Here is a 225,824-nt window from a genome sequence, read left to right on the forward strand (position 1 = left end):
GCCCTCGCCGAGGGCATCCGCTGGGCCACCGACCACGGCGCCGACGTCATCAACCTCTCCCTCGGCGACGACTCCGAGTCGGCCCACCCCGACGCCGGTGAGGACGCCGCCGTCCAGTACGCCCTCTCCAAGGGCGTCGCCGTCGTCGCCTCCGCCGGCAACGGCGGCGAGAAGGGCGACCACATCTCCTTCCCCGCCGCCTACCCCGGCGTCATCGCCGTCGCCGCCGTCGACCGCTGGGGCACCCACGCCTCCTTCTCCACCAGCCGCTGGTACGCCACGGTCAGCGCGCCCGGCGTCGACATCGTCATCGCCGACCCGGACCGGCGCTACTACGAGGGCTGGGGCACCAGCGCCGCCGCCGCGTTCGTCTCCGGCGCCGTGGCCCTGGTCCGCTCCGCCCACCCCGACCTGACCCCCGGCCAGATCAAGCGCCTCCTCGTCGACACCGCCCGCAGCCGTCCCAAGGGCGGGCGCAGCGACGAGAAGGGATACGGCACGGTCGACCCGGCCGCCGCGATCGAGGCGGGCGGGGCGCTGAAGGCCGCCGACCCGAAGACCGCCGTGGCCGGCTTCCGGGGCCGGTACTTCGGCCCGGGCCCGCAGGCCGCGCCCGAGGAGAGCCACCCCGTCGGACTGCTCGCCCCCCTCGCCGGCGGCGTCGGCGTCCTCTTCCTGGCCGCCGCGGTCGCCCTCTGGCGGGGCAGCCGAAGCCGCTGAACCCCCGGCGGTTAGGCTCGGGGCGTGGCGCTCAAGAACATCCCCGACCCCGGTTTCTCCGACGACGACGGCACCGCCGACCCGCGGCTCGCCGCGGCCCTGGCGGCCTGGGCGGAGGACAGAACCGCCCACGGTCCCGTCCTCGAGGCCCTGCGCGGAGCCCGGCTCCTGGTCCCGGTCGTCGCCGTCCTCGGCGAGGTCGAGGTGGACCCCGTGACGGGACTCAAGCAGGAGAAGTCGAGCGACATGGCGGTGCCCACGCTGACCGCGGGGGACCGGCGGGCGCTGCCCGCGTTCACCTCGATCGCCTCGCTCGCCCTGTGGGACCCGGCCGCCCGGCCGGTCGCCGTGCCGCTGCACCAGGCGCTCGCGGCCCTCGCCCACGAGAAGGCCGACACCCTGGTGCTAGACCTGGCGGGCCCGGTGCCCTACCAGGTGACCGGCTCCGCGCTGCTCGCCCTCGCCGAGGGCCGCACGAGTACGGACCCCCTGGACGACCCTGCGGTACGGGACGCGGTCCGCGCCGCCGTCGCCGCCGAGCCGGCCGTCCTGCGCGCCCACCTGGGCCCCGGCGCAGCCGACGGCACCCTGGCGCTGGTCCTCGCCGACGACGCCGCCCCGGCGGAGGCCGCCCAGCGCGTGGCCCGTGCCCTGGCCGCCGACGAAACACTGAGGGCCCGCCTGGTGCGCGGCCTCGACCTGGCACTCCTGCCGGCCGCGGCCACGCCTCCCGGCGAGCCCTTCTACGTAAAGAACTGACCCGTACCCCGCCCGGGGCTACCCCTGTACCCCCGTCGTCCCGACGGGCCGGAGCGGAGACCCTGCTACCCGTACACCGGCCCCGTGGCTGCGGTCTCCCGGGGGGCGCCCCCGTACCCCCGTCGCCCCGACGGCCGGGGCGGAGACCCCGGGGCGGAGACCCTGCTATCCGTACCCCGGCCCCGTAGCTGCGGTCTCCCGGGGGGCGACCCCCGTACCCCCGTCGTCCCGACGGCCGGGGCGGAGACCCCGGGGCGGAGACCCTGCTACCCGTACACCGGCCCCGTGTACTTCTCGCCCGGGCCCTGGCCCGGCTCGTCCGGGACGAAGGAGGCCTCGCGGAAGGCGAGCTGGAGGGACTTCAGGCCGTCGCGCAGCGGGGCCGCGTGGAAGGAGGAGATCTCCGTCGCGCCCGCGTCGAGCAGGCCGGCGAGGGCGTGGATCAGCTTGCGCGCCTCGTCGAGGTCCTTGTGCTCGTCGCCCTCCTCGGTGAGGCCGAGCTTCACCGCCGCGGCGCTCATCAGGTTGACCGCGACCGTCACGATCACCTCGACCGCGGGGACCTCGGCGATGTCGCGGGTCATGGCCTCGAAGTCGGGGTTGTCGGAGGTGTCGGTGGACTCGTGCTGGGGCGTCTCGCTCATGCCTCACACGATAAGCGGACCGACGGTTCGCGCCGACCGGCGGGTCCTGCTAACCTGGTGTAACGACCGGCCGGACACGTGCGTGCCCGGCCCACAAGTGGAGGCTCCGACTTCCCACCTGGCCACCCCTCGGGGTGGCGGGTCACCGGTCAGGCGGTCCCCATCGTTCCGTACGGACGATGGAGCCGCCCGATGCGCGCCCCGCGGTTGACCGCGGCGGTGCTCCGGTTTTCCTTGGAGCCCCGCCTGTGTCCCGTCGGGGCATTTTTCTTGTTCCCGCTCGGTTGGTCTCAACAGTCTTACCGTGACGTGTCCGTCCGCCAGGCGGTCGCGTGGTGCAACCGAGGAGGATCCATCAGCGCCGAGCCCCGCATCAACGAGCGGATTCGCGTTCCCGAGGTGCGTCTTGTCGGCCCCAGCGGCGAGCAGGTGGGCATCGTCCCCCTTGCCAAGGCCCTGGAGCTCGCACAGGAGTACGACCTCGATCTGGTTGAGGTCGCGGCGAACGCCCGTCCGCCCGTGTGCAAGCTCATGGACTACGGGAAGTTCAAGTACGAGTCGGCCATGAAGGCCCGTGAGGCGCGCAAGAACCAGGCGCACACGGTCATCAAGGAGATGAAGCTCCGGCCGAAGATCGACCCGCACGACTATGACACCAAGAAGGGTCACGTCGTCCGGTTCCTCAAGCAGGGTGACAAGGTCAAGATCACGATCATGTTCCGTGGTCGTGAGCAGTCCCGGCCGGAGCTCGGTTACCGACTGCTGCAGCGCCTCGCGGAGGACGTTCAGGAGCTTGGCTTCATCGAGTCCAACCCGAAGCAGGACGGCCGGAACATGATCATGGTTCTCGGTCCTCACAAGAAGAAGACCGAGGCCATGGCCGAGGCTCGCGAGGCCCAGGCCGCGCGCAAGGCCGAGCGCCAGGGCGGTTCGTCCGAGGTGGCCGAGGCCGACGAGCCTGCCGCCGAGGAGGCCCCGGCCGAGCAGGCTTCGGCCGACACGTCGGCCGAGAACGCCGAGGCGTGATCCCGTGGGGCTGTCTCCGGACAGCCCCGGGGTTCCGCCCGGAACCACCAAACGAAGAACTGACGCTCCCGGTTGTCCGGTGCCCGCACCGGGGGAGCGCCACTGACGAGGAGATAACGGCGCTATGCCGAAGAACAAGACGCACTCCGGTGCCAAGAAGCGCTTCAAGGTCACCGGCTCCGGCAAGATCCTGCGCGAGCGCGCCGGCAAGCGCCACCTGCTCGAGCACAAGTCGTCCAAGCTGACGCGTCGCCTCACCGGCAACGCCGAGATGGCCCCGGGTGACTCCGCCAAGATCAAGAAGATGCTGGGCATCTGATCTGATCTCCCGCCCTCGGCGACGAGGGCATCCGGCACCGTCCGGGACCCATCCGTTTTCCGGGTCGTGTGAGGACCACCACGACCCCGCTACAAGGAGTTAAGAAGTGGCACGCGTCAAGCGGGCAGTCAACGCCCACAAGAAGCGCCGGGCGATCCTCGAGCAGGCTTCCGGCTACCGCGGTCAGCGTTCGCGCCTCTACCGCAAGGCCAAGGAGCAGGTCACCCACTCGCTGGTCTACAACTACAACGACCGCAAGAAGCGCAAGGGCGACTTCCGTCAGCTGTGGATCCAGCGCATCAACGCTGCCGCCCGTCTGAACGGCATGACGTACAACCGCCTCATCCAGGGTCTGAAGGCCGCCAACATCGAGGTGGACCGCAAGATTCTCGCCGAGCTGGCCGTCAACGACTCCAACGCGTTCGCCGCGCTGGTCGAGGTCGCGCAGAAGGCCCTCCCGGCCGACGTCAACGCCCCGAAGGCCGCCGCCTGATCTTCCAGGCCGCAGTACTTCTGCCGGACCCGCAGGCCTCGCGCCTGCGGGTCCGGCGCGTTGAGCGCCCCCTCGCCCCACCGCTGCCGTCCACGAGTCAGAGAGCCGCAGGCACATGTCCACCCCCGAGCTGATCTCCCCGCGTTCGCCGCGCGTCGTCGCCGCCCGGCGGCTCGCCAAGCGCAACTTCCGGGGCAAGGACCGCCTCTTCATCGCCGAGGGCCCGCAGGCCGTCCGTGAGGCCGTGCACCACCGGGGCAGCACCGGTGAGCCCACCCTCGTCGAGCTCTTCACGACCGTCGAGGCCGCCGAGCGCTACGACACCATCGTCGACGCCGCCCGCGCCGCCGGCGCCCGCGTCCACCATGCCTCCGACGCCGTCCTCGCCGAGGTCTCCCAGACCGTCACCCCGCAGGGCCTCGTGGGCGTCTGCCGCTTCCTCGACTCCCCGTTCGAGGAGATCATCGCCGCCCGGCCCAAGCTGGTCGCCGTCCTCGCCCACGTCCGCGACCCCGGAAACGCCGGCACCGTGCTGCGCTGTGCCGACGCGGCCGGCGCCGACGCCGTGATCCTCACCGACGCCTCCGTCGACCTGTACAACCCCAAGTCCGTCCGCGCGTCCGTCGGCTCCCTCTTCCACCTCCCGGTCGCCGTCGGCGTCCCGGTCGAGCAGGCCGTCGCGGGCCTCAAAGCCGCCGGCGTGCGCATCCTCGCCGCGGACGGCGCCGGTGACGACGACCTCGACGCCGAGCTGGACGCGGGCACCATGGGCGGCCCCACCGCCTGGGTCTTCGGCAACGAGGCCTGGGGGCTGCCCGAGGAGACCCGGGCGCTCGCCGACGCCGTCGTCCGCGTCCCGATCCACGGCAAGGCCGAGAGCCTCAACCTCGCGACCGCCGCCGCCGTGTGCCTGTACGCCTCCGCGCGCGCCCAACGCCCCCGAACCACCGCCTGAGGACTCCACCGGGCCCCCCGCGCCTAGTAGGGTGACGCACTCGGGCCCACTGCGGTACACGGAGGGGTGGGATTACGGGGATGACGGTCGGCACGGGCAGTCCCGCACAGGCACGGAGCACCGGGACCCATGAGCCGGAACCGCCGCGCACGGCGGCGCAGGCCGCCACGCCGGAACCCTCCCGCGTGACGGAGCAGGCGCCCGCGCCGCCCGGGACCGACGGCTCCGGAACACCCGCGCCCACCGGAACCGGCCCCGCGGCCGGGCCCGCTCCGGGCGACGGCCTCGGCATCGATCCCGACGAACTGCCCGACGGTCTCGTCGTCGCCGACGAGACCGGCCGGATCATCTGCTTCAACGCCGCCGCCGCCCGGATCACCGCCGTACCGCCCGCCGCCGCGCTCGGCCGGCTCCTCGACGAGGCGCTGCCCCTGGAGGACCTCAAGGGCCGCCGCTGGTGGCCGCTCACCGACCCGTACGGCGGGCTCGCCACCCGCCGGGGCCAGCCCGAGCGGAATCTCCTGCTGCCCGGCGGGCGCGAGGTGCTCGTCTCCGCCCGTTACGTCCGCGCCCGCCCCACCGGACCGGTGCGGCGGGTCGTCGTCTCGCTGCGCGGCACCGAGGCCCGGCGCCGCACCGAGCGCAGCCACGCCGAGCTCATCGCGACCGTCGCGCACGAGCTCCGCTCGCCGCTCACCTCCGTGAAGGGCTTCACCGCCACCCTCCTCGACAAGTGGGAGCGCTTCACGGACGACCAGAAGCGGCTGATGCTGGAGACCGTCGACGCCGACGCCGGCCGCATCAAGCGCCTCATCGCCGAACTCCTCGACATCTCACGGATCGACTCCGGCCGCCTGGAGGTGCGCCGCCAGCCCGTCGACATCGCCGCCGCCGTCGGCCGGCACGTCCACGCGCACACCACCGGCGGCCAGTCCCCGGACCGATTCTTCGTCCGGGTCAGGCCCGGCCTGCCCGAGCTGTGGGCCGACCCCGACAAGATCGACCAGATCCTCGGCAACCTCCTCGAAAATGCGGTGCGCCACGGCGAGGGAACCGTCACCATCGAGGTGGCACCCACCACGGCCACCACCGACGGAGAGAAGGGGACGGAGGTCACCGTGAGCGACGAAGGCCCCGGTATCCCCGAGGAGTCGATGGGCCGTGTCTTCACCCGCTTCTGGCGGGGCAGCAAGCGCGGCGGCACCGGCCTGGGCCTCTACATCGTCAAAGGCGTCGTCGAGGCCCACGGCGGCACGATCACCGTCGGACGCGGTCCCCGCGGCGGGGCCGAGTTCCGATTTATGCTGCCCGTCGGCACCCCGGCACACCTCCTCTGACGTCACCCGCGACGTCTCCTCCCCGTCTCGACTGACGAGACCGCACGAGGTCAGGAGCCGCTCGGGCCGCCCACGGGCTCAAACGCGTCCCACGACCCCGTTAGACTCGTCCTTTGGCACGTTTGCGCCCTTGACGTCGAGCGGGGCCGCCCAGCCAGCCAACGGAAGCACGGGAAGAGATGTCGGCACCCAATAAGTCGTACGACCCGGTCGAGGTCGAGGCCTTGAAACCGGAAGAGATCGAGCGCATGCGGGACGAGGCGCTCGCCGCCTTCGCCGCCGCAGGCGACCTCGACGCGCTCGCCCACGCGAAGACCGCGCACACCGGCGGCACCTCGCCGCTGGCGCTCGCCAACCGCGAGATCGGCGCCCTGCCCCCGCAGGCCAAGGCCGCTGCCGGCAAGCTCGTGGGTCAGGCCCGCGGCGCCGTCTCCAAGGCACTGGCCGCCCGCCAGGCCGAGCTGGAGGCCGAGCGCGACGCGCGCGTCCTCGTCGAGGAGGCCGTCGACGTCACCCTGCCGTACGACCGGATCCCGGCCGGTGCCCGCCACCCGCTGACCACCTTCATGGAGCGCGTCGCCGACGTCTTCGTGTCGATGGGCTACGAGGTCGCCGAGGGCCCCGAGGTCGAGGCCGAGTGGTTCAACTTCGACGCCCTGAACTTCGTGCCGGACCACCCGGCGCGCCAGATGCAGGACACCTTCTTCGTCCAGGGAACCACCCCGGACGGAACGGCCGTCACCACGGGCGACGAGTCCGGTGTCGTGCTGCGGACGCACACCTCGCCGGTGCAGGCCCGCACGCTCATCGACCGGGAACCCCCGGTCTACGTGGTGTGCCCCGGCCGCGTCTACCGCACCGACGAGCTCGACGCGACCCACACCCCGGTCTTCCACCAGATCGAGCTGCTGGCCGTCGACGAGGGCCTGACGATGGCGGACCTCAAGGGCACCCTGGACCACATGGTCCAGGCGCTCTTCGGACCCGACATGAAGACCCGGCTCCGCCCGAACTTCTTCCCCTTCACCGAGCCGTCCGCCGAGATGGACATGCTCTGCTACGTCTGCCGCGGCGAGTCCGTCGGCAACCCCGACCGCCCGTGCCGCACCTGCGGCAGCGAGGGCTGGATCGAGCTCGGCGGCTGCGGCATGGTCAACCCGAAGGTGCTCGTCGCCTGCGGTGTGGACCCCGAGAAGTACAGCGGATTCGCCTTCGGGTTCGGCATCGAGCGGATGCTGATGTTCCGCCACAACGTCGAAGACATGCGAGACATGGTCGAGGGTGACGTCCGGTTCACCCGGCCGTTCGGGATGGAGATCTGATGCGGGTCCCGCTTTCCTGGCTGCGGGAGTACGTCGACCTGCCGGCGACGGAGACCGGCCGTGACGTGCAGGCCAAGCTCATTTCGGCAGGACTCGAGGTCGAGACCGTCGAGCAGCTCGGCGCGGGCCTCACGGGCCCGCTGGTGGTCGGCAAGGTCCTCACGATCGAGGAGCTGACGGAGTTCAAGAAGCCGATCCGCTTCTGCACCGTCGACGTCGGCCAGGCCAACGGCACCGGCGAGCCCCAGGAGATCATCTGTGGCGCCCGGAACTTCGCCGAGGGCGACAAGGTCGTCGTGGCCCTGCCCGGCGCCGTGCTGCCCGGCGACTTCCGCATCGCCGAGCGCAAGACCTACGGCCGCGTCTCCCGGGGCATGATCTGCTCCGGCGACGAGCTCGGCATGGGCGACGACGGCACGCACGGCATCATCGTGCTGCCGCCGGAGCACGAGGTCGGCATCGACGCCACCGTCCTCCTGGAGCTGTACGACGAGGTCCTCGACATCGCCGTCACCCCGGACCGCGGCTACTGCCTCTCCCTGCGCGGCGTCGCCCGCGAGACCGCCATCGCGTACGGCCTGCCGCTGCGCGACCCGGCGCTGCTCGACGTGCCCGCGCCGAACGCGTACGGCTACCCGGTCCGGATCGCCGACCCGATGGGCTGCGACCGGTTCACGGCCCGCACGGTCGTCGGTCTCGACCCCGAGGCCCGCTCCCCGATCTGGCTGCAGCGCCGTCTCCAGAAGGTCGGCATGCGCCCGATCTCGCTCGCGGTCGACGTCACCAACTACGTGATGCTCGAACTCGGGCAGCCGCTGCACGCCTACGACCGCAGCCGCATCGACGGCCCCATCGGGGTCCGCCGTGCCGCCGAGGGCGAGAAGATCACCACGCTCGACGGTGCCAAGCGCGTCCTCGACTCCGGGGACCTGGTCATCACCGACAACCGCGGTCCCATCGGGATCGCGGGTGTCATGGGCGGCGCCGACACGGAGATCGCCGACCCGGTGACCGACCCGGAGACCGGCGTCGTCACCGGCACCACCGAGGTCGTCATCGAGGCCGCGCACTTCGACGCGATCTCGATCGCGCGTACGGCCCGCCGGCACAAGCTGTCCTCCGAGGCGTCCCGGCGCTTCGAGCGCGGTGTCGACCCGCAGGCCGCCGCCGCGGCCGCGCAGCGCACGGTCGACCTGCTCGTGCTGCTCGCGGGCGGCACGGCCGAGGTCGGCGTCACCGAGGTCGTCGCCCCGTCCGCGCCCCACTCGATCACCATGCCGGCGAACCACCCCGACCGGGTCGCGGGCGTCGACTACGGCCGTGAGACCGTCGTCCGCCGCCTCCAGGAGATCGGCTGCGACGTCTACGGCCAGGACGAGCTCGTCGTCACCGTCCCGTCGTGGCGGCCCGACCTCTACGTGCCGAACGACCTGGCCGAGGAGGTCATCCGGCTGGAGGGCTACGAGAACCTGCCCTCCACGCTGCCCAAGCCCCCGGCGGGCCGTGGCCTCACCGAGCGCCAGCGCGTCCACCGCCGGGTGGGCCGCACGCTCGCCGGCGCCGGCTACGTCGAGGCGCTGAACTACCCCTTCATCGGCGAGCAGGTCTTCGACCAGCTCGGCCTGGACGCGGACGACGCCCGCCGCCGGGTCGTGAAGCTGGTCAACCCGCTCTCCGACGCGGAGCCCGCGCTCCGTACGACGCTGCTGCCGGGCCTGCTCGGCGCGCTGCGCCGCAACGACGGCCGCGGCAGCCACGACCTGGCGCTCTTCGAGACGGGCCTGGTCTTCCGGCCCGTCGAGGGCCAGCCGGGTGTGGCCGTCCGCCTGGGCGTCGACGGGCGCCCGTCCGACGAGGAGATCGCCCGCGTCAACGCCGCGCTGCCCGCGCAGCCGCGCCGCGCGGCCGTCGTCCTCGCCGGCGCGCGCGAGCAGGCCGGCTGGTGGGGCAAGGGGCGTCCGTCCGACTGGGCCGACGCCATCCAGGCCGCCCGCCTGGTGGCCGCCGAGTCCGGCGCGGAGCTGCTGATCGACGCCGACCAGCACGCCCCGTGGCACCCGGGCCGCTGCGCCTCGTTCCACGTGGTGATCGACGGCGTGAAGACCCTCGCGGGTCACGGCGGCGAGCTCCACCCGCGCGTGGTCAAGGCGCTCGGCCTCCCGGCCCGCACCTGCGCGATGGAACTGGACCTGGACATCCTGGAGCGCGCGAGCTCGGGCCCCCTCAAGGCCCCGCGCATCTCCGCGTTCCCGGTCGCCACCCAGGACGTCGCCCTGGTCGTCGACAAGGACGTCCCGTCCGCCGTGGTCGAGTACCACCTGGCCGGCGGGGCGGGTGAACTCCTGGAGTCCATCCGGCTGTTCGACGTCTACACCGGTGACCAGATCGGGGAGGGCAAGAAGTCCCTGGCCTACGCCCTCCGCTTCCGCGCACCCGACCGCACCCTGACGGTCGAGGAGGCCACGTCCGCCCGCGACGCCGCGGTCGCCGCGGCGGCGGAGCACACGGGCGCGGTGCTCCGCGGCGCCTGAGCCGGCGCCACGCGGCACGCGTGACACGAGGGGCCCCGCCCCGGGCGACGACCCGGGGCGGGGCCCCTCGCCGTTCCCTGGACGCCCCTCGGAGACCGCTCACTCCTTCGGGTGAGTTCTCCGGGGGACGTTCCCCCCTGTCCCACCGCCCGCGAGAATCGACGCGGTCACAGGGGCGGGCCCGTGTGCCGCAGGGCCTCCGGGCGCCGGCCTGCCTCGGGAGGGGCCGTGGATGTTCGGTGACAGGGCGTCGGCCGCCGAAGGCTGCCGACCGCTGTGGACGGCCTCCTCGTCGTGCGCGACGACCGGATACGGGTTCCGGCGCAGCCCGCCGAACCCGGGCTGCGCCGTACCCGGCCCACGCCCTCCCCTCACTCGGGGACAGGGACTGGCCGGCGCCGCCCGCGCTGCCACGGAGTGTCGGGCAGATCAACAGCGCGGGCGGCGCGCCGACCGGGCGGCCGCACTGTACGAGGGGGAGCCGGCGGCCCGGTCCTCGCCCTTCGGCGAGGGAGCCAAGTCAACCCGTACCGGGGTGACTTCGACACCGTGCGCGGAAGGGGACAACGAGTACTTCGTTCACACCCCGTGCGAAACCCTCCCTCAGTAGTCTGAGTCCCCCTCGGCACCGGAGCGGTCCCATGCAGCCCAACACCCTGCTCGACGCCCTGCTCGACGAAGCGGGCATCTCGCACGCCGGTCTCGCCTCCCGGGTGAACCAGGCGGGGCGGGCCCGGGGCCTCGCCCTGCGCTACGAACACACCGCCGTCGCCCGCTGGCTGAAGGGGCAGCGGCCCCGTGGTCAGGTGCCCGACCTGATCTGCGAGGTGCTGACCGGGCGCCTGCGCCGCGCCGTGACGCTCGACGACATCGGCCTCGGCGTGCCCGGGGCCGGCCTGCCCGCACCCGGCACCCCGCTCTCCGGCTTCGTCGAGCGGGCCACCGCCCTCTGGCGCTCCGACGAGCAGCGGCGCCCCCACATCCGCGACGCCCAGGCGGTGACCGGGACCCCGGCGGTGATGCCCGTGTGGGAGTGGGAGAACCCGCCGGAGGACGTCGACGTCTCCCGCGAAGGCCGCACCCCCGTCTCGGCCGCCGACGTCGTGATGCTGAGCGCCGCCCGCGCGCACTACGAGCAGATGTACCGCAGGGCCGGCGGCCTGGCCACGCGCGCCCGGATCGTCGGCTTCCTCAACGCCGAGTCCGCCCCGCTGCTGCGCGGCACCTACGGCGACGCGCTCGGCCGCCGGCTGCACCGGGCGGTCGGCGGTCTGGTGGCGGTGGCCGGCATCTGCGCGTACGACTCCGACGCCCAGGGGCTCGCCCAGCGCTACTTCCACCAGGCGCTCCGGCTCGCGAAGGCCAGCGGCGACCGCGGACTCGGCGCCTACGTGGTCGCCCTGCTGGTCAACCAGTCGCTCTTCATGGGGGAGTACCGGCAGGCGGTGGCCTTCGCCGAGGCGGCACTGCGCTCGGCGGGGCGCGAGATCACCCCCGCGCTCGCCGCCGATCTGACGGCCATGCAGGCGAAGGCGTACGCCCACCTGGGCGATGGTGGCTCGGCGTTGGCCTGCATCCGGCGGGCCGAGGCGGAGGCGGAGCGGATCAGCCCCGGCAGCGAGCCCGCCGAGACCGGCTACGTCCAGCCGGGCCTCGTCAACGTCCAGGTCGCCGAGGCCCTGCTCAGTCTGGGGGAAATCGCCGCCGCCCACGAGCACGCGGAGGCGGCCGTCGGGACCCCGGCCCACGACCGCGGGCGGGTGCACCGGCTCGCGATGCTCTGCCAGATCGAGCTGCGTGGGGGCGAACCGGACCGGGCCGCCCTGACGGCCGTGGAGATGACGGAGCGGGCGCGCGGGATGGAGTCGCGGCGGCTGCGGGACCGGCTGCGGCTGGTGCGGGAGCAGCTGCTGGCGAGCGGGGGAGGGGAGGCCCGCGCGGCCGCGGAGCTCATCGGCGGTGCGCTGCGCGTGCCGCTGTGAGGGCCCGCGTGGACGGTGCGAGGTCGCGGGCCTGCCGGGTCCGGGACGCGCCGCCCCGGGGGTGCGGGGCGCTTGGCGTGCCGCGGTGAGGACGCGTGCGTGCCGGCCCGAGCGCCGTCGTCCGGCGGTACGGGGTCCTGTCGGGCCGTGGTGAGGACCGGTGCGCGCCGTGGCGAGGTCTCCGCCGACGGTGCGCTGTGCGTGCCCCCGTGAGCTTTTCCTTGCGACCGTGGGGTAGCTGCGATATTGCCACCAAGTAATCACCGACCAGTCGGAAGGTGGCAAAAACGTGCAGTGGACGAAATTAAGTGAACATCCCGTCTATGAGAACCGCTGGTTCCGGGTCAACCTGGCGGACGTCGAACTCCCCGACGGCCGCCATCTCGACCACTACCTGATCCGGCTCCGCCCCGTCGCCGCCGCGACCGTCGTCAACGACGCCGACGAGGTCCTGCTGCTCTGGCGCCATCGCTTCATCACCGACAGCTGGGGCTGGGAGCTGGCCGCCGGCGTCGTGGAGGACGGCGAGGACATCGAGGCCGCGGCGGCGCGCGAGATGGAGGAGGAGACCGGCTGGCGCCCGGGCCCGCTGCGCCCGCTCCTCACCGTCGAGCCGTCCAACGGCCTGACCGACGCCCGTCACCACCTCTACTGGAGCGAACAGGCGACCTGGACCGGACCGCCCCAGGACGCCTTCGAGTCCTCACGCCTGGAATGGGTGCCGCTCAAGTGCGTCCCCGACATGATCGCCCGCGGCGAGGTTCCCGCCGCCAACATGGCCGCGGGGCTGCTCATGCTGCGCCACCTGCGGCTCGGGTGACGCACGGGGCGCCGGGACGCAGGAGGCCGGACGCCAAAGGCCGGACGGCCCGTACCTGTGCGGTGTACGGGCCGTCCGGCGGCAGGGGAGAAACGTCCTCAGGGGTACAGGTAGAAGCCCGAGCCCGTCTTGCGGCCCAGCCGGCCCGCGTCCACCATCCGCTGCAGCAGCGGGGGAGCGGCGTACAGCGGCTCCTTGTACTCGGCGTACATCGAGTCGGCGATCGAGGCGATCGTGTCCAGGCCGATCAGATCCGACAGCTTCAGCGGCCCCATCGGGTGGGCGCAGCCGAACTCCATGCCGTTGTCGATGTCCTCGCGGCTGGCGATGCCCGACTCGAACATCCGGATCGCGGAGAGCAGGTACGGCACCAGCAGCGCGTTCACCACGAAGCCCGAACGGTCCTGCGCACGGATCGCGTGCTTGCCGAGGGTCTTCTCCGCGAAGAGCTGCGCGCGGCTGATCGTGCCCTCGGAGGTGGTGAGGGCGGGGATCAGCTCGACGAGCTTCTGCACCGGCGCCGGGTTGAAGAAGTGGATGCCGATGACGTTGTCGGGGCGGGAGGTCGCCACGGCCAGCTTCACCAGCGGGATGGAGGAGGTGTTGGAGGCCAGGATGGCGTCCGGGCGCGTCATCACCTGGTCGAGCACCTGGAAGATCTCGGTCTTGACCTGCTCGTTCTCCACGACCGCCTCGATCACGAGATCGCGGTCGGCGAACTCGCCCAGGTCGGTGGTGAAGCTGAGCCGCGCCAGCGTCGCGTCGCGCTCCTCCTCGCTGATCTTGCCGCGTTCGGCGGCCTTCGAGAGCGAGTTGAAGAGCCGCGTGCGGCCGATCTCCAGCGCCTCGCCGGTGGTCTCGGCGACCTTCACCTCGAGACCGCTGCGGGCACACACCTCCGCGATGCCCGCGCCCATCTGGCCGCAGCCCACCACTCCGATGCGCTCAATGTCGGCCATGGAGTCCGTCACCTCGTGCCTTTCGCTGTTTCCTGGCGGCGGGCCCGTGTGATTCCGGTGCGTCCGCCTCGACCCCACGACGTTACTCCCGACGGAGCGGATGATCGATCGTTCTGAGCGGGGCATGCTCTCCCAGGAGCTGTGACGTATCCGATAGCGAGGGGTGACAAATGCCGCCGATCGGTAGAAGAGGGTTCGTGGCGGGGGTGACTCTCGCGACGCTCGGACCCGGAGGAAGGGCGGGGGCGGAGACGGGAGGGACGCGGACGGAGGGAACCGGGCCGAGAGGCGGGTCAGCGGGAGGGGCCGGGACGAGGGGCACGGCGCCCGGCGCCGCCGGGAGCGCATCGGCTGGGCGGGATGCCGCCGCCTTCCGCGGCATGTGGATCGCCACCGTCGGCAACCGCGACTTCCCGTCCCGGTCCGGTCTCGCCGCAGCCGGGCAGCGCGCCGAGCTCCTCTCCCTGCTCGACCTCGCGGTCCGGCGCCGGATGACCGCCGTCGTCCTGCAGATCCGGCCGTCCGCCGACGCCCTGTGGCCCTCGCCGTACGAGCCCTGGGCCGCGTGCCTCACCGGCGTCCAGGGCCGGGATCCCGGCTGGGATCCGCTCGGCACCGCCGTCACCGAGGCGCACGCCCGCGGGCTGGAGCTGCACGCCTGGTGCAACCCGTACCGTGTCGCCTCCCACGCCGACCCCGGCCGGCTCGCGCCCGGCCATCCCGTGCGGCGCCACCCCGAGTGGGCGCTCACGTACGACGGCAGGCTGCTCTACAACCCCGGCCTGCCCGAGGTCCGGCGGCACGTCCAGGACGCCATGCTCGACGCCGTACGCCGCTACGACATCGACGCCCTGCACTGGGACGACTACTTCTACCCCTACCCGGTCGCCGGACAGGTGCTCGACGACGACGCGGCGTTCCGCCGGTACGGCGGCGGGTTCCCGGACCGGGCTGCCTGGCGGCGCCACAACACGGATCTGCTCGTCTCCGAGACGGCGGCGCGGATCAAGGAGATCAAGCCGCAGGTCGCCTTCGGCATCAGCCCCTTCGGGGTCTGGCGCGACGCCGCCGACGACCCCGCCGGCTCGGACACGCACGGGGGGCTCGCGACGTACGACCACCTGTACGCCGACACCCGCCGCTGGGTCCGGGAGCGGTGGATCGACTACGTGGTCCCGCAGCTCTACTGGAACATCGGCTTTCCCGCCGTCGACTACGCCAGGCTCGTGCCCTGGTGGGCGGAGGCCGTCCGCGGCACCGGCGTGCGGCTCTACCTCGGCGAGGCCCTCTACAAGGTCGGCGACCCCGCCCAGCCCGCGGCGTGGCAGGACCCGCGGGAGCTGGCCCGCCACGTCGCGCTGGCACGGACGTATCCCACCGTCGGCGGGCACTGCTACTTCGCCGCCAGAGAGGTCGCGAAGGACCCGCTCGGCGCCCTCACGGCCGCCGTCGCGGAGGGATAGGGCCTGTTCCGCCGGGCAGGCCCGGAGATCGTCCTCAGGCGGAGGGGCGTCGGGGGTGGACCCCCGGCGCCCGGGGATTCAGGCGCCCCCGGTCTCCCCGTGGTGGCGGACGACGGTGTCGGGGCCCGGCGACACGACGGCCTCGTGGCCGTCGTCGTCGAACTTCACGCGGAACGGGGGGTTGCCGTCATCCCCCAGCACCTTCAGGACCTTGGCCGTACGGTCGTGGTGGCCGACCGTACGGCCGTGCACGACCAGCTGGTCGCCCTCGGACGCACGCATCGATGACCTCCTCGCGGCTGTGCTTGCCCTACTCGGGGTCTACGTCTGCCATTGTGACGTGGGTCGTCCCACGCGTCGCGCCGAAGGCCCGCGTCAGCTCCTCGCGCGCTGGGTCACCGCGATGCAGACGAGCACCGCCCCGGCCGCCAGCGGCGCGGCCGGCGCGAGCTCCTCGCCGAGCACCGTCACCGACCAGACGAGGGTCAGCAGCGGCTGGGCGAGCTGCAGCTGGCTCGCGCGCGGGATGCCGATGGCCGCCATGCCCCGGTACCAGACGTAGAGGCCGAAGAACGTGGAACCGGCGGCCACCCAGACCAGCCCGGCGATCCCGTGGGCGGTGACGTGCACCGGCTCGTGGGCGAGGGCCACGGCGGCTCCGACGCCCATCAGCGGCAGACACAGCACCAGGGCCCAGCCGATCACCTGCCAGCCCGGCATCAGCCGCGCCAGCCGGCCGCCCTCGGTGTAGCCGGCGGCGCAGACCAGCAGGGCGCCGAAGAGGTAGAGGTCGCCGGTGGACAGCGCCCCGCCGCTCTGCTGGAGCGTGAAGGCGAGTACGACGACGGCTCCGGCGACGGCCGCGGCCCAGAACGCGCGGGACGGGCGCCGGCCGGTGCGGATCGCGGCGAACGTCGCCGTGGTCAGCGGCAGCAGACCCACGACCACCGCGGCGTGCGAGGTGGTGGCGGTCTGCAGGGCCAGGGTGGTCAGGAGCGGGAAGCCGACGACCACGCCGCCCGCGACGACCGCGAGCCCCGCCCAGTGCCGCCGGTCCGGCAGCGGAACCCGGCCCGCCAGCAGGAAGATGCCGGCGATGAGCGCGGCGAGGACCGAGCGGACGGCCACCAGGGACCACGGGCCGAAGCTCTCCAGGCCCCACACGGTGGAGGGGAAGGTGAGCGAGAAGGCGACCACTCCGAGCGCGGCGAGCAGGGTGCCGCTGCTCGGGGTGCGCCGGGTGACGGCGGCCGGGGCGCCGTCGGCGGCGCCCGTCCCGGCGGTCGCCACCCCGTCCGTCCCGGCCGGCCCCACACGGTCCGCCGTCGCGGCTCCGGCCACCCGGGGCGAGGTGACCGCTATCGTGTTCGGAGTAGTAGCGCTATTCTGTGCTCTCATGAATGAGCGTAGCAGTGTGGCCGAATTGGTGAAATCCCTGAAGGTCGAGCTGAACCGCTACTCGCCAGGTGAGAAGCTGCCGTCCAGTCGCACGCTGGTCGACCGCCACCGCGTCTCCCCGGTCACCGTCAGTCGCGCCCTCGCCCAGCTCGCCGCCGAGGGCCTCGTCGTCACCCGCCCCGGCGCCGGTGCCTACCGCGCCGAGCCCCGCTCCGCCGCCCCCGTCGCCGGCGACACCTCCTGGCAGGAGCTCGCGCTCAGCGCCGACGCCGGCGGCGAGCTCGCGCCCCGCGCGGTCGACGCCTCCGGGGTCCTCGTCACGCTCTCCGCGCCCCCGCCGGGCGTCGTCGAGTTCAACGGCGGCTACCTCCATCCCGCCCTCCAGCCCGAACGCGCCCTCGCCGCCGCCCTCGCCCGGGCCGGCCGCCGCCCCGGCGCCTGGGGCCGGCCGCCCGCCGACGGACTGCCCGAACTGCGCGAGTGGTTCGCCCGCGAGATCGGCGGCACCGTGACCGCCGCCGAGGTCCTCGTCACCGCCGGCGGCCAGTCCGCCATCACCACCGCGCTGCGCGCGCTCGCCGCGCCCGGCACACCCGTACTCGTCGAGTCCCCCACCTACCCCGGCATGCTCGCGGTGGCGCGTGCGGCCGGGCTGCGTCCCGTGCCGGTCCCCACCGACGCCGACGGCATCCGTCCCGACCTCCTCGAAGCCGCCTTCCGCGCCACCGGGGCACGGGTCGTGGTCTGCCAGCCGCTGTTCCAGAACCCGACCGGCGCCGTGCTCTCCGTCGAGCGGCGCGCCGCCGTCGTCCGGATCGCCCGCGCCGCGGGCGCCTTCGTCGTCGAGGACGACTTCGCCCGCAGGCTCGTCCACGAGGACGCCGGCCCGCTGCCGCCCACCCTCGCGGCCGACGACCCCGACGGCGTCGTCGTCCATGTCTGCTCGCTCACCAAGGTCACCTCGGCGAGCCTCCGGGTCGGCGCCCTCGCCGCGCGCGGACCCGTCCTCGAAAGGCTCCGCGCCATCCAGGTCGTCGACAGCTTCTTCGTGCCCCGGCCGCTCCAGGAGACCGCGCTCGAACTCGTCGGGGCGCCCGCCTGGAAGCGCCATCTGCGCTCCGTTTCCCAGGAGTTGAAGAACCGGCGGGACACCATGGCCGGCGCCGTCGGACTGCGGCTGCCCGAGTTCGCCGTGCCGCACGTGCCGTCCGGCGGCTACCACCTCTGGCTCCGGCTCCCCGACACCCTCTCCGAGAGCGAGCTGCTCCCCGCCGCCCTGCGCGCGGGCGTCGCCGCCGCCCCCGGGCGGCCCTACTTCTGCGCCGAGCCGCCGGCCGGGCACATCCGGCTGAGTTTCGCGGGTGTCGCCGGAGCGGCCGAGATCGTCGAGGGGGTGCGGAGGCTGCGTACGGCCGTCGACGAGATCACCCGCTGAGCCCGCCGGGCCCCGGGGGCGGCGGGAGCCGGCCGGCCGGCCGGGCTTCCGCGGCGCTCCGCCCGGTCCGCGCCCCGGGCACATTCGCCTGACATGGGACGGCGGCCCTGACAGCCTGCCGCCATGACCGACACCAGCACCTCGGAGGGCACCGTCATGCACGGGACGTACGAGATCTCAGCCGATCCCGCGCGGATCGACGCCGCCCGCGTCCACCACTGGCTCTCCACCGACACCTACTGGGCCATGGGCCGACCTCGGGAGAAGCAGGACCGGGCCATCGCCGGCTCGCTCAACTTCGGCGCCTACGCGACCGAGAGCGGCGAGATGGCCGCCTACGCGCGGATCGTCACCGACTACGCCACCTTCGCCTGGCTCTGCGACGTCTACGTCGACCGCCCGGCCCGTGGCACCGGCCTCGGCACCGCCCTCGTCGCCGCCGTACGCGACCACCTGGAGCCGTACGGGCTGCGCCGCATCCTGCTCGCCACCGCCGACGCGCACGGCGTGTACGAGAAGGTCGGATTCACGCCACTGCAGAATCCGGACAAGTGGATGGCTCTCGGACAGCAGTGACCGAGCCCGCCCCCTGACCTGGGCAATGACCTCTTGACCCGCGGGGCCACCGGCCTCACGATCGCGGCCATGGGTCTTCGGGTCACGCTGGTCGCGGCGGCACGCAGCTCCTCCCTGCTCGCCGAACGCTTCGACGACGACCGGCCGCTCGACGAGGCCGGCTGGTACGAGGTGCAGCTTGCCGCGCCCCGGCTGATCCCGCTCGGCGCGGCGGAGCTCCGCTACTGCTCCCCGACGCCCCGCAGCCGGGCCACGGGAACCGCGCTCGGCTACGCCCCGCTCGCCCAGCCGGCCCTGCGCGACTGCGACATGGGGCGCTGGCGCGGGCTCACGCTCGCCGAGGTCGCCGCGCTCGAACCGGCCGCCGTCGACGCCTGGCTGTCCGACCCGTGGAGCGCCCCGCACGGTGGAGAAACGCTTCTCTCGTTCATCACGCGGGTCGGGGGCTGGCTGGACACGCGGCCGGCCGAGGCCGACGAGATCGTGGCCGTCGCCGAACCCGCCGTCGTCCGTGCCGCGCTGGTGTACGCGCTGAAGGTGCCGCCCGCCACCTACTGGAACGTCGACGTCCGGCCCCTGTCCACGGTCACGCTCGCGGGGCGCCCGGGGCTGTGGCACCTCCAGCTGGCAGCAGCCGTGAGCTGACGCGGCCGTGAGCTGGAGCGGCCGTGCCGCCCGGCGGGCCGGGGCCCTGCCGCCCATGGGGCCCTGCCCCGGCGGTCACCGCGAGCCGTGACCCACGCCGGATCGTGGTCTCCGCCTCGGTGGCCACGTGCCCGCCCCGCCCCGCGTGTCCGGCCCCGCCGCCCCGTGTCCGCCGGGCCGTGGTCTCCGCTCCTGTGGCCCGCCCACCGCCCCGCGTCCGCCGCTCCCGGCGGTCCCCGTCCGCGCCGGGTCGCCTCCGTCGTGCCCGGGCGGCGGAGTGCGCGCACCGGGACCGGCTAGCCTGGGGGGCACGATGAACCGTTTGACCACGTCATGGGGCACCTTTCCGCTCACCCGCCACCCCGAGGACCCGCGCGATCAGCTGCGCGCCTGGGACGCGGCCGACGAGTACCTGCTGAACCATCTCGCCGAGACCGGCACCGACCTGTCCGGCACCGTCGCCGTCGTCGGCGACCGCTGGGGCGCCCTCGTCACCGCGCTCGCTGCCGCGGGGCCCGGCGAGCTGGTCCAGATCTCCGACTCGTACCTCGGCCGGACCGCCACCGGCGAGAATCTGGCGCGCTCGGGTGCGGACACCACCGCGGTGCGGCTGCTGACCACACAGGACCCGCCGCCGGAGCGGGTCGACGTGCTGCTCGTCCGGGTCCCCAAGAGTCTGGCGCTGCTGGAGGACCAGCTCCACCGGCTCGCGCCGGCGGTGCACGAGGGCACGGTGGTCGTCGGCACGGGCATGGTCAAGGAGATCCACACCTCGACGCTCGCGCTGTTCGAGCGGATCCTCGGGACCACCCGGACCTCGCTGGCGGTGAAGAAGGCGCGGCTCGTCCACACCACGCCCGAGGTGCGCGAGGCGGGCGCCAACCCCTGGCCGTACCGCTACGACCTGCCCGCCGACGCCCCCGCCGGGCTCGCCGGGCGGACGGTCGTCAACCACGCCGGGGTGTTCTGCGCCGACCGGCTCGACATCGGCACGCGCTTCTTCCTGCGGCACCTGCCGCGCGGGCTCGGCGGCTCCCGGGTGGTCGACCTGGGCTGCGGGAACGGCGTCGTCGGACTGGCCGTCGCGCTCGCCGAGCCGGAGACGGAGCTGCTCTTCACCGACGAGTCGTACCAGGCCGTCGCCTCCGCCGAGGAGAACTTCGCCGCGCACGCGGGCAACGCCGGGCGCAAGGCCCGGTTCCTCGTCGGGGACGGGCTCGCGGACCTCGCGCCCGGCTCGGTGGACCTCGTGCTCAGCAACCCGCCGTTCCACAGTCACCAGGCCACGACCGACCGCACCGCCCGCCGGATGTTCGCCGACGCCCGCCGGGCCCTGCGGCCCGGCGGGGAACTCCGGGTCGTCGGCAACCGGCACCTCGGCTACCACGCCACCCTGCGCCGGATCTTCGGCGGCTGCGAACTCGTCGCGAGCGACCCGAAGTTCGTGGTCCTGAGGGCCGTCAGGCGAGGGTGACCAGCTCGCGGTAGCCCTCGTTCCACAGGTCCTCCTCCGCGTCCGGCAGGATCAGCACCCGTTCCGGCCGCAGCGCGTCGATCGCGCCCTCGTCGTGCGTGACCATGACGATCGCGCCCGGGTACGTGCCCACGGCGGCCAGCACCTCGTCGCGCGAGGCCGGGTCCAGGTTGTTCGTGGGCTCGTCGAGCAGCAGCACGTTCGCCCCCGAGTGGACCAGGCCCGCCAGCGCGAGCCTGGTCTTCTCGCCGCCGGAGAGGACCCCGGCCGGCTTGTCGGCGTCGTCACCCCGGAACAGGAAGGCGCCGAGGACCCGGCGGACCTCGCCGTCCGCCAGGTGCGGGGCGGCGGCGGACAGGTTCTCCCGGACCGTACGAGTGGGGTCGAGCGTCTCGTGCTCCTGCGCGAAGTAGCCGAGGCGCAGCCCGTGCCCGTGCACGACCCGGCCGGAGTCCGGGGTCTCCTGGCCCGCGAGGAGGCGCAGCAGGGTCGTCTTGCCCGCGCCGTTGAGCCCGAGCACGACCAGTCGGCTGCCCCGGTCCACCGCGAGGTCGACCCCGTCCAGGACCCGTCGCCCGCCGCCGTACCCCTTGGTCAGGGAGATCGCGCCCAGCGGCGTACGGCCGCAGGGGGCGGGCTCCGGAAGCCGGATCCGGGCCACCTGCTCGGTGTGCCGGACCGCCTCCAGGCCGTCCAGGAGGCGGTCGGCGCGGCGCGCCATGCTGCGCGCCGTGACCGACGTGGCCGAGCGGGCCTTCATCTTGTCCGCCTGGGCGTGCAGGGCCGCCGCCTTGCGCTCGGCGTTGGCGCGTTCGCGGGTGCGGCGGCGCTCGTCGGCCTCCCGCTGGGTGAGGTAGGCGGCCCAGCCGGTGTTGTGGACGTCGATCGTCGCGCGCTGCGGATCGAGGTGGAAGACCCGGTTGACGGTCGCGGCGACCAGGTCGAGGTCGTGGCTGACGAGGACCAGGCCGCCCTGGTGCGCGGCGAGGTGTCCGCGCAGCCAGCCGACCGAGTCCGCGTCGAGGTGGTTGGTCGGCTCGTCGAGCAGCAGGGTGCCCTCGCGGCCGTGGCCGGCGAAGAGGATGCGGGCCAGCTCGACGCGCCGCTTCTGGCCGCCGGACAGGGTGCCGACGGGCCGTCCCGTCATCTCGGCGGGCAGCCCGAGACCGGCCGCGACCCGGGCGGCCTCGGCCTCCGCCGCGTAACCGCCACACGCCTCGAAGGCGGCCTCGGCGCGCGCGTAGGCGTCCATGGCCCTCGTGTCGGCGCGCTCGGCGAGCCGGTCGGCGGCTGCGCGCAGCCGGCGCACGGCCACGTCCATGCCGCGCGCCGACAGGATCCGGTCGGTGACGGACACCGACGGGTCGGCGGCGCGCGAGTCCTGCGCCAGGTGCGCGACCGGACCGGTGCGCCGCACGCTGCCGGCGGCCGGGGCGCGCAGCCCGGCCAGGGTGTGGAGGAGGGTGGTCTTCCCCGCGCCGTTGCGGCCGACGAGGCCGATGCGGTCGCCGGGCGCGATGTGGAAGGAGACCTCGGACAGCAGGAGACGGGCGCCGACGCGCACGTCGACACCACGGATGGTGATCATTGGATGACGCTCCGAACAGACTGAAGGACACACGGGTGGCGTGGAAGCGGGTCCTCAGCTAAGAGATTCGGGGCGTAGACATGACTCCGAGGGTACGGATAGCGCCCGGACGGCGCATCCGGATTTCCGCCGTCCGCCGTCCGTGGCGCCGTCGTCCGTGGCGTGCGGTCCGTACAGCCCGCCGTTCACCGCCGGCCGCTGGCCGCCGTTCACCGCCGGCCGGGGCCGCCGACCGGGTATCCCGCGCGTCCGCGCGTCCGGGCGAATGCGGCCGTGGCCTCTTCGGCCACTGCCAACCCCAAGGGCTTTGCATAAAACTGCGGGCGCACGTATAGTCATGCCATCCATGAGGAGGGTTTCCATGACGGTACGAGCAGCAGTCGCGGGCGCGAGCGGATACGCGGGCGGAGAGCTCCTGCGCCTCCTCCTGGCCCACCCCCACGTCGAGATCGGCGCACTGACCGGCCACTCCAACGCCGGACAGCGGCTCGGCGGCCTCCAGCCGCACCTGCTGCCGCTCGCCGACCGCGTCCTGGTGGAGACCACCGCCGAGGCCCTCGCGGGCCACGACGTGGTGTTCCTCGCCCTCCCGCACGGGCAGTCCGCCGCCGTCGCCGAGCAGCTCGGCCCGGACACCCTCGTCGTCGACATGGGCGCCGACTTCCGTCTCGAGGACCCGGCCGACTGGGAGGCCTTCTACGGCTCCCCGCACGCCGGCACCTGGCCGTACGGCCTTCCCGAACTGCCGGGTGCCCGCGCCGCGCTGGAGGGGTCCAAGCGCATCGCGGTGCCCGGTTGCTACCCCACCGCCGTCTCGCTCGCGCTGTTCCCCGCGTACGCGAACGGGCTCGCCGAGGCCGAGGCCGTGATCGTCGCCGCCTCCGGCACCTCCGGCGCCGGCAAGGCCGCCAAGCCGCATCTGCTCGGCAGCGAGGTCATGGGCAACATGTCGCCGTACGGCGTCGGCGGCGGGCACCGGCACACCCCCGAGATGGTCCAGAACCTCAGCGCGGCGGCGGGCGAGCGGGTCACCGTCTCCTTCACGCCCACCCTCGCGCCGATGCCCCGCGGCATCCTCGCCACCTGCTCGGCCGCCGCCCGGCCGGGCGTGACCGGCGAGACGCTGCGCGCCGCGTACGAGAAGGCCTTCGCGGACGAGCCCTTCGTCCATCTGCTCCCCGAGGGGCAGTGGCCGTCCACGGCCGCCGTCCACGCCTCCAACGCCGTCTCGATCCAGGTCGCCCACGACCCCGTCGCGAACCGGATCATCGCGATCAGCGCCATCGACAACCTCACCAAGGGCACCGCCGGCGCGGCGGTGCAGAGCATGAACATCGCCCTCGGGCTCCCCGAGGAGACCGGACTTTCCACGATTGGAGTCGCTCCGTGAGCGTCACCGCAGCGAAGGGATTCACGGCCGCGGGCATCGCGGCCGGGATCAAGGAGAACGGCAACCCGGACCTGGCCCTCGTGGTCAACACCGGGCCGCGCCGCGCCGCCGCGGGAGTCTTCACCTCCAACCGCGTCAAGGCCGCGCCGGTCCTGTGGTCCCAGCAGGTCCTGGCCGACGGCGAGCTGACCGCCGTCGTCCTCAACTCGGGCGGCGCCAACGCCTGCACCGGCCCCCAGGGCTTCCAGGACACCCACGCCACCGCCGAGAAGGTCGCCGAGGTCCTGGGCATCGGGGCCGGCGAGGTCGCCGTGGCCTCCACCGGCCTCATCGGCGTCCTGCTCCCCATGGACAAGCTGCTGCCCGGCGTCGACAAGGCCGCGGGCGAGCTCTCCGAGCACGGCGGCGAGAAGGCGGCCATCGCCATCAAGACCACCGACACCGTGCACAAGACCGCCGTCGCCGGCCGGGACGGCTGGACCGTCGGCGGCATGGCCAAGGGCGCGGGCATGCTCGCCCCCGGCCTCGCCACCATGCTGGTCGTCCTCACCACCGACGCCGACGTCGACGCCAAGGGGCTCGACGCCGCCCTCCGGCAGAGCACCCGGGTCACCTTCGACCGGGTCGACTCCGACGGCTGCATGTCGACCAACGACACCGTGCTGCTGCTCGCCTCCGGCGCCTCCGGCGTCACCCCGGCCCAGGACGAGTTCACCCAGGCCGTCCAGGACGTGTGCGCCGACCTCGCCCGTCAGCTCATCGGCGACGCCGAGGGCGCCAGCAAGGACATCCGGATCGAGGTGATCAACGCGGCCACCGAGGACGACGCCGTCGAGGTCGGCCGGTCCATCGCCCGCAACAACCTGCTCAAGTGCGCCATCCACGGCGAGGACCCCAACTGGGGCCGGGTGCTCTCGGCGATCGGCACCACACGGGCCGCCTTCGAGCCCGACCGGCTCAACGTCGCCATCAACGGCGTGTGGGTGTGCAAGAACGGCTCCGTCGGCGAGGACCGCGAGCTCGTCGACATGCGCTACCGGGAGGTCGTCGTCACCGCCGACCTCGCCGCCGGCTCCGAGTCCGCCGTCATCTGGGCCAACGACCTCACCGCCGACTACGTCCACGAGAACAGCGCGTACTCCTCATGAGCGACTCGACGGGCCCGACCCGGAAGCACACCGCGCTGCCCAAGGCGCAGATCCTCATCGAGGCGCTGCCCTGGCTCACCCGCCACCACGGCAAGACCGTCGTCATCAAGTTCGGCGGCAACGCCATGATCGACGACGACCTCAAGGCCGCCTTCGCCCAGGACGTCGTCTTCCTGCGCCACGCCGGCCTCAAGCCGGTCGTCGTGCACGGCGGCGGCCCGCAGATCAGCGCCGCCCTCGACCAGGCCGGCCTGGTCAGCGAGTTCAAGGCGGGCCTGCGGGTCACCACCCCCGAGGCGATGGACGTCGTACGGATGGTCCTCGCCGGCCAGGTCCAGCGCGAGCTCGTCGGGCTGCTCAACCAGCACGGCCCGCTCGCCGTCGGCCTCACCGGCGAGGACGCCCACACCATCACCGCGACCAAGCACCAGCCGGTCATCGAGGGCGAACAGATCGACATCGGCCGGGTCGGCGAGATCACCGCCATCGAAACCGGCGCCATCCAGGCACTCCTCGACGACGGCCGGATCCCCGTCGTCTCCTCCATCGCCCGCTCCCAGGACGACGCGCATGTCTACAACGTCAATGCTGATACGGCGGCTGCGGCACTCGCTGCTGCGCTGGGCGCCGAGACCCTGATGGTCCTGACCGACGTCGAGGGCCTCTACGAGGACTGGCCGCACAGCGACGAGGTCATCAGCCGGCTCACCGCGAGCGAGCTGGAGAAGCTGCTGCCCGAACTCTCCAGCGGCATGGTCCCCAAGATGGAGGGCTGCCTGCACGCCGTCCGCAACGGGGTCACCACGGCCCGCGTGATCGACGGCCGGGTCCAGCACTCGATCCTGCTGGAGATCTTCACCGACGAGGGCATCGGCACCATGGTCGTGCCCGACGAATGCAACGCCCAGGGGGAGAAGTGACCGCCAACCAGGACCTGACCCAGCGGTGGCAGGGCTCGCTCATGGACAACTACGGCACCCCGCGGCTGCCGCTCGTCCGCGGTGAGGGCGCCAAGGTCTGGGACGCCGACGGCACGGAGTACCTCGACTTCGTCGGCGGCATCGCGGTCAACGCCCTCGGCCACGCCCACCCGGCGATCGTCGAGGCCGTGTCGGCGCAGATCGCGTCCCTCGGCCACGTCTCCAACCTCTTCGTCGCCGAACCGCCCGTCGCCCTCGCCGAGCGGCTGCTGCAGCTCTTCGGCCGGCCCGGCAAGGTCTTCTTCTGCAACTCCGGCGCCGAGGCCAACGAGGGCGCCTTCAAGCTCGGCCGGCTCACCGGCCGCGGGCACATGGTCGCCACCCAGGGCGGCTTCCACGGCCGGACCATGGGCTCCCTCGCGCTGACCGGCCAGCCCGGCAAGCAGACCCCGTTCCTGCCGCTGCCCGGCGACGTCACACACGTGCCGTACGGCGACGTCGAGGCGCTGCGGGCCGCCGTGACCGAGGAGACGGCCCTCGTCGTCATCGAGCCGCTGCAGGGCGAGAACGGCGTCGTCGTCCCGCCGGCCGGCTACCTCCAGGCCGCCCGCCGGATCACCCGCGCCACCGGCACCCTCCTCGTCCTCGACGAGGTGCAGACCGGCATCGGCCGGTGCGGCACCTGGTTCGAGCACCAGGCCCACGACGGAGTCGACCCCGACATCGTCACGCTCGCCAAGGGCCTGGGCGGCGGCCTCCCGCTGGGCGCGACCGTCGCCTTCGGCCCGGCCGCGGAGCTCTTCGAGCCCGGTCACCACGGCACCACCTTCGGCGGGAACCCGGTCGCCTGCGCCGCCGGGCTCGCCGTTCTCGACACCCTCGGCGCCGACGCCGTCCTCGACGAGGTCAAGCGGCTCGGCGAGAAGCTGCGCGACGGAATCGAGGGTCTGGGCCACCCGTTGGTCTCCCACGTCCGTGGCTCGGGCCTCCTGCTGGGTATCGTGCTCACCGAGTCCCTCGCGCCGCAGGTGCAGCAGGCGGCTCAGGACGCCGGACTCCTGGTGAACGCGCCCGCCCCCGATGTCGTACGGCTCATGCCGCCGCTGATCATCGGAGACGCGGAGGTGGACGCCTTCCTCCGGGCCCTGCCCGGCGTCCTCGAGGTGGCCGACGGGGAAGGACGAAGCGGAGAATGAAGCGACGATGACCGACGCGCAGGGAACCGAGAGCTGGGGAGCCGCCCAGCCGGAGTCCGGGGGACCGTCCGTTCCGCAGACCCGCACCGCACGCCACCGCAGGATCGTCGACATCCTCAACCGGCAGCCCGTCCGATCGCAGAGCCAGCTGGCCAAGCTACTCGCCGACGACGGACTGAGCGTCACCCAGGCGACGCTCTCCCGGGACCTCGACGAACTCGGCGCGGTGAAGATCCGCAACACGGGCGGCGAGCTGATCTACGCCGTGCCCAGCGAGGGCGGCTTCCGTACCCCGCAGGCCCCGCTCGGCGAGTCGGCCAAGGAGGAGCGCATGCGGCGCCTCTCCGGCGAACTGCTGATCTCCGCCGAGGCCTCGGCCAACCTGGTGGTGCTCCGCACCCCGCCGGGCGCCGCCCAGTTCCTCGCGTCGGCCATCGACCAGGCCGAACTCCACGCGATCCTCGGCACGATCGCGGGCGACGACACCCTGCTGCTCATCTCCCGCGACCCGGCCGGCGGCCAGGCCCTCGCGGACCATCTGCTGCGGCTCGCCCAGAAGGAACGCTGAGCGTCGGCAGCGGGTGACCGCCGTCGGCCCGCCCCGCGCGCCGACGGCGATGCACGGCCCCGGCGGGCCGGATCCGCCCGGCCGGGCGCCGGCTCACCGGATCAGGAAGCGGGCGGGGGTGCCCGGCGGGCGGACCCGGGGGTTCCCCAGGCCGAGGGCCCGGCGGACCTGGCCGCGCAGCACCGGATCGGGGTCCTCGAGCAGCCGCCGGGCCGTCTCGCCGTACGGCTCCCCGCCGCGCTCGCTCAGCAGCCGCAGGGCCCGGATCCGGGTGTGCGCCGGGCGGTCGGGGCCCGTGCGGCGCACCAGTTCCCGGTCCGGCAGGCGGTCGGTCCACGGGAGCAGGGTGCGGGCCGCCTCCCGTACGACGCCGGGAGCCGGGTCGTCGAGCAGCGCGAGCAGCCGGGCGAGGTCCCCGGTGCCGAGGACGCGCAGGCCCGCGACGGCCGACGAGCGCACCAGGGGACGCTCGTGCCCGGTCAGCTCCCAGAGCACCGGCAGGTCCACCGTCCGCTCCCCGCACTCCGCGAGCCCGAGCGGAGCGCGGTCCGGCACGGTCGCCGGATCGGCGCACGCCGCCCGGTAGAGGGCTGCCGGATCCCGGCCGTCCTGCCGCAGCGCCCAGCGGGCGCACGCCCGGACCAGCCCCGAGCGGTCGTGGAGGAACGGCTCGGCCTCGGCGGTCCGGCCGGCCTTGCGCAGCGCGGTGACCCCGGCCGAGCGCACGCCGCCACAGCGGGCGGCGAGCAGCAGCGGCAGCGTCTCGTCGGGGACGCCCGCGGCGAGGGCGGCGGTGGCCGCCCTGTCCCGTACGACACGGTCGTCGTCGTACGCGGCGAGGCGGGCCAGCTCCGCCGGCCCCAGCAGCCCCCGCTCGATCGCGAGGTCGAGGGCGAGCCGCCGGGTGGGCCGGTCCCGGTTGAGGAGCAGCCCGGTGACGGTGGCCGGCGGTGCGGTGCGCAGGGTGTCCCGGAGGAGTGCGGCGGCCGTGCCGCCGCGCAGCCGGGCCCCGAGCCGGAGGGCGACCGGTGCGGTGACGGCGAGGGTGCCGGGGTCGGCGCCGGGCAGGGCGCCGGCGAGGACGGCCTGGGCCGCCTCGCGGACCGGCGCCGCCCAGTCGGCCGTGCGGATCGCGACCAGGGGGAGGACGGCGGGACGCCCGGCGGCGTGGGGGAGCGCGGCGGCGCGGATCAGGCCGCTGGGGTCGCACAGGGCGAGGGCGAGCTGCGCCTCGCTGGGCGCCGGCGCGCCCAGGGCGGCGCGGAGGGCGGAGGGCAGGCCGCCGGTCGGGAGCCGGCGAGGGGCGGGGCGCCCGACCTCGCCCGTACGGATGCCGCGGCGGATGCGTGCGTCCAGCTCCAGCCACGCCTGCGGCCGCCAGACCTCCAGCACCCGCGCGAGCGGGCGCCCGCGCGCGAGCCCCCGCAGTGCCGCGTCCAGCGGTGTCTCCTCGCTCGTCATGCACGGAGCCTAGGGGCCGCGCACCGGTTCTCGCCTGCGGTTTTCCCGCGGAAGGGGAGTCCCTCACCAGTCGCGTTGACAAAACATACGGAGGACTGCATAGTTATACCCATCAGTGGTTGCAAGGTAAGGAGAACCCCGTGACCGAGCGCGTCGTACTCGCCTACTCGGGCGGCCTGGACACCTCCGTCGCCATCGGCTGGATCGCCGAGGAGACGGGTGCCGAGGTCATCGCCGTCGCCGTGGACGTCGGCCAGGGCGGCGAGGACCTGGACGTCATCCGCAAGCGCGCGCTCGCCTGCGGTGCGGTCGAGGCGGAGGTCGCGGACGCCAGGGACGAGTTCGCCGACGAGTACTGCCTCCCGGCGATCAAGGCCAACGCCCTCTACATGGACCGCTACCCGCTGGTCTCGGCCCTTTCCCGGCCGGCCATCGTGAAGCACCTCGTGGCGGCCGCCAAGAAGCACGACGCCTCGATCGTGGCCCACGGCTGCACCGGCAAGGGCAACGACCAGGTGCGTTTCGAGGCCGGCATCCAGGCCCTCGGCCCGGACCTGAAGTGCATCGCCCCGGTCCGTGACTACGCGATGACCCGCGACAAGGCCATCGCGTTCGCCGAGAAGGCGAACCTGCCGATCGCGACCACCAAGAAGTCCCCGTACTCCATCGACCAGAACGTCTTCGGCCGGGCGATCGAGACCGGCTTCCTCGAGGACATCTGGAACGCCCCTATCGAGGACATCTACGAGTACACCGAGAACCCGGCGGTCGCCCGCGAGGCCGACGAGGTCGTCATCTCCTTCAAGGAGGGCGTCCCGGTCGCCATCGACGGCAGGCCCGTCACCGTGCTCCAGGCGATCCAGCAGCTCAACGAGCGGGCCGGCGCCCAGGGCATCGGCCGGATCGACATGGTCGAGGACCGTCTCGTCGGCATCAAGTCCCGCGAGGTGTACGAGGCTCCCGGCGCGATCGCCCTGATCACCGCCCACCAGGAGCTGGAGAACGTCACCGTCGAGCGCGAGCTGGCCCGCTACAAGCGGCAGGTCGAGCAGCGCTGGGGCGAGCTCGTCTACGACGGCATGTGGTTCTCCCCGCTCAAGCGCGCCCTGGACGGCTTCATCGACGAGGCCAACCAGCACGTCACGGGCGACATCCGGATGACCCTGCACGGCGGCCGCGCCGTGGTCACCGGCCGGAAGTCCGCCGAGGCGCTGTACGACTTCAACCTGGCCACCTACGACACCGGCGACACGTTCGATCAGTCCAAGGCGCAGGGCTTCATCGACATCTTCGCCCTTTCGGCGAAGATCGCCGCGAAGCGCGACCTGGGCTGACCCCCGCACGTTGTACAAGCCGCCTCCCTGTTCCGTACGCCGACGCTGTACGCGGCAGGGAGGCGGCCGCACATCCCGACACTGTCCTGAGGAGCACAGCAGTGAGCAGCAACAACGGTGACGTCCGGCTCTGGGGCGGCCGGTTCGCCGACGGCCCCGCCGAGGCCCTGGCGAAGCTGTCCGCGTCGGTCCACTTCGACTGGCGCCTGGCGCCGTACGACATCGCCGGCTCCCGTGCCCACGCGCGCGTGCTGCACAAGGCCGGGCTCCTCACCGAGGACGAGCTGACCCGCATGCTCGGCGGTCTCGACCGGCTGGAGGCGGACGTCGCCGACGGCTCGTTCGTCGGCACCATCGCCGACGAGGACGTCCACACCGCCCTGGAGCGGGGTCTCCTGGAGCGCCTCGGCGCCGAGCTCGGCGGCAAGCTGCGGGCCGGCCGGTCCCGTAACGACCAGGTCGCCACGCTCTTCCGGATGTACCTGCGGGACCACGCCCGGATCATCGGCGGACTGATCGCCGACCTCCAGGACGCCCTGGTCGGTCTGGCCGAGGCGCACCCGGACGTCGCCATGCCCGGCCGGACGCACCTCCAGCACGCCCAGCCGGTGCTCTTCGCCCACCATGTGCTCGCCCACGCGCAGTCCCTGTCCCGGGACGCCGAGAGGCTGCGCCAGTGGGACACCCGGACCGCGGTCTCCCCCTACGGCTCCGGCGCCCTCGCGGGCTCCTCGCTCGGGCTCGACCCGGAGGCGGTGGCCAAGGACCTCGGCTTCGAGCGGGGTTCGGCCGGCAACTCGATCGACGGCACGGCCTCGCGCGACTTCGTCGCCGAGTTCGCGTTCATCACGGCGATGATCGGGGTGAACCTCTCCCGGATCGCGGAGGAGATCATCATCTGGAACACGAAGGAGTTCTCCTTCGTGACCCTGCACGACGCCTTCTCCACCGGCTCGTCGATCATGCCGCAGAAGAAGAACCCCGACATCGCCGAGCTGGCCCGGGGCAAGTCCGGCCGCCTCATCGGCAACCTGTCCGGTCTCATGGCGACGCTGAAGGCGCTGCCGCTGGCCTACAACCGGGACCTCCAGGAGGACAAGGAGCCGGTCTTCGACTCCTGCGACCAGCTGGAGGTCCTGCTCCCCGCCTTCACCGGCATGATGGCGACCCTCACGGTCAACCGGGAGCGGATGGAGGAGCTCGCTCCGGCCGGCTTCTCCCTCGCGACCGACATCGCCGAGTGGCTGGTCAGGCAGGGCGTGCCGTTCCGGGTGGCGCACGAGGTCGCCGGCGAGTGCGTCAAGGTCGCCGAGGCGGAGGGCAAGGAGCTCGACGAGCTGACGGACGAGCAGTTCGCGAAGATCTCCGAGCACCTCACCCCCGAGGTCCGTACGGTGCTCAACGTGCCCGGTGCCCTCGCCTCCCGCGACGGCCGGGGCGGCACCGCGCCGTCGGCGGTCGCCGTCCAGCTGGTCGAGGTCAAGGCGGACCTGGTGATCCAGCGCGCCTGGGCCACCGCCAAGAACTGAACCCCGCTCCTACAGCGCCGCCGCCCAGTCCGCGAGCGCGTCGAAGTCCGGCCGGAGGAGTCCGAGCCGGGGGTCGACGTGCAGCAGCAGGGCGGCGGCGCTGTGGTTCCGCTTCACGTGGGCGCGGTCGTGCGACGTGATGTCGTCGTCGACCCAGGCGAACGGCCGTCCCTGCGCGTACTCCAGGACGTACGCGGTCTTCCAGAACGTCCCGTGCGGGGCGGCCCCGTGCATTTCCGGCCAATCGACGAACGGCAGCTCGGGCAGCCCCAGCCGCGGACCGATCCAGTCGTTGGCCTCGTCCTTCCAGGTGGTCGCCCAGACCAGCTCGTACGCTTCGGCGAGCGCGCGCAGCTCCTCCCCGTGCCCGGGGTTCAGCCAGACCCGCAGCGGCCGGGTCTCCGTCCAGCCGCTCGGGCGCATCCGATGGGTCGTGTACCCCGCGGGCCGGCGCTCGGGCTGCGCCGCGTACGGGTTCAGCGGTCCGTCCACGTCGATCAGCAGCAGCGGCTTCGTCATGTCCACAGCATCCCTGCCCACCCGCCGATGAGGCATCGAAATTTCGGATGAGACATTCATGTCTCATCCGGTGTACTGTCGTCTCATGTCCGTCGACCGCACCCAGGTGCTCCACGCCGCCGCTGCCCTGCTCACCCGCAAGGCGACCGCCACGATGGACGAGGTCGCCCGCGCCGCCGGGATCGGGCGCGCCACGCTGCACCGGCACTTCGCCGGGCGGGACGCGCTGGTGCGGGCGCTGGAGCAGCTGTGCATCGAGGAGACGGAGGCCGCGCTCGACGCGGCGCGTCTCGACGAGGGGCCCGCCGACGAGGCCGTACGCCGCCTGATCGGCGCATGTGAGCCCGTCGCGCCCCTGCTCGCCTTCCTCTACACCGAGAACCAGCTCTTCGAGGGCGAGCAGCAGAACGCCGGCTGGACCCGCCTCGACGACCGGCTCGCCGCGCTCTTCCGGCGCGGACAGGAGCAGGGCGCCTTCCGGATCGACCTCACCCCGGCCTGGCTCTGTGAGGCCTTCTACGGCCTGCTCGGCTCGGGCGCCTGGGCGGTCGCCGACGGGCGTGTCGCCGCCAACGACATCCAATACATGATCGCCGAGCTGCTGCTCGGCGGAGCGCGCAGGAGCGTGGAGAAGTGATCACCGAAACCGTCCGGCACGAGAGCCATATCGGGGGCGTGCGCCGTTCCGGCCGGTGGCTCGCCCTCGCCGTGCTCGTCCTGGCCGTGCTGCTCGTGGCGGTCGACGCCACGGTACTCGGGCTGGCGACGCCCTTCCTCTCCGAGGACCTGAAGCCGTCCGGCACCCAGCTGCTGTGGATCGGCGACGTCTACTCCTTCGTCATCGCCGGTCTGCTGGTCTCCATGGGCAGCCTCGGCGACCGCATCGGCCGCAAGAAGCTGCTGCTCACCGGAGCCGTCGCGTTCGGCGCCGTCTCCGTGCTCAACGCCTACGCGACCAGCCCCGAGATGATGATCGTGGCCCGCGCCCTGCTGGGTGTCGCCGGCGCCACCCTCATGCCGTCCACGCTCGCCCTGATCCGCAACCTGTTCCACGACCCGCGCGAGCGCAGCCTCGCCATCGGCATCTGGGGCGCCATGGCCTCGGCCGGTGCCGCCGTGGGCCCGGTGGTCGGCGGATTCCTGCTGGAGCACTTCTGGTGGGGCTCGGTCTTCCTCATCAACCTGCCCGTCATGGGCGTCCTGGTCCTCGTCGGCGTGAAGCTGATCCCCGAGTCGAAGAACCCGCACCCGGGCCCGTGGGACGTGCCCAGCGTCGGTCTCTCCCTCGTCGGCATGATCGGCGTCGTCTACGCCGTCAAGGAACTCGCCGCCGAGGGCCCCACCTTCGGCGTCGCCCTGGCCGCCGCCGCCGGCATCGGCGGGCTGGCCGGGTTCGTGCGCCGGCAGCTGACCCTGCCGACGCCGCTCCTGGACATGCGGCTGTTCCGCAACCGCGGCTTCTCGGCCGCCGTCACCGCCGACCTGCTGACCATCCTCGGCCTGTCCGGCCTGGTGTTCTTCCTGTCCCAGTTCTTCCAACTGGTGCAGGGACGCCAGCCGCTGGAGGCGGGACTGGCCGAACTGCCCGCCGCCGTCGGCGCGGTGACGGCCGGTCTGGTCGCCGGCAGCGTCGCCCGGCGCTTCAGCGTGCGCTCCGTCGTCGCGGGCGGCCTCGGTGCCATCGGTCTGGCCCTCGCGGCGCTGACCGCCATCGGGCAGTCGACCGGCTACCCGCTGCTCGGCGTGAGCCTTCTCGTCGTCGGTGTCGGTGCGGGCTTCGCCTTCACGGTCACCGCCGACGTGATCCTCTCGACCGTGCCCAAGGAGCAGGCCGGTGCCGCCTCCGCGGTCTCCGAGACGGCCTACGAGCTGGGCGCGGCCCTCGGCATCGCGCTCCTCGGCTCCGTCGTCACCGGCGTCTACCGGGGCTTCGCCGCCCCGGCCGGCATCCCGGCCGACACCGCCGCCGCGGCGCACGACTCGCTGGGCGGCGCGGTCGAGGCCTCCGCGGGCCTCGCCCCGGCCCAGGCCGACGCCCTGGTCGGCGCCGCCCAGGACGCCTTCGTCGACGGCCTGCGCCTCGCGTCGGGCGCCGGCGCGGCGGTCCTGCTCGTGACCGCGGTCGCGGCCTGGTTCCTCCTGAAGGGCCAGAAGCTGGCCGACGGCGTCGAGCACTGACGCGTCCGGACAGGGCAGAGGGCGCCCCCCGGTCCCGGGGAGCGCCCTCCTGTGCGCCGGGGTGCGGTGCTACGCCGCTTCCTTCGCCTTGGTCGCGTACATGTCCACGTACTCCTGGCCCGAGAGGCGCATGACCTCCGCCATCACCGAGTCCGTCACCGCCCGCAGGACGTAGCGGTCGCGGTCCATGCCGTCGTAGCGGGAGAACTCCATCGGCTCGCCGAAGCGGACCGTCACCCGGCCCGGGCGCGGGAAGCCCGCGCCGCCCGGCTGCAGCTTGTCGGTGCCGATCATCGCGAACGGCACCACCGGCGCGCCCGTCATCAGGGTCAGCCGCGCGATGCCGGTGCGGCCGCGGTAGAGGCGTCCGTCGGGGGAGCGGGTGCCCTCGGGGTAGATCGAGAAGATCTTGCCCTCCTCCAGGACCCGGCGCCCCGTCATCAGCGCGGCCACGCCGCCCCGGCCGCCGTCGCGGTCCACCGGGATCATGCCGACGCTGGTGAAGAACCAGGCCATCAGGCGCCCCTTGAGGCCGGTGCCCTTCACGTACTCGTCCTTGCCGATGAAGAAGACCTGACGGTCCAGGCAGATCGGCATGATCATCGAGTCGATGAAGGTCAGGTGGTTGCCCGCGAGGATCACCGGCCCGGTGCCGGGGACGTTCTCCGCGCCCTCGACGCGGGGACGGAACATGAGGCGCAGGACCGGGCCCAGGGTGGCCTTCATGATCGCGAGACGGGACAACGGTTCCTCCGGTGTCGGGTGAGCGGCTCGTGCGAGCCGACACGTGCAGACCGCGACGATACTCGCGGGTCACGCCGTGTCGCACATCGGGTTCACGGAGTGGATACGCGGTGTTGACGTGTGTTTCCGCCATGTTCCGCCCAGGTCTGCCGCCTGTAGGGGCTCTTTGCCTAGCGTCGGGAGGGCAGTTGACAGGTGCGGGACATCACACCGAAGGAGTCCTCATGACACAGCCCGAGCGCCGGACCCCGGCCCGGCGCGCCGTCCTCGGAGCCGCCGGAGCGGCCGTCCTGGGCGGCTCGACCGTCCTCGCGGGCGGCACCGCGCAGGCCGTGCGGTCGGCCGTCGCCGCCGACGCCGGCCACGACGCCCGGCGCAAGGGCCACGGGTACCGCTCGCTGCCCGTTCCCACCGTCATCGCCCACCGCGGTGCCAGCGGCTACCGCCCCGAGCACACCCTCGGCTCGTACCAGCTCGCCCTCGACATGGGTGCGCACGTCGTCGAGCAGGACCTCGTGCCCACGAAGGACGGGCACCTCGTGTGCCGCCACGAGAACGAGATCGGTGGTACCACCGACGTCGCCGACCACCCCGAGTTCGCCTCCCGCAGGACGACGAAGACCGTCGACGGGGTCGCCCTCACCGGCTGGTTCACCGAGGACTTCACGCTCGCCGAGCTGAAGACCCTCCGCGCCAAGGAGCGCATCCCGGCCACCCGACAGGAGAACACCCTCTACGACGGCCGCTGGGACGTCCCCACCTTCGAGGAGGTGCTGCGCTGGGCCGAGCAGGAGGGCCGCCGCCGCGGTCGCGAGGTGTGGCTGCACGTCGAGACCAAGCACCCCACCTACTTCCGCTCCCTCGGCCTGGCCCTGGAGGAGCGCCTCGCCCGCCTGCTCCGCCGCCACGGCCGGCACCGCGCCGACTCCCCGGTCTTCCTCCAGTCCTTCGAGCCCGGCAGCATCCAGCGCCTGGCCCGCCTCGTCGACTCCCCGCGGGTCGTGCTGCTGTCGGCCGCGAACACCCGCCCCTGGGACTTCGTGCAGTCCGGCGACCCGCGCACGGTCGCCGACCTGGTCACGCCGGAGGGCCTGCGCTGGATCGCCTCCTACGCGCAGGGCATCGGCCCCACCATCGACCTGATCCTGCCCCGGGACGCGAGCGGCCGGCTCGGCGCCGAGACCACCCTGGTGCGCGACGCGCACGCCGATGACCTGATCCTCCACCCGTACACCCAGCGCAACGAGAACACCTTCCTGCCCGCCGAGTACCGCCGGGGCACCGACCCGGTCGCGTACGGGGACGCCTTCGGCGCGCTGCAGCGGTTCTTCGCGACGGGAATCGACGGCATCTTCTCCGACAACGCCGACACGGCACTGCTCGCGGCGGCGGACTTCACCGCCCGCTGACCACCCGCGCGGCCCGGCCCCTACCCCCGACCGGGTGGTTTGCGGCCGGGCCCGCAACCGCCGGCGGCCCGCCCCGCATCGTCGCGGGCATGACCTCCCGCGAAACGCTCCTCGCCACCCTCACGCCGCTGCTCGCCGCCGAGTCCCGCGCCGAGGCGGCGGGCGCCGGCATCGAGGCCGCCGACCTCGAACAGGCCGTCTGGCTGCGCCTCCTGGAGCGTCTCCAGGAGGACGGCGCCCCCGAACACCCCGCGGACTGGCTGCGCCGCGCCGTCCGCGCGGAGGCCCGCCGGGCGCGCCGGGCCTCGGCCCGCGAACGCCCGTACCACGGCGAGCCGGCCCAGGACGCGCACCGCTCGCCCGAGAGCTCCGCGCTCGTCTCCGAACGCCGCCGCACCCTGCGCGCCGCCGTCCGCCGCACCCCCGGCCACTGCCCCCGGCTGCTGACCGCGATGCTCCATCCCGCGGACCCCACCTACCGTGAGATCGCGGGAGCGTTGGGTATCTCACAGGGCAGTCTGGGGCCGATGCGTTCCCGTTGCCTGGGCTGCCTGCGCAGAATGCTGGCTGCGGAGGTTCCCGCCCTCGACGCCGGGGGAAGGGTGCCGTAGACCGACGGCGGACCAGGTGAGCGGGAGGCATGCGCACATGGGCATGAGCGTGACCATCTCAGCGGCGGACACGGCGCAGGACGCGGAGCACATCCTCAAGCTGCAGTTCCTCTGCTATCAGCGTGAGGCGGAGATCTACCAGGACTGGTCCATCGAGCCGCTCACCCAGTCGCTCGACGCCCTGCGTGCCGAACTCGCCGAGGGCCAGGGCTTCGTCGCCCGCCTCGGCGACGAGATCGTCGCCTCCGTACGCGGCCGGCTCGACGAGGACGGCACCGTGAGGATCGCCAAGCTCATCGTGCACCCGCGGATGCGGCGGCACGGCCTCGGCGGCCGGCTGCTCGACGCCATCGAGGCCCACTTCGCGAGGGAGCCGGCGCCCGCCGCCAAGCGCTTCCAGCTCTTCACCGGACACCGCAGCGAGGGCAATCTGCGGCTCTACCGCAGCAAGGGCTACGAGCAGGTCTCCACCCGCGAGATCGGCCCCACCCTCACCCTGGTCACGCTGGAGAAGGCGGCCTGAGCGGGCCGGGCCCGCCCAGGCGGACCGTCAGGACGCCAGGGCGCGGGACGTCCGCAGCCACCAGATGCCGGTCAGCGGCAGCAGCACCGGGATGAAGACGTAGCCGTAGCCGTAGTCCGACCAGACCGTCGCGTCCGGGAAGGCCGAGGGCTCGACCAGCGTCCACGTCCCGACGGTCAGTACGCCCGCGAGCTCGGCGGCGCAGCACACCAGCGCCGCCCTGCGGGCCGTCTCGCCGCCGCGGACCAGCGTGTACGTGATGAAGGCGTAGACGACGGCCGCCACCGCCGACAGGCCGTACGCGAGCGGGGCACGGTCGAACTCGGTCGCGATCTGGTAGACGGAGCGGGACACCGCGCCCACGGACATGACGCCGTACAGCCAGACGAGCAGCAGGCCCGGGCCCTTCACCAGGCGGCCGGTCCGGGCACCCTCGGTCTCGGTCGTCGTCATGGTCAGCCCACCGTCCAGATGTCGTAGAGACGCACTTCCAGCACCGCGAGCACGACCGCGCCGGCCGCCACCGTCGCCGAACCCCACCTGCTGCGCTCGGTCAGCGACATGAGGCCGGCCGCGGGCACCGCGCACAGCGCGCCCAGCAGATAGGCGACGAAGATCGTCGTGCCCTCCTCGGCGTTCCCGCCGCGCGCGAGCTGCACGATGCCGACCACCAGCTGGACCAGCGCGAGGACGGTCACCACGGCCATGCCGATGAAGTGCCAGTCCTTGGTGGACTGATTCCGGGTGAAGGCGAAGCCGCACCAGGCGGCGAGGGCGAGCGCGGCCACCGAAACCGCGACCGTCAGGGCGTCAAGCATGCGCCCGAGGGTATTACGGGCCGAATGGCCCGATGCGCGCGGCCCCTCTCCGGGCGCCCGGTCGCGCGAGGGAGCCGGGGCGGTCGGCGCGGTCGGCGACGGGCCGGAGGGCGCGGTGGGTGACGGCGGCGGGTGACGAGGGCGGGCGACGACGCCGGCGCCGGGCGCGCCGGCGCCGGTGGGCGACGGCCGGCAGCGCCGGGCGGGTCCGGCCTTCCCCGCTCGCGGCCGCGAAGCCGGGGCCGGTGCCCGCCCGCCCTGTCCTCCCCGTGGACGTCCCCGCCCGATCGCCCGCTGCCGGTGCGGCGCGCGGAGACCGGGCCTGCCGGCCGTGGCCTTGACCACACGCCGCCGCCGGGCCGATCCCGTCACCGCCCGGCCCGTACGCGATCACCGCCGGGTCCGGCCCAGGCCACACGCGGGGGAACGGTGCCCGTCGCGGGGCCCCGAGCCGTACCCCGCCCCGCCCCGCACTGTCCGCATGGCGTCTCATCCATGTCCGCTATTCGGACAGCCGCCTTTCGTTCGCACGTTTGCATGCTTTACTTGCAGCCATGACCACGACGAGCAGCCGCACCCTTGCGACCGAGGCGATCCCGACGCCCGGTGCTCGTTGTATGTGTCGAATGTGCGCCAACTGAGGGCCCCCGCCGAGCTCGCGCCCCGAAGCGAGCCCCGACGGCCGGGCCGGTCCGCCCGCCACCGCGGCGCCGGACCGTGCCCCGCCCCGCGCACGCGCCGCCTCCCGGCCCACCGCCGCGACCGGCCGCCACGCGCCTGACTTCCGAATGACGAATGCCGTGCACGGCGGAACCATGCGCCGCGCACTCGACAGTGACGGAAACCCTGTGATCACCACTACGGGCCTGACCAAGGTCTACGAGTCGCGAGGCCGCCAGGTCACCGCTCTGGACGGCGTCGATCTCCACGTCCGCGAAGGCGAGGTCTTCGGCGTGATCGGCCAGAGCGGCGCCGGCAAGTCCTCGCTCATCCGCTGCGTCAACCTCCTGGAGCGCCCCACCTCCGGCACCGTCACCGTCGACGGCGTCGACCTCACCGCCCTCGCCGGCAGGAGCCGCCGGGCCGGCAAGGACCTGCGCCGCGCGCGCAGCCGCATCGGCATGGTCTTCCAGCACTTCAACCTGCTGTCCTCGCGCACCGTCCAGGACAACATCGAGCTCCCCCTGGAGATCCTCGGCGTCTCCGGCGCCGAGCGCTCGCGCCGCGCCCTGGACCTCCTCGACCTCGTCGGCCTCGCCGACAAGGCCAGGTCCTACCCGGGCCAGCTCTCCGGCGGCCAGAAGCAGCGCGTCGGCATCGCCCGCGCCCTCGCCGGCGAGCCCAGGGTCCTGCTCTCCGACGAGGCCACCAGCGCCCTCGACCCGGAGACCACCCGCTCCATCCTCCAGCTGCTGCGCGACCTCAACCAGCAGCTCGGCCTGACCGTCCTGCTCATCACCCACGAGATGGACGTCGTCAAGACCATCTGCGACTCGGCCGCCCTCATGGAGAAGGGCCGCGTCGTCGAGTCCGGCACCGTCGGCGAACTGCTCGCCACCCCCGGCTCCCAGCTGGCCGCCGAGCTCTTCCCGGTCAGCGGCACCGCCACCGCCCCCGACCGCACGGTCGTGGACGTCACGTTCCACGGCGAGACCGCCACCCAGCCGGTGATCTCGCAGCTCTCCCGTACGTACAACATCGACATCTCGATCCTCGGCGCCGCCATGGACACCGTCGGCGGACGCCAGATCGGCCGCATGCGGATCGAACTCCCCGGCCGCTACGAGGAGAACGTCGTCCCCGTCGGCTTCCTGCGCGAGCAGGGCCTCCAGGTCGAGATCGTCGAAGCGCAGGACCCGCACGTGCCCGCCCAGGCGTCGGTGCTGGTGAAGGAAGGTGCCCAGTGACCTGGTCCGAGATGCAGCCGCTGCTTGAGCAGGGCACCGTCGACACCCTCTACATGGTCCTGTGGGCCACCGTCGTCACCATCCTCGGCGGCCTCCCGCTCGGCATCCTCCTCGTCCTCACCGACAAGGGCGGACTGCTGCAGAACCGCCCGGTGAACAAGGTCGTCGGCGCGATCGTGAACGTGGGCCGCTCGCTGCCCTTCATCATCCTGCTGATCGCCCTGATCCCCTTCACCACCTTCGTCGTCGGCACCTTCATCGGTCCGACCGCGATGATCGTGCCGCTCGCCATCGGCGCCATCCCGTTCTTCGCCCGGCTCGTCGAGACCGCCGTGCGCGAGGTCGACCACGGGCTCGTCGAGGCGGTCCAGGCCATGGGCGGCGGCGTCCCGACCATCGTCCGCAAGGTCCTGCTCCCGCAGGCCCTGCCGTCCCTCGTCTCCGCCGTCACCACCACGGTGATCGTGCTCATCGGCTACTCCGCGATGGCGGGCGCGGTCGGCGGCGAAGGCCTCGGATCCAAGGCCGTCACCTACGGATACCAGCGCTTCGACACCACCTTCATGCTGGTCACCGTGGTCGTCCTGATCGCGATCGTGACCGTCGTCCAGCTCCTCGGCGACGTCATCGTCCGCCTCCTCGCCCGCCGCGGCCGCACCGCGTAACGGCACGTCACCCCCCCGACTTCGCAACCCGAAGAAGAGCCCGGACTTGTCGTCCAGGGCGAAATCACCGCTCCACCGGAAAGAGGCACTCTTCGTGCGCAAGAACACCAAGCTCACCGCGGGCATCGTCGCCACCTCCGCCCTCGCCCTCGGCCTCACGGCCTGCGGCACCTCCTCCGACCCGTCCTCCGCCAAGGACGCGGCCGGCTCCGCCGACAAGCCGCTCGTCGTCGCCGCGTCCCCGACGCCGCACGCCGACATCCTCAACTTCGTCAAGGACAAGCTCGCCGCGAAGGAGGGCCTGAAGCTGGAGGTGAAGGAGTTCACGGACTACGTCCTGCCGAACACCGCCACCGAGACCGGCCAGGTCGACGCGAACTTCTTCCAGCACAAGCCGTACCTCGACGACTTCAACAAGAAGAACAACACCCACATCGTCCCGGTGGTCGACGTCCACCTGGAGCCGCTCGGCCTCTACTCCAAGAAGGCCGCGTCGCTGAAGGACATCAAGGCCGGCCAGACCATCGCTGTGCCCAACGACACCACCAACGAGGGCCGGGCCCTCCATCTGCTCGCCGACAACGGGCTCATCACCCTGAAGGCGGGCGTCGGCACCGACGCCAAGCTCTCCGACATCACCGACAAGAAGGGCCTGGAGTTCAAGGAGCTGGAGGCCGCCACCGTGCCCCGCGCCCTGAACGACGTCGACGCCGCCGTGGTCAACGGCAACTACGCCATCGAGGCCAAGCTGCAGCCCGCCAAGGACTCCCTCGCGCTGGAGAAGGCCGAGGGCAACCCCTACGCCAACTTCCTCGCCGTCAAGCAGGGCAACGAGAAGGACGTCCGCGTGCAGAAGCTCGTGAAGCTCCTCAACTCGCCCGAGGTGAAGCAGTACATCGAGGACACCTACAAGGGCTCGGTCGTCCCGGCCTTCGGCACCCCCGCCAAGTAGCCCTCGCGGCAACGTCCGCACCCAGAAGGCCCCGAGCGCCCCGTCCGGCGCACGGGGCCTTCGGCTCACCCGCGTATGCGCCGCGGCATCCGCATGCTGCATGCTGTGCGTTCACGGTCATACACGTATGGAGTTGCAGATGACTACGACCTTCCCGTCCATCTCCATCAGCACGGACCGGTTGGTGCTGCGCTCGTACGAAGAGGCCGACATCCCCGCGTTCGTGGAGATGATGAACGACGAACTCGTCGTCGCCTGGACCTCCGTGCCGCACCCGTACACCCGCGCCGACGCCGAGGCGTGGGTGCGCAGGATCGCTCCTGCGGAACGGACCGAGGGCCGCGGCATCGTCTTCGCCGTCACCGAGTTCCTCACCCAGCGGCTCGTCGGCACCCTGCACCTCCACAGCACCGACTGGCGCACCCGCGCCACCCAGGTCGCCTACGTCACCGCCCCCTGGGCCCGGGGCGAGGGCTACGCCACCGAGTCCGTCCTCGCCGCCGCCCAATGGCTCTTCGGCGACCGCGGCTTCGAGCGCATCGAACTGCGCACCCCCGCCGACAACACCGCCTCCCAGCAGGTCGCGCAGAAGATCGGCTGCATCAGCGAGGGCGTCCTGCGCAACGCCTGGATAGCGCGCAGCCAGACCCAGTCCGGAGCCTGGACCGACATCCGCACCGACCTCATCGTCTGGGGCCTCCTCCCCGAGGACCTCGACGACGTCGCCGAGCAGACGTCCGACGCGGGCTTCTCCACCTACGCCGACTGGAGCTGACCGCCCAGGTAGGCTCGAACCGCCCCCGACCTGCACACTCGCCCAGGGAGACAGACACAGATGGCCGACCGGGTCACGGTGATCGGATGGGACGGCTCGCCCCTCACCGCAGCGGCCCGGTCCGCCCTCGCCGCCGCCACCCTCGTGGCCGGCGCCGCGCACCACCTGGCACTCCCCGAAGTGCCCGCCGGCGCCGAACGCATCCGCCTGGGCAGCGTCGACCTCGCCGCCCGCCGGATCGCCGGCCACCGCGGCAGCGCCGTCGTCCTCGCCGACGGCGACCCCGGCTTCTTCGGCGTCGTGCGCACCCTGCGCGCCCCCGAGCACGGCCTCGAGGTCGAGGTCGTCCCCGCCGTCTCCTCCGTCGCCGCCGCCTTCGCCCGGGCCGGCATGCCCTGGGACGACGCCAAGATCGTCGTCGCCCACCAGCGCACCCTGCGGCGCGCCGTCAACGTCTGCCGCGCTCACCCGAAGGTGGCCGTCCTCACCTCCCCGGGCGCCGGCCCCGCCGAACTCGCCCTCCTCCTCGAAGGCGTCCACCGCACCTTCGTCATCTGCGAGGAACTCGGCACCGAACGCGAACAGGTCACCGTCCTCACCTCCGACAAGGCCGCCGACCACGTCTGGCGCGACCCCAACGTCGTCCTCGTCATCGGCGGGGGGTCCGCCACCGGCTGGCTCATGGGCCACGACACCCCCTCCGTACGCGGCTGGGCCCTGTCCGGCGAGGACACCGAGGGCCGCACCGGCCAGGACGCCACCCTGCGCGCCGCCCAACTCGCCCGCCTCGGCCCCCGGGTCGGCGACCTCGTCTGGGACATCGGCTGCGCCGGCGGCGCCTTCGCCGTGGAGGCCGCCCGCTTCGGCGCCGCCGTCATCGCCGTCGACGGCGACCCCGAGGCCTGCGCCCGCACCGAGGCCGCCGCCCGTCGCGCCGGCGTCCAGCTGCAGACCGTGTCCGGGCGCGCCCCGCACGTCCTGGAACGCCTGCCCGAACCGGACGTCGTCCGCATCGGGGGCGGGGGAGTGCCCGTGGTCACCGCCTGCACCGACCGCAGGCCGGAACGGATCGTCGCCCACGCCGGCACCCGCGACGAGGCCGAGGCCGTCGGCGCCGCCCTCGTGGAGGGCGGCTACCAGGTGGAATGCGCGCTGCTCCAGACCGTCGGACTCGACCCGGGCGACTTCGCCGAGCGGTCTCGCTCCGTGGTCTTCCTGCTGTCCGGTCACCGGACCTGAGTGATCGCACCGCCCGCCCGGCGGGGTAGGCTGGCCGATTGTTGTACCGCACCCGGACGTTCGGCATTTTGTTCCCCAATGTCCGGAAGTAGTGGTCCCATTGGGTCGCTGATGTGGTACGGAGCAACGGGGGACGGCGCGACGTGGCGCAGTCCACAGCGCACCGTGGCGGATCCGCCTGCCACGATGGCCGAAGGCCGCGACAATGCATGGGTGTCCGCGCGCCTCGTGCCGCGCGGCGCGCACGCTCGTTCTTGTCGACGGGCAAGGTCTGAAGGAGCACAACCGATGGGCGAGGGGTACGCAGCATGACGGACACCGGCCAGGTCCCGGGCGAGGGGCTGCCGGGGAACGCAGGCATGGTCGAGCAGCCGGGCATCCCCGCACCGGACGCGTACACCTTCCTGGACCCCTCCACGACGGCAGCCGAGGAAGACGAACTGCTCCTGATGCCGGGCGCCCAGGGCGCCTGGGTCGAACAGCAGCCGGGCGTTCCGCCCGCGCCGCCGGTCACCGTGCCCGCCCCCGCGTTCGTGGACCCGCTGACCGCCCCGCTGGAGCAGGTCACCGCCACCCCGCCGCAGGGCGTTCCGCTCCCGCCGCAGGGCACCCCCGCGCACGGCGTGCCCCTGGCCGCCCCGCAGGAGCCCGTGCCAGCCGGCCACGGCTACGAGCCCGGCATCCTCGACACCGGCGCCCACGAGGCCGCCGGCCGCGACTCCGGCTCCGTCGACCTCGGCGGGGTCCGCCTGCCCGCGGCCCCGGCCCCCGCCCGCCGCCCTCTGCACATGGGCCCGGCCGTCCCCGACGCCACCGGCGTCGTCCGCTCGCTCGCCGACCGCGGCCCGGCGGCGGCCCCGCAGCCCGCGCCCGTTCCGGCGGCCGCCACGGCGCCCGGCCCGATGCCGGTCCGCACCCCGGGCCCGCCGTCGACGGGCCCCGAGTACCTGGACGTTCCGCAGGACCAGCAGACCGCGCCGCAGGGCGCCGTGCCGTGGCCCGCGCAGCCGCAGGACGCCGCAGAAACGGTCGCCCCGCAGGCCGCCCAGTTCGTTCCGGTCGAGGGCTCCGTCCCGACCGCCCCGCACCTGGCCCCGACGCCGGCGCCGGAGCCCGAGGTTGCGCAGGCCGAGGAGCCGGTGGCGGCGGAGGACGCCGTCCGCACCCCGGCCGAGCCCGTCGCGGCCGAGCAGCCGCTCGCCGAGCAGCCCATGGCCGCCGAGCCGGTCGCCGCCGAGCCCGAGCCCGTCGAGCCGGCCGTCGCCGAGGCGCCCGTGGCAGAGGCCCCCGACGTGGAGGCACCCGTCGCGGAGGTCCCGGATGCGGAGGCCCCCGTCGCCGAGGCGCCCGTCGTGGAGGCGCCCGTCGTGGAGCAGGCGGCGGGCGGTCAGCCCGTCGCCGAGCAGCCCGCCGAGCAGCCCGCCGCCGAGCCGGTCGCCCCGGATGCCGAGGCCGAGGTCACGGAGGCGGTCGTGGCCGAGCCTGCCGTCGCCGCACAGCCGGTGGCCGAGCCCGTCGCGGAGCCTGTCGTCCAGGCGGCCCCGGCCCCGGTCCCCGCCCCGCGCGAGGCCGAGCACGACGCTCCGGCCGAGCAGATCGCCCCGGCCGAGCAGATCGCGGGCGAGCCCGCCCCCGTCGGGCCTGCCGCCCCCGAGCCGGTCACCGCTGAGGTCCCCGCTGCCGAGCCGGTCGTGGAGCCCACCGTCGAGCCCGTCGCCCAGGAGACCCCGGCCGCCGCCCCGCCCGCGCCCGAGGAGCCTGCGGAGACCCCCGCCCCGGTCGAGGTCGTGGCCGAGCAGATCTCCTTCGTGGCCGAGGACATCCCGGAGCAGCAGCCCGAGGCGCAGACCCCGCAGGCCGCCGAGGAGCCGGCCGTCCAGGCCGCCCCGCAGCCCGGGCAGCCGGCCGCGGTGGCGGAGCAGCCCGCCGAGCAGCCGGCCGCCGAGGCCCTGCCCCCGCAGCTCGCCGAGGCCGCCCCGCAGCCCGGGGCCGCGGACGCTCCGGCCGGGACCCCGGAGACCCCGGACACCGACGAGGCGGCGGGCGAGCGTGCCCCCGGCTACGCCGAGGCCGAGCGCGAGGCCGTACTCCGCGTGATGCGCGAGCGCCGCGACATCCGCAACGGATTCCGCTCCGACCCGATCCCGCACGAGGTGCTCCTGCGCGTCCTCGAAGCGGCGCACACCGCGCCCAGCGTCGGCCACTCGCAGCCGTGGGACTTCGTCGTCATCCGCAGCGCCGAGACCCGCCGCACCATGCACGAACTGGCCACCCGCCAGCGTGACGTCTACGCGAAGTCACTGCCCAAGGGCCGGGCCAAGCAGTTCAAGGAACTGAAGATCGAGGCCATCCTCGACACCCCGGTCAACATCGTCGTGACCGCCGACCCGACCCGGGGCGGCCGCCACACCCTCGGCCGCTACACGCAGCCGCAGATGGCCCCGTACTCCTCGGCCCTCGCCGTCGAGAACCTCTGGCTCGCCGCCCGCGCCGAGGGCCTCGGCGTCGGCTGGGTCAGCTTCTTCGACGAGCGCGAGATGGTCCGCGCCCTCGGCCTGCCCGAGCACCTCGAAGTGGTCGCGTACCTCTGCGTCGGCTACGTCGACGAGTTCCCCGACGAGCCCGAGCTGATGCAGGCCGGCTGGTCCAAGCGCCGCCCGCTCTCCTGGGTCGTCCACGAGGAGACCTACGGCCGCCGCGCCCTGCCCGGCGAGGAGCCGCACGACCTGCTCCAGGAGACCGTCGCCAACATCCGCCCGCTCGACGCCAAGGCGCTCGGCGAGGCGTGGGAGCGCCAGAAGCGCATGACCAAGCCCGCCGGGGCGCTGGGCATGCTGGAGATCATCGCCGCGCAGCTCGCCGGGCTCTCCCGGGTGTGCCCGCCGCCGATCCCGGAGCCCGCCGCCGTGGCGATCTTCGCGGGCGACCACGGGGTGCACGCCCAGGGGGTCACCGCATGGCCCCAGGAGGTGACCGGCCAGATGGTCGCCAACTTCCTCGGCGGCGGCGCGGTCTGCAACGCCTTCGCCAACCAGGTGGGCGCCGAGGTCTGCGTCATCGACGTGGGCGTCGCGAGCGAACTGCCCTCCACCCCCGGCCTGCTTCCCCGCAAGGTCCGCCCGGGCACCGGTGACTTCACCCTCGGCCAGGCGATGACCCGCGACGAGGCCGTCGCCGCGATCGAGGTGGGCATCGAGACCGCCCGCGACCTCGTGGCCGCCGGCAACAAGGCGCTGCTCACCGGTGAGATGGGCATCGCGAACACCACCGCCTCCGCCGCCCTGATCTCGGTCTACACGGGCGTGGACCCGACCGAGGTCACCGGCCGCGGCACGGGCATCAACGACGAGATGCACGCCCGCAAGGTGGACGTGGTCCGCCGCGCCCTCGACCTCCACAAGCCGGACCCGGCGGACCCGATCGGCGTCCTCGCGGCCATCGGCGGCCTGGAGCACGCGGCGCTCGTCGGCCTGATCCTGGGCGCGGCCTCGCTCCGCACCCCGGTCATCCTGGACGGCGTCTCCACCGGCGCGGCGGCCCTCGTCGCCCGTGCCATCGCCCCCGAGTCCCTGGCGGCCTGCATCGCCGGCCACCGCAGCGCCGAGCCGGGCCACGTCGCGGCCCTCAACAAGCTCGGCCTGCGCCCGCTGGTCGACCTGGACCTCCGCCTCGGCGAGGGCACCGGCGCGCTGCTGGCCCTCCCGGTGGTCCAGAGCGCCGCGCGCGCCATGCACGAGGTGGCGACCTTCGATTCCGCGGGCGTCACGGAGAAGTAGGCACAGAACAGCAGCAGAGCGCGACACGGCCTGTGTCCGGACCCCGGACACAGGCCCCCGCACGTCCCCACGCACCGACCGACGGCGCTCGGCCCGAGGGACATCCGTCACAGCGTGACAACCCCAGGTCACCGATATCGTGAGGTGGGCCAGCGCCCGTCCACGCCCGTCCGAGGAGCCGCCCGCACATGGCCGAGCACGCCGACCACCCTGCCTACCCCGTCGGACTGCGCCTCTCGGGCCGCCGCGTCGTCGTCCTCGGCGGTGGCCAGGTAGCCCAGCGCCGCCTTCCCGCGCTGATCGCCGCGGGGGCCGACGTCACCCTGATCTCCCCGTCCGCCACGCCCTCCGTCGAGGCGATGGCCGAGGCCGGCGAGATCACCTGGACCAGGCGCCGCTACGAGGAGGGCGACCTGGCCGGCGCCTGGTACGCGCTCGTCGCCACCACGGACCCGGCCGCCAACGCCGCCGTGTCCGCTGAGGCCGAGCGGACCCGGACCTGGTGCGTGCGCTCCGACGACGCCGAGGCGGCCACCGCCTGGACCCCGGCCACCGGCCACAGCGAGGGCGTGACCGTCGCCGTGCTCACCGGCCACGACCCCCGCCGGTCGGCCGCCGTCCGGGACGCGATCGTCGAGGGCCTGCGCGACGGCTCCCTCGCCGCGCCCGCCCACCGCTCCCGCACCCCCTTCGTCGCCCTCGTCGGCGGCGGCCCCGGCGACCCGGACCTCATCACCGTCCGCGGCCGCCGGCTCCTCGCGGAGGCGGACGTGGTCATCGCCGACCGCCTCGGCCCGCGCGACCTGCTCAGCGAACTGCCGCCGCACGTCGAGGTGATCGACGCGGCGAAGATCCCGTACGGCCGGTTCATGGCCCAGGAGGCCATCAACAACGCGCTCATCGAGCACGCCAAGCAGGGCAAATCGGTCGTCCGCCTCAAGGGCGGCGACCCCTTCGTCTTCGGCCGCGGCATGGAGGAGGCCCAGGCGCTGGCCGCCGAGGGCATCGCCTGCACCGTCGTCCCCGGCATCTCCAGCTCGATCTCCGTGCCGGGCGCGGCCGGCATCCCGGTCACGCACCGGGGCGTCGCGCACGAGTTCACGGTCGTCAGCGGCCACGTGGCCCCGGACGACCCGCGCTCCCTCGTCGACTGGGCGTCCCTCGCCAAGCTCACGGGCACGCTCGTGATCCTCATGGGCGTCGACAAGATCGGCAAGATCGCCGAGGCGCTGATCGCCCACGGCAAGTCCCCGGACACCCCGCTTGCCCTGGTCCAGGAGGGCACCACCGCCACCCAGCGCCGCGTGGACGCGACCCTGGCGACCGTGGCCGCGACCGTCGCCGCCGAGGACGTCCGCCCGCCGGCCGTCATCGTCATCGGCGACGTCGTCGACGAGGGCCCGGACAAGCCGCTCTCCTGAGAGCGACCCGCCCACATTGGCACCACCCACCGGACAAGGCAGTATCACCCCGTGGCCGAACTCATCACGATCGACGACCCCGACGACCCGCGTCTGCGCGACTACACCGGACTGACCGATGTCGAGCTGCGCCGCAGACGCGAGCCCGCCGAGGGCCTGTTCATCGCCGAGGGCGAGAAGGTGATCCGCCGCGCCCGGCAGGCCGGCTACGAGATGCGCTCGATGCTGCTCTCCGCCAAGTGGGTCGACGTCATGCGCGACGTCATCGACGAGGTTCCGGCGCCCGTGTACGCGGTGCAGCCGGACCTCGCCGAGCGCGTCACCGGCTATCACGTGCACCGCGGTGCCCTCGCCTCGATGCAGCGCAAGCCGCTCCCTTCGGCGCCCGACCTCCTGGCCACGGCCCGCCGGGTCGCCGTCATGGAGTCGGTCAACGACCACACCAACATCGGCGCGATCTTCCGCAGCGCCGCCGCGCTCGGCATGGACGCGGTGCTGCTCTCCCCGGACTGCGCGGACCCGCTGTACCGCCGGTCGGTGAAGGTCTCCATGGGAGCCGTCTTCTCGGTCCCGTACGCCCGCCTGGACACCTGGCCCCGGGGGCTGGAGGCGGTACGGGAGGCCGGCTTCAAGCTGCTCGCGCTGACCCCCGCCGACCGGGCCGCCTCGATCGACGACGCGGCCCCGCACAAGCTCGACCGGGTGGCCCTGATGCTCGGCGCGGAGGGCGAGGGCCTGTCGACGCAGGCGCTGCGCGCGGCGGACGAGTGGGTCCGGATCCCGATGGCGCACGGCGTGGACTCGCTCAACGTGGGCGCCGCGGCGGCGGTGGCCTTCTACGCCGTGACGAGCGGCCGCCCCCAGCACTGAGCCTTCCGCCCCCCGGGCGCCGTCCTGCGGCGCCCGCCCCGAGGAGCGGACCCGCCCCGGAGAACCGGCCGACGGTCGCGCCCGGGCCCCGGGGACCGCTAGCCCTGGAGGGCCTGCGCGGCGGCGATCCCGAGGGCGACGACCAGCGTCACGACCACGAACACGAACAGCCGCTGGCGCAGCAGCCGCGGGTTGGCGACCCCGCGTCCGGTCGACGTCGAGCGCGCCCCGGGCCGGGTGCCGGGCCGGGACTGCGACGCCCGCGAGCCCCCGCCCGTCCGCGGTGCGGAGGGCCGGGACGCCGACGGCCGGGAGGCCGCGGACCGCCCGGTCCCGCCGGTGGGGCGGTCCCCGGCCGGCCGCTCGGCCCCCCGCTCACCGGACCGTTCGGTCGTGCGCTCGGTGTACCGCTCCGTGGGCCGCACGGTTTGCCGCTCCTCGGCCCGCTCACGCTGTCCGGGCGGTCGGGTGGCGGCGGGCAGGCCCTGGGCCTCCCGCGCGGCGATCTCCTTGAGCCGCATGGACAGCTGCAGAGTGCTCGGGCGCTCCTCCGGGTCCTTCGCCAGGCAGGCCCGGACGAGCGGCGCCAGCGCGTCCGGCACGCCGTGCAGCTGGGGCTCCTCGTGGACGACCCGGTAGAGCATGACCTCGGAGCTGCCGTGCCCGAAGGGCGAGTCGCCCATCGCCGCGTACGCGAGCGTCGCGCCCAGCGAGAAGACGTCCGTGGCCGGGGTCACGGCCGCGCCCCGCACCTGCTCGGGCGCGAGGAAGCCGGGCGAGCCGACGGCCGTGCCGACGTGGGTGAGCGTGCTGGCACCGGTCGCCCAGGCGATGCCGAAGTCGATGATGCGGGGGCCCTTGGGGGAGAGCAGGATGTTCGACGGCTTCAGGTCGCGGTGGACGACCCCGGCCTCGTGGACGGCGACCAGCCCCTCCGAGAGCGCGGCGCCGATCGAGGCCACGTCGGACGCCCGCAGGGGACCCTCCTCGGCGACCCGGTCGTGCAGCGAGGGCCCGGGCACGTACTGGGTGGCGAACCAGGGGCGCTCGGCCTCCAGGTCGGCGGCGACGAGGCGGGCGGTGCAGCCGCCGCGGATGCGGCGGGCGGCGGACACCTCACGGGCGAACCGGGAGCGGAACTCCTGGTCCTCGGCCAGGTCGGGCCGGATGACCTTGAGCGCCACGCGCTGCCCGCGCCGGTCGGAGCCGAGGTACACGACCCCCATGCCGCCGGCCCCCAGCCTGCGGTGGAGCCGGAACGACCCGACGATCCGCGGGTCCTCGCGCCGGAGCCGCATCATCGCCATGTCCGTCCCCTCGTCCGTTCGACGTGGCACAGCTTACGTACCGCCGCCCCGGCGTGCTCACAGGCCGCGCCCTCGTGGCCGCGTCGATTGTCAGTGCTGAGGGGGACACTTGAGGCCCGGTCAGCCGTGGCGGTCGCCAACACTCCCTCATATCAAAGGTGTTGGGATTTTCCCGGCAGGACACGGCGTCTCGCCCCGGCAAACGTGAGCGACGTCACGCACCCCTCCGGGAAGTCCCCCAGAGCGGGGGAGGTGTCTCCACCCAGGGGAGTACGCCGAGCGGAGGTCCGTCATCCTCCGGGAGGCCCGCAAGTCGGTACGCGGGCATGACGCCCGGGCGGGCCGCGCTCCCTAGTGTTGTGGTCGAGCGGCGGGTGCAGCACTCGTCCCCCGAGGTCACCGCACCCGCCGCGTCAGACACGACAGGAGAGGAACCATGGCGTATTCGGCACCGCGGATGACCCCCCGCCCTTCGAGCCGCCGTCACCCGCTGGTGGCGACCGCCATGGTCCTCCCTCTCGCGGCCCTGCTCGTGGTCGCCTTCGGCGGCTGGGACGCGGTGGTCACACAGGCGTCGTCCGTGGGCGTGATGCTGGGGCGCTGACAGGCGCCTCGGACCCGGGAGAGCGGCCCGGGTCGGGGACATCCGGCCAACAACCCCGTGGGGACGGGGGTGCGGCGGACGGCAGCGTGCGGCCGGTCAGCTGGGGAGCTGACCGGCCCTCGCGCTTTTCCGACAGCAACGCCGACACGGCCTCCACGTGCCGGCCTTCCCGCACCGACCTCCTTCCGGCCTCTCCCTCCCGCACCGGCCTCCCCCGTGCCGGCCCCCTTCCGGCCTTCCCGTACCGGCCCTCTCGCGTGCCGGCCTCTCCCGTGCCGGCCTCTCCCGTGCCGGCCCCCTTCCGGCCTTCCCGTACCGGCCCTCTCGCGTGCCGGCCTCTCCCGTGCCGGCCCCTTCCGGCCTTCCCGTACCGGCCCTCTCGCGTGCCGGCCTCTCCCGTGCCGGCCCCTTCCGGCCTTCCCGTACGGGCCTCCCGGCCCCGAGCCGGCCTGCCCGGTCCGGGGTCGCCGCCGGACCGGGCGGGCCGGCTCGGGCTTCGCGCCGTCAGGCCGAGCCGCCCCGCGCACGCCCCCCACCGCCGGGCCGCGGGTGTGCCGCGCGTGCCCCGAGCCGGCCCGCGTGCGCTCCCCGCCGCCGGGCCGGAGAGGTTCCGCGTAGGCTCCCCGCGTGGAGGAGACCGAACTCGGACAGCTGTACGCGCTCGCGCGGGAGGCCGCGCACCCCGCCGGTGACCCGGCCGGGCCCTGCCGCTGCCCGGTGGGGCTGTTGGCCGACCGGGACGACGGCACCGTGGTGCGTCACGGGGACCTCGTCCTGAAGGCGCACGCGCCCGACGGCGCTCCGGGGGAGCTGCGGTCGAGGGTCGGGGTCGCCGCGGCGCCCGGCCTGGGAGCGGTCCTCCTCGCGCCTGTGCCGCGGCCCCGCCCGGAGCTCGCCGGGCGCCCGCTCACGGCCTGGCCGTACGGCGTCCCGGTCGACCCGGACGCCCCCGACGCCGCGCCCTGGGAGGAGGCGGCCCGCCTGCTGGCCGCCCTGCACCGGACCCCGCCCCCTCCGGGCCTCCCGCCGATGCGGGCGCCCCTTAAGGCGGCGCTCGCCGTGGAGCGGATGCGGCGCGCGGCCCCGGACCACCCGGGGACGGCCACGGTGCTGTGCGCCTGGCGCACTCTCCCGGACCCGCGGGACCCCGCACCCGCCGCCGAGCCGGCCCTCTGCCACGGTGACTTCCACCTCGGTCAGCTGGTCCGCGCCCCGCAATGGCGTCTGATCGACGTCGACGACCTCGGCGTCGGCGACCCGGCCTGGGACCTGGCCCGCCCCGCGGCCTGGTTCGCGGCGGGGCTGCTGGCGCCGCAGGTGTGGGCGCGCTTCCTCGGCGCCTACGAGACGGCCGGCGGCACCGCGACCTCGGGCGCGGCGGGCGACCCCTGGGCCCGGCTCGACGTTCCGGCCCGCGCCCTCACCGTGCAGACCGCCGCGCTGGCGCTCGCCAAGTCCACCGCCGAGGCGCGCGCGCTGGACGAGGTCGAGCAGGTGATGATCGACACCTGCGCCCGAATCGCCTCGCTCCGAACCGAGTTGGCTCCGCCCGCGTCCACGTAGGGTGAGAGGACCATCCGAACGGCAGGGAGTTGAGACCGCATGCAGTGTCCCAAGTGCCACGCGCCCATGCACACGTACAACCGCAACGGCGTCCAGATAGAGCAGTGCAGCGGCTGCCGCGGCATCTTCCTGGACTACGGGGAGCTGGAGGCTCTGACCCGCCTGGAGTCCCAGTGGCAGGCGCCGCCCGCCCCGCCGGCCTACCCGGCGCAGCCGGCGGCCCCGGCCTGGGGCGCGCAGCACCACGGCGGCCACCACGGGCACCACGGCAGCCATCACCGCGGCTTCGGCCGGATGCTGTTCTCCTCCTGACGCGGAGCCTCCCGGCGCCGGGGGCAGTCCCCTGCGGGGGCCTGCCCCCGCTCGCGGGTGGGCACCCGGGGCCGGCGAGCACGGCTCGCCACGCACCGGCGCACGAAGAAGCCCCCGACCGCTGCTCGCGGCCGGGGGCTCTCGTGTCTGGTGCGCGATACTGGGATTGAACCAGTGACCTCTTCCGTGTCAGGGAAGCGCTCTCCCGCTGAGCTAATCGCGCGGGCACACCCGAAGGTGCAGGTGCTGCGTGCGCGATACTGGGATTGAACCAGTGACCTCTTCCGTGTCAGGGAAGCGCTCTCCCGCTGAGCTAATCGCGCGGGCACACCCGAAGGTGCGGGTACTGCGTGCGCGATACTGGGATTGAACCAGTGACCTCTTCCGTGTCAGGGAAGCGCTCTCCCGCTGAGCTAATCGCGCGGGGCATCCGAAGATCCAGGGCCCGAAGGTCCAGTGGACGATACTGGGATTGAACCAGTGACCTCTTCCGTGTCAGGGAAGCGCTCTCCCGCTGAGCTAATCGTCCTTGGAGGTGGAGACGGGATTTGAACCCGTGTAGACGGCTTTGCAGGCCGTTGCCTCGCCTCTCGGCCACTCCACCAGGAGTGAATACGGGGGTTCGGGATGATCCCCCACATCGAGCGGACGACGAGATTCGAACTCGCGACCCTCACCTTGGCAAGGTGATGCTCTACCAACTGAGCCACGTCCGCTTGTCGTTTCCGGTCCGCTTGCGCGTCCCGGCGACGTGTTGAACTCTAGCGGATTCCCGGGCCAGTACAAAAACGCGTTTCCGCAGCGTGCTGACCTGCGGAGCAGCCGGGGGCTCCGGGAGCGTTCGTCCGGCGTTCACTCCACGTGTTCCCGGGGTGGCGCGAAGGCGTCTCCCGAACGACCCGCGGACCCCTCGCGTCGCCGGCCGCCGGCCCGTCTGCCGCGCCACCGTGCGACCCGGCGCCGCCGCCGCTCGCCCACCTAGACTCACAAGCGTGCATTCCCTCGCTCCTCTGGCCCGCTTCGGCGGCCTCCTCGCCACCGACCTCCGGGACGTCACCCACGACCCCGAGGCCCTGGACTCCTCCGGCTTCTGGGCCGTGTGCGCGGACTTCGAGGGCCGTCTCACCTGCGCCCGCTTCGGCGACGTACGGCCCGATCCGGTTCCCGCGCCCGTGCCGGGGGACTGGCGTGGGCCCGCGGCCGGTGACTGGACGTCCTCGCTCGACCGCGCCACGTACACCGCGGGCGTGCGCCGGGTGCGCGAGCACATCGCGCGCGGCGAGGTCTACCAGGCGAACCTCTGCCGGGTGATGTCCGCGCCGCTGCCCGATCCGGCCGGCGCCGACGTCGACGCGCTCACCGCTCTCCTCGCCCAGGGGAACCCCGCCCCCTACGCGGGCACGATCCGGCTCCCCGCGCACGGCGTGGAGATCGCCACCGCCTCGCCCGAGCTCTATCTGCGCCGCACCGGCGGAACCGTCGAGTCCGGCCCCATCAAGGGCACCGGCAGGACGGCCGGGGACCTCCTGGAGAAGGACCACGCCGAGAACGTGATGATCGTGGACCTCGTACGGAACGACCTGGGGCGCGTGTGCGCCACCGGATCGGTCACCGTGCCCGAGCTCTGCGCCGTCGAACCCCACCCGGGCCTGGTCCACCTGGTCTCCACCGTCCGCGGTGAACTCCGCGAGGAGGCCGGCTGGCGCGAGCTGCTCGACGCGACCTTCCCGCCCGGCTCCGTGACCGGCGCGCCCAAGTCGAGCGCCCTGCGGATCATCGAGGCCCTGGAGACCGCCCCGCGCGGTCCGTACTGCGGCGGCATCGGCTGGGTCGACGCCGACCGGCGCACCGCCGAGCTGGCCGTCGGCATCCGCACCTTCTGGATCGACCGTCCGGAGGGCCTGCTGCGCTTCGGTACCGGCGCCGGCATCACCTGGGGGTCCGACCCCGAGCGCGAATGGGCCGAGACCGAACTCAAGGCCGCCCGGCTCGTCGCGATAGCGTCGGGCGCGTACGAGGCGAGCGGAAAGGCCATATCTCGATGAAACTCTGGGTCAACGGCGGACTGTACGACGCCAGGTCCGCGCAGGTGTCCGTCCTGGACCACGGTCTCACCGTCGGCGACGGCATCTTCGAGACGGTCAAGGCCGAGCGTGGAGAAACGTTCGCTCTCACCCTCCACCTGGAGCGCCTCACCCGCTCCGCCCGGGGCCTCGGGCTGCCCGACCCGGATCTCGACGAGGTCCGCCGGGCCTGCGCCGCGGTGCTGGACGCCAACCCGATGGAGCTCGGCCGGCTCCGCATCACGTACACCGGCGGCCTCTCACCGCTCGGCTCCGAGCGCGGCGACGCGGGCCCCAGCCTGGTCGTGGCCCTCGGCGAGACCGGCCGACGCCCCGACTCCACCGCCGTGGTCACGGTCCCCTGGACGCGCAACGAGCGCGGCGCGCTGACGGGCCTGAAGACCACCTCGTACGCCGAGAACGTCGTCGCCCTCGCGAGGGCGCGCGAACGGGGCGCGTCCGAGGCGCTGTTCGGCAACACCGTCGGGCAGCTCTGCGAGGGCACCGGCTCCAACGTCTTCGTGGTGCTCGACGGGCGCGTCCACACCCCGCCCGTCTCCTCCGGCTGCCTCGCGGGCATCACCCGCGCCCTCACCGTGGAGTGGACCGGAGCCGAGGAGACCGACCTCCCGCTGGAGGTCCTGGAGAGCGCCGACGAGATCTTCCTGACCTCGACCCTGCGGGACGTCCAGGCCGTGCACCGGGTGGACGACCGGGAGTTCGCCGGGACGCCGGGGCCGGTCACGGCCAAGGCCATGCGGATCTTCGACGAGCGCGCCGCCCGGGACCGGGACCCGCGGCTCGGTCACATCGGATGACGGATGCCGGGCGGCGCGGGTAGAACACCGGTGATGACCACCACCCTGCGGCCGTCCGAGCCGCTTCAGCAGTCCGCCGACGGCGGCCGTTCCCGCACCTACGACATCTGCGTGAACAGCCGCCGGGTCGGTTCCGTCCACGTCGCCACCGACCCGGCCTTCGGTCCCGCCGCCGGCCTGATCGAACGGCTCCGGGTCGACGAACCGGACCGCGGGCGCGGCAGGGGCACCGTGGCGGCGCTCGCCTCGGAGGAGGTGCTGCGCGGCTGGGGCTGCTGCGAGGTGGCGGTCTCGGTGCCCGCGGACGCCGAGCCGGCGCTGCGCATGGTCCGCGCGCTGGGCTACACCGAGCGCAGCCGGAACATGCTCAAGGAGCTGCCGGCCGTGCCGCCGGAGCTGCCGGAGGGTCTGGGGATCCGCGCCATGACCGAGGCGGAGTTCGCCGGGTGGGAGGCCCGCACGATGCGGGACTTCGCGGAGAGCTGGATCGCGCGCGGCGTCCCGGAGGACCGGGCCCTCGCCAAGGCGGAGGCCAGCCGTCGGGACCTGCTGCCCCGTGGACTCGCCACTCCGGGCACGGCGGTCCACCTGGTCGTGAGCGACGGCGAGGTCGTCGGACACGTCTGGACCGGGGTCCGCGAGCTGGAGCCGGGCCGGAGCGCGGGCTACGTCTACGACATCGAGGTGGCCGAGGAGCACCGGGGCCGCGGCCACGGCCGGGCGCTCATGCTGGTGGCCGAGCGCGTGGCGCTGGCGGCCGGGGAGCGCCTGCTCGGACTGCACGTCTTCACGGGCAACACCCCGGCGATCCGGCTGTACGAGTCGCTGGGCTACCGCACCACCTACGTGAACAGCTTCAAGAAGCTGCTGTAGGGGCCGGCGCCGGGTCGTCAGCCCTGCAGCAGGCGGTCGGCGATCTCCTCGATGCGCGCGCGCAGGCCGTCCTGGCTCCGGCCGCCGTCGAGCCGCTCGCCGGCGATGACGTAGGTCGGGGTGCCGGTGACCTTGATCGCCTTGCCCTCGGCCTCGTCGGCGTCGACCGTCAGCAGGTGTCGCCCGTCGATCAGCGCCGTGTCGAACTCCTCGCTGTCCAGGCCCAGGTCACCCGCCACCTCGAGAAGCACCGGCTCGCCGCGTTCGCCGAGCTCCGCGGTCCTCGCGAGCAGCGCCTCCGTGAACGGCCAGCCCTTGCCCTGGGCGAAGGCCTCCTCGGCGGCCTGCGCCGCCGCGTAGGCGTGCTTGTGCTTGGCCAGGGGGAAGTGGCGCAGCTGGACGTCGAGGCGCTCGCCGTACTTCTCGCGCAGGGCGCGGACGTCGTCGAGGGCCGTGAAGCAGTCGGGGCACTGCATGTCGAACCAGGCCTCCAGGACGGCGGGGGAGGCGGGGGCGGTGGACTCACTCATGGGAAGAGTCTCCCATCGCGTCCGCCGCGCGCGGGTCCGACCTCCGCGGTCCCTGGGGGACGACCCCGAGATCTCCCTGATCCGTGGGCCGGGGCATGGCCGTGGCGGGTCGTGCCGGTGCAGGATGGAAGGGACGCATCACCCGGCACCAGGAGGATCGCCATGCTCGCCGAGACCGTTTGCTCCGCGGTGGCCGTGGCGGGCCTGGGCATCGCCGCGATCACGGCCTACCGGAAGCGCTATCTGACCGCGACCCGGATCGCCGCCTACGCGCTCGTGCCGCTCGGTCTGGTGATGACGGGCGTGATCGACTGGCTGGCGAGCTCCGCCTTCAGCCTCACCGCCTGGATCGGCTTCGGGCTGCTGGGCGTGGCCTGGCTGCTCTTCTCCTCGACCCGGACGATCGAGCGGCGCAGGGCGGGCAGGCGCGGGACCACCGGGGGAGAGGACCGGCCGGCCGCGGCGCCGGCGGCCTCGGCGCCGTCACTCGGCTCCGCCCCGGGCGGCGCGACCCCCGGGCCGCGGGCCAAGGCCGGCCGGGCGGCCGACGAGGACTTCAGCGACATCGAGGCGATTCTGAAGAAGCACGGAATCTGACCGGGATCGGGCTCACGTCCGACCGGTTCTGACGCCCCTCGCTCCCGCCGTCCACGGGATGGAGTGAACAGGGCGTGTCGTGGGGTGTGTTGCGGGACCCTCGGGGCGCGGTGTGCCCCATCATCCCCCCGAGATGCTGGATACCTCGCAGGACCCCGTCCCCACCCCCACCGCGGCCCCCTCGGAGGAACCGCGCGGTTGTTTGTTCGCGCTCTCCCAGCCGCCGCTGATGATCTTTCTCGCGGTGATCGGCGGCCTGCTGCTGATGGCCGCCCTCCACGATCTGTTCCTGTTGTGAGGCGGCCCCCGGACGGGCTCAGCCCGCGGCCTCCTTGCGTCGCGCGCGGTAGGCGGCGACGTGCAGACGGTTGCCGCAGGTGCGGCTGTCGCAGTAGCGGCGCGAGCGGTTGCGGGAGAGGTCGACGAAGGCGCGGCCGCAGTCCGGGGCCTCGCAGCGGCGCAGCCGCTCCTGCTCACCGGCGACGACGATGAAGGCGAGCGCCATGCCGCAGTCGGCGGCCAGGTGGTCGGCGACGGAGGCGCCCGGCGCGAAGTAGTGCACGTGCCAGGGGTAGCCGTCGTGGTCGGTGAGCTGCGGGGTGGTGCCCGCGGCGGTGACCAGCTGGTTGATCAGCGCGGCGGCGATGCGGGGGTCGGGCGCGGAGAACACGGCCGTGAAGCGCTCGCGCACGTCCCGGACGGCGCGGAGGTCCTCGGCGCCGAGCTCGCCGACGTCGCTGATCTTGTGGGCGTGCACGAAGGACTGCAGTGCCCGGATGTCCCCGAGCTCGTCTTCGCGGTCGCCCTGCGCGGTGGTGTTCACCAGATCGACGACGGTGTCGAGGGCGATCCGGGTGTCGTGGGGGATCAGCACGATTCGCTCCCTGCCAGGCTGCGGGCGGGTGCCCGCGGAATGGCGCTGACTTTAGCGCGACCCGGAAACGCGCATCGGCGCCCCGCACCGCGCCGGCTGCGCGGTGGAGGGCGCCGAAGGAAGGCGTATGCGGCTGTCCGCGCGGCGCCGTCTCCCCGAGTCGGACGGCGCCGTGCGGTTCTCGGCCTGGCTCAGCTGTCGGCCAGGATGTGGGAGAGCTCCGTGTCGAGATCGAAGTGCCGGTGCTCGGTGCCCGGTGGCACGGCGGCGTCGGTCCGCTTCAGGAACGACTCCAGGGCCCTCGCCGGGGCCTCGAGCAGGGCTTCGCCCTCAGGGGAACTCAGTGCGATGCAGACGACGCCTTGGCCGTGGCTGCGGGACGGCCAGACTCGGACGTCGCCCGTGCCGGTGGGCCGGTGCAGCCCCTCGGCGAGAAGGTCGCGGGCGAAGACCCACTCGACCGTCTCCTCGGCTCCGGTGTGGAAGGTGGCGTGCACGGCATACGGATCGGCCGTGTCATACCGCAGGCCCGCGGGTACAGGCAGTGATGACTCGCTCGACACAACGAGGCGCAGGTGCAGCTCGCAGCTGACCGTGGTGTTCATAAGCGCCAGGGCCTTTCGCTCAGTGTGCGCTCGGGGATTCGCACGTCGGCGAAATCGACATGCCACCTACGGTGCCGTTGTAAACCCCTCTGTCTGTTTTGTGATCGTTCAGGTAGCTCGTTTGGGTGCGTGTAACTTTGGGTAATGCCGTCTTTCCGGCAAGCCGTGCCCGTCCGGTAAGTTGGGGCCATGAATGCGGAGAGTGACGAGCGCACCGGGGAGTCCGCGGCGAGCGGGGGGAGCGGCCCGGAGAAGGCCGAGGAGGCGCCGCTGGGATCGCGGGCGCCCGAGTTCATCAAGGCCCGCCGGACCCTGCACCTGAGCTGGCAGGTCGGCGTCTTCGTCGTCGGGCTCGCGGTGGTCGGCGCCGGCATCGTGATGCTGCCGCTGCCCGGCCCCGGCTGGCTGGTGATCTTCGGCGGCATGGCGATCTGGGCCACCGAGTTCGTCTGGGCGCAGCTGGTGCTGCGCTGGACCAAGCGGAAGGTCACCGAGGCCGCCCAGCGCGCCCTCGATCCCCGGGTCCGGCGGCGGAACATCATCCTGACCACGGTCGGTCTGGTGATCATCGCCGTGCTGCTCGGCGTCTACCTCTGGAAGTTCGGCCTCGTGATGCCGTGGAAGATCGACCAGTGACCCGAAGATGGTGCGGGAGCCCCGCTGACATGGGGTAATGTTTGCGGTGCGCCCGGGCGATTAGCTCAGTGGGAGAGCGCTTCGTTCACACCGAAGAGGTCACTGGTTCGAACCCAGTATCGCCCACCACCCGGACCGAAGGCCCGGAGACGGATTCCGTCTCCGGGCCTTCGGCGTTCCCCGGTCTCACCGCATCCGGCCGAGCCGCTCCCGCAGCCGGCGGGCGTCGCGCAGCCGCTGCTCGTACGTCGCCCCCACCGCGAGCAGCAGCAGCCCGGCGAGCGCCGGCGGCAGCCAGCGCGGCAGCGCGCCCACGACCTGCACGACGTACGGCGCCAGCTCGTGCAGCCCGTCCAGGGCCAGCACCGCCCCGCCGAGCAGCAGCAGGGCCTGCAGCCGGAACCGGGCGCCCAGCAGCGTCACCACGAGCGCCGCGAGCCCCAGGAGCAGCGGACGCGCCCAGTGCGGATCGGTCCAGGCCGCGAAGAGGCTCGGCACCAGCGTGGCCGCCAGACCCGGCCCGTACGCCGTCCAGGACGAGGCCTCCGGGTCGCGGCGCCGCCGCAGCACGCCCACCACCAGGGCAGGGACGGTCACCGGCAGCGTGTACGCCTCCGGAGTCGTCACCTCCCACACCGCGAGCCGCACCCACGTGGCGAGCAGGAACAGCCCCGCCGCGGCCCACGAGGCGACCCGGCGCCGCTCCGGCCGCACCGCCGTCGCCGCCGCGACCACCCCGCCGAGCGCCAGCGCGAGCGCGAGCAGCGCGGGCCGCTCCGCGGTGAGCCCCAGCGCGCACAGCCCCACCGCGGCTCCGGTGGCCTCCACGGCCACGGCCACCGGGTGCCGGCGCAGGCGCGCCCCGACCGCCGCGGTCCCGGCCGGCACGGCCAGCAGGACGAGCCCGGCCGCCGCCGGCGCCAGGTGCGCCGCCGCCGCGCCTGCGGCGACGAGCCCGCCGACGGCGAGCACGCCCCCGCAGGCCCCGACCAGCCGGCGGGCGCCCCGACCGAGCGCGGCGACCCCGCCGAACAGCGCCGCCAGCACACCCAGCACCCCGAAGGTCGCCCCCCGGGTGTCCAGCGCCAGACACACGGCCCCGGCAGCGGGCCCGAGGCCGCACGCGAACGCGAGCCACCCCAGGACCTCCGCGGGCCGCACGCCCGCCGTACGCGGCCCGCTGCCGGTGCCCGGGGCGGACGGACCCGGGACGGGCGGCTCGGCGGCCGGCGCCGCCGTGAGCCCCCGCAGCAGCGCGGCCGGCCGCACCGCGACCGCGGTCGCCGCCACCGCGGCCACCAGCTGGAGCGCCACCGTCACCCCGTACGACAGGTCCAGGGAGACCGGCAGCGCGGTGAGCAGCGCCCAGGCCAGGACGAGCGCCCCGCAGCGGGCCCACAGACGCGGCACCACCGCGAGGGCCACGGCCGCGAGCAGCAGCACCAGCGGCGCGGTCGCGGGGTAGCCGTCGAGCCCCCGCTCGGCGTGCGCCCCCGACCAGATCCCCGTGGTGCGCACCACGGGGCCCAGCAGCCCCGCCGCCACCGGCGGCACGGCCCAGGCGGAGGCGAGGCCGAGGACGCCGCCGCCCGCCGCGACGAGACCGTCCCGCACCGCGGCCGCTCCCGGCGCCGGCCGGGCCGGATCCGCGGCGGCAGCGGGGGAGGAGGACACCGGAGGCGCCGGACGCCTCCACGGGCGAGGCGAGCTCGAGCCCTCGCTCCGGACGCCTCCGCCCCGCACCCGGTGAACCGTCCACGCGGCCGCGGCCAGGGCCACGCCGCAGAGCGCGTACCCCGGCACCGCCCAGACGCCGGGGACGGCCGCGCGCAGCAGACCCCCCGCCGCGGCGATCGCGGCGAGCCCCGCCACCGTCGCGGAGGCGAGAGCGGTCGGGGCGTGGCGGACGGCGAGGCACAGCAGGACCGCGGCGACGGCCACGAGCAGCGGGGCGGCCCGTCCCGGGGCGGGGAAGGACAGGAACAGGCCGGTCAGGAGTGCCCAGCCGCCCAGCGCGGCGGCGCCGACGCCTGCCGTCACGCGCACGGGGAGAGGCGTCCGGCGCGGCAGGAGCGCGAGGACGACCACGAGGTCGAGGACGCCGGTGGCGAGGGCCGCCCACGCGAAGGACAGCACGCCGCCACCCGCGGCGAGCACCCCGAGCGGAAGGGGCAGTTGGGCCGCCACCACCGCCGCGGGCCCGGGCACCCGCAGCCGGGTCAGGGCGGAGCCGTAGGCCCCCCACGCCGCCGCGAGCACCCCCGAGGCCACCGCCGCGTACGTCAGTCCGTCCGCGTCCGGCAGCGCCACCCGGTGCAGCGCGTAGGCGTCGAGCAGGGTCAGGACCAGGCCGAGCGCGCCCACCGACTCCGCCGTCGACACCAGCCCGCGGCGCAGCAGGGCCACCGGGGCGAGGAGCGCCGCCGAGGTCACCACCGCCAGCACGGACGCCCGCCCGCCGATGCCCATGGAGCCCCAGCTCACCAGGGTGAAGACGAGCGCGGCCACGGTGAGCAGCACGCCGCCCAGGGTCAGCAGGACGTTCTGCGTGCTGCGGGGGCTCGCCTCGGGCCGCTGCGGCGCGGCCGCCCCCGGGGGTGTGGGCCCGGACCACGGTGCCGGTGCCGCCACCACGGGGTGCAGCACCCGCAGCAGCCAGTCCCGGCGGGCCAGCAACTGGGCCCGGTGGGCGTCGAGTCGGGCCAGTTCGCGGTCGACGAGCACCAGCTCTTCCGCGGGAGGCAGGGAGGAGTCCATAGGCGGAGTGTGGCGCCGGGCACGGGGAAAGGGGATGCGCGCGCGTACTCAGATCCGTGCCTGAGTAGCCCACACTGGGGCCATGGACTGGTGCCGTTACCGCTTCCGCAGCGTCTGGTGCCTCGACGCCCCGCCCGCCGCCGTCTACGCCGTCCTGGAGCGGGCCGAGGAGTACCCCCGCTGGTGGCCGCAGGTCCGCGAGGTCGTCTCCCGCGACGAGCGCACCGGCACCGCCCGCTTCCGCTCGCTCCTCCCGTACGACCTCGTCGTCACCGCCGAGGCCCGGCGCCAGGACCCGGCCGCCGGCGTCCTGGAGGTCGCGATGCGCGGCGACCTCGACGGCTGGGCCCGCTGGACCCTCACCACCCTGCCCGGCGGCGCCACCCGCGCCCTCTACGAGCAGGAGGTCGAGGTCCGCCGTCCGCTGATGCGCGCCCTCGCCGTCCCCGCCCGGCCGCTGTTCCGCGCCAACCACGCCCTGATGATGCGGGGCGGCCGCCGCGGCCTCGCGGCCCACCTGCGCGCCTCGCCGCCGCCGGTTTGAACGAAGCCCCGTCGGGCCTGTATGGTTCAACGCGTTGCCCGGGCGATTAGCTCAGCGGGAGAGCACTTCGTTCACACCGAAGGGGTCACTGGTTCGATCCCAGTATCGCCCACCGGGAGAGGCCGGTCCGTCGGAAGACGGACCGGCCTCGGTCGTTTCCGACGGAGGATCAGGCGGCCGTCCGCAGCTCCGGCCGCAGCGGCCACGCCGGGTCCACCGTCTCCGGGGTGCCCTGCCGCGCGAACCACGCCTGCAGGCCCCGCGCCTGCGCCGCGTGCCACACCGCCTGCAGCGTGTGCAGCTCGGACGGGCTCAGCCGCTCCAGCCGGGAGGCGAACCGCCGCCCCACCGCCCGCACGACCTCCATCGCCGCCTGGGCGTCCGCCGCGGCGTCGTGGGCGCCGTCGAGGACCACCCCGTACTGATCGCACAGGTCCGTGAGCGTCCGCCGCCCCTTGCGGTAGCGGTCCAGGTGCTTGTCCAGGACCCGCGGATCGAGCACGCACAGCGGCACGTGCTCCGTGTAGCGGCCCAGCGACGAGGCACGGTGGCGGCGCAGTTCACGGTCGAGGATCGTGAGGTCGAAGGGCGCGTTCATCACCACCAACGGGCGCCCCATCGAGCTCTGTTCGGCTATCGCCCGGGCCAGCTCCTCCATCACCGGCGACGGCCAGCGCCCGTTGCGCTGGAGATGATCGTCCGTCAGGCCGTGGACGGCGGTGGCCCCGGCGGGCACCGGGACCCCCGGATTCACCAGCCATCGGGTCACCCGTGGCCGCATGCCCGCCGCGTCCTGGACGACGAGGGCGGCGGACACGATGCGGTCCTCCTCGACGTCGACTCCTGTGGTCTCCGTGTCGAAAGCGGCCAGGGGCCCTTCGAACCAGTGCGTCGTCATCCCCGAACTCCTCGCACGTGCGCGGCAGATGGCCAACCCCCTGCCCGAATCGTTGATACCCGGGCTGTTTGCGCCGTACGCGGACCGGTCACAACACAGGTGACGGGGAAGGACATTGACATGGCGCTCGCCCAGCCTGAATCGGGAGGGCTGCCGACCCAGCGGGCAGACCCGCTGCGCGGCTCACTCGCCACCACCGCCTGCATGGAGACGCTCCAGGTGGGATATCTCCACGCGGTCGCCGCGGCGGCGGGCTGCTCGCTGTCGCAGCCGTTCCCGGACAACGGCATCGACTGGCACGTCAGCCACAGCGCTCCCGGCCACACCGTCGACGACGAAGTGACCGTCAAGGTACAGCTCAAGTGCACCTACCAGACACCACCGCGCCGGCCCGGGGCCGGCCCCGGCACGTTCTCGTTCACCCTCGACAACGAACACCTGGTGAAGCTGGCCAGGACCCCCGTGGCGGTCCACAAGATCCTGGTCGTGATGCTCGTGCCGCGGGACCGGGGGGACTGGCTGCGGGCCGGACACGACCGCCTCGACCTGCGGCACTGCTGCTACTGGATCAACCTGGCCGGCCATCCGGTCACGGGACGCCGCAGGACCACCGTGCGCATCCCGACGGCACGGATCTTCGACGACCGGGCGCTCTGCGACATCATGGCCCGGGTCGGCGTGGGAGGGAGACCTTGATGCACCGGCCGATCGACGAGCCCGAGGACGGGACCGGGTACGGACCCGACCCGCTGTCCCGCACCGCCCACGGCGCGCAGCCCTCCCGCCCCGGGAGCCACCCCGTGCCCGGCGAGCTGCCCGGCCACTGGACCGGGATCCCCGCCGCGCCCCCCGGCCCGTGGGCCGACGCGGGAGAGGTCCCCGACCCCGGCCGGGTCGACCCGCGGGTCCTCGGCGCGCTCCTCGCCCGGCACGGCTGGCGGCGCCGCGGCGGCGCCGCGGGCCGCTACAGCCGCTGGACCCCGCCGGGGCCCGAGTCGCTCGGCCGCGGCACCAGCCTGCTCGTGCCCGAGAGCCGCGCCTTCCCGGACTGCGGGGACCTGCTCGGCGAGGCGCTCACCGCCCTGGCCCGCAGCGCCGCGCCCTCCGCGCGGGAGATCCTCACCGGCCTCACCGTCCCCAGCGACGAGATCCGCTGGTGGCGCGACGTGCCCCCCGGCCCGGCCGGCACCGTGCCGTGGCCCGTGCAGGAACAGCTCAGGTCCGCCGCCCGGGGCCTGCTGCTCGCCGGAGCCCTCGCCGTCCGCGGCCGCAACGGCTACCACGGGGCCCGGCACCGGCGGAAGGCCCAGACGTCCCTGGAGAGCGTCGTCGTCGGCGCCGCCCCCGGCGGGCGGGCGCTGACCGCCTTCCTGCCCGTCGACCCCGGCCGGGCCGTCTCCGTCCGGCTGTACCACGCGCTCTACGCCGCACGGGAGGCCGTCGACTACCGGCGGGCGACCGGCGGCATGGACGCCTTCGACACCGCCGTCGAGGCCGGCGTGAGCCGCGAGCTGACCGAGGCCCTCGTCGCGCTGGTCCGCGGCACCGAGGGCGCGAGCGTCGCCCTGGAGTGGTCGCCGGCCGCCGGCACCCCCGAGGGCTGCGCCGCCCGCCCGGAACCGGTCGAGTTCTCGCCCGGCGACCTGCCCGCGCTGCGCGAGGCGGGCGTCCGCTATCTGACCGACGAGCCCTCCGTGCCGGTCCGGATCACCGGCGCCGTCGTCCGCATGCGGCGCTCCGGTCCGCGCGGCGAGGGCACCGTGCGGCTGCGGGTCCTGGCCGGCGCCGAGGTGGGGCACGTCCGGGTCCGCCTCGACGAGGAGGGCTACCGCACCGCGGGCCACGCCCACCTGGTCGGTCTGCCGATCCGCGTCGTCGGGCGCCTGGAGAGCCGCGGCGGCTTCCGCCGGCTGACCGACGCGACCGGGGTCGTACCGGTGCCGGTGGACGAGGCGGAGCGGGACCGGCTGATGAAGTCCCTCCACGAGAACCTGGATTTCTTCGAGGAGGCGTGCGGGCCGGGCGACGACTGACGGAGAGGCGCGGGGCACCCCGGTAGGATCAAGGCTGCGCGGCACCTCGTCTCTGCCGCGCCTCGCCGGCGCCGGCACCTCGTGCCTGCCTGCGCCCCTATGTATGGAGCACTCGTGTCTGAAGTCCGTGTGACCGTCCAGTCCGCCTCGGGAGCAGAGGAGAGGACGGTGAGCGCGGGCACCACGGCCGGCGCCCTGTTCGCCGACGACCGCACCGTCATCGCCGCCCGCGTCGGCGGAGAGCTGAAGGACCTGGCGTACGAGATCGCCGAGGGTGATGTCGTCGAGGGGGTGGAGATCTCCTCCGAGGACGGTCTGAACATCCTGCGCCACTCCACCGCCCACGTCATGGCCCAGGCCGTGCAGGAACTCTTCCCCGAGGCCAAGCTGGGCATCGGCCCGCCGGTCCGTGACGGCTTCTACTACGACTTCGACGTCGAGAAGCCCTTCACGCCCGAGGATCTCAAGGCCATCGAGAAGAAGATGCAGGAGATCCAGAAGCGCGGGCAGCGGTTCGCCCGCCGCGTGGTCACCGACGAGGAGGCCCGCGAGGAGCTCGCGGCCGAGCCGTACAAGCTGGAGCTCATCGGCATCAAGGGCGCCGCGTCGACCGACGACGGCGCGAACGTCGAGGTGGGCGGCGGCGAGCTGACCATCTACGACAACCTCGACGCCAAGACCGGCGACCTGTGCTGGAAGGACCTCTGCCGCGGTCCCCACCTGCCCACCACCCGGAACATCCCGGCCTTCAAGCTCATGCGCAACGCCGCCGCCTACTGGCGCGGCAGCGAGAAGAACCCGATGCTCCAGCGCATCTACGGCACCGCGTGGCCGTCGAAGGAGGAGCTGAAGGCCCACCTCGACTTCCTCGCCGAGGCCGAGAAGCGCGACCACCGCAAGCTCGGCAACGAGCTCGACCTCTTCTCCATCCCGGACGAGATCGGCTCCGGTCTCGCCGTCTTCCACCCCAAGGGCGGCATCATCCGCCGGGTCATGGAGGACTACTCGCGCCGCCGGCACGAGGAGGAGGGCTACGAGTTCGTCTACTCGCCGCACGCCACCAAGGGCAAGCTCTTCGAGAAGTCGGGTCACCTCGACTGGTACGCCGAGGGCATGTACCCGCCCATGCAGCTCGACGAGGGCGTGGACTACTACCTCAAGCCCATGAACTGCCCGATGCACAACCTGATCTTCGACGCGCGCGGGCGCTCCTACCGTGAGCTGCCGCTGCGCCTGTTCGAGTTCGGCACCGTGTACCGGTACGAGAAGTCGGGCGTCGTGCACGGCCTCACCCGGGCCCGCGGCTTCACCCAGGACGACGCGCACATCTACTGCACCCGCGAGCAGATGGCGGACGAGCTCGACAAGACGCTCACCTTCGTCCTGAACCTGCTCCGCGACTACGGTCTGACCGACTTCTACCTGGAGCTGTCCACCAAGGACCCGGAGAAGTACGTCGGCTCCGACGAGGTGTGGGAGGAGGCCACCGCGGTCCTCCAGCAGGTCGCCGAGAAGCAGGGCCTCCCGCTGACCCCCGACCCGGGCGGCGCCGCGTTCTACGGCCCGAAGATCTCCGTGCAGGCCCGCGACGCCATCGGCCGTACCTGGCAGATGTCGACCGTGCAGCTGGACTTCAACCTGCCGGAGCGCTTCGACCTCGAGTACACCGCCCCGGACGGCACCAAGCAGCGCCCGGTCATGATCCACCGCGCGCTCTTCGGCTCGATCGAGCGCTTCTTCGCGGTGCTCCTGGAGCACTACGCGGGGGCGTTCCCGGCCTGGCTGGCTCCGGTGCAGGCGACCGGAATCCCGATCGGCGACGCCCACGTCGACTATCTGCAGGAGTTCGCCACCAAGGCGAAGAAGCAGGGCCTGCGGGTGGAGGTGGACGCCTCCTCGGACCGGATGCAGAAGAAGATCCGGAACGCGCAGAAGCAGAAGGTCCCGTTCATGATCATCGCGGGTGATGAGGACATGGCCAACGGTGCCGTCTCCTTCCGCTACCGCGACGGTTCGCAGGAGAACGGCGTCCCGGTCGACGAGGCCATCGCCAAGATCGCCAAGATCGTCGAGGACCGCGTCCAGGTCTGACGTCCGCGCGCCACCGTGAAGAGGCCCCCGGGGAGCACCGCCCCCGGGGGCCTTCTCGTGCGCCGGGACCCGTCAGCCCTCCTCGCCCTCCCGGCGGAAGACCTGGATCAGCCAGGACGAGAACGAGCCCGTCACCGCCCCGAGCAGGGCCAGGCCGCAGGCCATGATGCCCACCGCGACCGTCCGTCCGGCCGGCGTGACGGGCACCACGTCCCCGTAGCCCACGGTCGCCAGCGTCGCGCAGGCCCACCACACCGCGTCGCCGAAGGTGACGATGGACGCCCCGGGGGCGCCGTACTCGACGTTGTAGACGGTGAGCGAACCGGCGAAGCCGAGCAGGAGCGCGGAGAGCCCCGCGTACACCATGACGCGGGCGTAGAGGCTGAGCCGGGGCTCCTGCTGCCGACGCTGGGCCCGGTCGTACGCGGTCACCACGCGCAGCGGGCGCAACAGCGGCAGGATCAGCACCACCGTGTCCAGGAAGTGCCGGCGCACGAAGCGCAGCGGGCCGAGACCGCTGAGCCGGAGGCGCACGGCGTAGTCGACGACGAAGACGGCCCACGAGGCGAAGGTGAGGGCGAGGCAGAAGTCGCGCCAGCCGGAGGGCAGGTCACGGCCGAGGATCCGCATCGCGTAGCTGCCGAGGTAGACGAGGGACGTCACCGTCAGGGGGATCTCCATCCGGCGGTCCCAGCGTTCCTGCTGCGGCGGGGTCGGCGGCCTGTCCTTCATCGGATCAGCATGGCCCCTGCACGGATCTTCAGCCCCGGCGACACGTTCCGAACGGGCGAAGCAATATGCTGCACAGCATGACGACTGAGCCGGAGCAGCAGATCGGAGTGGGTACGCAGGACGCGTTCCAGCGCCTGTGGACGCCCCACCGGATGGCCTACATCCAGGGCGAGAACAAGCCGACCGGCCCGGGTGCCGCGGACGGCTGCCCCTTCTGCACCATCCCGTCGAAGTCGGATGAGGACGGACTGGTGATCGCGCGCGGCACCAGCGTGTACGCGGTGCTCAACCTCTACCCGTACAACGGCGGCCACCTGATGGTGGTCCCCTACCGCCACGTCGCCGACTACACCGACCTCGACGAGCCCGAGACCGCGGAGCTCGCCGACTTCACCAAGCGGGCGATGGTCGCGCTGCGCGCGGCCTCCGGGGCGCACGGCTTCAACATCGGCATGAACCAGGGCTCGGTCGCGGGCGCCGGGATCGCCGCCCACCTGCACCAGCACGTCGTTCCCCGCTGGGGCGGCGACACCAACTTCATGCCGGTGGTCGGCCACACCAAGGTGCTGCCGCAGCTGCTCGCCGACACCCGGAAGATGCTGGCCGACGCCTGGCCGGCCGGCATCTGATCCGTACGGACGGGCCGGCTACGCGTCGTAGAGGTCGGCCTTCTTCGGGCCGGGGTCCTGGACCCCGGCGCTGAGGAACAGCGAGCGGTTCGTGAAGCGCTCCGTGTCCACGTTGTGGTCGTCGAGCACCCTGATGGTCGCGGCGTGCACCGCCCGCAGCACCGGTGTCGCGGCGCGGATGGCGTCGTCGGCCATGAAGCGGTGCCGCCAGGGCTGGCCCGCCCAGGCGTGCCGCAGGCCGAAGGGCTCGGGCAGCACCAGCTTGCCGCCGAGGAAGTCCAGGACCGGCGGGAACCAGGTCAGCGGGGCGCGGACGGCCTGGCGCACCACGTCGTCCGTGTCGGTCAGCGGCAGCTTGACCTCGCGGGTCTCCCAGAACCTGACGGTCTTGGAGACCTCCTTCGTCTTCGCCTTCGGCTTGGTGGTGAACAGGCCGTGCACCGGGCCGAGGGCGTGACCGGTGACCTCGACGCGCAGGGTGTGGTGGAGCGAGGTGACCGTCACCATCATGGTGAGGACCAGCTGCCCGTCCCAGAGGGTGAACTGGACGCCCAGGTAGTGCCGGTTCCCGCTGCCGAACTGCTGGTCGTTGCAGATGCGCTGTATCTCGTGCGGCTTCACCTGGAAGTGCACGATGTTGTCGCCCTCGGGGCGGCCGACCTCGTCGGCGCCCTCGCCGACGGGCGAGACGATCCAGTGCTTCACGGTCGGCTTGGGGAAGCCGGTCTTCAGGGAGCCGCGTTCGAGCAGCGTCAGCTCGGTGTGGATCTGACGCACCACGTCCCAGGCGCGGAAGTCGTGGATCTCCTTGCCGGCCTGCGGGAGCAGCTCCTCGGCCAGGGTCCAGCTGCCCCAGCGGGTGCCCATCCCCAGTATCCCCTTGGGGCCCGCGTAGAAGACGACGTTGGACTGCTGCTCGGCGGTCAGCTTCTCCAGGTTGAGGCGCAGTTCCTCGGCGGTCTTCTCGGTCGGGTCCTTCGGCACGGCCTCGGGGACCGCCGCGCCGATGCCGCCGCCGCTGAGCAGGGCGGTCCAGCGCTCGCGCAGGTCGACCGCGGTGCTCTCGCAGATCCGGCGGGCCAGGAACCAGCCCACGACCGGGGCCACGATCATGGCGCGCAGGTAGGTGGGCAGCACGCCGCCGAAGGGCAGCCGCAGCAGCACGAGCACCGCGAGGGCGCCGGCGGCGAGCAGCACGGCCGTGCCGATGGCACTGGTGCGCCTGTTCTCGGAGCCCGCGGCCATCCGGCGCAGCTGGATCACGCCGAGCCAGAGCAGGAGTCCGGGCAGGAACAGCACGCCGAAGACGAACGTGACCAGGGTCAGCTTGACGTCGCGCTGCTTGCGGATGCTGTTGGCGGCCAGGCAGTGCTCGACGACGGGCTGTGGATCCGCGCCGAAGGACTGGATGAGCGGCTTGCGGGCGCCGCCGAGCATGCGCACCTGGACCGCGCGGGAGAAGGCCTCGCCGAGGTCGGGGCGGAAGAGCTTCTTCCACTTCCCTTCCTTGACCGTCGACTTGTGCCAGTCGTTGTTGGCCTCCAGGATCACCTCGACCGGGCTGTCACGGTACGCGGCGGAGGCGAGGGCATGGGTCGCCGCCGTCTGTGCGTCCGAGCCCTGAAGGGGAATCTGCGCCCCGGGTCCGAAACTGCCGATCGTCACTGCCGCCCCCATCGCCACGGTTCCCTGTGCGGGCTGTTCCCAACTGCCGCGCCCCGCACACCTTCTGAGCTGGGCACCACAGCGTAACCGGGTGGCGCCGGATGCGTCACCGGAGCGGGCGGAGGCGTCCGAATGCACGGGGGGCGGCCGAATGCCGCCCGCCGGAGGGGAGTTGGCGGGCGGCACCCGTGACATCCGGTCGACGGGCCGTCAGCGACCGGCCGGTTCACCGCCTGCGCGGACCTTGTCCGCCAGATGGGGAGGCATCGCCTCGTGCCGTGCGTACACCCGGTCGAAACTGCCCGTCCCGTGGGAGACGGAACGCAGGTCCACGGCGTACCGCCCGATCTCGATCTCCGGCACCTCCGCGCGCACCACGGTCCGCCCCGGCGCCGCCTGCTCGGTGCCCACCACCCGGCCGCGCCGCCCCGACAGGTCGCTCATCACCGGGCCCACGTAGTCGTCCGGGACCATCACGGTGACCTCGGCGACCGGCTCCAGGAGGCGGATCGGCGCCTCGGCCGCCGCCTCCCGCAGGGCCAGGGCGCCCGCCGTCTGGAAGGCCGCGTCGGAGGAGTCCACCGAGTGCGCCTTGCCGTCCCGCAGGGTCACCCGGACGTCGACCAGCGGATAGCCCGCCGCGACCCCGCGGGCCGCCTGCGCCCGGACGCCCTTCTCCACCGAGGGGATGAACTGACGCGGCACGGCGCCGCCGACCACCTTGTCCACGAACTCGATGCCGCTGCCCGGCGGCAGCGGCTCCACGTCGATCTCGCAGATCGCGTACTGCCCGTGCCCGCCCGACTGCTTCACGTGCCGGCCCCGCCCGGCCGACGCCTCGCCGAAGGTCTCCCGCAGCGAGACCCTGTACGGCACCGTGTCCACCTGCACGCCGTACCGGCCGCGCAGCCGTTCCAGCGCCACGTCCGCGTGGGCCTCGCCCAGGCACCACAGCACGATCTGATGGGTGTCCTGGTTCTGCTCCAGGCGCATCGTCGGGTCCTCGGCCACCAGCCGGGCCAGCCCCTGCGAGAGCCGGTCCTCGTCGGCCTTGCTGTGCGCCTCGATAGCCACCGGCAGCAGGGGCTCCGGCATCGACCACGGCTCCATCAGCAGCGGGGCGTCCTTCGCCGACAGGGTGTCACCCGTCTCCGCCCGGGCCAGTTTGCCCACGCACGCCAGGTCGCCCGCCACACAGTGCGCGAGGGTGCGCTGCTGCTTGCCGAACGGGGAGGTGAGCGCCCCCACCCGCTCGTCGACGTCGTGGTCCTCGTGCCCGCGGTCGGCCAGCCCGTGCCCCGACACGTGCACCGTCTCGTCCGGGCGCAGGGTGCCCGAGAAGACCCGGACCAGCGAGATCCGTCCCACGTACGGATCCGAGGACGTCTTCACGACCTCCGCGACCAGCGGCCCGTCCGGATCGCAGACCAGCGCCGGACGCGGCTCGCCCCCGGGAGTCGTGACGGCCGGGGCCTCCCGCTCCAGCGGGGTCGGGAAGCCGCCCGTGATCAGCTCCAGCAGCTCGACCGTGCCGAGCCCCTGCTTCCCGCCGTCCGCCGCCGGGGCCGCGGCCAGCACCGGATGGAAGCTGCCCCGCGCGACCGCCTTCTCCAGGTCGCCGACCAGCGTCCCGAGGTCGATGTCCTCGCCGCCGAGATAGCGGTCCATGAGGGTCTCGTCCTCGCTCTCGGCGATGATCCCCTCGATCAGCCGGGCCCGCGCCTCCGCGATCAGGGGCCGCTGCGTCTCGTCGGGCGGATCCTCCCGACGTACCCCGGTCGAGTAGTCGAAGATCCGCTCCGTGAGCAGGCCGACCAGGCCGGTCGCGGGCGCGTGCCCGTCGGCGCCCTCGGCGCCCCGCACCGGAAGGTAGAGGGGGAGGACGGCATCGGGGTCGTCGCCGCCGAACAGCGAGGCCAGGACCTCCGTCAGGCGGGTGTAGTCGGTGCGGGCCGTGTCCAGGTGGGTGACCACGATCGCCCGCGGCATCCCGACCGCCGCGCACTCCTCCCACACCGCGCGGGTCGAACCCACGACCGCGTCGGCCTCCTGCGCCGCCGAGACGACGAAGAGGGCCGCGTCCGCCGCGCGCAGACCGGCCCTCAGCTCACCGACGAAGTCGGCGTACCCGGGTGTGTCCAGGAGGTTGATCTTGTACTCGCCCCAGGCGACCGGGACGAGCGAGAGCTGTACGGAACGCTGCTGGCGGTGCTCGATCTCGTCGTAGTCCGAGACCGTCCCGCCGTCCTCGACGCGTCCGGCCCGGTTGACCGCCCCGGCGGTCTGCGCCAGCGCCTCGACGAGGGTCGTCTTGCCCGATCCGCTGTGGCCGACCAGCACCACGTTCCGCACGGCCGAGGGCCGGTCGGCCGTTGGAGCCCTGCCGGCGGCCCCGGAGGTGTTCGCCTTGTCGCCCATGATGTCTTCCTCCCGACTGCTCGTACGGTGAGGTGGGGGCGCGGGCGCGGGGGAGTGGGGGCACCGGCGGCACTGCGCCGCCTGTCGCGTGCGGTTCCGGCGACGCCCGCGGTTGTCCTTCGAGCTTTGCACCGGCGTCAGGGTGCGTCCATACGTCGTGCGCGAGGGCAGGCCGCCGGCCCCGCCGTGCGGGCCCGGCGGGGGCGGGCGACGCGGCTGGCGGGTGCCGCCGCTCCTGGGCGGGCCCGCGTGGCTACGATGGGCGGGCCGGTGGCCGTAGGGGCCGCGCGGCCCACCGAACCCCGGGAAGGCCTCAAGGCCATGCTGAACAAGTACGCGCGTGCGTTCTTCACGCGTGTCCTCACACCGTTCGCCGCGTTTCTGCTCCGCCGGGGGGTGAGCCCCGACGCCGTCACACTGATCGGCACCGCCGGGGTCGTGGCCGGCGCGCTGGTCTTCTTCCCCCGCGGGGAATTCTTCTGGGGCACGATCGTCATCACGCTCTTCGTCTTCTCGGACCTCGTCGACGGCAACATGGCCCGCCAGGCCGGCCTCTCCAGCCGCTGGGGCGCCTTCCTCGACTCGACCCTCGACCGGGTCGCCGACGGAGCGATCTTCGGGGGCTTCGCGCTCTGGTACGCGGGCAAGGGCGACGACAACATCCTGTGCGCCGTCGCGATCTTCTGTCTGGCCAGCGGCCAGGTGGTGTCGTACACGAAGGCGCGAGGCGAGTCGATCGGCCTCCCGGTGGCCGTCAACGGACTCGTCGAGCGGGCCGAACGGCTCGTGATCTCGCTGGTCGCCGCCGGCCTCGCCGGACTGCACGCCTTCGGCGTGCCCGGCATCCAGGTGCTGCTGCCCATCGCCCTCTGGATCGTCGCGGTCGGCTCGGCCGTGACCCTGGGCCAGCGCGTCGTGACCGTACGCAGGGAGTCGGCGGAGGCGGACGCCGCCGTCGGCGGGAGCGAGGCGACGTCATGAGCGGAAGCGGCGGAACCGACGGGCCCGGCAGGCTCGCCGGGCTCAAGGACAGCGTGACCGACGGGCTGTACGGGCTCGGCTGGGCCACGGTCAAGAAGCTGCCCGAGCCGGTGGCCAAGGGCCTCGGCCGACGCATCGCCGACGTGGTGTGGAAGCGGCGGGGGAAGAGCGTCCTGCGGCTGGAGGCCAACCTCGCCCGGGTCGTCCCCGACGCCTCCCCGGAGGCGCTCGCGGCGCTCTCCCGGGCGGGCATGCGCTCCTACATGCGCTACTGGATGGAGTCGTTCCGACTGCCGGCCTGGAGCCGGGAGCGGGCGGCCGGCAGCTTCGACCCCAAGGACGTCCACCACCTCACCGATGCGATCGCCTCCGGGCGCGGTGTCGTCCTCGCCCTGCCGCACATGGGGAACTGGGACCTCGCGGGCGTGTGGGTCACGCGCGGGCTCGGTCTCCCCTTCACGACCGTCGCCGAGCGGCTGAAGCCCGAGTCGCTCTTCGACCGCTTCGTCGCCTACCGCGAGTCCCTGGGCATGGAGGTCCTGCCGCACACCGGCGGCTCCGCCTTCGGGGCCCTCGCCCGGCGGCTGCGGGCCGGCGGCCTGGTCTGCCTCGTCGCCGACCGCGACCTGTCCGCCTCCGGCGTCGAGGTCTCCTTCTTCGGCGAGCCCGCGCGGATGCCGGCCGGCCCGGCGATACTCGCTCAGCAGACCGGGGCGCTGCTGCTGCCCGTGACGCTCTGGTACGACGACACCGACGTCATGCGGGGCCAGGTGCACGCACCGATCGACGTGCCCGAGTCGGGCACCCGCGCCGAGAAGACGTCCGTCATGACACAGGCCCTCGCCGACGTCTTCGCCGGGGGCATCGCGGACCATCCGGAGGACTGGCACATGCTGCAGCGACTGTGGTCGGCCGATCTCGAGCAGCGGCAGGAGGACCGGACGGCGTGAGGATCGGCATCGTCTGCCCCTACTCCTGGGACGTGCCGGGCGGCGTCCAGTTCCACATCCGCGACCTCGCGGAGCACCTCATCCGGCTCGGCCACGAGGTCTCCGTCCTCGCGCCCGCCGACGACGAGACCCCGCTCCCGCCGTACGTCGTGTCCGCCGGGCGCGCCGTGCCCGTCCCGTACAACGGCTCCGTCGCCCGCCTCAACTTCGGCTTCCTGTCCGCGGCGCGGGTACGGCGCTGGCTGCACGAGGGCACCTTCGACGTCGTGCACATCCACGAGCCGACCTCCCCGTCGCTCGGACTGCTCACCTGCTGGGCGGCACAGGGGCCCATCGTGGCCACCTTCCACACGTCCAACCCGCGCTCGCGCGCGATGATCGCCGCCTATCCGATCCTCCAGCCCGCGCTGGAGAAGATCAGTGCCCGGATCGCCGTCAGCGAGTACGCGCGCCGCACGCTGGTCGAGCACCTCGGCGGCGACGCGGTCGTCATCCCCAACGGCGTCGACGTCGACTTCTTCGCGCGCGCCGAGCCGAAGAAGGAGTGGCAGGGCGGCACGCTCGGCTTCATCGGGCGGATCGACGAGCCGCGCAAGGGCCTGCCCGTCCTCATGAAGGCCCTTCCGAAGATCCTCACGGAACGGCCCGGCACCCGGCTGCTCGTCGCCGGACGCGGTGACGAGGAGGAGGCCGTCGCCTCCCTGCCGCGCGAGATGCGCTCCCGGGTCGAGTTCCTCGGCATGGTCAGCGACGAGGACAAGGCGCGGCTGCTGCGCAGCGTCGACGTGTACGTGGCGCCCAACACGGGCGGCGAGAGCTTCGGCATCATCCTCGTCGAGGCGCTCTCGGCCGGCGCGCCGGTGCTCGCCTCCGACCTCGACGCCTTCGCCCAGGTCCTCGACCAGGGCGCGGCCGGCGAACTCTTCGCCAACGAGGACGCCGACGACCTCGCCGACCGCGCGATCCGCCTCCTCGGCGACGAGGCCCGCCGTGCGGAACTCCGCGTACGCGGCTCCGCCCACGTGCGGCGCTTCGACTGGTCGACGGTCGGCGCGGACATCCTCGCGGTCTACGAGACGGTGACGGACGGCGCGGCGTCTGTGGCAACCGACGAGCGGGCCACCGGCCTGCGCGCCCGCCTGGGCCTGTAGCCCCCTCCGCGGGGCCACGGGCGCCCGCGGGGGCGCCGCACCGCTCCGCGCCCCGGATCCGCCGGGGCGCCGGGCGGGGCGCGGGGTGCCGGGCGGGGCCGCCGGGGCGGCGTCGGCCTGCGCCCCCGGCCACGTACTCCCGCGGAGCTGATCCGCTGGGTGCGGGGCGCCAGGGTGGGGCGGCGGGGCGTGGGGCGCCGTCGTTACTCCGCGTACGCACCTCTCCGCGCCCCACTTCCGTACACGGGCGGCGCGTCGCACCTGCCCCCCAATGTGGGCAGTCGTCCCGCTCGGCGGGACGGGTGGGCACACGGGACACCGGCCCTTGCCGGGCTCAGGCTCCCTGTACGGACGCCCGCCGGTCGTGGCGTCCCGCCGGAACCCCGTGCGCTCAGCGGGGGCCGACGGTCCCTCCGCGCCGTCGCCGGCCGCGGGCCGGCCGCCCGTTGTCCGCTGTCGGCGGAGTCGTCCGGGGCACGGCGTCGTGAGGGGGAGGCTGCTCTCATGATCTCTGTCGAGCGTCTGGATCTCGGGTACCTCACGCGGCCCGCCGCGGAGTGGGGCGGCCCCCACGACCGCGAGGAGCCGGTGCTCGCGTATCTCGTGCGGTACGGCGGCGGGAGTCTGCTCTTCGACACCGGGATGGGGACCGGGTCCCCGGAGACCGACGCGCACTACCGGCCGGTGCGCAGGCCGCTGACGGTGGGGGAGGTCGACCTCGTGGTCAACTCCCATCTGCACTTCGACCACATCGGCGGCAACCAGGGCTTCCCCGACACCCCCGTCCTCGTGCAGCGCACGGAGCTCGCCACCGCGCGTGCCGGCGACCACACCATCGACTCCCTGCTGCCCGGCGTCCGTTACGAGGAGGTCGAGGGGGAGTTCGGGATCGCGGACGGGGTGTTGCTGCTTCCGACTCCCGGACACACCGAGGGGCACCAGTCGGTGGTGCTCGACCACGGGGACCGGGTGACCGTGCTCGCCGGGCAGGCCTACGACTTCGCGCACGAGTTCGGGACGCCGTACCGGCCGTGGATCGCGCGGATCGGGGAGCTCGCGCGGGGGCGGGACGTGCGGGTTCTGTTCGCCCATGACCGGGAGGTCTGGGAGGGGAGGCTGCCGACGCCCCGGTAGCCTGTGCGCCCGTGACCGAAACCCTGATCTGGACCGTCGTCGCGCTGATCCTCGTCGGCGTCTACCTGAGCTGGACCGCCGGCCGTCTCGACCGCCTGCACGCGCGGATCGACGCCGCGCGCGCCGCGCTCGACGCGCAGCTGCTGCGGCGGGCCTCGGTCGCTCAGGAGCTGGCCACCTCGGGGGTGCTGGACCCCGCCGCGTCGATCGTGCTGTACGAGGCGGCCCACGCGGCCCGCCAGGCCGAGGAGGACCACCGCGAGGTCGCCGAGAGCGAGCTGAGCCAGGCGCTGCGGGCGGTGTTCGGCGAGCCGGAACAGGTCGAGGTGGTGCGGGCGGCGCCCGGTGGCGAGGAGGCGGCCGGGGAGCTGGCGGCGGCCGTGCGCCGGGTGCCGATGGCCCGGCGCTTCCACAACGACGCCGTCCGCGCGGCGCGGGCGCTGCGCCGGCACCGCAAGGTGCGCTGGTTCCGGCTGGCCGGGCACGCGCCTTTTCCCCTGGCCTTCGAAATGGATGATGAACCGCCTGTCGCACTTGCGGATCGACCTGTCTGACCGGGCTGCGCCTTCGTATCCCGCGAAAACGATCCACCGGCTCCACATTGGCCCTTGATGTGGACCGCTCGGGGGCTGTTTCCTCGCCCTAGTCGTCAACCCCGTTGTCACGAGTGAGGTACCCCGTGTCCACCACGCCTTCCACCACCCCGCAGTCCCCTGAGACCGGTACGGCCCGCGTCAAGCGCGGCATGGCCGAGCAGCTCAAGGGCGGCGTGATCATGGACGTCGTCAACGCCGAGCAGGCGAAGATCGCCGAGGACGCCGGCGCCGTGGCCGTCATGGCCCTGGAGCGGGTCCCCGCCGACATCCGCAAGGACGGCGGCGTGGCGCGCATGTCGGACCCGAACATGATCGAAGAGATCATCGGCGCCGTGTCCATCCCGGTCATGGCCAAGTCCCGCATCGGCCACTTCGTCGAGGCCCAGGTCCTGCAGTCGCTGGGCGTGGACTACATCGACGAGTCCGAGGTCCTCACCCCGGCCGACGAGGTCAACCACTCCGACAAGTGGGCCTTCACCACCCCGTTCGTGTGTGGCGCCACCAACCTGGGCGAGGCGCTGCGCCGCATCGCCGAGGGCGCGGCCATGATCCGCTCCAAGGGCGAGGCCGGCACCGGCAACGTCGTCGAGGCCGTCCGCCACCTGCGCCAGATCAAGAACGAGATCGCCAAGCTGCGCGGCTTCGACAACAACGAGCTGTTCGCCGCCGCCAAGGAGCTGCGCGCCCCGTACGAGCTCGTCAAGGAGGTCGCCGAGCTCGGCAAGCTGCCGGTCGTGCTGTTCTCCGCCGGCGGTGTGGCCACCCCGGCCGACGCGGCGCTGATGCGCCAGCTCGGCGCCGAGGGCGTCTTCGTCGGCTCCGGCATCTTCAAGTCGGGCGACCCGGCCAAGCGCGCCGCCGCCATCGTGAAGGCCACCACCTTCTACGACGACCCGAAGATCATCGCGGACGCCTCCCGCAACCTGGGCGAGGCCATGGTCGGCATCAACTGCGACACCCTGCCCGAGGCCGAGCGCTACGCGAACCGGGGCTGGTAAGCACCCATGAGCACTCCCGTCATTGGTGTCCTGGCCCTCCAGGGCGACGTACGGGAGCACCTGATCGCCCTGGCCGCGGCAGACGCCGTGGCCAGGCCCGTCAGGCGCCCCGAGGAGCTCGCCGAGATCGACGGCCTGGTCGTTCCCGGTGGCGAGTCCACCACGATCTCCAAGCTCGCCGTCCTGTTCGGCGTCATGGAGCCGCTGCGCGAGCGGATCGCCGCGGGCATGCCCGTCTACGGCACCTGCGCCGGCCTGATCATGCTCGCCGACAAGATCCTCGACCCGCGTTCGGGCCAGGAGACCTTCGGCGGCATCGACATGATCGTGCGCCGCAACGCCTTCGGACGTCAGAACGAGTCCTTCGAGGCGGGCGTCACCGTGGCGGGGATCGACTCTCCCGTCGAGGGCGTCTTCATCCGCGCCCCGTGGGTGGAGTCCGTCGGTGCCGAGGTCGAGGTGCTCGCCGAGCACGACGGCCACATCGTCGCCGTACGGCAGGGCCGTCTCCTGGCGACCTCGTTCCACCCCGAGCTCACCGGCGATCACCGGATCCACGAACTGTTCGTGGACATGGTGCGCGCCGAGCGGTGACCCGATCCTTGTAGGATCTCTGGGGTTCGTTCAGAAATGGGTTACGCGAAGGAGACAGGCAGATGTCCGGCCACTCTAAATGGGCTACGACGAAGCACAAGAAGGCCGTGATCGACGCCAAGCGCGGCAAGCTCTTCGCGAAGCTGATCAAGAACATCGAGGTCGCGGCCCGTACCGGCGGCGCCGACCCCGACGGTAACCCGACGCTGTACGACGCCATCCAGAAGGCCAAGAAGTCGTCCGTTCCCAACAAGAACATCGACTCGGCCGTCAAGCGTGGCGGCGGCCTCGAGGCCGGCGGCGTCGACTACGCCACGATCATGTACGAGGGCTACGGCCCGAACGGTGTCGCGGTGCTCATCGAGTGCCTCACCGACAACCGCAACCGTGCCGCCTCGGACGTGCGCGTCGCCATGACCCGCAACGGCGGCTCCATGGCCGACCCCGGCTCCGTGTCGTACCTGTTCAACCGCAAAGGCGTCGTCGTGCTGCCCAAGGGCGAACTGACCGAGGACGACGTCCTCGGTGCCGTCCTCGACGCGGGCGCCGAGGAGGTCAACGACCTCGGCGAGAGCTTCGAGGTCATCAGCGAGGCCACCGACCTGGTCGCGGTCCGTTCCGCGCTCCAGGAGGCCGGCATCGACTACGACTCGGCCGAGTCCAGCTTCGTCCCGACCATGCAGGTCGAGCTCGACGAGGACGGCGCGCGCAAGATGTTCAAGCTGATCGACGCCCTGGAGGACAGCGACGACGTGCAGAACGTCTTCGCCAACTTCGACGTCAGCGACGAGGTCATGGAGAAGGTCGACGCCTGATCGCGGGCTTTCTCAGCAGCGGGCCGACGGGACACACCCCGTCGGCCCGCTGCGTTGTCGGTGGCAGCCGATAGCCTGCACAAACAGACTTGCGATCAGGGAGGGGCGGGCGTGCGCGTACTCGGGGTGGACCCGGGGCTCACCCGGTGCGGCGTGGGCGTGGTCGAGGGGGTCGCGGGACGCCCGCTGACCATGCTCGGCGTCGGCGTGGTGCGGACGCCCTCGGACGCCGACATCGGACTCCGGCTGGTCGGCATCGAGCGCGGCATCGAGGAGTGGATCGACCGCTTCGACCCCGAACTCGTCGCCGTGGAGCGGGTGTTCAGCCAGCACAACGTGCGCACGGTGATGGGCACCGCCCAGGCCAGCGCCGTCGCGATGCTGTGCGCCGCCCGCCGCGGGATCCCCGTCGCGCTGCACACTCCCAGCGAGGTCAAGGCCGCCGTCACGGGCAGCGGCCGCGCCGACAAGGCCCAGGTGGCGGCCATGGTCACGCGGCTGCTCCGGCTCTCCGCACCGCCCAAGCCCGCCGACGCCGCCGACGCCCTCGCGCTCGCCATCTGCCACATCTGGCGCGCCCCCGCCCAGAACCGCCTCCAGCAGGCCGTCGCCCTGCACGCCTCGAAAGGCCGCACGCCATGATCGCCTTCGTCAGCGGCCCGGTCGCCGCCCTCGCCCCCACGACCGCCGTCATCGAGGTCGGCGGCGTGGGCATGGCCGTCCAGTGCACCCCCGACACGATCGCCGGCCTGCGCGTCGGTGAGCACGCCCGGCTGGCCACCTCCCTGGTCGTCCGCGAGGACTCGCTGACCCTGTACGGCTTCGCCGACGACGACGAGCGGCAGGTCTTCGAGCTGCTCCAGACCGCCAGCGGCGTCGGGCCCCGGCTCGCCCAGGCGATGCTCGGCGTGCACCGCCCCGACGCGCTGCGGCTCGCGTTCTCGACCGGCGACGAGAAGGCGCTGACGGCGGTGCCCGGCATCGGCAAGAAGGGCGCCCAGAAGCTCCTCCTCGAACTGAAGGACAAGCTCGGCGCCCCGCTCGGCAGCAGCGGCCTCGTCGGGCAGCAGCGCGCGGTCGCCACCGGACCCGCCCCCTGGACCGAGCAGCTCTCCGCCGCGCTCATCGGCCTCGGCTACGCGAGCCGCGATGCCGAGGAGGCCGTCGCCGCGGTCACGCCGCAGGCCGAGGCCGCGCTCGCCGAGACCGGCTCCGCGCCCGTCCCGCAGCTGCTGCGCGCCGCCCTGCAGACCCTCAACCGCGCCCGCTGACCGGCCGTACGAACAAGAAGGCAACCACCACCGTGAACTGGGACGACGAGACCGCAGCGGCCGCCGAGGAGCGCATCGTCGGCGCCTCCGCCGAGGGCGACGACCAGGCCGTCGAGGCCGCGCTGCGGCCCAAGGACCTGAGCGAGTTCGTCGGCCAGGAGAAGGTCCGCCAGCAGCTCGACCTGGTCCTGAAGGCGGCCCGGCAGCGCGGCGCCACCGCCGACCACGTGCTGCTCTCCGGCGCCCCCGGCCTCGGCAAGACCACGCTCTCGATGATCATCGCGGCGGAGATGAACGCCCCGATCAGGATCACCAGCGGTCCCGCCATCCAGCACGCCGGCGACCTCGCCGCGATCCTGTCCTCCCTGCAGGAGGGCGAGATCCTCTTCCTCGACGAGATCCACCGGATGTCCCGGCCCGCCGAGGAGATGCTCTACATGGCGATGGAGGACTTCCGCGTCGACGTCATCGTCGGCAAGGGGCCGGGCGCCACCGCCATCCCCCTGGAGCTGCCGCCCTTCACCCTGGTCGGCGCCACCACCCGGGCCGGCCTGCTGCCGCCCCCGCTGCGCGACCGCTTCGGTTTCACCGCGCACATGGAGTTCTACGAGCCGCACGAGCTGGAGCGCGTGGTCCGCCGCTCCGCGGGGCTCCTCGACGTCGAGATCGACCCCGCCGGGGCCGCCGAGATCGCCGGCCGCTCCCGCGGCACCCCCCGCATCGCGAACCGGCTCCTGCGCCGGGTTCGGGACTACGCGCAGGTCAGGGCAGACGGAGTGATCACCCGGGACATCGCCGCGGCCGCCCTCGCGGTGTACGAGGTCGACACCCGCGGCCTCGACCGCCTCGACCGCGCCGTCCTGCAGGCCCTGCTCAAGCTCTTCGGCGGCGGACCGGTCGGTCTGTCCACCCTCGCGGTCGCCGTGGGGGAGGAGCGGGAGACCGTCGAGGAGGTCGCCGAACCCTTCCTCGTACGGGAGGGACTCCTCGCGCGCACGCCCCGTGGCCGGGTCGCCACTCCGGCCGCCTGGACCCACCTCGGACTGGTTCCGCCGCAGGCAGCGGGCCCGGGGGCGGCTGGATCGGGACAACAAGGTCTCTTCGGGGCGTGACGGCGCCCTCCGCGCCGCCCGACGGCGCGGAGACTCGCCCGACCAGGAACCACGGTGCCATGCTGGGCGTTGTTCCATCGATGCGGACTCGCCTAGACTCCGCCGATGCCGCCCTTTCTGGTCGGCGTACCCACCCCCGAAGATCAGGCCGCGGTTCCTCCGCGACCGTGCGAAGGAAACCCGTCCCGTGAACATCGTGACCCTCCTCCCCTTCATCGTCCTCATCGGGGCCATGTTCCTGATGACCCGCTCTGCCAAGAAGAAGCAGGCCCAGGCGGCTCAGATGCGCAACGAGATGCAGCCGGGCACCGGCGTGCGCACCATCGGGGGGATGTACGCCACCGTCAAGGAGATCGGCGACGAGACCGTGCTCCTCGAGGTCGCTCCCGGCGTCCACGCCGTCTACGCCAAGAACGCGATCGGCGCGGTCCTCGAGGACTCCGAGTACAACCGCATCGTCCACGGCGACGACGACAGCGACACCGTCGTCCCGGACGACGCGTCCTCGCTCACCGAGGCCGCCGACGACGCCGACGGTCAGGAGGGGGCGGCCAAGGCCGACCTGACCAAGAAGGACGCCGCCGAGCCGGCCGACTCCGAGGTCGAGAAGAACGGCAAGGCCGACGGGGAGACCGAGGCGAAGTAATCGCCCGGGGCGGAAGCGGAGGCCCACCGGCGTCCGCCGCCCCGGACCGGTTCGACGTCTGCGGGGGCAGGTCCCCACACACACTTCGTGGCCGTCTCGCGCCCACCCGGCGCGCGGCGGTTTGGACAGGGAGAAACGACAGGTGGCAGCACCGAAGAAGGGCCGAAGGCCGGCGGGGGGCCAGAGCCGGCCGGGCCGCGCCCTGGCACTCATTCTGATCGCCATGGTCGCGCTCACCGGCGGCATGTTCTGGTCGGGGCACACCACCCCGCGCCTGGGCATCGACCTCGCCGGTGGCACGTCGATCACGCTCAAGGCGAAGGCGGAGCCCGGACAGGAGTCCGCCGTCAACGAGACCAACATGAACACCGCGGTCGGCATCATCGAGCGCCGTGTCAACGGTCTGGGTGTCTCGGAAGCGGAGGTCCAGACGCAGGGCCGCGAGAACATCATCGTGAACATCCCCAAGGGGACGAACGAGAAGCAGGCCCGCGAGCAGGTCGGTACCACCGCCCAGCTGTACTTCCGGCCGGTCCTGGCCGTCGCCCCGGCCGAGCAGCCCGCGCCGAACCCGAGCGCGACGCCGAGCTCCTCCGCCTCGCCGAAGCCGAAGGCCTCCGGCGCCACCGCGGACAAGGGCAAGGGCGGCACGACCGCCACCCCGTCGGCGAGCGCCTCCACCCAGGGCCGCGCGCTCAGCGAGGCCCTGAAGGCCCCGAGCCCGACGCCGACCTCCTCGTCGTCGCCGAAGGCGTCCACCACGCCGAAGCCGACGCAGTCGGGTGACCCGGCGACCAACGCCCTGCAGCAGAAGTTCGCGGCGCTGAACTGCCTCGACCCGAAGCAGCGCGCCGCCGCCGGCCAGGGCGTCAAGCCGGCCGACCCGATCGTGGCCTGTGGCAAGAACTCGCTCGGCCAGTGGGAGAAGTACCTGCTCGGACCGGCCGAAGTGAACGGCAAGGACGTCGACAACGCCAAGGCCGGCCTGGACCAGCGCACCGGCCAGTGGATCGTGGACATGGAGTTCACGGACGCCGGTTCGAAGAAGTTCCAGTCGATCACCAGCAAGCTGTCGCAGCAGGCCGAGCCGCAGAACCAGTTCGCGATCGTCCTGGACGGCGAGGTCGTCTCGGCGCCCCGCGTGCAGACCACGCTGAGCGCCAGCGCGCAGATCTCCGGCAGCTTCAACCAGCAGTCGGCCCAGGACCTCGGCAACATCCTGTCCTACGGCGCCCTGCCGCTCGCCTTCCAGACCCAGAGCGTCGACACCGTCACCGCCGCCCTCGGTGGCGAGCAGCTCCACGCCGGTCTGATCGCCGGCGCCATCGGCCTGGCCCTGGTCATCCTGTACCTGGTGATCTACTACCGCGGCCTGTCGTTCATCGCGATCCTCAGCCTCGGTGTCTCGGCCCTGCTCACGTACGTGATCATGGCTCTGCTCGGCCCGGCCATCGGCTTCGCGCTCAACCTGCCGGCCGTCTGCGGCGCCATCGTGGCCATCGGCATCACCGCGGACTCGTTCATCGTCTACTTCGAGCGCATCCGCGACGAGATCCGCGAGGGCCGCACCCTGCGTCCGGCCGTCGAGCGCGCCTGGCCGCGGGCCCGGCGCACCATCCTGGTCTCCGACTTCGTGTCGTTCCTCGCCGCCGCGGTGCTCTTCATCGTCACCGTCGGCAAGGTCCAGGGCTTCGCGTTCACGCTCGGTCTGACCACCCTGCTCGACATCGTGGTGGTGTTCCTCTTCACCAAGCCGGTGATGACGCTCCTCGCCCGCACGAAGTTCTTCGGCAACGGTCACAAGTGGTCCGGCCTGGACCCGAAGCGTCTCGGCGCCAAGCCGCCGCTGCGCCGCTCCCGCCGTACGTCCGCCCCCGTAGACCCGAAGGAGGCGTGAGATGTCGAAGCTCGGAGATCTCGGCGCCCGGCTCCACCGAGGTGAGGTCGGCTACGACTTCATCGGCAACCGCAGGATCTGGTACGGCATCTCGATCCTGATCACCATCACGGCGATCGTGGCGCTCGCGGTACGCGGCCTGAACATGGGCATCGAGTTCCAGGGCGGCGCCGTCTTCACCACCCCGAAGACGGAGGTCTCGGTCTCCCAGGCGCAGGAGTACGCGGAAGAGGCCTCCGGCCACGACGCGCTCGTGCAGAAGCTCGGCAGCGGCTCGCTGCGCATCCAGGTCGGCGGTCTCGACACCGGGAAGTCCGACCAGGTCCGCGCGGAGCTCGCCAAGGACCTGAACGTCCCCGAGACGAAGATCGCGGCGGAGCTCGTCGGCCCCAGCTGGGGTGAGCAGATCGCCACCAAGGCCTGGACCGGCCTCGGGATCTTCATGATCCTCGTGGTGATCTACCTCGCCATCGCCTTCGAGTGGCGCATGGCCGTCGCCGCCCTCATCGCCCTGATCCACGACCTCACCATCACCGTCGGCATCTACTCGCTGGTCGGCTTCGAGGTCACGGTCGGCACGGTGATCGGTCTGCTGACCATCCTCGGTTACTCGCTCTACGACACGGTCGTCGTCTTCGACTCCCTCAAGGAGCAGACGAAGGGCATCACCAAGCAGACCCGCTGGACCTACAGCGACATCGCGAACCGCTCGATCAACAGCACCCTGGTCCGTTCGATCAACACCACGGTCGTGGCCCTGCTGCCGGTCGCCGGTCTGCTCTTCATCGGTGGCGGCGTCCTCGGCGCCGGCATGCTGAACGACATCTCGCTGTCGCTGTTCGTGGGTCTCGCCGCCGGTGCGTACTCCTCGATCTTCATCGCCACGCCGCTCGTCGCCGACCTCAAGGAGCGCGAGCCGTCGATGAAGGCCCTGCGCAAGCGCGTCCTGGCCAAGCGGGCAGCCGCGGCCGCCAAGGGCGAGCCGGCCGACGGCTTCGCGGACGAGGCCTCGGACGGCGGCGCCGAGCCGGCCGTCGTCGGCCCGCGCGGCCGCCGCGGCCGCTCCTCGGAGCGCCGCGGATGACCGCGGCGACGCCGGACGCGGCGGATCTGCTCCTCAGCCGCATCCGCGACGTCCCCGACTACCCGAAGCCGGGGGTGCTGTTCAAGGACATCACCCCGCTGCTCGCGGATCCGGAGGCGTTCACCGCGCTCACCGACGCCCTCGCGGCGCTCTGCGCGGAGCACGGCGCCACGAAGATCGTCGGCCTGGAGGCCCGCGGCTTCATCCTGGCGGCCCCGGTGGCCGTCCGCGCCGGGCTCGGCTTCATCCCGGTCCGCAAGGCCGGGAAGCTGCCCGGGGCCACCCTCCGGCAGGCGTACGCGCTGGAGTACGGCACCGCCGAGATCGAGGTGCACGCCGAGGACCTGGCCGCGGGCGACCGCGTCATGGTCATCGACGACGTCCTCGCCACCGGCGGCACGGCCGAGGCCTCGATCGAGCTCATCCGGCGCGCCGGAGCCGAGGTCGCCGGCGTCGCGGTCCTCATGGAGCTGGGCTTCCTGCCGGGCCGTGCCCGCCTGGAGCCCGTCCTGGACGGCGCACCGCTCACCGCGCTGATCAGCGTCTGACGCGGGGATTCCCGCGAGAGGGGCGGCCCGGGGAATTCCCCGGGCCGCCCCCGTCGTTTTTCGGACACAGCCCGGAAGCGGGTCCCGGCGAAGCGCAGAGGGCGTCCCGGCGCCGTCTCAGCCCCCAGGCGCGTGAGCGCAGGCGCTTCCAGGTCGATACGATGGCCTTTCCGGGCCTGACCGGGGGACCCGGAAACTCCCCCAGACCCCGTCCGGGGGTACCGCCAGAGGAGCGCTCTTGCCAGACGAGGCCCAGCCACTCTCCGCCGCGCAGCCCGAGCAGCAGGCCGACCCGGCCGCGCAGCAGGCCGCCGCGCCCCAGAACCCGCCCGCGGAGACCACGGCCCGGCCCGCGTCCCCCGCACCGGCCCCGTCCGCCCGGCCCACGCCGGCCCCGTCCGCCCGCTCGGGCGGCTCCTCCAGCCGGGTCCGTGCCCGGCTCGCCCGCCTCGGCGTCCAGCGCTCCTCCCCGTACAACCCGGTCCTCGAACCGCTGCTGCGGATCGTCCGCTCCAACGACCCGAAGATCGAGACGGCCACCCTGCGCCAGATCGAGCGGGCCTACCAGGTCGCCGAGCGCTGGCACCGCGGCCAGAAGCGCAAGAGCGGCGACCCGTACATCACGCACCCGCTGGCGGTCACCACCATCCTCGCCGAGCTCGGCATGGACCCGGCGACCCTGATGGCCGGACTGCTCCACGACACCGTCGAGGACACCGAATACGGCCTGGAGGACCTGCGCCGCGACTTCGGCGACCAGGTCACGCTCCTCGTCGACGGCGTCACCAAGCTCGACAAGGTCCGGTTCGGCGAGGCCGCGCAGGCCGAGACCGTCCGCAAGATGGTCGTCGCGATGGCCAAGGACCCCCGGGTCCTCGTCATCAAGCTCGCCGACCGCCTGCACAACATGCGCACGATGCGCTACCTCAAGCGGGAGAAGCAGGAGAAGAAGGCCCGCGAGACCCTCGAGATCTACGCCCCGCTGGCACACCGGCTGGGCATGAACACCATCAAGTGGGAGCTGGAGGACCTCGCCTTCGCGATCCTCTACCCCAAGATGTACGACGAGATCGTCCGCCTCGTCGCCGAGCGGGCCCCGAAGCGCGACGAGTACCTGGCCATAGTGACCGACGAGGTCCAGACGGACCTGCGGGCCGCCCGCATCAAGGCCACCGTCACCGGCCGGCCGAAGCACTACTACAGCGTCTACCAGAAGATGATCGTCCGCGGCCGGGACTTCGCGGAGATCTACGACCTGGTCGGCATCCGCGTGCTCGTGGACACCGTCCGCGACTGCTACGCGGCCCTCGGCACCGTCCACGCGCGATGGAACCCGGTCCCCGGCCGGTTCAAGGACTACATCGCGATGCCGAAGTTCAACATGTACCAGTCGCTGCACACGACGGTCATCGGACCCAACGGCAAGCCGGTCGAGCTGCAGATCCGCACCTTCGACATGCACCGGCGCGCCGAGTACGGCATCGCCGCGCACTGGAAGTACAAGCAGGAGGCCGTCGCCGGTGCCTCCAAGGTGCGCACCGACATGCCGAGGCACACCGGCAAGGACGACCACCTCAACGACATGGCGTGGCTGCGCCAGCTGCTCGACTGGCAGAAGGAGACCGAGGACCCGGGCGAGTTCCTGGAGTCCCTGCGCTTCGACCTGTCGCGCAACGAGGTCTTCGTCTTCACCCCCAAGGGCGACGTCATCGCGCTGCCCGCCGGCGCCACCCCCGTGGACTTCTCCTACGCCGTCCACACCGAGGTCGGCCACCGGACGATAGGCGCCCGCGTCAACGGCCGCCTGGTGCCCCTGGAGTCCACCCTCGACAACGGCGACCTGGTGGAGGTCTTCACCTCCAAGGCCGCCGGCGCCGGACCCTCCCGGGACTGGCTGGGCTTCGTCAAGTCGCCGCGCGCCCGCAACAAGATCCGCGCCTGGTTCTCCAAGGAGCGCCGCGACGAGGCCATCGAGCAGGGCAAGGACGCCATCGCGCGGGCCATGCGCAAGCAGAACCTGCCGATCCAGCGCATCCTCACCGGCGACTCGCTGGTCACCCTCGCCCACGAGATGCGCTACAGCGACATCTCCTCGCTGTACGCGGCGATCGGCGAGGGCCATGTCACCGCCCAGTCCATCGTCCAGAAGCTGGTCCAGGCGCTCGGCGGCGAGGAGGCGGCCACCGAGGACATCGCCGAGACCGCGCCGCCGTCCCGCGGGCGCTCCAAGCGGCGCTCCAGCGCCGACCCGGGCGTGGTCGTCAAGGGCGTCGACGACGTGTGGGTGAAGCTGGCCCGCTGCTGCACCCCGGTGCCCGGCGACCCGATCATCGGCTTCGTCACCCGCGGCAGCGGCGTGTCCGTGCACCGCAGCGACTGCGTCAACGTCGACTCGCTGTCCCGGGAGCCCGAGCGGATCCTGGAGGTCGAGTGGGCGCCCACCCAGTCCTCGGTCTTCCTGGTCGCCATCCAGGTCGAAGCCCTGGACCGGTCCCGGCTGCTCTCCGACGTCACCCGGGTCCTGTCGGACCAGCACGTCAACATCCTGTCGGCGGCCGTCCAGACCTCCCGCGACCGGGTGGCCACCTCCCGCTTCACCTTCGAGATGGGCGACCCGAAGCACCTGGGGCACGTCCTGAAGGCGGTCCGGGGCGTGGAGGGCGTGTACGACGTGTACCGCGTCACCAGCGCCCGCAGGCCGTAGCCAGCAGAGCGCCGTCGCGGCCACGAGGGCCGCGACGACCGCACGAGAAGGGCCCCCGGCACGCTGCCGGGGGCCCTTCTCGTACCTCGCCTACGGCATCAGCCGCCGAACTCGTGCAGACCCTTCAGGGCCTGGTCGAGCAGCGCCTGACGCCCCTCGAGCTCCTTGGAGAGCTTGTCGGCCTTGGCGTCGTTGCCCGCGGCACGGGCGGCGTCGATCTGCTTGCGCAGCTTGTCGACGGCGTCCTGGAGCTGGCCCGTGAGGCCCGCGGCGCGGGCCCGCGCCTCGGGGTTGGTGCGGCGCCACTCGGCCTCCTCGGCCTCCTGGATCGCCCGCTCCACCGCGTGCATCCGGCCCTCGACCTTGGGGCGGGCGTCGCGCGGCACGTGGCCGATGGCCTCCCAGCGCTCGTTGATGGAGCGGAAGGCCGCACGGGCCGCCTTCAGGTCCGTCACGGGCACCAGCTTCTCGGCCTCGGTGGCGAGCTCCTCCTTCAGCTTGAGGTTCTCGCCCTGCTCGGCGTCACGCTCCGCGAAGACCTCGCCGCGGGCCGCGAAGAAGACGTCCTGGGCGCCCCGGAAGCGGTTCCACAGGTCGTCCTCGTGCTCGCGCTGGGCGCGGCCCGCCGCCTTCCAGTCCGCCATCAGCTCGCGGTAGCGGGCGGCCGTCGCTCCCCAGTCGCTGGAGCCGGACAGCGCCTCGGCCTCGGCGACCAGCTTCTCCTTGATCTTGCGGGCGTCCTCGCGCTGCGCGTCGAGTGCCGCGAAGTGGGCCTTGCGGCGCTTGGAGAACGCCGAGCGGGCGTGCGAGAAGCGGTGCCACAGCTCGTCGTCGGACTTGCGGTCGAGGCGCGGCAGACCCTTCCAGGTGTCCACGAGAGCCCGCAGCCGCTCGCCCGCGGCGCGCCACTGCTCGCTCTGCGCCAGCTCCTCGGCCTCGGTGACCAGGGCCTCCTTGGCGGAACGGGCCTCGTCGGCCTGCTTCGCCTTCTGGATCTTGCGCTCCTCGCGGCGGGACTCCACCGTCTCGGTCAGCTTGTCGAGCCGGGTCGCCAGCGCGGCCAGGTCGCCCACCGCGTGGTGCTCCGCGACCTGCTGACGGATGTGCTCGATGGCCGTCATGGCGTCCTTGGCGGAGAGGTCGGTCGTCCTCACCCGCTTCTCGAGGAGGCCGATCTCGACCACCAGGCCCTCGTACTTGCGCTCGAAGTAGGCCAGCGCCTCCTCGGGGCTGCCGGCCTGCCACGATCCGACGACCTGCTCGCCCTCGGCCGTACGCACGTACACGGTGCCCGTCTCGTCGACGCGGCCCCACGGGTCGCTGCTCACAGCGCCTCCTCACCATGATGCCGTCGCGGGGGCCCTGCCCCCTGGCATCGTCCACGGTTTCCCGGCGGGCCTCGCCCGCCCTCCACAGCACGGCCGACGGCCTGCGCTGCACAACGCCAATCTAGGCGAACGGCGGCCCGGCTGTCCGCACTCGGCCCGACCGAAATTCAACGGTCGTGCGCGGGTGCGGTCCCCGGGCCGCCGACGCCGCTACTTCTTGGAGACGGTCGCCTTCTCGATCGTGACGGCCTTCTGCGGCGCGCCGTCGCCCGAACCGCCCGCGACACCGGCCTTGGCGACCTCCTCGACGACCTTGACGCCTGCCGCGTCGAAGGTGCCGAACGGGGTGTAGTTCGGCGGGAGCTTGGTGTCCTTGTAGACCAGGAAGAACTGGCTGCCGCCGGTGCCCGGGCCGGCGTTCGCCATGGCCACGGTGCCCTTCGGGAAGGTCACGGTGCCGTCCGCGCCGGCCTTGCCGAGCCCGGTCAGGTTCTCGTCCGGGATGGAGTAGCCCGGGCCGCCGGTGCCGTCGCCCTTCGGGTCGCCGCACTGGAGCACGTAGATGCCCGAGGTGGTGAGGCGGTGGCACTTGGTCCCGTCGAAGTACTTCTTGTCGGCGAGGTGCTTGAAGGAGTTCACGGTGTGCGGGGCCTTGGCCGCGTCCATCGTGATCGTGATGTCGCCGACGCCGGTCTTGAGGGCCATGGTGTAGCCGGCCTTCCTGTCGATCGACATCGCCGGCTCGGGCTGCGCCTTCGTCGGCGCGGCGCTCGGCGTGTTCGTCGGCTCGGAGGCGACGTTGTCCGAGCCCTTCTTGTCGTCGTCGGTCAGCGCCACCGACGCCCACACGGCGCCGCCCGCGGCGAGCACCACGGCGAGGGTCGAGGCGATGACGGTGTTCCGCCGCGACCTGCGCCGCGCCTCCTCACGCCGCTGCTGCTGCCGCTGGTACTTGTCCCTGGCGAGCTGCCGCCGCCGCTGATCGCTGCTGACCACCGGGTCCGCTCCTTGTCGATCGTGTGTTCTGTCCTGGCCGGGTGTGCCCGTACCGTATACGGGTTGGCTGTGGAATACGCACCGCCGGTAGGCTCTGATCTGCTGCATTCCGCATCGCCGCAGCCGACTGCCGGACGAGACAAGAGGAAGATCGTGCTGATTGCCGGGTTCCCCGCCGGGGCCTGGGGCACCAACTGTTACGTGGTCGCCCCCGCCGCAGGCGAGGAGTGCGTCATCATCGACCCGGGCCACCAGGCCGCGCAGGGTGTCGAGGAGACGCTGAAGAAGCATCGGCTCAAGCCCGTGGCGGTGGTCCTCACCCATGGGCACATCGACCACGTCGCCTCCGTCGTCCCGGTCTGCGGCGCCCATGACGTACCCGCGTGGATCCACCCCGCCGACCGGTACATGATGAGCGACCCGGAGAAGGCCCTCGGCCGCTCCATCGGGATGCCCCTCATGGGCGAGCTGACCGTGGGCGAGCCCGACGACGTGCACGAGCTCACCGACGGTGCCGCACTGAAGCTCGCCGGTCTGGACTTCTCCGTCGCGCATGCGCCCGGCCATACCAAGGGGTCGGTGACCTTCAGGACGCCGGAGACCACGGAGGTCCCCTCCGTGTTCTTCTCCGGCGACCTGCTGTTCGCCGGCTCCGTCGGACGCACCGACCTGCCCGGCGGTGACATGGACGAGATGCTGGAGTCGCTGGCGCGCGTGTGCCTGCCGCTCGACAACTCGACCGTGGTGCTGTCGGGGCACGGTCCCCAGACGACCATCGGCCAGGAGCGCGCCACCAACCCGTATCTGCGGCAGGTGGCGGCGGTCCGGCAAGGGAGCAGTGCTTTCCAGGCTCCCCGACGAGGAATGTGACGAGAATCCACGTGAGCACCTTCAAGGCCCCCAAGGGCACGTACGACCTGACCCCGCCGCGCTCGGCGAAGTTCCTCGCGGTGCGCGACACGATCGCCACCCAGGTGAGGAACGCCGGCTACGGGTACGTCGAGACGCCCGGTTTCGAGGACGTCGGCCTCTTCTCCCGCGGTGTCGGCGAGTCCACCGACATCGTGACCAAGGAGATGTACACCCTGACGACGAAGGGCGGCGAGGTCCTCGCCCTGCGTCCGGAGGGCACCGCCTCCGTGCTGCGCGCGGCCCTGGAGGCCAACCTGCACAAGCAGGGCAACCTTCCGGTCAAGCTCTGGTACTCGGGCTCGTACTACCGCTACGAGCGCCAGCAGGCGGGCCGCTACCGCCACTTCTCCCAGGTCGGTGCCGAGGCCATCGGCGCCGAGGACCCCGCGCTGGACGCCGAGCTGATCATCCTGGCCGACCAGGCCTACCGCGCGCTCGGCCTGCGCGACTACCGCATCCTGCTGAACTCCCTGGGCGACAAGGAGTGCCGCCCCGTCTACCGCGAGGCCCTGCAGGCCTTCCTGCGCGGTCTCGACCTGGACGAGGAGACCCTGCGCCGCGCCGAGATCAACCCGCTGCGCGTGCTCGACGACAAGCGCGAGTCGGTCCAGAAGCAGCTGGCCGACGCCCCGCTGCTGCGCGACTACCTGTGCGACGCGTGCAAGGCGTACCACGAGGAGGTGCGCGCGCTGATCACCGCGGCGGGCGTGGTCTTCGAGGACGACGCCAAGCTGGTGCGCGGCCTGGACTACTACACCCGGACCACCTTCGAGTTCGTCCACGGCGGTCTGGGCTCGCAGTCGGCGGTCGGCGGCGGCGGTCGCTACGACGGCCTCTCCGAGATGATCGGCGGCCCAGCGCTCCCGTCGGTGGGCTGGGCGCTCGGCGTGGACCGCACGGTCCTGGCGCTGGAGGCCGAGGGCATCGAGCTGGACCTCCCGGCCACCACCAGCGTCTTCGCCGTGGCGCTCGGCGAGGAGGCGCGCCGGATCCTCTTCGGCAAGATCACCGAGCTCCGCAGGGAGGGCGTCGCCGCGGACTTCTCCTTCGGCGGCAAGGGCCTCAAGGGCTCGATGAAGGACGCCAACCGCTCCGGCGCCCGCCTCGCCGTCGTCGCCGGCGAGCGCGACCTCGCCGAGGGCGTCGTCCAGCTCAAGGACATGGAGTCCGGCGAGCAGCAGCCGGTCGCCCTGGACGCCCTGGTGGAGACGGTGAAGGCGAAGCTCGCCTGACCCGAACCGTGACGCTGTGACAGGGGCCCGGCCCACGGACGACGTGGACCGGGCCCCTCTTACGGCCACCGAACACCGCCCGCGCCGGCCAGTGCGGCACAATGACCGTGCACCGGACAGCCGAACGAGGAAGCGCCACATGAGCCGAGCAACCGCCGAGGACGTCTCCGCCGCACGGAGCGACGCCTCCACCATCGGCGCGGGCAAGGCCTTCGCCTGGCTTCTGGTGATCACCGGGGCCGCCGGACTGCTGGCCTCCTGGGTGATCACGCTCGACAAGTTCAAGCTCCTCGAGGACCCGAACTTCACGCCCGGCTGCAGCCTGAACCCGATCGTGTCCTGCGGCAGTGTGATGAAGAGCGAGCAGGCCTCGGCCTTCGGCTTCCCGAACCCGATGCTCGGCCTGGTCACCTACGCCGTGGTGATCGCCATCGGCGTCGGGCTGCTCGCGGGAGCCCGCTACCGCCGCTGGTACTGGCTCGGCCTCAACGCCGGCACCCTCTTCGGCGTCGGTTTCTGCACCTGGCTCATGACCCAGTCGCTGTACGAGATCAACGCCCTGTGCCTGTGGTGCTGCCTCGCCTGGGTCGCCACCATCGTCATGTTCTGGTACACGACCTCGCACAACGTCCGCCACGGGGTGATCCGCGCGCCGGGCGGCGTGCGCACCTTCTTCGACGAGTTCACCTGGGTCCTGCCGGTCCTGCACATCGGCATCATCGGCATGCTGATCCTGACCCGCTGGTGGGACTTCTGGACCAGCTGAGCCCGGCGCCGGTCCCGGACCGGACTGTCAGTGCTCTCGCTTAGGCTTCATGACCGTGGAGCCCGACCTCTTTACCGCAGCCGCCGAAGAACGCCAGGAGAAGGATCCGGCCAGCAGTCCGCTGGCCGTCCGGATGCGTCCGCGCACCCTCGACGAGGTGGTGGGGCAGGGCCATCTGCTCAAGCCCGGCTCGCCGCTGCGCAGACTGGTCGCCGGCGGCGAGGGACCGGCGGGTGCCTCCTCCGTGATCCTCTGGGGCCCGCCCGGCATCGGCAAGACGACCCTCGCGTACGTGGTCTCGAAGGCCACCGACAAGCGCTTCGTCGAGCTCTCCGCGATCACCGCGGGCGTCAAGGAGGTCCGCGCCGTCATCGACGGGGCCCGGCGGGCCGTCGGCGGCTACGGCAAGGAGACCGTCCTCTTCCTCGACGAGATCCACCGCTTCTCCAAGGCCCAGCAGGACTCGCTGCTCCCGGCCGTGGAGAACCGCTGGGTGACGCTGATCGCCGCCACCACGGAGAACCCGTACTTCTCGGTGATCTCCCCGCTGCTCTCCCGCTCGCTGCTGCTCACGCTGGAGCCGCTCACCGACGACGACCTGCGGGGACTGCTGCACCGTGCCCTCGAAGAGGAGCGCGGGCTCGGCGGGGCGGTCACCCTGCCCGAGGACGCGGAGGCCCATCTGCTGCGGATCGCCGGCGGCGACGCCCGGCGGGCCCTGACGGCCCTGGAGGCGGCCGCGGGAGCCGCGATCGCCAAGGGGGAGCCGGAGATCAGCCTGGAGACGGTCGAGGAGACCGTCGACCGGGCGGCGGTGAAGTACGACCGGGACGGCGACCAGCACTACGACGTGGCGAGCGCCCTCATCAAGTCGATCCGCGGCTCGGACGTGGACGCGGCGCTGCACTACCTGGCCCGGATGATCGAGGCGGGGGAGGACCCGCGGTTCATCGCCCGCCGCCTGATGATCTCGGCGAGCGAGGACATCGGCCTCGCCGACCCGAGCGCCCTCCCGCTCGCCGTGGCCGCCGCCCAGGCCGTCGCGATGATCGGCTTCCCGGAGGCGGCGCTGACCCTGAGCCACGCCACGATCGCCCTGGCCCTGGCCCCGAAGTCCAACGCCGCGACGAACGCGATCTTCGCCGCGCGGGCCGACGTCCGCAACGGCCTCGCGGGCCCGGTCCCGGCGCATCTGCGCGACGGACACTACAAGGGCGCCGCCAAGCTCGGCCACGCCCAGGGCTACGTGTATCCGCACGACGTGCCGGGCGCGATCGCGCCGCAGCAGTACGCGCCGGACGCCGTGCACGGCAAGCGGTACTACGAACCCACCCGCTACGGAGCGGAGGCCCGCTACGCGGACGTGGTGGAGAAGGTCCGCGAACGCCTCAAGGGCGAGGGCGGCTGACGGGCTCGCCGCCGGAGAGGACGGCGGTGCAGGAACCGCCGGCGACCTGCCCGTGAGCGCTCAGGCGCGGGCGGCCTCGAACAGGCGGTGCATCTCACGGCGCAGTCCGGCGAGGTCGCGGACCGGCCGCGGGAAGTCGAAGCGCGCGTCGAAGCAGTGGTCGGGTCCGGCGCTGAAGCGCACGCGCAGCCCGAAGCGGTCGAGGGCCAGCGGGGCCACGTCGCGCGTGGGGACGATCGCGGCGGCGTGGCGGCCGAGCAGCGCGGTCAGCTCACGCAGCCGGTCGCCGTGGGCGGCGTGCAGATGCTGGAGGACCTCGGTCTCGTGCGGGTGCGCCGGGTCGGGGGAGGCCGCCGAGAAGTCCTCCGGGTCCACCGTGCCGCTGCCCCACAGGTCGTCGACGTCGGCGGCGCCGACCTCCAGGCGCAGCATCATCCGCCCGGGTTCGGCGAGTCCGGGCAGGCAGGTGAGCCAGCCGGAGACCCAGGCGCGGCCCCGGATGCGGTGGGGGACCGAGACGGGGGCGACGTCGGTGAGTTCGAGCACCACCGGCAGCTCGTCGTCCTGGGCGTGGGTGGCGGCCCGGACGGGGGGTGCGTCGGCCTTGTACAGCAGGAGGATCTCTCCGTCGGGGCCGACCGTGCGGGCCTCGGGGGAGAGCTGCTCGGGGCGGTGCCCCTCGACCCCGGGAATCAGCAGCACCGCGGAGCATGTACTCTGTACGAGAGTTCGTGTGCGCTCGGCTGCTGACGGCATCCGCGCGATTTCAAGCCCGTTTGGACGCGGCTGACCATGAGCTGATCGGACCTCCGTCACATCGATGCCGTCTGAGGCATCCCTTTCGGGATGTGTGGGCGAAGAAGCATCGTTCTTTGTGCTGCCGTCCGTGATGCGCTTGGTGTTCCCCGGGCGAGACATGCGATCTCCTTGAGTAAGGTGAGCCTAACCTAACCTACAACGGAGGTCTGGAGAACGTGCCTAACCAGTCGCGTCCCAAGGTCAAGAAGTCCCGTGCGCTCGGTATCGCGCTGACGCCGAAGGCCGTCAAGTACTTCGAGGCCCGCCCCTACCCGCCGGGCGAGCACGGCCGTGGCCGCAAGCAGAACTCGGACTACAAGGTCCGTCTGCTCGAGAAGCAGCGTCTGCGCGCCCAGTACGACATCAGCGAGCGCCAGATGGCGCGCGCCTACGACCGCGCCAAGAAGGCCGAGGGCAAGACGGGCGAGGCGCTGGTCGTCGAGCTCGAGCGTCGCCTCGACGCCCTGGTCCTGCGTTCGGGCATCGCCCGCACCATCTACCAGGCCCGTCAGATGGTCGTCCACGGCCACATCCAGGTCAACGGCCAGAAGGTCGACAAGCCGTCCTTCCGCGTCCGTCCCGACGACGTCGTGATGGTCCGCGAGAAGTCCCGCGCCAAGACCCTCTTCCAGGTCGCCCGCGAGGGTGGCTTCGCCCCCGACGGCGAGACCCCGCGTTACCTGCAGGTCAACCTGAAGGCCCTGGCCTTCCGCCTCGACCGCGACCCGAACCGCAAGGAGATCCCGGTCATCTGCGACGAGCAGCTGGTCGTCGAGTACTACGCCCGTTGATCCTTCGACGGACGTAGTACCGCCTCCACCGCGGTCCTCAGCCCGCCGCCTCCCCGCCCTTGCCGGAGGGGGAGCCGGCGGGCTTCCGCGCGTCCGGGACCGGTGTCCGTCCGCTGCGGAACGGCCGCCGCGCCCCGGCCCCGCCCGCGGCCATGGCCGGATCCCGGCGCCCGGCCAGGGCCCGGTCCACCGCCGCGTCCAGCGGGAGCGCCTCGCCCTCGCGGTACCAGGCGCCGTAACCCTCGGCCCCGAGCAGCTCGCTCGCCCGCCCCGCGCACAGCGCCCGCGCCCCGTTGAAGTGCGCCGAGCCGAACAGCGGCAGCCCCACCGCGTCCCACACCGGCATCGCCGCCCCCTGCAGCACCGCCGCCTCCGCGGCGTCGCCCTCGGCCACCGTCACCAGCGCCAGCAGCTCGATCGCGAGGACCAGCCCCACCAGGTCGTGGAAGGCGTGGTTGATGGCGACGCACTCGGCGAGGAGCTCCCGCGCCGCCGCATGGTCCCCCTCGGTCAGCGCCGCGTAGCCCAGCACGTAGAGCGCGTAGGCCCGGGTCCAGCGCTCGCCCCGTTCCTCGCAGATCTCGCGCACCTCGGCGCACAGCGCCACCGCCCCCTCCAGATCCCCCTGGAAGGCCCGCGCCATCGCCAGCTCCACCTGACCCATCAGCACGTTGCTGTTCAGCTCGCCCAGCTCCCGGTAGCTGCCCAGCGCCCGCCCGATCAGCTCCTCGGCCCGCGGCATGTCGTCGGAGAGCAGTGCCAGACAGCCCATCCGGTGCGTCGCGTACGCCTCCGCCACCGCGTTCCCCGCGACCCGCGCCCGCTCCCCGCACTCGTGCAGCGCGGCCACCGCCGCCGTGTCGTCGCCCTGCAGGATCGCCACGTAACCGAGTACCCACAGCGCCTTCAGCCGGGCCTCCTCGTGTGTCGTCACCGGCGGGGACGCCGTCGCGTCGAGCGCCCGGTCCAGCCAGTGCCGTCCCTCGGAGAGCCGCCCGCAGCCCACCCAGGAGAACCACAGCGTGCCGGCCAGGTGCTGGGCCAGGTGCGCGTCCTCCGCCGACTCCAGGCAGAGTTCGAGTGCCGCCCGCAGATTCGGCAGCGCCACGTCCGTACCCGCGGCCACCTCCGCCTGCCGGGGGCTGAACCACTCCAGCTCGCACCAGGTGGCGAGCCCCATGTACCAGTCCCGGTGCCGTCGCCGCATCCGTTCCGTGTCGCCGAGGGCCGCGAGCCACTCCGCGCCGTACGCGCCGACCGTGTCGAGCATTCGGTAGCGCGGGCCCGCCACCGTGGCCTCGCGCGTCACGAGCGACTGCGCCAGCAGCTCGCCGAGCACGTCGAGCACCCGGTCCGCGGGGAGGCCGGGGCCCCCGCACACGTACTCCACCGCTTCCAGATCGAAGGGCCCGGAGAACACCGAGAGGCGTGCCCACAGCAGTCGCTCCTCCGGGGTGCACAGCTCGTGGCTCCAGCCGATCGCCGTACGCAGCGTCCGGTGCCGGGGCAGGGCCCCCCGCCGCCCGCGGTCGAGCAGCCGGAAGCGGTCGTCGAGCCGCCGCAGCAGCTGGTCCGCCGTGAGCAGCGGCAGCCGCGCCGCCGCCAGCTCCAGCGCCAGCGGGATCCCGTCCAGCCGCCGGCACAGCTCCCGCAGCGCCACCGGATCTCCCGGCGAGGCCGCCCCCGCCTCCGCCGCCCGCCCCGTGAGCAGGGCCATCGCGTCCTCGTCGGCCATCGGCGCCAGCGTCAGCACCCCCTCGCCGTCGACCCGCAGCGGCCGCCGCCCCGCCGCGAGCACCGTGAGCCCGGGGCAGCCGAGGAGCAGCTCCCGCAGCAGCGCCGCGCACTCCTCCACCAGATGCTCGAAGCCGTCCACCACCAGCAGCAGCCGGAGCTCCGCGAGATGCTCCACGAGCACCTCGCGCGGCCCGCGCAGCGTGTGGTCCGTCAGCCCGAGCGCGTCGACCAGTGCGTGCGCCACCAGCCCGGGGTCGCGCAGCGAGGACAGCTCCGCCAGGCACACCCCGTCGACGTAGCGTTTCTGCAGCGCCGCCGCGGCCCGCAGCGCGAGCCGGGTCTTGCCGACACCGCCCACCCCGACGACCGTGACCAGCCGGAACCCGTCGAGCATCAGGGCCAGTTCGTGCTGTTCCGCGGCCCGTCCCACGAACCGGTTCAGCTCCGCAGGGAGATTGCTCCGTCGCATGGGACACGGAGCGTACTCATCCGCGCGCACTCCGTACAATCGGTGCCGTGCAACTCCCCTCCCACAAGCGGTAATGCGGTACGGCGGGAGAGCTCCGGCGCGATAGGGTCGGAGGACGTTTACCAGCACGGGTCCGACGACCGTCCGGGGCCCGACGACAGCAGAGAGCGGTGCGGAGTGACCGGTGGTGAGGTTGCCGGGATCCTGGTGGCCGTGTTCTGGGCGATCCTCGTCTCCTTCCTGGCCGTGGTGCTGGTGAGGCTGGCGCAGACACTCAAGGCGACCACCAGACTCGTCGCGGACGTGACCGAACAGGCCGTCCCGCTGCTCGCCGACGCCTCCGCGACCGTGCGCTCCGCGCAGACCCAGCTCGACCGGGTCGACGCCATCGCCTCGGACGTCCAGGAGGTCACCTCCAACGCCTCCGCGCTGTCCACCACCGTCGCGTCCACCTTCGGCGGCCCCCTCGTCAAGGTCGCCGCCTTCGGTTACGGGGTGCGCAAGGCGCTGGGCGGACGCGGGCGCCAGGACGCGCCGGCCGCGACCGGGCGGCGTACTGTCATCGTCGGTCGCTCCGTGCCGTCCGCGAGGCGCCGGAAGCAGAAGGGCTGAGCACGATGTTCCGCCGTACGTTCTGGTTCACCGCGGGCGCGGCCGCCGGTGTGTGGGCCACCACCAAGGTCAACCGCAAGATCAGGCAGCTGACCCCCGAGAGCCTCGCCGCCCAGGCGGCGGACAAGGCCGTCGAGGCCGGCCACCGGCTGAAGGACCGCGCCGTGGGCTTCGCCCTCGACGTGCGGTCGAACATGCTCCAGCGGGAGGCCGAGCTCGGCGACGCCCTGGGCCTGGACGCCCCGGTCGATCCGGAGCGCGACCAGGCCCTCCCGGCACCGCGCCGCAGGGCCGCGCTCGGGCCGCACAGCACCCCCAACGTCACCACGTATTCGCTTTCGTACAACCGGAATGAGGACCACTGATGGAGTCGGCTGAAATCCGCCGCCGCTGGCTGAGCTTCTTCGAGGAGCGCGGGCACACCGTCGTCCCTTCGGCGTCGCTCATCGCGGACGACCCGACTCTGCTCCTCGTCCCCGCCGGCATGGTGCCCTTCAAGCCCTACTTCCTGGGTGAGGTCAAGCCGCCCTTCACGCGCGCCTCCAGCGTGCAGAAGTGCGTGCGCACGCCCGACATCGAAGAGGTCGGCAAGACCACCCGCCACGGCACCTTCTTCCAGATGTGCGGCAACTTCTCCTTCGGCGACTACTTCAAGGAAGGCGCCATCAAGCTCGCCTGGGAGCTGCTGACCTCCTCGGTGGAGCACGGCGGCTACGGGCTGGAGCCGGAGAAGCTCTGGATCACCGTCTACCAGGACGACGACGAGGCCGAGGCCATCTGGCGCGACGTCGTCGGCGTTCCGGCCGAGCGCATCCAGCGCCTGGGCAAGAAGGACAACTTCTGGTCCATGGGCGTCCCCGGTCCCTGCGGCCCCTGCTCCGAGATCAACTACGACCGCGGCCCCGAGTTCGGCGTCGAGGGCGGCCCGGCCGTCAACGACGAGCGGTACGTCGAGATCTGGAACCTCGTCTTCATGCAGTACGAGCGGGGCCAGGGCATCGGCAAGGAGGACTTCGAGATCCTCGGCGACCTGCCGTCCAAGAACATCGACACCGGCCTCGGTCTCGAGCGCCTGGCGATGATCCTCCAGGGCGTGCAGAACATGTACGAGACCGACACCCTCAAGGTCGTCATCGACAAGGCCACCGAGCTCACCGGCGTCGCCTACGGCAAGGCCCACGACTCGGACGTCTCGCTGCGCGTGGTCGCCGACCACATGCGCACCAGCGTCATGCTCATCGGCGACGGCGTCACCCCCGGCAACGAGGGCCGCGGCTACGTGCTGCGCCGCATCATGCGCCGCGCCGTCCGCAACATGCGGCTGCTCGGCGCCACCGGCCCGGTCGTCGGCGAGCTCGTCGACACCGTCATCAGGACGATGGGCGAGCAGTACCCGGAGCTGGAGACCGACCGCAAGCGCATCGAGACGGTCGCCCTCGCCGAGGAGGCCGCGTTCCTCAAGGCCCTCAAGGGCGGCACGAACATCCTCGACACCGCCGTCACCGAGACCAAGGCCGCCGGCGGCACGGTCCTCTCCGGCGACAAGGCGTTCCTGCTCCACGACACCTGGGGCTTCCCGATCGACCTCACCCTGGAGATGGCCGCCGAGCAGGGCCTCTCCGTGGACGAGGACGGCTTCCGCCGCCTGATGAAGGAGCAGCGGGAGCGCGCCAAGGCCGACGCCCAGGCCAAGAAGACCGGCCACGCCGACGTCACCTCGTACCGCGAGATCGCCGACAGCGCCGGCGCCACCCAGTTCACCGGCTACACCAACACCGAGGGCGAGACCACGGTCGTCGGCCTCATCGTGAACGGCGTCCCGGCCCCGGCCGCCTCCGAGGGCGACGAGGTCGAGGTCGTCCTCGACCGCACGCCGTTCTACGCCGAGGGCGGCGGCCAGCTCGCCGATCACGGTCGCATCAGGCTGCACTCGGGCGCCGTCATCGAGATCCGCGACGTGCAGCAGCCGGTCCCGGGCGTCTCCGTGCACAAGGGCTCGGTGCAGGTCGGCGAGGTGACCGTGGGCTCCACCGCCTACGCCGCCATCGACGTGCGCCGCCGCCGGGCCATCGCCCGCGCCCACAGCGCCACCCACCTGACGCACCAGGCGCTGCGCGACGCCCTCGGCCCGACCGCCGCCCAGGCCGGTTCGGAGAACTCCCCGGGCCGCTTCCGCTTCGACTTCGGTTCGCCGAACGCCGTGCCCGGTGCCGTCCTCACGGACGTCGAGCAGAAGATCAACGAGGTGCTGGCCCGCGAGCTCGACGTGCACGCCGAGGTCATGCCGATCGACGAGGCCAAGCGCCAGGGTGCCATCGCCGAGTTCGGCGAGAAGTACGGCGAGCAGGTCCGCGTCGTCACCATCGGCGACTTCTCCAAGGAGCTGTGCGGCGGCACGCACGTGCACAACACCGCCCAGCTGGGTCTGGTGAAGCTGCTCGGCGAGTCCTCCATCGGCTCCGGCGTGCGCCGCATCGAGGCCCTGGTCGGCGTCGACGCCTACCACTTCCTCGCCCGTGAGCACACGGTCGTCGCCCAGCTCCAGGAGCTGGTCAAGGGCCGTCCGGAGGAGCTTCCGGAGAAGATCTCCTCGATGCTCGGCAAGCTGAAGGACGCCGAGAAGGAGATCGAGAAGTTCCGCGCGGAGAAGGTCCTGCAGGCCGCCGCCGGTCTGGTCGACTCCGCCCGGGACGTCCGCGGTGTGGCCCTGGTCACCGGCCAGGTGCCGGACGGCACGGGCGCCGACGACCTGCGCAGGCTGGTCCTCGACGTGCGGGGCCGCATCCCGTCCGACCGCCCGGCCGTCGTGGCCCTCTTCACCACGGCCAACGGCAAGCCGCTCACGGTCATCGCCACCAACGAGGCCGCCCGCGAGCGCGGCCTCAAGGCCGGCGAGCTGGTCCGCACGGCCGCCAAGACCCTCGGCGGCGGCGGTGGCGGCAAGCCGGACGTCGCGCAGGGCGGCGGCCAGAACCCGGAGGCCGTCGGCGCCGCCATCGAGGCCGTCGAGCGTCAGGTGCTGGAGATCGCGTGACCATGCGTCGAGGCCGCCGTATCGCGGTCGACGTCGGGGACGCCCGGATCGGGGTCGCCTCGTGCGACCCCGACGGGGTCCTCGCCACGCCGGTGGAGACCGTGCCGGGGCGCGACGTCCCGGCCGCCCACCGGCGGCTCCGCCAGATCGTGGAGGAGTACGAGCCGATCGAGGTGATCGTCGGTCTGCCCCGCTCGCTCAGCGGGCGGGAGGGCCCGGCGGCGACCAAGGTCCGTGCCTTCGCCCGCGAGATGGCCAAGGGCATCGCCCCGGTCCCGGTCCGGCTCGTCGACGAGCGGATGACCACGGTCACGGCCACCCAGGGCCTGCGGGCCTCGGGGGTGAAGTCCAAGAAGGGACGCTCCGTGATCGACCAGGCCGCCGCTGTGATCATCCTTCAGAACGCTCTTGAGTCCGAACGGGTATCAGGTAATCCGCCCGGTGAGGGCGTCGAAGTGGTCATCTGATCGCGATACGGTAACGTTCCGCGCGATGCGGCGGTGTTCGAACAGCTGCCGCACTACGTAGAGGCGGAACGTCCGGAAGCCTCGCGGCTGTTTGGGGATCGATGACTGAGTATGGCCGGAGCCCCGGCTCCGAACCGTGGCACCCCACGGATCCCCTGTACGGGGACCAGGGGTGGGAGGGCCAGCAGCAGTATCCGCAGCAGCACCAGCAGCCGCAGCATCAGCAGCAGCCGCCGTACGGGCACCAGGAGCCCCAGGGGCACCAGGACCCGTACGGGCAGCAGCAGGCGTACGCCGACGGGATGTACCAGCACCAGCAGCCGCAGGGCTACGACGCGCAGCAGTACGGCGCCGAGCAGTACGGCGGGCAGTACGGCGCGCAGCAGTACGGAGACCAGCAGTACGGCAACCAGCAGTACGGAGACCAGCAGTACGGAAACCAGGGCGGTCACGACACGCCCGGGTATCCCGCACAGCAGTACGACGGCACCTGGGAGTCCGGCCAGGCGGCCATGCCGTACCACGCGCCCCCCGCCGATCCGTACGGCGGCCAGGACCCGGACCTCTACGGCACTCCCGAGGCCTACCCCCCGCCGCAGCCCCCGGGCCGGCGGCAGGTCCCCCCGCAGCCGACGACGGACTGGGACGAGGAGCAGCCGGAGGAGGACCATCCCTTCTTCACCGGTGAGGAGCCCGCCCCGGGTCCGCGCGGCCGTCGCGGCACGAAGGACCGCGAGGACGAGTACGCCGACGGGGACGAGGACGACTACGAGGAGGAGCCGGGCGGCCGCCGCGGCTCCCGCTCCGGCGGCGACCGCCGCGGCAACAAGGGCCGCAAGGCGAAGAACGGCATGGCCTGCCTGGTGGTGGCCGCCGTCATCGTCGGCGGTGTGGCCGGCGTCGGCTACTTCGGCTACCAGTTCTGGCAGGGCCAGTTCGGCGAGGCGCCGGACTACGTGGGTGCGGGCTCGGGCGACGTGCAGGTCGAGATCCCGGACGAGGCCGGCGGATACGAGATCGGCAACATCCTCAAGAAGGCGGGGGTCGTCAAGAGCGTCGACGCCTTCGTCTCGGCCCAGCAGAAGAACCCCAAGGGCATCTCGATCCAGGCGGGCGTCTACACCCTGAAGAAGGGCATGTCGGCCGAGAGCGCGGTCACGCTGATGCTGAGTCCGCTCAGCAAGGCCAACTTCGTCATCTCCGAGGGCCGCCGGAACGTCTGGGTGTACGAGCAGATCGACAAGAGGCTCGGGCTCGAGCCCGGCACGACCCAGGGCGTCGCCAAGGCCAAGGCGGACGAGCTCGGCCTCCCGGACTGGGCGAAGAACCACAAGGACGTGAAGGACCCGCTGGAGGGCTTCCTCTTCCCGGCGAGCTACCCCGTGGCCAAGGGCAACAAGCCCGAGGACGTCCTGCGCAAGATGGTGAGCCGGGCGAACAAGGAGTACGGCAAGTACGACCTGGAGGCCAAGGCGAAGGCGCTCGGCGTCGACGGCCCCTGGGAACTCGTCACGATCGCGAGCCTGGTCCAGGCGGAGGGCACGTCGCACGACGACTTCCAGAAGATGGCCGAGGTCGTCTACAACCGCCTCAAGCCGTCCAACCCGCAGACCTACGGCGGGCTCGAGTTCGACTCGACGTACAACTACATCAAGAACCAGAGCAAGCTCGACCTGTCCCTCACCGAGCTGCGGAAGTACGACAACCCGTACAACACCTACTTCGTCAAGGGCCTGCCGCCCGGTCCGATCGGCAACCCCGGCAACGAGGCGATGACCGGCACCGTCAACCCGACGAACGACGGCTGGTACTACTTCATCTCGCTCGACGGCAAGACCTCCCAGTTCACGAAGACGAACGCGGAGCACCAGAAGCTCGTCCAGAAGTTCAACGAGTCGAGGAAGAACTGATGGCGGCAGCACGACGGGCGGCCGTCCTCGGCTCTCCGATCGCCCACTCGCTCTCCCCGGTGCTGCACCGGGCCGCGTACCGGGAGCTCGGTCTCGACGACTGGTCGTACGGGCGCTTCGAGGTGGACGAGGCGGGGCTCCCCGGCTTCGTGGGCGAGCTGGACACCACGTGGGCGGGGCTCTCGCTGACCATGCCGCTCAAGCGGGCGATCATCCCGCTGCTCGACGAGATCACGGACACCGCGGCCTCGGTCGAGGCCGTCAACACGGTCGTCCTCACCGGGGACGGACGCCGGGTCGGCGACAACACCGACATCCCCGGCATGATCGCCGCCCTGCGCGAGCGGGGCGTCGAGAAGGTGGACTCCGCGGCCGTGCTCGGCGCGGGCGCCACCGCCTCCTCGGCGCTCGCCGCGCTCGCCCGGATCTGCGCCGGGCCGGTCACCGCGTACGTACGGAGCGAGGCCCGCGCCGACGAGATGCGCGGCTGGGGCGAGCGGCTCGGCGTCGAGGTGCGCACCGCCGCCTGGGACGCGGCGGCGGAGGCCTTCGCCGCACCGCTGGTGATCGCGACCACCCCGGCGGGGACCACCGACGCCCTGGCCGCGGCCGTGCCCGACGGGCCCGGAACGCTGTTCGACGTGCTGTACGACCCGTGGCCCACCCGGCTCGCGGCCGCCTGGTCGGCGCGGGGCGGGAAGATCGTCGGCGGGCTCGACCTCCTGGTGCACCAGGCGGTGCTCCAGGTCGAGCAGATGACCGGGCGTGCTCCGGGGCCGCTGGCCGCGATGCGGGCGGCGGGGGAGCAGGCGCTCGCCGAGCGCTGATCCGGAGGGGCCAGAGGGGCCAGAGGGACCAGAAGGGCCAGAGGGGCCAGAGGGGCCAGAGGGGGAAGGCCGGTCATGGGGGGCGACGTGCTGCTCGCGTCGAAATGGGAGCTCGGGATCGATCTCCTGCTGTTGCTGCGAGGGCTGATCCGGTTCGCCCTCATGGACGGACCGGCCTGGATCCGCTATCCCGTCATCGCTCTGGGATCCGCGTTCGTCCTGTACGTGGTGGGGTCCTGGTGCCGTGAGCGGTGGCTGGGGCGCGGTGAGGCTGCCGGGGAGGAGACTCCGACCCGGGCCGACTCGTGAGACCTGTGTCCCGACTCGTGGACCGGAGATCGATCGGGTCCCGGGACGTGGGAGGATCGGGGGAGGCGGACCAGGGCCGCGCACCCAGGTCGCGCCGTCGCAGTGCCCAGGCGCGAGCATGAGGAGCATCGTTGAGCAGGTTGCGTTGGCTGACGGCGGGGGAGTCCCACGGACCCGCGCTGGTTGCAACCCTTGAGGGACTTCCGGCCGGCGTTCCGGTCACCACGGAGCTGGTGGCGGACCATCTCGCACGGCGGCGTCTCGGCTATGGACGCGGTGCCCGCATGAAGTTCGAGCAGGACGAGATCACCTTCCTGGGCGGCGTCCGGCACGGCCTGTCCCTCGGTTCGCCGATCGCCGTGATGGTCGGCAACACCGAGTGGCCCAAGTGGGAGAAGGTCATGTCGGCCGACCCGGTCGACCCCGCGGAGCTCAAGGAGACCGGCCGCAACGCGCCGCTGACCCGCCCCCGTCCCGGTCACGCCGACCTGGCCGGCATGCAGAAGTACGGCTTCGACGAGGCCCGGCCGATCCTGGAGCGCGCCAGCGCCCGTGAGACCGCCGCCCGCGTCGCCCTCGGCGCCGTGGCCCGCTCCTTCCTGAAGGAGACGGCCGGCATCGAGATCGTCTCCCACGTCGTGGAGCTGGCCGCCGCCAAGGCCCCCTACGGCCTCTACCCGACCCCGGCCGACGTCGAGAAGCTCGACGCCGACCCGGTGCGCTGCCTCGACGCCGACGCGTCGAAGGCGATGGTCGCCGAGATCGACCAGGCCCACAAGGACGGCGACACCCTCGGCGGCGTCGTCGAGGTCCTCGCGTACGGCGTGCCCGTCGGCCTCGGCTCCCACGTGCACTGGGACCGGCGCCTCGACGCCCGGCTCGCCGCCGCCCTCATGGGCATCCAGGCCATCAAGGGCGTCGAGGTAGGCGACGGCTTCGACCTCGCCCGGGTGCCCGGCTCCCAGGCCCACGACGAGATCGTCAAGGGCCCCGAGGGCATCACCCGCAGCTCCGGCCGCGCCGGCGGCACCGAGGGCGGCCTCAGCACCGGCGAGCTGCTGCGCGTCCGCGCCGCGATGAAGCCGATCGCCACCGTCCCGCGCGCCCTGGCCACCGTCGACGTCGCCACCGGCGAGGTCGCCGCGGCCCACCACCAGCGCTCCGACGTCTGCGCCGTCCCGGCCGCGGGCATCGTCGCCGAGGCGATGGTCGCGCTGGTCCTGGCGGACGCCGTGCTGGAGAAGTTCGGCGGCGACAGCGTCCCCGAGACCCGCCGCAACGTGCGGTCCTACCTCGACAACCTCCACATCCGGTGACCGGCGGCCCGCTGGTCGTCCTCGTCGGACCGATGGGCTCCGGCAAGTCCACCGTGGGCGCGCTCCTCGCCGAACGGCTCGGCGCGCCCTACCGGGACACGGACGCCGACATCGTCGCCGCCGAGGGGCGTGAGATCGCGGACATCTTCGTCGAGGACGGCGAGGACCACTTCCGCACCCTGGAGCGCGAGGCCGTGCGCCGCGCGGTCGCCGAGCACGGGGGCATCCTCGCCCTCGGCGGCGGCGCCGTGCTCGACGCGGCCACCCGCGAGCTGCTGCACGGGCTGCCCGTCGCGTACCTCTCGATGGACGTCGAGGCCGCCGTGCGCCGCGTCGGCCTCGGCGCCGCCCGGCCGCTGCTCGCCGTCAACCCGCGCCGCCAGTGGCGCGAGCTGATGGACGCACGCCGCCATCTGTACGAAGAAGTCGCGAGCGCCGTCGTCGCCACCGACGACCGCACGCCCGAAGAGGTCGCCGACGCGATCCTCGACGCACTGGAGTTGAAGGACGTATGACGGACCAGGCAGTGACCCGTATCCAGGTCGGCGGCTCCGCGGGCACCGATCCGTACGAGGTGCTGGTCGGCCGGCAGCTGCTCGGTGAGCTTCCCGGCCTGATCGGCCCCCGGGCCAAGCGGGTGGCCGTGATCCACCCCGAGGCGCTGGCCGAGACCGGCGAGGCGCTCCGCGCCGACCTCGCCGACCAGGGCTTCGAGGCCGTCGCCATCCAGGTGCCCAACGCCGAGGAGGCCAAGACCGTCGAGGTCGCCGCCTACTGCTGGAAGGCGCTCGGCCAGACCGGCTTCACCCGCAGCGACGTCATCGTCGGCGTCGGCGGCGGCGCCACCACCGACCTGGCCGGCTTCGTCGCCGCGACCTGGCTGCGGGGCGTGCGCTGGATCGCCGTGCCCACCACCGTCCTGGCCATGGTCGACGCGGCCGTCGGCGGCAAGACCGGCATCAACACCGCGGAGGGCAAGAACCTCGTCGGTGCCTTCCACCCGCCGGCCGGTGTGCTGTGCGACCTCGCCGCGCTCGACTCGCTGCCGGTGCACGACTACGTCAGCGGGCTCGCCGAGATCATCAAGGCCGGCTTCATCGCCGACCCGGTCATCCTCGACCTCATCGAGGCCGATCCCGAGGCCGCCCGCACCCCGGCCGGACCGCACACCGCCGAGCTCATCGTGCGGTCGATCGAGGTCAAGGCCGAGGTCGTCTCCGGCGACCTCAAGGAGTCCGGCCGCCGCGAGATCCTCAACTACGGGCACACCCTCGCCCACGCCATCGAGAAGAACGAGCGGTACAAGTGGCGCCACGGCGCCGCCGTCTCCGTCGGCATGGTCTTCGCCGCCGAGCTCGGCCGGCTCGCCGGCCGCCTCGACGACGCCACCGCCGACCGGCACCGCGCCGTCCTGGAGTCCGTCGGGCTGCCGCTCACCTACCGCGGCGACCAGTGGCCCAAGCTCCTGGAGACCATGAAGGTCGACAAGAAGTCCCGCGGCGACCTGCTGCGCTTCATCGTCCTCGACGGGCTGGGCAAGCCGGCCGTCCTGGAGGGCCCCGACCCGGCCGTCCTCGTCGCGGCGTACGGCGAGGTGTCCGCGTGACCGAACGGCGTCGCGTCCTCGTCCTGAACGGCCCGAACCTCGGCCGCCTCGGCTCCCGCGAGCCCGACATCTACGGCGCCACCTCCTACAAGGGGCTCGTCGAGTCCTGCCGGAGCCTCGGCGAGGAGCTGGGCTTCGACGTCGAGGTGCGCGAGACCAACGACGAGGGCGAGATGATCCGCTGGCTGCACGAGGCCGCCGACGACGCCCTCCCGGTCGTCCTCAACCCCGGCGCCTTCACCCACTACTCGTACGGGATGCGCGACGCGGCCGCCCAGCGCACCGCGCCGCTGATCGAGGTGCACATCTCCAACCCGTACACCCGTGAGGAGTTCCGGCACACCTCGGTCGTCGCGGCCGTCGCCACCGGGACCGTCGCGGGCTTCGGCATCGGCTCCTACCGGCTCGCCCTGCGCGCGCTCGCGGAGGAGCTCGACGCCTGACGGAACCCTTCGGGCACCTCGCTCCGCCCCCGGCCGTTTCCCCTCGGGAAGCCGGGGGCGGTAACGTTCCGGCAACGACGAATCGGCGCAGGGACGGAGTGGGGCACCGGATGCAGCACGGGATGGGGGCTCCGATGCCACCGAACGAAGCCGCGGGCCAGGCCCACTGGGGCACCGGGGCCCCCGGCGCCCGGGCCCAGGGCGGACACCCGCCGGTCCCGGTCCACCATCCCTACCCGGCGCCGCCGGCCGGGCAGCCGGGACCGTCGGCGCCCGCCGCTCCGCAGGGCCCCCCGGCCCACCCCGGTCCGCAGGGCCACCAGGCGCCCGCCGGTCCGCAGGGACCGCCGGTCCCGCACGCGCCCGCTCCCCAGGGCCCGCCGCCCGGGTGGAGCGGCGGACAGGTCACCTCGCACATCACGCTGCCGCCCGCCGTCACCGGCACCGGCGGCGCCACGCTCGCCGTGCTGCTGATAGGCCCGGCCGGCGCGGGCAAGACGACCGTCGCCCGCCACTGGGCCACCCGGCGCCCGGTCCCCACCGCCCACATCAGCCTCGACGACGTGCGCGAATGGGTCTGCTCCGGCTTCGCCGACCCCCAGTCCGGCTGGAACGAGAACTCCGAGGCGCAGTACCGGCTGGCGCGCCGCACCTGCGGCTTCGCCGCCCGCAACTTCCTGGCCAACGGCATCTCCTGCATCCTCGACGACGCCGTCTTCCCCGACTGGCCGGTCGTCGGCCTCGGCGGCTGGAAGCGTCATGTCGGTCCCGGCCTGCTGCCCGTCGTCCTGCTGCCCGGTCTGGACATCGTCCTGGAGCGCAACGCCGAGCGCAGCGGCAACCGGCGCCTCGCGGACGAGGAGGTCGCCGCGATCCACGGCCGGATGGCCGGCTGGTACGGCTCGGGGCTCCCGATCATCGACAACTCCACGTACGACGTGGAGACCACCGCCCGCGTCCTGGACGACGTCCTGGCCCGCGCGATCTCCGGCCGGCCCCCCGCCTGACCCGCCGCCCGCAGGGCCGGCCCGGCGGGCGGACGCCCCCGGCCGGGCGTGCCCGGTCTGCGGCTCCTGCCCCGTCGGGGGCTCCTCGGGCGGGTGCTGCCCGGTCGGGCGTTCACAACAGGCCGTGGCGCCCGGCCGCTCGTAGGCTCGGAGCATGTCAGAGGTGTATGCGGACCGCCGTCTACGGCTGCGCGACCGGAGTGCGGCCGCGGGCAGCCCGGCGGCCCTGGTCTCCCGCCCCGCCAACGTCCGCTATCTCACCGGCGGGTCGCCCGCCGGCGCGGTGCTGCTGCTCGGCCCCGACGAGGACGTCCTGCTCTGTCCGACCGCCCCCGGCGGCGATCCGGCCGACGGACGGGTCGACGAACTGCTGCGCCAGCTGGTGCTGCCCACGGGCGGCGGCGATCCGGCGGTCGCGGGCGTCGGCTTCGCCCGCAAGGCGGGCGCGGACGCGCTCGCCGTCGAGGAGCACCATCTGACCGTGGCCCGGCACCGCGCCATGGGCTCCGCCGCCCCCGAGCTGCGGCTCGCCGACCTCTCGTACGCCGTGGAGCAGCTGCGCATCGTCAAGGACGAGGACGAGATCGCCTGTCTGCGGATCGCCGCGGAGATCGCCGACCAGGCCCTCGGGGAGCTCCTGGAGTCGATCCTCGTCGGCAGGACCGAGCGGCACCTCGCCCTGGAGCTGGAGCGCCGGCTCGTCGACCACGGCGCCGACGGGCCCGCCTTCCCCACCTCCGTGGCCACCGGGCCGCACGCCGGCCGGGCCGGGCACAGGCCCACCGACCGGCGGGTCGAGGAGGGGGACTTCCTCTCCGTCTGCCTCGGCGCCAACTATCGCGGCTACCGCTGCGAGATCGGCCGCACCTTCGTCATCGGCACCACTCCCGCGGACTGGCAGATCGAGCTGTACGACCTCGTCTTCGCCGCTCAGCGGGCTGCCCGCGAGGCCCTCGTGCCCGGCGCCGAGTACCGGGACATCGACCGCGTGGCCCGGCAGATTCTCGCCGCGGCCGGCCACGGCGACACCGCCGCGGCCCTCACCGGGCACGGGGTGGGCCTGGAAATCGACGAGGACCCGCAGCTCGCACCCGCGGCCATGGGTAAACTGGACGCTTGCGTGCCGGTCACCGTCGAACCGGGGGTCCACCTCCCGGGCCGGGGCGGAGTCCGGATCGATGACACGCTCGTCGTACGCCAGGAGGCGGACGGCGGACCCGAGCTACTCACCATCACGACCAAGGAGCTGCTCGCGCTGTAACGGCGCGTACGCCTCCCGGTCGGCGTCAGTCCAGGAGATTCCGCAACCGTGGCTTCCACGAACGACCTCAAGAACGGCATGGTGCTCAAGCTCGAAGGCGGCCAGCTCTGGTCCGTCGTCGAGTTCCAGCACGTCAAGCCCGGCAAGGGCCCCGCCTTCGTGCGCACCAAGCTCAAGAACGTGCTGTCCGGCAAGGTCGTCGACAAGACCTTCAACGCCGGTGTGAAGGTCGAGACGGCCACCATCGACCGCCGCGACATGCAGTTCTCCTACATGGACGGCGACTACTTCGTCTTCATGGACATGGAGACCTACGACCAGCTGCACGTCGACCGCAAGGCCGTCGGCGACGCCGCCAACTTCCTCATCGAGGGCTTCACCGCCTCCGTGGCGCAGCACGAGGGCTCCGTGCTCTACGTCGAGCTCCCGGCCGCCGTCGTCCTGACGATCAAGCACACGGACCCGGGCGTCCAGGGCGACCGCTCCACCGGCGGCACCAAGCCCGCCATCCTGGAGACGGACCACGAGATCCAGGTCCCGCTCTTCATCACCACCGGTGAGAAGATCAAGGTCGACACCCGCACCAGCGACTACCTCGGCCGGGTGAACGACTAACCGTGGCCGCCCGGAGCAAGGCCCGCAGGCGGGCCTTCCAGATTCTGTTCGAGGCCGACCAGCGAGGCGCCTCGGTGCAGGAAGTCCTCGCGGACCAGGTTCGGCTCCACCGGGCCGACGACCGCCAGCCGCCGGTGAACGACTTCACCATGCAGCTGGTCGAGGGCTACGCCCAGCACGTGGCCCGCATCGACGACCTCATCGCGACCTACGCGGTGGACTGGGACCTCGACCGGATGCCCGTCGCCGACCGGAACATCGTGCGCCTCGGGGCGTACGAGCTGATCTGGGACGACGGCACACCGGACGCGGTCGCCATCGACGAGGCCGTGCAGCTCGCCAAGGAGTTCTCCACGGACGAGTCGCCGACCTTCGTCAACGGTCTGCTCGCGCGCTTCAAGGACCTGAAGCCGCGACTGCGCCGGGACGCCTGAGCGGCTCCCCGGCAGGCGAAGGGGCTCGCAGCACACGCCGTGCTGCGGGCCCCTTCGCCGTCCCCGCGTACGCCCGTGCGTGCGACGCCCTCGGCCGTGTCCGCGTTCCGCCCGCCCCGCCGGGTTCTTGCCGTCCCGGTGTGCGACGCCCTCGGCCGTGTCCGCGTCCCGCCCGCCCCACCGGGCCCTGTGCCGTCCCCGAGGTACGCCCGGACGTGCCGCGCCCCCGGCTGTGGCCGTGGCCGGGGTACGGCCGCCCGGCGCGGCCGGGGTACGCCGCCGTACGGACACCCCTCCGGCCTCTGCCGCCCCGTCCCGGCCCCGTGGCCTGGCGTCCGGCACCGGGTCGCTCGCCCCTTGCTGTGTCCCATCCCCTCTGCGGTCTCCACGGCTCCCTCCGACCGCCGCACCGCGGAGTCTCGCGCGCCGTACCGCCGAACGGGTGAATCCGGCCGCCCGGGTACGCGAAAACGCCGGGGCCCCGGGAGTCGCGATGACTCCCGGGGCCCCGGCGGCACGTTTCTGCTGAGGCCTGTCGGCTCAGTTCTCCTCGTGGGCGACCGCGCGGCGCGCGTCCGCGTCGAGGACGCCCCAGCTGATCAGCTGCTCCGTCAGGACCGAGGGGGACTGGTCGTAGATCACGGCCAGGGTGCGCAGGTCGTCCTGGCGGATCGACAGCACCTTGCCGTTGTAGTCGCCGCGCTGCGACTGGATCGTCGCCGCGTAGCGCTGGAGGGGGCCGGCCTTCTCCGCGGGGACGTGGGCCAGCCGCTCCAGGTCGAGGACCAGCTTCGGCGGCGGCTCGGCGGCTCCGCCCGGCGTGGTGCCCGGCAGCAGCTCCTGCACCGGCACACCGTAGAAGTCCGCCAGCTCGGCCAGGCGCTGCACGGTCACGGCGCGATCGCCACGCTCGTACGAGCCGACCACGACCGCCTTCCAGCGGCCCTGGGACTTCTCCTCCACACCATGGAGGGAAAGGCCCTGCTGGGTGCGGATCGCACGGAGTTTGGCCCCGAGCTGCTTTGCGTATTCGCTGGACATAACGCTCCCGGACGCTGTGACGACATGCGGCTGCGCCGCGCGGCTGGTAACTCACTGTGAGGTTACGCAGCGTGACACTCTCCCGTCAAGCCGAATGGTCCGTACCGGCCCCTCCCGGGGGACGGTCTCCGGAGTGGCGTCCAGGGTGGTGAGCTGGACGCGAAGCCGCCCTGGTAAGGTGGAGGGCGCAATTCCGACGTCCTTTAAGGTCCGTCCCGTGAGGCGGAGAAGGAGGTCCGTTTTCATATGGACGCACAGCAGCACACCGATGTGGCACGGCCCGTTCTCGAGGCCCCCGACATCGCGCGGGTCCTGACCCGCATCGCCCACGAGATCGTCGAGCGCGCCAAGGGCGCCGACGACGTGGTCCTCCTCGGCATTCCCACCCGTGGTGTCTTCCTCGCCCGCCGGCTCGCCGAGAAGCTCGAGTCGATCACCGGCGCCAAGGTCCCCGTCGGTTCCCTGGACATCACCATGTACCGGGACGACCTGCGGATGAAGCCCGCCCGTGCGATCGGACGCACCGAGATCCCCGGTGACGGCATCGACGGCCGCCTCGTCGTCCTCGTCGACGACGTCCTCTTCTCCGGCCGCACCATCCGCGCCGCCCTCGACGCCCTCGGCGACATCGGCCGCCCGCGCGCGGTCCAGCTCGCCGTCCTCGTCGACCGCGGCCACCGCGAGCTCCCGATCCGCGCCGACTACGTCGGCAAGAACCTCCCCACGTCGCTGCGGGAGACGGTCAAGGTCCTGCTCGCCGAGGAGGACGGTCGCGACACCGTGCTGCTCGGCAGCAAGCCCGTCTCCTAGCCGGACCGGCACACCCGACGGGTCCTGGGCACACCCCTGCGCACCCGCATGCCCACGCACCTCCCCACCACGGAGAGAAAACCCCGATGATGCGTCACCTCATCTCGGCCGCCGACCTCACCCGCGACGACGCCGTCCTCATCCTCGACACCGCCGAGGAGATGGCCCGGGTGGCCGACCGGCCCATCAGGAAGCTCCCGACCCTGCGCGGGCGCACGATCTGCAACCTCTTCTTCGAGGACTCCACCCGCACCCGGATCTCCTTCGAGGCGGCCGAGAAGCGCCTCTCCGCCGACGTGATCAACTTCGCCGCCAAGGGCTCCAGCGTCTCCAAGGGCGAGTCCCTCAAGGACACCGCGCAGACCCTGGAGGCGATGGGCGTCGACGCCGTCGTCATCCGGCACGGCGCGTCCGGCGCCCCGTACCGCCTGGCCACCTCGGGCTGGATCGACGCCCCCGTCATCAACGCCGGCGACGGCACCCACCAGCACCCCACCCAGGCCCTGCTCGACGCCTTCACCATGCGCCGCCGCCTGGTCGGCCGGGACGCCGGCCTCGGCAAGGACCTGGCCGGAAAGCGCGTCACGCTCGTCGGCGACGTCCTGCACAGCCGGGTCGCCCGCTCCAACGTCGACCTGCTGCACACCCTCGGCGCCGAGGTGACCCTGGTGGCCCCGCCCACCCTGATCCCCGTCGGCGTCGAGACCTGGCCCTGCGAGGTCTCGTACGACCTCGACGGCGTGCTGCCGAAGTCCGACGCGGTCATGATGCTGCGTGTGCAGCGTGAGCGGATGAACGCCGCCTTCTTCCCGACCGAGCGCGAGTACTCGCGCCGCTACGGGCTCGACGGCCACCGGATGGCGAAGATGCCCGAGCACGCCATCGTCATGCACCCCGGGCCGATGGTCCGCGGCATGGAGATCACCGCCGAGGTCGCCGACTCCGACCGCTGCACGGTCGTCGAGCAGGTCGCCAACGGCGTCTCCATCCGGATGGCCGTCCTCTACCTGCTGCTCGGCGGTTCCGAGCCCGCCACCACCCGTACCACCGAGGAGAGCTGAGACCCCCCATGAGCAAGATTCTGATCCGTGGTGCGAAGGTCCTCGGCGGCGAGGCGCAGGACGTCCTGATCGACGGCGAGCTCATCGCCGCCACCGGCCCGACGGGCGAGATCGACTGGAGCGGCACCGGCCTGTCGGCCGAGGACGCCGAGGTGATCGAGGCCGAGGGCCGGATCCTGCTGCCCGGTCTGGTGGACCTGCACACCCATCTGCGCGAGCCCGGCCGTGAGGACTCCGAGACGGTCCTCACCGGCACCCGCGCCGCCGCCTCCGGCGGCTACACGGCCGTCTTCGCCATGGCCAACACCCACCCGGTCGCCGACACCGCCGGCGTCGTCGAGCAGGTCTACCGGCTCGGCAAGGAGGCCGGCTACTGCGACGTGCAGCCGATCGGCGCCGTCACCGTCGGCCTGGAGGGCCGCAAGCTCGCCGAACTCGGCGCCATGCACGACTCCGCCGCCGGTGTCACCGTCTTCTCCGACGACGGCAAGTGCGTCGACGACGCCGTGATCATGCGCCGCGCCCTGGAGTACGTGAAGGCCTTCGGCGGCGTCGTCGCCCAGCACGCCCAGGAGCCCCGCCTCACCGAGGGCGCCCAGATGAACGAGGGCGTCGTCTCCGCCGAGCTCGGCCTCGGCGGCTGGCCGGCCGTCGCGGAGGAGTCGATCATCGCCCGCGACGTGCTCCTCGCCGAGCACGTCGGCTCCCGCGTGCACATCTGCCACCTCTCCACCGCCGGCTCCGTCGAGATCGTCCGCTGGGCCAAGTCCCGCGGCATCGACGTCACCGCCGAGGTCACCCCGCACCACCTCCTCCTCACCGACGAGATGGTCCGCTCGTACAACCCGGTCTACAAGGTCAACCCGCCGCTGCGCACCGAGCGCGACGTGATGGCGCTGCGCGAGGCCCTCGCCGACGGCACCATCGACATCGTGGCCACCGACCACGCCCCCCACCCGCACGAGGACAAGGACTGCGAGTGGGCCGCCGCCGCCATGGGCATGGTCGGCCTGGAGACCGCGCTCTCCGTGGTCCAGCAGACGATGGTCGAGACCGGCCTGCTCGACTGGGCCGGCGTCGCCGACCGGATGTCCGTCAGGCCCGCGCAGATCGGGCGGGCCATCGGCCACGGACGCCCCGTCTCGGCAGGTGAGCCCGCCAACCTGACGCTGGTCGATCCGGCATACCGTGGTGTCGTGGACCCCGCCGACTTCGCCTCCCGCAGCCGCAACACCCCCTACGAGGGCCGCGAGCTGCCGGGACGCGTCACCCACACGTTCCTGCGGGGCCGGGCAACGCTCGTCGACGGGAAGCTGGCGTGACACCTCTCATTCACCTGGCCGAAGCGGGCGGACAGAAGTCCGCCGAGGTCACCGACTGGGCCGGACGGATCGGCTGGGTCGCCGGACTCCTGCTCTTCATCGCCTTCGTCTACTGGCTGATGCGCCAGGGATGGAAGTGGCGCGGCAGCCTCCAGTCCGGCCTCCCGCCCCTCCCCGAGGTGCCGGAAGCCCCCGCCGGGACCGAGCCGCCCCCGGCCACGCTGTCCATGAGCGGCCGCTACCACGGCTCCACCACGGCGGGCCAGTGGCTGGACCGGATCGTCGCCCACGGCCTGGGCACCCGCAGCCGGGCCGAGCTCACCCTGACGGACGCCGGGATCAGCGTCGTACGCCCCGGGGCGAACGACTTCCTCATCCCGGCCGACGCCCTGCGCGAGGCCCGCCTCGACAAGGGCATCGCCGGCAAGGTCCTCACCGAGGGCGGCCTCCTGGTCGTCACCTGGGCCCACGGCGACACCCTGCTCGACTCCGGCTTCCGCGCCGACCGGGCGGCCGACCACGCCGCCTGGGTCGAGACCCTGAACAAGCTGATCAACACGACGGAAGGCATCGCACGATGACAACCTCCATCCAGGGGGCTGCCTCCCCGAGGCCCAAGGCGGCTCCCGCCGTACTCGTTCTGGAGGACGGCCGGATCTTCCGCGGCCGTGCCTACGGGGCCGTGGGGGAGACCTTCGGCGAGGCCGTGTTCTCCACCGGCATGACCGGCTACCAGGAGACCCTCACCGACCCGTCGTACCACCGCCAGGTCGTCGTGATGACCGCCCCCCACGTCGGCAACACCGGCGTCAACGACGAGGACCCCGAGTCCGCCCGCATCTGGGTCTCCGGCTACGTCGTCCGCGACCCCGCCCGCGTCACCTCGAACTGGCGCTCCCGGCGCTCCCTGGACGAGGAGCTGCGCCGCCAGGGCGTCGTCGGCATCCAGGGCGTCGACACCCGCGCCCTCACCCGCCACCTGCGCGAGAGCGGCGCCATGCGCGTCGGCATCTTCTCCGGCAGCGCGCTCCCCGACGACGGCACCCTGCTCGCCGAGGTCCGCCAGCAGCCCGAGATGAAGGGCGCGAACCTCTCCGCCGAGGTCGCCACCAAGGAGACCTACGTGGTCCCCGCGATCGGCGAGAAGAAGTTCACCGTCGCCGCCGTCGACCTCGGCATCAAGGGCATGACCCCGCACCGGATGGCCGAGCGCGGCATCGAGGTCCACGTGCTGCCCGCCACCGCCACCGCCGAGGACGTCTACGCGGTCGCCCCGGACGGCGTGTTCTTCTCCAACGGCCCGGGCGACCCGGCCACCGCCGACGGCCCCGTCGCCGTCATGCAGGAGGTCCTGCGCCGCAAGACCCCGCTCTTCGGCATCTGCTTCGGCAACCAGATCCTCGGCCGCGCGCTCGGCTTCGGCACCTACAAGCTGAAGTACGGCCACCGGGGCATCAACCAGCCCGTCCAGGACCGCACCACCGGCAAGGTCGAGGTCACCGCGCACAACCACGGCTTCGCCGTCGACGCGCCCCTCGACAAGGTCTCCGACACCCCCTTCGGGCGCGCCGAGGTCTCCCACGTGTGCCTGAACGACAACGTCGTGGAGGGGCTGCAGCTGCTCGACCAGCCGGCCTTCTCCGTCCAGTACCACCCCGAGGCGGCCGCGGGCCCGCACGACGCCGCGTACCTCTTCGACCGCTTCGTATCCCTGATGGAGGCCGAGCGTGCCTAAGCGCACCGATATCCAGTCCGTCCTGGTCATCGGCTCCGGCCCGATCGTCATCGGCCAGGCCGCCGAATTCGACTACTCCGGCACCCAGGCGTGCCGGATCCTCAAGGCCGAGGGCCTGCGGGTCATCCTGGTCAACTCCAACCCGGCCACGATCATGACCGACCCGGAGATCGCCGACGCCACCTACGTCGAGCCGATCACCCCCGAGTTCGTCGAGAAGATCATCGCCAAGGAGCGCCCCGACGCCCTCCTGCCGACGCTGGGCGGCCAGACGGCCCTCAACACGGCGATCTCCATGCACGAGCAGGGCGTCCTGGAGAAGTACGGCGTCGAGCTCATCGGCGCCAACGTCGAGGCCATCCACAAGGGCGAGGACCGCGACCTCTTCAAGGGCGTCGTCGAGGCCGTCAACGCCAAGATCGGCCACGGCGAGTCCGCCCGCTCGGTCATCTGCCACTCGATGGACGACGTCCTCAAGGGCGTCGAGACGCTCGGCGGCTACCCCGTCGTCGTCCGCCCCTCCTTCACCATGGGCGGCGCCGGCTCCGGCTTCGCGCACGACGAGGACGAGCTGCGCCGCATCGCCGGCCAGGGCCTCACGCTCTCCCCGACCACCGAGGTGCTCCTGGAGGAGTCCATCCTCGGCTGGAAGGAGTACGAGCTGGAGCTGATGCGCGACAAGAACGACAACGTCGTGGTCGTCTGCTCCATCGAGAACTTCGACCCGATGGGCGTCCACACCGGTGACTCGATCACCGTGGCCCCGGCGATGACGCTGACCGACCGCGAGTACCAGGTGCTGCGCGACATCGGCATCGCGATCATCCGCGAGGTCGGCGTCGACACCGGCGGCTGCAACATCCAGTTCGCCGTCAACCCGGACGACGGCCGCGTCATCGTCATCGAGATGAACCCGCGCGTCTCCCGCTCCTCCGCGCTCGCCTCCAAGGCCACCGGCTTCCCGATCGCCAAGATCGCCGCCCGGCTCGCCGTCGGCTACACGCTGGACGAGATCCCGAACGACATCACCGAGAAGACCCCGGCCTCCTTCGAGCCGACCCTCGACTACGTCGTCGTCAAGGCCCCGCGTTTCGCCTTCGAGAAGTTCCCCTCCGCCGACTCCACGCTGACCACGACCATGAAGTCGGTCGGCGAGGCCATGGCGATCGGCCGCAACTTCACCGAGGCCCTCCAGAAGGCCCTGCGCTCCCTGGAGAAGAAGGGCTCGCAGTTCACCTTCACCGGCGAGCCCGGCGACAAGGCCGAGCTCCTGGAGCTGTCCGTCCGTCCGACCGACGGCCGGATCAACACGGTCATGCAGGCCATCCGCGCGGGCGCCACGCCCGAGGAGGTCTTCGACCACACCAAGATCGACCCGTGGTTCGTCGACCAGCTCTTCCTCATCAAGGAGATCGCCGACGAACTGGCCGCCGCCGAGAAGCTCGAGCCCGAGCTGCTCGCCGAGGCCAAGCGCCACGGCTTCTCCGACGCCCAGATCGCCGAGATCCGCGGTCTGCGCGAGGACGTCGTCCGCGAGGTCCGGCACGCCCTCGGCGTCCGGCCGGTCTACAAGACGGTCGACACCTGCGCCGCCGAGTTCGCCGCCAAGACCCCGTACTTCTACTCGTCCTACGACGAGGAGACCGAGGTCGCGCAGCGCGACAAGCCCGCCGTGATCATCCTGGGCTCCGGCCCGAACCGCATCGGCCAGGGCATCGAGTTCGACTACTCCTGCGTCCACGCCTCCTTCGCGCTCAGCGACGCCGGCTACGAGACCGTGATGGTCAACTGCAACCCGGAGACCGTCTCGACGGACTACGACACCTCCGACCGCCTGTACTTCGAGCCGCTGACGCTCGAGGACGTGCTGGAGATCGTCCACGCCGAGTCGCTGGCCGGCCCCATCGCCGGTGTCGTCGTCCAGCTCGGCGGCCAGACCCCGCTCGGTCTCGCCCAGGCGCTCAAGGACAACGGCGTCCCGGTCGTCGGCACCTCCCCGGAGGCCATCCACGCCGCCGAGGACCGCGGCGCCTTCGGCCAGGTCCTCGCCGAGGCCGGTCTGCCCGCGCCCAAGCACGGCACCGCGACCACCTTCGCCGGCGCCAAGGCCATCGCCGACGAGATCGGCTACCCGGTGCTCGTCCGCCCGTCGTACGTGCTCGGCGGCCGCGGCATGGAGATCGTCTACGACGAGGCGCGCCTGGAGGCGTACATCGCCGAGTCCACCGAGATCTCCCCGACCCGTCCGGTCCTCGTCGACCGCTTCCTCGACGACGCGATCGAGATCGACGTCGACGCGCTCTACGACGGCCAGGAGCTGTACCTCGGCGGCGTCATGGAGCACATCGAGGAGGCCGGCATCCACTCCGGCGACTCGGCCTGCGCCCTGCCCCCGATCACCCTCGGCGGCTTCGACATCAAGCGCCTGCGCGCCTCCACCGAGGCGATCGCCAAGGGCGTCGGCGTCCGCGGCCTGATCAACATCCAGTTCGCGATGGCCGGCGACATCCTGTACGTCCTGGAGGCCAACCCGCGCGCCTCCCGCACCGTCCCCTTCACCTCGAAGGCGACCGCGGTGCCGCTCGCGAAGGCCGCCGCCCGCATCTCGCTCGGCGCCACCATCGCCGAGCTGCGCGCCGAGGGCCTGCTGCCGGCGAACGGCGACGGCGGCACCCTGCCGCTCGACGCGCCGATCTCCGTCAAGGAGGCCGTGATGCCGTGGAGCCGCTTCCGCGACATCCACGGCCGCGGCGTGGACACCGTCCTCGGCCCGGAGATGCGCTCCACCGGCGAGGTCATGGGCATCGACAGCGTCTTCGGCACGGCGTACGCCAAGTCGCAGGCCGGCGCCTACGGCCCGCTGCCCACCAAGGGCCGCGCCTTCATCTCGGTCGCCAACCGCGACAAGCGCTCGATGATCTTCCCGGCCCGTGAGCTGGTCGCCCACGGCTTCGAGCTGCTCGCCACCTCCGGCACGGCCGAGGTGCTCAAGCGCAACGGCATCAACGCCACCATCGTGCGCAAGCAGTCCGAGGGCGAGGGCCCCAACGGCGAGAAGACCATCGTCCAGCTGATCCACGACGGCCAGGTCGACCTCATCGTCAACACGCCGTACGGCACCGGCGGCCGCCTCGACGGCTACGAGATCCGTACGGCGGCGGTGGCCCGCTCCGTCCCGTGCCTGACCACGGTCCAGGCGCTCGCGGCGGCCGTCCAGGGCATCGAGGCCCTGGGCCGAGGCGACGTCGGCGTCCGTTCGCTCCAGGAGCACGCGGAGCACCTGACCGCGGCCCGCGACTAAGCAGCCCGAAGAAGCAGGGGGACACCGGCACGACCCGCGGTGTCCCCCTCTTCATGAGCGCACGAGGGATATCTCGGACGATGTACAAGCTCTTCTTCCACCTGTTCTTCAAGCGGATGGACCCCGAGGAGGCCCACTACCTGGCCTTCCGCTGGATCCGGCTCGCCGCCCGCACCCCGGTCCTGCGCACCTTCGTCGCGGCCGCGCTCGCCCCCCGCCACAAGGAGCTGCGCACCGAGGCACTCGGGCTGCGCATGCACGGCCCCTTCGGCCTCGCCGCCGGCTTCGACAAGAACGCGGTCGCCATCGACGGCATGGCCATGCTCGGCTTCGACCACGTCGAGATCGGCACGGTGACCGGGGAGGCCCAGCCCGGCAACCCCAAGAAGCGTCTCTTCCGGCTCCTCCCGGACCGGGCGCTGATCAACCGCATGGGCTTCAACAACGAGGGCTCGGCCGCGGTCGCCGCCCGTCTGGCCGCGCGCAACCCGGTCTTCCGGACCGTCGTCGGCGTCAACATCGGCAAGACCAAGGTCGTACCCGAGGACGAGGCCGCCGCCGACTACGTGAAGTCCACCGAGCGGCTCGCCCGCCACGCGGACTACCTGGTCGTCAACGTCTCCTCGCCGAACACCCCGGGACTGCGCAACCTCCAGGCCACCGAGTCGCTGAGGCCCCTCCTCACGGCCGTGCGCGAGGCCGCCGACCGGTCCGTCGAGGGCCGTCGCGTCCCGCTCCTGGTGAAGATCGCCCCCGACCTCGCCGACGAGGACGTGGACGCCGTCGCCGACCTGGCCCTGGAGCTCGGACTCGACGGCATCATCGCCACCAACACCACCATCGCCCGCGAGGGCCTCGGCCTGAAGTCCGACCCCGCGCTCGTCCGGGAGACCGGCGGCCTGTCCGGCGCGCCCGTCAAGCAGCGCTCCCTGGAGGTCCTGCGCCGCCTGTACGCGCGCGTGGGCGACCGGATCGTCCTGGTCGGCGTGGGCGGCATCGAGAACGCCGAGGACGCCTGGCAGCGGATCCTCGCCGGTGCCACGCTGATCCAGGGCTACAGCGCCTTCATCTACGAGGGGCCGTTCTACGCCCGCGCCGTCCACAAGGGCCTCGCCGCCCGCCTGGCCGCCTCTCCGTACGCCACCCTCGCCGAGGCCGTCGGCGCCGACACCCGAAAGGCCACCGCATGATCTCCTTCGGTGCCCGCCTCCGCGCCGCGATGGACGAGCGCGGCCCCCTGTGCGTCGGGGTCGACCCGCACGCCTCCCTGCTGGACTCCTGGGGCCTGGCCGACGACATCGCCGGCCTGGAGCGCTTCACCTTCACCGTGGTCGAGGCCCTGGCCGACACGGTGGCCGTCTTCAAGCCGCAGGCCGCGTTCTTCGAGCGCTTCGGCTCGCGCGGCGTGGCGGTCCTGGAGCGTGCCGTCGCGGACCTGCGGGCGGCGGGCGGCCTGGTCGTCATGGACGCCAAGCGCGGCGACATCGGCTCGACGATGGGAGCCTACGCGGAGGCCTTCCTCAGCAAGGGCTCCCCGCTCTTCTCCGACGCGCTCACGGTCTCCCCGTACCTCGGCTACGGATCCCTGCGGCCGGCCGTGGACCTGGCCCGGGAGAACGGCGCCGGGCTCTTCGTGCTCGCGCTGACCTCCAACCCGGAGGGCGCCGAGGTCCAGCGGGCCGTACGCGAGGACGGGCGGACCATCGGCGCGACGATGCTCGCGCACCTGGCGGAGGAGAACGCGGGGGAGACCCCGATGGGCTCCTTCGGCGCGGTGGTCGGCGCCACGCTCGGCGACCTCTCCGCCTTCGACCTCGACATCAACGGCCCGCTGCTGGCCCCGGGCATCGGGGCCCAGGGCGCGACCCCGGCCGACCTCCCCGGGGTCTTCGGTGCGGCGGTCCGCAACGTGGTGCCGAACGTCAGCCGGGCGGTCCTCACGGCGGGTCCGGACGCCGTCGCCCTGAGGGCGGCCGCGGAACGTTATGCGAACGAGATCCGCGAGGCCGTGGGCGCCTGAGGCACCTCGCGGGCCGGTTTCGGCCGGTTCTCGCCAATCCGCAGGTCGGGCGGCGTGTCCTCGCCGTCTCACTCCTTGCCAAAAGTTGACCCAAAACAGCGTCGTTATGTCGGAAAAGTCCTGGTCGGTCGATGCTGACCAGGACTTTTCGTCTGTTCTCGCTGACTGGAGCGGCCTTGGCCGCTAGTCTCCGGAACAGAGTCGGCGTTCGGCGTACTCCACGTCGGGCGTTGCTCCACTGGTGTGGGGCGCCCAGCTTCTCCGCGGGGTGCCCGGCTTCCCACCGGTCCGTATCCGACAGTTCGACATCCGAGGTGACGTAGGCGTGGCTCTTCCGCCCCTTACCCCTGAACAGCGCGCAGCCGCGCTCGAAAAGGCCGCCGCGGCTCGCCGGGAGCGGGCCGAGGTCAAGAATCGACTCAAGCACTCCGGCGCCTCCCTCCACGAGGTCATCAAGCAGGGCCAGGAGAACGACGTCATCGGCAAGATGAAGGTCTCCGCGCTGCTCGAGTCCCTGCCGGGCGTGGGCAAGGTCCGCGCCAAGCAGATCATGGAGCGACTGGGCATCTCCGAGAGCCGCCGGGTCCGCGGCCTCGGTTCCAACCAGATCGCCTCCCTGGAGCGCGAGTTCGGCGGCGCCGGCGCCTGACGGCGACCCGGTCCGGGGCGACACGTCCCGGGCACCCCGGCAAAGCTGGAATAATCGCTGCATGGCAGCAGAGGTACGTCCGCGACTGACCGTGCTCTCCGGCCCCTCAGGGGTGGGCAAGAGCACGGTCGTCGCTCATATGCGCAAGGTCCACCCCGAGGTCTGGCTCTCGGTGTCGGCCACGACACGAAAGCCACGTCCCGGCGAGAAGCACGGCGTCCAGTACTTCTTCGTCACGGACGACGAGTTCGACAAGCTGATCGCCAACGGCGAGCTGCTCGAGTGGGCCGAGTTCGCGGGCAACCGCTACGGCACCCCGCGCCGCGCGGTCCTCGACCGCCTGGAGGCGGGCGAGCCGGTCCTCCTGGAGATCGATCTCCAGGGCGCGCGTCAGGTCAAGGAGTCCATGGGCGAGGCCCAGCTGGTCTTCCTGGCCCCGCCGAGCTGGGACGAGCTGGTGCGCCGGCTCACCGGCCGCGGCACCGAGTCGCCCGAGGTCATCGAGCGCCGGCTGCAGGCCGCGAAGGTCGAGCTGGCCGCCGAATCGGAGTTCGACACCACGCTCGTCAACACCTCGGTCGAGGACGTCGCGCGCGAGCTGCTAACGTTGATGAACGTTGTCTGATCTTTTTTCCATCTTCGGAAGGTAGAGCGTGTCCTCTTCCATCACCGCGCCCGAGGGCATCATCAACCCGCCGATCGACGAGCTGCTCGAGGCGACTGACTCCAAGTACAGCCTCGTGATCTACGCGGCCAAGCGTGCGCGTCAGATCAATGCCTACTACTCGCAGCTCGGCGAGGGTCTGCTCGAGTACGTCGGTCCGCTCGTCGACACGCATGTCCACGAGAAGCCGCTCTCGATCGCCCTGCGCGAGATCAATGCGGGCCTGCTGACCTCCGAGGCCATCGAGGGTCCGGCTCAGTAAGGCTGTAACGCTTGTCACCACAGGCCCGGCGGAACATCCGCCGGGCCTGTGGTGTCTCATGGAGACGTACGCATCCGAGCCTTCAGGGGAGCAGAGTTGAGCGCGGTGACGAAGCCGAAGGTCGTCCTCGGCGTGAGTGGCGGCATCGCCGCGTACAAGGCGTGCGAGCTGCTGCGCCGGCTCACCGAGTCCGGGCACGACGTGCGGGTCGTGCCCACCGACTCCGCCCTGCACTTCGTCGGCGCGGCCACCTGGTCCGCCCTGTCCGGCAACCCCGTCTCCACCGAGGTCTGGGACTCCGTCCACGAGGTCCCGCACGTCCGCATCGGCCAGGCCGCCGACCTCGTGGTCGTCGCGCCCGCCACCGCGGACATGCTCGCCAAGGCCGCCCACGGCCTCGCCGACGACCTGCTCACCAACACGCTGCTCACCGCACGCTGTCCGGTCGTCTTCGCGCCCGCCATGCACACCGAGATGTGGGAGCACCCCGCCACCCAGGAGAACGTGGCCACCCTGCGGCGCCGCGGCGCCGTGGTCGTCGAGCCCGCCGTCGGCCGGCTCACCGGCGTCGACACCGGCAAGGGCCGGCTGCCCGACCCGACGGAGATCTTCGAGATCTGCCGCCGCGTCCTGGCCCGTGGCGTCACCGCCCCCGACCTCGCCGGCCGGCATGTCGTGATCAGTGCCGGCGGCACCCGCGAGCCCCTCGACCCGGTCCGCTACCTGGGCAACCGCTCCAGCGGCAAGCAGGGCTACGCCCTCGCCAGGGCGGCCGCCGCCCGTGGCGCCCGGGTCACCCTGATCGAGGCCAACACCGGACTGCCCGACCCGGCGGGCGTCGACGTCGTGCGCGTCGGCACCGCCGTCCAGCTGCGCGAGGCCGTCCTCAAGGCCGCCGCCGACGCCGACGCGGTCGTCATGGCGGCGGCGGTCGCCGACTTCCGGCCCGCCGCGTACGCCACCGGCAAGATCAAGAAGACGGACGACGGCGGTGCCCCGACCGTCGAGCTGGTCCGCAATCCGGACATCCTCGCGGAGATCTCCGCCGACCGCGCCCGTGCCGGTCAGGTGGTCGTCGGCTTCGCCGCCGAGACCGACGACGTCCTCGACAACGGGCGCAAGAAGCTCCGGCGCAAGGGCTGCGACCTGCTCGTCGTCAACGAGGTGGGGGAGCGCAAGACCTTCGGCTCGGAGGAGAACGAGGCCGTGGTCCTCGCGGCGGACGGCACCGAGACCCCCGTGCCCCACGGACCGAAGGAAGCGCTGGCCGAGACGGTGTGGGACCTCGTGCTTCCCCGCCTGGCCGCCGCGACCGGGTGAATTCCCCGCCAACGGAGCACGACGACCGGATATCGGTGCCACAGCCGAGAGAAAATCTGCCAAAACGGACAAAAGTCCAGCTCGGTGCGGCGACGAGTGCCCGGATCGCGCAAGAGCATGCCGGGGGACCTGGCCAGATACCCGATCGTGACCGATAGACTGTCCTCGGAACGTCGCGGGGCGCAGCCCCCTGCCGGTCCGCAATCGCCTAGCCAGCAGCCGCTGCAACCTCAGGGAGCGTTGTGTCCCGTCGCTTGTTCACCTCGGAATCCGTGACCGAGGGCCACCCCGACAAGATCGCTGACCAGATCAGCGACACCATTCTCGACGCGCTGCTCAAGGAGGACCCCACCTCCCGTGTCGCCGTCGAGACGCTGATCACGACCGGCCTCGTGCACGTCGCCGGTGAGGTCACCACCAAGGCCTGGGCGGACATCCCCACTCTCGTCCGCAACAAGATCCTCGACATCGGGTACGACTCCTCGAAGAAGGGCTTCGACGGCGCGTCCTGCGGCGTCTCGGTCTCCATCGGGTCGCAGTCCCCGGACATCGCTCAGGGCGTCGACACCGCCTACGAGTCGCGCGTCGAGGGTGACGAGGACGAGCTCGACAAGCAGGGCGCCGGCGACCAGGGCCTGATGTTCGGCTACGCGTCCGACGAGACCCCGAACCTGATGCCGCTCCCGATCGAGCTGGCGCACCGCCTGTCCCGCCGCCTCACCGAGGTCCGCAAGAACGGGACCATCCCGTACCTGCGTCCCGACGGCAAGACCCAGGTCACCATCGAGTACGACGGCGACAAGGCCGTCCGCCTCGACACCGTGGTGGTCTCCTCGCAGCACGCCTCCGACATCGACCTCGAGTCGCTGCTCGCGCCCGACATCCGCGAGTTCGTCGTCGAGCACGTGCTGAAGCAGCTCGTCGAGGACGGCATCAAGCTCGACACCGACGGCTACCGCCTCCTGGTCAACCCGACCGGTCGTTTCGAGATCGGCGGCCCGATGGGCGACGCCGGCCTCACCGGTCGCAAGATCATCATCGACACCTACGGCGGCATGTCCCGCCACGGCGGCGGCGCCTTCTCCGGCAAGGACCCGTCGAAGGTCGACCGCTCCGCCGCCTACGCCATGCGCTGGGTCGCCAAGAACGTCGTCGCCGCGGGCCTCGCCTCGCGCTGCGAGGTCCAGGTCGCGTACGCGATCGGCAAGGCGGAGCCCGTCGGTCTCTTCGTCGAGACCTTCGGCACCAACACCATCGAGACCGAGAAGATCGAGCACGCCATCGGCGAGGTCTTCGACCTCCGCCCGGCCGCGATCATCCGCGACCTCGACCTGCTCCGCCCGATCTACTCCCAGACCGCCGCCTACGGCCACTTCGGCCGCGAGCTGCCGGACTTCACCTGGGAGCGCACGGACCGCGTGGACGCCCTGAAGAAGGCCGCCGGCGTCTGAGCCCGGTTCTTCACCCGTAGCGCGGCGAAGGCCCGGCACCCAAGAGGTGCCGGGCCTTCGCCGTGCCCGCTCCCCTGTCGGTGGCGTCTGGTAGGTATGAGGCTGTGAGCAGCGAGAACGAGAAGGCCGAGGAGACGCCCGGCCACGCGGAGCCCGAGCAGCTCGCGCTCATCCGGGAGACCGTGCGCAGGGCCAGGGTGCCGCGGGCGAAGCCCCGGACGTGGCGCGGGGCCGCGCTCGCCAAGGAGCTGCCGGTCGCCCGGGTCGTGGTGAACAAGGGCGTCCTGCACCTCGACCAGTTCTTCGACTACGCCGTGCCCGAGGAGCTCGACGAGACCGCGCAGCCCGGAGTGCGGGTGCGGGTCCGCTTCGGCGCCGGGGCGCACCAGGTGCGGGGCGGCCGGCGGGAGGGCGGACGCCTGATCGACGGGTTCCTCGTGGAGCGGCGCGCCGAGTCGGACTACTCCGGACCGCTCGCCGCGCTCGCCGACGTCGTCTCGCCCGAACCGGTGCTCGGCCCGGAGCTGCTCGGCCTGGCCCGGGCCGTCGCCGACCGCTACGCCGGCAGCCTCGCCGACGTGCTCCAGCTCGCCGTGCCCCCGCGCAACGCCCGCGCGGAGAGCCGGCCGTCGCCCGAGCCGCTGCCGGCGCCGGCCGCCCCCGAGCCGGGGAGCTGGGCGCGGTACGAGCGGGGGGCCGCCTTCCTGGACTCCCTCGCGCGCGGCGGGGTGCCCCGCGCCGTGTGGAACGCCCTGCCGGGTCCGCACTGGGCCGAGGAGGTCGCCCGGGCCGTCGCCGCCACCCTGGCCTCCGGGCGCGGCGCCCTCGTCGTCGTGCCCGACGGGCGGGCCGCGGCCCGCGTCGACCAGGCCCTCACCGATCTCCTGGGCGAGGGACGGCACGCGCTGCTCACCGCCGAGGCCGGCCCCGAGAAGCGGTACGCGCAGTGGCTCGCCGTCCGGCGGGGCGCCGTCCGCGCCGTCGTCGGCACCCGCGCCGCCATGTTCGCGCCCGTGCGCGACCTCGGACTCGCCGTCATCTGGGACGACGGGGACACCAGTCACAGCGAACCCCACGCCCCGCAGCCGCACGCCCGGGACGTCCTGCTGCTGCGCGCCGCCCACGACCGCTGCGCCTTCCTGCTCGGCTCCACCGCCTGCACCGTCGAGGCCGCCCAGCTCGTGGAGTCGGGCTGGGCCCAGCCCCTCGTGGCCGGCCGCGACCAGGTGCGGATCGCCGCGCCCCTCGTACGGACCGTCGGCGACACCGACCTCGCCCGCGACGAGGCCGCCCGCGCCGCGCGGCTGCCGACGCTCGCCTGGCAGGTCGTGCGGGAGGGCCTGAAGACCGGCCCGGTCCTCGTCCAGGTGCCCCGCCGCGGCTACGTGCCCCGGCTCGCCTGCGAGCGCTGCCGTACGCCCGCCCGCTGCCGGCACTGTTCCGGGCCCCTGGAGGCCCCCGAACAGCGGGAACTGCACTGCGGTTGGTGCGGGCGCTCCGCGGCCGACTGGCACTGCCCGGCCTGCGGGTCGAACCGGTTGCGCGCCCAGGTCGTGGGCGCCCGCCGCACGGCGGAGGAGCTGGGCCGCGCCTTCCCGGCCGTGCCCGTCCGCACCTCCGGGCGCGACCACATCCTCGACCGGGTGCCGGGCCGGCCCGCCCTCGTGGTCAGCACGCCGGGCGCCGAACCGGTCGCCGAGGGCGGCTACGCGGCCGCCCTGCTCCTGGACGGCTGGGCGATGCTCGGCCGCCCCGACCTGCGGGCCGGCGAGGAGGCGCTGCGCCGCTGGATCGACGCGGCCTCGCTGGTGCGGGGCCAGGCCGCCGGCGGGACCGTCGTGGTGGTCGCCGAGCCCACCCTCCGGCCCGTCCAGGCCCTCGTCCGCTGGGATCCCGTCGGCCACGCCCAGCGCGAGCTCGCCGAGCGGGCGGAGCTGGGCTTCCCGCCGGTCTCGCGCATGGCGGCGGTCGCCGGGCCGCCGGAGGCCCTCACGGCCTTCCTGGCGGCAGCCGAACTGCCTGAGGACGCCGAGATCCTGGGTCCCGTCCCGCTCCCGGTCACCCGCCCCGGCGGGCCGCGCCGCCCCGGCGACACCCCACCGGGCGAGCAGTGGGACCGTGCCCTGATCCGGGTGCGGCCGGGCAGCGGCCACGCGCTGGCCACGGCCCTGAAGAAGGCCCAGGCCGCGCGCCTCGCACGGGGCGGCGGCGAGCCGGTGCGGGTGCGGGTGGACCCGCCGGACATCGGCTGAGGGGGCGTGGGGTCCCGCGGGCGCACGCGAAAGGCCGCCCGCGGGAGACGGGCGGCCTTTTCAGCGCGCGTACAGGGGCATCGGGGGCCTGGGCGGGCTCGGACGGGTCGGCGGTCGCACGAGGGGTGTCCAGGGCGGCCGTACGGCCTCCGGGCGGCGTCGGGCCCGGGGCACCGGCGCCGGGCGCGGGAGCGCGCTCAGCCGTTGCGCGGGGCGGGGAAGACCGGGGGGCGGGTCTCCTCGCGCAGGGTCTGGCTGCCCGAGGTCGGCTGCGGCGGCATGCTGCGGGCCGGCGGGACCACCGGCATGGGGCGGGTCGTGGCCGGCTCCGGCGCGCGCTCCTGCTCCAGGGCGCCCGGCTGGGGGGCACGGCGGGAGCCGTAGCGGCGGTGGACCGCCTGCTTGGTGACTCCGAGCGCGGAGCCCACCGCGTCCCAGGAGAACCCGAGCGAGCGGTCGAAGTCCACCGCGGCGGTCACCAGGGTCTCGACGCTGTCCCGCAGCTCCTGGGCGAGCCGCACGGTGGGGGCGGGGGCACGCCCGTAGACGACGAAGCCCGTCGAAGGGGCGGAGCGGCGCGGGCGGTAGACATTGCCCAGCTGGGCCGTGAGCGTGCGCAGTGCGTCCACCTGCCGCCGGACCCGCTCGATGTCCCGCACCAGCAGGTGCAGACTCGCCCGGGCCTGGGCGTCATGGGTTGCGTGGTCGGCCATGGATAAGCCTCTCGAACCGGCGTGACAAAGGGGCGGGCCGCTGGGGGAGGGCGACCCGATTCGGTCAATCTCTCTTGACCAACGCGCCACCGGGAGTTGGGTCACGCTGCGGGGGCGTATGGGCATATGCGGAGGGCGCTCGTCCGCGCGTACGCCCCCTGGGGGGCGAGCAGGGGCACGCACGGGGGCGGTGACGCCCGGGGCGCCGGGCGGAAGTCCCCGCGCACGGGCCGGATCACGCCCGGACCCCACGGGCCGGGCACGAGCCGGAGGGCACGCCCTAGACTGGTGCGCTGCCCTCCCGCACGCTCTCGGCTCCGCCGAGCGGGGAGGCACCCCCATCGCCCCGAGATGCGAGGTTTTCCCGCGTGAAGCTCGTCTTCGCAGGCACCCCCGAGGTCGCCGTACCCGCCCTGGACGCCCTGCTCGCCTCCGGGCGGCACGAGGTGGCCGCCGTCGTCACCCGGCCCGACGCCCCCGCGGGGCGCGGGCGACGGCTCGTCGCGAGCCCCGTCGCCCAGCGCGCCGAGGAGGCCGGCATCGAGGTCCTCAAGCCGGAGAAGCCGCGGGACGAGGCGTTCCTGGCGCGGCTGCGGGAGATCGCGCCCGACTGCTGCCCCGTCGTCGCCTACGGCGCGCTGCTGCCCCGCGTGGCCCTGGACATCCCGGCCCACGGCTGGGTCAACCTGCACTTCTCGCTGCTGCCCGCGTGGCGCGGCGCGGCGCCGGTGCAGCACGCGGTCATGGCGGGCGACGAGGTGACCGGTGCGTCCACCTTCCAGATCGAGGAGGGTCTCGACTCGGGCCCGGTGTACGGCGTCGTCACCGAGGACGTCCGGCCCACCGACACCAGTGGCGACCTGCTCACCCGGCTCGCCTTCGCGGGCGCCGGGCTGCTCGCCGCGACCATGGACGGCATCGAGGACGGTGCCCTCAAGGCCGTGCCGCAGCCGGCCGACGGCATCACGCTCGCCCCGAAGATCCAGGTCGAGGACGCCCACGTCGACTTCGCCGCCCCGGCGCTCCGCGTCGACCGGGTGGTCCGCGGCTGCACCCCGGCACCGGGCGCCTGGACCCTCTTCCGCGGCGAGCGCCTGAAGCTGATCCAGGCCGCCCTCGTCCCGGACCGCACCGACCTGGCTCCCGGCGAACTCGCCGCCGCCAAGAACAACGTCTACGTCGGCACCGGGTCCCACGCCGTCGAGCTCCTGTGGGTCCAGCCCCAGGGCAAGAAGCCGATGAAGGCGGCGGACTGGGCCCGTGGCGTCCGCATCGCCCCGGGCGAGCGGGTCGGCGCGTAGCCGGCCGACCCGGGCCGTCCCGGACGGCACCGGGTCCCCCGCGGCACCGGCCCCGGGGGCCCGGCCCGCCGCGGGGGCACGTTTTCCCGGGTACGCAGCCCGGACGTAGGCTGAGGGGGTCGGCCCCCGGCGGCCGGACCCTCTCCACCGGATCACTTCTCACGCGGAGCACCTTTGAGCGAGCAGGCACGTCGTCGTGCGCCCAGGCCCGGCACGGGCAAGGCCCCCAGGCCCCACCGTCGGCCCAAGAAGGATCCCGTGCGGATCCTCGCCTTCGAGGTGCTGCGGGCCGTGGACGAGCGGGACGCGTACGCGAACCTGGTGCTGCCCCCGATGCTGAAGAAGGCGCGGGAGCAGGAGGGGCCCGAGAAGTTCGACGGGCGGGACGCGGCGCTCGCGACCGAGCTCGTCTACGGCACGCTGCGCCGCCAGGGGACCTACGACGCGATCATCTCCGCCTGCGTGGACCGGCCGCTGCGCGAGGTCGACCCGCCGGTGCTCGACGTGCTGTCCCTCGGCGCGCACCAGCTGCTCGGGACGCGGATCCCGAGCCACGCCGCCGTGTCCGCGACCGTCGAGCTGGCGCGTGTGGTGCTCGGCGACGGGCGGGCCAAGTTCGTGAACGCCGTGCTCCGCAAGATCGCCCAGGACGACTTCGCGACCTGGGTGGAGCGGGTCGCGCCGCCCTACGAGGACGACGCCGAGGAGCACCTCGCCGTGGTCCACTCGCACCCCCGCTGGGTGGTCTCCGCGCTGTGGGACGCCCTCGGCGGCGGGCGGGCCGGCATCGAGACCCTGCTGGAGGCCGACAACGAGCGACCCGAGGTCACCCTCGTCGCCCGGCCCGGCCGGACCACCACCGAGGAGCTGGCCGCCGCGGCCGAGACCGAGCCCGGACGCTGGTCCCCGTACGCGCTGCGGCTCTCCGAGGGCGGCGAGCCCGGCGCCATCGAGGCCGTCCGCGACGGCCGGGCCGGCGTCCAGGACGAGGGCAGCCAGCTCGTCGCGATCGCCCTCGCCAACGCGCCCCTCGACGGCCCCGACGCCCGCTGGCTCGACGGCTGCGCCGGCCCCGGCGGCAAGGCGGCCCTGCTCGCCGCCCTCGCCGCCGAGCGCGGCGCCGCCCTGCTCGCCTCGGAGAAGCAGCCGCACCGCGCCCGCCTGGTCGAGCGCGCGCTGGCCGGCAACCCCGGCCCGTACCAGGTCATCGCCGCCGACGGCACCCGCCCGCCGTGGGGCGAGGGCGTCTTCGACCGGGTCCTCATGGACGTGCCCTGCTCGGGTCTCGGCGCCCTGCGCCGCCGCCCCGAGGCCCGGTGGCGCCGCCGCCCCTCGGACCTCGACGGTTTCGCCCCGCTGCAGCGGGGGCTGCTGACCGAGGCGCTGCGGGCCGTCCGCGTCGGGGGAGTGGTGGGCTACGCGACCTGTTCGCCGCACCTCGCCGAGACCCGCGTGGTGGTCGACGACGTCCTCAAGAAGGTGGCCGGCGCCGAGCTGATCGACGCCCGCCCGCTGCTGCCCGGCGTGCCGGACCTCGGCGACGGCCCGGACGTCCAGCTGTGGCCGCACGTGCACGGCACGGACGCGATGTACCTGGCCCTGATCCGCCGGACCGCCTGAGCCGACGCCCGAGGGGGCGGCCCGGGCCGCATCGCCGGCAGCGTCGCCCCCTGACCGCGGCGGGCTTCCGGACCGCCCGCAGCCCAGCCGCCTTCCGTACCGGCCTCGAGCGCGTCGGATGCTCAGTCAGATAGGTACGCATACTCATGAGTTGAGCGCCGTGGTGCGATGGAGTGTCCTCCGGCTTGTGATCCACAACGGTGAATACGGGGGCTGCACGTGGCGTGGGACGAGTGGGAACAGATCAAGGCCGGGGTGGCCGATCGGCAGCCCGCCGCGATGCGGCTCAACCATGTCCCGGTGGAGCCCGACAGCGGGCCCAGCGCCGTGACGGGCGGCCTGAAGTCCAGCCAGAAGGCGTGGAACACGGCCGGCGAGGGCGTGGGCTCCCTGCGCCAGGGCATCGGCACCGGGTTGAGCAAGCTGGACGAGGGCCAGGCGGGGCTGGGCGCGACGACGGGCTGTCTGAGCGCCGCCGCGCAGAAGGACGTCTACGACTCCTGGAAGAAGTACGCCGAGAGCGTCGGCAAGCGGTGCGGTGCGCTTCAGGGAGTCCTGCAGCAGGTGGGCCACGACGTGCTGAGGACCGATGACGCGGTCAAGGGCGAGATGGACCGGCTGAGCCGTGAGTACGCGGACACGGACGCCGTCGGCGGCCAGGCGAAGGGCCGGTGAGGGCGGACATGGACTACGCCACCCTCAAGGCCTTCAAGCCCTCCGAGTTCGAGGGCGCGGCCGACGGCTACCGCGCCCTCGGCAACGCGGCGCAGGCCGGCAAGGAGCACATCGAGAACACGGTCGCCACGGGCATGCGGAAGTCGCTGGCGGGCGAGGCGCACGACGCGTCGCAGAAGCAGCTCCAGGCCCTGGCGAAGAACTTCCACTACACCGTGACCGAGTGCCATGTGATCAGCACGGCCCTCAAGGGATTCGCCCACGACATGGCGGCCGCCCAGCGAAAGCTGGAGGCTGCGGTCGGCGACGCCGCGGCGGACGGCTGCACCGTGAACGCGGACGGCTCGGTCACCTATCCGGCAGGTCGGAAGCCCGGCGCGGACAAGGACACCGAGGGCGGCACGGTGACGGGGAGCGCCGGAGGCAACGAGACCTCCGACGCCCTGGACCGCCAGGCGGCGAACATCCACCCGAACCCGAACTTCGGCAAGGCCGCGGGATACGCCGACCGGATCGCCGACGCGCTCAAGGAGGCCACGGACGCGGACGTCAAGTGGGAACCGAAGATACGGGCCCTCAGGGCCGATGACGACCTGACCGTGTCCGCCAAGGACTGGACCGACGTCACGTCGGACACGGGCGGCGTGCGCGAGGCGGCCGACGCCTACCTCCACACGATCAAGGCGCCGCCCGAGAACGACTGGCCCCAGGACAACGCCAACTGGTGGAACGGCCTGACCGACGAGCAGCGCGAAGCCTATGTCACCATGCACCCGGCGAGCATCGGGGCACTCGACGGCCTCCCCTCCTCCGTACGCGACGAGGCGAACCGCACCGTGCTCACAGAGCAGCGCGCCGCCAGGCAGCTGGAGTACGACGCCTGGCTCACGAAGGAACCGGCCCACTACCGGCCCTACATCAGCCCCGTCACGGGGCGTGAGGTGAAGGGCGCGATGGTCCCGACGGAGGAATGGAAGGAGTGGGACGAGAAGCGGAAGCAGCTCGAGAACGGCTACAAGGGCATGGACGACATACAGAAGCGGTTCGACAGCTACACGAGCGAGAGCAACCGTCCCTACCTCCTCGGGTTCGACGGCAACAACATGGGACGTGCCATCGTCTCCATCGGGAATCCGGACACCGCCGACAACGTCGTGACGTACGTGCCCGGGACGTTCGCCGAGCTGGAGTCCATTGGCGGAGACATGGACCGGGCGGTGGCGCTCCAGGCGGAGGCCGAGCGCCAGGACGGGGCCCACTCGACGGCCTCGATCGTGTGGCTCGGCTACGACGCTCCGCAGGGCATCACGACCGATGCCACGGAGACCAAGTGGGCCGACGACGCGAAGGAGCCGCTCGGCAACTTCATCCAGGGGATCGAGGAGGCCAATCACCGCGAGGGCGGTGTGAACCAGACGCTCCTCGGTCACAGCTACGGCTCCCTGGTGGTGGGCGAGACCATGAGCATGCACATCGACCTGCCGGTCGACAATGCGATCATGGTGGGCAGCCCGGGTGTCGGAGTGGACCACGCCAAGGACCTGAACATCCCGCCGGATCACGTCTTCGCGGCGACGGCCCAGAACGACCTCATCAACGTCGCCCCGCCGTTCGCCAAGGACTTCCTCAGCCCGAAGGCGTACTGGGACACGTTCTTCGACGACGACGCGATCGTGCACGGAACCGACCCGACCTCAGACGACTTCGGTGGCCAGGTCTTCGAGGTCCCCAACGGGAAGCTGCCCCTCGTGCATGACTGGGAGATGATGCCCGCGCACTCCCAGTACTGGGACGAAAAACCCCTCGGCACCCTCGGGAAGATCGTGACCGGAGGACGACTGTGAATCCACGCAAGGCAATCCCGGCTCTCGCACTGCTGGCCATGACGACCATGGTGACCGCGTGCGGGGCGCAGGGGGACGGACAGACCGGCGGAAACGCACCGAAGCAGGTAACGATGAACGAGCAGCAGGCGATCGACCGGGCAGAGGAGATCATCGGCGAGGCGGTGGACGGAATGTCGCCCCGGCCGACGCTGGAGCGCATGGGCAACGCGCCCGTCGGCGCCTGCATCGCCAGGGACGACCACGGTGCCGACGACCGGGTACAGGTGACCCTCATCTACAAACTGACCGGTGTTCCGGGGGTCCAGGCCCAGAACCTCGTGCGCCAGGCACGGGACGCCTGGCTCAAGAGGGGCCACAAGTACAACACCTCGGGCGAGGTCGACTGGGCCGGAGCCTTTCCGACGGTCTACATGCGAACGGAGGCCGACGACTTCTGGATGGACGCCGTCACCGGAGTCGTGGACCGGGCCAAGGGTGAAGGGGTCGCCTCCCTCAAGGTGACATCGCCCTGCTTCCTCCCGCCCGCCAAGGGCTCGGCCGCCGCGGCCGACCCCGCCGCGTTCGCGACCGCGGACGCCGACTCTCCCGCCGCGCGCCGGGCCCTCGGCCACTCCAGCCGGATCTACGACGTGCTGGGGGTCGGCGCGGCGCCCACGCGGCCCGGTGAAGGCCTCCGCAGGGTCCGGGACGGGTCCGGGGACGCGGTCCACCACACCTGGTCGACCGAGCCGCTGGCGGAGGAGGAGCAGACACGGGCCGTGGAACGCGCTCAGGCGTACTTCCAGGGCGCGGGGTGGCGCGTACGTCCCCTGCCGACGGCCGGGGGCGCCCCGGGCGTCGTCGCCGGCCGGCCCGACGAGCGCACGGTCGCGCAGGTCGCCGTTTCGGACACCGGTGCGGTGCTGGTGGCGGTCACGACGCCCCTTGACGGTCCGGAGTCCGCAGACGTCTGACAGTGGATTCCGCCGACCCCTGACGGCGGAATCAGCTGGTCTGTACCATTAAGTCCCTCGCGTGAACCGGTGTCCTCACCATCCGTTCCGCCTCGCGGCAAAGAAGTGCTCAAGAACATGGCAGGCTTGGCACATGGCGCAGATCAATCCCAGCATTCTGTCCGCGGACTTCGCCCGGCTCGCCGATGAGGCGAAGGCGGTCGACGGTGCCGACTGGCTGCACGTCGACGTGATGGACAACCACTTCGTGCCCAATCTGACGCTGGGCGTGCCGATCGTCGAGTCGCTCAGCCGGGCGACCGACACCCCCCTCGACTGCCACCTGATGATCGAGGACCCGGACCGCTGGGCGCCGCAGTACGTGGAGGCCGGCGCGGGCTCCGTCACCTTCCACGTGGAGGCGGCGGCCGCGCCCGTGCGCCTCGCCCGGGAGATCCGGGCCAAGGGGGCCAGGGCGTCCATGGCGCTCAAGCCCGCCACGCCGATCGAGCCCTACGAGGACCTGCTGCCCGAGCTGGACATGCTCCTGATCATGACGGTCGAGCCCGGCTTCGGCGGTCAGGCCTTCCTCGACATCATGCTCCCGAAGATCCGCCGCACCCGGGAGCTCATCTCCAAGCACGGTCTGGAGCTCTGGCTCCAGGTCGACGGCGGCGTCGCCGAGTCCACCATCGAGCGGTGCGCCGAGGCCGGCGCCGACGTCTTCGTGGCCGGTTCCGCCGTCTACGGGGCCGCGGATCCGGCCGCCGCCGTCCGGTCCCTCCGGGCCAGGGCCGAGACCGCGACCGCCTCGGCGGCGTGGGCGTGTGGCCACTGAGCCTCCACTGACCCACCGGTACGTGAACGCGGCCCGTCGGGCCGCCGACACGGCCGATTCGGACCCGCCGGATCTGACAGGATGAACGGTGAGTCCAGAGTGTGAACGGCATGGGCCGAAACTCGGCCCATGAGCAGCGGTACGTGAACAGCAGTGAGGAGATCGCGGTGGCGGGTATGTCGGCGGGACGGTCAGCCCTGCGGATGGGCCCCGCGGAGCTCGTGCAGGCGGCGGCCATGGCCCGCCGCTTCTACCTCGAGGGCAAGTCGAAGATCCAGATCGCCGAGGAGTTCGGCGTGAGCCGCTTCAAGGTGGCCCGGGTCCTGGAGACCGCCCTGGAGCGCGACCTCGTGCGCATCGAGATCCGCGTGCCGGCCGAGCTGGACGCCGAGCGCTCCGACGCGCTCCGCGCCCGCTACGGGCTGCGCCATGCCGTGGTCGTCGAGTCGCCGGCGGAGGGCGACGACGAGTCGCCCGACCCGGAGAACCTCGGCGAGGTCGCGGCCGACCTGCTCGGAGAGCTGGTCGCCGAGGGAGACGTCCTGGGCCTCGCCTGGGGCCGCTCCACCATCCACATGGCGGCCGCCCTCGACCGGCTGCCGCCCTGCACCGTCGTCCAGCTCACCGGCGTGTACGACGCGGGAACGGCCGAGCGCGGCTCCGTCGAGGCGGTCCGCCGGGCGGCCCAGGTGTCCGGCGGCGAGGCGCACCCCATCTACGCCCCGATGCTGCTGCCCGACGCGGCCACGGCGAACGCGCTGCGCAGCCAGACCGGCATCGCGCGCGCCTTCGAGTACTTCGACAAGGTGACGGTCGCCTGCGTGTCCATCGGCTCCTGGGAGCCGGGCATCTCGACCGTGCACGACATGCTCTCCGAGGAGGAGCGCGCCCACTACGCCTCGCTCGGCGTCGCCGCCGAGATGTCGGCGCACCTCTTCGACGCGGAGGGCCGCCGGGTCGGCCGCGACCTGGGCGAGCGCTGCATCACCGTCGAGGCGGACCGGCTGCGCCGGATCCCCGAGGTCGTCGCCATCGCGGGCGGCCAGCGCAAGGCGGCGGCGATCGGCGCGGTGCTCCGCTCCGGTCTCGTCACCAGCCTGGTGACCGACCGCTCGGCCGCCGACTACCTGCTCACCGAGTTCAGCCCGGGCACCCGGCCGGCCCTCGACCGCACGGACCCGGACGGCAAGTAGCCCTTCGGGGTGGCCGGTGGACCGGGTCCCGGGCCGGCCGCAGGGTCCGCTCCCGGCCCGCCGCACGGGCGCGTCCGCGCGGCGTCCCGGACGGGGCGGTGGCAGCATCGGGTCATGACCCACCGCTGCGCCCGGCTCGGGACCGCCCTCCTGGCCGGGCTCGCGCTGCTCCTGACGGGGCTGCTCACGGGATGCTCCGGCGGGGCCACGGGACCGGGCGACGCCGCCCCCTCCCGTAGCGCGGCCGTCGCCTCCGTACCCCCGCCCTCACCGGCCCCCACGCGGGCCTCCGGCCGGCCCACGGCCTCCTCCGGCCTTCCCACCGTCCGCGAGGCCGAGCTGCCGCGCGAGGCGCGCCGCACCCTCGTCCTCATCAGGAGCGGCGGGCCCTTCCCGTACGCCAAGGACGGCGCGGTCTTCTCGAACTTCGAGGGCGTCCTGCCGCGGCAGGAACGCGGCTACTACCACGAGTACACCGTCCGGACCCCGGGCGAGCGCGACCGCGGCGCCCGGCGCATCGTCACCGGACGGCTCGGGGAGACGTACTACACGGACGACCACTACCAGAGCTTCCGGGAGGTGGTCGCCGATGAGGACCGATGACGTCGTCGTCCTCGACCTGCACGGGGTCACCGACAAGACGGCCTTCATGGACCGCTGCGCGCACGCGCTCCGGCTGCCGCCCTGGTTCGGCCGCAACTGGGACGCCCTCGCCGACTGCCTCGCCGATCTGCGCGAACCCATGGCGATCGTGGTGACCCACTGGCAGGCTTATGCGGAGGCCGAACCGGACGAGTGGTCCGTCGCCCAGGACGTGTTCTCGACGGCGGTCCGGGACGGCCCGGACGGCCTCGCGGTCCTGCTCTCGCTCGGCGGCGACCCCGCCGGATTGGAGGATCGGACAGACGCCCCCGCGCAAGGCTCGGATGTTCAGCCCGCACCGCCCGCGCCCCCTCGCGTGGGAGAATGAACTACGTGCTTTTTCCCCTGGCTGAAATGCCTAGGGGCCGATCCGAACGACTGGGATGTCAGCACGTGCGTTTCCTCAATGACGTCAAGCCGCCGTACGACCTCACCTACGACGATGTGTTCATGGTGCCGAGCCGCTCGGCCGTGGGTTCCCGCCAGGCGGTGGACCTCTCCTCGCCGGACGGGACCGGTACGACGATTCCGCTGGTCGTGGCCAACATGACCGCCATCGCCGGCCGCCGCATGGCGGAGACCGTCGCCCGCCGCGGTGGCCTGGTCGTCATCCCGCAGGACATCCCGATCGAGGTCGTCACCGACGTCATCGGCTGGGTCAAGTCCCGCCACCACGTCCTCGACACCCCGATCGTGCTGGAGCCGCACCAGACGGTCGCCGACGCGCTCTCCCTGCTGCCGAAGCGCGCGCACGACGCCGGTGTCGTCGTCGACGAGAACCGCCGCCCGGTCGGTGTCGTCACCGACGCCGACCTGTCCGGCGTGGACCGCTTCACCCAGCTGTCCGAGGTCATGTCGAAGGACCTGCTGCTCCTCGACGCCGACATCGACCCCCGCGAGGCCTTCCAGACCCTCGACGGCGCCAACCGCCGCTACGCCCCGGCCGTGGACGCGGACGGCAAGCTCGTCGGCATCCTCACCCGCAAGGGCGCGCTGCGCGCGACCCTGTACAGCCCGGCCGTCGACAAGAACGGGAACCTGCGCATCGCCGCTGCCGTCGGCATCAACGGCGACGTCGCCGGCAAGGCCAAGCAGCTGCTCGACGCGGGCGTGGACACGCTCGTCATCGACACCGCGCACGGCCACCAGGAGTCGATGATCTCCGCGATCCGCACCGTCCGGGCGCTCGACCCGCAGGTCCCGATCGTGGCCGGCAACATCGTCGCCGCCGAGGGCGTCAAGGACCTCATCGAGGCCGGCGCGGACATCATCAAGGTCGGGGTGGGCCCCGGCGCCATGTGCACCACCCGCATGATGACCGGTGTGGGCCGCCCGCAGTTCTCGGCCGTTCTGGAGTGCGCCGCCGAGGCGAAGAAGTACGGCAAGCACGTCTGGGCCGACGGCGGTGTCCGTCACCCCCGCGACGTGGCCATGGCGCTCGCCGCCGGTGCCTCCAACGTCATGATCGGCTCCTGGTTCGCCGGCACCTACGAGTCGCCGGGCGACCTCCAGCACGACGCCAAGGGCCGTGCCTACAAGGAGTCCTTCGGCATGGCCTCGGCCCGCGCGGTCCGCAACCGCACGAGCGACGAGTCCTCCTACGACCGCGCCCGCAAGGCGCTCTTCGAGGAGGGCATCTCCACCTCGCGCATGTTCCTCGACCCGCAGCGTCCCGGTGTCGAGGACCTGATCGACTCGATCATCGCCGGTGTGCGCTCCTCCTGCACCTACGCCGGTGCGGGCTCGCTCGCCGAGTTCGAGGAGAAGGCCGTCGTCGGCATCCAGTCCGCCGCCGGTTACGCGGAGGGCAAGCCGCTGCACGCCAGCTGGAGCTGATCCGCACGCCGGGCCGACGGGCCGGCGTCCGGAAGCGTGGGCCCCCGGGGGAAACTCCTCCCGGGGGCCCACGGCGTTCCCCTAGGGTCGCCGCATGAACCGTACGGAGATCGGTCCCTGCCGCGCCGAGGACCTGCCCCTGCTGAACCGCCGTCTGCCCAACCCGGGCGCCCCCACCCGGCACGCCGACCGCTTCGCCCGCCAGGAGGCCGGCCTCGGCACGTATCTGATCGCCTGGCGCGACGGGCTGCCGGCGGGCAACGGGCAGATCCGGTGGGACGGCTGCGCCGCCCCCGAGGTGCGGGCCGCGCTCGGGGACTGTCCGGAGCTCAACGGCCTGGACGTCCGCGAGGAGCTGCGCGGCCAGGGCATCGGCACGGCCCTGATCCGCGCCGCCGAGGAGCTGTCCCGTGAGCGCGGGAAGACGCACCTCGGCCTCGGGGTGGCGCCTGACAACCCCCGGGCGGCCGCCCTGTACGCGCGCCTCGGGTACACGCCGGTGACGGCGTACACCGACCGCTACGCGTACACCGACGCGGACGGGGTCCGTCACACCTGCGCCGACGCCTGCACCTTCCTCGTCAAGCGGCTGGACTGACCGGGTCAGGCGGCCGGACTGACCGGCCGGTCCACGAAGCCCGCGGCCCGCAGCGCCCCCGCGACCGCCTCGGCGATCCGCGCGTGCCCGCGGTCGTTCGGGTGCAGCCCGTCCGCCAGGTCCTCCGGCGCGAGCAGCGGGCCCCCGGGCAGCAGGGCCAGCCGGGCGTCGCCGTCCGCCATGAGGTCCCGCACGGCCTCCTCCATCCCCCTGCGCAGGTCGGCGAGGGTCGCGCCCAGGGCGTTGCCGGTGTGCTCGGCCGCCGGGCGCAGCACGGGCGAGAGCAGCAGCAGGGGGGTGTCCGGGTGGCCGCGCCTGACCAGGGTGACGAAGGCCCGGGTCGTCTCGTAGAGCAGCGGCCCCGAGCTGGGCACGGCGGACCAGCAGTTGGTGCCGAACGCGAGGGTGATCAGCGCTCCCTGGAGGCGGGCCAGGTGCTCGGCGAGGGGGAGCTCGCCGCGCGCCCCGCCCGCGTAGCCGAGGTTCACCGGGTCCAGACCGAGGGTCCGTCCGGCCGTCGCGGGCCAGGAGTACGCGGGGCGGGTGGACCACCAGCCCTCGGTGATGGAGTCGCCGTGCACCAGCCAGCGGGGGCGGCGCGGCGCGGGGGAGAGGCGGCCGCCGACCGGTCGCAGGCCGCGTACGAGGGGAGCCTGCGCCTCCGGCAGATGGACGGTGAACTCCCCGCCCGAGGGCGGCAGGCCGATCCGGACCACGCCCTCCTCGGCCGGATCGGCGAAGACCTCGGCGACGCACCGCCGGCCCTGCCAGAGCGCGAAGCAGAGCCGCAGGGAGCGCAGCGCGTCCCCGTCCGCCGGGAGCGTCGCCCGGTAGCGCAGCTCCACCGCCCGGGTGCCGGGCGTGGCCGTGAACTCCACGCGTACGCCGATGGGCAGCGCGGCCCGTTCCGCGATGTCCCAGGGCAGCCGTCCCAGGTCGGCGGGGTCGGCCCGGACGGGCCGGTCTCCGTCCAGCCACGCCGTGCCGCGGAGAAAGGGTCCGGCCTCCAGCCAGCTCACGAGGGCCCCCTTCCGGGCGGGTGCAGGGTGGGTCGTCGGGCCCGAGGAGTCGATGCGGTGCGCAGGTCACGTCATGCCCCCGATGTGTCGATTCATGCGGGGGAGCGCAATGTTTCCCCGTCTGTGCACGAAGCGCGCAATGATCATCCGGAGGTGCGCAACAACCCTGCATTACGAGTGCGAAGCTTCAGCGCTTAGGCTCATGCCTCGTACCAGGAGTGGCGGCGACCGCCTGCTCGGCGGTCTCCCGTTCCCCAGCGGGCTGCTTCGGCATGCCCGCGAGACCGCCGCGGTCCCCGCTCGTCGACAGGCAGCGATAAGGAGCCCCCGCAGTGCTTGACCACGGCGCAGCCCCACCGGCCGAGGACACCACCGTCCCGACCGCCCGCACGACCTCCGGGCTCTCCGCCCTGACCCGCCGCAAGCCGGTAGAGAACCTGGTCGCGGAGGGTGGCCAGGGTGAGGGAGGCTCGCTCCGCCGCTCGCTCGGCATGTGGCAGCTGACCATGATCAGCATCGGTGCGACGCTCGGCACCGGCATCTTCGTCGTGCTCGGCTCGGCGGTCCCCAAGGCCGGCCCGGCCGTCACGCTGTCCTTCGTGATCGCCGGTCTCACGGCGCTCTTCTCGGCCCTCTCGTACGCCGAGCTGGCCGGCTCCATACCGGTCGCGGGTTCCTCGTACTCGTACGCGTACGCAACGATGGGCGAACTCGTCGCCTGGGTCTGCGGCTGGTGTCTGGTCCTGGAGTACGGCGTGTCCGTGGCCGCCGTCGCGGTCGGCTGGGGCGAGTACCTCAACGAGCTGCTGGACGGCACCATCGGCGTCACCATCCCCGACGTGCTGTCCTCCGCCCCGGGCGAGGGCGGCGTCATCAACCTCCCCGGCCTCGTCGTCGTGCTGCTCGCCATGGTGTTCCTGCTCGGCGGTGCCCGTGAGTCCGCCGTGGTCAACACGATCATGGTCGTCGTGAAGATCGCCGCGCTGGTCCTCTTCTGCGCCATCGGCTTCGTCGGCTTCAAGTCCGGCAACTACAAGGACTTCATGCCGCTCGGCATGACCGGCGTCGGCGCCGCCAGCGCCAGCCTGTTCTTCTCGTACATCGGCTTCGACGCCGCCTCCACGGCCGGCGAGGAGGCCAAGGACCCCAAGCGCGACCTGCCGCGGGCGATCATGCTCTCGCTGCTCATCGTCACCGTCCTGTACGTGCTGGTCGCCGCGGTCGCCGTCGGTGCCTGGCACTGGAAGGACTTCGCGGGCTCCGAGGCCACCCTCGCGGCGATCATGAACGACGTCACCGGTCAGACCTTCTGGGGCACGATGCTCGCGGCCGGCGCCGTCATCTCCATCGCCAGCGTCGTCCTGACCGTGCTCTACGGCCAGACCCGGGTGCTCTTCGCGATGTCCCGCGACGGCCTCGTCCCGAAGGTCTTCGGCAAGGTCAGCGCCAAGACGGGCACCCCGCGGGTCAACACGGTGATCGTCTCGCTGTTCTGCGCCGCCCTCGCCTCGGTGATCCCGCTCGGCAAGCTCGTCGACGCCACCAGCATCGGCACCCTCTTCGCCTTCGCCCTGGTCAACGTCGCGGTGATCATGCTCCGCTACTCGCGCCCCGACATGCCGCGTACCTTCAAGGTCGCGCTCGGCCCGGTCTTCCCGGTCCTCGGCTTCGTCTTCTGCGCGTACAACATGTTCAGCCTCGACGCGGTCACCTGGGTGGTCTTCGGTTGCTGGATGGCCGCGGGACTCGTGTTCTACTTCCTGTACGGCATGCGCCGCTCCCGACTGGCCACGGCCCCGGCCCTGGCAGAGGCCCCCGCAGAGAAGTGATCCACCCGTAGTGCGACTCAACGACCTCGACGAACGCATCGTCCACGCCCTCGCGGAAGACGCCCGCCGCAGCTACGCCGACATCGGCTCGCTCGTCGGTCTCTCCGCGCCCGCCGTGAAGCGGCGCGTGGACCGGCTCCGGGCCGAGGGCGCCATCACCGGCTTCACCGTCCGGGTGGACCCGGCGGCGCTCGGCTGGGAGACGGAGGGGTTCGTCGAGATCTACTGCCGCCACAACACCTCGCCGGAGGACATCCGGCGAGGTCTGGAGCGGTACCCGGAGGTGGTGTCCGCGTCGACCGTCACCGGTGACGCGGATGCCGTCGTCCAGGTCTTCGCCTCCGACATGCGCCATTTCGAGCGCGTCCTGGAGCGCATCGCGGGCGAGCCCTTCGTGGAGCGCACCAAGTCCGTGCTGGTGCTCTCGCCGCTGCTGCGGCGCTTCTCCTCGGGCTCGCCCGCGTAGGGCGTACCCCGCGGGCGGGCGGGTCCGGGCGGGGCGGGCCGTGGTTCCCGCACCGCCCCTCGCCCGCCCACCCCCGTGGGGCGGTCTGCGGCCGGCTCGGCCGGCTTCCTGCGGACTACTCGGCCGGGTACGCGAACTGCCAGGGCAGCACCGTGAAGTCACCGGTGCCGGCCCTGACCCGCTCGTACGGGGCGGCGCTGTTGCAGGGCGGCACCTCGTCCTTCGTCGGGTCGGACGCCAGCCAGCTGTAGCCCAGCCGGTCGTGTCTGCCGTTGTCGTACACCGACACGCCGACCCGCTTGTGCAGGAGACCGGGCACGTCGGTCGCGGTGACGATGCCGGTGACCGTGGCCACCGTGCCGCCCGTCGCGAGGCAGTCGACCTTCACCTCGGCGGTGCCGCCCCAGTCCCCCTTGTAGTGGCTGTAGCGGAAGGTGCCGGTGGCGGCCAGCGGATCGTTCCGGTCCTTCGCCGCCAGATGCGCGTCGAAGCTGAAGGTGATGTCGTCGCCGGCGGGCCGGTAGAGCTTCGCGGTGCCGGTCAAAGCGGCGGCCTCCCGGCCGCCCCCCTTCCCGTCGCCCGACGCGGTGGCGGAGCCGGCCGCTCCGGCGGTGATCAGCAGAGCGGCGGCCACGGCGGCGATCTTCGTGCGGCGGTCCATGTTGTGTCGGTCCTTTCGGCAGGTCAACCGGACGACCACCACTCTTCCGCCCCGGCCGCTGCACGGCGTCGGGCCTGGGAACGGTCCCTGCCTCCGCCACGCGGCGGGGGAGCCGTACGCCCCGGGTCGCAGCCAAGCGCAACGAATCGCCGTCGAGGCCGAGGATCGCGCAACGGTTCGACGGTCGGACCGCAACAGTCTCGCCTTGTCCCGGCAGAGCCCGAAACCGTACCGTTTTTGACGTCTTCCCTTTGTATTTCTCCCTCACCTTCTGCCACCCGAGGATCGCCCATGCCCGCGCTGCGCACCGCCCTGCTCCAGAGCTCCGGACAGCTCGGTGACGTGGCCGCGAATCTGAAGATCCTCGACGAGGCGGCGGGCCGGGCGGCGGCCGCCGGAGCCGGGCTGCTCCTCGCCCCCGAGCTGTTCCTCACGGGCTACGCCATCGGCGCCGACATCGCCCGCCTCGCCGAGCCCTCCGACGGCCCCTCCGCGCGGGCCGTCGCCGAGATCGCGGTCCGCCACGGCCTGGCCGTCGGCTACGGCTACCCGGAGCGCGACACCGAGGCGCACGGCGTGCTCCACAACTCCGCGCAGCTCTTCGGCGCCGACGGCGCCGTGCTCGCGCACTACCGGAAGACCCACCTCTTCGGCGACTTCGAGCGGAAGTGGTTCACACCCGGCGACCGCGCCGTCGTCCAGGCGGAGCTCGCCGGCCTCACCGTCGGCCTGATGATCTGCTACGACGTCGAGTTTCCCGAGAACGTACGGGCGCAGGCGCTGGCCGGCACCGACCTCCTCCTGGTGCCGACCGCGCTCATGCACCCGGCCGAGGTCGTCCCGGAGTCCGTCGTACCGGTGCGCGCCTTCGAGAACCAGATCTACCTCGCGTACGCCAACCGGACCGGCCCCGAGGGCGACTTCGAGTTCGTCGGCCTGTCCACGCTCGCCGCCCCCGACGGCACCGCCCGGGCCCGCGCCGGACGGGGCGAGGACCTGGTCATCGGCGACGTCGACCCCGACTTCCTCGCGGCCTCCCGCGCGGAGAACCCCTACCTCCGCGACCGGCGCCCCGGCCTCTACGGCCCCCTGGTCGACGACCGGGCCTGAGCCGCCCCGCCCTCCCTCTCCCCCCCCGCTTCACCGTTTCGCGCAAGGAGTCCGCACCCCATGACGTCCACCGTGCCCAACGCCGTCGAGCACGCCGACGAGCAGCAGCCGCCGATCACCATGTTCGGTCCGGACTTCCCCTACGCCTACGACGACTTCCTGGCCCACCCGGCCGGTCTCGGGCAGGTCCCCGCGACCGAGCACGGCACCGAGGTCGCGGTCATCGGCGGCGGTCTGTCCGGCATCATCGCCGCCTACGAGCTGATGAAGATGGGCCTCAAGCCCGTCGTCTACGAGGCCGACCAGATCGGCGGTCGGCTGCGCACCGTCGGCTTCGAGGGCCCGGAGACCGAGGGCCTGACGGCCGAGATGGGCGCGATGCGCTTCCCGCCCTCCTCGACCGCGCTCCAGCACTACATCGACCTGGTCGGGCTGGAGACCAGGCCGTTCCCGAACCCGCTGGCCGAGGCCACCCCGTCGACCGTCGTCGACCTCAAGGGCGAGACCCACTACGCCGAGACCATCGACGACCTGCCGCAGATCTACCGCGACGTCGCCGAGGCGTGGAACGCCTGCCTCGACGAGGGCGCCGACTTCTCCGACATGAACCGGGCGATGCGCGAGCGCGACGTCCCGCGCATCCGCGAGATCTGGGCCAGGCTCGTCGAGAAGCTCGACGACGAGACCTTCTACGGCTTCCTCTGCAAGTCCGAGGCCTTCCGCTCCTTCCGCAAGCGCGAGATCTTCGGCCAGGTCGGCTTCGGCACCGGCGGCTGGGACACCGACTTCCCGAACTCCATCCTGGAGATCCTCCGGGTCGTCTACACCGAGGCGGACGACCACCACCGCGGCATCGTCGGCGGCTCGCAGCAGCTCCCGCTGCGCCTGTGGGAGCGCGAGCCGGAGAAGATCGTGCACTGGGCGCAGGGCACGTCGCTGAGCTCCCTCCACGAGGGGGCCCCGCGTCCGGCCGTGACCCGTCTGACCCGCGCCGCCGGCAACCGGATCACCGTGACCGACGCCTCCGGCGACATCCGCACCTACCAGGCGGCGATCTTCACCGCCCAGTCCTGGATGCTGCTGTCCAAGATCGCGTGCGACGACTCGCTCTTCCCGATCGACCACTGGACGGCGATGGAGCGGACCCACTACATGGAGTCCTCGAAGCTCTTCGTGCCGGTGGACCGGCCGTTCTGGCTGGACAAGGACGAGGAGACGGGCCGTGACGTCATGTCGATGACGCTCACCGACCGGATGACCCGCGGCACCTACCTCCTGGACGACGGCCCGGACAAGCCGGCCGTCATCTGCCTCTCGTACACGTGGTGCGACGACAGCCTGAAGTGGCTGCCGCTGTCCGCGAGCGAGCGCATGGAGGTCATGCTCAAGTCGCTCGGCGAGATCTACCCGAAGGTCGACATCCGGAAGCACATCATCGGCAACCCGGTGACGGTCTCCTGGGAGAACGAGCCCTACTTCATGGGCGCCTTCAAGGCGAACCTGCCGGGTCACTACCGCTACCAGCGCCGCCTGTTCACGCACTTCATGCAGGACCGGCTGCCCGAGGACAAGCGGGGCATCTTCCTGGCCGGCGACGACATCTCGTGGACGGCCGGCTGGGCCGAGGGCGCGGTGCAGACGGCGCTCAACGCGGTCTGGGGCGTCATGCACCACTTCGGCGGCGCCACCGACGGCACCAACCCGGGTCCGGGCGACGTGTACGACGAGATCGCCCCGGTCGAGCTGCCGGAGGACTGAGGCCGAGCGCCCTCAGGGCCGGGCGAGCGGGGTGAGCAGCATCCGCCCCACCAGGCCCACCGACCGGTCGAGGCGTTCGGTGAACTCCTCGGCCAGGTCGGGCAGCCGCCGCAGCTGCCACAGCGAGCGGGCGGCGAGCCAGGCCCCGTCGCGGGCCCGGTCCAGGCTCCAGCAGCCGAGCAGATGCGTCAGCGGGTCCGCGATCTCCAGGAGGTCCGGGCCCGGCATCAGTTCGTCCCGGATGCGCTCCTCCAGGAGGACGAGGACGTCGCCGACCCGGTCGAACTCGTCCTCCAGGTCCGTGGGCGCGCAGTCCAGGGCCCGGCAGGTGTCCACCACCGCGAGGGCCAGGTCGTGCCCGATGTGCGCGTTGATCCCGGCGAGCGCGAACTGCAGCGGCCGGACGCCGGGGTGGCGCCGGTAGTGGAAGAGCGGCCGCCAGCAGGCGGGGGCCGGGCGGCCGGTGGCGACGGAGTCGACGACCTCCAGATAGCGCTGGGCGAAGCGCACGTCGAGGGTGGCGGCGGCCCGGCGGTCGGCGAAGGTGCCCGCCTCGATGGCCCGGCCGATCTCCTCGGTGACCGTCAGATAGACCCGGTTGAACACGGCGACCCCGTCGGCCGGGTGCCAGGCCGCGCGAAGCGACCGCATCCGGTCCACCACGGGGTCGACCGCCACGAAGGGCCCGATCTTCCGGCTGGTCTGCTGGGTCTGCGCCATGGGGGCAGGCTCCCAGCCGCCGGGCCCGGGAGGGAACTCCTCCGGCCCGGCTTCCCCAGAACGGGCGAATCACTCAGTTCTTCGACGTCTCCTCGGTGCCGGTCTCGTAAGAGCTCGTGCCGGCGTCCAGGAGCGGCTCCTGCTCCTTCATGTGCGCCGGGGCGAAGGCCCGCAGGACGTGGTAGCCGGTGATGACCACGAGCGTGCCGAGCGCGATGCCGCCGAGCTCGAAGGTGTCGGTGAACGTGAGCTTCACGCCGCCGACGCCGATGATGATGCCCGCCGCGGCGGGGACCAGGTTGAGCGGGTTGCGCAGGTCGACCCCGGCGTTGATCCAGATCTGGGCGCCGAGCAGGCCGATCATGCCGTAGAGGATCACCGTGATGCCGCCGAGCACGCCGCCCGGAATGGCGGCGACGATCGCGCCGAACTTGGGGCACAGACCGAAGAGCAGGGCGAAGCCGGCCGCGGCCCAGTAGGCGGCGGTGGAGTAGACCCGGGTGGCGGCCATGACGCCGATGTTCTCCGAGTACGTGGTGTTCGGCGGGCCGCCGACCGCGGTGGACAGCATGGAGGCGGCTCCGTCCGCGGCGATCGCGGTGCCGAGCTTGCCGTCCAGGGGGTCGCCGGTCATCTCGCCGACGGCCTTGACGTGCCCGGCGTTCTCGGCGATCAGCGCGATGACGACGGGCAGCGCGACGAGGATCGCGGACCACTCGAAGCCGGGACCGTGCAGGGAGGGCAGGCCGATCCAGTCGGCCTTGCCGACGCCGGAGAGGTCCAGCCGCCAGTGGTCGGTGACCTGGCCGCTCGGGGAGATCGAGTGGATCTTGCCGAAGACCAGGTCGAAGACCCAGGAGATGCCGTAGCCGAAGATCAGGCCCAGGAAGATCGCGATCCGGGACCAGAAGCCGCGCAGGCAGACCACGGCCAGGCCGGTGAAGAACATGACGAGCAGCGCGGTCCACTGGTCCTGCGGCCAGTAGGTGGCGGCGGTGACCGGGGCCAGGTTGAAGCCGATCAGCATGACCACGGCACCGGTGACGATCGGCGGCATGGCCGCGTGGATGATCCGGGCACCGAACCTCCGCACCGCCAGGCCCGCGAGGAACAGCACCGCACCGACCACGAGGATCGCGCCGGTCACCGTGGCACTGGTGCCGCCCGAGGCCCGGATCGCGGCGGCGACGCCGACGAAGGAGAGCGAGCAGCCCAGGTACGAGGGGACCGTGCCGCGGGTCGCGAGCAGGAAGATCACGGTGGCGACACCGGACATCATGATCGCGAGGTTGGGGTCCAGCCCCATGAGGACCGGGGCCACGAACGAGGCGCCGAACATCGCCACCACGTGCTGGGCGCCCAGGCCGACCGTACGCGGCCAGGAGAGCCGCTCGTCCGGCCGGACGACGGCTCCCGGAGCGGGTGTCCTCCCGTCGCCGTGCAGGGTCCAGCGCACGCCGAGGCTCATGGGGTCGCTCCAGTTCTCCGGGTTCCGGTGGCTTCCGGCCCCGCCGTGTCGGAGCCGGAAAAGATCAGCCATATGGTAATGCGCCGCAGGTCAGTGGACCCCTTGCACGGTCCCCGCCTCGGCCGGGTCCCCCGTCGTGGCCCGCGCGCCGGGCCGGAGCACGCCCGCGCCGAGGACGAGGCCGAAGGTGAGCAGCGTGACGAGGCCGAAGGAGAGGACCAGCGAGGTCGCGTCGGCGATGCCGCCGATCGCCGACGGGGCGACGAGCCCCGAGGTGTAGGTGATGGTGGCGACGCCCGCGATGGCCTGGCTGGGGTTCGGGCCGCTGCGGCCGGCGGCGGCGAAGGCGAGCGGGACGACGACCGCGACCCCGAGCCCGATCAGGCCGAAGCCGGCCATCGCGAGCGCCGCGTGCGGGGCGAACACCACGAGCAGCCCGCCGAGCGTGGCCGCCAGTCCGCCGACCCGCACGGTGCGCACGGCGCCGAAGCGGTCCACGACCCGGTCGCCGACGAGCCGGGCCACGGCCATGGTGAGGGCGAAGGCGGTGGTCGAGGCGGCGGCGAGACCCGCGGAGGTGCCCAGCTCGTCCTGGAGATAGACCGCAGACCAGTCGAGGCTCGCGCCCTCGGCGAAGACCCCGCAGAAGCCGATGGCCCCGATGACCAGGGCGGACTTCGGGGGCAGCGCGAAACGCGGCGGGGCCTCCTCCTCGGGGGCGCTGTGCAGGTCGAGCACGCCCTGGCAGCTGATCAGGCCGAGCACGGTGAGGACCAGGGCGGCGAGCAGATGGTGCAGCCGGGCGTCGCCGCCGAGATGGGCGGCCACGGTGCCGGCGGCCGACCCGACCAGGGCGCCCACGCTCCACATGCCGTGCAGGCTGGACATGATCGAGCGGCCGAGCCGGTTCTCGGTCTCGACGCCGAGCGCGTTCATGGCGACGTCGGACATGCCCGCGGTGGCGCCGTACACCAGGAGGGCCGCGCACAGTCCGTAGAGGTTCGGCGCGAGCGCTGGCAGGGTCAGCGACAGGGTCCACAGCGCGAGCAGTCCGCGCAGCGCGGTACGCGCGCCGAAGCGGTGGCTGATCGCGCCGGCCAGCGGCATCGCCAGCGAGGCCCCGATCGCCGGGAAGGCGAGGGCGAGCCCGAGCTGGCCGGCGCCGACCCCGGCATGTTCCTGGATCCAGGGGATGCGGGTGGCGAAGCTGCCGGTCACGGCGCCGTGGACGCAGAAGACGGTGGCCACGGCGAACCGGGCCCGCCGTAGCCGCTGGGTGCTGAAGACGGTTCCGTCCGCCATGTCGTGTGCCCTCCCCGGAGCCGGTGTGGCTGCTCGTCCAGTCTGGCGGCCGTAAACTATCAGGAACCCTGCCTGATAAATAGTGGGCGGGCCCCCAGGCCGCAGACACAGGCCGGAGATCGTCTGAGAGGATCGCCGCATGGCCGCATCCCCGAGCACCGCGCGGGCCATCAACGACCGGCTCGCCCTGCGCCTGCTCCAGGACGAGGGTCCGTTGACGGCGACCCAGCTCAAGACGCTCACCGGACTGTCCCGCCCCACCGTCGCCGACCTCGTCGAACGGCTCAGCGGCTCCGGGCTCGTCCACGTCGTCGGCGAGGCCGGGGCCGAGCGCCGCGGCCCCAACGCCAGGCTCTACGGGATCGTCGCCGACCGCGCCCATCTCGCCGCCCTCGACGTGCGCACCACCTCGGTGTCCGTCGTGGTCGCCGACCTCCTCGGCACCACCCTCGCCGAGGCCTCCCTGCCGGTCGGCGACGCCGCCGACCCCGGCACCGCCGCCGACCGGGCCGTGGCCCTGCTCGAACGCACCGCCGCCGAGGCGGGCGCCGCCCGGCTGCACAGCGTGACGGTCGGCGCGCCCGGCCTCGTCGACCCGGCCACCCGGCAACTGCGGGACACCGCGAAACTTCCCGCATGGCACCGGCGCCTGGTCGCCGCCCTCCAGCAGCGGCTGCCCGCCACCGTCCTCGTGGAGAACGAGGTGAACCTGGCCGCCGTCGCCGAACTCCGCGAGGGCGCCGCTCGCGAGGCCGGCGACACCTTCGTCCTGCTCTGGCTCGGGCAGGGCATCGGCGCCGCCGTCGTCCTGGACGGGCGGCTGCGCCGGGGGGCCTCCGGCGGGGCGGGCGAGATCGGTTTCCTGCCGGTCCCGGGCACCTCCCGGCTGCCCTCCGCGCACGGCTGCGACGGCGGCTTCGACGAGCTGGCCTGCGCCGCAGCCGTCGGTGCCCTCGCGCGGGCCCACGGCCTGGACCCGGACACCGCCCTGGAATCCGGCCACGAGCCCTTCCTCGACGTCCTCGCCGAGCGCCTCGCCATCGGCGCGGCCTCCGTCGCCGCCGTCCTCGACCCCGGCTGCGTCGTGCTCGCCGGAGAGACCGGCCACCGCGGCGGCCCCGGGCTCGCCGCCCGGGTCCAGGCCCGCCTCGCGGGGCTCTCCCCGCTGCGCACCGAGGTGCGCGCCACCACCCTGGGGGACGCGGCCATCCTGCGCGGCGCCCTCCTGACCGCCCGCGACGCGGCCCAGGACGCCCTGTTCCCCTGACGAACGCGTCCGCGCCGCGCCCCGGACAGGGGGGCGCGGCGCGGTGGGGAGGACCCGGCGGCGGCCAAGGGCCGTGAGACCGCCGCCGGGGGTTCTCGGGAGGCGCGGACGGAGGGTCGCGCGGTGCCGGTCGGCGGGCCGGGAAGGCGGACCCGCCGGTCAGACGGTGCGGTTCAGCAGGCGCCCAGGTCCTTCCAGACGCCCCAGTCGCCGGTCGTGCCCGGCTCCTCGTTCTGGGTCCACCACTGGGCCCTCCAGGTGTGGCCCTTGTGGGACACGAGCGTGCCGCCGGTGTAGACCTGACCGGCCACGTACGCCGGAGCGGTGCAGCCCGTGGGCGGCGTCGTGGGCGGGGTGGTCGGGGTGGTCGGGGGAGTCGTCGGCGGGGTGGTGGGCGGCGTGGTCGGCGGGGTCGTCGTGCCCGGCTCCACCACCGTCGTGCCGCGCGCCAGGTCCCCGGCGAGGGCGTACACCGTGCCGTTGACCGTCACCGTCCAGTTCGACGGGGTCGAGACCGGGAGGTAGTAGTTGAACGCCAGGTCGACGCTCGCGCCCGGGGCCAGCGACTGCCAGGCCGGGAGCTTCAGGGACACCCGGTGGAAGTCGCCCTTCAGGCCGCCCACGTTGCTGCCCGTGTGGTCGCTGCTGATCACCTTGGTGCCGAAGCCGGACTGGTCGGAGGCGTTGCCGGGGGACGAGGTGCCGTAGTCGAACTGGAACTCGGTGCCGCCCGGCAGCGCGGTCGCGGTGTTGTTGGTGATCTTGATCTTCGGAGTGATCGGGTAGTTGGAGTCGCCCAGCTTGAACTCGGTGAACTCCACGCCCACGTTCACGGCCTGCGCCGGCAGGGCCCTGTTCGACTTCTTCGCGCCGTACGGGGTGGCCGCCTTGAACTTGTCGTACATCAGCGAGGTGAGCGTCGAGCCCATCTCGTACTGGCCCTTCGCGGCGTTCCAGGCGTAGTCGCCGGCCATCTCCCAGACCATGGTGCCGCCGATGCCGCGGTCGACCACGTAGTCGGCCTTGGCCGCGACGGACTGCTCGTCCTCGGTCGAGAGGAAGACCTTCTTCTGGGCGTTCCACAGCCACGGGGCGACCAGGGTCGCGTCGTACCTGCGGGCGTAGGTGCCGGTCAGCGTGGTGTTCGCGGGGAAGCCGTACTGGGTGACGTAGTCGCCGACGATCCCCTTCTCGAGGTTCTTCGCGTGCCACATGGGGTTGGAACCGGCGGGCGACTCCTGCCCGTTGGTGTCCTTGTCGTGCCACAGGTTGTCGATGCCGACGGCACCGTCACCGCACTTGGTCAGACCGGCGCCGGCCGGGCAGCTGGTCGCGACGGCCTTGCCCCACAGGCCGTCGGTGCCGCCCTGCACGTTCTTGTGGCCGCGGGTGTAGTACGGCAGGCCGATGTTGATCCGGCCGGCCGGCATCGAACCGCGGAAGTAGTGGTAGGCCCAGTCGGTGTTGAGGTAACCGATGTTGCCGTACTGCGCGGAGCCGTAGACGTTGGCGGCGGCGAGCTCGGCGTCCTTGCCGTCGTCGAAGAGCGAGGCGTTCGGGCCGACGTACTCGTTCCAGGCGCCGTGCAGGTCGTAGGACATGATGTTGACGTAGTCCAGATACCTCTGCATCTGGAAGGTCTCCATGCCGCGCAGCAGGTAGCCGGACGAGGGCGCGGCGACGGTCAGCAGGTAGTGCCTGCCGTCGGCGGCGCCGGCCGTGTCGAGCTTCTCGCGCAGGGACTTCATCAGGGCCGCGTAGCCCTGGACGAGACCCGCGCGGCGCGCGTTGGCGAGCTGCCAGTCGAGCGGGTTGCCCGCGTCCTTCATCGTCGTCGGGTACTCGTAGTCGATGTCGACGCCGTTGAAGCCGTACTTCCGGATGAAGTCGACGGCCGAGCCGGCGAAGGTGTCGATCCCGGCCCGGTTGACCGACCCGTCGGGGTTGGTCGCCATCGCGTAGAAGCCGCCGGAGTTCACCCGGGTGCCGTTGTCGTCGAAGTAGCCGCCGGTCTCCGCCCAGCCGCCGACCGAGATCAGCGTCTTGACGTTCGGGTGCTGCTTCTTGAACTTGTTGAGCAGGTTGAAATGGCCCTTGTAGGAGTAGGCCGGGTCCATCTCGGCGCCGGCGACACCGGGCCAGGTCATCCCGGTGGCCGCGTTGTCCGGGCCGTCCGCGCCCACCGACAGCTTGTTGTCGCCGCCGACGTGACCGAACGCGTAGTTGATGTGGGTGATCTTGTCCCACGGGATGTCCTTGGCGAGGTACGCCGGCTGGCCGTTCTTCCCCGTGCGCCAGCCGGTGAAGTAGCCGATGACCCGGCGCTGGTGGTCCGCGCCCATCTTCTCGCGGCCCTCGGCGTCGTAGACGGAGCAGTACGGGACGTCGACGCCGGGGGTCTTGTAGAGACCGTCGGGGCGACAGGACTCGTTGTCGGCGGCGTACGAGACGCCTCCGGCGGCGAGGGAGCTGATCAGCAGCCCGGCGACGGCGGCGCCGGACGCGAGCAGGCTCGCTCTCTTCTTCGTGGGGGACAGCACGTTCGGTTCCTCCAGGGGAGGTCGGCAGAACACAACGAACAAGGGGGTGGGTCGTGTCGGGGCCCGTGGAGTGCGCACGCCGGCGGGCCGTACCTCGGAGGTGACACGGAGATTAAGAGGACTAGACCAGTGCGTCAATAGGTCTGGACCAAAGCGGAGTTCCGTGGGAGGGTGAGCGCGGTCTGTGAGCCAGCCCACAGGACCTCACCCGTATGGGCGGTCCCCGTCCGTGGCACACTGGCCCTGTATCAGCAGCAGCGCACTCCGGGGTCGGTGTAATTCCGAACCGGCGGTATAGTCCGCGACCCGTCCGCAGCCAGCGGCCGGTTGACCAGGTGAGATTCCTGGACCGACGGTGAAAGTCCGGATGGGAGGCAGTGCGCGGCGGGCGACCCTTACACAGGGGTGAGCCGGCCGTACGTCCGCTGGTCGCCGTACCGGTCCCACGGGACCGGGGGGTGCACCGGAGGACTCTCGGTCCCGGCGCATCCTGTGCCAGGCCGTCGTATCCGCTCTCTGTCGTCATCGACAGGCCCCGGAGTCCGTGCCCGAAGAGGCAGGAGGACCCGGTGGCCACCCAGGCCGACATCACCGCCATGCGACGCGCCGTCGCGCTCGCCGCCCGCGGTCTCGGCTCCACCAGCCCCAACCCCGTCGTCGGCTGCGTCATCACCGACGCCTCCGGCCACCAGGTCGGCGAGGGCTACCACCAGCGCGCCGGCGGCCCGCACGCCGAGGTGCACGCCCTGCGCGAGGCCGGTGTCCTGGCCCGCGGCGGCACCGCGTACGTCACCCTCGAACCCTGCAACCACACCGGCCGCACCGGCCCCTGCGCCCAGGCTCTCGTCGAGGCCGGGATCACCCGTGTCGTCTACGCCGTCGGCGACCCGAACCCGCAGGCCACCGGCGGTGCCGCCACCCTGCGCGCGGCCGGCGTCGAGGTCGAGCAGGGCCTCCTGGAGGATGAGGCCGAGACCGGCAACCTCGCCTGGCTCACCTCCGTACGCCGTGGCCGCCCCTTCGTCCGCTGGAAGTACGCCGCCACCCTCGACGGCCGCATCGCCGCCGCCGACGGCACCTCCCGCTGGATCAGCTCCGCCGAGTCCCGCGCCGACGTGCACCGGCTGCGCGCCGAGTGCGACGCCGTCCTCGTCGGCGGCGGCACCCTGCGGGCCGACGACCCCCACCTCGCCGTCCGCGGCGTCGAGGGAGCCGTCCAGCCGCTCCGGGTCGCCGTCGACACCCGCGCCGAGATCCGCCCCACCGCCCGCCTCCTGGACGACGCCGCGCCCACCCTGCTGGTCGTCGGCGAGCACGCCGATACCGGACACCTGCCCGGCGTCGAACTGCTCCGACTGCCCCTGCACCACGGCCGGATCGACGCCACCGAACTCCTCGACGCGCTGCACGCGCGGGGCGTCCGCTCCGTGCTCCTCGAAGGCGGCCCCACGCTCGCCGGCTCCTTCGTCGCCGCGGGCGCCGTCGACCAGGTGGTCGGCTACCTCGCCCCGGTCCTTCTCGGCGCCGGCCCGCAGGCCCTCGCCGACGCCGGAATCGCCACCCTCACCGACGCGTTGCGCCTCCACGTCACCGAGGCCGAGCGCCTCGGACCCGATGTCCGCATCACCGCCGTCCCGACCACCAAGGGAGCCTGACCGTGTTCACCGGAATCGTCGAAGAGCTGGGCGAGGTCGTCGCCGTCGAACAGCTGGAGGACGCCTCCCGTTTCCGCCTGCGCGGCCCCGTGGTCACCGAGGGCGCCCAGCACGGCGACTCGATCGCCGTCAACGGCGTCTGCCTCACGGTCGTCGAGTTCGGCGACGGCGAGTTCACCGCCGACGTGATGGCCGAGACCCTCAAGCGCTCCTCCCTGGGCGCCCTCGAGGTCGGCTCCCGCGTCAACCTGGAGCGGCCGATGGCCGTCGGCGGACGCCTCGGCGGCCACATTGTCCAGGGCCACGTGGACGGCACCGGCACCATCCTGGAGCGCGAGCCCTCCGAGCACTGGGAGATCGTCAAGGTCGGCCTGCCCGCCACGCTCGCCCGCTACGTCGTCGAGAAGGGCTCCATCACGGTCGACGGCGTCAGCCTCACCGTCGTGGAGGTCGGCGACGACTGGTTCACCATCAGCCTCATCCCCACCACCCTCGCCCTGACCACGCTCGGCCTCAAGCAGAGCGGCGCACCCGTCAACCTCGAGGTGGACGTCATCGCCAAGTACGTCGAGCGGCTGCTCGGCCCGAACGCACAGGAGACCGTCAAGTGAACTGGCTCAACTCCGAGGCGTTCACCGTCTTCGGCCAGCACATCATGTGGTCCGACATGATCGGCAACACGATCGGTCTGATCGCCCTGGCCCTCGGCTGGCGCCGCTCCATCCTCACCTGGCCCGCCCAGCTGCTCTCCGGCCTGATCCTCGTCGGCGCCTACGCCTCCGCCCACCTGGCCGGCGGCGTCGGCAAGCAGCTCCTCGTCATCGGCGTCGCCGCCTGGGGCTGGTGGCAGTGGAACCGCGGCAGGCAGCAGGCCCAGGACGGCTCCATCGCCGTCCGCTTCGCCACCTGGAAGGAGCGCGGGCTGCTGCTGGCCGGCGCGGCCCTCGGCACCCTCGCCGTCGGCGGCCTCTTCACCCTCTACCCCTCGCTCTCCTGGAGCCCGTGGGCCGACGCGTACATCTTCGTCGGCACCCTCGTCGCGATGGTCGCCCAGGCCCGCGGCCTGGTCGAGTTCTGGTTCGCCTGGCTCCTGGTCGACCTGGTCGGTGTGCCCCTCGCCTTCAACAGCGGCCTGGCCTTCTCCGGCCTGGTCTACGTCATCTACTTCGGCCTCGTCATCTGGGGCATGCGCGACTGGTGGCTCCGGTCCCGTGCCGCCGTCCCCGCCGCTCTGGAAGGAGCTCACGCATGAGCGTCCGCCCGTCAACCGCCGCCGCCATGTCCGACGCGCTCCACGCCGCACCCCAGAACCGCCTGTGGGACGCCACCGACCTCGTCCTCGACCCCGTCGAGCAGGCCATCGCGGACATCGCCGCCGGCCGCCCCGTCGTCGTCGTCGACGACGAGGACCGCGAGAACGAGGGCGACCTCGTCATCGCCGCCGAGAAGGCCACCCCCGAGGTCGTCGCCTTCATGATGAGCGAATGCCGCGGCCTGATCTGCGCCCCCATGGAGGGGGACGAGCTGGAGCGCCTCCGGCTGCCGCAGATGGTGGACGACAACACCGAGTCCATGCAGACCGCCTTCACCGTCTCCGTCGACGCGAGCGCCGCCCACGGCGTCACCACCGGGATCTCCGCCGCCGACCGCGCCACCACCCTGCGCATGCTGGCCGCCGGGACCTACGAGCCCGGCGACTTCGTCCGCCCGGGCCACATCTTCCCGCTGCGCGCCAAGCCCGGCGGCGTCCTCGTCCGCAACGGGCACACCGAGGCCGCCGTCGACCTCGCCCGCCTGGCCGGACTCCGCCCGGCCGGCGCGATCGTCGAGATCGCCGGCGAGGACGGCGTCATGCTCCGGCTGCCCGAGCTCATCCCGTTCGCCCGCAAGCACGGCCTGACGATCATCTCCATCGAGGACCTGATCGCCTACCGGCGCAGCGCCGAGCCGACCGTCCGCCGCGAGGCCGAGGTCCACCTGCCCACCCGGCACGGCGACTTCACCGCGTACGGCTACCGCTCCACCGTCGACGGCGTCGAACACGTCGCCCTCGTCCACGGCGAGATCGGCGACGGCGGGGACGTCCTCGTCCGCGTCCACTCCGAGTGCCTCACCGGCGACGTCTTCCACTCGCTGCGCTGCGACTGCGGCCCCCAGCTGGAAGCCTCCATGGACCGCATCACCGAGGCCGGGCGCGGAGTCGTCGTCTACCTCCGGGGCCACGAGGGCCGCGGCATCGGCCTGCTGTCGAAGCTGCGCGCGTACGAGCTCCAGGAGCGCGGCCGCGACACCCTCGACGCCAACCTGGAGCTGGGCCTGCCCGCCGACGCCCGCGACTACGCGGCCGGCGCGCAGATCCTGGCCGACCTCGGGGTCCGCACCCTGCGGCTCATGACCAACAACCCCGACAAGATCGACGCCCTCACCCGGCACGGCCTGACCGTCGAGGGCCGCGAGCCCATGCCCGTCCAGGCTGGCGAGCACAACCTCCGCTACCTGCGCACCAAGCGGGACCGGATGGGCCACGACCTGCCCTGGCTGGAGGGCACTCCGGCCGGCACCTGCGGCAACCAGTAACCCCGTACCCCTTCATCGTCCGTATCGCGTACGTACACCGGCAAGGAGCAACATGAGCGGCAAGGGCGCACCCGTCCTCAGCGTGAAGAACTGCGGCGACCTCCGCGTCGCGGTGATCGCGGCCCAGTGGCACGAGAAGATCATGGACGGCCTCGTCGACGGCGCGCTGCGCGCGCTGAGCGAGCTCGGCATCGAGGAGCCCACCCTGCTCCGCGTCCCCGGCAGCTTCGAACTCCCGGTCGTGGCGAAGGTGCTCGCCGGGCGCGGCTACGATGCCATCGTGGCCCTCGGTGTCGTCATCCGCGGCGGGACGCCGCACTTCGAGTACGTGTGCCAGGGCGTCACCCAGGGCCTCACCCAGGTCTCGATCGACACCGGCGTACCCGTCGGATTCGGCGTGCTGACCGTCGACAACGAGGAGCAGGCCCTGGACCGGGCCGGTCTCGAAGGCTCCCGCGAGGACAAGGGCCACGAGGCCGTCACCGCCGCCGTCGCCACCGCGACCACGCTGCGGACGGTCAGCGAACCCTGGCGCTGAGTGCGCGCCCGCCCTCCGTCCCACCTGATGGAGGCGCTGAGCGCCCGGCACCTCACACCCCGTACTCTTAGGACATCATGGCGAACAAAACCTTCGAAGAGCTCTTCGCCGAGCTCAAGCTCAAGGCCGAGAACGGCGACCCGGCGACCTCCCGCACCGCGGAACTGGTCGGCAAGGGTGTCCATGCCATCGGCAAGAAGGTCGTCGAGGAGGCCGCCGAGGTCTGGATGGCCGCCGAGTACGAGGGCAAGGAAGCCGCCGCCGAGGAGATCTCGCAGCTGCTGTACCACGTCCAGGTGATGATGGTCGCCCGCGGGATCTCGCTCGACGACGTCTACGCCCACCTCTGAGCACACACCGAGCACCGAACACCCCAGCAACTCCTGAGGCAAAGGAAGCCCACCCCATGCTGCGCATCGCCGTCCCCAACAAGGGTTCTCTCTCCGGACCTGCGATGGAGATGCTCCATGAGGCGGGCTACCGGCAGCGCAAGGAGTCCAAGGAGCTCGTCACCGTCGACCCGGACAACGAGGTGGAGTTCTTCTACCTGCGTCCCAAGGACATCGCCATCTACGTGGCGTCCGGCCGGCTCGACATCGGCATCACCGGCCGCGACCTGCTCCTGGACTCCGGCGCCAACGCCGAGGAGATCCTGCCGCTGAACTTCGGCCGCTCCACCTTCCGCTACGCCACCCGGCCCGGCACCGCCAACGGTCCCGAGGACTTCCACGGGATGACGATCGCCACCTCCTACGAGGGCATCGTCGCCAAGCACCTCGCCGAGCAGGGCGTCGACGCCTCCGTGGTCCACCTCGACGGCGCCGTCGAGACCGCGATCCAGCTGGGCGTCGCCCAGATCATCGCGGACGTCGTGGAGACCGGCACCAGCCTGCGCAACGCCGGCCTGGAGGTCATCGGCGAGCCGATCCTCACCTCCGAGGCCACCGTCATCCGTCGCACCGGCGCCCCGACCGACGACCCCAAGGTCCAGCAGTTCCTGCGCCGCCTCCAGGGCGTCCTCGTCGCCCGGTCGTACGTGATGATGGACTACGACTGCCGCGCCGAGCACCTGGAGCAGGCCGTCGCCCTCACCCCCGGCCTCGAGTCGCCCACCGTCTCGCCGCTGCACAACGAGGGCTGGGTCGCCGTCCGCGCCATGGTCCCCGCCAAGGAGGCGCAGAAGGTCATGGACGACCTCTACGAGCTGGGCGCCCGCGCCATCCTCACCACGGCCATCCACGCCTGCCGCCTCTGACCCGCCGCCGCTCCGACGCACCGCCCGCTAGGAAGACCATGCCCGAGTCCACCGTTCCCGCCCTCCCGGTCACCTTCCGGCCGGTCCGCACCCGGGCCGTCCTGCTGACCGCCGGAGTGGCGATGTTCGTCGTCGTCACCACCGTCGGGATGATGCTGGAGAAGCTCGGACCGGGCGAGCGGGCCAGCTTCGTGTTCACCGCCGCGCTCTTCCTCGGCGTCCTGGTGCTGCTCGCCCGCCCCAAGGTGGTCGCCGACGAGCAGGGCGTCACGGTGGTCAACATCACGCGGACGCGCCGACTCGCCTGGGCCGAGATCCTGCGGGTCAACCTGCGCCCCGGCGACCCCTGGGTCTTCCTCGACCTGAGCGACGGCACCAGCCTCCCCGCGCTCGGCATCCAGCCGGGAATCGCCAAGCAGCAGGCCATCCAGGACGCCCGCGCGCTCCGCGGCCTCGCCGACAGCCGGGGCAGCGGAGCGGAGCGGGGCTGAGCCCGCGGCCCCCGGGACCGACCCTGATCCGTCCCCCATACGGGGCCGACCCCCTGCCCGTACCGGCACGGGCGTGACTACTCTTGTGGCGGTGGTGCCGAGCGGCGCCACCGCCTCGCGTGTGCAGGGCCGCCCGCCGGCGGCCCGCGAGGCAGCCCTTCGACCCGAGGAGTGACTCCCTCCAGCAATGGACGGATCGTCCGGTAGTACCTGCGCCGCCCCATCACCCGAGGCGGCGGCATGATCGTCTCACTTCTGCTGCTCGCCGCAGCCTTCGTCCTGATCCTCGCCAACGGATTCTTCGTGGCCGCCGAGTTCGGCCTCGTGACCGTGGAACGCGCCGACGCCGAGCGCGCCGCCGCCGAAGGCGACCGCCGGGCCCGCACCGTCGTCAGGTCGCTGCGCGAGCTGTCCTTCCAGCTCTCCGGCACCCAGCTCGGCATCACGATCACCTCGCTCGTGACCGGCATGCTCGCCGAGCCCGCCCTCGCCGGGCTGCTCCACGGACCGCTCACCGCGACCGGACTGCCCGAAGGGGCCGTCTCCGGCATCGCCGTGGCGGTGGGCATGCTGCTCGCCTCCGCCGTCCAGATGGTCGTCGGCGAGCTCGTCCCCAAGAACTGGGCGGTCTCCCGGCCGCTCCAGGTCGCCCGCTTCGTGGCCTGGCCGCAGCACGTGTTCTCCGTGCTCTTCCGGCCGGTGATCACGCTCCTGAACACCGTCGCCAACCGGCTCGTACGGTTGTTCGGCGTGGAGCCGGCCGACGAGCTCGACTCGGTCCGCACCCCGGGGGAGCTGGTCTCCCTCGCCCGGCACTCCGCCCAGGCCGGCGCCCTGGAGCAGGACACCGCCGACCTCTTCGTCCGCACCCTGTCGCTGGGCGGGCTCACCGCCGAGCAGGTCATGACCCCGAGGGTGAAGGTGAGCGCCCTGCAGTCGGACGCCACCGCGGCCGACGTCCTCAACCTCACCCGGGCCACCGGCCTGTCCCGGTTCCCCGTCTACCGCGAGCGGATCGACGAGATCGTCGGCATGGTGCACCTCAAGGACGCGCTCGCCGTCGTCCCGCAGGAGCGCCACCGGGTCCCCGTGGGCCGGATCGCCGTCCCGCCGGTGCTCGTCCCCGAGTCGCTGCCGGCCCAGGCCCTCCTGGAGCGACTGCGCCGCGAGCAGCCCATCGCGGTCGTCGTCGACGAGTACGGCGGCACCGCCGGCGTCGTCACCCTCGAGGACATCGTCGAGGAACTCGTCGGAGAGGTCCGCGACGAGCACGACACCGCAGCCGACGAGCGTCCGGAACTGGCCGCCGTGCCCTCCGAGGACGGCTCCCAGGTCTGGGAGGCCGACGGATCCTGCCGCGTGCACACCCTGCACCGGATAGGACTCGACGTGCCCGACGGCCCGTACGAGACGGTCGCCGGGCTCGTCGCCGATCTCCTCGGCCGGATCCCCGCCCCGGGCGACCGGGCCGAACTCCCCGGCTGGCGCCTCTCGGTGCGCCAGGTCGACCGCTACCGCGCCGAACGGGTGCGGATCGTGCGCACCGCCCCGGTGCCCGTCGCCGCGGAGGCGGCCCGATGAGTCTGCTTCCCCTGCTCTTCGCCGTCCTCCTGGTACTCGCCAACGGCTTCTTCGTCGGCGCCGAGTTCGCCCTCGTCTCCGTGCGCCGCAGCCAGATCGAACCGCTGGGCGGCAAGCGGGCCCGCCAGGTCCTGTACGGCCTGGAGAACCTGCCCCAGATGATGGCCGCGGCCCAGTTCGGCATCACCGTCGCCTCGCTGACCCTCGGCGCGGTCGCCGAGCCGACCGTGGCCCGGCTGCTCGAACCCGTCTTCCACGCCGTGGGCATTCCGGAGGGCCTGATCCACCCCCTCGGGTACGTGCTCGCGCTGGCCGCCGTGGTCTCCCTCCACCTGGTCATCGGCGAGATGGTCCCGAAGAACCTGGCCATGGCCGACCCCGAGCGCACGGCACTCGCGCTCGGCCCCGGGCTCGTCGGCTTCGCCCGCGTCTGCCGGCCGGTCACCAACGCCCTCGACACCTGCGCGCGCCTGGTCCTGCGGGCCTTCAGGGTCGAGCCGAAGGGAGAGGTGGAGGCCGTCTTCACCAGCGCCCAGCTCGGCCGGCTCGTCGAGGACGCGGGCCAGGCCGGTCTGCTCGACCCGGTCGAGCAGGAGCGCCTGGAGGACGCCCTGGAACTGGGCACCCGCCCCGTCACGGACGTCCTCATCCCCTCGTCCGCCCTGGTCACGGTCCCGCCGTCGGTCAGCCCGCGGGTCATCGAGGAGCTGACGGTCCGGACCGGCTATTCCCGCTTCCCGGTGCGCGGCGAGGGCCGCGGCACCTTCATGGGCTTCGTCCACGTGAAGGACGTCCTCGATCTGGAGGACCGTGAGCGGGCGGTGCCCCAGCAGATCTGGCGCCCGATGGCCACGCTGCGGGCCGAGCTGCCGCTCGACGACGCCCTGACGGTGATGCGCCGTGCCGCGACCCACCTGGCCCAGGTGTCCGACGCCTCGGGCCGGGTGCTCGGCCTGGTCGCCCTGGAAGACGTCCTGGAGATGCTGGTCGGCGAGGTCCGAGACCCCGCCCACCGGCTCGCCCCGGCGCCGCGGCCGGAACGGCGGGCGGGGATGGCGCCGGCGGAGTCGGTGTCGAAGGGGACGGCACCGGCGGAGGCGCTGACGGGCTGAGCGGACCCGGGGCCGGGGGTCCGGGGCCGCGGATGCCGGGCCGGGGGTCCGGGGCCGGGGGTTTCTGCGGGCCGCGGTCGGGGCGGATGCCCCGGGGGTCGGCGGGTTTCTGCGGGCTGCGGGCTGCGGGCTGCGGTCGGGGTCGGAGGCCTCGTGGCCTCCGCGGGCCCGGGGCCCGGGCGCCCGGGGGTTTCTGCGGGCCGCGGGTCACGGTCGGATGCCCGGAGGTATCGGGCGGCCGCCGCGGGCCGGGGGCAGAGGCCCGGGGGTTTCTGCGGGCCGCGGTCCGGGGCGGCGGCCCGCGGCGGCCGGAGGTCGGGGGAGGGGTCAGAGGCCCGGGGGTTCCTGCGGGCCGCGGTTCGCAGGTCCGCGGCCCGACAGGACCTCGCCGTAGGCCTGCATGAGGTCCGGCAGCCGCAGGGTGGCGAGGTCCTCGCGGCCCGGAGTGTGCGGATAGCCGGAGAGCCGCAGGTCGCGGTAGGCGCAGGACTTCTCGTACAGGGTGCGCAGGAAGCGCCCGTTGCCGAGCTCGTCGATCCAGCCCTGGTCGACCACGTGCGCGCTGATCGAGCGCAGCTCGTCCAGGGCCTCCTCGTCCCAGCCGTCACCGTTCGCGGCGGCGAGGACCTCGCCGATCGCGGTGAGTTCGAGCGGGCGGTACGAGGGGAAGTCGACGCGGGTGGTGAAGCGGGACGACAAGCCGGGGTTGGTGGCGAGCAGCCGGTCCATGCCCTCGGGGTAGCCGGCCAGGATGACGACCAGGTGGTCGCGGTTGTCCTCGGCGCGCTTGAGGAGGACCTGGAGGGCCTCGTCGCCGTAGGCGTCGCCCTTGCTGTAGCCGCTGTTGGACAGCGAGTAGGCCTCGTCGACGAAGAGCACCCCGCCGACCGCCGAGTCGATCAGCTCGTTCGCCTTCACGGCGGTCTGCCCCAGGAACTCGCCGACCAGGTCGGCCCGCTGGGCCTCCACGAGATGGTCGCCGCCGAGCAGCCCGAGGGCGTAGAAGACCCGGCCGAGGATGCGGGCGACCGTGGTCTTCCCGGTGCCCGAGGGGCCGGAGAAGACGAAGTGCCGTTTCGGCGGCTGCACGGGAAGGCCCTGTCCGGCGCGCAGCCGGGCCATCTCCAGCTGCGCCGACAGGGCCTTGACCTGGCGTTTGACCGGCTCCATGCCGACCATCCGCTCCAGCTCCGCGAGCGCCTCCGCCAGCAGGGCCGGGTCCGTGGGCCCGGCCGGGAAGCGGGGCGGCGCCGGCTGGGCCGGGACCGCCGCCTTCTGGCGGACGAACTCGGGGGGCTCCGGCGCTGCGGGCGGCGCCACCGCCCCGGGCTTGACCAGCAGCCCCTCGCCGGCCGCGCCGTCCGGATCGAGCCGCTCCCCGTCGACCGCGTCCTGGCCGCCGAGACCCCCGTACAGGGCGGGGGCCAGTCCGACCGGGTCGTCCGGGCCCTCGAAGCCGTCGTACTCGGCGATGGTGGCGAGCCGCGCCGCCGTGTCCATGAACGCCGGGTCGATCCGGTGCACCGCCCGGTAGAGCGGCAGCGCGGCGGCGGTGCGGCCGGTGCCCTCGTGCGCCCGGGCCAGCCAGTAGCGCAGTTCCTTGCGCTGCGGCTGCTCGCTGCGGCAGCGCATGAGGGCCGCGGCCAGGAGCGGCTCGGCCTGCCCGTACATCTCCAGCCGTACCCGGGCCATGCCGCCGAAGAGCCCCGCCTCGATGCCGAGGAGCGGGTCGTCGACCAGCGGCTCCGTGTGGCGGACCAGCTGGTCCCAGTCCTTGACCAGGTACGAGCGGCACGCGTGCAGGAAGCGGACCTGCGGATCGGCGTCGACGGGCGGGAGTCCGGCGAGCGCCCGGTCGAGCTCGGGCACATGGCGCCCGTCGAGCCAGTGCGAGGCGTGCGCGAGAAGCAGGTCCCGCGGGCTCTCGAGCACCGGTTGCACCCACCAGCCCAGCCAGTACCAGGAGTTGAGGGTCCTCCGGTGCCGGGTGCGCTGCTCGCCGAAGCGCTCGCGATTGCGGTACATCCGCAGCAGCGCGGTCGTGGTGTCGACCCGCAGCGCGTGCAGGCCGAGCCAGCCGTCGGCCATGCCGGGGTCGATGCGCACCGCAGTCCGGAACTCCTCCTCGGCCTGCGGATAGGCGCCCATCGTGTAGGCGTCGATTCCCCGCAGCCAGGCGAGCTCGGCGGGGGCATGCGTGCCCTGTGTGCCGAAGTCCATCAGGTCCCCCACAACCGTCTACACGTGGACGGGAATTGACCGCACCGGGGGCATCGTACCTGCGCAGGGGGTGCGTGATGGGGGAGAAGAAGCCGATCGGCCGTGATCGACGCGATCCGGCGCAGGCTCACCCTCGGTGACCCTCGGTGAGCGTAGGGGCAGAACGAAGCCCCCGATCACGGGGGAACAACCGGGGGCTTCGCGTCCGCGGCGACTCCGGAGAGCCGCACATTCAGAACGTAAGACCTGTACGCCCCTTGGGTCAAGCCGAGTTGAGGCACTTGCGGAAGCGGAGTTCCGGCCACTCAGTTTGCGGCCGGGGAGTCGTCACATTGGGTGATGATCTGGTTCGGGCCTGCTGTCACACGGGGTCCGGTCAGCCACGCGTACCCCTCGCCGCGCTCCTTCACCAGGGCGTCGGCGAACGGGCGCGAGGGATCGGCCGAGAAATGGCGAGTCTCCGCCACCGTCCATCCGTCCCAGAAGGCGGAGAGGTCCGGCCCGTCCCGGCGACGGCCACGCGCCCAGGACGCCTCGGGACCGCGCTCCATCCACAGGAGCCCCGCCAGGAAGGGCCGCAGCTCCCGCCGCCCGGCCCCCACGCCCTCCACGAGCACCACGGGTGCCGGCTCCAGCGGCCTCGCCGGACCGAAGGCGCGCCGATTCCAGTCGTACGGGTGGTACGACGCCGTCTCACCCCGGGAGAGCGGCCCGATCACCTCGGCGAGCATCCGGCCCGTCCACGCGAAGAGCTCCTCGTGCGTGGCGAGGTCGTCGAGATGGAGGACCGGGGCGCCGCCCAGGGCGCCCGAGAGCCGTTCGGCGAGCGTGGACTTGCCCGAGCCCGCGTGCCCGTCGACCGCGACGAGCCGTACCGGGCCGCAGGAGGGCGGCAGCCGGCGCAGAGCGGTGGCCACGCGGTCGAGATCCTTCATGGGCCCAGGGTAGGGGACCGCGTCGTGATGGCCCGCCGCAGGTCAGCGCGGCGGGTAGCGCCACTGGTGGAGACCAATATTGCTCGGGCGGCACGCGTCGAATCGCTGGCAGAAGGCGTCCGCGAGCCGCGATAGTGGGCGCGCAGCCCGTCCCTTCGCCACCACCGACTGGAGGGTCACCGCCCATGCCCCCTGCCACCCCGCGCAGAACCGTCCTCGCCGCGGCCCTCGCGGCGGCCGCGGGAACGACCGCGACCGCCGCGACCGTCACCGCCGCCTCCGCGACGCCCGGATCCGCCGCGCCCGGCACCGCCGCCGAGGCGTGCGCCGCCACCGCGGCCGAGGCCTGCGCCGCCGACACCGGGCGCGGCCACGCGCCGGCGCCCGGGCTCGTCGACAACCGTTTCTGGAGCACGTACACCGACTGGCGCTGCGGCACCGCCGCCGGCACCCGGGCGGTCGCCGGCCACCGCCCCGGTCTGGTCGTCGACACCCCCGTGGGCCGCACCGACTACACCGACCCGCACACCGGCCGGACGAGCACCTGGGAGTACGCGACCTGGACCTCGCCCACCCACACCTCCACGGTCCCGGCGACCGAGGTCATCGCCTCCTGGAACGCCCACACCCCGCCCGGCACCTGGCTCCAGGTCGAGCTGCGCGGCACCTACAACGACGGCACCGACACCCCCTGGTTCGTCATGGGCCGCTGGGCGGCCGGCGACACCGACATCCGCCGCACATCGGTCGACGACCAGAGCGACGGCAAGGCCTCCGTCTGGACCGACACCTTCGCCGTCGACGACGCGGCGAGCGGTCTCCGCCTCCTCTCGTACCGCCTGCGCCTCACCCTCCACCGCGAGCCCGGTACGACGCTGACCCCCGTCGTCCGGCGCGTCGGCGCCATGGCCTCCGACATCCCGGACCGCTTCACCGTGCCCGCCTCCGAGCCCGGGCTCGACCACGAGCTGATCGTCCCGCGCTACTCGCAGAACGTCCACGTCGGCCAGTACCCCGAGTACGACAACGGCGGCGAGGCCTGGTGCAGCCCCACCTCCTCGCAGATGATCGTCGAGTACTGGGGACGCGTCCCCACGACCGCGGACCTGGCCTGGGTGAACCCGGACTTCGCCGACCCCCAGGTCTGCCACGCGGCCCGCCACACCTACGACTACCAGTACGAGGGCTGCGGCAACTGGCCCTTCAACGCCGCCTACGCCGCGACCTACCCGGACCTGAACGCGGTGGTCACCCGGCTGCGCTCCCTCACGGACCTGGAGACCCTGATCCGGGCCGGCATCCCGGCCATAACGTCCCAGTCCTTCCGCAAGGAGGAGCTGACGGGCGCCGGCTACGGCACCTCCGGCCACCTGATGGCGGTCATCGGCTTCACGGCCTCGGGCGACGTGATCGCCAACGACCCCGCCTCGCCCAGCAACCCGGCCGTCCGCCGGGTCTACCGACGGCGCGAATGGGAGAACATCTGGCTCCGCACCAAGCGCTACGATGCGAACGGCAAGGTCAGAAGCGGTACGGGCGGTGTCTGCTACCTGTACTGGCCGGCCAAGCCGACACCGGGCCAGCACCGCGCACTGCAGGCGCTCGGCCTGGCGTGACCATGCACGGCCCCACGGCCCCACGGCCGCCTCGACGACCTGACGGCAGCGCTCCTGCCCGTCCTGCGTGAGGCGGCCGGACCGGTCTACCGCGACCTTGACCGACCGATGTCCGAGCCGGCGAGACACCTCGTGAACGGACACTCCGTTGGTCAGGGCCACGGTGACCCTCCGAGGCCCTCGTTCTCTCCCCGAAGGCCGAATGATCATGACCTGCGGTAACGGTCTACCCTCGGCCGCGACCACGTGCGCCGCGTCATGCGCACGGCATTGACGGCAGCGGATTCGCTGCCAGGGGGAGCGCGGGCCCAGGGGGTCGGCGCCGTAAGGAACGCATGTATCAGCACATCAAACAGAAGATCGTCACGCTCGTCACCGTCCTGTGCCTGACCGTCGTCGGCGGCGCGGGGACCGCGGCGGCGGCCGCGCAGGCCGAGCGGGAACCTACGCTGCTGGAGATCGCGGCACGGATCTCGCAGTACTCCAAGTGCGGTGAGAAGCCGCTCCTGGAGCGGCCGAAGTGCTACAAGGAGTTCGCGCTCACGTCTGTCAAGATCGGCGTCGGCGTGGGGCTCTATCTCTACATCTCACAGAAGGCGATGCGGGACGGGGGCGCGTCCTTCGTCCAGTTGAACAAGGAACTCCGGGCGCTCGACAGCCTTCAGCCGCTTGCCCTGCTGGATCCGGACAAGGAGACGGATCCCGAGAAGAAGAGGCAGGTCTTCGAGCAGACGGTCAAGGCGCTCAAGGCGGCCAAGCCGCACATGGACAGGCTCCGCACCAACCTGGTGGAGGCCTCGCGGCTCCTGGGCGATCACAACGACTCCGTCCTGGCCCTCGTCCTGCTCACCCTCTCCGCCCCGGAGTACCACCAGCCACCCAGGCCCGACCTGCCGGACTACAAGGGGCCGACCCTTGACATCGCCGGCTTCTTCAAGGACATCAACAAGGCCCTCGACCAGACCATCGAAGGCCTGGATCAGATGAACGCCGGCCTCGACCAGATGAACGACGCGATGGTCGACGTCAACCGGGGGATCGACCAGGTCAACAAGGGCCTGAACCAGGCCAACAAGGGCATGAAGGAGCTCAACAAGGGCGTCGGCCAGGCCAACAAGGGCATGGAGCAGACGAAGAAGGCGGTCTCCGACCTCAACAAGGCGACGGACCGCCTCCACGAACTGCCGGACATCGACTTCGACTTCTCGAAGATCGCCGACAACATCGGCGCGAACAGCATGTCACCCGAGGAGCTCGCCGCCCAGGAGCGCCGGATGTCCTTGCTGCTCGACCTGCTGCCCGGCATCGGGGACGGCAAGGGCATCCTGGACGCCCTCACCGGCAAGGACTCCGGCACGGGCGAGCAGTTGAGCACCACGGACCGGATCCTGGGCTCGCTCGCGTTGTTGCGCTGGCTCAAGACCGGCGGCAAGCTCATCCCCGACGACATCCGCGCCGCCCGCAAGGCCGACGACATCTTCGCGTGCAACAGCTTCCCGGCGGGCACGCGGGTCCTGATGGCGAACGGTTCACACCGGCCGATCCAGGACATCCGGGATGGTGACCTGGTCCTGGCGACCGAAGCCGGCGGTGACGCGGAGCCGACCGAGCCCCGGCCGGTCCTTTCGGTGCCGTTCACCTCTTCCCTGACGGACAAGACGTTCGTACGCCTCACGGTCGCCGGGGACGACGGCACGGAGTCGTCCGTCACATCCACCGAGGGCCACCGGTACTGGCTGCCCGAGCGCCAGTCCTGGGTGCCCGCCGGCACCTTGGCCGCGGGCGACCGTCTGCGGACGCCGGAGGGCGCGCAGGTCCTGGTGACCGCGACGGCCCGATACGCCGGCCACCAGGACACGTACGACCTCGACGTCAGCGGGATCGACAGCTACTACGTGCAGGTCGGCACCGAGGACGTCCTCGTCCACAACTGCACCGACCTGGGACGTGCCCAGCGACTCTTCCCGGGCGTCGCCCACACGCTGGACGAGCACGTCGACGTGGATCTGGACGACATGAAGAAGTTGGCGATCAAGAAGACCAACAAGGTCGGCAGGCCTACCCCCAGCTCGCGGTGGTCGAGCGCGGACCTGGCCCAGAAGGCGGTCAACCAGCTCGTCGACGAGAACAAGGCCCGCATCGAGAAGTGGGTACGGGACTCCGGCAAGCCCGGAAAGCCCCAGCAGCTCACGCTGACCGGGACGTACGGGACCGGATCGCTCGGCGACAGCGTCGACCACCTCGGCAACCACACGAAGACGACGAGCAACCGCTTCTCCGTGACCCTGGCCGTCAAGCAGGGGCACAAGCCCGGCGGCTTCTACGTCCTGACCGCCTACCCGCTGTAAGGAGGAGTATTTCCGTGCACAACCCCGAAGCTCAGCACGAGTGGATGGACTTCGATTTCGGTGTCACCGCGCTGGGGGCCTCCTTCCACGGGGACTGGGTCCTTGACGCCGAGGACGAACTGGACCACGTCCGGGCGTACCTCGGCGCCCCGGAGGGCGACCCCACGGGCCTCACCCTCCTCATCGAGGACATCCTGCGGCTGCGGGACTCCGGCCTTGACGGCGAGGAGCTCAACCTACTGTGGAGGGCCACGGACCCGCCGCTCGGCGGGTCGCCGGAGATCCGGGGCGCCGAGCGCGCGTGGCTGGAGAGGCTCCTCGGTGTGGCTGTTCCCCTCGCGCGTTCGAGTGGCGCGTCGGAGGCCGGCTGCTCCTCGTACCCCGCGTGCGGGGCGGGCGGGCCGAGTGCGGTGGCGGTGGAGCATCGGCGGCTGGCGGCCGAGGTGGTGGAGCTGGTCGGGATCCTCGACCAGCGGCCGGACCGAAGCCACGTGCCGCTGGAACCGACGCGGGACGCACTGGTGCGCTGCGCCGAGACGGTGTGCTCGGAGCTGGCGTTCCGTTTCCTGTTGAGGGCCGCCGACGAGCTCTGCTCGCGCCTGTCGCCCGAGACGTACGGGCGCCTCGAGCGGCTCGGCGCGGCATTCGGGTACGGTCCGCACGTCGTCGACGCGGTTCGCTATCTCGTGGCCTGACCTGGAGCGTGCCAGCCGGTCAACGGGCGGGTGGGCGAAGGGGTCCCGCCCGCCCGTTGCTTTGGCACCCGGGTCGTCGGAACCGGGGCAGTGGTGGACCGGGGCGCAGCGGACGAAGACGCCGTGTACGCCTCGAGGCATGGGACGTTGGGCGGCATCACCGAGGAACAAAGGTGGACGCGGAGGGTAGACGGCGCCATCAGGTGACCTCTGCGATGTGCCCGGCGCGGTGAGCGTGGGGCAGACGGGTTGACGGCGAAGTACAGCTGGCACACCTGCCACGGCTCAGGGGATGCGAACTGCTTGGGCGGTTGGCCACTGAAACCGGTCGGAACTCCGTTGCCGGATCGTGACCACGCGGGCTGGGCTTGTCCAGAAAGCCTGTACGAACGAACCGGCTCGCGATCTACCGTGCGGTAGTACAGGGCTCAAGGGAGATCCGTACCACCCGGACTCTGTCGCAGGGCGTAGTGCGCAGAATCAGGAGCACTACCTCGGATCGGCCCAGGATCGCGCAGCGAACCTGGTTTACAACGGGACAGCTCCGGGCCTACGCGTCATCGCAGGCCGGGGTGTCGGAGCCAGTCGGTTTCGTGCCGTTCGTGCCGGTGCTCTCGCTCTTCCTGCCCGCCTCGGTGAGGGCATAGCGCCGTTGTTGAAGCTCAGCGCGTTCAACGTCCGGGATCGTCATCGACTCGGCGAGCACGGCGGCGAGCGCGTCCACGTGAGCGTGGTCGATGTCGGCGTGGAAGAGCCACCGGATGTTCTCGTCGCGTGTGATGAGGTCGACGGCCAAACGCGCGCTTCTGTCCTGTGCGGTCGCTGCCCGTACGTATCGCACCTGGTCGATCGGGATGTCCTGAACGATCTCGCCCTGATCGAGGAACGTGTTCGTCCTGGCTGTGATGACGCGCCGATTCGTGACGGCGACCAGGGTCTTCGCCGCGGCCTTGTCCCTTGCCGCCGCCAACTTCTCCTTCGCTCCGCTGAAGATCGCGGATATGGGACCGAGGGCATCGAGCTGTTCGGGGAAGCCGAGGACGCGGAGGGTCTCGCCGTCCGTGAGGAACCATCGCAGGATGGGGAGGTACGGCGCGAGATCTAGCGTTTCGGGCGCGCAGACGACGCTCGGAGCATGGAGCGGAGGGGCCGGCGGACGGAGAGCGTCGGCGAGAGGCGCGATCGCTTCCAGCAGGCGTGCGGAGGTTTCACGGGCCGTCTTCACGTCCTTGCGCTTACCCGGCAGCGGCCATGTGTCGGGTCCGGGCAGCTCGGCGGTGATCCGCAGTTCCCGCGTCAGCGAGTCGACGAGGCTTGTCGACTCGGCGAGCGTGGAGTCGAACTCCGCGCGGGTGTCGCGCGCGATGACCTCGGCGTACTGCGCCTCGGCGGCGTCCTCGCGCCCGGCGGCTCTCGCTCTCGCGGCGCGAAGCGCGTGATATCCGGTCCACGCCTTGAGGGAGGACAACAGGGCGTAGGCGTCGAAGGCGATGGCCTCGGCGTTCGTCTGCAGGTACTCACGGTGGCTGCGTGCTTCGGCCCGACCGATCTGCCGGACGTGGTCGCGGACGTTCCCCTGGTAGAGCTCAAGCTGTTTCTGCAGCAGCGCTCCGCTGCCCGCGACGTCCTCCCACAAGGACGTCGGGACCGATTCGATCTCTCGCGCCTGGTCGACCGCGCGATCGATGGCGGCGACGAGCCCGGTCAGTTCGGCCCACTGATCCTTGCGGATGTCGGTGAGGACCTGGCGTGTCATCGCGAGGTTGGACCTGACGAGGCCCGAGACCTCACTCAGCATCATCTGAAGGGCGACCATGGCCAGCGCCGGCCCGATCAAGGCCGCGGTCTGCGCCTTGCTCACTGCGTTCACGGAGTAGAAGCGGGCCTGATGCAAGAAGCCGCCGGGGCCCATCACTGTGCCGAGGTTCCCGCCGTCCTTGACGGCGAGTGTCGCACCGCTCTTCAACAGGGCCTGCGCCGTGTCGCCGATCCTGTAGAGCCCCTGCACGCTGGCGAACGCGTTTCCGAGGTTGCCTGCCAAGGTCGCCGCGTTACCGATCGAGGCGAGGATCGCTGAGATCTGCTTGCGGTCGACGGCCGGCACGATCCCGAAGTCGATCAGATCAGGCTTCAGCTCCGGCGGGACCTCACCGGCGACGACAGCCACCCCCGGGAGCACCTCCACCAGGACCGTCGACGCCGTCGTCGTCGAGTCGACGTCCGAGTTCGACGTCGGACCGTCGACAGCAGGTGAGTCGGCCGTATCGCTCCGGCCGTTCTCCCCCGGATCGGCGGTCTCCTTCGACTCCGAAGGCTCCTGCATGCGATCTCCTCCCCGTGACGGCGCTCGACGGTCAGACGCCGGCGGCGCTCGCTGCCGAATCCTACGGCTCGACGTCCCGCGGTTCGGCCCGAATCCACCAGGTTGGTTCCGGACTGACTGGTTCCGGGCGCGGGTGCGTCCGGCGGCGCTGAACGAGTCCCAGCAGAGCCGTCGGCAGCGATTCCAGCTCCCGCCCTCCCGCTCACGGGTTGGGCGGCATCAAGCCGGGTGCGACGGGTACGCTCGCCATCACCGATGGGGGAGCGGGCCGGCTCAGGGGTGGGCGGCGGCGCGAGGAGAACCGGGGGTAGCCATGTCCGTGGTCATGTGTCCACTGTGCAGTGACGACGAGGACATCGAGGTGCGCGCGACGCTCGACGGCGGACGCCGGACGGTCCGACACCGATGTGGCTTCGAGTGGGAGCATCGCGAGCCCTCGGCCCCGCAGAGGCAGACGGCCCGCTCCTTCGAGGTCCTCAGGGCACGATTCCCGAAGCCCGAGGACGTCGACCCCGAGCGGTTGGAGCGTGTGGCCCGGCTCAAGGCGCAGTATCTCGCGGTCAAGCCGGACTTCGACCCACGAGTAGCCGCCTACTGGTCCAAGTACCAGGAGGTGTTCGCCCCCGACGGACTGTGGACGTGCGACCCACAGGTGCTCAAGGACTTCGCCAACTCCGAGATCGGCGCGCGGCCCGGGAACCAGGCCACGTTCAATTCCGCGTGGAACGACATGGGCGATGCGGCGGCAGCCGAGGCGACCCGCTCCACGATCGGATACCTCCTGTACGGGCCTGACGAGGTCCCCTTGGAGGACCGGTTCCAGCAACTGCTCGACGGCTCGCAGCCGTTCGCCATGACCGGCTTCAAGGAAGCACTCCTCACCAAGGTTCTGTGCGTGGTGTATCCCGAGCGGTTCCTCACGATCCTCAAGTACATGACAGACGCGGGTGGCAAGCGCGAGATCGCGCGCCTGGTCTACGGCCTGGAGCTTCCGGCACCCGAGTCGGTGAGCTGGACCCGCGGGCGCCTCATTCTCTGGAGCAACGATCTCCTTCGCACCCTCGTCGGGGACGGGTTCGCCAACCAGCAGCACTCGGCCGCGTTCCTGTGGTGGGCCAAGGACCGAGTCGAGCGGAGCGGGTGACCGAGGAGCCGCCCGCCGCCGCGGGTGGAGCGGGCATCGCGCCTCTTGGCAGGCTCAAGAACCGTTCTCATCCGTGGGGGGATGATGGGCAAGTACAACTGCCGGCAGTGCGGGAAGGTCGTCCCCTTGCGTATCGGCATCCCGTACACGCAGGTGATGGCTGACCACTACGAGCAGGCGGGGCACCGCCGTGCCCGTCCGGGACGCAATGCCGCGCCGGGCACGGTGGGGCAGCCGCGCACCGGATGCGCCTTGGCCGCAGTCGCCCTCCTGATCACCGCCGTCGTGTCACTCATCGCCTCGACGAACGAGAACCCCGCTCCTTCCGCTCCGAAGCCCACGATGGAGATCCGGGACCCTGCGTACTCCCACAGCCTCTGCGAAGGCCGCGACTACCAGGTCTACGACGACTGCGCCTACTGAGGGGCCGAGGGCGGCGGTGGCGAACGCGAGGGCGGCGCAGAGGCCGGTCACCTCGTGGAGGGTCGGCCGGACCAGGCGCGGCCAGTCGTCCGGGGCGGACGGCCGGGAGGCGAGGTGTACCTCTGCGGTGGCCATGCCCAGGTGGGTGCTGACGTTCCACCCGGCGCGGGAAGGGGCTCCCAGTGGAGCCGGAGGCGACCGAAGGTGAGCTTCGGAGCTTCGTCGGTGAGCCAGGTGACGTCGAGCCGGCCGTCGTACCGGGGGGCCCGGACCCTCGACCCCCAGCAGGTCGCCGCCAGGTACGCCGACGCGGCCGCGGTCGACCGGGGTATCCCGTCGCAGGCTTCTCGCGGAGCGGTGGCGGGGATGCTGTAGTGCTCGGGCAGCGCGCCGGCCGGGATGGTAGCCGAAGTCGGTCCCGTCCCCGTCGGCGGTGCAGCCGCCCGCCACGCCGCCTTTCAGGATGGACTTCACCTGGTCGGCGACCGCCGCGCTTCCACGGACTGCGCGCCGTCGGTAGGGCAGGAGGCCGAAGCGGTCCCGGCGCCGAAGGTGAGGGCCGGCACGACCAGCAGCATCGAGCCGGCCGTGAACAGTCCGACGACGCCCTTCGTGGTCTTCTTCATCGCCGTCGCCGTTCACCGAGGCGGCGGGGCCGGCCGGGTGACGGCGTCGGGTGGGTGCAGGGGTATCAGGACATCCTGCATCGCAGCGGCTCATCGGTGTTCGTAGGAGGCGCGGTGCCGGCTTCTCGTGCAGAGCCGCCGGCACCGCGCCGATGTGCATCCGCCTCTCTGGCGGGCCCGGAGGCAGGGGAGTTGGGGGCACCCGGACGCCGGTCTCAGGTCACGAGCGGCAGCCGGCCGCGCTCGTCATCTCAGGCAGAAGCGGCGCTAGCCCCCAGGTGAAGGTTTGTCGGTGCCGGGCAGGACGCCCAGGGAGGCGCCGCTCCGGTCGGAGTGAGGGTGCCGCCCGGTCAGCGGTGGGCATACTCCATACGCCGCGGCCGCTGGCCCCCGCCCCGCCCCGGCGCATCGTCGAACCCCCGACCACGAGGAGTGCGCCGCCATGCCCGACCGTGCCCCGCGGCCCGTGGAACGCCGGCTGCCCACCGACGAGGCCAGGGAGCTGTTCGCCCTCGTCCGCGAGATCGCGGCGCGCGAGATCGCGCCCCGCGCCGCCGAAGAGGAGGACGCCGGGCACTTCCCCCGGGGGCTTTTCACCCTGCTGTCCACCTCAGGGCTGCTCGGGCTTCCGTACGACTCCGCGTACGGGGGCGGCGACCAGCCGTACACCGTCCATCTCCAGGTCCTGGAAGGGCTGGCCGCCGCCCGGCTTACCGTGGCCCTGGGCATCAGCGTGCACAGCCTGTCCTGTCATGCCCTGGCTGCCTTCGGCACCGACGCGCAGCGGGCCGCCCTGCTGCCCGCGATGCTCGGCGGCGGTCTCCTGGGGGCGTACTGCCTCTCCGAGCCGTCCTCCGGCTCCGACGCGGCGGCCCTGCGTACCCGCGCGGTGCGGGACGGCGACGACTGGGTCCTGGACGGCACGAAGGCCTGGATCACCCATGGGGGGATCGCCGACTTCTACACCGTGATGGCCCGCGCCGGCGGCGAGGGCCCCAAGGGGATCACCGCATTCCTGGTGCCCGGTGACGCGCCGGGGCTCAGCGCCGCCGCACCCGAGCGCAAGATGGGTATGAAGGGCTCGCCCACCGCCCAGATCCACCTCGACGGCGTACGGGTGCCCGACGCGCGGCGCATCGGCGCGGAGGGCCAGGGGTTCGCGATCGCCCTAGCCTCCCTGGACTCGGGGCGCCTCGGCATCGCGGCGTGCGCGGTGGGCCTGGCCCAGGCAGCGCTGGACGCCGCCGTCGGGTACGCGCGCGAGCGACGCCAGTTCGGCCGGCCGATCGCGGACTTCCAGGGCCTGCGCTTCCTGCTCGCGGACATGGCCACGCAGGTCGAGGCCGGCCGGGCCCTGTACCTGGAGGCGGCGCGGCTGCGCGACGAGGGCCGCCCGTTCGGCCGGCAGGCCGCCATGGCGAAGCTCTTCTGTTCGGAGGCGGCGATGCGGGCCACGACGGACGCCGTGCAGGTACTCGGCGGCTACGGCTACACCGCCGACTTCCCCGTCGAGCGGTTCCTGCGCGAGGCGAAGGTGCTCCAGATCGTGGAGGGGACCGATCAGATCCAGCGCGTGGTCATCGCCCGTCACCTGGCCGGACCAGAGTCCCGTTGACCCGTACGGTGCGGTCGGCCCAGACGGGACCCGCCGCCAGGCGGCTCCACTCCGGGTCGCGGTGGCCCGGCAGGGACCTGCCGTGGCTGGCCCACAGTCGGAGCACCGCCGAGTAGATGGGCGGGTCGGCGGGGTGCTGCGACGGCGGCGGTGGCGCGGACGCCGGTACCTGGGCCGGCGCCCGCACGGCCGTGGGCGGCGGCCCGGGTACCGGCGCCCGCGGCGGGACCGGCGCGGCCACCGGCATCGGTCCGGGAGCCACCGGCCTCGGTCCGGGGGCCGGTGCCGGTGCGGGAACGGCCGCCGGCGCGGGGGCCGGCACAGGCGTCCGGCCCTCCTGCTGAACCGATTCTTCAAAGTGCGGCCCGGACTGCCTGTGCCGGCCGTATCCGCTGGGTGTCGTATACAGCGTGCTCATGCCCGGCCCAACGCCCCGGGCCCGCCGCCGGTCACCGCCGGGGCCCGTAGAGCGGCAGTTCGACGCGTCCCCGGGGGCTGCGTGGCCCCTCGCTCCGCACCGTTTCGCTCCCGCCCTCCCGCGTCCCCTCGCGGCGGTCGCGCCCCCCCCGCAGGCCACGGGGCCGCGCCGCCGCGGCCGTCCCGCCCTCGCCGGTGCGGCCCCGTGGCCTGCGCACGCCGTGCACGGCTCTGGCTCTCGGCGCAGTTTCTGACGTACCGTCAATTCCCGCTCGCCGACCAGGAGGTTACACGTGTCAGACGACCGTCCCGTCCCGCTCGACGAATATCCGGTGCACCAGGCGCCGTTGTCCATGAAGCACCACGTCAGCGGCGACCGGAACGCCTACGACCGGTGCATCTTCCACGTCTTCGACCACCAGGGCCGCGCCCTGCTCATCGCCGGTCTCGGCGTCTACCCCAACGCCGGGGTCGTCGACGCCTACGCGACCCTGCGGACCGGCGACCGGCTGCATGCCGTACGCGCCTCCGACGCCCTCGGCGACGACCGGACCGACCTCTCGGTAGGGCCGCTGCGCATCACCGTGGACGAGCCCCTCAAGAGGCTCGGCCTGCACTGCGAGGCGGACCCGGACGACCCCGGAGGGCTGTCCTTCGACCTCACCTGGACGGGTGACTTCCCGGCCGTCTGGGAGCCGCACCACACCCAGCGCCGCGGCGACCGCCTCATCCTGGAAGGCCGCCGCTTCGTCCAGGCCGGCCACGCCACCGGCACCATCCGGGCGGGCGGCGAGGAGTTCGCCGTCACCGCGGGGGAGTGGACCGGCACCCGCGACCGCAGCTGGGGGGTCCGCCCGCTGCCCGGCGAAGAACCGGGCCGCGCCGCGGAGTTCCGCCCCGAGGGCTTCCACTGGCTCTGGATACCGATGCGCTTCGAGGACCGCTTCCTCATGGTCGTCGCCCAGGAGGACGCCGACGGCTACCGCACCCTGAACGAGGCGCTGCTGGTACGCGACGGGCGGCGCGACGCCCAGCTCGGCTGGCCCCGTACGGACATCACCTACCGCTCCGGCACCCGCGAACCGGATAGGGCCGTCGTGCACGTCACCGACCCGGCCGGCAAGCCCCTGGAGATCGGCGTGGAGATCCTCGCCTCCTCCCCGCTCGCGGTCGGCGCCGGCTATCCGCCCGCCCCCGACTGGCAGCACGGGAGCTGGCAGGGCCGGAACTGGACCGACCGCCGCGTCTACGACCTCTCCGACCCGGCCGCCCACCCGATGGCCGCCTACGGCGTCACCGACCACGCCGCCCGCTTCACCCTCGAAGGCCGGACCGGCTACGGCATCTTCGAGCACGGCTCCTTCGGACGCCACGACCCCAGCGGGTTCGCCGACTACGCCGCCACCGCCCCCTGAGCCCCGAGGAGCCCGCATGGCCAACGCGCCCCGACCCCGCACCACCACCCGGGACCCCGAGGAGCTGGGCCGCCGGCTCACCGCCTGGCTCGACCGGCGGCTCCCCGGCGCCCGCGTCACCGGTCTCTCCGTCCCCGGCTCCAACGGCATGTCCAGCGAGACGCTGCTCTTCGACCTGGAACACCCCGACGCCCCGGTCCGCGGCTGCGCGCTCCGCCTCGCCGCCGACCCCGCCGCGTACACCGTCTTCCCCGTCTACGACATGGCCCGCCAGCACCGGGTGATGCGCCTGGTCGGCGAGCACACGGACGTCCCCGTGCCCCGGGCGCTCTGGCTGGAGGAGGACCCGGGGCCGCTCGGCGCGCCGTTCTTCGTGATGGCCCGCGCCGAGGGCCGGGTCCCGCCCGACGTCATGCCCTACACGTACGAGGGCAACTGGCTGCACGCCGCGAGCGACGCCGAACGGGCCGAGCTGGAGGCCGAGTCGGTCCGTGTGCTCGCCCGGCTGCACGACCACTTCCCCGCGAAGGAGGCCGAGTTCCTGATGCCGGCGGGCCAGGGCAGCCCGCTCCGCCGCCACGTCGACGCCCAACGCGCCTACTACGCCTGGGTGGTGGACGGACTCGCGCCGTCACCCCTCATCGAGTCGGCCTTCGACTGGCTGGAGGCCCACTGGCCCGACGACGAGGGTCCGGCGGTGCTCACCTGGGGCGACGCCAGGATCGGCAACATCGTCTACGACGGATTCCGCCCCGCGGCCGTCCTCGACTGGGAGATGGCGTCCTACGCCCCGCGCGAGGTCGACCTCGGCTGGACCGTCTACCTGCACCGCTTCTTCCAGGACCTCACCGTGAGCTTCGGCCAGCCCGGACTGCCGGACTTCCTGCGCCGCGACGCCGTCGAACGGCGCTACGCGGAACTCACCGGGCACACCCCGCGCGCCATGGAGTTCCACACCCTGTACGCCGCGCTGCGGCACGCGATCGTGATGCTCAGGATCGCCTACCGCCAGGCGTACTTCGGAGAGGTCCGGGTGCCGGCGGACGCGGCCGACGTCGACGGCCTGATCCTGCACCACGCCACGCTCACGGCGATGGTGCAGGGGCGCTACTGGTGAACGGAGCCGGGTCGCGCGGCCTCAGGCCGCGCGGCGCAGCTGGGCCGGCTTGATGGGCCGCGAGCCCGGACCGCCCACGTGGGAGAAGGGCTGCATCCGCCAGTCCAGACCCTGGGGGAGCGTCAGGAGCAGGGCGGTGTCCTGCTCCTGGACCTCCAGGGTCTCGTCCGCGGGACGCGTCTCGGCGGCGAACCGGCCGGTGCCGCCGCAGACCGTCAGGACGAAGGGGTTCCACGGCGTCGGGCAGAGCGCGTGCTCCGGCAGGACGTCCTCGTCCGCGAGCAGCGCGATCGGCTGCTCGCAGTCCGGGCAGATCACCCGGTACATCTCAAAGGTGTCGTACGCGTCGAGCTCGTCGGACGTGTCGACGGAATCAACAGGCTCCTGCATGGAGAATCTCCCCCTCGGACGGGTCGGCCGGATCTGAGTGGCCTCGACCACAGCAAGCAATTCCCATGCGGTGGACCGCATAACCGTGAGGTCACGCCCCAGCACTCGCAAAACCTGTGGCGTTCGTCACATGCCCGGCGCAGGGGCCCCGCAAGTGCCCAAAGGGTGGGACAGGAGCCGGTCCTGACTGTGCCGCCGCCCCTCCGGGGCAATAGGGTCACCGCATGGAGGAGCTGGATCGTCAGATCGTCGAGTTGCTGGTCAAGGACGGACGCATGAGCTACACCGACCTGGGCAAGGCCACGGGCCTGTCCACGTCGGCCGTGCATCAGCGCGTCCGCCGGCTCGAGCAGCGCGGCGTCATCCGCGGCTATGCCGCCGTCGTCGACCCGGAGGCCGTGGGCCTGCCGCTCACCGCCTTCATCTCGGTGAAACCCTTCGACCCCAGTGCTCCCGACGACACCCCCGACCGGCTCGCCGACATCCCCGAGATCGAGGCCTGTCACAGCGTCGCGGGCGACGAGAACTACATCCTCAAGGTCCGGGTGGCGACTCCGCTGGAGCTGGAACACCTGCTCAGCCGCATCCGCTCCCAGGCCCACGTCTCCAGCCGCACCACGGTCGTCCTGTCCACCCCGTACGAGTCCAGGCCGCCGCGCATCTAGGGCGCCTGCGGGCCGGGCCCGGCGCGATCCGGCGGAGGCCCCCGGCGCGCACCGGGCCCCGGCGCGCGTTCCGGGTGCCACCACGCCCTAGCCTGGGGGGATGAGCGCGTACGAACACCGCACCGTGCTGTTGCGCGGTGGAGAAGTCCACAGTCCCGCCGATCCCTTCGCCACCGCCATGGTGGTGGAGCGCGGGCACGTCGCCTGGGTGGGCTCCGAGGGCGCGGCCGACGCCTTCGCCTCCGGCGTGGACGAGGTGCTCGACCTGGAGGGAGCGCTCGTCACCCCCGCGTTCGTCGACGCCCACGTGCACACCACGGCGACCGGTCTCGCACTGACCGGGCTCGACCTGTCGGCCGCCGTCTCGCTCGCCGAGGCGGCCGACGGGATCCGCGCGTACGCCGCCGCCCGGCCCGCCGACCGCGTCCTCATCGGCCACGGCTGGGACGCCGCCCGCTGGCCCGAGCGCCGTCCGCCGAGCCGTGCCGAGCTGGACGAGCTCACCGGCGGCCGGCCCCTCTATCTCACGCGCATCGACGTCCACTCGGCCGTCGTCACCACCGCGATGCTCGACCTCGTCCCGGGGATCCGCGAGCGCGACGGCTTCCACGACGGGCAGCCGCTCACCGGCGACGCCCACCACGCCGTCCGCGCCGCCGCCTACGCGGCGCTCTCCCCGCAGCAGCGCGCCGAGGCACAGCGCGCGGCCCGGCAGCACGCCGCCTCGCTCGGCATCGGCACGCTGCACGAGTGCGGCGGCCCGGAGATCTCCTCCGAGGACGACTTCACCGGACTGCTGGACCTCGCCCGCAGCGAGCCCGGCCCCCGGATCGTCGGTTACTGGGCGGATCTCGACATCGAGCGGGCCCGCGCCCTCGGCGCCCTCGGCGCGGCCGGCGACCTCTTCGCCGACGGCTCCCTCGGCTCGCACACCGCCTGTCTCCACGAGCCCTACGCCGACCGGCCCGGCACCGGGGTCGCCCACCTCGACGCGGCCGCCGTCACCGCGCACGTCGTCGCCTGCACCGAGGCGGGTCTCCAGGCCGGCTTCCACGCCATCGGCGACGCCGCCGTCGACGCGGTCGTCGAGGGAGTCCGCGCCGCCGCCGACAAGCTGGGACTGGCCCGGATCAGGGCCGCCCGGCACCGCGTCGAGCACGCCGAGATGCTCAGCCCCGAGTCGATCGCCGCCTTCGCCGAGCTCGGCCTCACCGCCTCCGTGCAGCCGGCCTTCGACGCGTACTGGGGCGGTGCGGACGGCATGTACGCCGATCGCCTCGGCGCCGAGCGGGCCCGCGCCCTCAACCCGTACGCCGCGCTGCTGCGCGCGGGCGTGCCGCTCGCCTTCGGCTCGGACAGCCCGGTCACCCCGCTCGACCCGTGGGGGACCGTGCGCGCGGCCGCTTTCCACCGGACGCCCGAACACCGGATCTCCGTCCGTGCCGCCTTCACCGCGCACACCCGGGGCGGCTGGCGCGCGGTCGGCCGTGACGACGCCGGCACCCTCGTGCCCGGCGCGCCGGCCGACTACGCGATCTGGCGGACCGGCGAGCTGGTCGTCCAGGCGCCGGACGACCGGGTGGCCCGCTGGTCCACCGACCCGCGCTCCGGGACGCCCGGTCTGCCCGATCTGTCCCCCGGCCGTGAACTGCCCGTATGCCTCCGGACCGTCGTCTTCGGGCAAACGGTGTTCGTACGGCCGAACGAGTGACGTAAGGACATTTCGTACCGCCGCTCGATCGGGACCCCGCTCGCCCACGACCTGCGGATCTTCCGGGCTCACCTGGGGGAACGGTTCATCGCCGCAGGTCAAACGGGTGTTGACAGCGGGCCGCCACCGGCCGGTAGGTTCGGCGAGTCCACCAAGGACGTCCGACCGGTTTCAAACCTCCACGCAGGCACCGAACGCCGCCCGCGCCTCGGGGGCGAGGGAAGGTTTTTCCGGCGGACGGTGCGACCCGGGTGGGGTCCCGGCGTTCAGTAGACAACGGCCTCGGTCGATCCGCAGCCAGCGGATCCCGGGTCGGCCCGAAGGACGCCGGGCCCCGATCCCGCACCCCGCGCGCAAGGCTCGCTATGGTGGGGGCTCGCGTATGTATCCGAAGGGGCAGTAGTGAACGACGGTGGCCAGAGGCGTTACGGCCCGCTCGGCAAGGCCTTGGTGATCATCCCGACCTACAACGAGGCGGAGAACATCAAGCCGATCGTCTCGCGGGTACGGGAGGCGGTGCCGGAGGCACACGTCCTCGTCGCCGACGACAACAGCCCCGACGGCACGGGCAAGTTCGCCGACGAGATCGCCGCCGAGGACGATCACGTCCACGTGCTGCACCGCAAGGGCAAGGAGGGCCTCGGCGCCGCCTACCTGGCCGGCTTCCGCTGGGGCATCGACCACGGCTACGGCGTCCTCGTCGAGATGGACGCCGACGGCTCCCACCAGCCCGAGGAACTGCCCCGGCTGCTCACCGCCCTCAAGGGCGCGGACCTGGTGCTCGGCTCCCGCTGGGTGCCCGGCGGCCGGATCGTGAACTGGCCCAGGTCCCGCGAGTTCATCTCCCGCGGCGGCAGCCTCTACTCACGCCTCATGCTCGACGTCCCCATCCGCGACGTCACCGGCGGCTACCGGGCCTTCCGCAAGGAGACCCTGGAAGGCCTCGGCCTCGACGAGGTCGCCTCCGCCGGCTACTGCTTCCAGGTCGACCTGGCCCGCCGCGCGGTCGCCGCCGGCTACCACGTCGTCGAGGTGCCCATCACCTTCGTCGAGCGCGAGATCGGCGACTCCAAGATGAGCCGCGACATCCTCGTCGAGGCGCTGTGGCGGGTCACCGGCTGGGGCCTCTCGGCCCGTGCGCGGAAGGTCGGCAGGCTGCTCGGCCGCACGTCCGGCTGACCGCTGCCCCGGTCCCTTCGCACTGATCTCTCCTTTACGACGTTCCGGCGGGCCCCCAGGCACACTGGGGGGCATGACGACCGGCGCACCGCCTCCCCTCGCCCCCCAGCGCTCCCGCGCGCGTACGTTCCTCCCGCTGGGCCTCGCCGCCTGGCTGGTCCTGGAGATCTGGCTGCTCACCGTCGTGGCGAACGCGGTGGGCGGACTCGGCGTCTTCCTGCTGCTCCTCGCCGGCGCCGTGCTCGGCGGCGCCGTGATCAAGCGCGCCGGGCGCCGGGCCTTCGCCAATCTCACCGGCACGTTCCAGCGCGCCCAGGAGGCCGCGCAGCGCGGCGAGGTGCCCTCGGCCGAGGACCGGGCCGGCGCGGAGGACCGCAACGGCTTCCTCATGCTCGGCGGACTCCTCCTGATGCTCCCCGGCCTCCTGTCCGACGCGGCCGGTCTGCTCCTGCTGATCCCGCAGGTGCGCACGGCCGTCGGGAAGTACGCGGAGAAGGCGGTGGAGCGCCGGATGAGCGCCGCGCCGCCCGGAAGCCTCCAGGACGCCTTCCAGCAGGCCCGCATGCACCGGCCGGACGGAAAGGTCGTGCAGGGTGAGGTCATCCGCGACGAGGCGCCCCAGGGGCCGCGGCGGCCCGACGGGTCCCGCCCGCCCCTGATGCCCTGAGCCGACGCCGTACGGACGCCCCTCCCGCGCAGCCCGCCCCTGCCGCGCGGGAGGGGCGTCCGCCACTTCCCTGCCTGCGTCGCCTGGCGCCCTTCGGCGTCCGCCGGCGCCTGTCACGCCCCTGAGCCGGCCGCCCGTGCGTGCGCCGGGCCTCCGCCCGTGCCCGCGCCGGGCCTCACCGGCCACCACCCGTCCGGGCTCCCTGGATTCCTCCGTGCGGCCGATGGATCTCGGCCGGGCGGAGCTCCGTGCAGAGGAAGCCGTACGGGCGAACCGTGGGGGCGCGCGAACGCCGCGGGGCCCGGTACACGTGGTGTGTACCGGGCCCCGCGGCGTTGCTCTGTCAGGCCGTGCGGCTGTCCGTCAGGCGGACTTCCGGCTGTCGCGCGGATGCACGGCGATGTTCATGGCACCGGAGCGGAGAACCGCCAGCCGTTCGGCCAGCACCTCTTCCAGCTCCTCGCGGGTACGCCGCTCCATGAGCATGTCCCAGTGCGTACGCGCCGGCTTGCCCTTCTTCTCCTCGGGGCCGTCCCCGTCCACCAGAAGTGCCTGGCTTCCGCAGACCTTGCACTCCCACTCCGGCGGAATCTCCGCCTCGACCGAGAAGGGCATCTCGAAACGATGGCCCTTCTCGCATGCGTACTCCACCGCCTGGCGCGGGGCCAGATCGATGCCGCGGTCGGTCTCGTAGCTGGTCACCACGAGGCGCGTGCCGCGAAGAGCTCGCTCACTCATGAATCGTGCCTCCCGGGCTTGTCGCCCACAGGACAGGTGTCGCTGTCGTCGTCATCCGGTCAACGTCCGGTCGGCGGTAAAGATTCCCGTTCCGGGTCATGCGTCGCCCGTCGTGCCGCCCCTTGTTGTACCCACCAGTGCCCGTTTTGTCACATCTGAAAGCAGATGTGACGCGACGTCTTCACCAAGTGAGCACGCAGTAACGGTCCGCCTGGCAGGCCAAACGCGTACACTACCGCTCTTTCATTCCCGCGTCTAAATCCGGTCGGGTACGGGGTTGCCCGCGGCGGCCACGGCGCGGCGCACCGGGACCCTGGCGAGCAGGACGAAACCGACGGCGAAGAAGATCACCAGGGAGATGATGGCATCTCGGTAGCTCCCGGTCAGCTGATACGCGAGACCGAACACCAAAGGACCCAGCCAGCTCAGTCCCCGGTCGCTCATCTCGTAGGCGGAGAAGTACTCCGCCTCCTTGCCGCGCGGCACCAGATGTGAGAAGAGCGACCTCGACAGCGCCTGGCTGCCGCCCAGGACCAGGCCGATCGCCGCCGCCAGACAGTAGAAGAAGACCGGCGCGTCGGCCGGCAGGAAGTAGCCGGCCAGCAGGATGGCCGTCCACACCGCCAGCGACCCCAGGATCGTGCGCTTCGCCCCGTAGGAGCGCGCCATCCGGCCCATGCCGAGCGCGCCCGCGACGGCCAGGACCTGCACCAGGAGCACCGCCGTGATCAGCGTCGTCTGGTCCAGGCCCAGCTCCTCGGAGCCGAACACCGAGGCCTGCGAGATCACCGTTTGCACGCCGTCGTTGTAGATCAGGTACGCGAGGAGGAAGGACAGCGTCAGCGGATGGCGGCGCATGTCCCGCAGCGTGGCGACCAGCTGCTTCCAGCCGCTGCCCACGGCGCCCTCGCCGGGCTCGCGGGCGGTCCGCCGGTCGCGCAGCAGGCGCAGCGGGACGAGCGTGAACGCGCCCCACCACAGTCCGGCCGAGGCCAGACAGATCCGCACCGCCATGCCCTGCGAGAGCCCGAAGGACTCGTGGCCCGAGTAGACGACCAGATTGAGCACCAGGACCAGCGCGCCCGAGGTGTAACCGAAGGCCCAGCCGCGCGAGGACACGGTGTCCCGCTCGTCGGGCTCGGCGATCTGCGGCAGGTAGGCGTTGTAGAGCACCATCGACACCGACAGCGACGCGTTCGCCACGATCAGCAGGAGGGCCCCGAGGAGATAGCGGTCGCCGCCCAGGAAGAACATCCCCGTGGTCGCGGTCGCTCCCACGTACGCCGAGGCGGCGAGGAGCGGCTTCTTCCGCCCCGTACGGTCCGCCACGGCGCCCACCAGGGGCATCACGAGCACGGCGACGACTATGGAGGCCGAGACGGCGTACGCGAAGAGCGAGCCGGCCCGCACGGGTATGCCCAGCGGGTGCACGAAGCCCTCGGCGTCCGCCGCCGCCTTGGCCACCGAGGTCAGATACGGCCCCAGGAAGACGGTCAGGACGCTGGTCGAGTAGACCGAGCACGCGAAGTCGTAGAAGTACCAGCCCCGCTGCTCGCGCCGGCGCTCGGCCGGGTCGACGGTCAGGCCGTCCGGATCGGTGGTCCCTGCGGTCACGCGCGCGCCCCCTCGTTCGTCCCCGTTGACGGGACGCGCGCGCGGGTCGCCGGCCTTCAGGACCAGACTCCCCGCTCGGTCATGACCTCGCGCAGCGTCTCCAGATGATCGGTCATGATGCCATCGACCCCCAGGTCGAGGAGAGAGTTCATCCGTGACGGATCGTTCACGGTCCACACGTGCACCTGGAGTCCGCGGGCGTGCGCCTCGCGCACGAAGCGCCGGTCCACCACCGTGATGCCGGCCTGGCGCTCGGGGACCTGGGCGGCGACCGCGCCCGCGCGCAGCGCCGCCGGGATCCCGAAGGAGCGCAGTCGCAGGGCGAGGACGCCGGTCACCCCGTACGAGGTGGCCAGCCTCGGTCCGGCGATCTTCCGGGCCCGGGCGATCCGGGACTCGGTGAAGGAACCGACACAGACCCGGTCCCAGGCGTCGGTCCTGCGGATCAGGTCGAGCAGCGGCGCCAGGGAGGATTCGGTCTTCAGGTCCACGTTCCAGCGGGCCCGCGGAAACTCCTCCAGAAGGTCCTGGAAGAGCGGGAGCGGCTCCTTGCCGGCCACCCGGGCCTCCCGGACCGCCGCCCACGGCAGGTCCCGGATCCGGCCCACGGCGTCCGTGACCCGGTCCAGCGTCGCGTCGTGGAAGGCGACGAGCCGCCCGTCCGCCGTCGTGTGGACATCGGTCTCGAAGTACCGGTAGCCGGCCGCGTCGGCCCGCCGGAAGGCGGCAGCGGTGTTCTCCAGACCGTCCGCCGTGCCGCCGCGGTGGGCGAAGGGGATCGGGGCCGGATGGTCGAGGTAGGGGTGGAGTAGGCGCGTCACCGCCGCAGTATGGCCTGATCAGGTGTCGCGCGGGCAACGGGTCCGGGCCCGGAGTCCTGAATCCGCGTCCCGGAACCCGCGGCACCGGGCAGGGAATCCGGCATGTCGGAGCCCGGCGCCGGGGCGGCGGCCCCGCGGTCCTCCTGCGGGACGGCGAGGTCGGACCCCGGCGCCGGAGCGGGGGATCCGCGGTCCTCCGCCGGCACGGCGAACCAGCGCAGGAAGAACTGCGCCAGCGGTCCGATCGCCAGCGCGTAGAACACCGTGCCGACGCCCACCGAGCCGCCCAGCAGGAAGCCCGTGGCGACCACCGCGACCTCGATCGCCGTCCGGACCAGCCGGATCGAGCGGCCCGTCAGCCGGTGGAGACCGGTCATGAGGCCGTCGCGCGGGCCGGGTCCGAAGCGGGCCGCGATGTAGAGGCCGGTCGCCGCGCCGTTGAGCACGATGCCGAGGAGCAGCAGCGCGATCCCGGCCGGAAGGCCGTCCGTGTCCGGAACGAGGGCCAGGGTGCCGTCCATGGCGAGGCCGATGACGAAGACGTTGGAGACGGTGCCCAGGCCCGGCCGCTGCCGGATGGGGATCCACAGCAGGAGCACGACCGCTCCCACGACGATCGACACGACGCCGATGCTCAGTCCCGTCCGCTCGGCGAGGCCCTGGTGCAGCACGCCCCAGGGCTCGAGGCCGAGCCCGCCGCGCACGAGCAGCGCCGAGCTGATCCCGTAGAGGGTGAGACCGGCGTAGAGCTGGACGAGCCGGCGGGTCAGATGCCGGCCGCGGAGGCCGGAGGCGATGGACAAGGGACTGCCCCCTGGGAGACGACCCGGTGTGTGACGACCGGAGTGGTGGTGGTGGACTGGCTCATGACACTCTGTGGCGGGAGGCGACAAGCCAACCATGGCCAATTCGCGGAAGGTGGACTGATTTCCATGGCCCAGTGGACCTCGGCCGTGGGGCCTGCCCAGCTCGCCCGGCAGCTCAAGGCGCAGCAGCCCCGGCCCGCCGTGCACGGCGCCCGCAAGCCGCCCGCGTACCGCGCCCTCGCCGACGGCATCCGCCTGCTCGTCCTGGAGGGGCGCGTCCCGGTCGCCGCCCGGCTGCCCGCCGAGCGCGAACTGGCCCTCGCCCTCACCGTGAGCCGGACCACCGTGGCCGCCGCCTACGAGGCGCTGCGCACCGAGGGCTTCCTGGAGTCCCGGCGCGGCGCCGGCAGCTGGACCGCCGTCCCGGCCGGCAACCCGCTGCCCGCACGCGGTCTCGAACCGCTGCCACCCGAGTCGCTCGGCTCGATGATCGACCTGGGCTGCGCGGCGCTCCCCGCGCCCGAGCCCTGGCTCACCCGGTCCATCCAGGGCGCCCTGGAGGAGCTGCCGCCGTACGCGCACACCCACGGCGACTACCCGGCCGGCCTGCCCGCGCTGCGGCAGATGCTCGCCGACCGCTACACCGAACGCGGCATCCCGACCATGCCAGAGCAGATCATGGTCACCACGGGCGCCATGGGCGCGATCGACGCGATCTGCCATCTTTTCGCGGGCCGCGGCGAGCGGATCGCGGTCGAGTCCCCGTCGTACGCCAACATCCTCCAGCTGATGCGGGAGGCCGGTGCCCGGCTCGTGCCCGTCGCCATGGCCGAGGGACTCGGCGGCTGGGACCTCGGCCGCTGGCGCCAGGTGCTGCGCGACGCGGCGCCCCGCCTCGCGTACGTCGTCGCCGACTTCCACAACCCCACGGGCGCCCTCGCCGACGAGGACCAGCGGCGGCAGCTCGTGGAGGCGGCCCGCTCGGCCGGCACGGTCCTCGTGGTCGACGAGACGATGACCGAGCTGTTCCTCGACGAGGACCTCGACATGCCCCGGCGGGTCTGCGCCTTCGACCCCGCCGGAGCCACCGTGATCACCGTCGGTTCGGCGAGCAAGGCGTTCTGGGCGGGCATGCGGATCGGCTGGGTGCGCGCCGCGCCCGACGTGATCCGCTCCCTGGTGGCGGCCCGCGCCTACGCGGACCTCGGCACCCCCGTCCTGGAGCAGCTCGGCGTGAACTGGCTGATGCGCACCGGCGGCTGGGAGCAGGCCGTCGGCCTGCGCCGCAGCCAGGCCCGCGAGAACCGCGACGCACTCGTCACCGCCGTCCGCCGCGAGCTGCCCGACTGGGAGTTCGAGGTCCCGCGCGGCGGTCTCACCCTCTGGGTGCGCACCGGAGGCCTGTCCGGCTCGCGGATCGCCGAGGTCGGCGAACGCGTCGGCGTCCGCGTCCCCTCCGGCCCCCGTTTCGGCGTCGACGGCGCCTTCGAGGGCTACGTCCGGCTGCCCTTCACCGTCGGCGGACCGGTCGCCGACGAGGCCGCCGCCCGGCTGGCCGCCGCCGCCCGCCTGGTGGATTCGGGCGCGGGCGCCGGGGTGGAGGCGCCGCGGCCCTTCGTGGCCTGAGGCGTGTCAGGCCGCTGCCGCGTGTGAAGGGCGCCGCACCCACCCGGGTGCGGCGCCCTTCACGTTCCGGTACGGCGGGTGCTCAGCCCTCCGCCGGGACGGGGGAGGGGAACGGCGTGGCGCCCGGCTCCTTGCGCAGGGTCGGCGCCGTGTCCATGTCCGGCTCCGGCTCGGGGGCCGAGCCCGGCACGGTCTCGACCGCCGCGGAGGTCGCCGTACGGCGCTCCGGCAGCAGCTCCAGGACCGCCCGGCGATGTGCCTCGGCGGTCGCGTCGTCGTACGGGTCGGGCGTCGCCGGGACCTGGAGGCGGAGCACCGGGCCGGCGCCGAGCCGGGCGTAGCCGCGGCCGGGCGGCACGTCCGGCACCGGGGTGGTGTGCGGGCCGGCGCCGAGGACGGCCGCGATCTGCTCCGGCGCGGCGGGACCGAGCACGACCCGGGCGCGGGTGTGGCCGCGTACCGTCTCGCCGAGCGCCTCCAGGCTGTCGAACTGCTCGGCCACCACGACCGTCACCTGGGCGGCGCGCCCGTGCCGCAGCGGCACCTGGAGCAGGTCCTGCGGGTCGGGACGGCCGTCGGCGGCGGCCAGGTGTCCGAGGACGCTCGGCCGGTCCAGCAGGATCCACAGCGGGCGACGGGTGTCCTCGGGCGCCGCGTGGCCGGCCTGGCGGGCCCGGTTCGCGGCGATCAGGCGGCGCTCGGTCTCGTGTGCGGCCCATTCCAGGCTGGCGAGCGCGCCCGAGAGGCCGCACTCGACGGCGAGCACGCCGTCCCGGCCGACGAGGCACGCGTACTCCCCGGTGCCGCTGCCCTCGACGATCAGGACGTCGCCGTGCGGCAGGGCCTGGAGCGCGATCGAGCGCAGCAGGGAGGTGGTGCCGCTGCCGGGCTGCCCGACGGCGAGCAGGTGCGGCTCGGTGGAACGGGGGCCGGTGCGCCAGACGACGGCCGGGGCGTCCTCGGTGCCGTCGGAGGCCTGGACCGGCACGGTGCGCTGGACGGCGTCCGCGTCGGTGAAGCCGAGCACGGTCTCCCCGGGCACGGTGACGAAGCGCTGCGCGGCGATCGTCGTGGGCAGTGCGGGCAGCACCTGCAGGGTCAGGCGGTTGCCCTCCTCGTCCCAGTCGAAGAGGTATTCGCGGCCCCGGCCCGACTTGGCGTGCAGCAGCTGCTCGATCCGGGCCCGGGCGGCCGGTTCCCCGTCGGTGAAGTACGGGGGGTAGGAGATCCGCAGCCGGGTGAGCCGCCCGTCCTCGTCGAAGGCGGGGTCCGAGAAGGCGGCGCCCCAGTCGCCGCCGTGGGCGAAGAGCGGCTCGGGGTCGTCCGGGTGCGAGAGATACGGCACCAGCGCCTCGTAGAGGCCCTTGAGCCGGGCGATCTCCGCCTCGTCGGGCCCGGTCCTGACGACCGGGCGCTCCCGCCCCTGCCAGGCGGCCGCGCCCATCACCGCGACGAGTGCGAGGAGCGGGCCGTACGGCACGAGGGCGACGACCAGGATGCAGGCCGCGACCAGGAACAGCGTGGGACCACGCCGTTCCTTGGGGGTCGCGGCCCACCTGGCGCGCGCGGTCGCGGCCAGCTTCCGCAGACCACGCGAGACGGTGATCAGCGGATGGAGCACGTCGGTGGCGCTGTCGGCGGCCGTGCGCGCGATCTCTCGGCTGCGAGCGATCTGGGCGCTGCCGCTGCTCAGAATGCGGGGGAGTGGTCGCCGGGCCACGTCGTACTCCTGAAGGGGTGGAAGGGGTGGAGGGAGGTCAGAACTTGATCCCGCCCAAGAGGCTGGCGAGGCTCTGGCCGCCGGCGGTGATGCTGGGGGCGATGGCCGTGCCCGCCAGGTAGAAGCCGAAGAGCGCCGAGACCAGCGCGTGCGAGAGCTTGAGTCCGTCCTTCTTGAAGAACAAGAAGCAGACGATGCCGAGAAGGACGACCACAGAGAAGGACAGGATCATGAGGTGTTCTCCTGGTTGAGGGGACAGTCACCTTGAGTCCTTCCAGGTTCACGGCAAGTATCTATGTGACTAAAGGGTCAAATGGGTGAATCGATGGCGATTTCACTTGACCGGCGGACGGCCGCCCGCTCTCCGGGTGCGAAACCCGCCAGGTGCGGTAGTGCACCGGTTCCCCGGCGCGAGCTGCGGTGATCCTTGCCGCGGACGCGCCCCCTCATGTCGTACGACGGGCAGTACCCTGTCGATTCACTCGTACGGCCGCGCCCGGCGTGCGGGGACGAGCACGAAGGGTGGTTGTGAACGATGAGCGAGAACGAGACCCCGGACCCCGAGGTCGTCGAGCTGGCCTCCAAGGTCTTCGACCTGGCGCGCGCCGGGGACGCGGTGACCCTCGCCGCCTACCTCGACGCCGGCGTCCCGGTGAACCTCTGCAACGAGAAGGGCGACTCGCTCGTCATGCTCGCCGCCTACCACGGCCACCCCGGCGCGGTCACCGCCCTGCTGACCCGCGGCGCCGACGCCGACCGTGCCAACGACCGTGGCCAGACCCCGCTCGCCGGCGCCGTCTTCAAGGGCGAGGACGCCGTGGTCCGCGCCCTCCTCGCCGGCGGGGCGAATCCGGAAGCCGGAACTCCGTCTGCCGTGGATACGGCGCGGATGTTCGGGAAGACGGAACTCCTCGAGCTCTTCGCCACCCGGTGAACGAACCGGGTGAACGCGGGCTGAACCCCAGGTGAGACGGCGCCGTAAATGTGGTCGCGGTGGCGATATGGGTGGGTCATCATGACGTCGGGCCCGCAGGGGGCCACCGACGAGAGGCAGAGGAAGATGGTCACTGGCAAGCGCAGGACGACGGGCGGCCCGACATGTTGCCGCGCGGCCTAGGCGAACAGCCTGACCCGGTTCATCCCGGGACTCCCCCCGGTCGTGTCGACAGCTTGATGTGAGGCGTCTTCCATGTTCGAACCAGTCATAGCGCCGAGCGGCACCCTGCTCGGTCTGCTGCAGAGGGGCCGCGGCGACGGCACCCTCCACGCGCTCGCCGCGCCACGTGCCGAGGCCGTCGCGGCCCTCAACCACTGCGTTCTCGACGATCCCCGCCACGACTGGCAGGTCGAGAACCGCTCCCTCTACTACGCACGGCTCTACCTGGACCTCCACGGAGGTCTGGAGGAGATCGAGGCGCACCTCTTCGGAGCCGAGGACCACCTCGACACCGAGGAGTCACGGACCGGGCTCGCGCTCTCCGTGCTCGGGCACCTCGCCTCCTACGGACGCCAGGACGCCCTGTCGCTCCTGCGGCGCTACGCCGCAAGCGGGACCAACTGGGCCTGGGCGCTCGACGAGCTCGCCGTGCGCGACGACGACGCGGGCCTGCGCGCCCTCGCCGGACCCGTGCTCGCCCGCTTCCCGGCCACCGCCGAGGGCGATGCCGAGCTCGCCGCCACCGTCCGCGACGCCTTCGAGCCGCGGCCCTGGCGCCTGTGGGCCGAGGACCCCAGGGAGTCGGTCGGTGCCCGGATCAGGGCCGCCGGCGAACAGGGCTCCTTCGACCGCTGGCAGCGCCAGCTCCGCCCCACCGGCCCCCGGCCCGGCTGGAGCGTCCAGGCCGTCCTCGACTGGGCCCAGGAGGGCCACGAGCGCGGCACCGAGCTGCACGGGCCCGCCGCCCGCTGCCTGACGGCCGTCGCCGGCCCCGAGGACCGCGACACGATCCTCGGCGCCGCCCGCAGCGGCCCCGACGGCGCCCGCTGCGCCGCCCTGCACTACCTCGCCGAGGCGCAGGACCCCGCGGTCCTCGACCTCGTCGAGCTCGCGGTGGGCGACGGCTCCCGCACGGTCGCCGACGCGGCCGTCGCCGCGTACCAGCGCATGAGCGGCGAGGCCGCCGTCGACCGCGCCCGCGGCTGGATCCATCGCCCGGACGAGCTCGGCGCGGCCGCGGCCGGCACGCTGGCCTTCCGCGGCGGCCCCGAGGACTCCCCCCTCGTCCTCGGTGCCCTCCGCGAGACGGTCCGGGCCGAGGGCCCCGACGCCCTCGCCCTCTACCCCCTCGTCGACGGCGCCGGACGCCTCGGCATCGCGTGCGCCGCCCCCGTGCTGCGCCACATCTACCGTGAGACCGCGTCGTCCCAGCTCCGCGGCCGCACCGCGCGCGCCCTCGCCACCACCGACGCCGGCTTCGCGAACGGATTCGCGGTCGAGTGCCTGTGGGACTGCGAGGAGACCACCCGCGAGCTCGCCGCGCTCCACGCCGAGACGGGTGACGTCCGCGTCGCCGAGCGCCTGCGCCGCCTCGCCGCCGACCCCGCCGAGGAGGCGGAGGTCCAGACGGCCGTGCGCAACCGGATAGGGCCGGACCTCGACCTGCCGGTCTGACACCCACGACACCGGGCCGGCGAGCCACCGGCACCCGCACGGGACCACCGGTGGCCGCGCGGGACCACCGGTAGCCGGCCACCCGCAGCCGGCAGCCGGCCCGGTGGACCCGCACGGGACCACCGGTGGCCGCGCGGGACCACCGGCAGTCGCACGGGACCACCGGTAGCCGGCCACCCGCAGCCGGCAGCCGGCCCGCTGAGCGGCCCGGTGAGCGGCCCGGCCACCGGCTCGGTGAGCGGCAGCGGGCGGCGGGGGCGGTGCGGGGTGGCGGGGGCGGCCTACGAGGCCGCTCCCCGGTTGGGGGCGGGGTGGGTCCGGCTTGGGGTCGCCCCCGCTGAGGGCCGCTCTTCGTTTCGGGTCGGTGCCGGTTGGGGCCACTGCGCCTTGACCTCGGACGGCCCCTGGCCCCGGATGAGCCCTGGCCCCGGATGACCCCCGGCCGCGGATGAGCCCTGGCCCCGGATGGCCCCCGGCCGCGGATGAGCCCTGGCCCCGGATGGCCCCCGGCCGCGGATGAGCCCTGGCCCCGGATGGCCCCCGGCCCCGGATGAGCCCTGGCCCCAAGGCGGCCCCCGGCCCCGTATGCGACCCGCTTCCGGTTGGCCCGGCTCGGGCCGCTTCCGCGTCCCGGACGGACCGTGTGCCGTCGGCGGGCGCGGCGCCCGTGCGGCGGGCCGTGTTTCCGTTCCCGTTCCCCGGCCGTCGCCCCCCTCCCCACCCGCGCGTCCTCCGGCGGCGGGTTCCCGGGCGTGCCGTGCGGCGCCCGGGGCAACTGCTCATGGGACGTTCCCCGGGCGTCCAGATCCACTTTGACGGGGACACGCCGAATCCGACGACAACACGGGTATGCGTGTCGTCATCGTCACCGAGTCCTTCCCGCCCGACGTCAACGGTGTGGCGCACTGCGCCCTGCAGACCGCCCGCCACCTCGTCCGCCGCGGCCACGACCCCCTCGTCGTGGCCCCCGCGGTCCCCACAGCCGCCCCGGGCCCGGACGCCGACGCGCCCTGCCCCGTCGTCCGCGTCCCCTCGCTGCCGCTCCCTGGCTACCCGCAGGTGCGGGTCGCGCTGCCCAGCCGGCGGGTCACCGCCGCCATCGCCGCGCACCGTGCCGACATCGTCCACCTGGCGAGCCCCTTCGTGCTGGGCGTGCGGGGCATGACCGCCGCCTCCCGCCTCGGGCTGCCGGCCGTCGCCGTCTACCAGACCGACCTCGCCGGATACGCCCGCACCTACCTCAACGCCGGCGAGGCCACCGCCTGGCGCCGGCTGCGCGCCGTGCACGGAGCCGCCGACCGCACCCTCGCTCCGTCCACCGCCGCCGTGAGCGACCTGGAGGCCCACGGCATCGGGCGCGTACGGCTCTGGCGGCGCGGCGTCGACACCGAACGCTTCCGCCCCGAGCTCCGCGACGGACGGCTGCGCCGCGAACTCGCCCCCGACGGCGAGACGATCGTCGGCTACGTGGGCCGGCTGGCGCCCGAGAAGCGCGTCGACCTGCTGGCCCCCGCCTGCCGGCTGCCCGGCGTCCGGGTCGTGGTCGTCGGCGACGGGCCCAGCGAGCCGGGCCTGCGCGACGCGCTGCCCGGCGCCGTCTTCCTGGGCCGCCGCACCGGGACCGACCTCGCCCGGATCTTCGCCTCGCTCGACGTGTTCGCCCACACAGGGCCGTACGAGACCTTCTGCCAGACCGTGCAGGAGGCCATGGCGAGCGGCGTCCCGGTCGTCGCGCCCGCCGCCGGCGGCCCCCTCGACCTGGTCGCGCACCGCCGCACCGGGCTCCTCGTCCCGGCCGGGGACCCGGGTGCCCTGCGGGACGCGGTCGCCGCCCTGGCGGCCGCGCCCGCGCTGCGCGCCGCCTACGGCGCGGCGGGCCGGGCGGCCGTCGAACGCCGCACCTGGGAAGCCGTCGGCGACGAACTGATCGGGCACTATCTGGAGGTGCTGCGCGAGCGGACGGCGGTGGCCGCGTGACCGGCACCGAAGGCCCCCTGCGCATCGTCCGGCTGGCGAACTTCGTCACGCCCACCTCCGGCGGCCTGCGCACCGCACTCGACCAGCTCGGCCGCGGCTACCGCGCCGCCGGCCACGAGCCGGTCCTCGTCGTCCCGGGCGACGTCGCGAGCGACCGGCAGACCGAACAGGGCCGGGTGATCACCCTGCCCGGACCCGAACTCCCCGGCACCGGGGGCTATCGCGTCCTCACCGACCGGCCCGGTCTGCGCCGGCTCCTGGAGGAGCTCGCCCCGGACCGCCTGGAGGTCTCCGACCGCACCACGCTGCGCTGGACGGGGGAGTGGGCGCGCCGCGCCCGGGTGCCGTCCGTGATGGTCTCCCACGAGACCGCCGACGGGGTGCTCCGCACCTGGGGCGTGCCGGGCGCGCTGGCGGAGCGGGCCGCCGACCGGCTCAACCGCCGTACCGCATGGGCCTATTCGAGGGTCGTCTGCACCACGGAGTGGGCCGAGCGGGAGTTCGTACGGATCGGGGCGCGCAATGTCGTACGGGCTCCGCTGGGCGTCGACCTGAGCCGCTGCCGACCCGGGCGGCGCAGCGCCGCGGTGCGGGCCCGCCACGCGGACGGCGAGCCGGTGCTGCTCGTGCTGTGCTCGCGGCTCTCCGTCGAGAAGCGGCCCGGCACCGCCCTCGACGCCCTCGCGGTACTGCGCGCCCAGGGCGTGCGGGCCGCCCTCGTCGTCGCCGGCGACGGGCCGCTGCGCGGCGCCCTGGAGCGCCGCGCGCGGGACCAGCGGCTCCCGGTGCGGTTCCTCGGCCACCTGGCCGACCGCGAGGCCCTCGCCGATCTCCAGGCGGCGGCCGATGTGTGCCTGGCCCCGGGACCCGCCGAGACCTTCGGGCTCGCCGCCCTCGAGGCGCTCGCCTGCGGCACCCCCGTCGTGTGCAGCGCCTCCTCCGCCCTTCCCGAGGTCGTCGCGGACGCGGGGGTCGTCGCCGCCGACGACCCCGCCTGCTTCGCCGGCGCCGTCCGCACCCTGGTCGGCCGGGAGGAGGGACGGCGCCGCGCGGCCGCCCGCGCCCGCGCCGAGCTCTTCTCCTGGCAGCGCGCGACCGCCGCCTTCCTCGCGGCCCACGACACGACGTCCCCCGCCGTGAGAACGCCCCAGGAGACGCTCCGATGACGCCCGCCCCCGCCGTACCCGCGGCGCCCGTCCCGTCCGCCGTCGCCCCCGCGCACCCCGCCGTCACCCCTGCGGACCCCGCCGTCACCGCCGCGGGCCCCGCCGTCACCCCTGCGGACCCCGCCGTCACCGCCGCGGGCCCCGCCGTCACCCCTGCGGACCCCGCCGTCACCGCCGCGGACCCCGCCGTCACCCCCGCGGGCCCCTCAGCCACTCCCGCCGACCCCACGTCCCCCGTACTTCCCACGTCCCTCACCGTCACCGTCACCGTCTCCGCCCCCGTTCCCGCTCGTGCCCCGGCGGTCGCTCCGGTGCCGGCCACCGCCCCGGCCTCCTCCCCGGCCTCCGCCCAGGCCTCCTCCCGGACCCTCGCGCCCGCGCCCGCCGCCGCGTCCGTCGCGCCCGCGACGGCCCCCTCCGCAGCCCCCGCCCCCGCCGGCGGGCCGCGCGCCGCGGTGGTGCGCGGTGGCTCCGTTCTCGCCGGCGTCTCCGTGCCGCCGGCCCGTCCGACCGGGCCGCCGTCCGTCACGCGGTTCGTCGTGCTCGGCGACTCGCTCAGCGAGGGCGTCGGGGACCGCGTAGGGGAGGAATGGCGGGGCTGGGCCGCGCTGCTGGCCGAGGGGCTGCGGCCCGGCGGTGCGGGTGTCGCCTTCACCAATCTGGCCGTCAGCGGGGCGCAGAGCCGGGACGTGGCCGGGACCCAGCTGTCCCAGGCGCTGGCGCTGCGGCCCCAGCTCGCCTCCGTCGTCGTCGGCGTCAACGACACCCTGCGGCGCACCTTCGACATCGGGCGGTTCGCCCGCCGCCTCGACCGGGTGTGCGCCGAGCTCGCCGGGGCCGGGGCCGTGCTGCTCACCGCCTGCCTGCCCGACCCCGGGACCATGCTCGGCCTGCCCGCACCCCTCGCACGGCCGCTGGCCCGGCGGCAGCGGGCCGTCAACGCCGTCGTGCACGCGCTCTCCGCCCGCCACGGCGCCGTCCACCTCCACCTCGACGCCCCGGCCTGGACCGACGACCGTTCGCTCTGGAGCGCCGACCGCCTGCACCCGGGCGAACGCGGCCACCGCGCCGTCGCGGGCGCCTTCCACCGGCTGCTCCTCGACCGGGGACTCGCCCACGGCACGCCCCCGTCGCCCGAACCCGAGCAGCCCCCGCCGACCCGCTCCGACGCCGTGCTCTGGCTCGCCACCGCCGGGACCGCCTGGGTGGTGCGCCGCTGCGGCGACCTGCTGCCCCAGCTGCTCCTGCTCGCCGGCGCCGAGGTCCGCCATGCCGCCACCGGGACGAGCGCCCGCCTCGACGCACGCGCCGAACACGCCCTCACCCGCGCCCTCGCGGCCACAATGAGGGAATGACCGGACGCTGGGAGTTCTGGATCGACCGGGGCGGCACCTTCACGGACATCGTGGGCCGGCGCCCCGACGGCCGGCTCGTCACCCGCAAACTGCTCTCGCACGACCCCGCCCGCCCCCACGACGCCGCCGTCGCCGGCATCCGGCTCCTCCTGGGCCTCGGCCCCGGCGAACCCGTCCCCGCCGACCGGATCGCCGCCGTCAAGATGGGCACCACCGTCGCCACCAACGCCCTCCTCGAACGGCGCGGCGAACCCACCGTCCTGCTGATCACCACCGGCTTCCGCGACGCCCTGCGGATCGCCTACCAGAACCGGCCGCGCATCTTCGACCGGCACATCGTGCTCCCCGAGTCCGTCTACGCGCGGGTGATCGAGGTCCCCGAGCGGGTCGACGCCCACGGCGAGGTCCTCACCCCGCTCAACGAGGACGCCGTCGCCGACGCCCTGGCCGCCGCGCACCGCGAGGGTCTCCGTTCCGCCGCCGTGGTGCTCCTCCACGGCTACCGCCACCCCGCCCACGAGTCCCGTGTCGCCGAGCTCGCACGGGCCGCGGGCTTCACCCAGGTGAGCTGTTCCCACGAGGTCAGCCCGCTGATCAAGCTCGTGCCCCGGGGCGACACCACCGTCGTGGACGCCTACCTGTCGCCCATCCTGCGCCGCTACGTCGACGGGGTCGCCCGCGAACTCGCCGGAATCCGCCTCATGTTCATGCAGTCCAACGGCGGCCTGCGCGAGGCCGCCCACTTCCGCGGCAAGGACGCCGTGCTGTCCGGCCCCGCGGGCGGGGTCGTCGGCATGGCCCGCACTTCGGAACAGGCCGGACACGACCGGGTCGTCGGCTTCGACATGGGCGGCACCTCCACCGACGTGTCGCACTACGCGGGCGAGTTCGAGCGCGAGCTCGGCACCCAGGTCGCCGGGGTCCGGATGCGCGCGCCCATGATGAACATCCACACGGTCGCCGCGGGCGGCGGCTCGGTCCTCCACTACGACGGGCAGCGCTTTCGCGTCGGTCCCGACTCCGCCGGCGCCGTCCCCGGCCCCGCCTGCTACCGCCGCGGCGGCCCGCTGACCGTCACCGACGCCAACGTGATGCTCGGGCGGATCCAGCCGGACCACTTCCCCGCCGTGTTCGGCGAGCACGGCGACCAGCCCCTCGACGCCGACGTCGTCCGCGAACGGTTCACCGCCCTCGCCGCGGAGACCGGCGACGGCCGCACCCCCGAGCAGGTCGCCGCCGGCTTCCTGGAGATCGCCGTCCTCAACATGGCGAACGCGGTCAAGAAGATCTCCGTCCAGCGCGGCCACGACGTCACCCGCTACGCCCTCACCTGCTTCGGCGGCGCCGGCGGCCAGCACGCCTGCGCCGTCGCCGACGCCCTCGGCATCGACACCGTCCTCGTGCCGCCGCTGGCCGGCGTCCTCTCCGCGTACGGCATCGGCCTGGCCGACGCCACCGCCATGCGCGAGCAGTCGGTCGAAGCGCCCCTCGACGCCCCGGGCGCCGGCGCGCGCGTCACCGGGCTCTGCGACGAGCTGGCCGGGCGCACCCGCGACGAACTGCGCGCCGACGGACTGCCCGACGACGCGATCAGCACCCACGCGCGCGTGCTGCTGCGGTACGCCGGTACCGACGCGAGCCTCCCGGTGCCGCTCGCCGCCCCGGACGAGATGAGGACCGCGTTCACCGCCGCCCACCGGACGCGCTACGGCTTCACCATGGACGCGCCCCTCGTCGTCGAGGCCGTCTCCGTCGAGGCCGTCGGCACCGCGGGCGCGCACGGCCCCGTCGTGGTCCCCCAGGGCGAACGGGACGGCGACCTCGTGCCCCGGGCCACCGTCACCACGTACAGCGGGGGAGAGCCCGCCCCGACCCCGCTCCACCGCCGCGAGGACCTGCGCCCCGGGGACACCGTCACCGGCCCCGCCGTCCTCGCCGAGACCGACGCCACCACCGTCGTCGACCCCGGCTGGGCCGCCACCGCCACCGAGGAGGGGCACCTCCTCCTGCGCCGGATCACCCCCCGTCCCGCGCGCACGGCCGCCGGCACCGACGTGGACCCCGTCCTCCTGGAGGTCTTCAACAACCTCTTCATGGCGATCGCCGAGCAGATGGGCGTGCGCCTGGAGAACACCGCCCACTCCGTCAACATCAGGGAGCGGCTCGACTTCTCCTGCGCCCTCTTCGACCCCGAGGGCAACCTCATCGCCAACGCCCCCCACATCCCCGTCCACCTCGGCTCCATGGGCGAGTCCATCAAGGAGGTCCTGCGCCGCAACGAGGGCGAGCTGCGTCCCGGTGACGTGTACGCCATCAACGACCCGTACCACGGCGGAACCCACCTGCCCGACGTCACCGTCGTCACCCCCGTCTTCGACGACACCGGCACCGAGCTGCGCTTCCTCGTCGCCTCGCGCGGCCATCACGCCGAGATCGGCGGCATCACCCCCGGCTCCATGCCCGCCTTCAGCACGACCGTCCACGAGGAGGGCGTCCTGTTCGACAACTGGCTGCTCGTCCGCGACGGCCGGCTCCGCGAGGAGGAGACCCGGGCCCTGCTGACCGGAGCCCCGTACCCCTCGCGCGACCCCGACACCAATCTCGCGGACCTGCGGGCCCAGATCGCCGCCAACGAGAAGGGAATCGAGGAACTCCGCAGGACCGTCGCCCAGTTCGGCCTGGACGTCGTCCACGCCTACATGCGGCATGTCCGCGCCAACGCCGAGGAGTCCGTGCGCCGTATCGTGGCCAGGCTGCGGGACGGCTCGTACCGCTACGAGACGGACGGCGGCGCCGTCGTCCAGGTGACCGTCCGCGTCGACCGCGAACAGCGCTCCGCCGTCCTCGACTTCACCGGCACCTCGCCCCAGCAGCCCGGCAACACCAACGCGCCGACCTCCGTCGTCATGGCCGCCGTCCTCTACGTCTTCCGCACCCTCGTCGAGGACGACATCCCCCTCAACAGCGGCTGCCTGGAGCCGCTCGACGTGCGCGTCCCGCCCGGTTCGATGCTTGCCCCGAGCTACCCGGCCGCCACCGTCGCCGGAAACGTGGAGACGTCCCAGGCCGTCACCGGCGCCCTCTACGCGGCTCTCGGCGTCCAGGCCGAGGGCTCCGGCACCATGAACAACGTCACCTTCGGCAACGACCGCGTGCAGTACTACGAGACCGTCGCCAGCGGTTCCGGCGCCGGGGAGGGCTTCGCCGGCGCCGACGCCGTGCAGACCCACATGACCAACTCCCGGCTCACCGACCCCGAGATCCTGGAGTGGCGCCACCCGGTCCGCATCGACTCCTTCGCCGTCCGCGAGGGCAGCGGGGGCCGCGGCCGCTGGCCCGGCGGCGGCGGGGTCGAACGCCGCATCCGCTTCCTGGAGCCGATGACCGTCGCCCTGCTCACCGGGCACCGCCGCGTCCCGCCGTACGGCATGGCGGGCGGCACCCCCGGCGCGCTCGGAGCCAACGCCGTCGAGCGTGCGGACGGCACCGTCGAGGAGCTGGCGGGCGTCGACACCACCGACGTCGGCCCCGGCGACGTCCTGGTCGTCCGCACGCCCGGCGGCGGGGGGTACGGGCCGCCGCCCGCGGAGGCCGCCGGCCGGTGACGCGTCCGGCCCCCTCCTCGACCGTCCGACCCCGGTGACCTGCGATTCCGGCGGCAGAAGCGCGGCGCCCGGTCACCGGCCCGACCACCACGCGGCCCGCGACGGTGCCCACTGCGACCGGCACCCTCACCACGGCCGCCGCCCCGGGCCTCGCCGCGGCCGGCGGCGCCCAGGCGCCACCGGCAGCCTCCGGTACGGCGGCGTCGGCCGCCGGTTCACCGCCGGTCGCGACCGCCTACGGAGCACCTCCACGGAGCACCTCCCCGGAGCCGCTCCACGGAGCACTCAGGCGTACGGCACGAAGCGCACCACGGTCCCCGGCACCGCCTGCGCCGCGGCCGCCAGGTCCGCCTCCCGCACGACGGCCACCACCGGATAGCCGCCGGTGGTCGGATGGTCCGCGAGGAAGACCACCGGCCGCCCGTCCGGCGGCACCTGCACCGAGCCCAGGACCATGCCCTCGCTCGGCAGTTCACCGCCGACCGCCCGCTCCAGGGCCGGTCCCTCGGTGCGCAGCCCGATGCGGTTCGTCGCCGTGGACACCCGCCACGCGCGCGTGGCGAGCGCCCGCAGCGCGCCGGGGGTGAACCAGTCGTCGCGCGGCCCGAGCCGGACCCGCAGGACGAGTTCGTCCGGCGGGCCCGGCCAGGCGGGAGCGCCGACCGACCCCCGTACGGCCGCGGCCGCTCCCAGCGGCAGCACCGCCCCGTCCGCCAGCGGCGCCGGGCCGAGCCCGGACAGCAGGTCGGTGGAGCGGCTGCCGAGCACCGGGTCGACGGCGACGCCGCCCGCGAACCCCACGTACGAGCGCAGCCCGCGCACCGCGGCGCCCACGTCGAGGAGCTGCCCGGGCCCGACCCGTACGGGCGTGCCCCAGGCGGCGGCCCGGCCGTCGACCCGGACCGGGCACGGCGCCCCGCCCACGACGACCGTCACCGCGCACCGCGGGCGGACCGCGCAGCCGGTGAGGGTGGTCTCCAGGACGGCGGCGCCCTCGGGGTTGCCGAGCAGCCGGTTGACGAGCCGTACCGCGCCCGGGTCGAGAGCTCCCGAGCGGGGCACCCCCAGATGCGCGTGCCCCGGCCGCCCGAGGTCCTGCACGGTGGTCAGTGCCCCGGCGCGGACCACGGCGACGGCACGGTCGGTCACCGGCCCACCGCCGTGAAACGCACCCGGGTGCCGGGGGAGAGCAGCGCGGCGGGCTCCCGGGCGGTGTCCCAGAGCACCGCCCCGGTCCGTCCGACCAGCTGCCAACCGCCCGGCGAGGAGCGTGGGTACACGCCGGTGTAGGGCCCCGCGAGCGCGACGGACCCGGCCGGCACCGCGGTCCGCGGAGTGTCCCTGCGCGGCACCTCATGGCGCGGCCCGAGACCGGTGAGATAGCCGAATCCCGGTGCGAAGCCGCAGAAGGCGACCCGGAACTCGGTCTCCGTGTGGATCCGCACCGCCGCCTCGACCGACACGTCCCACAGGGCGGCGACCTCGGCCAGATCGGGCCCGTCGTAGCGCACCGGCACGGTCACCGACGCCGCCACGCGCGCGTGGAGCGCGGGAACGTCCCAGGAGCGCAGCTCGGCCGCCAGCCGGTCCGGCGCGGCCACGCCGTCCAGGAGCACGGTCCGGGCCGCGGGCACGATCTCCCGCACGGCCGGCAGCGTGCCCCGGGCGCGGCGGCGCAGCAGCTCGGCATGGAAGGCCTCCGTGGCCTCGCCGCTCACCAGCTCGACGAGCAGCCCGCGTTCCCCCACCCGGACCACCTTGCGCGCCCTCATGCGAAGGCCTCGACCCGGACCCCGGCCGACTCCAGCGCGGCGCGCACCCGCCGGGCCAGGTCCACGGCGCCGGGCGTGTCGCCGTGCAGGCACAGCGACCCGGCCCGTACGGGGACCCGGCGCCCGCAGTGGGCGGCGACCACCCCGAGCCGGGCCAGGGACACCGAGCGCTCCACGACCTCGGCCGGCTCGGTCACGACGGCGCCCTCCTGCCCCCGTGGCAGCAGGGTGCCGTCGGCCCGGTAGGCGCGGTCGCCGAACGCCTCGCCGACGACGGGCAGTCCGGCCTTCCGCGCGGCCTCGTGCAGCCGCGAGCCGGGCAGTCCCAGCACCGGCAGCCCCGGCCCCGTGCCGCCCGCCGAGGCGAGGAGCACCCCGTCCACGACCGCCGCCGCCTGCTCCTCGTCGCGCACCACGCGGTTGTACAGCGCGCCGTGCGGCTTCACGTACGCCACGCGCGCGCCGGCCGCCCGGGCGAACACCTCCAGCGCGCCGATCTGGTAGGCGACCTCCGCCGCCAGCTCGGCCGGCGGCACGTCCATGGCGCGCCGGCCGAAGCCGGCCAGGTCGCGGTAGGATACCTGGGCCCCGATCCGTACCCCGCGCTCCGCCGCCAGCTCGCAGACGCGCCGCATGGTCGCTGCGTCCCCCGCGTGGAAGCCGCAGGCCACATTGGCGCTGGTGACGACGGAGAGCAGTTGCTCGTCGTCGGTCAGCGTCCAGCGGCCGAAGCCCTCGCCGAGGTCGGCGTTGAGGTCGATGGCGACCGTGGGCATGAGAGGTTTCCTTCCGTCGTGCGCGAGAGAGTCCGGTTCCGGTCGGTCCGGGGCGCGGTGTTCCGCGCAGGGAGCGGGGGCCGGTTCGGTCGCGCGCCTCATACGAGCTCCCTCCCGCGGGTCTCCGGCAGGCCCAGCAGGGCGAGGACGGCGAGTCCGTAGCCGACCGCGCCGAAGACCAGCGCTCCGCCCACGCCCCAGCTGTCGGAGAGGAAGCCGACCAGGGTCGGGAAGAGCGCGCCGACCGCGCGCCCGGTGTTGTAGGTGAGGCCCTGGCCGGTGCCGCGGACCGGTGTCGGATAGAGCTCGGCGAGGAACGAGCCGAAGCCGCTGAAGATGGCCGACATGCAGAAGCCGAGCGGGAAGCCGAGGACGAGGAGCAGGGTGTTCGCCCCGTCCGGGATGCGGGTGTAGACGAGGACGGCGACGGCGGACAGCACCGCGAAGAGGGCGATGTTCTTCTTCCGGCCGAGCCGGTCGGTGAGGTGGCCACCGGTGAGGTAGCCGACGAAGGCCCCGGAGATCAGGAAGGTGAGATAGCCGCCGGTACCGACGACGGTGAGCCCGCGCTCGGTCTTCAGATAGGTGGGCACCCACGTGGCCAGCGTGTAGTAGCCGCCCTGGACGCCGGTCGAGAGCAGCACCGCGAAGAGGGTGGTGCGGAGCAGCGGCCCCTTGAAGACGGCGGTGAAGGAGCCGCGGTCGGCGCTCGCGCGCCGTACCTCCGCGGCCTGGGGGGCGTCCTGGACGTTGCGGCGCACGTAGACGACGAGCAGGGCGGGCAGGGCGCCGGTCCAGAACATGACCCGCCAGGCGGTGTCGGCGTCGACGAACCGGAAGACCAGGGTGTAGACGACCACGGCGAGGGCCCAGCCGGCCGCCCACGCGCTCTGGACGCCGCCGAGGGTCCGGCCGCGGTGCCGGGCGGAGGCGTACTCGGCGACCAGGATCGCGCCGACCGCCCACTCGCCGCCGAAGCCGAGGCCCTGGAGGGCGCGGAACACCATCAGCGTCCCGTAGTCGGGCGCGAAGCCGCACAGGACGGTGAACAGGGCGTACGTGACGACCGTGATCATCAGGGCCCGGACCCGCCCGATCCGGTCGGCGAGGACGCCGGCGAGCGCACCGCCGACCGCGGAGACCACGAGGGTCACGGTGGTCAGAAGACCGGTCTGCCCCTTGTCGAGGCCGAAGTACGCGGCGATGGCCACCATCGACAGCGGCAACGTGAAGAAATCGTACGAGTCAAGGGCATAGCCACCGAAAGCGCCGCCGAACGCGCGCCTGCCGCGTGGCCCGAGGGCGCGCAGCCAGGCGAACGCGCCGGAGTCGTCGGGGTGTTCGCCGAGGGACTGCCGCGGGGTCTGGGTCGTGCTCATCTGCACCTCACAGAGGGGAGGGGAGGGTGCCGGAGAGACGTGCTGACGGGCCGTGCGGTGTCGTTCAATGTAGGGATCGTTCAACAATCCGACAAGCCTCGCGGAGGCTCGTCCTTGTCTCGGCGGGGGTCCTGCGATTGACTCGGCCCCGAACGACGGAGGGAACGAGGCACGATGGACTCGATCGGTGAACTGGCGGACGACCGCGCGCTGCTGGGCCGTACGAGCACGGCGGAACGGGTCGCCGACATCCTGCGCACCCGGATCGCCGAGGGCTTCTTCCCGCCCGGCACCCGCCTGTCCGAGGACGGCATCGGCGGCGCCCTCGGGGTCTCCCGCAACACCCTCCGCGAGGCGTTCCGGCTGCTCACCCACGAGCGGCTGCTCGTCCACCGGCTCAACCGGGGCGTGTTCGTCCGCGTTCTCACGGTCGACGACGTGGCCGATCTCTACCGCACCCGCCGGCTCGTCGAATGCGCCGTGGTCCGGGGCCTCGGCGAGCCGCCGTACCCGGTCGCCGGGCTCGCCGCCGCCGTCGCGGAGGGCGAGCGGGCCGCGCGGGACGAGGACTGGAAGGGCGTCGCCACCGCCAACATCCACTTCCACCGCGAACTCGTCGCCCTGGCCGGCAGCGCCCGCACCGACGAACTCATGCGCGGTGTGCTCGCCGAACTCCGCCTCGCCTTCCACATCGTGGACGACCCGCGCGGCCTCCATGACCCCTATCTCGCGCGAAACCGGGAGATTCTGGACGCCTTGCGGGGAGGCGACCGGGATCGTGCCGAGCACCTCCTCGCCCGCTACCTGGACGACTCCCGCACGCGCATCGGAGAGGCGTACGCGAAGGCGGTCGACGAGCCGGAGCGGTGAGGGGGCCGCGCAGACGGGTCCGGCGGCGGGGGTGGGAGCGCGGACGGGGGGCGTCCCCCGGAGCGGGCCCGTGGCGCCGGAGGCGGGGGCGGCAGTGGAGCCGGCAGTGGAGCCGGAGGCGGGGGCGGCAGGGAGCCGGAGGCGCGGGGCCGGCAGCGGGGCCGGCAGCGGAGCTGGCAGTGGAGCCGGAGGCGCGGGACCGACGGGCTTGTGGAGAGGGGGCGCGCGGCCGAGCCGGGCGGGGTACGTGACCCCGTCGGCGGGGGCGCGCAGCCGAGTCGGCGGGGGCGCACGGGCGCGTGGACCGGGGGTCGTTTAAGCGCCGTTTCGACCGTTGTCTGTGCGAGGACCTACTCTGTGCACCGTGACTTCGCCTGCCTCGACGGACCTCGCTATGCCCCAGCTCAGCGCGGGGCCGCGCCCCGCGCAGGGCCCGGCCGCCGACGAAGGGCTCGCGCGGCGGCTCCGTGCGCTCGCGTGCACCGCCCCGCTGCACGACCTGGACACGCGCAAGGCGAACCTGGCGGGCGAGTACTCGGTCTACGCGATGGCCGAGGTCGCCCTCTCGGCCATCGACCTGGTCACGCTCAACATGGACTTCGACACCGGAGCCGACAGCGAGCAGATAATCGCCCGCCTGCTGCCCCGCGTCGCCGCCCAGGCCCCCGAGCGGCCCGCCGCCGAGCACGAGCGCGTGGCCCGCTGGGTCCTGGAGAACCTGATCAACGTCGGCAGCGTCGACCGGGGCTTCCGCGCCGTCTACGGGACCTTCGGCAGCGACGGCGTCTACACACGTCGCGACTACGACTTCAAGCTCATCGAAGAGGTCCCCGGCTACGGCGGCGGGATCTATCTGCGCACCACCGACGAGGCCGTCAACGTGCTCGTCGGCGCCCTCGACACGGACGTCACCAGCGCCCAGATCGCCGCCGAGGTGAAGCTGGAGGTCCTGATCAACCGGGGCCGCCTCGCCGACGCCCAGCTCGCGGCCGAGCAGGCCCGCTACCGCACCGTGCAGTACGCGGAGACCCTGCGCAAGACCCTGGAGGCGACCCGGCGCAACGTCCGCGCGGTCGACTGGCTCAACGCCGTGCCCGACATGATCGCCGAGGCGCTCGACCACGTGGCCGACCGCTATCGCCACGAGAATGCGATCCTCACCAACATCCGCAAGGCCCGCGACGAGGCCGAGGACCAGGAGCACAAGCGCCGGGCCGCCGAGCTCGTCGACATCGTCAAGGACTGCATCCGGCGGCACACCCAGCTCCAGTCCCGCCTCCTGGAGGCCGGCCCGCTGTTCCGCGCCGAGCAGGACCGCCAGGCCTTCGCCGCCCCCACCGCCTACACGGGCCTCGACCTGTACGGGCAACTGGTCGCCCCGATCCTGCCGCTCCCCGTCGAGCAGGCCACCAAGGTCACCGACGCCTTCTTCGCCCACGGCACGGGACTGCGCACGCCCGCGTCCGTGCGCGTCGGCGACCTCGTCGACCTGCTGCTCACGCCGCCGGTCGAGCGCCAGCACCTGGGCGCCGAGATGCCCGAGCCGGACCTGATCGCCACCCCCGACGACAGCCGCTTCAGCGAGGAGCAGCTGGCGAGCGCCATGGAACTCCTCGACCTGGAGCACGACGCTCCGCGCCGCCTCTCCGGCCTCCTCGCCGACGCCCGTCGCCGCGACCCCGACCTGCCGTACCTGGTGGCGCTCCTCGCCGTCCACGCCGCGAGCCCGCCGGTCGGCACCGCCTACCGCCAGGGCGAGGAGCGTCTCCTCTTCGCGGTCGACGACGGCGCGACCCTCGACGACCCCGAGTTCGGCGGTGCCGACCTCGTCGTCGGTACGGCGCTGCTGGACGCCGTGGGCATGGCCGCCGACCGCACGGAGGGCACGTGAGCGCCCCGCCCACGGCGGACGAGACCTCCGCCGCGGCAGCACCGCGCCCCGACGCCCTGCCCGAGGGCGGTCCGTCGACGCCGACCGGGCCGGCCACGCACGCCGTGCCCGTGCCCCCTGCGGCCGGTCCGCCCGCCGGCCTTCCCGACGTGCCTGCGACGCCGGCCGGGCCGGCCACGGACGCCGTGCCCGCGACCCCGGGGGACGGTCCGCCTGCCGGCCTTCCCGCGTCCCCGGCGGCCGATCCGTACACGGACCGGCCCGCCGTGCCCGCGGCGGTCCGGCCGCACCCCGAGGTGCTCACCGTCCCGGAGCAGGCCGACCCCCACCACGACGCCGTCGCCGTCCCCGTGGCGGCCGAGCCGCGGCCCGGGGCCGTGCCCGCGCCCCGGCCGGCCGGGTCTCCCTCCGGCGTGCCCACTGCGGCACCGGCTGTGTCGGCCTCGGCCACCGCCCGCCCGGCCGGGTCTCCCTCCGGCGTGCCCGCCGCTCCGGCACCGGCCGCGTCCGCCTCGGCCACCACTCGCCCGGCCGTCCCCGCAGCGCCAGCCGCGGCCCCCCTCCCGGCGTCCCTCCCGGCCCCCGCCGCCGCCCCGCGCCCCGCTGCCGAGCGGGCGCCCGGGCCCCGGGTGGCGCACGTGGCCGTGACGCGGCCGCTCGTGGAGGAGCGGGAGGCCGGCTCGGACGGGCCGCGGATGGGGGTGGTGCCGCTGCCCGCCGGACCGCCGGCGGAGCCGGCCCCCCGGCCTTACGTCCGGCCCGTGCCCCTGCCGGGGGTGCAGCGGCGTGCCGTGGACCAGGCGCCCGTGCCGCCGCCCGTCACCGTCACCCCCGTGCGCCTGCCCCTGCCCCGACCCGCGTCACCGAACCGCCGTACCGAGGAGCCCCAGCCGTGAGCGAACACCACGTCGAGCACACCGACGCGTGGAGCGAGCCGGAGGCCCCGCGGACGCCGGCCGTGCCCACCGCCGTGACGCCCGCCGACGCGGCCGACGCCGCCCGGCTCGTCTCCTTCGGGCTCCAGCCCAAGCTGCTGCCCGCCCGCGACGCCGAGTACGCCGAGCTGCTCCGGCGCTACCGCGAGGACCCCGCGTTCGCGCGCCTCGCCGACGCCGTCGCCACCGGCCTCGGTCTCGTCGTCCTGGAGGTCTCCCCGCGCGCCGGCATGGCCGTCACCGCCGGCGAGGACTCCGTTTTCGCCGTCCGGATGGGCGACTACGCCCGCCGCGCCTCCACCGACTCGGCCGACCGCTTCCTGCACGGCCTCGCCCACCTCGCCGTCGCCGCCATGGCCTTCCCGCGCCCCGAGGACCTGGCCGACGACGGCTACATCGGCCGGCTCACGGTCAACGGTGTCGACGCTTTCGTCCGCCAGGCCTGCCGCCGCCTCGAGGAGCGCGCCGAAGAGCAGGGCGAGAACACCGACCCGGCGACCGACGCCCCCGGGCTGGAGGCCGCCTGGCGGATCTACGCCCGGCGCAGCGCCACCGGCGCCACCAAGGACGCCCGCCGACTCGCCGGCTCCACCACCGGCATCGTCGGCAAGGCCGTGGCCTTCCTCACCGACTCCGGCTTCCTCCAGCGCACCGGCGACGAGTCCGGCGGCTCCTACCGCACCACGGCCCGCTACCAGCTCCAGGTCCGGGACATGGCCGGCAGCGCCGCCCTGACGGAGCTCCTCGAACTGGGCGTGGTGCCCGTCAGCGACGGCTCCGCGACGCTCCTGCCGCCGCCCGAGGGCGACGACCTGGAGATCGCCGCCGACGCCGGCCTGCCCTTCCACGCCTGATCACGTCCACGCCTGGGCACCCGCCCGATCCACGCCGCCCGATCCACGAACGACACGACGAGAGTCCGCCGCATGTACGAGCTGTCCCGGGTCCGCCTCTACTCCATCGGTCCGGCCGGTGCCCGCTACGCCGACACCGTCCTGGACCTGCGCGGAGTCGGCGCGCCCGTGCCGCACCCCGCTCCCACCCAGGCGGAGTTCTTCGAGGAGGAGCCGGTCGGCCCGCCGCGCCGCCCGGCCCCCGCCGGCGTGCTCTTCCTGGAGAACGGCGGCGGCAAGTCCGTCCTGCTCAAGCTGATCTTCTCGGTCATGCTCCCGGGCCACCGCAACACCCTCGGCGGCGCCAGCTCCGGCGTGCTCCGCAAGTTCCTCCTCGCCGACGACTGCGGCCACGTCGCCCTGGAGTGGCAGCACACCCTCACCGGTGAACTCGTCGTCGTCGGCAAGGCCAGCGAGTGGCGCGGCCGCCAGGTCTCCAACGACCCGCGGAAGTTCGCCGAGGCCTGGTACTCCTTCCGCCCCGGCCCCGGGCTCAGCCTCGACAACCTGCCCGTCGCCGAGGCCACCGCCGTCCGGCCGCCCGTCGAGGGCAGCTCCGGCGCCTCCGGCAGGCGCCGCACGATGAAGGGATTCCGCGACGCCCTCACCGAGGCCGGGAAGACCTACCCGCACCTGGAGGTCTACTGGGAGGAGATCCACGACCGCTGGAACGAGCACCTCGGCGACCTGGGCCTCGACCCCGAACTCTTCCGCTACCAGCGGGAGATGAACGCCGACGAGGGCGAGGCGGCCGGCCTCTTCGCGGTCAAGAAGGACTCCGACTTCACCGACCTCCTGCTGCGCGCCGTCACCGACACCCGCGACACCGACGGCCTCGCCGACCTGGTCGGCGGCTTCGGGAACAAGCTCGGCCGCCGAGCCGAGCTCACCGCCGAGCGGGACTTCACGGCCGGCTCCGTCGACCTGCTCACCCGCATCGTCGAGGCAGCCGACACCCGCGCCCGCGCCCGTGAGGTGCACGCCGCCGCCGAGCGCCGCACCCGCTCCCTCGCCCGCCGGCTCTCCGCCCGCGCCGCCGAGGAGCGCGGCCGCACCGCCGAACTCGCCGAGCAGGTCACGCACGCCTCCCACGCCGTCGCCGACGCCGAGGCCGCGCGCGGCCGCAGCGCCCTCATCGCCGCCGAACTGGCCTACCGGCACGCCTCGCTGGCGCTGACCGCCGCCGAGAAGGGCGCCGCCGCGCAGCGCCGTGAGCTCACCGACGCCCGCACCCTGCACTCCGCCTGGCAGGCAGCCGAGTCCGTGCTGCGCCACCGCGCCGCGAGCGACCGCTCCGCCCGGGTGGCCGCCGCCATCCTCGAGGCCGAGCGGGACGCCGCCCCGGCGCTCGCGGCCCGCGCCACGGCCGCCGCCGATCTCGTACGGGCCTTGGCCGCCGCCGCCGAGGAGGGCGAGCGGCAGGCCGCAGAGGAGGAGGAGCGTTCCGCCGCCCTCCAGGAGGCCGGCGAGGCGGCCCACCGTGACGCCACCGCCGCCGCCACCGAGGCCCAGCGCGCCCGCAGCGAGGCCGGCCACCTGCGGCAGCGGCTCGCCGAGGTCGAGCAGGAGACGGCCGAGGCCGTCCGGGCCGGCTGGCTGGACGACTCCGCCCCCGACGCCGACCCCGCCCGGGCCGCACTCGCCGCGAGCGACGCCGAGAAGACCACCGTCGCCGCCTGGGACGCGGCCCGCGAGGTGGCCCGCACGGCCACCGAACGCGCCCGCGAGGCCGCCGCCGCCGAGTCCCGCGCCGAACTGGCCTCCGCCCGCGCCTCCGACGCCGCCGAGGCCGCCGAGAACGCCTACGACGCCGAGCGCCGCGCCGCCGAGTCCCTCGCCGCCGACCCGCGCCTGGCCGAACTCCTCTCCCTGCCCAGCGCCCCCACCACCCCGCTGCCGGGCCAGCGCTCCGGCGCCACCGGCGACGCCCCGGGCCGCCGCCCCGACCCGGCCGCGGCCGAGGACTCCGCCGCCTCCGGACTCGGCGCCGATCAGGCCGACGGCTCCCACGGCCCGCTCACCGTCACCGACTTCGACCGGTACGCCGACGAACTGCGGGCCCTGCTCGACCAGTCCATCGCCTCGGCCGAGCGCCAGCTCTTCGACCTGCGCACGGCCGCCGCCGACGACAACCGGATCCTGGGCGCCCTCGGCGACGGCGGCCTGCTGCCGCCCGGCCCCGACGTGCTCGCCACCGTCGAGTACCTGGGCGAGCACGGCATCCCGGCCCTCCCCGGCTGGCGCTATCTCGCCCAGGCCGTCGACCCGGCCGACCACGCCGCCGTCCTCGCCGCCCGCCCGGAACTGGTCGACGGCGTCGTGATCACCGACCCCGTCTCGTACACCCGCGCGCGTGAGGTGCTCGGCGCCGCCGCCCTGCTGCCCCGCTCGACCGTCGCCGTCGGCACCGCCGCCGCGCTGCTCGCGCCGGTGCCCGCGCCCGACAGCGGCCAGGACACGGACGTCTTCCTCGTGCCGCCGAACCCGGCCATGCACGATGAGCACGCCGCCGACGAGGAGCGCCAGGCGCTCCGTGCCCGCGCCGCCGCCCGCGACGAGGAGATCCGCAGCCTCGCCGCCCGGCTCACCGGCGACCGTTCCCTCGCCGCCCGGATCGCTGCCTGGCGCGCCGACTGCCCGCCCGGCATGCTCGCCGAGCTGTCCGCCGTCGCCGCCTCCGCGGCCACCGCCGCCGAGGCCGCGGCCGCCGCCCTCACCGAGGCCCGTACCGTACGGGCCGAGGCCGACGAGGCCGCCGCCGACGCCCTCCGGGTGCGCGACGAGCGCCAGGAGGCGGCCCAGCGCGCCCGCCGGGCCGCCGACGCCCTCGCGGGCCTCGCCTACCGGCTGCGCGAGCGCTCCGCCTGGCAGGCCAAGCTGCGCGAACTCGCCGACGACGCCGCCGAGTCCGAGGCCCGCGCCCAGACCTGCCTGGAGCGCGCCCGCGCCGCCGACGAGGACCGGCGGGCCGCCCAGCGCGCCGCCGACGACGCCCACCGCACCGCCCGGGCCCTGCGCGCCGAGCGCGCCGAGATCGCCGGAGCCCCGGAAGTCCTCCCCGAGCACGACGCCGACGCGCCGCGCGTCGCGCTTCCCACCCTCCGCGAGGCCTACCGGGCCGCCTCCCAGCTGTACGAGAAGGTCGGCGTCGGCGCCGACCTGCGCGCCGAGCAGGCCCGGGCCGAGAGCGACGAGTCCGCCGCCCTCGCCGAGCTCGACCGGCTCACCAACAAGGTCCGCACCCGTGCCGAGCAGCTCCTGGAGTCCACCGACGGTGCCGACGGCCCGTCCCGCCAGGCCGCCGCCGCCCGCGCCGAGGCCCTGGTCCAGAAGCTGGAGACGCGCGCCTCCGAGGCGAGCGAGAAGCTGGGCCGGCTCCGCGGCGAGGCCGAGCGGCTCGCCCCCGAGGACGGCCAGGAGCACACCGCGCTGCCCGAGGAGCTGATCCCGGCCGACGCCGAGCACGCCCAGGCCCTGCTCCGTACCGCCACCACCGAACTCGCCGCCCGTACCGACGCCCTGGAGTCGGCGCGGGCCGCCCACACCGGCCTGCTCCAGGCCCACCGGGCCGCCGAGGACGCCGCCGGCGGCTTCGACGAGACCGCGGCCCTCCTGCGCGACCTGCTCCGCGACCACGCGGACGAGGAGCAGGAGCAGCCCGAGCCGTATCCGGGCCCGCTGGCCGAGGCCCGTGACTCCGCGGCGGAGGCCCGGCGTTCGCTGCGCGGGTGCGCCGCCGACCTGTCGGCCGCCGACGCCGCCGTCCGCGAGGCCGGCGACATCCTCGTACGGCACGCCAACGCGACGCGTTTCGAGCAGGTCCGTACCCCGGCCCGGCAGCAGATCCGCGAACTGCCCGCCGCCGCGCTGCCGGAGCACGCCGCGAAGTGGGCCGAGGCCTTCGCGCCGCGGCTGCGGGTGCTCACCGACGAGTTGGCGCAGCTGGAGCGCAACCGCGACTCGATCGTGGACCGGTTGCGCGGCCTGGTGGAGTCGGCGCTCGCCACGCTGCGCTCGGCCCAGCGGCTCTCCCGGCTGCCCGAGGGCCTGGGGGAGTGGTCGGGCCAGGAGTTCCTGCGCATCCGCTTCGAGGAGCCCGACCAGGCCACGCTCACCGAGCGGCTCGGCGAGGTCGTCGACGAGGCCACCCGCGCCGCCGTGAGGAAGAACTCCGACCTGCGCCGGGACGGCATGTCCCTGCTGCTCCGCGGGGTCCAGGCCGCCCTCGAACCGAAGGGCGTCGCCGTGGAGATCCTCAAGCCGGACGCGGTTCTCCGCGCCGAGCGCGTCCCGGTCGGGCAGATGGGCGACGTCTTCTCCGGCGGCCAGCTGCTCACCGCCGCCATCGCGCTCTACTGCACGATGGCCGCGCTGCGCTCCAACGACCGGGGCCGGGACAAGCACCGCCACGCGGGCACGCTGTTCCTCGACAACCCGATCGGCCGGGCCAACGCCACGTACCTCCTGGAGCTCCAGCGGGCCGTGTCGGACGCGCTGGGCGTCCAGCTGCTGTACACCACGGGCCTGTTCGACACGACCGCCCTTGCCGAGTTCCCGCTGGTGATCCGGCTGCGGAACGACGCCGACCTGCGGGCCGGCCTGAAGTACATCAGCGTCGAGGAGCACCTGCGCCCGGGCCTGCCGCAGCCGAGGACGGAGGGCGAGACCATCCACGGCGAGATCACGGCGACCCGCATGTTCCGCCGTACGCCGTTGGAGCCGGCGGGGACGCCCGGCGAGGAGTGACGGCCGGGGCCGCCCGAGGTGAGGGTCCCGCTCGGTGCCACGGTCGAGCGGGCGAGGCCGGCGGAGAGCACCGCCGGCGGTGACGGAACGGGTGAGGGCCCGCCCCCGGCCGGGGGCGGGCCCTCACCCGTTCCGCGTGCTCCGGCTCAGGCGGCTTCCGTGAGCGGCGCCCGCTCCTCGCGGTGCCTCTCACGGCGCGTTCCGCGTTCCGCGCTGCTGGGCTCCGAGACGACGCCGTTGCGCTGGCGCCACACCTGACGGGTGATCCACACGTCGAGCACGCTCCAGGTCGCCACCACGGTGCTGGCCACCGCCGTGAGGGTCACGGGGAACGCCAGCCACGACCCGGTGACCGAACAGAAGAAGGCGACCATCGCCTGGATCAGCGTCACCGAGATGAACAGCAGGGCCCGCACCGCCGCCCTGCGGACCGGATCGGGCATCCGTCGCCGGCCCTTCTCGTCCTCCACCCACAACTGTCCCACCGGTCGCGCCTCGTGTCCCATCGCGCTGTCTCTCCCCACCACCGACGTCTCCAGGGTGGCGTCTGCCCGTCTTGCGTCGCTTTACGCGGACACAGCCCTCCCCGGTACAGAATGACGTACGACGGAGGGAAAAGGTTTCGCCGGGGTCCCTCTCGACCACGAGCGGAACAAACAGTTCCAGCCATCTGTCACGCGTCGGTCCGAGGACGGAAAATGTCGGACTGTCAGGTGTCCTACGCCACACTGACGGAACCCAACTCCCCGAATACCGGGACATCTCATGATCAACACTCACTCGACCGGCTGAAAATCGCCCGGACGCGTCTTCGAGATGGCTGTGATGCAGTAGTAGGCTCACGCCGCCGTTCGTTGAAGATGAAGATTGACGCTTCGTGTTGACCCTTCGTGTTGACATCAGGGCGTGCCGACATGAGAGACCTCCGTGGCGGCGGAGGCCGAGCTGGGGGAGGCCATGCGCTTTCGCGGGAAGTCCATCCGCAGGAAGATCGTGGCGTTGCTCCTCGTGCCGCTCGTCTCGCTCACCGGCCTGTGGGGTTTCGCGACGGTCCTCACCGGCCGCGAAGCCCGCCAACTCCTCGACGTCGGCTACATCGTCGAGAAGATCGGCTATCCCATCGAGGACACCGCGCGCGTCATCCAGAAGGAACGCCGCCAGTCCCTCGTCTACCTCGCCGACCCCCGCGCCGCCGAGGCCCTCACCACCCTGCGCGTCCAACGCGAGGCCACCGACCGGCAGATCGCGCTGATCCGGCGCAACGCCGCCGAGCCCGGCGTGCGCGACGACATGAGCCCCGTGACCGCCCAGCGGCTCGCCGGCCTCCTCGACGCCCTCGACGGCCTCTCCTCGCTGCGCCGTTCCGTCGAGAACCGCAGCATCGGCCGCATGCAGGCCCTCGACTTCTACAGCCGCCTCGTGGACCCCTGCTACGGCTTCCTGCTGAGCCTCCACGCGCTGGAGAACGTCGAGATGGACAAGCAGGGCCGTGCTCTCGTCGGCATCACCCGCGCCCGCGAACTCCTCTCCCGCGAGGACGCCCTCGTCGTGTCCGCGCTCCTCGCGGAGCGCGTCACGGCCGAGGAGATCCGCACGATCGGCGACCTCGCCGCGGGCCGCAAGGTCTACTACGAGGCCAACCTGGAGATCCTTCCCGGCTCCGAACGCGACCGCTTCGAGAAGTACTGGGCCGGCGCCGAGACCGCACCCCTGCGCCGGTCGGAGGAGGCGCTCATCGGCGCGGGCGCCACCGAGAACCCGCGCGCCGTCACCGCCGAGCGCTGGCAGGAGCAGACGAGCCCCGTCCTCGACGAGCTCGCCCGCGCGAACACCGCGGCCGGCGACCGCTACCAGGAGCGCGTCCAGCCCGCCGCGTACAGCGTCCTGCTGAAGGCGGGCGTCGCCGGCGTCCTCGGCTTCGTCGCGCTCCTCGTCTCGGTGATCGTCTCCGTCCGCATCGGCCGCGACCTCGTCCGCGACCTGCGCCGGCTGCGCAAGGAGGCCCAGGAGGTCTCCGGCGTCCGCCTGCCCAGCGTCATGCGCCGCCTCGCCGCCGGCGAACACGTCGACGTCGAGACCGAGGTGCCCCACCTCCGCTACGAGGACGACGAGGTCGGCCAGGTCGGCCAGGCCCTCAACACCCTCCAGCGCGCGGCCGTCGAGGCCGCGGTCAAGCAGGCCGACATGCGCCGCGGCGTCGCCGAGGTCTTCGTCAACCTCGCCCGCCGCAACCAGGTCCTGCTGCACCGCCAGCTCACCCTCCTCGACACCATGGAGCGCCGCACCGAGGACACCGACGAGCTCGCCGACCTGTTCCGGCTCGACCACCTCACCACCCGCATGCGCCGTCACGCGGAGGGCCTGGTGATCCTCTCCGGCGCCGCCCCCTCCCGCCAGTGGCGCAAGCCCGTCCAACTCATGGACGTCGTCCGCGCCGCCGTCGCCGAGGTCGAGGACTACGAGCGCATCGAGGTCCGCCGGCTGCCCCGGCTCGGCGTCGGCGGCCCCGCCGTCGCCGACCTCACCCACCTCATCGCCGAACTCCTCGAGAACGCCACCGTGTTCTCGCCCCCGCACACCGCCGTTCAGGTGCTCGGCGAGCGCGTCGCCAACGGCTTCACCCTGGAGATCCACGACCGCGGCCTCGGCATGAACCCCGACGCCCTGCTCGACGCCAACCTCCGCCTCGCCGAGACCCCCGAGTTCGAACTCTCCGACACCGACCGCCTCGGCCTCTTCGTGGTCAGCCGCCTGGCGCAGCGCCAGAACGTCCGCGTCTCGCTGCAGCCCTCGCCGTACGGCGGCACCACGGCGGTCGTCTTCATCCCGGCCGCGCTGCTCACCGACGCGCCCGAGACCCAGGGCGCCGGCTTCCGCCTCGACCGCAAGAGCCAGGACCGCAAGGAACCGGACCGCAAGGGCGTCTCCGGACCCGAGGGACTGCCGGGCCGCCGCCCCGCCCTCACCCAGGTCCGTGACGCCGGGCTCGACGGCCCCGTCGAGCTCGAAGCCCCGCTGGGCGCGGGTCTCGACGACCTGCTGAGCGGCGCGGCGGACCTGCTCGACACCGAGAGCGAGCGCGGCGGCCTCTTCCGGGCCCGCGAGCACCGCCGCCGTGGGGACCAGCACCAGCAGGTCCCCGGCGGTCACGGGGAGGACGACACGCCCGCGGCCCCCGTCGCGCTGCCGCGCCGCCGCCCGCCGACGCTCGTCGTCGACCACGGCCGCCGCGTCGACGAGGCGGGCCGTGCCCACCCGTCCGGCGGGCCGTCCGACCCGGACGCGCCCCGCAACGGCTCCCGCAACGGCGCCCGGCCGGAATCCCGTACCGGCCGCCGTCCCGAGGCCGGATCCGGCGCCGCCACGGGCTCCGGCGCCGACGACACGATGGAGCTCGCCCGCGTCCGGCCCGGCCCCACCCTCGTCCCCGTACCGCCGGAGGGCCCGGCCCCGTTCGGCGGCCTGCCCCGACGCGTCCGGCAGGCCAGCCTCGCGCCGCAGCTGCGCGCCGACGAGCCGCCGGCGCCCGCGGCCGCGGCCCCCGGCACCGACTCCGACTCCTTCGAGCGCGACGCCGAGGAGGTGCGCAGCCGCATGGCGTCCATGCAGCGCGGCTGGCAGCGCGGCCGACGACAGAACGCCGAAACGACAGCACCAGGAACGACACCCGAGGGGGACGGTCGATGACCGCACCGAACGCCGCAGCCAGCCAGAGCTCCGCCCACGGCAACGGGGAGCTGAACTGGCTCCTCGACGAGCTGGTCCAGCGCGTCGGCTCCATCCGCAAGGCCCTGGTGCTCTCCAGCGACGGCCTGCCCACCGGCGCCTCGCAGGACCTCTCGCGCGAGGACGGCGAGCACCTCGCCGCCGTCGCCTCC

198 protein-coding genes, 8 tRNA genes and 1 riboswitch (2 of these 207 running past the window's edge) are annotated in these 225,824 nt (G+C 73.0%); of the genes, 153 read left to right on the forward strand and 53 right to left on the reverse strand.

Features of this window, described 5'->3' with window-relative positions; all coding sequences use genetic code 11:
- Positions 1-720, forward strand: the 3' portion of a protein-coding gene (gene mycP, locus ACGF1Z_RS27760; RefSeq protein WP_393008591.1) for a type VII secretion-associated serine protease mycosin. It extends 444 nt beyond the left edge of the window; only the last 720 of its 1,164 coding nucleotides appear in the window; its start codon lies off the left edge, out of view; it ends in the stop codon at positions 718-720.
- A 24-nt stretch (positions 721-744) separates the two neighbouring features.
- A complete protein-coding gene (locus tag ACGF1Z_RS27765; protein WP_393008593.1) occupies positions 745-1,479 on the forward strand; it encodes an SseB family protein in 735 nt (244 codons plus the stop codon).
- Between the two features lie 266 nt (positions 1,480-1,745).
- Here the strand turns inward: ACGF1Z_RS27765 and ACGF1Z_RS27770 are convergent, their stop codons facing one another.
- The gene (locus tag ACGF1Z_RS27770; RefSeq protein WP_393008595.1) at positions 1,746-2,123 is read right to left on the reverse strand and encodes a DUF1844 domain-containing protein; all 378 of its coding nucleotides are present in this window, start codon (positions 2,121-2,123) and stop codon (positions 1,746-1,748) included.
- Between the two features lie 309 nt (positions 2,124-2,432).
- Here ACGF1Z_RS27770 and infC point away from each other — a divergent pair, with 309 nt between their 5' ends.
- From infC to ACGF1Z_RS27815, 9 genes are all read left to right on the forward strand, one after another.
- Positions 2,433-3,149: a translation initiation factor IF-3 gene (gene infC / locus ACGF1Z_RS27775; protein WP_393008597.1), complete on the forward strand. Its 717-nt coding sequence runs from the start codon at positions 2,433-2,435 to the stop codon at positions 3,147-3,149.
- Positions 3,150-3,273: 124 nt separating this feature from the next.
- Positions 3,274-3,468, forward strand: a complete 195-nt coding sequence (gene rpmI / locus ACGF1Z_RS27780; RefSeq protein WP_041128339.1) for a 50S ribosomal protein L35 — start codon at positions 3,274-3,276, stop codon at positions 3,466-3,468.
- Between the two features lie 106 nt (positions 3,469-3,574).
- Positions 3,575-3,961, forward strand: coding sequence for a 50S ribosomal protein L20 (gene rplT / locus ACGF1Z_RS27785; RefSeq protein ID WP_225799578.1), 387 nt, complete (start codon positions 3,575-3,577; stop codon positions 3,959-3,961).
- Between the two features lie 115 nt (positions 3,962-4,076).
- Positions 4,077-4,916 carry a TrmH family RNA methyltransferase gene (locus tag ACGF1Z_RS27790; RefSeq protein WP_393008600.1) on the forward strand — a complete coding sequence of 280 codons (840 nt, stop codon included), beginning with the start codon at positions 4,077-4,079 and terminating at the stop codon, positions 4,914-4,916.
- 80 nt (positions 4,917-4,996) lie between these two features.
- Positions 4,997-6,253, forward strand: a complete 1,257-nt coding sequence (locus ACGF1Z_RS27795) for an ATP-binding protein (RefSeq protein ID WP_393008602.1) — start codon at positions 4,997-4,999, stop codon at positions 6,251-6,253.
- Positions 6,254-6,432: 179 nt separating this feature from the next.
- On the forward strand, positions 6,433-7,575 hold the full coding sequence (gene pheS, locus ACGF1Z_RS27800; RefSeq protein ID WP_393008604.1) for a phenylalanine--tRNA ligase subunit alpha: 1,143 nt from the start codon (positions 6,433-6,435) through the stop codon (positions 7,573-7,575).
- Positions 7,575-10,106: a phenylalanine--tRNA ligase subunit beta gene (gene pheT / locus ACGF1Z_RS27805; RefSeq protein WP_393008606.1), complete on the forward strand. Its 2,532-nt coding sequence runs from the start codon at positions 7,575-7,577 to the stop codon at positions 10,104-10,106. The genes pheS and pheT overlap by 1 nt, the downstream gene beginning before the upstream one ends.
- Positions 10,107-10,747: 641 nt before the next feature.
- Entirely contained in the window at positions 10,748-12,088 is a 1,341-nt protein-coding gene (locus ACGF1Z_RS27810; protein WP_393008608.1) for a transcriptional regulator, read from the forward strand.
- A gap of 289 nt (positions 12,089-12,377) precedes the next feature.
- On the forward strand, positions 12,378-12,908 hold the full coding sequence (locus ACGF1Z_RS27815) for an NUDIX domain-containing protein (RefSeq protein WP_393008610.1): 531 nt from the start codon (positions 12,378-12,380) through the stop codon (positions 12,906-12,908).
- Positions 12,909-13,006: 98 nt separating this feature from the next.
- Here the strand turns inward: ACGF1Z_RS27815 and ACGF1Z_RS27820 are convergent, their stop codons facing one another.
- Positions 13,007-13,867 (reverse strand): 3-hydroxybutyryl-CoA dehydrogenase, encoded by an 861-nt coding sequence (locus ACGF1Z_RS27820; RefSeq protein WP_393008612.1) that lies wholly within the window; start codon positions 13,865-13,867, stop codon positions 13,007-13,009.
- Between the two features lie 170 nt (positions 13,868-14,037).
- On the opposite strand from ACGF1Z_RS27820, the gene ACGF1Z_RS27825 reads away from it, so the two are divergent.
- Positions 14,038-15,330, forward strand: coding sequence for a glycoside hydrolase family 10 protein (locus tag ACGF1Z_RS27825; protein WP_393008614.1), 1,293 nt, complete (start codon positions 14,038-14,040; stop codon positions 15,328-15,330).
- 78 nt (positions 15,331-15,408) lie between these two features.
- Here the strand turns inward: ACGF1Z_RS27825 and ACGF1Z_RS27830 are convergent, their stop codons facing one another.
- Positions 15,409-15,612, reverse strand: a complete 204-nt coding sequence (locus ACGF1Z_RS27830; RefSeq protein ID WP_393008616.1) for a DUF1918 domain-containing protein — start codon at positions 15,610-15,612, stop codon at positions 15,409-15,411.
- 93 nt (positions 15,613-15,705) lie between these two features.
- Positions 15,706-16,545 carry a DMT family transporter gene (locus ACGF1Z_RS27835; RefSeq protein ID WP_393008936.1) on the reverse strand — a complete coding sequence of 280 codons (840 nt, stop codon included), beginning with the start codon at positions 16,543-16,545 and terminating at the stop codon, positions 15,706-15,708.
- Between ACGF1Z_RS27835 and ACGF1Z_RS27840 the strand changes: the two genes are divergently transcribed.
- The 4 genes from ACGF1Z_RS27840 (at position 16,427) to ACGF1Z_RS27855 (ending at position 20,858) form a co-directional block, all read left to right on the forward strand.
- Positions 16,427-18,163, forward strand: a complete 1,737-nt coding sequence (locus tag ACGF1Z_RS27840; protein ID WP_393008618.1) for a PLP-dependent aminotransferase family protein — start codon at positions 16,427-16,429, stop codon at positions 18,161-18,163. The two genes, ACGF1Z_RS27835 and ACGF1Z_RS27840, sit on opposite strands and share 119 nt — an antisense overlap.
- Positions 18,164-18,286: 123 nt before the next feature.
- The gene (locus tag ACGF1Z_RS27845; RefSeq protein ID WP_393008620.1) at positions 18,287-18,739 is read left to right on the forward strand and encodes a GNAT family N-acetyltransferase; all 453 of its coding nucleotides are present in this window, start codon (positions 18,287-18,289) and stop codon (positions 18,737-18,739) included.
- A gap of 69 nt (positions 18,740-18,808) precedes the next feature.
- Complete coding sequence (locus ACGF1Z_RS27850) at positions 18,809-19,384, forward strand: histidine phosphatase family protein (RefSeq protein ID WP_393008622.1); 576 nt, start codon at positions 18,809-18,811, stop codon at positions 19,382-19,384.
- A gap of 313 nt (positions 19,385-19,697) precedes the next feature.
- Positions 19,698-20,858: a methyltransferase gene (locus ACGF1Z_RS27855; RefSeq protein ID WP_393008624.1), complete on the forward strand. Its 1,161-nt coding sequence runs from the start codon at positions 19,698-19,700 to the stop codon at positions 20,856-20,858.
- Here ACGF1Z_RS27855 and ACGF1Z_RS27860 read toward each other — a convergent pair.
- Complete coding sequence (locus ACGF1Z_RS27860; RefSeq protein WP_393008626.1) at positions 20,845-22,446, reverse strand: ABC-F family ATP-binding cassette domain-containing protein; 1,602 nt, start codon at positions 22,444-22,446, stop codon at positions 20,845-20,847. The genes ACGF1Z_RS27855 and ACGF1Z_RS27860 overlap by 14 nt on opposite strands.
- 361 nt (positions 22,447-22,807) lie before the next feature.
- Between ACGF1Z_RS27860 and argC the strand changes: the two genes are divergently transcribed.
- The 5 genes from argC to ACGF1Z_RS27885 are packed head-to-tail and all read left to right on the forward strand — an operon-like array spanning position 22,808 to position 27,668.
- The gene (gene argC, locus ACGF1Z_RS27865) at positions 22,808-23,836 is read left to right on the forward strand and encodes an N-acetyl-gamma-glutamyl-phosphate reductase (RefSeq protein WP_393008628.1); all 1,029 of its coding nucleotides are present in this window, start codon (positions 22,808-22,810) and stop codon (positions 23,834-23,836) included.
- Entirely contained in the window at positions 23,833-24,984 is a 1,152-nt protein-coding gene (argJ, locus tag ACGF1Z_RS27870; protein WP_393008630.1) for a bifunctional glutamate N-acetyltransferase/amino-acid acetyltransferase ArgJ, read from the forward strand. Before argC ends, argJ begins: the two co-directional genes overlap by 4 nt.
- Positions 24,981-25,904 (forward strand): acetylglutamate kinase, encoded by a 924-nt coding sequence (gene argB, locus ACGF1Z_RS27875; RefSeq protein WP_393008632.1) that lies wholly within the window; start codon positions 24,981-24,983, stop codon positions 25,902-25,904. Before argJ ends, argB begins: the two co-directional genes overlap by 4 nt.
- Positions 25,880-27,100: an acetylornithine transaminase gene (locus ACGF1Z_RS27880; protein WP_393008634.1), complete on the forward strand. Its 1,221-nt coding sequence runs from the start codon at positions 25,880-25,882 to the stop codon at positions 27,098-27,100. The genes argB and ACGF1Z_RS27880 overlap by 25 nt, the downstream gene beginning before the upstream one ends.
- A 7-nt stretch (positions 27,101-27,107) precedes the next feature.
- On the forward strand, positions 27,108-27,668 hold the full coding sequence (locus ACGF1Z_RS27885) for an arginine repressor (RefSeq protein WP_376637762.1): 561 nt from the start codon (positions 27,108-27,110) through the stop codon (positions 27,666-27,668).
- A gap of 93 nt (positions 27,669-27,761) precedes the next feature.
- Here ACGF1Z_RS27885 and ACGF1Z_RS27890 read toward each other — a convergent pair whose 3' ends face one another.
- Positions 27,762-29,129, reverse strand: a complete 1,368-nt coding sequence (locus ACGF1Z_RS27890) for a hypothetical protein (RefSeq protein ID WP_393008636.1) — start codon at positions 29,127-29,129, stop codon at positions 27,762-27,764.
- A gap of 140 nt (positions 29,130-29,269) precedes the next feature.
- Here ACGF1Z_RS27890 and ACGF1Z_RS27895 point away from each other — a divergent pair, with 140 nt between their 5' ends.
- Both ACGF1Z_RS27895 and argH read left to right on the forward strand, forming a co-directional pair.
- Complete coding sequence (locus tag ACGF1Z_RS27895) at positions 29,270-30,463, forward strand: argininosuccinate synthase (RefSeq protein ID WP_393008638.1); 1,194 nt, start codon at positions 29,270-29,272, stop codon at positions 30,461-30,463.
- Positions 30,464-30,564: 101 nt separating this feature from the next.
- A complete protein-coding gene (argH, locus tag ACGF1Z_RS27900) occupies positions 30,565-31,992 on the forward strand; it encodes an argininosuccinate lyase (RefSeq protein WP_393008640.1) in 1,428 nt (475 codons plus the stop codon).
- 9 nt (positions 31,993-32,001) lie between these two features.
- Here argH and ACGF1Z_RS27905 read toward each other — a convergent pair whose 3' ends face one another.
- A complete protein-coding gene (locus ACGF1Z_RS27905) occupies positions 32,002-32,511 on the reverse strand; it encodes an HAD domain-containing protein (protein ID WP_393008642.1) in 510 nt (169 codons plus the stop codon).
- A gap of 85 nt (positions 32,512-32,596) precedes the next feature.
- Between ACGF1Z_RS27905 and ACGF1Z_RS27910 the strand changes: the two genes are divergently transcribed.
- Positions 32,597-33,148 (forward strand): TetR/AcrR family transcriptional regulator, encoded by a 552-nt coding sequence (locus ACGF1Z_RS27910; RefSeq protein ID WP_393008644.1) that lies wholly within the window; start codon positions 32,597-32,599, stop codon positions 33,146-33,148.
- Positions 33,148-34,689 carry an MFS transporter gene (locus tag ACGF1Z_RS27915; protein ID WP_393008937.1) on the forward strand — a complete coding sequence of 514 codons (1,542 nt, stop codon included), beginning with the start codon at positions 33,148-33,150 and terminating at the stop codon, positions 34,687-34,689. The genes ACGF1Z_RS27910 and ACGF1Z_RS27915 overlap by 1 nt, the downstream gene beginning before the upstream one ends.
- A 69-nt stretch (positions 34,690-34,758) precedes the next feature.
- On the opposite strand, the gene ACGF1Z_RS27920 is transcribed toward ACGF1Z_RS27915, so the two are convergent.
- Positions 34,759-35,433: a lysophospholipid acyltransferase family protein gene (locus ACGF1Z_RS27920; protein ID WP_393008646.1), complete on the reverse strand. Its 675-nt coding sequence runs from the start codon at positions 35,431-35,433 to the stop codon at positions 34,759-34,761.
- Positions 35,434-35,657: 224 nt separating this feature from the next.
- On the opposite strand from ACGF1Z_RS27920, the gene ACGF1Z_RS27925 reads away from it, so the two are divergent.
- The 3 genes from ACGF1Z_RS27925 (at position 35,658) to ACGF1Z_RS27935 (ending at position 37,976) form a co-directional block, all read left to right on the forward strand.
- Entirely contained in the window at positions 35,658-36,842 is a 1,185-nt protein-coding gene (locus ACGF1Z_RS27925; protein WP_393008648.1) for a glycerophosphodiester phosphodiesterase, read from the forward strand.
- A gap of 89 nt (positions 36,843-36,931) precedes the next feature.
- Positions 36,932-37,453, forward strand: coding sequence for a sigma-70 family RNA polymerase sigma factor (locus tag ACGF1Z_RS27930; RefSeq protein ID WP_393008650.1), 522 nt, complete (start codon positions 36,932-36,934; stop codon positions 37,451-37,453).
- Between the two features lie 37 nt (positions 37,454-37,490).
- Positions 37,491-37,976, forward strand: coding sequence for a GNAT family N-acetyltransferase (locus ACGF1Z_RS27935; RefSeq protein WP_393008652.1), 486 nt, complete (start codon positions 37,491-37,493; stop codon positions 37,974-37,976).
- A 27-nt stretch (positions 37,977-38,003) separates the two neighbouring features.
- On the opposite strand, the gene ACGF1Z_RS27940 is transcribed toward ACGF1Z_RS27935, so the two are convergent.
- Positions 38,004-38,429, reverse strand: a complete 426-nt coding sequence (locus ACGF1Z_RS27940) for a hypothetical protein (RefSeq protein ID WP_393008654.1) — start codon at positions 38,427-38,429, stop codon at positions 38,004-38,006.
- A 2-nt stretch (positions 38,430-38,431) separates the two neighbouring features.
- A complete protein-coding gene (locus ACGF1Z_RS27945; RefSeq protein ID WP_393008656.1) occupies positions 38,432-38,794 on the reverse strand; it encodes a hypothetical protein in 363 nt (120 codons plus the stop codon).
- Positions 38,795-39,642: 848 nt separating this feature from the next.
- Between ACGF1Z_RS27945 and ACGF1Z_RS27950 the strand changes: the two genes are divergently transcribed.
- The 8 genes from ACGF1Z_RS27950 to ACGF1Z_RS27985 all read left to right on the forward strand — a co-directional run bounded on the left by ACGF1Z_RS27950 (position 39,643) and on the right by ACGF1Z_RS27985 (position 50,399).
- Positions 39,643-40,701: a methionine ABC transporter ATP-binding protein gene (locus ACGF1Z_RS27950; RefSeq protein ID WP_393008658.1), complete on the forward strand. Its 1,059-nt coding sequence runs from the start codon at positions 39,643-39,645 to the stop codon at positions 40,699-40,701.
- Entirely contained in the window at positions 40,698-41,366 is a 669-nt protein-coding gene (locus ACGF1Z_RS27955; protein WP_393008660.1) for a methionine ABC transporter permease, read from the forward strand. Before ACGF1Z_RS27950 ends, ACGF1Z_RS27955 begins: the two co-directional genes overlap by 4 nt.
- A 94-nt stretch (positions 41,367-41,460) precedes the next feature.
- Positions 41,461-42,318 carry a MetQ/NlpA family ABC transporter substrate-binding protein gene (locus ACGF1Z_RS27960; protein WP_393008662.1) on the forward strand — a complete coding sequence of 286 codons (858 nt, stop codon included), beginning with the start codon at positions 41,461-41,463 and terminating at the stop codon, positions 42,316-42,318.
- A gap of 100 nt (positions 42,319-42,418) precedes the next feature.
- The gene (locus tag ACGF1Z_RS27965; RefSeq protein WP_393008665.1) at positions 42,419-43,093 is read left to right on the forward strand and encodes a GNAT family N-acetyltransferase; all 675 of its coding nucleotides are present in this window, start codon (positions 42,419-42,421) and stop codon (positions 43,091-43,093) included.
- A gap of 60 nt (positions 43,094-43,153) precedes the next feature.
- Positions 43,154-44,332 (forward strand): precorrin-6y C5,15-methyltransferase (decarboxylating) subunit CbiE, encoded by a 1,179-nt coding sequence (gene cbiE / locus ACGF1Z_RS27970; protein WP_393008667.1) that lies wholly within the window; start codon positions 43,154-43,156, stop codon positions 44,330-44,332.
- Positions 44,333-44,640: 308 nt separating this feature from the next.
- The gene (gene cobT / locus ACGF1Z_RS27975) at positions 44,641-48,108 is read left to right on the forward strand and encodes a nicotinate-nucleotide--dimethylbenzimidazole phosphoribosyltransferase (protein WP_393008669.1); all 3,468 of its coding nucleotides are present in this window, start codon (positions 44,641-44,643) and stop codon (positions 48,106-48,108) included.
- Between the two features lie 188 nt (positions 48,109-48,296).
- Positions 48,297-49,529, forward strand: coding sequence for a uroporphyrinogen-III C-methyltransferase (gene cobA, locus ACGF1Z_RS27980; protein WP_393008671.1), 1,233 nt, complete (start codon positions 48,297-48,299; stop codon positions 49,527-49,529).
- Between the two features lie 51 nt (positions 49,530-49,580).
- The gene (locus ACGF1Z_RS27985; protein ID WP_393008673.1) at positions 49,581-50,399 is read left to right on the forward strand and encodes a TrmH family RNA methyltransferase; all 819 of its coding nucleotides are present in this window, start codon (positions 49,581-49,583) and stop codon (positions 50,397-50,399) included.
- 98 nt (positions 50,400-50,497) lie between these two features.
- Here the strand turns inward: ACGF1Z_RS27985 and ACGF1Z_RS27990 are convergent, their stop codons facing one another.
- The gene (locus ACGF1Z_RS27990; RefSeq protein WP_393008675.1) at positions 50,498-51,706 is read right to left on the reverse strand and encodes a serine/threonine-protein kinase; all 1,209 of its coding nucleotides are present in this window, start codon (positions 51,704-51,706) and stop codon (positions 50,498-50,500) included.
- 436 nt (positions 51,707-52,142) lie between these two features.
- Between ACGF1Z_RS27990 and ACGF1Z_RS27995 the strand changes: the two genes are divergently transcribed.
- The 3 genes from ACGF1Z_RS27995 to ACGF1Z_RS28005 all read left to right on the forward strand — a co-directional run bounded on the left by ACGF1Z_RS27995 (position 52,143) and on the right by ACGF1Z_RS28005 (position 54,185).
- Entirely contained in the window at positions 52,143-52,310 is a 168-nt protein-coding gene (locus ACGF1Z_RS27995; RefSeq protein ID WP_393008677.1) for a hypothetical protein, read from the forward strand.
- Between the two features lie 627 nt (positions 52,311-52,937).
- Entirely contained in the window at positions 52,938-53,873 is a 936-nt protein-coding gene (locus ACGF1Z_RS28000) for a phosphotransferase family protein (protein WP_393008679.1), read from the forward strand.
- A 39-nt stretch (positions 53,874-53,912) separates the two neighbouring features.
- Positions 53,913-54,185 carry a zf-TFIIB domain-containing protein gene (locus ACGF1Z_RS28005; protein ID WP_393008681.1) on the forward strand — a complete coding sequence of 91 codons (273 nt, stop codon included), beginning with the start codon at positions 53,913-53,915 and terminating at the stop codon, positions 54,183-54,185.
- A 148-nt stretch (positions 54,186-54,333) separates the two neighbouring features.
- On the opposite strand, the gene ACGF1Z_RS28010 is transcribed toward ACGF1Z_RS28005, so the two are convergent.
- The 6 genes from ACGF1Z_RS28010 to ACGF1Z_RS28035 all read right to left on the reverse strand — a co-directional run bounded on the left by ACGF1Z_RS28010 (position 54,334) and on the right by ACGF1Z_RS28035 (position 54,901).
- Positions 54,334-54,408 (reverse strand) — tRNA-Val (locus tag ACGF1Z_RS28010).
- A 28-nt stretch (positions 54,409-54,436) separates the two neighbouring features.
- Positions 54,437-54,508: transfer RNA gene (locus tag ACGF1Z_RS28015), tRNA-Val, on the reverse strand.
- Between the two features lie 28 nt (positions 54,509-54,536).
- Positions 54,537-54,608, reverse strand: a tRNA-Val gene (locus tag ACGF1Z_RS28020).
- 34 nt (positions 54,609-54,642) lie between these two features.
- Positions 54,643-54,714, reverse strand: a tRNA-Val gene (locus tag ACGF1Z_RS28025).
- Between the two features lies 1 nt (position 54,715).
- Positions 54,716-54,789, reverse strand: a tRNA-Cys gene (locus ACGF1Z_RS28030).
- A gap of 39 nt (positions 54,790-54,828) precedes the next feature.
- Positions 54,829-54,901: transfer RNA gene (locus ACGF1Z_RS28035), tRNA-Gly, on the reverse strand.
- 276 nt (positions 54,902-55,177) lie between these two features.
- On the opposite strand from ACGF1Z_RS28035, the gene ACGF1Z_RS28040 reads away from it, so the two are divergent.
- From ACGF1Z_RS28040 to ACGF1Z_RS28050, 3 genes are read left to right on the forward strand one after another with little or no spacing between them, the layout of a single operon-like run.
- On the forward strand, positions 55,178-56,230 hold the full coding sequence (locus ACGF1Z_RS28040) for a chorismate-binding protein (RefSeq protein ID WP_393008683.1): 1,053 nt from the start codon (positions 55,178-55,180) through the stop codon (positions 56,228-56,230).
- On the forward strand, positions 56,227-57,066 hold the full coding sequence (locus ACGF1Z_RS28045) for an aminotransferase class IV (RefSeq protein WP_393008685.1): 840 nt from the start codon (positions 56,227-56,229) through the stop codon (positions 57,064-57,066). The genes ACGF1Z_RS28040 and ACGF1Z_RS28045 overlap by 4 nt, the downstream gene beginning before the upstream one ends.
- A 33-nt stretch (positions 57,067-57,099) precedes the next feature.
- Complete coding sequence (locus ACGF1Z_RS28050; protein WP_393008687.1) at positions 57,100-57,939, forward strand: GNAT family N-acetyltransferase; 840 nt, start codon at positions 57,100-57,102, stop codon at positions 57,937-57,939.
- Between the two features lie 17 nt (positions 57,940-57,956).
- On the opposite strand, the gene ACGF1Z_RS28055 is transcribed toward ACGF1Z_RS28050, so the two are convergent.
- A complete protein-coding gene (locus ACGF1Z_RS28055) occupies positions 57,957-58,469 on the reverse strand; it encodes a DsbA family protein (RefSeq protein WP_393008689.1) in 513 nt (170 codons plus the stop codon).
- 162 nt (positions 58,470-58,631) lie between these two features.
- Here ACGF1Z_RS28055 and ACGF1Z_RS28060 point away from each other — a divergent pair, with 162 nt between their 5' ends.
- Positions 58,632-59,066, forward strand: coding sequence for a hypothetical protein (locus ACGF1Z_RS28060; protein ID WP_393008691.1), 435 nt, complete (start codon positions 58,632-58,634; stop codon positions 59,064-59,066).
- A gap of 133 nt (positions 59,067-59,199) precedes the next feature.
- The gene (locus ACGF1Z_RS28065) at positions 59,200-59,364 is read left to right on the forward strand and encodes a hypothetical protein (protein WP_393008693.1); all 165 of its coding nucleotides are present in this window, start codon (positions 59,200-59,202) and stop codon (positions 59,362-59,364) included.
- 18 nt (positions 59,365-59,382) lie between these two features.
- Here ACGF1Z_RS28065 and ACGF1Z_RS28070 read toward each other — a convergent pair whose 3' ends face one another.
- Positions 59,383-59,940: a CGNR zinc finger domain-containing protein gene (locus ACGF1Z_RS28070; protein WP_393008695.1), complete on the reverse strand. Its 558-nt coding sequence runs from the start codon at positions 59,938-59,940 to the stop codon at positions 59,383-59,385.
- Positions 59,941-60,131: 191 nt separating this feature from the next.
- Positions 60,132-60,545 carry an SsgA family sporulation/cell division regulator gene (locus ACGF1Z_RS28075; protein ID WP_015032345.1) on the reverse strand — a complete coding sequence of 138 codons (414 nt, stop codon included), beginning with the start codon at positions 60,543-60,545 and terminating at the stop codon, positions 60,132-60,134.
- A gap of 189 nt (positions 60,546-60,734) precedes the next feature.
- Here ACGF1Z_RS28075 and ACGF1Z_RS28080 point away from each other — a divergent pair, with 189 nt between their 5' ends.
- Both ACGF1Z_RS28080 and ACGF1Z_RS28085 read left to right on the forward strand, forming a co-directional pair.
- Complete coding sequence (locus tag ACGF1Z_RS28080; RefSeq protein WP_393008697.1) at positions 60,735-61,181, forward strand: TIGR02611 family protein; 447 nt, start codon at positions 60,735-60,737, stop codon at positions 61,179-61,181.
- A gap of 54 nt (positions 61,182-61,235) precedes the next feature.
- A tRNA-Val gene (locus ACGF1Z_RS28085) sits at positions 61,236-61,310 on the forward strand.
- A gap of 57 nt (positions 61,311-61,367) precedes the next feature.
- Here the strand turns inward: ACGF1Z_RS28085 and ACGF1Z_RS28090 are convergent.
- Positions 61,368-63,938 carry an SCO7613 C-terminal domain-containing membrane protein gene (locus tag ACGF1Z_RS28090; RefSeq protein WP_393008700.1) on the reverse strand — a complete coding sequence of 857 codons (2,571 nt, stop codon included), beginning with the start codon at positions 63,936-63,938 and terminating at the stop codon, positions 61,368-61,370.
- Positions 63,939-64,020: 82 nt separating this feature from the next.
- Between ACGF1Z_RS28090 and ACGF1Z_RS28095 the strand changes: the two genes are divergently transcribed.
- Both ACGF1Z_RS28095 and ACGF1Z_RS28100 read left to right on the forward strand, forming a co-directional pair.
- Positions 64,021-64,482, forward strand: coding sequence for an SRPBCC family protein (locus tag ACGF1Z_RS28095; protein WP_393008702.1), 462 nt, complete (start codon positions 64,021-64,023; stop codon positions 64,480-64,482).
- A gap of 40 nt (positions 64,483-64,522) precedes the next feature.
- Positions 64,523-64,594: transfer RNA gene (locus ACGF1Z_RS28100), tRNA-Val, on the forward strand.
- Positions 64,595-64,651: 57 nt separating this feature from the next.
- Here the strand turns inward: ACGF1Z_RS28100 and ACGF1Z_RS28105 are convergent.
- Positions 64,652-65,380 carry a 3'-5' exonuclease gene (locus ACGF1Z_RS28105; protein WP_393008704.1) on the reverse strand — a complete coding sequence of 243 codons (729 nt, stop codon included), beginning with the start codon at positions 65,378-65,380 and terminating at the stop codon, positions 64,652-64,654.
- A gap of 120 nt (positions 65,381-65,500) precedes the next feature.
- Here ACGF1Z_RS28105 and ACGF1Z_RS28110 point away from each other — a divergent pair, with 120 nt between their 5' ends.
- The 3 genes from ACGF1Z_RS28110 (at position 65,501) to thrS (ending at position 69,504) form a co-directional block, all read left to right on the forward strand.
- A complete protein-coding gene (locus ACGF1Z_RS28110) occupies positions 65,501-66,076 on the forward strand; it encodes a DUF4365 domain-containing protein (RefSeq protein WP_393008706.1) in 576 nt (191 codons plus the stop codon).
- Positions 66,076-67,413 (forward strand): hypothetical protein, encoded by a 1,338-nt coding sequence (locus ACGF1Z_RS28115; protein ID WP_393008708.1) that lies wholly within the window; start codon positions 66,076-66,078, stop codon positions 67,411-67,413. The genes ACGF1Z_RS28110 and ACGF1Z_RS28115 overlap by 1 nt, the downstream gene beginning before the upstream one ends.
- A gap of 114 nt (positions 67,414-67,527) precedes the next feature.
- Positions 67,528-69,504: a threonine--tRNA ligase gene (thrS, locus tag ACGF1Z_RS28120; RefSeq protein WP_393008710.1), complete on the forward strand. Its 1,977-nt coding sequence runs from the start codon at positions 67,528-67,530 to the stop codon at positions 69,502-69,504.
- A gap of 72 nt (positions 69,505-69,576) precedes the next feature.
- Here the strand turns inward: thrS and ACGF1Z_RS28125 are convergent, their stop codons facing one another.
- Positions 69,577-70,236: a potassium channel family protein gene (locus ACGF1Z_RS28125; RefSeq protein ID WP_393008712.1), complete on the reverse strand. Its 660-nt coding sequence runs from the start codon at positions 70,234-70,236 to the stop codon at positions 69,577-69,579.
- A 65-nt stretch (positions 70,237-70,301) separates the two neighbouring features.
- Between ACGF1Z_RS28125 and ACGF1Z_RS28130 the strand changes: the two genes are divergently transcribed.
- Entirely contained in the window at positions 70,302-70,865 is a 564-nt protein-coding gene (locus ACGF1Z_RS28130) for an HIT family protein (protein ID WP_393008714.1), read from the forward strand.
- 18 nt (positions 70,866-70,883) lie between these two features.
- On the opposite strand, the gene ACGF1Z_RS28135 is transcribed toward ACGF1Z_RS28130, so the two are convergent.
- The gene (locus ACGF1Z_RS28135; protein ID WP_393008716.1) at positions 70,884-72,542 is read right to left on the reverse strand and encodes a hypothetical protein; all 1,659 of its coding nucleotides are present in this window, start codon (positions 72,540-72,542) and stop codon (positions 70,884-70,886) included.
- A gap of 198 nt (positions 72,543-72,740) precedes the next feature.
- Positions 72,741-74,948: an elongation factor G-like protein EF-G2 gene (locus tag ACGF1Z_RS28140; protein ID WP_393008718.1), complete on the reverse strand. Its 2,208-nt coding sequence runs from the start codon at positions 74,946-74,948 to the stop codon at positions 72,741-72,743.
- A gap of 321 nt (positions 74,949-75,269) precedes the next feature.
- On the opposite strand from ACGF1Z_RS28140, the gene pgsA reads away from it, so the two are divergent.
- The 16 genes from pgsA (at position 75,270) to ACGF1Z_RS28220 (ending at position 91,429) form a co-directional block, all read left to right on the forward strand.
- Positions 75,270-75,929 (forward strand): phosphatidylinositol phosphate synthase, encoded by a 660-nt coding sequence (gene pgsA / locus ACGF1Z_RS28145; protein WP_393008938.1) that lies wholly within the window; start codon positions 75,270-75,272, stop codon positions 75,927-75,929.
- Entirely contained in the window at positions 75,926-76,879 is a 954-nt protein-coding gene (locus tag ACGF1Z_RS28150) for a phosphatidylinositol mannoside acyltransferase (RefSeq protein ID WP_393008720.1), read from the forward strand. The genes pgsA and ACGF1Z_RS28150 overlap by 4 nt, the downstream gene beginning before the upstream one ends.
- A complete protein-coding gene (locus tag ACGF1Z_RS28155) occupies positions 76,876-78,030 on the forward strand; it encodes a glycosyltransferase family 4 protein (RefSeq protein ID WP_393008722.1) in 1,155 nt (384 codons plus the stop codon). Before ACGF1Z_RS28150 ends, ACGF1Z_RS28155 begins: the two co-directional genes overlap by 4 nt.
- Positions 78,031-78,534: 504 nt before the next feature.
- Positions 78,535-79,164, forward strand: a complete 630-nt coding sequence (locus ACGF1Z_RS28160; RefSeq protein ID WP_393008724.1) for an MBL fold metallo-hydrolase — start codon at positions 78,535-78,537, stop codon at positions 79,162-79,164.
- An 11-nt stretch (positions 79,165-79,175) separates the two neighbouring features.
- Complete coding sequence (locus ACGF1Z_RS28165; protein ID WP_393008726.1) at positions 79,176-79,718, forward strand: hypothetical protein; 543 nt, start codon at positions 79,176-79,178, stop codon at positions 79,716-79,718.
- Positions 79,719-79,843: 125 nt separating this feature from the next.
- Positions 79,844-80,758, forward strand: a complete 915-nt coding sequence (pdxS, locus tag ACGF1Z_RS28170; RefSeq protein ID WP_393008728.1) for a pyridoxal 5'-phosphate synthase lyase subunit PdxS — start codon at positions 79,844-79,846, stop codon at positions 80,756-80,758.
- A 6-nt stretch (positions 80,759-80,764) separates the two neighbouring features.
- The gene (pdxT, locus tag ACGF1Z_RS28175; protein WP_393008730.1) at positions 80,765-81,352 is read left to right on the forward strand and encodes a pyridoxal 5'-phosphate synthase glutaminase subunit PdxT; all 588 of its coding nucleotides are present in this window, start codon (positions 80,765-80,767) and stop codon (positions 81,350-81,352) included.
- Positions 81,353-81,414: 62 nt separating this feature from the next.
- On the forward strand, positions 81,415-82,167 hold the full coding sequence (locus ACGF1Z_RS28180) for a YebC/PmpR family DNA-binding transcriptional regulator (protein ID WP_393008732.1): 753 nt from the start codon (positions 81,415-81,417) through the stop codon (positions 82,165-82,167).
- Between the two features lie 111 nt (positions 82,168-82,278).
- Positions 82,279-82,809 (forward strand): crossover junction endodeoxyribonuclease RuvC, encoded by a 531-nt coding sequence (ruvC, locus tag ACGF1Z_RS28185; RefSeq protein WP_393008734.1) that lies wholly within the window; start codon positions 82,279-82,281, stop codon positions 82,807-82,809.
- Positions 82,806-83,438 (forward strand): Holliday junction branch migration protein RuvA, encoded by a 633-nt coding sequence (ruvA, locus tag ACGF1Z_RS28190; protein WP_393008736.1) that lies wholly within the window; start codon positions 82,806-82,808, stop codon positions 83,436-83,438. The genes ruvC and ruvA overlap by 4 nt, the downstream gene beginning before the upstream one ends.
- Before the next feature lie 32 nt (positions 83,439-83,470).
- On the forward strand, positions 83,471-84,550 hold the full coding sequence (ruvB, locus tag ACGF1Z_RS28195; protein WP_393008738.1) for a Holliday junction branch migration DNA helicase RuvB: 1,080 nt from the start codon (positions 83,471-83,473) through the stop codon (positions 84,548-84,550).
- Between the two features lie 187 nt (positions 84,551-84,737).
- The gene (gene yajC, locus ACGF1Z_RS28200) at positions 84,738-85,196 is read left to right on the forward strand and encodes a preprotein translocase subunit YajC (RefSeq protein ID WP_393008740.1); all 459 of its coding nucleotides are present in this window, start codon (positions 84,738-84,740) and stop codon (positions 85,194-85,196) included.
- Between the two features lie 142 nt (positions 85,197-85,338).
- Positions 85,339-87,093 (forward strand): protein translocase subunit SecD, encoded by a 1,755-nt coding sequence (gene secD / locus ACGF1Z_RS28205; protein ID WP_393008742.1) that lies wholly within the window; start codon positions 85,339-85,341, stop codon positions 87,091-87,093.
- Between the two features lies 1 nt (position 87,094).
- A complete protein-coding gene (gene secF / locus ACGF1Z_RS28210) occupies positions 87,095-88,177 on the forward strand; it encodes a protein translocase subunit SecF (RefSeq protein ID WP_393008744.1) in 1,083 nt (360 codons plus the stop codon).
- Positions 88,174-88,725, forward strand: coding sequence for an adenine phosphoribosyltransferase (locus ACGF1Z_RS28215; RefSeq protein ID WP_393008746.1), 552 nt, complete (start codon positions 88,174-88,176; stop codon positions 88,723-88,725). Before secF ends, ACGF1Z_RS28215 begins: the two co-directional genes overlap by 4 nt.
- A 238-nt stretch (positions 88,726-88,963) precedes the next feature.
- Positions 88,964-91,429 (forward strand): RelA/SpoT family protein, encoded by a 2,466-nt coding sequence (locus ACGF1Z_RS28220; protein WP_393008748.1) that lies wholly within the window; start codon positions 88,964-88,966, stop codon positions 91,427-91,429.
- Between the two features lie 98 nt (positions 91,430-91,527).
- Here ACGF1Z_RS28220 and ACGF1Z_RS28225 read toward each other — a convergent pair whose 3' ends face one another.
- Together ACGF1Z_RS28225 and ACGF1Z_RS28230 are read right to left on the reverse strand one after the other, a co-directional pair.
- Positions 91,528-92,757: a DUF349 domain-containing protein gene (locus tag ACGF1Z_RS28225; protein ID WP_393008750.1), complete on the reverse strand. Its 1,230-nt coding sequence runs from the start codon at positions 92,755-92,757 to the stop codon at positions 91,528-91,530.
- Positions 92,758-92,967: 210 nt separating this feature from the next.
- Entirely contained in the window at positions 92,968-93,753 is a 786-nt protein-coding gene (locus tag ACGF1Z_RS28230; protein ID WP_393008752.1) for a peptidylprolyl isomerase, read from the reverse strand.
- Positions 93,754-93,906: 153 nt separating this feature from the next.
- On the opposite strand from ACGF1Z_RS28230, the gene ACGF1Z_RS28235 reads away from it, so the two are divergent.
- The 4 genes from ACGF1Z_RS28235 to ACGF1Z_RS28250 all read left to right on the forward strand — a co-directional run bounded on the left by ACGF1Z_RS28235 (position 93,907) and on the right by ACGF1Z_RS28250 (position 98,071).
- On the forward strand, positions 93,907-94,623 hold the full coding sequence (locus ACGF1Z_RS28235; RefSeq protein WP_393008754.1) for an MBL fold metallo-hydrolase: 717 nt from the start codon (positions 93,907-93,909) through the stop codon (positions 94,621-94,623).
- Positions 94,624-94,634: 11 nt separating this feature from the next.
- Entirely contained in the window at positions 94,635-95,897 is a 1,263-nt protein-coding gene (gene hisS, locus ACGF1Z_RS28240) for a histidine--tRNA ligase (protein ID WP_393008756.1), read from the forward strand.
- Positions 95,898-96,036: 139 nt separating this feature from the next.
- On the forward strand, positions 96,037-96,663 hold the full coding sequence (locus ACGF1Z_RS28245) for a vitamin K epoxide reductase family protein (protein WP_393008758.1): 627 nt from the start codon (positions 96,037-96,039) through the stop codon (positions 96,661-96,663).
- A gap of 55 nt (positions 96,664-96,718) precedes the next feature.
- A complete protein-coding gene (locus tag ACGF1Z_RS28250; RefSeq protein ID WP_393008939.1) occupies positions 96,719-98,071 on the forward strand; it encodes a replication-associated recombination protein A in 1,353 nt (450 codons plus the stop codon).
- Between the two features lie 60 nt (positions 98,072-98,131).
- On the opposite strand, the gene ACGF1Z_RS28255 is transcribed toward ACGF1Z_RS28250, so the two are convergent.
- Complete coding sequence (locus tag ACGF1Z_RS28255) at positions 98,132-98,827, reverse strand: DUF2470 domain-containing protein (protein ID WP_393008940.1); 696 nt, start codon at positions 98,825-98,827, stop codon at positions 98,132-98,134.
- A gap of 218 nt (positions 98,828-99,045) precedes the next feature.
- Here ACGF1Z_RS28255 and rpsD point away from each other — a divergent pair, with 218 nt between their 5' ends.
- Entirely contained in the window at positions 99,046-99,660 is a 615-nt protein-coding gene (gene rpsD, locus ACGF1Z_RS28260) for a 30S ribosomal protein S4 (RefSeq protein ID WP_128976412.1), read from the forward strand.
- Between the two features lie 37 nt (positions 99,661-99,697).
- Here the strand turns inward: rpsD and ACGF1Z_RS28265 are convergent, their stop codons facing one another.
- Positions 99,698-101,866: an ATP-binding protein gene (locus tag ACGF1Z_RS28265; RefSeq protein WP_393008761.1), complete on the reverse strand. Its 2,169-nt coding sequence runs from the start codon at positions 101,864-101,866 to the stop codon at positions 99,698-99,700.
- Between the two features lie 177 nt (positions 101,867-102,043).
- Between ACGF1Z_RS28265 and ACGF1Z_RS28270 the strand changes: the two genes are divergently transcribed.
- The 15 genes from ACGF1Z_RS28270 (at position 102,044) to nusB (ending at position 115,707) form a co-directional block, all read left to right on the forward strand.
- Complete coding sequence (locus ACGF1Z_RS28270; protein WP_393008763.1) at positions 102,044-102,478, forward strand: DUF948 domain-containing protein; 435 nt, start codon at positions 102,044-102,046, stop codon at positions 102,476-102,478.
- 5 nt (positions 102,479-102,483) lie between these two features.
- Positions 102,484-102,843: a hypothetical protein gene (locus ACGF1Z_RS28275; RefSeq protein WP_393008765.1), complete on the forward strand. Its 360-nt coding sequence runs from the start codon at positions 102,484-102,486 to the stop codon at positions 102,841-102,843.
- Positions 102,843-105,512 (forward strand): alanine--tRNA ligase, encoded by a 2,670-nt coding sequence (gene alaS / locus ACGF1Z_RS28280; RefSeq protein WP_393008767.1) that lies wholly within the window; start codon positions 102,843-102,845, stop codon positions 105,510-105,512. The genes ACGF1Z_RS28275 and alaS overlap by 1 nt, the downstream gene beginning before the upstream one ends.
- 2 nt (positions 105,513-105,514) lie before the next feature.
- Positions 105,515-105,979 (forward strand): Holliday junction resolvase RuvX, encoded by a 465-nt coding sequence (gene ruvX / locus ACGF1Z_RS28285; RefSeq protein ID WP_393008941.1) that lies wholly within the window; start codon positions 105,515-105,517, stop codon positions 105,977-105,979.
- Positions 105,980-106,080: 101 nt separating this feature from the next.
- Positions 106,081-107,889, forward strand: a complete 1,809-nt coding sequence (gene mltG, locus ACGF1Z_RS28290; protein ID WP_393008769.1) for an endolytic transglycosylase MltG — start codon at positions 106,081-106,083, stop codon at positions 107,887-107,889.
- On the forward strand, positions 107,889-108,716 hold the full coding sequence (locus ACGF1Z_RS28295) for a shikimate dehydrogenase (RefSeq protein ID WP_393008771.1): 828 nt from the start codon (positions 107,889-107,891) through the stop codon (positions 108,714-108,716). Before mltG ends, ACGF1Z_RS28295 begins: the two co-directional genes overlap by 1 nt.
- Positions 108,717-108,791: 75 nt before the next feature.
- Positions 108,792-109,025 (forward strand): hypothetical protein, encoded by a 234-nt coding sequence (locus tag ACGF1Z_RS28300; RefSeq protein ID WP_393008773.1) that lies wholly within the window; start codon positions 108,792-108,794, stop codon positions 109,023-109,025.
- A 131-nt stretch (positions 109,026-109,156) separates the two neighbouring features.
- Positions 109,157-110,341, forward strand: a complete 1,185-nt coding sequence (gene aroC / locus ACGF1Z_RS28305; RefSeq protein ID WP_393008775.1) for a chorismate synthase — start codon at positions 109,157-109,159, stop codon at positions 110,339-110,341.
- Positions 110,338-110,856: a shikimate kinase gene (locus ACGF1Z_RS28310; RefSeq protein WP_393008777.1), complete on the forward strand. Its 519-nt coding sequence runs from the start codon at positions 110,338-110,340 to the stop codon at positions 110,854-110,856. The genes aroC and ACGF1Z_RS28310 overlap by 4 nt, the downstream gene beginning before the upstream one ends.
- Entirely contained in the window at positions 110,853-111,947 is a 1,095-nt protein-coding gene (aroB, locus tag ACGF1Z_RS28315; protein WP_393008779.1) for a 3-dehydroquinate synthase, read from the forward strand. Before ACGF1Z_RS28310 ends, aroB begins: the two co-directional genes overlap by 4 nt.
- Positions 111,944-112,390 (forward strand): type II 3-dehydroquinate dehydratase, encoded by a 447-nt coding sequence (gene aroQ / locus ACGF1Z_RS28320; RefSeq protein ID WP_393008781.1) that lies wholly within the window; start codon positions 111,944-111,946, stop codon positions 112,388-112,390. The genes aroB and aroQ overlap by 4 nt, the downstream gene beginning before the upstream one ends.
- A gap of 110 nt (positions 112,391-112,500) precedes the next feature.
- Positions 112,501-113,397 (forward strand): AAA family ATPase, encoded by an 897-nt coding sequence (locus ACGF1Z_RS28325; RefSeq protein ID WP_393008783.1) that lies wholly within the window; start codon positions 112,501-112,503, stop codon positions 113,395-113,397.
- A 154-nt stretch (positions 113,398-113,551) separates the two neighbouring features.
- Entirely contained in the window at positions 113,552-114,658 is a 1,107-nt protein-coding gene (locus ACGF1Z_RS28330; RefSeq protein ID WP_393008785.1) for an aminopeptidase P family protein, read from the forward strand.
- 48 nt (positions 114,659-114,706) lie between these two features.
- Complete coding sequence (efp, locus tag ACGF1Z_RS28335) at positions 114,707-115,273, forward strand: elongation factor P (protein WP_393008787.1); 567 nt, start codon at positions 114,707-114,709, stop codon at positions 115,271-115,273.
- Between the two features lie 2 nt (positions 115,274-115,275).
- Positions 115,276-115,707, forward strand: a complete 432-nt coding sequence (gene nusB / locus ACGF1Z_RS28340) for a transcription antitermination factor NusB (RefSeq protein ID WP_393008789.1) — start codon at positions 115,276-115,278, stop codon at positions 115,705-115,707.
- A gap of 540 nt (positions 115,708-116,247) precedes the next feature.
- Here the strand turns inward: nusB and bldD are convergent.
- Positions 116,248-116,748, reverse strand: coding sequence for a transcriptional regulator BldD (gene bldD, locus ACGF1Z_RS28345; protein ID WP_189976704.1), 501 nt, complete (start codon positions 116,746-116,748; stop codon positions 116,248-116,250).
- 246 nt (positions 116,749-116,994) lie between these two features.
- Here bldD and pyrR point away from each other — a divergent pair, with 246 nt between their 5' ends.
- The 14 genes from pyrR (at position 116,995) to ACGF1Z_RS28415 (ending at position 133,595) form a co-directional block, all read left to right on the forward strand.
- The gene (gene pyrR, locus ACGF1Z_RS28350; protein WP_393008792.1) at positions 116,995-117,558 is read left to right on the forward strand and encodes a bifunctional pyr operon transcriptional regulator/uracil phosphoribosyltransferase PyrR; all 564 of its coding nucleotides are present in this window, start codon (positions 116,995-116,997) and stop codon (positions 117,556-117,558) included.
- Between the two features lie 86 nt (positions 117,559-117,644).
- The gene (locus tag ACGF1Z_RS28355) at positions 117,645-118,619 is read left to right on the forward strand and encodes an aspartate carbamoyltransferase catalytic subunit (RefSeq protein ID WP_393008794.1); all 975 of its coding nucleotides are present in this window, start codon (positions 117,645-117,647) and stop codon (positions 118,617-118,619) included.
- A gap of 8 nt (positions 118,620-118,627) precedes the next feature.
- Positions 118,628-119,941, forward strand: a complete 1,314-nt coding sequence (locus ACGF1Z_RS28360; RefSeq protein WP_393008796.1) for a dihydroorotase — start codon at positions 118,628-118,630, stop codon at positions 119,939-119,941.
- Positions 119,938-120,522 (forward strand): hypothetical protein, encoded by a 585-nt coding sequence (locus ACGF1Z_RS28365; protein ID WP_393008798.1) that lies wholly within the window; start codon positions 119,938-119,940, stop codon positions 120,520-120,522. The genes ACGF1Z_RS28360 and ACGF1Z_RS28365 overlap by 4 nt, the downstream gene beginning before the upstream one ends.
- Positions 120,519-121,676: a glutamine-hydrolyzing carbamoyl-phosphate synthase small subunit gene (carA, locus tag ACGF1Z_RS28370; protein WP_393008800.1), complete on the forward strand. Its 1,158-nt coding sequence runs from the start codon at positions 120,519-120,521 to the stop codon at positions 121,674-121,676. The genes ACGF1Z_RS28365 and carA overlap by 4 nt, the downstream gene beginning before the upstream one ends.
- Positions 121,669-124,977: a carbamoyl-phosphate synthase large subunit gene (carB, locus tag ACGF1Z_RS28375; protein WP_393008802.1), complete on the forward strand. Its 3,309-nt coding sequence runs from the start codon at positions 121,669-121,671 to the stop codon at positions 124,975-124,977. The genes carA and carB overlap by 8 nt, the downstream gene beginning before the upstream one ends.
- A gap of 80 nt (positions 124,978-125,057) precedes the next feature.
- On the forward strand, positions 125,058-126,167 hold the full coding sequence (locus ACGF1Z_RS28380; protein ID WP_393008804.1) for a quinone-dependent dihydroorotate dehydrogenase: 1,110 nt from the start codon (positions 125,058-125,060) through the stop codon (positions 126,165-126,167).
- Positions 126,164-126,997 carry an orotidine-5'-phosphate decarboxylase gene (gene pyrF, locus ACGF1Z_RS28385; protein WP_393008806.1) on the forward strand — a complete coding sequence of 278 codons (834 nt, stop codon included), beginning with the start codon at positions 126,164-126,166 and terminating at the stop codon, positions 126,995-126,997. The genes ACGF1Z_RS28380 and pyrF overlap by 4 nt, the downstream gene beginning before the upstream one ends.
- A 325-nt stretch (positions 126,998-127,322) precedes the next feature.
- On the forward strand, positions 127,323-127,646 hold the full coding sequence (locus ACGF1Z_RS28390) for an integration host factor (protein WP_030493613.1): 324 nt from the start codon (positions 127,323-127,325) through the stop codon (positions 127,644-127,646).
- A 61-nt stretch (positions 127,647-127,707) separates the two neighbouring features.
- Positions 127,708-128,271, forward strand: coding sequence for a guanylate kinase (gmk, locus tag ACGF1Z_RS28395; protein WP_393008809.1), 564 nt, complete (start codon positions 127,708-127,710; stop codon positions 128,269-128,271).
- 28 nt (positions 128,272-128,299) lie between these two features.
- Positions 128,300-128,572, forward strand: coding sequence for a DNA-directed RNA polymerase subunit omega (gene rpoZ, locus ACGF1Z_RS28400; RefSeq protein ID WP_005319902.1), 273 nt, complete (start codon positions 128,300-128,302; stop codon positions 128,570-128,572).
- Positions 128,573-128,677: 105 nt separating this feature from the next.
- Positions 128,678-129,892 (forward strand): bifunctional phosphopantothenoylcysteine decarboxylase/phosphopantothenate--cysteine ligase CoaBC, encoded by a 1,215-nt coding sequence (gene coaBC / locus ACGF1Z_RS28405; protein ID WP_393008811.1) that lies wholly within the window; start codon positions 128,678-128,680, stop codon positions 129,890-129,892.
- A gap of 242 nt (positions 129,893-130,134) precedes the next feature.
- A complete protein-coding gene (gene metK, locus ACGF1Z_RS28410; protein WP_393008813.1) occupies positions 130,135-131,343 on the forward strand; it encodes a methionine adenosyltransferase in 1,209 nt (402 codons plus the stop codon).
- Positions 131,344-131,447: 104 nt separating this feature from the next.
- Positions 131,448-133,595 (forward strand): primosomal protein N', encoded by a 2,148-nt coding sequence (locus tag ACGF1Z_RS28415; RefSeq protein WP_393008815.1) that lies wholly within the window; start codon positions 131,448-131,450, stop codon positions 133,593-133,595.
- Between the two features lie 197 nt (positions 133,596-133,792).
- Here ACGF1Z_RS28415 and ACGF1Z_RS28420 read toward each other — a convergent pair whose 3' ends face one another.
- On the reverse strand, positions 133,793-134,308 hold the full coding sequence (locus ACGF1Z_RS28420) for a hypothetical protein (RefSeq protein WP_393008817.1): 516 nt from the start codon (positions 134,306-134,308) through the stop codon (positions 133,793-133,795).
- Between the two features lie 368 nt (positions 134,309-134,676).
- On the opposite strand from ACGF1Z_RS28420, the gene fmt reads away from it, so the two are divergent.
- From fmt to ACGF1Z_RS28475, 11 genes are all read left to right on the forward strand, one after another.
- Positions 134,677-135,609: a methionyl-tRNA formyltransferase gene (gene fmt, locus ACGF1Z_RS28425; protein WP_393008819.1), complete on the forward strand. Its 933-nt coding sequence runs from the start codon at positions 134,677-134,679 to the stop codon at positions 135,607-135,609.
- Between the two features lie 174 nt (positions 135,610-135,783).
- Complete coding sequence (locus ACGF1Z_RS28430) at positions 135,784-137,229, forward strand: RsmB/NOP family class I SAM-dependent RNA methyltransferase (RefSeq protein ID WP_393008821.1); 1,446 nt, start codon at positions 135,784-135,786, stop codon at positions 137,227-137,229.
- A 219-nt stretch (positions 137,230-137,448) separates the two neighbouring features.
- Positions 137,449-137,904 carry a hypothetical protein gene (locus ACGF1Z_RS28435; protein WP_393008823.1) on the forward strand — a complete coding sequence of 152 codons (456 nt, stop codon included), beginning with the start codon at positions 137,449-137,451 and terminating at the stop codon, positions 137,902-137,904.
- An 8-nt stretch (positions 137,905-137,912) separates the two neighbouring features.
- Positions 137,913-139,748: an alpha/beta hydrolase gene (locus ACGF1Z_RS28440; RefSeq protein WP_393008825.1), complete on the forward strand. Its 1,836-nt coding sequence runs from the start codon at positions 137,913-137,915 to the stop codon at positions 139,746-139,748.
- Between the two features lie 113 nt (positions 139,749-139,861).
- Positions 139,862-140,704, forward strand: a complete 843-nt coding sequence (locus ACGF1Z_RS28445; RefSeq protein ID WP_393008827.1) for a hypothetical protein — start codon at positions 139,862-139,864, stop codon at positions 140,702-140,704.
- A gap of 133 nt (positions 140,705-140,837) precedes the next feature.
- Complete coding sequence (gene rpe, locus ACGF1Z_RS28450; RefSeq protein WP_376637394.1) at positions 140,838-141,521, forward strand: ribulose-phosphate 3-epimerase; 684 nt, start codon at positions 140,838-140,840, stop codon at positions 141,519-141,521.
- A 143-nt stretch (positions 141,522-141,664) separates the two neighbouring features.
- The gene (locus ACGF1Z_RS28455; protein WP_393008942.1) at positions 141,665-142,714 is read left to right on the forward strand and encodes a sugar-binding transcriptional regulator; all 1,050 of its coding nucleotides are present in this window, start codon (positions 141,665-141,667) and stop codon (positions 142,712-142,714) included.
- A 114-nt stretch (positions 142,715-142,828) separates the two neighbouring features.
- A complete protein-coding gene (locus tag ACGF1Z_RS28460; protein ID WP_393008829.1) occupies positions 142,829-143,317 on the forward strand; it encodes a ribonuclease domain-containing protein in 489 nt (162 codons plus the stop codon).
- Positions 143,304-143,684 (forward strand): barstar family protein, encoded by a 381-nt coding sequence (locus ACGF1Z_RS28465; protein ID WP_393008831.1) that lies wholly within the window; start codon positions 143,304-143,306, stop codon positions 143,682-143,684. The genes ACGF1Z_RS28460 and ACGF1Z_RS28465 overlap by 14 nt, the downstream gene beginning before the upstream one ends.
- Before the next feature lie 65 nt (positions 143,685-143,749).
- Positions 143,750-145,192: a GuaB1 family IMP dehydrogenase-related protein gene (locus ACGF1Z_RS28470; protein ID WP_393008833.1), complete on the forward strand. Its 1,443-nt coding sequence runs from the start codon at positions 143,750-143,752 to the stop codon at positions 145,190-145,192.
- Positions 145,193-145,286: 94 nt separating this feature from the next.
- Positions 145,287-145,790, forward strand: a complete 504-nt coding sequence (locus ACGF1Z_RS28475; protein ID WP_393008835.1) for a GNAT family N-acetyltransferase — start codon at positions 145,287-145,289, stop codon at positions 145,788-145,790.
- A gap of 5 nt (positions 145,791-145,795) precedes the next feature.
- On the opposite strand, the gene ACGF1Z_RS28480 is transcribed toward ACGF1Z_RS28475, so the two are convergent.
- Positions 145,796-146,809 carry a GDSL-type esterase/lipase family protein gene (locus ACGF1Z_RS28480; protein ID WP_393008837.1) on the reverse strand — a complete coding sequence of 338 codons (1,014 nt, stop codon included), beginning with the start codon at positions 146,807-146,809 and terminating at the stop codon, positions 145,796-145,798.
- Between the two features lie 332 nt (positions 146,810-147,141).
- On the opposite strand from ACGF1Z_RS28480, the gene ACGF1Z_RS28485 reads away from it, so the two are divergent.
- Positions 147,142-148,638 (forward strand): amino acid permease, encoded by a 1,497-nt coding sequence (locus tag ACGF1Z_RS28485; RefSeq protein ID WP_393008839.1) that lies wholly within the window; start codon positions 147,142-147,144, stop codon positions 148,636-148,638.
- A gap of 10 nt (positions 148,639-148,648) precedes the next feature.
- Positions 148,649-149,104, forward strand: a complete 456-nt coding sequence (locus tag ACGF1Z_RS28490; RefSeq protein WP_030691274.1) for an Lrp/AsnC family transcriptional regulator — start codon at positions 148,649-148,651, stop codon at positions 149,102-149,104.
- 115 nt (positions 149,105-149,219) lie between these two features.
- Here ACGF1Z_RS28490 and ACGF1Z_RS28495 read toward each other — a convergent pair whose 3' ends face one another.
- A complete protein-coding gene (locus ACGF1Z_RS28495; protein ID WP_393008842.1) occupies positions 149,220-149,765 on the reverse strand; it encodes a Repetin in 546 nt (181 codons plus the stop codon).
- Between the two features lie 291 nt (positions 149,766-150,056).
- Here ACGF1Z_RS28495 and ACGF1Z_RS28500 point away from each other — a divergent pair, with 291 nt between their 5' ends.
- Both ACGF1Z_RS28500 and ACGF1Z_RS28505 read left to right on the forward strand, forming a co-directional pair.
- On the forward strand, positions 150,057-150,875 hold the full coding sequence (locus ACGF1Z_RS28500) for a carbon-nitrogen hydrolase family protein (protein WP_393008844.1): 819 nt from the start codon (positions 150,057-150,059) through the stop codon (positions 150,873-150,875).
- Between the two features lie 60 nt (positions 150,876-150,935).
- Complete coding sequence (locus ACGF1Z_RS28505; RefSeq protein ID WP_393008846.1) at positions 150,936-152,633, forward strand: flavin monoamine oxidase family protein; 1,698 nt, start codon at positions 150,936-150,938, stop codon at positions 152,631-152,633.
- A gap of 12 nt (positions 152,634-152,645) precedes the next feature.
- Here the strand turns inward: ACGF1Z_RS28505 and ACGF1Z_RS28510 are convergent, their stop codons facing one another.
- From ACGF1Z_RS28510 to ACGF1Z_RS28520, 3 genes are all read right to left on the reverse strand, one after another.
- A complete protein-coding gene (locus tag ACGF1Z_RS28510; RefSeq protein WP_393008848.1) occupies positions 152,646-153,353 on the reverse strand; it encodes a DUF5995 family protein in 708 nt (235 codons plus the stop codon).
- Positions 153,354-153,426: 73 nt separating this feature from the next.
- Complete coding sequence (locus ACGF1Z_RS28515; protein WP_393008850.1) at positions 153,427-154,821, reverse strand: uracil-xanthine permease family protein; 1,395 nt, start codon at positions 154,819-154,821, stop codon at positions 153,427-153,429.
- Between the two features lie 90 nt (positions 154,822-154,911).
- Entirely contained in the window at positions 154,912-156,123 is a 1,212-nt protein-coding gene (locus ACGF1Z_RS28520; protein WP_393008852.1) for an MFS transporter, read from the reverse strand.
- A gap of 139 nt (positions 156,124-156,262) precedes the next feature.
- Here ACGF1Z_RS28520 and ACGF1Z_RS28525 point away from each other — a divergent pair, with 139 nt between their 5' ends.
- Entirely contained in the window at positions 156,263-157,390 is a 1,128-nt protein-coding gene (locus ACGF1Z_RS28525) for an ROK family transcriptional regulator (protein ID WP_393008854.1), read from the forward strand.
- A 173-nt stretch (positions 157,391-157,563) separates the two neighbouring features.
- Here the strand turns inward: ACGF1Z_RS28525 and ACGF1Z_RS28530 are convergent, their stop codons facing one another.
- A complete protein-coding gene (locus ACGF1Z_RS28530; RefSeq protein WP_393008856.1) occupies positions 157,564-159,930 on the reverse strand; it encodes a chitinase C-terminal domain-containing protein in 2,367 nt (788 codons plus the stop codon).
- Between the two features lie 255 nt (positions 159,931-160,185).
- Positions 160,186-160,315: riboswitch (FMN riboswitch) on the forward strand.
- A gap of 184 nt (positions 160,316-160,499) precedes the next feature.
- Between ACGF1Z_RS28530 and ribD the strand changes: the two genes are divergently transcribed.
- The 10 genes from ribD (at position 160,500) to ACGF1Z_RS28580 (ending at position 169,139) form a co-directional block, all read left to right on the forward strand.
- Positions 160,500-161,585 carry a bifunctional diaminohydroxyphosphoribosylaminopyrimidine deaminase/5-amino-6-(5-phosphoribosylamino)uracil reductase RibD gene (gene ribD, locus ACGF1Z_RS28535; protein WP_393008858.1) on the forward strand — a complete coding sequence of 362 codons (1,086 nt, stop codon included), beginning with the start codon at positions 160,500-160,502 and terminating at the stop codon, positions 161,583-161,585.
- A gap of 2 nt (positions 161,586-161,587) precedes the next feature.
- Positions 161,588-162,196 carry a riboflavin synthase gene (locus ACGF1Z_RS28540; protein WP_393008860.1) on the forward strand — a complete coding sequence of 203 codons (609 nt, stop codon included), beginning with the start codon at positions 161,588-161,590 and terminating at the stop codon, positions 162,194-162,196.
- A 44-nt stretch (positions 162,197-162,240) separates the two neighbouring features.
- Complete coding sequence (locus tag ACGF1Z_RS28545) at positions 162,241-162,837, forward strand: nicotinamide riboside transporter PnuC (RefSeq protein ID WP_393008943.1); 597 nt, start codon at positions 162,241-162,243, stop codon at positions 162,835-162,837.
- Positions 162,838-162,863: 26 nt separating this feature from the next.
- Positions 162,864-164,162 (forward strand): bifunctional 3,4-dihydroxy-2-butanone-4-phosphate synthase/GTP cyclohydrolase II, encoded by a 1,299-nt coding sequence (locus ACGF1Z_RS28550; RefSeq protein ID WP_393008944.1) that lies wholly within the window; start codon positions 162,864-162,866, stop codon positions 164,160-164,162.
- A 52-nt stretch (positions 164,163-164,214) separates the two neighbouring features.
- On the forward strand, positions 164,215-164,700 hold the full coding sequence (ribH, locus tag ACGF1Z_RS28555) for a 6,7-dimethyl-8-ribityllumazine synthase (RefSeq protein ID WP_393008862.1): 486 nt from the start codon (positions 164,215-164,217) through the stop codon (positions 164,698-164,700).
- A gap of 77 nt (positions 164,701-164,777) precedes the next feature.
- Entirely contained in the window at positions 164,778-165,050 is a 273-nt protein-coding gene (locus ACGF1Z_RS28560) for a phosphoribosyl-ATP diphosphatase (RefSeq protein ID WP_376637414.1), read from the forward strand.
- Between the two features lie 56 nt (positions 165,051-165,106).
- Entirely contained in the window at positions 165,107-165,955 is an 849-nt protein-coding gene (gene hisG, locus ACGF1Z_RS28565) for an ATP phosphoribosyltransferase (protein ID WP_393008864.1), read from the forward strand.
- Between the two features lie 38 nt (positions 165,956-165,993).
- A complete protein-coding gene (locus ACGF1Z_RS28570; RefSeq protein ID WP_393008866.1) occupies positions 165,994-166,446 on the forward strand; it encodes a PH domain-containing protein in 453 nt (150 codons plus the stop codon).
- A 240-nt stretch (positions 166,447-166,686) separates the two neighbouring features.
- Positions 166,687-168,027 carry a hemolysin family protein gene (locus ACGF1Z_RS28575; protein WP_393008868.1) on the forward strand — a complete coding sequence of 447 codons (1,341 nt, stop codon included), beginning with the start codon at positions 166,687-166,689 and terminating at the stop codon, positions 168,025-168,027.
- The gene (locus tag ACGF1Z_RS28580; protein WP_393008870.1) at positions 168,024-169,139 is read left to right on the forward strand and encodes a hemolysin family protein; all 1,116 of its coding nucleotides are present in this window, start codon (positions 168,024-168,026) and stop codon (positions 169,137-169,139) included. Before ACGF1Z_RS28575 ends, ACGF1Z_RS28580 begins: the two co-directional genes overlap by 4 nt.
- Before the next feature lie 327 nt (positions 169,140-169,466).
- On the opposite strand, the gene ACGF1Z_RS28585 is transcribed toward ACGF1Z_RS28580, so the two are convergent.
- Complete coding sequence (locus ACGF1Z_RS28585; protein WP_393008872.1) at positions 169,467-171,359, reverse strand: AAA family ATPase; 1,893 nt, start codon at positions 171,357-171,359, stop codon at positions 169,467-169,469.
- 305 nt (positions 171,360-171,664) lie between these two features.
- On the reverse strand, positions 171,665-172,294 hold the full coding sequence (locus ACGF1Z_RS28590; protein ID WP_393008874.1) for a uridine kinase: 630 nt from the start codon (positions 172,292-172,294) through the stop codon (positions 171,665-171,667).
- A 185-nt stretch (positions 172,295-172,479) separates the two neighbouring features.
- On the opposite strand from ACGF1Z_RS28590, the gene ACGF1Z_RS28595 reads away from it, so the two are divergent.
- The 3 genes from ACGF1Z_RS28595 to ACGF1Z_RS28605 all read left to right on the forward strand — a co-directional run bounded on the left by ACGF1Z_RS28595 (position 172,480) and on the right by ACGF1Z_RS28605 (position 176,953).
- Complete coding sequence (locus ACGF1Z_RS28595; RefSeq protein ID WP_393008876.1) at positions 172,480-173,910, forward strand: peptidase C39 family protein; 1,431 nt, start codon at positions 172,480-172,482, stop codon at positions 173,908-173,910.
- Between the two features lie 335 nt (positions 173,911-174,245).
- Positions 174,246-176,258 (forward strand): RNase A-like domain-containing protein, encoded by a 2,013-nt coding sequence (locus ACGF1Z_RS28600; protein WP_393008878.1) that lies wholly within the window; start codon positions 174,246-174,248, stop codon positions 176,256-176,258.
- Positions 176,259-176,272: 14 nt separating this feature from the next.
- Complete coding sequence (locus tag ACGF1Z_RS28605; RefSeq protein WP_393008880.1) at positions 176,273-176,953, forward strand: hypothetical protein; 681 nt, start codon at positions 176,273-176,275, stop codon at positions 176,951-176,953.
- Between the two features lie 550 nt (positions 176,954-177,503).
- Here the strand turns inward: ACGF1Z_RS28605 and ACGF1Z_RS28610 are convergent.
- A complete protein-coding gene (locus tag ACGF1Z_RS28610) occupies positions 177,504-179,276 on the reverse strand; it encodes a hypothetical protein (RefSeq protein WP_393008882.1) in 1,773 nt (590 codons plus the stop codon).
- A gap of 313 nt (positions 179,277-179,589) precedes the next feature.
- Between ACGF1Z_RS28610 and ACGF1Z_RS28615 the strand changes: the two genes are divergently transcribed.
- Positions 179,590-180,420 (forward strand): hypothetical protein, encoded by an 831-nt coding sequence (locus ACGF1Z_RS28615; protein WP_393008884.1) that lies wholly within the window; start codon positions 179,590-179,592, stop codon positions 180,418-180,420.
- A gap of 81 nt (positions 180,421-180,501) precedes the next feature.
- A complete protein-coding gene (locus ACGF1Z_RS28620; protein WP_393008886.1) occupies positions 180,502-180,843 on the forward strand; it encodes a hypothetical protein in 342 nt (113 codons plus the stop codon).
- A gap of 470 nt (positions 180,844-181,313) precedes the next feature.
- Here the strand turns inward: ACGF1Z_RS28620 and ACGF1Z_RS28625 are convergent, their stop codons facing one another.
- A complete protein-coding gene (locus ACGF1Z_RS28625; protein WP_393008888.1) occupies positions 181,314-181,469 on the reverse strand; it encodes a hypothetical protein in 156 nt (51 codons plus the stop codon).
- Positions 181,470-181,911: 442 nt separating this feature from the next.
- On the opposite strand from ACGF1Z_RS28625, the gene ACGF1Z_RS28630 reads away from it, so the two are divergent.
- The 3 genes from ACGF1Z_RS28630 (at position 181,912) to ACGF1Z_RS28640 (ending at position 186,033) form a co-directional block, all read left to right on the forward strand.
- Entirely contained in the window at positions 181,912-183,084 is a 1,173-nt protein-coding gene (locus ACGF1Z_RS28630; RefSeq protein ID WP_393008890.1) for an acyl-CoA dehydrogenase family protein, read from the forward strand.
- 710 nt (positions 183,085-183,794) lie between these two features.
- Positions 183,795-184,916 carry a hypothetical protein gene (locus tag ACGF1Z_RS28635; protein ID WP_393008892.1) on the forward strand — a complete coding sequence of 374 codons (1,122 nt, stop codon included), beginning with the start codon at positions 183,795-183,797 and terminating at the stop codon, positions 184,914-184,916.
- 16 nt (positions 184,917-184,932) lie between these two features.
- Positions 184,933-186,033: a phosphotransferase family protein gene (locus tag ACGF1Z_RS28640; RefSeq protein WP_393008894.1), complete on the forward strand. Its 1,101-nt coding sequence runs from the start codon at positions 184,933-184,935 to the stop codon at positions 186,031-186,033.
- A 21-nt stretch (positions 186,034-186,054) separates the two neighbouring features.
- Here ACGF1Z_RS28640 and ACGF1Z_RS28645 read toward each other — a convergent pair whose 3' ends face one another.
- A complete protein-coding gene (locus ACGF1Z_RS28645) occupies positions 186,055-186,423 on the reverse strand; it encodes a hypothetical protein (protein ID WP_393008895.1) in 369 nt (122 codons plus the stop codon).
- Between the two features lie 224 nt (positions 186,424-186,647).
- Between ACGF1Z_RS28645 and ACGF1Z_RS28650 the strand changes: the two genes are divergently transcribed.
- The 4 genes from ACGF1Z_RS28650 to fxsA all read left to right on the forward strand — a co-directional run bounded on the left by ACGF1Z_RS28650 (position 186,648) and on the right by fxsA (position 190,645).
- Positions 186,648-187,088 (forward strand): Lrp/AsnC family transcriptional regulator, encoded by a 441-nt coding sequence (locus tag ACGF1Z_RS28650; RefSeq protein ID WP_376637428.1) that lies wholly within the window; start codon positions 186,648-186,650, stop codon positions 187,086-187,088.
- Positions 187,089-187,188: 100 nt separating this feature from the next.
- On the forward strand, positions 187,189-188,799 hold the full coding sequence (locus tag ACGF1Z_RS28655; RefSeq protein WP_393008896.1) for an amidohydrolase: 1,611 nt from the start codon (positions 187,189-187,191) through the stop codon (positions 188,797-188,799).
- A 402-nt stretch (positions 188,800-189,201) separates the two neighbouring features.
- The gene (locus ACGF1Z_RS28660; RefSeq protein WP_393008897.1) at positions 189,202-189,978 is read left to right on the forward strand and encodes a polyprenol monophosphomannose synthase; all 777 of its coding nucleotides are present in this window, start codon (positions 189,202-189,204) and stop codon (positions 189,976-189,978) included.
- 73 nt (positions 189,979-190,051) lie between these two features.
- Positions 190,052-190,645, forward strand: coding sequence for an FxsA family membrane protein (fxsA, locus tag ACGF1Z_RS28665; RefSeq protein ID WP_393008898.1), 594 nt, complete (start codon positions 190,052-190,054; stop codon positions 190,643-190,645).
- Between the two features lie 363 nt (positions 190,646-191,008).
- On the opposite strand, the gene ACGF1Z_RS28670 is transcribed toward fxsA, so the two are convergent.
- The 4 genes from ACGF1Z_RS28670 to ACGF1Z_RS28685 all read right to left on the reverse strand — a co-directional run bounded on the left by ACGF1Z_RS28670 (position 191,009) and on the right by ACGF1Z_RS28685 (position 194,621).
- Positions 191,009-191,383 carry an RNA polymerase-binding protein RbpA gene (locus ACGF1Z_RS28670; RefSeq protein ID WP_026278069.1) on the reverse strand — a complete coding sequence of 125 codons (375 nt, stop codon included), beginning with the start codon at positions 191,381-191,383 and terminating at the stop codon, positions 191,009-191,011.
- A 255-nt stretch (positions 191,384-191,638) separates the two neighbouring features.
- Positions 191,639-192,997 (reverse strand): MFS transporter, encoded by a 1,359-nt coding sequence (locus ACGF1Z_RS28675; RefSeq protein WP_393008899.1) that lies wholly within the window; start codon positions 192,995-192,997, stop codon positions 191,639-191,641.
- A gap of 56 nt (positions 192,998-193,053) precedes the next feature.
- Complete coding sequence (locus ACGF1Z_RS28680; RefSeq protein WP_393008900.1) at positions 193,054-193,818, reverse strand: glycerophosphodiester phosphodiesterase; 765 nt, start codon at positions 193,816-193,818, stop codon at positions 193,054-193,056.
- A complete protein-coding gene (locus ACGF1Z_RS28685; RefSeq protein WP_393008901.1) occupies positions 193,815-194,621 on the reverse strand; it encodes a YitT family protein in 807 nt (268 codons plus the stop codon). The genes ACGF1Z_RS28680 and ACGF1Z_RS28685 overlap by 4 nt, the downstream gene beginning before the upstream one ends.
- A 129-nt stretch (positions 194,622-194,750) precedes the next feature.
- Here ACGF1Z_RS28685 and ACGF1Z_RS28690 point away from each other — a divergent pair, with 129 nt between their 5' ends.
- Positions 194,751-196,250 (forward strand): PLP-dependent aminotransferase family protein, encoded by a 1,500-nt coding sequence (locus tag ACGF1Z_RS28690; RefSeq protein WP_393008902.1) that lies wholly within the window; start codon positions 194,751-194,753, stop codon positions 196,248-196,250.
- An 82-nt stretch (positions 196,251-196,332) separates the two neighbouring features.
- On the opposite strand, the gene ACGF1Z_RS28695 is transcribed toward ACGF1Z_RS28690, so the two are convergent.
- Both ACGF1Z_RS28695 and ACGF1Z_RS28700 read right to left on the reverse strand, forming a co-directional pair.
- A complete protein-coding gene (locus ACGF1Z_RS28695; protein WP_393008903.1) occupies positions 196,333-197,970 on the reverse strand; it encodes a hypothetical protein in 1,638 nt (545 codons plus the stop codon).
- A gap of 37 nt (positions 197,971-198,007) precedes the next feature.
- Positions 198,008-198,202 (reverse strand): hypothetical protein, encoded by a 195-nt coding sequence (locus ACGF1Z_RS28700; protein WP_393008904.1) that lies wholly within the window; start codon positions 198,200-198,202, stop codon positions 198,008-198,010.
- Between the two features lie 303 nt (positions 198,203-198,505).
- Here ACGF1Z_RS28700 and ACGF1Z_RS28705 point away from each other — a divergent pair, with 303 nt between their 5' ends.
- The 6 genes from ACGF1Z_RS28705 to ACGF1Z_RS28730 all read left to right on the forward strand — a co-directional run bounded on the left by ACGF1Z_RS28705 (position 198,506) and on the right by ACGF1Z_RS28730 (position 208,684).
- On the forward strand, positions 198,506-198,904 hold the full coding sequence (locus ACGF1Z_RS28705; RefSeq protein ID WP_393008905.1) for an ankyrin repeat domain-containing protein: 399 nt from the start codon (positions 198,506-198,508) through the stop codon (positions 198,902-198,904).
- A gap of 255 nt (positions 198,905-199,159) precedes the next feature.
- Positions 199,160-200,581 (forward strand): HEAT repeat domain-containing protein, encoded by a 1,422-nt coding sequence (locus ACGF1Z_RS28710; RefSeq protein ID WP_393008906.1) that lies wholly within the window; start codon positions 199,160-199,162, stop codon positions 200,579-200,581.
- An 849-nt stretch (positions 200,582-201,430) separates the two neighbouring features.
- Positions 201,431-202,558 (forward strand): glycosyltransferase family 4 protein, encoded by a 1,128-nt coding sequence (locus tag ACGF1Z_RS28715; RefSeq protein WP_393008907.1) that lies wholly within the window; start codon positions 201,431-201,433, stop codon positions 202,556-202,558.
- The gene (locus ACGF1Z_RS28720; protein WP_393008908.1) at positions 202,555-203,724 is read left to right on the forward strand and encodes a glycosyltransferase; all 1,170 of its coding nucleotides are present in this window, start codon (positions 202,555-202,557) and stop codon (positions 203,722-203,724) included. Before ACGF1Z_RS28715 ends, ACGF1Z_RS28720 begins: the two co-directional genes overlap by 4 nt.
- Before the next feature lie 491 nt (positions 203,725-204,215).
- The gene (locus tag ACGF1Z_RS28725) at positions 204,216-205,079 is read left to right on the forward strand and encodes an SGNH/GDSL hydrolase family protein (protein WP_393008945.1); all 864 of its coding nucleotides are present in this window, start codon (positions 204,216-204,218) and stop codon (positions 205,077-205,079) included.
- Complete coding sequence (locus ACGF1Z_RS28730) at positions 205,076-208,684, forward strand: hydantoinase B/oxoprolinase family protein (protein ID WP_393008909.1); 3,609 nt, start codon at positions 205,076-205,078, stop codon at positions 208,682-208,684. Before ACGF1Z_RS28725 ends, ACGF1Z_RS28730 begins: the two co-directional genes overlap by 4 nt.
- Before the next feature lie 285 nt (positions 208,685-208,969).
- Here ACGF1Z_RS28730 and ACGF1Z_RS28735 read toward each other — a convergent pair whose 3' ends face one another.
- The 4 genes from ACGF1Z_RS28735 to ACGF1Z_RS28750 all read right to left on the reverse strand — a co-directional run bounded on the left by ACGF1Z_RS28735 (position 208,970) and on the right by ACGF1Z_RS28750 (position 212,611).
- Complete coding sequence (locus ACGF1Z_RS28735; RefSeq protein ID WP_393008910.1) at positions 208,970-209,833, reverse strand: biotin-dependent carboxyltransferase family protein; 864 nt, start codon at positions 209,831-209,833, stop codon at positions 208,970-208,972.
- Positions 209,830-210,456: an allophanate hydrolase subunit 1 gene (locus ACGF1Z_RS28740; RefSeq protein ID WP_393008911.1), complete on the reverse strand. Its 627-nt coding sequence runs from the start codon at positions 210,454-210,456 to the stop codon at positions 209,830-209,832. The genes ACGF1Z_RS28735 and ACGF1Z_RS28740 overlap by 4 nt, the downstream gene beginning before the upstream one ends.
- Positions 210,453-211,232: a LamB/YcsF family protein gene (locus ACGF1Z_RS28745; protein WP_393008912.1), complete on the reverse strand. Its 780-nt coding sequence runs from the start codon at positions 211,230-211,232 to the stop codon at positions 210,453-210,455. The genes ACGF1Z_RS28740 and ACGF1Z_RS28745 overlap by 4 nt, the downstream gene beginning before the upstream one ends.
- A gap of 98 nt (positions 211,233-211,330) precedes the next feature.
- Positions 211,331-212,611 (reverse strand): MFS transporter, encoded by a 1,281-nt coding sequence (locus ACGF1Z_RS28750; RefSeq protein WP_393008913.1) that lies wholly within the window; start codon positions 212,609-212,611, stop codon positions 211,331-211,333.
- Between the two features lie 174 nt (positions 212,612-212,785).
- On the opposite strand from ACGF1Z_RS28750, the gene ACGF1Z_RS28755 reads away from it, so the two are divergent.
- From ACGF1Z_RS28755 to ACGF1Z_RS28770, 4 genes are all read left to right on the forward strand, one after another.
- The gene (locus ACGF1Z_RS28755; RefSeq protein ID WP_393008914.1) at positions 212,786-213,481 is read left to right on the forward strand and encodes a GntR family transcriptional regulator; all 696 of its coding nucleotides are present in this window, start codon (positions 212,786-212,788) and stop codon (positions 213,479-213,481) included.
- A 364-nt stretch (positions 213,482-213,845) separates the two neighbouring features.
- Entirely contained in the window at positions 213,846-215,372 is a 1,527-nt protein-coding gene (locus ACGF1Z_RS28760) for a hypothetical protein (RefSeq protein ID WP_393008915.1), read from the forward strand.
- An 892-nt stretch (positions 215,373-216,264) separates the two neighbouring features.
- Complete coding sequence (locus tag ACGF1Z_RS28765) at positions 216,265-217,161, forward strand: hypothetical protein (RefSeq protein ID WP_393008916.1); 897 nt, start codon at positions 216,265-216,267, stop codon at positions 217,159-217,161.
- A gap of 72 nt (positions 217,162-217,233) precedes the next feature.
- Complete coding sequence (locus tag ACGF1Z_RS28770; RefSeq protein WP_393008917.1) at positions 217,234-221,946, forward strand: hypothetical protein; 4,713 nt, start codon at positions 217,234-217,236, stop codon at positions 221,944-221,946.
- A gap of 146 nt (positions 221,947-222,092) precedes the next feature.
- On the opposite strand, the gene ACGF1Z_RS28775 is transcribed toward ACGF1Z_RS28770, so the two are convergent.
- The gene (locus ACGF1Z_RS28775; RefSeq protein ID WP_393008918.1) at positions 222,093-222,431 is read right to left on the reverse strand and encodes a hypothetical protein; all 339 of its coding nucleotides are present in this window, start codon (positions 222,429-222,431) and stop codon (positions 222,093-222,095) included.
- Positions 222,432-222,903: 472 nt separating this feature from the next.
- Here ACGF1Z_RS28775 and ACGF1Z_RS28780 point away from each other — a divergent pair, with 472 nt between their 5' ends.
- Together ACGF1Z_RS28780 and ACGF1Z_RS28785 are read left to right on the forward strand one after the other, a co-directional pair.
- Positions 222,904-225,633, forward strand: a complete 2,730-nt coding sequence (locus ACGF1Z_RS28780; protein ID WP_393008946.1) for a nitrate- and nitrite sensing domain-containing protein — start codon at positions 222,904-222,906, stop codon at positions 225,631-225,633.
- Positions 225,630-225,824, forward strand: partial view of a roadblock/LC7 domain-containing protein gene (locus ACGF1Z_RS28785; protein ID WP_393008919.1) — the 5' portion only. Its footprint extends 240 nt past the window's final position; the window shows 195 of its 435 coding nt (coding positions 1-195); it begins with the start codon at positions 225,630-225,632; the stop codon falls past the right edge of the window. Before ACGF1Z_RS28780 ends, ACGF1Z_RS28785 begins: the two co-directional genes overlap by 4 nt.

Source organism: Streptomyces sp. NPDC048018, from assembly GCF_043202995.1.
Classification (GTDB): domain Bacteria; phylum Actinomycetota; class Actinomycetes; order Streptomycetales; family Streptomycetaceae; genus Streptomyces.

What these genes read in the sequence shown, in the direction of transcription:
- ACGF1Z_RS28245 (WP_393008758.1), top strand. Translation starts at nt 96,037, where the DNA reads ATGAGCCGAGCAACCGCCGAGGACGTCTCCGCCGCACGGAGCGACGCC.
- ACGF1Z_RS27910 (WP_393008644.1), top strand. Translation starts at nt 32,597, where the DNA reads ATGTCCGTCGACCGCACCCAGGTGCTCCACGCCGCCGCTGCCCTGCTC.
- ACGF1Z_RS28065 (WP_393008693.1), top strand. Translation starts at nt 59,200, where the DNA reads ATGCTGGATACCTCGCAGGACCCCGTCCCCACCCCCACCGCGGCCCCC.
- ACGF1Z_RS28655 (WP_393008896.1), top strand. Translation starts at nt 187,189, where the DNA reads ATGAGCGCGTACGAACACCGCACCGTGCTGTTGCGCGGTGGAGAAGTC.
- ACGF1Z_RS28625 (WP_393008888.1), bottom strand. Translation starts at nt 181,469, where the DNA reads ATGAAGAAGACCACGAAGGGCGTCGTCGGACTGTTCACGGCCGGCTCG.
- ACGF1Z_RS27770 (WP_393008595.1), bottom strand. Translation starts at nt 2,123, where the DNA reads ATGAGCGAGACGCCCCAGCACGAGTCCACCGACACCTCCGACAACCCC.
- mltG (WP_393008769.1), top strand. Translation starts at nt 106,081, where the DNA reads ATGACTGAGTATGGCCGGAGCCCCGGCTCCGAACCGTGGCACCCCACG.
- ACGF1Z_RS28445 (WP_393008827.1), top strand. Translation starts at nt 139,862, where the DNA reads ATGAACGAGCAGCAGGCGATCGACCGGGCAGAGGAGATCATCGGCGAG.
- ACGF1Z_RS28105 (WP_393008704.1), bottom strand. Translation starts at nt 65,380, where the DNA reads ATGACGACGCACTGGTTCGAAGGGCCCCTGGCCGCTTTCGACACGGAG.
- ACGF1Z_RS28560 (WP_376637414.1), top strand. Translation starts at nt 164,778, where the DNA reads ATGGCGAACAAAACCTTCGAAGAGCTCTTCGCCGAGCTCAAGCTCAAG.
- ACGF1Z_RS27905 (WP_393008642.1), bottom strand. Translation starts at nt 32,511, where the DNA reads ATGACGAAGCCGCTGCTGCTGATCGACGTGGACGGACCGCTGAACCCG.
- ACGF1Z_RS28140 (WP_393008718.1), bottom strand. Translation starts at nt 74,948, where the DNA reads ATGGGCGACAAGGCGAACACCTCCGGGGCCGCCGGCAGGGCTCCAACG.
- ACGF1Z_RS28005 (WP_393008681.1), top strand. Translation starts at nt 53,913, where the DNA reads ATGCAGTGTCCCAAGTGCCACGCGCCCATGCACACGTACAACCGCAAC.
- cobT (WP_393008669.1), top strand. Translation starts at nt 44,641, where the DNA reads ATGACGGACACCGGCCAGGTCCCGGGCGAGGGGCTGCCGGGGAACGCA.
- ACGF1Z_RS28730 (WP_393008909.1), top strand. Translation starts at nt 205,076, where the DNA reads ATGACCGGACGCTGGGAGTTCTGGATCGACCGGGGCGGCACCTTCACG.
- ACGF1Z_RS27925 (WP_393008648.1), top strand. Translation starts at nt 35,658, where the DNA reads ATGACACAGCCCGAGCGCCGGACCCCGGCCCGGCGCGCCGTCCTCGGA.
- hisG (WP_393008864.1), top strand. Translation starts at nt 165,107, where the DNA reads ATGCTGCGCATCGCCGTCCCCAACAAGGGTTCTCTCTCCGGACCTGCG.
- pgsA (WP_393008938.1), top strand. Translation starts at nt 75,270, where the DNA reads ATGCTGAACAAGTACGCGCGTGCGTTCTTCACGCGTGTCCTCACACCG.
- ACGF1Z_RS28615 (WP_393008884.1), top strand. Translation starts at nt 179,590, where the DNA reads ATGTCCGTGGTCATGTGTCCACTGTGCAGTGACGACGAGGACATCGAG.
- ACGF1Z_RS27790 (WP_393008600.1), top strand. Translation starts at nt 4,077, where the DNA reads ATGTCCACCCCCGAGCTGATCTCCCCGCGTTCGCCGCGCGTCGTCGCC.
- ACGF1Z_RS28500 (WP_393008844.1), top strand. Translation starts at nt 150,057, where the DNA reads ATGCCCGCGCTGCGCACCGCCCTGCTCCAGAGCTCCGGACAGCTCGGT.
- ribH (WP_393008862.1), top strand. Translation starts at nt 164,215, where the DNA reads ATGAGCGGCAAGGGCGCACCCGTCCTCAGCGTGAAGAACTGCGGCGAC.
- ACGF1Z_RS28440 (WP_393008825.1), top strand. Translation starts at nt 137,913, where the DNA reads ATGGACTACGCCACCCTCAAGGCCTTCAAGCCCTCCGAGTTCGAGGGC.
- ACGF1Z_RS27820 (WP_393008612.1), bottom strand. Translation starts at nt 13,867, where the DNA reads ATGGCCGACATTGAGCGCATCGGAGTGGTGGGCTGCGGCCAGATGGGC.
- ACGF1Z_RS28060 (WP_393008691.1), top strand. Translation starts at nt 58,632, where the DNA reads ATGCTCGCCGAGACCGTTTGCTCCGCGGTGGCCGTGGCGGGCCTGGGC.
- ACGF1Z_RS27880 (WP_393008634.1), top strand. Translation starts at nt 25,880, where the DNA reads ATGCAACGCCCAGGGGGAGAAGTGACCGCCAACCAGGACCTGACCCAG.
- ACGF1Z_RS27830 (WP_393008616.1), bottom strand. Translation starts at nt 15,612, where the DNA reads ATGCGTGCGTCCGAGGGCGACCAGCTGGTCGTGCACGGCCGTACGGTC.
- ACGF1Z_RS28050 (WP_393008687.1), top strand. Translation starts at nt 57,100, where the DNA reads ATGACCACCACCCTGCGGCCGTCCGAGCCGCTTCAGCAGTCCGCCGAC.
- ACGF1Z_RS28080 (WP_393008697.1), top strand. Translation starts at nt 60,735, where the DNA reads ATGAATGCGGAGAGTGACGAGCGCACCGGGGAGTCCGCGGCGAGCGGG.
- ACGF1Z_RS28770 (WP_393008917.1), top strand. Translation starts at nt 217,234, where the DNA reads ATGTACGAGCTGTCCCGGGTCCGCCTCTACTCCATCGGTCCGGCCGGT.
- ACGF1Z_RS28610 (WP_393008882.1), bottom strand. Translation starts at nt 179,276, where the DNA reads ATGCAGGAGCCTTCGGAGTCGAAGGAGACCGCCGATCCGGGGGAGAAC.
- ACGF1Z_RS28780 (WP_393008946.1), top strand. Translation starts at nt 222,904, where the DNA reads ATGCGCTTTCGCGGGAAGTCCATCCGCAGGAAGATCGTGGCGTTGCTC.
- ACGF1Z_RS28640 (WP_393008894.1), top strand. Translation starts at nt 184,933, where the DNA reads ATGGCCAACGCGCCCCGACCCCGCACCACCACCCGGGACCCCGAGGAG.
- ACGF1Z_RS27885 (WP_376637762.1), top strand. Translation starts at nt 27,108, where the DNA reads ATGACCGACGCGCAGGGAACCGAGAGCTGGGGAGCCGCCCAGCCGGAG.
- ACGF1Z_RS28360 (WP_393008796.1), top strand. Translation starts at nt 118,628, where the DNA reads ATGAGCAAGATTCTGATCCGTGGTGCGAAGGTCCTCGGCGGCGAGGCG.
- ACGF1Z_RS28460 (WP_393008829.1), top strand. Translation starts at nt 142,829, where the DNA reads ATGACCCACCGCTGCGCCCGGCTCGGGACCGCCCTCCTGGCCGGGCTC.
- ACGF1Z_RS28700 (WP_393008904.1), bottom strand. Translation starts at nt 198,202, where the DNA reads ATGATCCTGTCCTTCTCTGTGGTCGTCCTTCTCGGCATCGTCTGCTTC.
- ACGF1Z_RS28215 (WP_393008746.1), top strand. Translation starts at nt 88,174, where the DNA reads ATGACCGCGGCGACGCCGGACGCGGCGGATCTGCTCCTCAGCCGCATC.
- ACGF1Z_RS28690 (WP_393008902.1), top strand. Translation starts at nt 194,751, where the DNA reads ATGGCCCAGTGGACCTCGGCCGTGGGGCCTGCCCAGCTCGCCCGGCAG.
- alaS (WP_393008767.1), top strand. Translation starts at nt 102,843, where the DNA reads ATGGAGTCGGCTGAAATCCGCCGCCGCTGGCTGAGCTTCTTCGAGGAG.
- ACGF1Z_RS28125 (WP_393008712.1), bottom strand. Translation starts at nt 70,236, where the DNA reads ATGAAGGACAGGCCGCCGACCCCGCCGCAGCAGGAACGCTGGGACCGC.
- ACGF1Z_RS28525 (WP_393008854.1), top strand. Translation starts at nt 156,263, where the DNA reads ATGGCCGCATCCCCGAGCACCGCGCGGGCCATCAACGACCGGCTCGCC.
- pheS (WP_393008604.1), top strand. Translation starts at nt 6,433, where the DNA reads ATGTCGGCACCCAATAAGTCGTACGACCCGGTCGAGGTCGAGGCCTTG.
- ACGF1Z_RS28095 (WP_393008702.1), top strand. Translation starts at nt 64,021, where the DNA reads ATGGACTGGTGCCGTTACCGCTTCCGCAGCGTCTGGTGCCTCGACGCC.
- ACGF1Z_RS28115 (WP_393008708.1), top strand. Translation starts at nt 66,076, where the DNA reads ATGCACCGGCCGATCGACGAGCCCGAGGACGGGACCGGGTACGGACCC.
- ACGF1Z_RS28075 (WP_015032345.1), bottom strand. Translation starts at nt 60,545, where the DNA reads ATGAACACCACGGTCAGCTGCGAGCTGCACCTGCGCCTCGTTGTGTCG.
- ACGF1Z_RS27810 (WP_393008608.1), top strand. Translation starts at nt 10,748, where the DNA reads ATGCAGCCCAACACCCTGCTCGACGCCCTGCTCGACGAAGCGGGCATC.
- ACGF1Z_RS28630 (WP_393008890.1), top strand. Translation starts at nt 181,912, where the DNA reads ATGCCCGACCGTGCCCCGCGGCCCGTGGAACGCCGGCTGCCCACCGAC.
- ACGF1Z_RS28275 (WP_393008765.1), top strand. Translation starts at nt 102,484, where the DNA reads ATGTTCCGCCGTACGTTCTGGTTCACCGCGGGCGCGGCCGCCGGTGTG.
- ACGF1Z_RS27825 (WP_393008614.1), top strand. Translation starts at nt 14,038, where the DNA reads ATGCCGCCGATCGGTAGAAGAGGGTTCGTGGCGGGGGTGACTCTCGCG.
- ACGF1Z_RS28355 (WP_393008794.1), top strand. Translation starts at nt 117,645, where the DNA reads ATGATGCGTCACCTCATCTCGGCCGCCGACCTCACCCGCGACGACGCC.
- argC (WP_393008628.1), top strand. Translation starts at nt 22,808, where the DNA reads ATGACGGTACGAGCAGCAGTCGCGGGCGCGAGCGGATACGCGGGCGGA.
- ACGF1Z_RS28710 (WP_393008906.1), top strand. Translation starts at nt 199,160, where the DNA reads ATGTTCGAACCAGTCATAGCGCCGAGCGGCACCCTGCTCGGTCTGCTG.
- ACGF1Z_RS27935 (WP_393008652.1), top strand. Translation starts at nt 37,491, where the DNA reads ATGGGCATGAGCGTGACCATCTCAGCGGCGGACACGGCGCAGGACGCG.
- ACGF1Z_RS28740 (WP_393008911.1), bottom strand. Translation starts at nt 210,456, where the DNA reads ATGAGGGCGCGCAAGGTGGTCCGGGTGGGGGAACGCGGGCTGCTCGTC.
- rpmI (WP_041128339.1), top strand. Translation starts at nt 3,274, where the DNA reads ATGCCGAAGAACAAGACGCACTCCGGTGCCAAGAAGCGCTTCAAGGTC.
- ACGF1Z_RS28465 (WP_393008831.1), top strand. Translation starts at nt 143,304, where the DNA reads ATGAGGACCGATGACGTCGTCGTCCTCGACCTGCACGGGGTCACCGAC.
- secF (WP_393008744.1), top strand. Translation starts at nt 87,095, where the DNA reads ATGTCGAAGCTCGGAGATCTCGGCGCCCGGCTCCACCGAGGTGAGGTC.
- ACGF1Z_RS28150 (WP_393008720.1), top strand. Translation starts at nt 75,926, where the DNA reads ATGAGCGGAAGCGGCGGAACCGACGGGCCCGGCAGGCTCGCCGGGCTC.
- pheT (WP_393008606.1), top strand. Translation starts at nt 7,575, where the DNA reads ATGCGGGTCCCGCTTTCCTGGCTGCGGGAGTACGTCGACCTGCCGGCG.
- ACGF1Z_RS27850 (WP_393008622.1), top strand. Translation starts at nt 18,809, where the DNA reads ATGGGTCTTCGGGTCACGCTGGTCGCGGCGGCACGCAGCTCCTCCCTG.
- pyrR (WP_393008792.1), top strand. Translation starts at nt 116,995, where the DNA reads ATGGACGCACAGCAGCACACCGATGTGGCACGGCCCGTTCTCGAGGCC.
- ACGF1Z_RS28130 (WP_393008714.1), top strand. Translation starts at nt 70,302, where the DNA reads ATGCTGCACAGCATGACGACTGAGCCGGAGCAGCAGATCGGAGTGGGT.
- ACGF1Z_RS28045 (WP_393008685.1), top strand. Translation starts at nt 56,227, where the DNA reads ATGAAACTCTGGGTCAACGGCGGACTGTACGACGCCAGGTCCGCGCAG.
- aroB (WP_393008779.1), top strand. Translation starts at nt 110,853, where the DNA reads ATGACGGACCAGGCAGTGACCCGTATCCAGGTCGGCGGCTCCGCGGGC.
- ACGF1Z_RS28580 (WP_393008870.1), top strand. Translation starts at nt 168,024, where the DNA reads ATGAGTCTGCTTCCCCTGCTCTTCGCCGTCCTCCTGGTACTCGCCAAC.
- ACGF1Z_RS28585 (WP_393008872.1), bottom strand. Translation starts at nt 171,359, where the DNA reads ATGGACTTCGGCACACAGGGCACGCATGCCCCCGCCGAGCTCGCCTGG.
- ACGF1Z_RS28755 (WP_393008914.1), top strand. Translation starts at nt 212,786, where the DNA reads ATGGACTCGATCGGTGAACTGGCGGACGACCGCGCGCTGCTGGGCCGT.
- ACGF1Z_RS28520 (WP_393008852.1), bottom strand. Translation starts at nt 156,123, where the DNA reads ATGGCGGACGGAACCGTCTTCAGCACCCAGCGGCTACGGCGGGCCCGG.
- ACGF1Z_RS28550 (WP_393008944.1), top strand. Translation starts at nt 162,864, where the DNA reads ATGTCCGACGCGCTCCACGCCGCACCCCAGAACCGCCTGTGGGACGCC.
- ACGF1Z_RS28705 (WP_393008905.1), top strand. Translation starts at nt 198,506, where the DNA reads ATGAGCGAGAACGAGACCCCGGACCCCGAGGTCGTCGAGCTGGCCTCC.
- ACGF1Z_RS28475 (WP_393008835.1), top strand. Translation starts at nt 145,287, where the DNA reads ATGAACCGTACGGAGATCGGTCCCTGCCGCGCCGAGGACCTGCCCCTG.
- ACGF1Z_RS27840 (WP_393008618.1), top strand. Translation starts at nt 16,427, where the DNA reads ATGAGCGCGGCGAGGACCGAGCGGACGGCCACCAGGGACCACGGGCCG.
- ACGF1Z_RS28745 (WP_393008912.1), bottom strand. Translation starts at nt 211,232, where the DNA reads ATGCCCACGGTCGCCATCGACCTCAACGCCGACCTCGGCGAGGGCTTC.
- ACGF1Z_RS28505 (WP_393008846.1), top strand. Translation starts at nt 150,936, where the DNA reads ATGACGTCCACCGTGCCCAACGCCGTCGAGCACGCCGACGAGCAGCAG.
- ACGF1Z_RS28575 (WP_393008868.1), top strand. Translation starts at nt 166,687, where the DNA reads ATGATCGTCTCACTTCTGCTGCTCGCCGCAGCCTTCGTCCTGATCCTC.
- ACGF1Z_RS28180 (WP_393008732.1), top strand. Translation starts at nt 81,415, where the DNA reads ATGTCCGGCCACTCTAAATGGGCTACGACGAAGCACAAGAAGGCCGTG.
- ACGF1Z_RS28545 (WP_393008943.1), top strand. Translation starts at nt 162,241, where the DNA reads ATGTGGTCCGACATGATCGGCAACACGATCGGTCTGATCGCCCTGGCC.
- ruvX (WP_393008941.1), top strand. Translation starts at nt 105,515, where the DNA reads ATGCGTCGAGGCCGCCGTATCGCGGTCGACGTCGGGGACGCCCGGATC.
- ACGF1Z_RS27860 (WP_393008626.1), bottom strand. Translation starts at nt 22,446, where the DNA reads ATGATCACCATCCGTGGTGTCGACGTGCGCGTCGGCGCCCGTCTCCTG.
- ACGF1Z_RS28055 (WP_393008689.1), bottom strand. Translation starts at nt 58,469, where the DNA reads ATGAGTGAGTCCACCGCCCCCGCCTCCCCCGCCGTCCTGGAGGCCTGG.
- ACGF1Z_RS28330 (WP_393008785.1), top strand. Translation starts at nt 113,552, where the DNA reads ATGTCAGAGGTGTATGCGGACCGCCGTCTACGGCTGCGCGACCGGAGT.
- argB (WP_393008632.1), top strand. Translation starts at nt 24,981, where the DNA reads ATGAGCGACTCGACGGGCCCGACCCGGAAGCACACCGCGCTGCCCAAG.
- ACGF1Z_RS28590 (WP_393008874.1), bottom strand. Translation starts at nt 172,294, where the DNA reads ATGAAGGATCTCGACCGCGTGGCCACCGCTCTGCGCCGGCTGCCGCCC.
- ACGF1Z_RS28715 (WP_393008907.1), top strand. Translation starts at nt 201,431, where the DNA reads ATGCGTGTCGTCATCGTCACCGAGTCCTTCCCGCCCGACGTCAACGGT.
- ACGF1Z_RS28380 (WP_393008804.1), top strand. Translation starts at nt 125,058, where the DNA reads ATGTACAAGCTCTTCTTCCACCTGTTCTTCAAGCGGATGGACCCCGAG.
- ACGF1Z_RS28510 (WP_393008848.1), bottom strand. Translation starts at nt 153,353, where the DNA reads ATGGCGCAGACCCAGCAGACCAGCCGGAAGATCGGGCCCTTCGTGGCG.
- ACGF1Z_RS27990 (WP_393008675.1), bottom strand. Translation starts at nt 51,706, where the DNA reads ATGGCGATGATGCGGCTCCGGCGCGAGGACCCGCGGATCGTCGGGTCG.
- pyrF (WP_393008806.1), top strand. Translation starts at nt 126,164, where the DNA reads ATGATCTCCTTCGGTGCCCGCCTCCGCGCCGCGATGGACGAGCGCGGC.
- ruvA (WP_393008736.1), top strand. Translation starts at nt 82,806, where the DNA reads ATGATCGCCTTCGTCAGCGGCCCGGTCGCCGCCCTCGCCCCCACGACC.
- bldD (WP_189976704.1), bottom strand. Translation starts at nt 116,748, where the DNA reads ATGTCCAGCGAATACGCAAAGCAGCTCGGGGCCAAACTCCGTGCGATC.
- ACGF1Z_RS28325 (WP_393008783.1), top strand. Translation starts at nt 112,501, where the DNA reads ATGCAGCACGGGATGGGGGCTCCGATGCCACCGAACGAAGCCGCGGGC.
- ACGF1Z_RS28600 (WP_393008878.1), top strand. Translation starts at nt 174,246, where the DNA reads ATGTATCAGCACATCAAACAGAAGATCGTCACGCTCGTCACCGTCCTG.
- ACGF1Z_RS27930 (WP_393008650.1), top strand. Translation starts at nt 36,932, where the DNA reads ATGACCTCCCGCGAAACGCTCCTCGCCACCCTCACGCCGCTGCTCGCC.
- ACGF1Z_RS28255 (WP_393008940.1), bottom strand. Translation starts at nt 98,827, where the DNA reads ATGCCGTCAGCAGCCGAGCGCACACGAACTCTCGTACAGAGTACATGC.
- ACGF1Z_RS27940 (WP_393008654.1), bottom strand. Translation starts at nt 38,429, where the DNA reads ATGACGACGACCGAGACCGAGGGTGCCCGGACCGGCCGCCTGGTGAAG.
- gmk (WP_393008809.1), top strand. Translation starts at nt 127,708, where the DNA reads ATGGCAGCAGAGGTACGTCCGCGACTGACCGTGCTCTCCGGCCCCTCA.
- ACGF1Z_RS27965 (WP_393008665.1), top strand. Translation starts at nt 42,419, where the DNA reads ATGCTGTGCGTTCACGGTCATACACGTATGGAGTTGCAGATGACTACG.
- ACGF1Z_RS27945 (WP_393008656.1), bottom strand. Translation starts at nt 38,794, where the DNA reads ATGCTTGACGCCCTGACGGTCGCGGTTTCGGTGGCCGCGCTCGCCCTC.
- ACGF1Z_RS28515 (WP_393008850.1), bottom strand. Translation starts at nt 154,821, where the DNA reads ATGAGCCTCGGCGTGCGCTGGACCCTGCACGGCGACGGGAGGACACCC.
- ACGF1Z_RS28750 (WP_393008913.1), bottom strand. Translation starts at nt 212,611, where the DNA reads ATGAGCACGACCCAGACCCCGCGGCAGTCCCTCGGCGAACACCCCGAC.
- ACGF1Z_RS28300 (WP_393008773.1), top strand. Translation starts at nt 108,792, where the DNA reads ATGGGGGGCGACGTGCTGCTCGCGTCGAAATGGGAGCTCGGGATCGAT.
- ACGF1Z_RS28160 (WP_393008724.1), top strand. Translation starts at nt 78,535, where the DNA reads ATGATCTCTGTCGAGCGTCTGGATCTCGGGTACCTCACGCGGCCCGCC.
- ACGF1Z_RS28265 (WP_393008761.1), bottom strand. Translation starts at nt 101,866, where the DNA reads ATGCGACGGAGCAATCTCCCTGCGGAGCTGAACCGGTTCGTGGGACGG.
- ACGF1Z_RS27995 (WP_393008677.1), top strand. Translation starts at nt 52,143, where the DNA reads ATGGCGTATTCGGCACCGCGGATGACCCCCCGCCCTTCGAGCCGCCGT.
- ACGF1Z_RS27855 (WP_393008624.1), top strand. Translation starts at nt 19,698, where the DNA reads ATGAACCGTTTGACCACGTCATGGGGCACCTTTCCGCTCACCCGCCAC.
- ACGF1Z_RS28620 (WP_393008886.1), top strand. Translation starts at nt 180,502, where the DNA reads ATGATGGGCAAGTACAACTGCCGGCAGTGCGGGAAGGTCGTCCCCTTG.
- ACGF1Z_RS28110 (WP_393008706.1), top strand. Translation starts at nt 65,501, where the DNA reads ATGGCGCTCGCCCAGCCTGAATCGGGAGGGCTGCCGACCCAGCGGGCA.
- ACGF1Z_RS28570 (WP_393008866.1), top strand. Translation starts at nt 165,994, where the DNA reads ATGCCCGAGTCCACCGTTCCCGCCCTCCCGGTCACCTTCCGGCCGGTC.
- ACGF1Z_RS28495 (WP_393008842.1), bottom strand. Translation starts at nt 149,765, where the DNA reads ATGGACCGCCGCACGAAGATCGCCGCCGTGGCCGCCGCTCTGCTGATC.
- ACGF1Z_RS28670 (WP_026278069.1), bottom strand. Translation starts at nt 191,383, where the DNA reads ATGAGTGAGCGAGCTCTTCGCGGCACGCGCCTCGTGGTGACCAGCTAC.
- ACGF1Z_RS28295 (WP_393008771.1), top strand. Translation starts at nt 107,889, where the DNA reads ATGGCGGCAGCACGACGGGCGGCCGTCCTCGGCTCTCCGATCGCCCAC.
- ACGF1Z_RS28090 (WP_393008700.1), bottom strand. Translation starts at nt 63,938, where the DNA reads ATGGACTCCTCCCTGCCTCCCGCGGAAGAGCTGGTGCTCGTCGACCGC.
- cbiE (WP_393008667.1), top strand. Translation starts at nt 43,154, where the DNA reads ATGGCCGACCGGGTCACGGTGATCGGATGGGACGGCTCGCCCCTCACC.
- rpe (WP_376637394.1), top strand. Translation starts at nt 140,838, where the DNA reads ATGGCGCAGATCAATCCCAGCATTCTGTCCGCGGACTTCGCCCGGCTC.
- ACGF1Z_RS27845 (WP_393008620.1), top strand. Translation starts at nt 18,287, where the DNA reads ATGACCGACACCAGCACCTCGGAGGGCACCGTCATGCACGGGACGTAC.
- pdxT (WP_393008730.1), top strand. Translation starts at nt 80,765, where the DNA reads ATGAGCACTCCCGTCATTGGTGTCCTGGCCCTCCAGGGCGACGTACGG.
- carA (WP_393008800.1), top strand. Translation starts at nt 120,519, where the DNA reads ATGACAACCTCCATCCAGGGGGCTGCCTCCCCGAGGCCCAAGGCGGCT.
- cobA (WP_393008671.1), top strand. Translation starts at nt 48,297, where the DNA reads ATGGCCGAGCACGCCGACCACCCTGCCTACCCCGTCGGACTGCGCCTC.
- ACGF1Z_RS27795 (WP_393008602.1), top strand. Translation starts at nt 4,997, where the DNA reads ATGACGGTCGGCACGGGCAGTCCCGCACAGGCACGGAGCACCGGGACC.
- ACGF1Z_RS27890 (WP_393008636.1), bottom strand. Translation starts at nt 29,129, where the DNA reads ATGACGAGCGAGGAGACACCGCTGGACGCGGCACTGCGGGGGCTCGCG.
- ACGF1Z_RS28645 (WP_393008895.1), bottom strand. Translation starts at nt 186,423, where the DNA reads ATGCAGGAGCCTGTTGATTCCGTCGACACGTCCGACGAGCTCGACGCG.
- ACGF1Z_RS28595 (WP_393008876.1), top strand. Translation starts at nt 172,480, where the DNA reads ATGCCCCCTGCCACCCCGCGCAGAACCGTCCTCGCCGCGGCCCTCGCG.
- ACGF1Z_RS28650 (WP_376637428.1), top strand. Translation starts at nt 186,648, where the DNA reads ATGGAGGAGCTGGATCGTCAGATCGTCGAGTTGCTGGTCAAGGACGGA.
- fxsA (WP_393008898.1), top strand. Translation starts at nt 190,052, where the DNA reads ATGACGACCGGCGCACCGCCTCCCCTCGCCCCCCAGCGCTCCCGCGCG.
- ACGF1Z_RS28135 (WP_393008716.1), bottom strand. Translation starts at nt 72,542, where the DNA reads ATGGGGGCGGCAGTGACGATCGGCAGTTTCGGACCCGGGGCGCAGATT.
- ACGF1Z_RS28420 (WP_393008817.1), bottom strand. Translation starts at nt 134,308, where the DNA reads ATGGCCGACCACGCAACCCATGACGCCCAGGCCCGGGCGAGTCTGCAC.